This window comes from Brevundimonas sp. FV1ps31S, assembly GCF_058681265.1.
Genome location: NZ_CM178735.1, coordinates 2258525 through 2478088 on the forward strand (window position 1 = coordinate 2258525; position 219564 = coordinate 2478088).

The window sequence follows — 219564 nt, forward strand, 5'->3', positions numbered from 1 at the left end:
TTGAGGCCACGGACGAGCAGATCCAGATCCTGCGCAATCTGGTCGTTCAGATGGACCGCCTGTACGGCGCCCGCCATTTCGACCACTACGACTTCCTGATCGCCATGACCGACAAGCTGGGCGGCATCGGTCTGGAGCATCACCGCAGTTCCGAAAACTCGGTCGATCCGGAGTTCTTCACCGGCTGGGCCACCCATCTCGGTGACCGCGACCTGCTCAGCCACGAGATGAACCACTCCTGGGACGGCAAATGGCGTCGCCCCGCCGACCAGTTGGTCCCCAACTTCAACAGCCCGATGCAGAACAGTCTGCTCTGGGTCTATGAAGGCCAGACCCAATACTACGGGCAGGTGATCGCCGCCCGCTCCGGCCTGCTGACCAAGGACCAGGCGATGGAGTCCCTGGCCATGACCGCCGCGACCTATGACGCCCGCGTCGGCCGCCAATGGCGCGCGCTTCAGGACACGACCAACGACCCGATCATCAGCCAGCGCCAACCCAAGGCCTGGCTGTCGTGGCAGCGCGACGAGGACTATTATTCGGAGGGCCAGCTGATCTGGCTCGACGTCGACACGACGATCCGGGAGAAGACCGGCGGCCGCAAGTCGCTGGATGACTTCGCCAAGGCCTTCTACGGCGTCCAGGACGGCAGTTTCGAACCGGCGCCCTACACCTTCGAAGATGTGGTGGCGGCCCTGAACGGCGTCGTCGCCAACGACTGGGCGACCTTCCTGCGCACCCGGTTGGACGCGACCGGCCCCGACGCCCAGGCGCCGCTGGACGGCCTGACGCGCGGCGGCTGGCGCCTGGCCTATGGCGAGACCCCGACCGCCTATCAGAAGACCCTGTTCGGGGAGTTCAAGCGCAACGACTTCACCTATTCGCTGGGCTTCCAGACCGGCGAGAACAACGCCATCCGCAGCGTCCAGTGGGGCAGCCCCGCCTTCGACGCCGGCCTGGCGCCGGGCATGGAGATCGTCGCCGTCAACGGCCAGGCCTCCAACCCCGACCGCATCGCTGCGGCCATCACCGCCGCCAAGGATCCGGCCGTGTCCGTCACCCTGATCGTCAAGGACGGCGACCAGTACAAGACCATCACCCTCCCCTACCACGACGGCCTGCGCTATCCGCGCCTGGAACGGATCGAGGGAACCCCCGACCGACTGAGCGACATCCTGACGCCCCGCAAACGCTGAACCAAACTCACCTCCCCGTCGGCGAAGGCCGACGGGGAGGACAGGCGAGAGCGTCAGCGAACGCCAGGAGGGGGCGACTCGGCGCCTGAAGCTGGCGCGGTCACCCCCACCGTCGGAGTCGCCCCCGCCTGGTCGCTGGCGCGACCTGTCCTCCCCGCGCGCCTTCGCGCACAGGGAGGTGACGTTGTGTCCCTTGACGCCTCTCCCCCTCTCCCCGACGGTGCAGGCCTGCCCTCCCGTTCGGATGACCTGATGCCGCGTACCCGCCTGACCGCCGCCGCCTGCCTCGCCGCCCTGATGACCGCCGCCCCGGCCCTGGCCCAGGACTTCCAGTCCACGCCGGTCGTCACCGACCCGACCCAGGCCGCTCTGGCCCTGCCCCGGCCTCAGCCGGCCATCCCGGCGCCTGCCGACACCCCCTATCCCGGCGTCATCCAGTACCGCGCCGACATCACCGACCTCGACCGCCGCATCATCCGCGTCCGCCAAACCATCCCCGTCGCCGGTCCCGGCCCCCTGACCCTGCTCTATCCGAAATACCTGCCCGGCAACCACGCCGACACCGGCCCGATCCAGCTGCTGGCCGGCCTGACGGTCACGGCGAACGGACAGCGGATCGAGTGGCTGCGCGACACCCTCGATCCCTACGCCTTCCACCTCGACATCCCGGCGGGCGTGACCAGCATCGAGGTCGAATTCCAGCAACTGACCCAGCCGGACAGCTCCAACTGGCGCGTCCTGATGACCCCGGCCATGGTCAATCTGCAGTGGGAGAAGGCCATCCTCTATCCGGCCGGCTACTACAGCCGCCAGATCCCGGTCGCCGCCTCCGTCGTCCTGCCCTCTGGCTGGAAGTACGGCACGGCCCTGACCACGGCGTCCCGCGAAGGCGACGTCGCCACCTTCGAGACGACCGACCTCTACACCCTGATCGACAGCCCGATGTTCGCCGGCGCCCACTACCGCCGCGTCGATATCGACCCGACCGGCGCCCCGTCTGAATCAAGGGTCCACCTGAACCTCCTCGCCGATGAGGAGAAGGGCCTGGCCGCCACCGACGAGCAGTTGAAGCTCTACGAGACCATGGTCCAGCAGGCCGACCGCCTGTTCGGCGCCCGCCACTTCGACAACTATGAGTTCCTGTTCGCCCTGACCGATCAGATGGGCGGCATAGGCCTGGAGCATCACCGCAGTTCAGAGAATACCGGCAAGCCTGAGTTCTTCACCGGCTGGGCCAAGAGCGCCGGCGACCGGGGCCTGCTGCCGCACGAGTACACCCACTCCTGGAACGGCAAGTTCATGCGCCCGGCGGACGAACTGACCGCCAACCACAATGTCCCGACCCAGAACACCCTGCTGTGGGTCTATGAGGGCCAGACCGAATACTGGGGCGACGTCCTGGCCGCCCGCGCCGGCCTGCACTCCAAGCCTGTCGCCCTGGCCACCCTGGCCAATGTCGCCGCCTTCTACGACAACCAGCCGGGGCGCCAGTGGCGGGCCCTTCAGGACACGAACAACCACAACCTCCTCGGCTACCGCGTCCCCGGCCAGTTCCCGTCATGGATGCGCGGCACCGGCGACTATTACCGCGAAAGCCTGCTGGTCTGGCTGGACGCCGACACCCTGATCCGGGCCGAGACGAACGGCCGCAAGTCGCTCGACGACTTCGCCAAGGGCTTCTTCGGCCATGACGACGGCGAATGGAATCCCCAGGGCTACACCTTCGATCAGGTCGTCGCCGCCCTGAACGCCGTCCACCCGCACGACTGGGCCGGTTTCCTGCGCGACCGCCTCGACGCCGTCGGCCCCGACGCCCGCGCGCCCCTGGCGGGGATCGAGCGCGGCGGCTGGCGCCTGACCTATACCGACACCCCCACCACCGATGAAAAAGCCGTCAACACCGGCTGGGCCAACGACTTCCAGTATTCGCTGGGCTTCACCCTGGCTGGCGACAAGCTGACCAACATCCGCTGGGACGGCCCCGCCTTCGAACAGGGGATCGGCGCAGGCTGGAGCCTGGTCGCCGTCAACAGCAAGGCCGGATCGGCCGAGGTGCTGCGCAACGCCGTCACCGCGGCCAAGGGCACGGACGCCCCCCTCGAACTGCTGATCAAGTCCGGCGACCGTTTCCGTACCGTCGCCTTCGACTACCGCGACGGCCTGCGTTATCCGCGCCTCGAACGGATCGAGGGAACGCCGGATCGTCTGTCTGAAATTCTCGCTCCGCGTCGGCGCTAGAAAAGATCACCTCCCCATTCGCGCAGGCGAATGGGGAGGACAGGCGATCGCGTCAGAGAGCGCCAGGAGGGGGCGACTCGGTGCCGGGCGCGGAGCCGGTCATCACCACTGTCAGAGTCGCCCCCTCCTGATCGCTACCGCGATCTGTCCTCCCCACGCGCTTTCGCGCGCGGGGAGGTGTAAGCCCCTACTTCAACAACCCCAGCAGCGCCTCAGCCGCTTCACGCGACGAGCCCGGGTTCTGCCCCGTCACCAGCTTGCCGTCGACCACTACATACGACCCCCAGTCCGGCCCCTTGGAATAGTCGCCGCCGTTGGCGCTCAGCACATTCTCGACCAGGAAGGGCACCACTTCGGTCAGGCCAACGGCCTCTTCTTCGGAGTTGGTGAAGCCCGTCACCTTGCGGCCCTCGACCAGCGGATTGCCATTCGGGCCATTGACCGACTTCAACACGCCGGGCGCATGACAAACGAAGGCGGTCGGCTTGTCCGCCTTGGCGAAGGCCTCGATCAGGGCGATGGAATCGGCGTCGTTCGCCAGGTCCCACAACGGGCCATGCCCGCCCGGATAGAAGACGGCGTCGAAATCATCGGCTTTCACCGACGCCAGTTCGACGGTCGCGGCGAGGGCGGCCTGGGCCTCGGCATCGGCCTTGAACCGGCGCGTGTCCTCGGTCTGGGCGTCCGCGTCGTCGCTCTTTGGGTCCAGCGGCGGCTGACCGCCTTTGGGCGAGGCAAGCACGATCTCCGCGCCGGCGTCCTTCATCGCATAATAGGGCGCAGCCAGTTCCTCGAGCCAGAAGCCGGTCTTCTTGCCGGTGTCGCCGAGTTGATCGTGCGAGGTCAGAACCGTCAGGATCTTCATGTGGGGGATCTCCTTTTCAGGCCTAACAAATGGGAAGCCAGACCGATCCACCAATGGTCGGCGATCGGTCTGTGTGGCGCACCCGGAATCGCTTCACCCTGCCGACCCGTACAGAAGGAGACATGTGGTATGAGACATTGGCTCGGAGCCTTGGCGCTCGGTTTGGGCTTATTCGGGTTGGCGTCCGTCGCCAGGGCCGACTGCACGGTCGGAGAGCCCGGCGCCACCCGCAGCGTCGCCTTCGGTCCCGACCGGCGCGTGGTACAGGTCCATATTCCGCGCGGATTCGGCCCTGACAAGCCTGCGCCCCTTGTCTTCGTCCTGCACGGCAGCGGCGGCACGGGGGCGGGAATTCTGAATGCTTCGGGCCTGGCCGAGACTGCCGACCGACACGGCTTCATCGTCGCCGCCCCCGACGCGGGCATCCCGGTCGACCGGGGCTTCGTCTGGAATGTGCCCGGCGTACCGACCATCACTGGCGAGGTTCCGGGTCCGGACGATGCCGACGACGTGGCTTTCCTGGTGGAGATGGTCGAGGAACTGGCGTCACAGGGCTGCGTCGACGACAGCCGGGTCTACGCCACCGGCCTGTCAGGCGGCGGTCGGATGACATCCTGGCTGGGCTGCGTGGCCGCCGACCGGTTCGCCGCCATTGCGCCGGTCGTCGGCCTGCGCGCCGGCAATCCGCGCAAGAAGGCGCCCGAACGGCCCGACCCCGCCACCTGCCGCCCCTCGCGTCCCATGCCGGTCATCGCCTTCGCCGGTGACGCGGACACGACCAATCCGATCCAGGGCGGGGGCGCCCCCTACTGGAGCTATACGATGCACGCGGCCGAGCAGCGCTGGGCCCAGTTGAACGGCTGCGCCACGACGCGCCCCACGCACTGGGTCTCGGCTTCGGTCTATGCGGAAGGCTACGCCGACTGCCGCGAGGGCGCCGAGGTCGTCGGCCGCATCACCCGCGACGGCGGCCACAGCTGGGTCGCCGACAACGAAGCCATGTGGGCCTTCTTCGCCGCCCGATCACGCCCGCAGAACTGATACAGACCAAGCCCTAGCCGTCGCGCCTCGCACAGGCCTCAAGTAGCCCGAAGGGCGATAGGCCCCAAAAAGGAAAGACCCGGCGGTTTCCCGCCGGGCCTTTCCGATATTCAGCAATTGCCGAAAGTCAGATCTTACTTGATCTGGACCTTGGCGCCGGCTTCCGTCAGCTTCTTGGCGACTTCGTCGGCGACTTGCTTGGAGACGTTCTCGACGACGTTCTGCGGAGCGCCTTCGACCAGGTCCTTGGCTTCCTTCAGCCCCAGGTCCGAACGCACGCCACGGACTTCCTTGATCACGTTGATCTTCTTGTCGCCGCCGTCGATCAGGACAACGGTGAATTCGGTTTGCTCTTCGGCGGCTTCAGCCGGAGCAGCGCCACCACCGGCCGGCATGGCCATGGCGACGGGAGCAGCGGCGCTGACGCCCCACTTTTCTTCAAGCAGCTTCGACAGTTCAGCAGCTTCGAGAACGGTCAGAGCGGACAGGTCTTCGACGATCTTGGCGAGGTCAGCCATTGTCAGTTTTCCTTCGGAGGATTGGTTTTAGAGAGTGATGCAGAGATGAAAGGCTGTGCCGCTTACGCGGCTTCCTTGGTGGCGTAGGCGTTGAACACGCGAGCCAGCTGACCGGCGGGTGCTTGCAGCACGCCGGCGATCTTGGTCGCGGGCGCATTGAGCAGGCCGATGAGTTGGCTGCGCACTTCGTCGAGGGTCGGGAGCTTGGAAAGAACTTCCACGCCCTTCTGATCGACGACGGTGTCGCCCATGAAGCCGCCGATGATCTTGAAGCGATCATTGGCCTTGGCGAACTCGGTGGCGACCTTGGCGGCCGTACCGGGGTTCTCGGCGTACGCGATGCCCACGGGACCCTTGAACAGGCCGTGGTAGTCGCTGCCTTCTTCGGCTTCGAGCGCCTTCAGCGCCAGGCGGTTCTTGACCACCTTGAACGCGCCGCCTTCTTTACGAAGACGTCCGCGCAGATCTTCCATTTCCGCAACGGTCAGACCCAGGTTGTGGGTCACGACCACGGAGCCGGCGTCGGCGAATACGCCCTTGAGCGTTTCGATCGACTCGGCTTTTTGAGCGCGGTCCATTGCGGTCTCCAGTCTTGGTATTCGCCGCCGGGCTTATTCCCGACGACGGATTGGCCAAAGCGCCGCGCATCGCTGCGAAGCGTTAAAGCCGGTCGTATTGTCCGAAGGATGCGTCTGACGGCGTCCGTCCCGGAATGCGGGCTGACAGCGCAGGTTCGCGTCCCCATCTCCCCACGGCGTCAGAGGGCTCTCTGACAGTTACGGCCTGGGTGACCCCCACGCCCCGAAGTTCTCGGACAGGACCGTCAAAGGCATGAACCTCTGACGGGAAGCGGCGCTCATACAGGGAGCCCGACAGGAAATCAAGGAGCCGAGCGCATGGCCTATGAACTCTACTACTGGCCCACTATCCAGGGGCGGGGCGAGTTCGTCCGTCTGGCGCTCGAGGTCGCCGGCGCCGACTATATCGACGTCTCGCGTCAGGACGAAGGCAAGGCGATGATGACGCTGATGAAACAGGCCTCCACGCCATCCTTCGCCCCGCCCTTCCTGCGGCTGGGCGACCGCACCGTGGGCCAGGTCGCCGCCATCCTGGCCTGGGTCGGCCCGCAGCTGGGCCTGGCCCCGAACGGCGACAACGACCGCGCCTGGCTGAACCAGATCCAGCTGACCCTGGCGGACCTGGTCGCCGAGGCGCACGACACCCATCACCCGGTCGACCTGATGGCCTATTACGACGACCAGAAGCCCGAGGCCGCCCGCCGCGCCGAGGGTTTCCGCACGCAGCGGATCAAGAAGTTTCTGACCTGGGCCGAGCGGGTGCTGGAGCACAATCAGGCGGGTTCGAACTGGCTCGTCGGCGACCGGCTGACCTATGCCGACCTGTCGCTGTTTCAGGTGGTGCAGGGCCTTCGCTACGCCTTCCCCCGGGCGATGGCGCGTGTGACGAAGGAGACGCCGCGCGTCGTCGCGCTTCACGACCGCGTGGCCGCCCTGCCCCGCATCGCCGCCTATCTCGACAGCCCCCGTCGCATCTCCTTCAACCAGGACGGCGTGTTCAGGCGATATCCCGAACTGGACGACTAGCAGGGCGGGCTCGCCTGCCGATGTCCGCTCGCGACTTGGCGATAGTCTCCGGCGACGCGGCCGCCGCCGGCGTCTTAATCCTGTGCGGGCGTTGAGTCGAAATCGCGGATCAGGGCCGCCAGGTCCGGCTCCTGAACGGCGTCCGCCGCCTCGGCCGGCGTCATCCAGCGGCGCTCACGCTGATGCGCCTCGGGCCAGGCGCCCAGTTGGATCAGCACCTGCAAGGGGTAGACCGAGACCACGCACCGGCGCACGCCCCCGGCCTTCAGCCCCTTGGCGTAGCGGAAGACGCCGATGGAGCGCGTGTCGATATCGCCCCTGACCCCAGCCTCTTCGAGCGCCTCCTGGGCCGCAGCCTCAGGATCGCTCTTTCCCGCCATGCGGCCGCCCTTGGGGATGACCCATCGACGCGTCTCGCGCGAGGTGATCATCAGGATGCGGCGCTGGCCGTTCTCGACCCGCCAAGGCAGGGCCGCCACCTGACGGGTCTCCGACCGCATGGTGCGTTTGGACGTTGCGATCGTCACCCCGGCCCTCCTGGCCGCAGCCACGCGCAGCGATGGGCGAACTTCGCCCTCGGTCCTCGCCCATTCGTCACGTCAGATCCCCTGGATGCCCGCTCGGCGCAGCTCTGCAAACGGGATCGTCGACCCTGCGTCAAGTTGTCAGGCCACGGAAGACGCGGTTTATTTTTCGCCCGGCGCCTTCGCATCTGGATCTCCCAGCACGTCCTGCCGATAAAGCATGGTGATCAGGGTGTGCAGCACCAGGGCCAGCGGCGTGGCGAACAGCACCCCCAGCGGCCCGAACAGGGCGCCGATCCCCACCACGGCGAATATGCCCAGCACGACCGGCAGGTTGGCGACGTTCTTCTGCACCATCGGAGTGATGAAATTGGCCTCCAGCTGAGACACGAAAACATAGAGCGCGAGGGTCATCAGCGCCGTCTCTCCTCCCTGGGTCGCCGCCACCAGCACGGCTGGCACGGTCGACACGATGGGGCCGACGATAGGCACGAACTGCCCCAGGCCGGTTAGCAGGCCCAGACCCACGGCCGAGGGCACTCCGATCAGAGCCAGGCCCACGCCCGTCAGAACTCCGACCAGAACCATCGAGAACAGCTGCGCCTTCAGCCAGCCCTTCAGCGCGCGACCGCAACTGTTCAGCACCTCTCGCAGCCGCGCGCGGCGCTCTAGCGGGACCAGAGACAACAGGCCTTCTCGCGACTTCCCGGGCTCGATGGCCAGAAACACTCCCGCGACCACCACCAAGACTAGACTGGTCGCCCCGGAAGCGAGGCCCAGGGCGAACTGCTGGGCCAGTTGCAGGGCCTGGCCTGTCTGCTCGCTGAGGCTCCGAAGCTGGTTCAACAGCTGCGCCGCATAGGGCTGAGCCTGAATCCACGACTGGACCCGCTCCCACCCTTGCGGCAGCACGGCGACCAGAGCGACGATCTGTTCTGCGATCAGGGTTCCGAACAGGGTCAGGATTCCTCCCAGCACCGCCGCTACGATCAGCAAGGACAGAAAGACCGCTAGCGGATCAGGAAGCTTGAACCAGCGCACGATGGGATCGGCCAGAGCCCGCAGCACCACCGCCGCGAGGATCGCCCCGAAAATCAAGAGCCACAGCGTCTGCAGCGTCACGATCAGCTGGACGGCGAAATAGGCCGCCACCAGCACCACGGCGCCGAACGCCAGCCGCCCCTTCCACGGATCACCACCGTCCAGGACGGGCTTGTCGCCCACCACTCTTCCCAGTCCAAACATCGCGTCCCCTTCAAGGTCGCGACAGGAACGCGGTCGGGGAGCGGCCGTTCGCCGCAGAGGTCAATAAAACTCAGTGCGCTTCCGCTGATCGAGCATCGTAGGCGACCTGGGCCGCAGCGACGTCGGGCATCCGTGTCTCCGCCCAGTCGATCATCGACCGCATGGCGTCCATCAACGTCAGTCCCAACGGCGTCACCGCATAGGTCACCGATATGGGCACGGTCGGCACGACGGAGCGGGACACCAGACCATCGCGTTCCAGCGACTTCAGCGTCTGGCTCAGCATCTTCTGCGACACCCCGTCGATCCGTTGCTTCAGCGCGTTGAACCGGATCGGCCCGTCTCCCAGCACGATCAGGATCAGCGTGCTCCACTTGTCGGCGATCCGGTCCAACAACAGTCGCGTCGGACATTCGGCCGCGAACACGTCGCCGCGCGTCCAGGTTTCGTAGGAGTGACCAGGTGAGGAAATGGTGCCGTCTTGCATGACTGATGTACCTACCGCACTTGGTCACCATTGGATACCAAAAGGAGCCATCCATGAAAGTCGCAGTCCTCGGCGCCAGCGGTCGCGCCGGCTCGGAGATCACCAGGGAACTCGCCACGCGCGGTCACACAGTGACCGCCATCGCGCGCAAGCCCGAAGCCATTCCCGCTGCAGCCGGCGTCACGCCGGTCGCCGGCGACGCCTCGAACGCCAAAGATCTGGCGACCCTGATTGAGGGATCGGAGGCCGTCATCAGCGCCCTGCACTTCGACGTACCCGCCGAAACCCTGCTGACAGCGCTTAAGACCGCCGGGGTCCCTCGCCTGCTCGTCACCGGCGGCGCAGCAAGCCTGGAAGTCGCCCCCGGCGTCCGCCTGATCGACACGCCCGAGTTCCCCGAAGATTGGAAAGCCTTCGCCCAGGGCGGCATCGCCTTCCTCGGCGCCCTGTGGTCGGAGACCCAGATTGACTGGACCTTCTTCTCACCCGCCGCCTTCATCGAGGAAGGCCCCCGCCTCGGCGCCTTCCGCACCGGGCAAGACCAGTTGATCACGGACGAGAAGGGCGAAAGCCGCATCAGTTTCGCCGACTACGCCATCGCGATGGTGGACGAGCTGGAACAGCACAACCACAGCCGCGCCCGCTTCACTGCCGCCTACTGAGAAACGGCCGGCGGCGGGGCTTCGGTCCCGCCGCCACAGACCTCTGCAACACCCGCCGCCAAACCGCTGGGCCCCTCCCGATACGGACGATTCCGCATTGACCGCGGTCGAGGGCATGCAAGATTACAGAATATTCATCTGCGCTTGGGGGAGCGTCGCATGGCCAAGATCGACAGCGAGCAGGAGACGCTGCTGCTCCAGGCGGGCCAGGCATTAGCGCGCCATGACGCCCGTATGGCCCTGACGTTGCTGGATCGCGCCGACGCCTTCGGACGCACGCACAACAGCCTGCTGAATCGGTCTGTCGCCTATCGGCTGCTGGGCGACTTCACGGCGGCGATCGGCGTGCTGGACCAGGCGCTGGATCTGCAGCCGTATGACTTCATGGCCCTGCTGGCCAAGGGCGCGATGGTCGAGAAGGTGGCCGGGACCAAGGCCGCCGTTCCCATCTATCGCGACGCCCTCAAGATCGCGCCTCCCCGCACCCATATTCCCCCTGCGGTCACCGCCCAGATGGACTACGCCGCGCGCCTCGTCGATACGCAGGCGAACGCCTTGCGCGACTTCATGCAGGCCGAAGTCGCTCCGCTGAAGGAGGGCCTGGATGAGACGGTCCGGGATCGCTTCGACGAGAGCCTCGAAATTTATGCAGGCCTGAAGCAGCCGGTGAAGCAGCAACCCTTGTTGCTGAACTACCCGCGCCTGCCGGTCATACCCTTCTACGATCGCACCCTGTTTCCCTGGTTGGCGGAACTCGAGGCCGCCAACGACACGATCCAGGCCGAACTGGACGCTGTCCTTGCTGACGATTTCGACGCGTTTACGCCCTACATCGCCTTTCCCAAGGGGGCGCCGGTCAATCAATGGGGCGAACTGAACCACTCCCGCAAATGGACGTCTCTCTTTTTGTGGAAGAACGGCGAAAAGCAGCAGGAGATGTGCGACCGGTGCCCGCAGACCACGCAGCTTCTCGAAGGTCTGCCAATGGCGCGTCAGGACGGTTTCGCGCCGACCGCCGTGTTCTCGGCGCTTCAGCCGCACACCCATATTCCGCCGCACACCGGCTCTTCCAACGTGAGGCTTCTGGCGCATCTGCCCTTGCGTCTGCCCGGACGCGCGCGGTTTCGCGTCGGCAACACGGTGCGAGACTGGAAACTGGGCGAGGCCTGGGTGTTCGATGACACGATCGAGCACGAAGCCTGGAACGACGCCGACGACGTGCGGGTGATCCTGATCTTCGACGTGTGGAACCCTTATCTGACCGACCAGGAAAAACGGCTCATCACGGCCATGATGAAGGCCCAGCGCGCCTTCATGGAAAGCTGAGGCCTAGACCCGACCGCGGCGCCGGGTCACGGCCTCCTGCCTTCATCGACCTCGCGTTCCCTGCGCCAGGGCCGCCTTCATCTCGCGACGCTGTTCGGGCGAGCAGTCGAACCGGTCACAAAGCACATTGCCCATGTCGGCCATGATTTCAGGCATGATCGCCTGGATTGCCTCGGCGATCCGCGGGGCGGCCTGGTAGCTCTTGCTCACCATCGAGCGACCGACGTCGCTCTGGTAGAAATCAACCAGCGCCTCAAGTTCTTCCAGGGTGAAGATGTCGGCATAGATCGGCGCCATGGCGGCAAACATCCGCGGCATCATTCGGCCGGTCATTTCCGCCATCGCCGCCCGAAACTCGGCCGCATCCTCATCGGACATGCCTTCAAGCTCGGCAGGCATCATCATCGACGTCATCTGGCCAAGGGCTGCACCCAATTCCTCGCCCTGCATCAGGGTGAGGAACTTGGTGGCGAGGGCCAACCGCGCCGCTCCGTCGTCGCGCGCCTCGGCCTGGACGGCTGGCGCGATCAGCAGGGTCAAGGCCAGCATCAGGCCGCCGAAAACGTGTCTCATCCCAACCCCCGATTACAGCCACACCCTGCCGGGCGACCGGGTGGCAGGCAAGAAAAAACGGCGGGGATCGCTCCCCGCCGTTCTTCAGTACCGATTGTCTATCGACGCAGTCGACTTAGGCGCCCAGCGAGGCCGGGTCGACCTTGAAGCCCGGGCCCATCGTGGTCGACAGGCTGATGCGCTTCACATAGGTGCCCTTGGCGCCGGTCGGCTTGGAACGCACCAGGGCGTCCACGATGGCCTTCACGTTGGCTTCCAGGGCGTCCTGGGTGAACGAGACCTTGCCGATGCCGGCGTGGACGATGCCCGCCTTCTCGACGCGGAACTCGACGGCGCCGCCCTTGGCGTCCTTGACGGCCTGGGCGACGTTCGGGGTCACGGTGCCGACCTTCGGGTTCGGCATCAGGCCGCGCGGGCCCAGCACCTTACCCAGACGGCCGACCAGGGCCATCATGTCCGGCGACGCGATCACGCGGTCGAACTCCATGAAGCCGCCGGCGATCTTTTCGTACAGATCTTCGGCGCCGACGTGTTCGGCGCCGGCTGCGGTGGCTTCTGCGGCCTTGGCGTCCTTGGCGAAGACGGCGACGCGAACGTCACGGCCCGTACCCGACGGCAGGTTGACGACGCCGCGGACCTGTTGGTCGGCGTGACGCGGATCGACGCCCAGGTTGACCGAAATCTCCAGGGATTCGTCGAACTTGGCCTTGGCGTTTTCCTTGGCCAGCTTGATGGCGTCGGTGAACGGCAGCAGGTCTTGGGTGACGCCGGTGCGGGCCTTTTGAGCCTTGGTTTGCTTGGCCATGGTTTAGCCCTCCACCACTTCGAGGCCCATCGCGCGGGCGGAGCCTTCGATGATCTTGGCCGCCGCGTCGAGGTCGTTGGCGTTCAGATCTTTCATCTTCTTTTCGGCGATCTCGCGCAGTTGCGCCTGCGTGATCTTGCCGGCGACTTCACGGCCGACCAGCTTCGAACCCGACTTCAGGCCCGTGGCCTGCTTCAGGTACCAGGTCGCCGGAGGCGTCTTGGTGATGAAGGTGAACGACTTGTCCTGATAGACGGTGATAACGGTCGGAAGCGGGGTGCCCTTGGCTTCCTTCTCGGTGCGCGCGTTGAACTCCTTGCAGAAGCCCATGATGTTCACGCCGCGTTGACCCAGAGCCGGGCCGATCGGGGGCGAAGGCGTGGCCGAACCGGCCGGCACTTGCAGCTTGATATAGCCGAGAATCTTCTTGGCCATTGGTCTCTCCTATGAATGACCCGACGACTTAACGGCGGGCCGGTGAGCCGTGGTGCGGCATGGCTGCCTCCCACGGATTTGACGCTCCACGAGCCGAGGCCCGCCGAGCGAAGGCGCGCGTGTAACAGAGGGGGGGTGGAAAGGCAAACGGAGGTCGAACGTCACCTCCCCGTCGGCGAAGGCCGATGGGGAGGTGAAATGAAAAAAGCCGCGCCCTTTCGGACGCGGCTTCAAATCTGAATGGTCAGAGGGCGATCAGCCCGCGACCTTCTCCACCTGGGCGTATTCCAGCTCGACCGGAGTGGCGCGACCGAAGATCGACACGGCGACGCGCAGGCGGGCCTGTTCCTCGTCGACGCTCTCGACCGAACCATCGAAGCTAGCGAACGGGCCGTCGATGACCTTGACCTTCTCGCCGATGTCGAAGCGGATGGTGGGCTTCGGACGTTCGACGCCCTCTTCCACCTGGCCGATGATGTTCTGAACTTCACGTTCCGAAACCGGCAAGGGCTTGGTGCCGCCGGCGGCGCCCAGGAAGCCCGTGACCTTCGGCGTGTTCTTGACCAGGTGATAAGCCTGGTCGGTCATTTCCATCTTCACCAGCACATAGCCGGGGAAGAATTTGCGTTCCGAGTTCACCTTGCGGCCGCGACGGATCTCGACGACGTCCTCGGTCGGAACCAGGATTTCGGAGAAGGCGTCTTCCAGGCCTTGCTGCTTGGCCTGGTCGCGCAGCTGTTCCGCCACCTTCTTCTCGAAGTTCGAGTAGGCGTTGACGATATACCACTTGTGGCGCGGATTGGCGGGCTTTGCGGGCGCTGCATCGGTCATGGGCGCGTCTTTCTCAGGATCCGAGAGCGATGATGTAGCGGAAGGCGAAACCAAGACCGGTGTCGACCACCCAGAAGAAGATCGCGGCGATGACCACCATGATGAAGACCATCACCGAGGTGATCCAGGTCTCCTTGCGGCTGGGCCACACGATCTTGCGAGCCTCGGCGCGAACCTGGCTGAAGAACTGGGCCGGGCTGGTGCGTGGCTTCTTGGGCTCGGTCGGGTCAACGGTGACGGTGGCGCCGGCCGCGACGACCTGGGGCTTTGCGCCGGCCTGAGGCCGCTTGCCGGGAGATTTGGCCTTGGCCATCAGTTGCTCTTCACACAATTGTTCCTGTCGCCCCAGATGGGAAGTCCCATCCGGAAGCGACAGGGGGGATTGGCAGGAGTTGGGGGACTCGAACCCACGACCCCCGGTTTTGGAGACCGGTGCTCTACCAGCTGAGCTAAACTCCTAGACAACCGCGCGCCCCATCAGGCCGCGCGTTCGCCAGAGGGGGGCGTATGCCCGACACCGCCCGGTATTTCAAGGGCGATGTGACACTTGCGACTAGTCTTCCAGATGCGCGGCGATGGCGGCCCGCTCGTCCTGGGCCTGGATCAGTTCCTTGAAGATCAACTTGTCGATACGGCGGTCATCCATATCGACGACCTCGACCTCAAATCGACCGACCTGCACCACCTCGCCCTCGTCCGGCACGCGCGACAGTTGGTGCAGAATCAGGCCGGCGACGGTGTGGAAGCCTTCATGCTCGCCGAAGTCCTCGCCCAACGTATCAGCCAGCTCATCCAGATCGGTCTGGCCGTCGACCAGCCAGCTGCCATCGGCGCGCTGATGGATCCAGGCCTGTTCCTCGTCATGACCTTCATTGAAGTCGCCGGCGATCATTTCCAGAATGTCGGTCGCCGTCACCACGCCTTCGAAGGCGCCGTATTCGTCGACGATAAAGGCCATATGGACCTTGGAGCCCTTCAGGATCTCCAGCGCCTTGAGCACCGAGGTCGATTGGGGAATGAACGCAGGTTCCGCGACCAGGGGTTCGATGTCGAACCTTCCATCGGTCAGCAGAGCGTCCAGCAGGTCCTTCTTGTGGACCACGCCCAGAGGATTATCGACGTCGCTCTCACGCGCCACCACGATCCGCGAATAGGGGCAGGTGCGGATCTCCTCGCGCAGCACCGGTTCGGGATCGTCCAAGGCGATCCAGAAGACGTCATGGCGCGGCGTCATGGCCACCCGCACCGGGCGGTCGCCCAGACGCAGGATCTCCTCGATCATCACCTGTTCTTCGGGCTCGATGAGGCCGGCGGAGGTGCCTTCGGCCAGGATGGTCGCCACCTCTTCCTGAGTGACGTCCGAGCCGTCGCGGTCCTTGACCCCCATCAGTTTCAGAATGCCCGAGGTCGAGGCCGTCAGCAGCAGTACGAAGGGTTTCAGCGCGATCGCCAGGGTCGAGATCGGCGGCGCCATCTTCGAGGCGATCGTCTCGGGGAAGATCAGGGCCAGGCGCTTGGGCACCAGTTCGCCGACGATCAGCGAGATATAGGTGATGCAGACAACCACCAGAGCGGTCGAGAAGATTTCGGTATAGGCCGCCAGGGCCGGGAAGCTGACTTCCAGAATCCGGTCAAGTTCGGCCGCGATGGTCGCCTGTCCGTAGGCGCCCGCCAGAATGCCGATCAGGGTAATGCCCACCTGGACGGCGGACAGGAACTGCGTCGGCTCTTCCGACAGCTTCAGCGCCTTGCGTGCGCCACGGTCCCCTCTTTCCGCCCGGCTCTGGAGCCTGGATCTCCGTGACGAGACGACCGCCAATTCGGTCATGGCGAACAAGCCGTTGAGCACCACGAGGAGCAGAACGACGACAATAGCGATGAGTAACATCTAAGGGGTTTTGGGGACCGACGCGGCGCGACATTCGGCGTCCGCGCGAGGATACTAGGCCATCATCGCGCTTTACGCCATTGTTTCCTCGCGTCCTAGCCCGCGCGGCCCGCCTCGACAGATCCATAGGCGCCTGAAACGGGGCGGCCGTCGGCGTCATACGAGGCCGCGCAGGCGCTCATGCCCAGCACCGTGCCGATGAACAGACCGATACGGATCGCGCGGCGCATCTTGGTTACCAATCACTTAACGTCGATGACCGACTTAAACGATGACTTAACCTCGCATTCAACCCCTTGCCCCATCCAGGCGAAAGCCGCAGCGGCGATCACCCTCCCCTTGGGCATCGAGGACCGCTAAGAACGTCTGGTGCAGACCCTGGATTCCATCTCCGCCACGCCCGAGGGCGCCCTTTCATCGCCGGCGGCGCAACGCAACGCCGCAGCGATTCTCGCGGTCTTGAGGGCGCATCTTCCAGCGCGCGGGCGGGTGCTTGAGATCGCGGCCGGCTCGGGCGAACACGCTCTTCGCTTCGCCACAGCCCTGCCCGACCTGGAGTGGACCCCCACCGACCCCAGTCCGGAGGCGCGCGACAGCATCCTGGCCTGGCGGCGCGAAGGGCCGCCGAACCTGCGCTCTGCCCTGGCGCTGGACGCCGCTGATCCGGCGACCTGGCCCGAAGCCGAGTACGACGCGGTCTATTGTGCGAACATGACGCACATCAGCCCCTGGTCGGCGACCGAGGGGCTGATGGCGCTGGCGGGTCGTGTGCTTCGTCGCCCCGGCGGTCTTCTGGTCTTCTACGGCCCCTATCGCGAGACGAATGTCCCGCTGGCGGCGTCCAACGCGGCGTTCGACCACAGCCTGATGGCGCGAGACCCGGCCTGGGGCCTGCGCGAGCGCGAGAAGGTCGAGGGTCTCGCCCGGTCGCATGGACTTGCGCCCACGCTCCGGGTCGAGATGCCGGCGAACAATCTGACGCTCTTGTTCAGGCGCGCCTGATCAGAGCGCGCCGACGGCGGCCGACAGGGCCGCACGGTCTTCAAGAAGCCGGACCTCGCCGTCCTTGAACAGGGCCGCCTGGCCTTCGGTCGCGTCGCCGCTGCTCGCGGCCGCCACCGCCACGCCGTCGGCGAAGGCGAACACCGGCAAGCCGTGGGCCCGCGCCAGATCGACCAGCGAACGCACGGCGGCCAGCGCCGTCTCGTCCTGCGAGCCGCCCGGCACGACCAGACCCCTCAGCCGCCCTCCGGCGATATCGGCCGCCGTGGCCGTGGCCAGCACGGTCACGCCGCCGGCCATCAGGCTGGCGTCGCCGGTCGAGATCGGCGCCAAGCCCACGCCTTCAGCCCGCAGCGCGCCTTCGACGTCGCCCAGTTCGCCGAAGTCCATGTCACGTCGCATCACCAGTCCCATGCGCAGCCGGGTGGGAACAGGACGGTTGTAACCAGTGCGACGGGGGCCGGCGGAAGATTTGCTTTGAGCGTACAAGACGTCTCCTTCGAGGGTTTCAATAATGATCCAGATCCAACGATCGGGACCGTCGAACCAGCGATACAAATGACCAGAAAAACGAAAATCGACGGGTCCGGCGCTGACCGTCCCGCACTCTGGATCGTTTGTGGAATGCCGCCTGATATAGTGAAAATGACGCCGAGATCAACCTTTCCGACCAAGGCCTGAACGTGTCGTGATCCTGACGCGCCGGTTCGGCTTGCTCGCATCACCACCCGGCTCTAGAGAGCGGCCTTGACTTAGCGACGGAATCCCATGGCCTTCACCCGCACCTATGATGGCGACGAACCGGTTCGCGTGAACAAATGGCTGGGCCAGACAGGCGTGTGCTCGCGTCGCGAGGCCGAGAGCCTCATCGCCGAGGGACTGGTGTCCATCGACGGCGAAACCATTCTCGATGCAGGCCGCAAGATCGAGCCGGGCCAGACCCTGACCTTGAACGACACCGCCCAGGCGTCGCTGGCCTCCGGCATGACTCTGGTTCTGCACAAGCCGGTCGGCTACGTCTCCGGCCAGCCGGACCCCGGCAAGATCCCCGCCGTCCGCCTGCTGAAGACGCCCAATCGCATCGGCGAGGGCGAGACGCCGGCGCGCGACGCCTCCCTGCCCCCGATCGGCCGGCTGGACGAAGACTCACGTGGTCTGTTGCTGCTGTCGTCGGACGGGGTCGTGGCCAAGGCGGTGATCGGGCCGGCGTCCGAACTCGACAAGGAATATCTGGTCGTCGTCGACGGCGTGATCACCGAGGGCAAGCTCAGCCGCCTGCGCCACGGCCTGGTGCTGAACGACAAACCGCTCAAGCCGGCCCGCGTCACCCAGATCGAGCCTCAGCGCCTGCGCTTCGTCCTGACCGAGGGCAAGTATCGCCAGATCCGCCGCATGTGCGAACTGGTAGGGCTGGAAGTCGTCGACCTGTATCGCGTCCGCATCGGCCCGCTGGAGCTGGGCGACCTGCCCGAGGGCCGGTGGCGGCACCTCACCGATCAGGAACGCTCAGCCCTCATCGCCGCCTCGACGGCTAGTCCAACGTCCTGAACCACCGGTCCAGCAGTTCCGCCTCGGCGCGACGCGCCTGGGTGCGTTCTGCGGCCTCGGCGTCCACGCCCCACTGTTCCTCCTGAAACAGTTCGTCGATCCGAGACAGGTCGAACGCGGCGCCGCCCTTCAGCGCGCCCTGCTCCACCGCCAGAGCGAGCACCGCCGACCCCAGCAACGGCACAGCCGTCGCCAGCCCCGTCAGGCGGAAATCGTCCATAGACAAGGCGTGCGCCTTCACCCGTGCGATGGCCTCGGGCGACTGCGGCCGATGCACAATGCCGGCGACCGACTCCAGCGCCACCCCCATCTCGCGCGCCGCCCAGTCGCGCCACGGCCCCCATTCTCGCTGCTGGCGCTCGACCAGCGGCGTCGGATGTTCGGCCAGATAGCAGACCACGTCCGACCCGGCGTAGGCGGCGACCTCGTCGGCCACCGGCTCTCGCGCGTGGCCGATCCGGTCGATGGCGGTCGAGGCCAGACGAGTCGCCGGCATGGTCGAAGGTTCGAGGATCTCGTTCTGTGCGGCCCATTCGTCGGCGACCAACCGTGCGGCGGCCTGGGTCGGCAGCACCAATGGCGCCTTGGCCGGCGTCTTAGGCGTCCGTCCGTCCAACAACACGGCCCAGCCGCCTTCTGAATGCGGCTCGACCGAGACAGTGGTCCAGAAGCGGCGCACCGTCTCCTCGGTCTCGCGGAATCCCTTGCGGGCGGCGACCATGGGATCGAGCGGGGGAATATGGCTCATCGAATTCTCTTCACGCCCAGGAAGGGATCGTCTTCCGCCTCGTCCTCTGAGAAGCCGAAGTGGGCGAAGCCGGCCTTCATTTCAGGGCTCAGGGGCGCCGTGACCTTCAGCACCCCGCCGCGCGGGTGATCCAGTTCGATGCTTCGGGCATGAAGCTGCAGCTTCAGAGGCCCGGACAGCTCCCTGGATTTCTCATCGCCATATTTGGGATCGCCCAGGATCGGGTGGCCGATCCCGGCCATATGAGCGCGCAGCTGATGGGTCCGGCCGGTGAAGGGGCGCAGGGCCATCCACGAGGCGCGGTGCGAGGCGCGCGACACCGTGCTGAAGGCCGTCTCGGCCGGTTCGGCCTTGGGGTCCTTGCGCTCGGCCGGGCGCATCATCTCGAAATCGTTGATGCCGGTCTTCTTCAGCGGCATGTCGATCTGGCCCGAATAGGGTTTCGGATTGCCGATGACGATGGCCCAATAAGTCTTCTTGGCCTGGCGACGGGCGAAGGCGCCGGCCAGCCGTTTGGCCGCCTCAGGCCCCTTGCCCAGCAGCAGGACGCCCGAGGTGTCGCGGTCCAGACGGTGGACCAGGCGCGGCCGGTCCATCCCCTCGCCCCAGGCCGACAGCAGGCGATCGACGTGACGGCTGGTCTTGGTCCCGCCCTGAACCGCAAGGCCGTGCGGCTTGTTGATGGCGATGACCATGTCGTCCTCGTAAAGGACCAGCGACTTGGCGAAGGCGATGTCGCGTTCCGACAGGGTGTGCAGATCCCCGGCCTGACGCGAGGTGTCATCCGGAATCGGCGGCACGCGCACGGCGGCGCCGGCGGTCAGACGGCCTTCCGGCTTGATGCGGGCGCCATCCACGCGGATCTGGCCGCTGCGGGCCATCTTCTGCACCTGGATGTTGGACAGGTGCGGCCAGCGGCGGCGGAACCAGCGGTCCAGCCGGATGCCGTCCTCATCCTCGGCGACATAGATGGTCAGGACTTCACGCTTGGGCGCGTCCTCAATGGGGGGCTGGTCGGTCAAAGGGCGGCTCCAAAGGCGCGGCGGGCGACCATCAGGCCGATAAACAGGGCGGCAACGGCCAGGACCACCGATCCGACCACATAGGCGGCGGCCAAGGCGTAATCTCGGCGCTCGATCATCATCACCGCCTCCAGCGAATAGGAGGAGAAGGTGGTGAAACCGCCCAGCACGCCGACGGCGGCGAACAGGCGGATCGTCTCTTGTTGCGCGCCGCCCTTGAAGGCCAGCCAACCGACCAGCAGCCCCATGGCCAAACCGCCCAGGACATTGGCCGCGAAGGTGCCCATCGGCCATGTGGCGTTCGGGGCCAGCCGGGCGGCCAGAAGGCCGAGGCCGAACCGGGCCATGGAGCCCAGGGCTCCGCCGGCGGCGACGAGAAGAAACCGTGTCATGATCCGGCGCTATATACGCCGCCGACGCCGAAAGCGAAGCCTCCCGCGCCGTCGCGTGTCTCTGACCGAAACTTCACTTGCCCTCGGGCATGGTTAACGGCGATATCCGAGGCAGCCTAGTTCAGGTCGGGGACGTACGTCATGTCGCAGGAAGACAGCCAGAGCCCGGTGATCGCGCCAACGATGACGCCGCCGCCCCCCGTCGCCGAACCGGAACCGTCGGCCGTTGAGCAGCCGCACGACCTGGCCGAAGCCCCCGCGGGGGCCCCGCGCGCGGCGCCGCCGACGCCGACGCCCAGCGACACCCCCGCCATATCGGACGAAGGGGTTCTGCGACCGATCCAGGAAAGCGACTACTTCACCCTGGACAACGAGGCGATCGCGCGCATCTCCGCCAACATCGACCTGTATTTCAACCAGCCCCTCGACATCTTCCCGTTCTGGGAGAACGAGAAGAAGCCTGATCGCTTCCATGTCCTGTTCTCGCGCCAGATCGAGGAGCGGTTTCCGGCGGACCGCGACATCCGCGGCCGGGTTCACGCCTATGGGCGGCGCATCTTCCGGGCCCTGTGCGTCCATGTGGGGATCAAGCGGCTGACCCAGGCCCTGGCCCTGATCGCCTTCGCCGTCCTGGCCGAGATAGGGCCGACCCTGTTCGCCGAATGGGCGGGCGGCCAGCCGGCCGGCCTGGGGTTGGGGGTGCTGGCCATGCTCGTGACGGGCGGGATCTTCTTCGGCGTCTCAACCATCCTGTTCATCCAGTACCGCTTCCGGCTGGAGAACGACTCCTATGAGCTGTCGCGCGAGATCGTGCAGCGGACGCGGGAGTTGCAAAACCTGTTCACCAACGCCCGCGCCCTGTCGGACCAGGCCGAAACCACCTACCAGATGGACGGCAAGGCCTGGGGTCAGCGCGCCCTCTATCTGACGCGTCTGGTCATGTGGATCGGCGCCCGGATGGAGTATCTGGAGAAGTTCATCCAGATGGAGCTGTGGCGCGTGCGGCGCGAACGCTACTGGATGCGCTGGTTCGGGCGGATCACCACGCCGGCCGTGCTGGTGATCTGGCTGATCTTCTTCATCTTCTTCCCCGCACCGGCGGCCAATGAGATCGGCTTCCGCATCCTTCAGATCATCGCCGTCCTGCTGGCCGGCGGCGTGTCCTGGCTGTCCTATTTCCGCTGGCAGACGCCGGCCGACGCAATCCAGGACAAGCTGGGGGCCGAGGGCTGGGTCCGCTATGCCTCGCTCGACGTGGACAACACTGTCGGCGACCAGGTCCGGCGCGACAAGGAACGGCTGGTCGAATATCGCGCCCTCACGAGAGGGCGCTGATCAGCGCGGGATGGAGGCTTGCACCGACCGGGCGTCATAGGCGTTCGGACGGTCGGGCTTTGCGCCCCGCCCCATGACGATCTCCAGCGAGGTCGAGGTCGGGCTCGGCCCGCTGAAGTTCAGGCCCAGGCCGACGCCGACGCCCGAGGCGGAATAACCGCCATACCGGCTGGAGCCGCCGCCGATGGAGACGCTCGGTCGCACCCCGCCTGCGCCGCCGGGACGACCGTCGGTCCAGCTCTGGGTCACCTCGAACCAGTCATAGCCCTGGTCGGTCGTCAGGTCGGCCGCCCGGACCAGGGCGTAGTCCGCCACAGCGCCCGGCGCGCCGACGCCGTTGTAGGTGACGCGATAGCGGTTCGACTCGATCCGCTGCTCCGAATACCCCTGCCCGCCCGGCGCGCGCTGAGCGCCGTAGGGGGCCAGGCTGGCGCAGGCGGCCAGGGCGAGGGTCGAGGCGGCGAGGCTGAGAATGGCGAGGCGCTTCATGGCGTTGTCTCCCTTTGACGGAGATAGCGTTGCTTGAGCCGGAGCGTTCCGTCTAGAGGCCCAGCGCGGTTCGCAAGCCCGCGAAATCGGAGGGCGGCGCCGCCTCCACCGTGGTGGTCCCGCCCTCAGGATGAGGAAAGCTCAGCTTAAAAGCGTGGAGCATCAGGCGCGGCGCCGGCCCGACCAAAGTGGTCAGAGCGCCGCCATAGCGGACGTCCCCGATCAGCGGACGGCCCAGATGCGCCATATGGACCCGCAACTGGTGCATCCGCCCCGTCAGCGGCTCCAGCTCGACCACCGCGCCCTGATCATTGGCGGCCAGCGTCCGATAACGGCTCTGCGAGCCCTGCGCCCCGGGCGCGTCGAAGGCGACGACCCGCATATAGGACTCGCGCCCGATTTCCTCGCGCCGCAGCGGGGCGTCGATGGTCCCGGACGCCGGCTCCGGCGCGGCGGACAGCAGGGCCAAATACTGTTTGCGGAACCGCCGCATCTGCAACGCCTTGCCCAGGAAACCCGCTGCCGGCTTGGTCTTGGCCGCCAGGATGACGCCCGAGGTGTCGCGATCCAGCCGATGCACAAGCTCCGGCCGCTTGCCGTTCGACCGCGCAAAGGCCCACAGCAGATCGTCCAGCGTATGGGCCTGGATCCGCCCGCCCTGGCTGGACAGGCCGGACGGCTTGGAAAAGGCGATCACATGATCGTCCTCGTGGATCACCCACGACCGGACGGCGGCGATCTCATCCTCAGACAGGGCGACGGGCTGGCGGGAGGTCATCGGGGGCTTCTAGACGTTTCGTCGGCAAAAATCCGAGTCCGGTTTCATATCCCTGCCGTACGACGCATCAGACCTCGTCTTTCAGAAGCCATGGCGGATTGACCCGATTATCGCCTGCAAAATACAAACAGATTCGATTGCCGTCCGGGTCTCGCAGCCACGCCTCTCGCCACAGCCAAGCCTGATCGACGGGATCGACATCAAACGCCAGACCTGCCGTCTTTAGAGCCGCGACGCGCTCATCCAGATCCTGGCATTCGAAATAGACCGCTGTCCCGTTCGTTCGCCCGTCTGATGCGAGATGGATCGAGAAGGTCGCGCCGCCTGAACACAAGAAGCGTGCGTAGTGGGGGCTGGAAACGATGAGGGTCAGACCCAAGGTCTCGTAAAAGGCGCGCGCCGACGGGATGTCCGCGACCTGGACGGTGACCTGATTCAGATTCATGTCTGGTCCGCTGCTTCGCCCGCCAGCCGCGCCCGCATCTCCGCCCAGCGCTCCAGCCGCGCCTTGACCTTCTCCTCATGCCCCTCACCCTTGGGCTTGTAGAAGGTGCGGCGCTCCATCTCGTCGGGGAAGAAGTTGGCGCCGGAGAAGCCCTCGGGCGTGTCCGGATCGTACTGATAGCCCTTGCCGTAGCCCAGCGACTTCATCAGCTTGGTTGGGGCGTTGCGGATATGGGCCGGCGGCGTCAGCGAGCCCGTCTCATAGGCCGCCTTCTTGGCCGCCTTGAAGGCTTCGTATACGCCGACGGACTTGGGCGCGGTGGCCAGGTGGACCACGGCCTGGGCCAGGGCCAGTTCGCCCTCGGGGCTGCCTAGGAAGTCGTAGGTGTCCTTGGCCGCATTGGCGACCAGGATCGACAGCGGATCCGCCTCGCCGATGTCCTCGACCGCCATCCTCACGATCCGCCGCGCCAGATACAGAGGATCCTCTCCCCCGTTCAGCATCCGCGCCAGCCAGTATAGCGCCGCGTCCGGGTCAGACCCCCGAACCGATTTATGCAGAGCGGATATGAGGTTGTAGTGTTCTTCTCGCGACTTGTCGTAGGCGGGCGCGCGACGCTGCAACACGGCCGCCAGCCCCTGAACATCCAGTATTTCGCCTTCAGCCAGGTCGAACAGCACCTCGGACATGGTCAGCAGATACCGTCCGTCGCCATCGGCCAGGGCTAGCATGGCCTGACGCGCCTCGGGCGCCAGCGGCAGCGACCGCTCCATATGCGCCTCGGCCCGCGTCAACAACTGATCCAGCGCCGCATCGTCAAGCCGCTTCAGCACATAGACCTGCGACCGCGACAGCAGCGCCCCGTTCAGCTCGAAACTGGGGTTTTCGGTCGTGGCCCCGACCAAGGTGACGACCCCGGCCTCGACGAAGGGCAGGAAGCCGTCCTGCTGGGCGCGGTTGAACCTGTGGATCTCGTCGACGAACAACAGGGTGCTTTGGCCCGCCGCCCGCCGCATCCGCGCCGCCTCGAATGCCTTCTTCAAATCGGCGACGCCGGAGAAGACGGCGCTGATCGACTGGTATTCATAGCCCGCCGCCTGGGCCAGCAGCCGGGCAATTGTGGTCTTGCCGGTGCCGGGCGGCCCCCACAGGATCATCGAGCCCAGCCGCCCCGCCTCGATCATCCGCCGGATCGGCCCGCCGGCGCCCAGCAGATGATCCTGGCCCACCACCTCGTCCAGCGTGCGCGGGCGCAGACGGTCGGCCAAGGGCGCGTCGGGCGGCAATATGCCGGAGGCTTCGAAAAGATCGCTCATTGCGACCTATGTAGTCGTGCCTAAAGCGGTTTTCACCCGTTAGTATGGGTCAGCGCTACAGAGATCGATCATGACCGACGCCCATCCGAACCAAGGCCCCACCTCAGGCCTGACCCCGCACCTGACGATTCCGTCGCGTGGAGCCTCGGCGGCCATCGATTTCTATATCATCGCCTTCGGGGCCGAGGTGCTGGATCGCCGCCTGGCCGACGACGGCGAGCGGCTGATCCACGCCCATCTGAAGATCAATGGCGCCAGCCTGATGCTGAACGACGAGTTCCCGGAATACACCGGCGTTCAGGACGTGCGGCCCGCCGGCGTGACCCTTCACCTGCAAGTCCCCGATCCCGACGCCTGGTGGACCCGCGCCATGACCGTCGGCGGCGCCGAGCCCGTCATGGACATGGCGGACCAGTTCTGGGGCGACCGCTACGGCGTCCTGCGCGACCCCTTCGGCCACACCTGGTCGATCGGCGGACCGAAGGACTGAAGTCTCAGAGCGCCTTCACCCGCGTCACAGCCCAGGTGAGGGGCAGGCCGACCAGGACCATGATCCCTAACAAGCCCAGCATTCCGCCCCATTCCGACGGAAAGCGACTCTCGGCGAGCAGGAAGATCGAAATCATCGCGAAGCCCAAAAATAGAGCCTGAGATTTAGGGACGACGAGTTCTTTCCCGCAACCGACACAAGCGAACGGCCTGCCCAATCCAAACTGGGTCTTAAAAAACGGGACACGGGTGTTGCAGTGCGGGCAGGTCGGGCCAATGGGCATCAGTTGCAAACCACGGTGTTGGAGCGGGCGACGTTCTGACGTCGAAGGGCGCGCCGACGGGAGTCGCTAAGCCATTCGCCGCGCCTGTCGGTCCGGTATTCGACCATTGTGTTCGGCAGGCAGGATTTCGCCATCGTCTCCTCGACCAGCCAAGCCTTGGTGCGCGCGTCCGCGTCCGCCAGTTCACCGTCGAGGCGTTCAACGCTCAAGGAGCCGGCTTCTCGGTACATAAGCCAGCCGGGATTGATCCCGTTGCGCGCGATGAAGTCTCGCTGACGGTCCGCAATCGGTCGGAGATCGACCCCAGCAGCGGCCATTCCGCCGTCCGGGACAAGGTGTCGCGAGATCAGGCCGGGATCGATACCGCCGTGGATCACGATCACCGCGCCCGGTTCGACAATCAGTCGACCCGCCAAAGGCAGAAAATAGTTGGCGCAGGACGAGTTGCACTCGCCCTTCACCGTCATGGTCAGCCGCCGCCCCTCGAACCTTTCAGCGATACGCATCGCCTGATCCGCCGAGCCCCCACGACTGGTCAGAACCAGTTCGGTGGTCGCGGGAGCGAAACGGCTTTCGACGCAAGCCGTCATGGCCGCATCGATGGGGCCGGACAGAACAAACGTCCCCGGTGTGGCCTGATGGCACAGCTCGCCACGCGGGGCGGCCTTGACGCCCCCCACGCCCATAGGCGCAAGAGCAAGAACCGTCGCACAGGCCAGACCAACCCCGCGGTTCACGCCCCCTCCTCCACACTTCGCCACGACCTCAGCGAGCGGATCGCCAATCCAAGGTAATCGCAGGAGGGCGGAGAGCAAGCCTTCTTAACGCAGCACGCCCCTGATCTGGCGGCCCCCGCGATTGATTACGACCTCCCACGGCCCGCGACCAGCACTGGCGGCTTGGGCGTCGCTTGCCGTGGCGATCTGACGGCCATTGATGCTGACGAGCAGATCGTTCTGACGGAAGACGCTCGCAGCGTAGCCCCGTCCCGAAACCCCCAGCACGACCACGCCGGTGGCGAAAGGATCGCCGCCCAGGCGATCCGCCAGCGCGGGACTGAGCTGAGCCACCATGGCGCCTTGCAAGGGTCCCTGCTGGACCACTGTACCTTGCTGGGGATCGGCGTCGCCCGGCAGGGTCTGGACGCGCGCGGTCAGGGTCTGGGCCCGGCCGTCGCGCAGCACGGCGACCTGGACCTGGTCGTTCGGATTGCGGGAACCGATGCGGTAGTTCAGCCCGTTCTGGTCGTTGATCTCCTGACCGTCCACGGCCGTGATCACGTCGCCCTGGCGGATGCCGGCGCGGGCCGCGGGACCGTTGGCATAGACGTCGGTGACGACCAGCCCCTGCGGCCGGCTCAGGCCCAGACTGCCGGCGATGTCGCCGGTGACGGTGTCGCCCTTTACGCCCAGCCAGGGTCGGACCACGGCTTTGGCCCCGCCCAGGGCGCTATCGACCACCCGTTTGACCATGGCGGCGGGCACGGCGAACCCGACCCCGGCCGAAGAGCCCGAGCGGGAGAAGATGGCGGTGTTGATGCCGATCAGATCGCCATCCATGTCGACCAGCGCCCCGCCTGAGTTGCCGGGGTTGATAGCCGCATCGGTCTGGATGAAGGAGCCGCTGTCGGAAATGCCGGTCTCGGTCCGGTTCAGGGCCGAAATGATGCCGTTGGTCACGGTCTGGCCCACCCCGAAGGGATTGCCGATGGCCAGGACCAGGTCGCCGACCTGCTGCTCTTCCTGATCGTCGATGGCCAGGACCGGCAGGCGGTCGCTGACGTTCTCCAGCCGCAGCACGGCGATGTCGCTGCGCTCGTCGGCCAGAATGACGGTGGCGGGAAACTCGCGCCGATCATTCAGCACGACCTTGATCTGCTGGGCGCCCTGGATGACGTGGTTGTTGGTCACCACGATCCCGTCCGAGCGGACGATGACGCCCGAGCCCACGGATTCGGCCACCCGCGCTTGGGGAATGCCCCCACCGAAGAATTGGAAGAAGGGATCGGCCTGAACCCGCTGCACGCTGCGGGCCGAGATATTGACCACGGCGGGCGCCGCAGATCGCACCACAGGGGCGAAGCTGGACTTCATTCCCGCCGCGTCGCTGGGAGCCGTGCGCGTCGGCTGGGCGAACTCGCCCTCCTGGGCCTTGGAATTGGTGGGGTTGCCGCAGGCCGACAGGGCAAGGGCGGCGGCGAGCACGATCGGTCGGGTCTTCATCATCATCCGAGGATTTCAGGCTTAAAGCCCCGCCATACCGCACGCCTTTTCAGGCTGGATCAAGGCCGCGTTGCGGCATCAACCGACAAGCTTTCCCGCAACCCCGCCTGACCGGTCTGGATCAATCCCGCGCATAATCTCTTCACCGTCGTGACGGCGAGGAGCAACGAGGGTTCAGACGCGTCCGGTCTTTCTCAGCAGTCGATCCCGGGCTGCATTGACGCGGGTCGCCAGACCCTCCGTGCCGCCCGCATCTGGATGGGCTCGCCCCATAGCTTTTTTCCACGCGGCGCGAATCTCGGACTCGCTCGCGTCAGCGCGGACGCCCAGCACGGCGCGGGCGTCGGCTTCGCTGATCGGTTCCGATCTGACCATGGGCCGCATGCGCGACGCCCAGGCCAGGTAAAGCCCGGCCGCCGCGAGCACAGCCGCCCACAACCAGGCGCCACGAAACGCCGACAGCGCGCCTCCAGCCAGCAGCACCGATCCCAGCAGGGTCGCGGTGACGCGCCAGTGGGCTCGTCCGCGTCGCTCGGTTTGACGCCCCAGCCGCACGAGGGCCCAGACGGCGATCGCCGCCAGCGCCAGCCAGATCAGGCTCATGGCCTCATCCAGCCCTTCAGGCCGCCACGTCCAGAGGGCTCAGCGCCTGTTCCAGTCCCATGGCCTTCATCAGGTTGCGCAGCTCCTGGCGCGCCGCGACGTGGGCCAGAGACACCGCGACCGGCCGCACCTCGTTGGACAGGTCGGCGACCGTCAGGCCGAACGGGAACAGTTCGCGATAGATGACCCGGTCGCGCAGGCCCGGCCCGACGCGGAAACCGACCCGTTTGGCCAGCTTGTTCATCCGCTCTTCCAGGCGTTTGCGGTTGCGCGCCTCGGCCACGGCCAGGCGATTCGTCACCACCAGCCAGTCGATGGTGGCGTTCCGGCCCTGGCTGATCGCCCGGACCTTGCGCGCCTCCCAGACGCTTTCGGAATAGATTGAGGGTTTCAACAAATCCAGCGTCACCGGGTCCACTTCGCCCAGCAGGTCGAAGTCGACGAAACTGTCGTTCATCGGCGTCACGATCTGGTCGGCCCGTGCGTGGGCGGCGTTGGATACGGCGGTGTCGCCGCCGGGCGTGTCGATCAGTATGGCGTCCACACCGGCCGCCGCCGCCTCGTCGAAGGCGCGGTCGAAGGCGGCGATCTGCTCGTCCACCCCGGCCCGCGCCAGGGCCTTGCCGTCGCCCATGTCAGGCATGAACGGCTGGGGCAATTCCTGCTTGTTCGCCGCCAGCCAGGCCAGCCGGTTGGTGAAGAAGCGATGCATCGACCGCTGGCGCAGGTCCAGGTCAATCACCGCCACCGAGCGGCCGGCATGCAGCAGACCGGTGACGATGTGGATCGCCAGCGTCGATTTGCCCGCCCCGCCCTTCTCGTTGCCGAGGACGATCACGTGAGGCTGCGTCATGAGGGAATCCTCTCTGGCGGCCGGGGCGACTCAAACCTGCCCAGCCTTTAGAGGCCAAGACTCTGCGTCCTGACGCCAAAGGTCAACGCGGAGTTAACGCATACCTGTGGACTGCAAGGCCCCGACCGTCTCAGCCGGCGCGGCGGCACCATGGATCCGCCACCTGGGCGGCGGCGCACAGGGCGGAGGCCGCCTCGTTCGGGATCGGCCCGACCTTCAGCCGGGTCAACATCCGGCCGTCGACATCAATGGTTTCGAACACTGGAGACAGACGCGAAAGCGCATCGCCGGCCTTCAACCGGCTCCAGGCCGCCCGCGCCCCGGCTTCACTGGAATAGGCGCCCAACTGGATCATCCGCCCCTCTCCGGTCGCCCGGGAGCGGACGACCGCCGGTCGAAGCCTGGGCGTTTCAGGCGAGGCCGCAAGGGTGTCTGCAACAACCTCAGCCGCCGCCCGCCGAACGGCCGGCTCCGCCTTGGCCACGACGGCGTCCCGCAGTCCGTTCGTCCGGACCCCGCTCGCCTCCGTCACGCTGATCAAGCCGTCACGGGCGTCCCACATTTCATGCGGGGTCATCAGCGCGACCTTCATGGGCGAGAATTTCGCCGGCCGCAGTCCCTGCGCTTCGGCGGACCGACGCGATGGGTCGCCGTGTCGCACGGACTGGGGATCCATCGGCACATCGATCGCTGCGACATGCTCCGCCATCGTCTGGAATTGATGGCGATCGCCCTCGACTGCTCCGCAACCCGCGAGGGCCATGGCAAGGACGATGAGAACTGGACGGGTCGCTTCGCGTGGCGTCATAAGCACCACCCTAATCGCCAGGGTTTGAAGTCTGGTGCACCGACACGCTTAAGCCACAGGGTTAACCGATTCACCATGACAGCGCCTTCATCCCTCCCCGTCGTCCGCAGCGTGGCGGATCTGCGCGCCGTGGTGCGCGACTGGAAACGGGAAGGTCTGATCGTCGCCTTGGTTCCAACCATGGGAGCCCTCCACGAAGGCCACCTGACCCTGGTGCGTGAAGCACGGCGGCGCGCGGATCGGGTCGTGGCCTCGAACTTCGTGAATCCCGCCCAGTTCGCACCGACCGAGGATCTGGCCCGATATCCCCGTCGCCCGGATGAAGACGTGCGACTACTGGCCGGCGCGGGCTGCCATCTGATGTTCGCGCCGACGCCGGAAGAGATGTATCCCCCAGGCTTCGCGACCAGCATCGCCATGACGGGCCCGGCCCTGGGTCTTGAAGGCGACTTCCGCCCTCAAATGTTCGGCGGTGTGGCGCTGGTCGTGACTAAACTGTTTAATCAAGCCCAGCCGGACATCGCCGTCTTCGGCGAGAAGGACTATCAGCAACTGATGGTTATTCGGCGGTTTGTCCGTGACCTGGACTTGCCGGTCGAGATCATCGCCGCTCCGACCCATCGCGACGCAGCAGGCCTGGCCCTGTCCTCGCGCAACGATTACCTGTCCGAAGCCGAGTTGGTTGTCGCCCGCCGCCTGAACCAGATTCTGAAGGACGCCGCCGCCGAAGCCGCCGCAGGCCGGCCGCTGCCGGGCGTCGAGCGTGAGGCCTACGCCGCAATCCTGAAGGCCGGCTTCGAACGGATCGACTATGTCGCCGTCCGCCGTGCAGAAGACCTGTCGCCATTCCGTGACGGGATTGTCGACGCTCCGGCTCGGATCCTGGTCGCGGCCTGGCTGGGCAAGACGCGACTGATCGACAACATGGCCGTCTGAGCCTGCAAAAAAAGGCCCGGCGCGGGCGCCGGGCTTGAAAAAGTTTCGGTGATGGTGCGTCCCAAATAGGGACAACATCGTCCTTCGACCGCTTCGGTTAACGCCGCCTTAAGAGCCCCGATCCGGCAGCCAGGTCGTCTGACGCCCGCTGGGTCCGGTCGGCCAGGTCAGTCTCCACCCCTGGCCGGCACGGATCGGCGTAAAGTCGGACTGGGTTCCGAAACCTGGAAAGGAGAAGCGATCGGCGCCGACCTGAATCACGGCCGGAGCGCCGCCCGGGGCCGCGGCGCGCCATCGCCCTCCGCTTTGCCCGACCACGACCGCGCGAACCCCATCGACCATGACGGTCGGCGCCGGCCCCGAGACCCAACCCGACATGATGACGGCCGAACCGTCGGAATCCACGGCGTCCAGTACGCCCCGGCCGTCCAGCCGCACCGTCGGCTCGCCCGGGGCGATCAGGACCATCGGTCCTCCCCCCCCTCGAACCAGAACAAGACTTTGGGCCGAGGGGGCGGCGTCTTCGCCGACCTGCGTCTCGGGCGTCAGCCGGGTGTCTCCGAACGCGGCTGGAACACGCAATTCGAACAGACCCGAAGAGTCTGCGCCGACCGCCACCGCCGCACCATCCGCCCCGCGCAGGACGACCCGCGCATCGGCCCCGGCACGCCCTCGCACCAGAACCGTTCCACCCTCGCGGGCGGCGCTCTCGATCAACGGAGGCCGCGCCCAGGCAGACCCCTGGGCGGGCTCCACCGGCCGCGCTTCTCCGTCTTCTGCGGAAGAGCAACCGGCCAGACCTGCAGACAGACTCACGAACAGGGCTGCGGATACAGTGGCTCTGGCGATGATCCGGCGTTTCATCCTTCGTCCTGACGATATATGGCTGACGCCGCAGCGGTTCGGACATCTGTTAACTCGACCGTCGCCGGTTTGGCCATGGCCGTCCGCGCTTTACCATCAGTTCGAGGCCTCATGTCCCTGCCCCCCGTTGCGATCGAACCGTTCGACGGCCCATCCGTCTGCCTGTTCTGCGGCTCTTCCGACCGAGCTGACCCCGCCTATACAAAGGCTGCCCACGCCTTCGGCAGGGCGACGGCGCAAGCCGGCTGGCGGCTGGTCTATGGCGGCGGCGGCGTTGGACTGATGGGCGCCTCGGCGCGGGGGGCGCACGAGGCCGGCGGCCGCGTCGTCGGCATCATGCCCGCATTCCTGCGCAGCCGCGAACGCCTGTTCGACGAGGTCGAGACCGTCGTCGTGACCTCCATGCACGAGCGCAAACAGCTGATGTACGATCAGTCAGACGCCTTCGTGGTCGCGCCGGGCGGCATAGGAACCCTGGAAGAGGTCGTGGAGTTGCTGTCGTGGAAGCGGCTGGACCTGCATCAGAAGCCGGTCGTCTTCCTCAATCTGAACGGCTTCTGGGACGGCTTCTTCGCCCTGATGCGCCATAGTGTCGAAGAGGGCATGACGCCCGCCGACTTCCTGGACGCCTGGACCGTCGCCGATACGGTCGAGGAGGCGATGGTTCAGATCCAGGCCAATGACGGCGCAACCGAAAGGAAATATGATCGTCGATAGGTTATCGCTGCTCATAAATATTTTCCGGGTCGGGTTGACAGTTTTTATCGAAAACTGACATTGGCCGCGACGGCACGACGCCGTTCTTCAATCCGGAGAGTTATGATGCGCGTCCTGCTCGTCGCCGCAGCCTTGTTCGCCGCCGCCCCTGCGATGGCCGAAGCCCCCGCCGCCACCCGCCTGACCCTGGCCGACGCCGCCACCGCGCCCGCGCGCGCCACCATCATCGACGGCGCGCGCTGGTCCTGCGAAGGCGCGACCTGCACCGCCGCTGGCGGAACGGAACAGCCGGCGACGCGCGCCTGCCGCCGCGTCGTGCAGAAGTTCGGCCGCGTGACGGCCTTCTCCTACAAGGGCGTCGCCCTGAGCGCCGACGAACTGGCCGTCTGCAACGGTTGATCCAGGTCGAGGCGGCTTAGGCCGCCTCGCCTTTCAGACGCCGCTGTAGGGTCTCACGACCGATCAGCGGCGCCATGGCCGCCATGTCCGGCCCATGCGCCTGCCCCGTCAGCGCCAGACGCAGCGGCATGAACAGCGCCTTGCCCTTCGCGCCGGTCTCGGCCTTGACGGCGTTGGTCCAGGCCGACCAGGCTGTCTCGTCGATCACTTCAGGCAGCAGGGCGGCGGCGGCGTCGATGAAGGCGGCGTCCTCGATCACCGGCTGGATCGGGCCACGCACGATCTTCGCCATTTCAACCACATCGACGAACTTGTTCAGATTACCCCGGACGACCGACCAGAAGGTTTCGCCCAGATCGGCGTCCAGCGCCTGTAGGCGCGGCTCGGCCGTGGCATAGTCCATGACATGCAAGGCCTGTGCGTTCAGCCGGTCCAGGTCCGCCGTGTCATAGCGCGCCGGCGAACGCCCCATCTTGGTGAAGGCGAAGCTGGCGCCCAGAGCCTGGACCGACTCCCCGACTTCCAACGGATCGGAGGTGCCGATCCGGCCAAGGTGGCTGGTGATGGCGATCGGCTCATAGCCCTGGTCGCGCATGTCGCTGATCGACAGTGAGCCGAGACGCTTGGACAGGGCCGCGCCGTCGGCGCCGACCAGCAGCGGCATGTGTGCGAAGCCGGGGACCGAGGCCCCGAGCGCCTCGAAGATCTCGATCTGCGCGCCGGTGTTGGTGACGTGATCCTCGCCCCGGATGATGTGGGTGATGGCCATGTCGATGTCATCGACCACGGACGGCAGGGTGTAGAGGAACAGGCCGTCCTCGCGGATCAGCACAGGGTCCGACATGGAGGCGGAGTCGACCTCGGCATGGCCGCGCGCCAGGTCTTCCCAGGCGACCCGCTTGCCTTCCAGCTTGAACCGCCAATGGGGACGGCGGCCCTCCGCCTCGTAGGCGGCCTTCTGGTCTTCGGTCAGTTCCAGAGCGGCGCGGTCGTAGATCGGCGGCAGGCCGCGCGACAGCTGCACCTTGCGACGGCGGTCCAGCTCGTCGGCGGTCTCATAGGCGGGATACAGCCGGCCCGACGCCTTCAGCTTGGCGGCGGCCTCCTCGTAACGGTCGAACCGCTTGGACTGGTTGTAACGCTCGTCCCACGGCATCCCCAGCCAGGTCAGATCGTCCTCGATCCCCTGTTCGAACTCGGGCGTGGAGCGCGCCAGGTCGGTGTCGTCGATCCGCAGCACGAACGACCCGCCCTGCCCCTTGGCGAACAGCCAGTTCACCAGGGCGGTGCGGACATTGCCGACGTGCAGCTTACCCGTGGGGGACGGGGCGAAACGGACCTTGACGGACATGGGAGACCACCTTGAAAGCGAGGCGGCTAGGTCGCGCCGCAACCGGGCGAAGTCAAGGCGTGGATTGGATTGCCACCGCCGTCATGATAGAACTCAAGGCGTCATGAACGCCCCCGTGCAAATCCGAAAGCCCGACGTCGCCGAACGACTGCGCCAACGCGCCAAGAGCGAAGGCAAGTCGATCACCGAACTGGTGGAGACGATGCTGGACGAGCGCATTGCGGCGGACGAGGCTCGAGCCTCCGACGACAGGGAGAATCGTCGCGCGGCGGTCGAAGCCATCTTGGCTCGCGTCAGCGCGATGCCGAGATTGGCGACATGGCCAACGGACGACGATTTTTATGATGAGGACGGCCTTCCAAAATGATCGTCGTCGATGCGTCGGCGTTGGTCGCCATTTTGGCCGGAGAGCCGGAGGCAGACGCTTTTCTGAAGTTGCTGATTGAAACGCCGTCGTTGTTGTCACCGCTCGGGTTTTGGGAGACGACAGTCGCCGCACGCCGCGTCCTAGGTCCCGACGGCCAGCAAAGCCTGCTCGCGCTGATGGACGCTCTTCGCATTGAGATCACTGCCGCAGGCGGAGAGACGGCGCGGATCGCGGTGGAGGCCGAGACAAGGTTCGGCAAACGCACGCCAGCCAGGCTGAACCTGGGCGACTGTTTTGCCTACGCCCTGGCCAAGGAGCGAAACCTGCCTCTGCTCTACAAGGGCGACGACTTCAGCCAGACAGATCTGACCCCGGCCCTGCCCGTCTGAGATCAGTCGTCGCGGTGGACGCGTTCGCGGCGTTCGTGGCGTTCTTGGGCTTCGACCGACAGGGTGGCCGTCGGACGGGCCTCGAGACGTCCCAGACCGATCGGTTCACCGGTGTCCTCGCAATAGCCGTACGACCCGTCCTCGATACGACGCAGGGCGTCATCGATCTTGGAGATCAGCTTGCGCTGACGATCCCGGGTGCGCAACTCCAGCGCGCGATCCGATTCCGACGACGCCCGATCCACCAGATCGGGGTGATTTTCGGTCTCGGCTTTCAGATTGACCACCGTGCCCTTGGACTCTCGAAGGATGTCGTCCTTCCAGTCCAGCAGCTTCTTCTTGAAATAGGCAAGCTGCCGTTCATTCATGAACGGCTCGTCGTCGGACGGCCGATAAGGACCGGTTTCGTCGGACACAACGGACGCCAAAGCGTTCATCGCACTCACGCTCTCTAAGCACGCCCCCCTGTGGCGTATGGGCCGTATAGTCAGCCTTAAGAGTCGCGGCAACGGCGTTCGCGATTCCGTGATCATGAATGGACGACACGCTGCGGCTGCGTGACATTTGGCGCGCAGTTTGGGCGCTATATCCTGAAATATCGGAATTTTCGGCGTCAGGCGCCGCCGCGACGAAGTTCAGCCTTGGCCAGTTCCACCGAGGCGCGCAGGTCAATCTGATCGAGCAGGGCCTTCAGGTCCGCGTCGCCGTCGTCGGGGCGGTCTTCGCGCAATGTTCGTGCAAGTTGCTCCAGCGCGACGCTATCGCCGTCGCCGTCGCCGGACAGCAGGGCCAACTTGATCTCGTCCAGCCGATCCAACAGTCCCGCGCCACGCTTCACGGCGCGGCGGCGTTTCTCCAACGGCCCCTCTACGCCTTGCAGCGCCATCAGGGCCGAGACGTCGGACACGGCCGAGGTTGCAGCGGCCGCTGAGGGCGCGGTCGGCGCGGCTGCGGCGCCGGCTTGGCCCAAGGAAAATCCGCTGGCGGCGCGCGCGGCCTTGCCCCCTGTCGGGGCGCTGGGCCCAGTCGTCCCGGTGACCTTCATCGGAGGATGCTCCCGCTCATGGGACCATCCTTGGCGAACGGAATGACTGTTTGGTTAACGCCCCGGCAAAACTTGCCGCTGGGCTGACGAAAGCGCCGCATTTAACAACATGTTTTCAGTGACTTGTAGTTCGGCACGATCCTGGCATCAGGATAAATGACACGCCGCCTGGGACGTCTGACCGATGCAGAATTTGCTTGCCCGCCTCGCCGCGCCTTTCGCCGCCGCCGCCGCCCTGGGAGCCGTCTCCTCTCCGGTCCTGGCGCAGTCGCGAATCAAGGACATCGCTGCGGTCGAAGGCGTTCGTGGCAACCAGCTGGTCGGCTACGGCATGGTCATGGGCCTGAACGGCACGGGCGACTCGCTGCGCAACTGCCCCTTCACCCGCCAGTCGCTCGAAGGCATGACCGAGCGCCTCGGCGTCAATATCCGCGGCGCCAACGCCAACACCAAGAACATGGCCGCCGTGATGGTCTCGGCCGAACTGCCCGCCTTCGCCACGCCTGGGTCGAGGATCGACGTCAATGTCTCGTCCATGTGCGACGCCAAGAGCCTGTTGGGCGGGTCGCTGGTGGTCACCAGCCTTCAGGGCGCCGACGGCCAGGTCTATGCGGTCGCCCAGGGTTCGGTGCAGACAGGCTCCGTTTCGGCCTCGGGCGGATCGGGCTCATCGGTGACGCGCGGCGTGCCGACAGCCGGCCGCATCGCCTCGGGGGCCTCGGTCGAGCGTGAGACCGGTTTCCAGATGGCCAATATGAACGAGGTGCGCCTGAACCTGCGCAATCCTGACTTCACCACGGCCCAGCGCGTGGCGGCGGCCGTCAACGCCGCCTATCCCGGCACGGCCCTCGCCGAGAACGGCACCGTCGTCGCCTTGCGCGCGCCCGGTCAGCTGGGCATGGCGGGTTTCATCAGCCGGGTGGAGAACCTTCCCGTCACCGTCGACGCCCCGGCCAAGGTGATCATCGACGAGGTCAACGGCGTCATCGTCATGGGCGACGCCGTGCGGATATCCCGCGTCGCCATCGCCCAGGGCAATCTGACCATTTCGGTCGACGAACAACCCTTCGTCAGTCAGCCCGCCCCCTTCAGCCAGGGTCAGACCGCCGTCGTGCCCAACACCCAGGTCAGCGTCGAGGAAGACCTGGGCACCCAGATGCGGTTCGTCGGCGGGGGGACCAGCCTGTCCACCGTCGTCAACGGCCTGAACGCTCTGGGCGTGAGTCCGCGCGACATGATCAGCATCCTGCAGGCCATCAAGGCGTCGGGCGCGCTGCAGGCCGACATCGAGGTGATGTAGACATGGGCGACCTGACCGTTTCGGCCGACCTGATCCGCCCCGTCCAGGGGCTTGCGACGGGCGTGGCCGGCGACAAGATGAAGGAAACGGCGGAGGCCTTCGAGGCGTCCTTCCTCTCCCAGATGCTGAAGCCGATGTTCGAGGGCCTGTCCACGGACGGCCTGTTCGGCGGCGGCCAGGCGGAGGCGACCTGGCGCAGCTTCATGTTGGACGAGATGGCCAAAAAGACCGTCGCGTCCGGCGGCATCGGGCTCGCGGGTCCGGTGATGGACGAAATGCTGAAGATGCAGGAGAAGGTTCAGTGAACGAATCCGACCTCGCCGGCGCGCGCGTCCGCCAACTGCTGGGACTGACGCGAAGCTTGACCGACCGCCTCGCTGCGGAGACCCGCGCCTTCGAAGAAGGACGTCCCCGCGATGTGGCCGCAAGCTTGGCCGCAACCCAGGAGATGGCGAACCTTTATCGTCGCGACTCCGGCCACGTAAAGGCCGATCCCAGCCTGCTGGCCGGCGCTCCCGCTTCCGACAAAAAGGCGCTGGTTGAGGCCACCCGCGTCTTCGACGACGTTTTGTCCCGTCACGCCCGGGCGGTAGAGGCCGCTCGTAAGATCTCCGAGGGCCTGGTCCGCGCCATCGCCCATGAGGTCGCGGCCGCCCGGGTTCCAGCTTCGGCCTATGCTGCAGACGGTCGAGCCGCTCTCGGCGACGGTCGCGCGGTGGCTATTAACCGCAAGGCCTGAGATCGTAATCGACGCAGGATTAAAACGCCGCCGATGTTGCCGATTTTTTAAGCGCCGCCATGGTTTCTGGCGGCATGTCGATGACTGCTCGCCTTCTCGGTCTGTGTTTCGCGTCCTCCGACGCGCTGGTCGAAATCGACGCCCAGGGCGGCGTAGTTTTCGCGCTGGGCGCCGGCCCCTTGCCCGGGACGGACGCCGGCGCTCTTTGGATTGGCAAGCCGCTATCGACCCTCCTTCATCATGGCGACGCCACCCTGCAGGCCCTGCTGGCGACCAAGCCGGGCGGCCGAATGCCCGCCACGCAGATACTGATCGCGGCCGGACCTGATCGGGTCCGGCGTGCGTCGCTCCGCGCCTTCATCCTCCCCCAACTCGCGCCGGCCATATCTTGCGCCATCTCCTATGAAGGTCCCGCGATTGCGGTGGCCGATATCGAGACCTCGCCTCTTGTCGACGCCGAGAGCTTCCTGAACAATGCGGCCAGCATCGTCGACGGCGGGGCGGGCCTTTCGCTGGCTTTTCTGGACATTCGCGGGTTGGAAGATCTGGCAGGCGAAGTCGCCGAAAAGGTGCAACGCCGCATCGAGGCCACGCTCCAGTCGGCCGCCGTTCGGGGCTCTTCGGCCGCTCAGATCACGCCGGAGCGCTTCGCCCTGCTCCGTCCCAGCAGCGACACGCGTGATCTGGCCGCAGAAATCATTGAGGCCGGGCGCGCCGAAGGGGTTGATCTGGACGCCGAATCCTTCGGCGCCGGCGTCCCTGACGGGTCGGACAGCCTGTGCGTACTCCGCGCAATGCGCCACGCCATAGAAGGCTGTCTCAAGGACGACGGTCTCGCCAATCCGCAGGTCGCCTTCTCGGAATCGCTGAAACGCACCTTCCGCGAGGCCGAAGCCTTCCGCAGCGTGGTCAAGTCGCGTGAGTTCCAGGTTCACTACCAGCCCATCGTACACCTCGCCACGCGCTCGGTGCACCATTTTGAAGCCTTGGCCCGCTTCAACGCCAGCAGCGGCCCCGCCAACGCCATTCGCATGGCCGAGGAACTGGACCTGATCGAATCCTTCGACCTCGTGGTCGCCGAGAAGGTGTTGAAGCGAATGCGGGCGCCGGGGGCCGGCCTGCTGAAGATGGCGATCAACGTGTCTGGCGCCTCGCTGAGTGATGATTCCTATGTCGAGCATCTGTTGCACATGACCGCAGGCTCGCCGACCGAGCGCAAGCGGCTGATCGTGGAGATCACCGAGACCTCGGCCCTGGCCGACATCGAGGCCGCCAACCGACGTCTTGCGGGCCTGCGCGACGCAGGCATCAAGGTCTGTATCGATGATTTCGGCTCCGGCGCGGCCTCTTATGACTATCTGCGCAAGCTGTCTGTCGACGCCGTCAAGATCGACGGCTCCCTGGTCCGCGACCTCGAGGCGGACGATGTAGTCCGCAACATGCTGCGCAATATCGTCGAGTTGAGCCGGTCGCTCAAGCTCGACACCATCGCCGAGATGATCGAGACCGAAGGGGTCGTGGCGGAACTAAAGGCCCTGGGGGTCGAATACGGGCAGGGCTGGCTGTTCGGTAGGGCCGAAGCCGAGCCCCGCACCCAGCTCGTGGAGGCCGCTCCCGTGCGACGCCGCGGCGCCGTCGAGGCCTGGGGCTGACAAATCCCGCGTTACGCCCGCATCCGAATCTGAATACCCGCGTTGTCGGGGTGCTGATCATTCGGAGGGTTGATTATGGCGAAGTGGGGAAGAGTTCTGGCAATGGTGGCGTCCGGCGCCGCGGTTTGGGCCATGGTGTCCGGCGTCGCCCATGTAAGCGCGGCGTTGGCCTTCTAGGTCAGGCATGACCTGGCGCGGCCTGAACGGGGCTCCCCTTGTTGGCGAGCGCGGCACTGGCGGTGTTCAAGCCTGACACCGCCACCTCGGCGCCTTGGCGCCGGTAGCGGGCGATCACCTTGTCCAGGGCGGCCGCGCCGGTCACGTCCCACAGATGGGCGCCGGTCATGTCGATCTCGACCCGCGTCGGATGACCGTGGTGCTCGAAACTGGCGGCGAACAGCCCGGCCGAGCCGAAGAAGAGCTGGCCCTCGACCCTGTAGCGGACGACGCCGGCTTCGGGCGTCTCGATCTCCTGGACCGTCAGGGTCTTGGCTACCTTTCGCATGAAGAAGACGGCCGACAACAGAACCCCCAGCACCACGCCCTTGGACAGGTCGTGGGTGACGACGACCGTCACGGTCGTGGCGATCATCACCATCGAGGACTGGAAGGGGACGGCGCGAATCTTCAGCACGGAGTTCCAGTCGAAGGTGCCGATGGAGACCATGATCATGACGGCGACCAGGGCCGCCATCGGGATCTGAGCCACCCAGTCGCGCAGCACCAGGATCAGGAACAGCAGGAACAGGCCGGCCCACAGGGTCGACAGCCGCCCACGCGCGCCGGAGGTGACGTTGATGATCGACTGGCCGATCATGGCGCAGCCGGCCATGCCGCCGAACAGGGGCGACAGGATGTTGGCGATGCCCTGGCCGCGGGTCTCGCGGTCCTTGTCCGACGGGGTGTCGGTGATGTCGTCCAGCAGATTGGCGGTCAGCAGACTTTCCAGCAGACCGACGAAGGCCAGGGTCGCCGAGATCGGGGCGATAATGGCCAGGGTCTCCCAGGTCAGGGGCACGGCCGGCAGGTGGAACATCGGCAGGGTCGAAGGCATCTGACCCATGTCGCCGACAGTGCGGACGTCCAGGCCCGTCATCATGACGAAGACGCTGATCAGGATGATGGCGACCAGGGGCGACGGCACGGCCTTCGTCAGGCGCGGGAAGCCGTAGATGACGACCAGGGCGGCCCCGACCAGGGCGAAGGTCTGCCAGTTGGCGCCGATCAGCTCGGGCATCTGGGCCAGGAAGATCAGGATCGCCAGGGAGTTGACGAAGCCGGTCATCACGCTTCGGCTGACGAACTTGATGTAGCGGCCCAGTTTCAGCAGGCCGATTGCGATCTGGAAGACGCCGCACAGGATCGAGGCGGCGAACAGGTATTCCAGCCCGTGGTCGCGGACCAGACCGACCATCAGCAGGGCCATGGCCCCGGTGGCGGCCGAGATCATGGCCGGACGACCGCCGACGAAGGCGATGGTCACCGCGATGACGAAGCTGGCGTAGAGGCCGACGGCGGGATCGACGCCGGCGATGATGGAGAAGGCGATGGCCTCGGGGATCAGGGCCAGGGCGACGACGGTCCCCGCCAGCAGGTCGCGGCGAGGGTTGGCGAGCCATTGCTGGCGCGCGGAGGCGATAAGGGACATGTGGGGTTCATCTGGGGTCTGCCGCCGACCTGGCGCGCGGCCATGGTCGTATGCGGCGGGTTTCCCGGCGGATCGGCGGCCGGGATAGCCACCCGACGCTTCAAACAGGCCGGGTCCAAGGTGAGGCGCGCCTGATGCCCGGTCCCGGCCCGAAAGGCAAGGCCGCCTAGCCGGCGGCGGGCTTGGCCAAGGACGGTCGTTCGGCGGCCTTGGAGGCGGCGGCGGCTTCGACGGCGCGCATGACGCGCAGCAGGTTCTCACCGGCGATCTTGCGGATGTCGGCCTCGGTCCAGCCGGCGTCCATCAGGGCGGCGAGGATGCGGGGATAGGCGTCCACGCCGGTCATGCCCTCGGGCAGGCTGCCGATGCCGTCGAAATCGGCGCCCAGGCCGACGTGATCGATGCCCGCCACCTGACGCACATGCTGGGTGTGGGCGACCACGTCGGCCAGGGTCGCCTCCGGCGTCGGATGGGCGGCGGACCAGGCGGTCAGGCCGGCCTCGACGGCGGTCGGATCGCCGGGGTTCAGGGTCTTCAGCCGCACCTCCTCGCCCGCGCGGTCGGCGTTCCAGGCGCGGACGCGTTCGGAGACGAAGCCGGGGGCCAGGTTGATCATCACGATCCCGCCGTCTTCAGGCATCATCCGCAGCACCCGGTCGGGCACGTTGCGCGGATGGGCCGTGATCGCCCGGGCCGAGGAGTGGGAGAAGATGACCGGGGCGTCGGACACCCGCATGGCGTCCAGCATGGTGTCCTCGGACACGTGGCTGAGGTCCACCATCATGCCCAGACGGTTCATCTCGCGCACAACATCCTCGCCGAAGGGGCTGAGCCCGCCCCATTTGGGGGCGTCGGTCGCGCTGTCGGCCCAGGTGGTGGTTTTGGAGTGGGTCAGGGTCATGTAGCGGGCGCCGGCGCGATGAAACTCGCGCAGCAGGGCCAGGGAGTCGTCGATGGAGTAGCCGCCCTCCATGCCGATCAGGCTGGCGATCCGGCCTGAGGCGAAGACGGCGTCAACCTGATCCGCCGTGGTCGCCAGACCGAAGACGTCGGGGTGGGCGGCGATGATCCGCTTGGCCGTGTCGATCTGCTCGAAGGTCTCCTCGACCGCTTCCAGCGGAGTCAGGCTGGCGGGGACATAGACAGACCAGAACTGGCCGCCGACGCCGCCGGCGCGCAGGCGGGCGATGTCGGTGTGGAGTTGGGTCGTCGCCTCGAGATCGGTCGTCAGATCAACGGCGTAGACGTCGTTGCCGTACTGCTGGCGCAGGGCCCAGGGCAGGTCGTTGTGGCCGTCGATCAGGGGGGTGGTCTTCAGGATCTCCAGCACACGGGCCTCGCCGGCGGATTGGGCCCAAACCGGGGTATGAGCGGCGGTGGCGAAGGCGGCAACGGCGACGCCGGCCAGCAGACGACGGATCATAATGCGACTCCCTTATGTTGCGACGCACACTGACAGACGGACCTGGAGAAAAGAACCCTCTCCCGCTTGCGGGAGAGGTGGCCCGTCGTCCGCACAGCGGACCAGGGTCGGAGAGGGAAGTCTAATTTTCCAAAGAAAGACTTCCCCCATCGTCAGGCGTGTCGCTTCGCGCCACGACCTGCCACTTCCCCCGCAAGCGGGGGAAGGTCTAAGAGACGGCATGAGCGACGCCGCCTTTTCCGATCCGCTCGACCTGAAGAAGGTCGAGACCCGCGCCTGGTTCGAGTATCTGCGCGACCGTATCCATGCGGCCTTCGAGGCGCTGGAGAATGCGGCGCCGGCCGAGCTGTTTCCGGGGGAGCCGGGACGGTTCGTCCGGACGGCTTGGGACCGCAAGGACGGCGGCGGGGGCGTCATGGGGATGATGCACGGCCGGTTGTTCGAGAAGGTCGGGGTTCATGTCTCAACCGTCCACGGATCCTTTCCGGCCGACTACGCCAAGACGGTGCCCGGCGCGGCGGAGGATCCCCGGTTCTTCGCCACCGGGATCAGCCTGATCTGCCATCCGGTCAGCCCCAGGGTTCCGGCGGTGCATATGAACACCCGTTTCATCGCCACGACCCAGAGCTGGTTCGGCGGCGGGGGCGATCTGACGCCGGTGGTGGACGCGGATCGGCGACAAGACCACCCGGACACCCTGGCCTTCCACGCCGCGATGAAGGCGGCCTGCGACGCCCATGATCCGCACTGGCACGCCAAGTACAAGGCTTGGTGCGACGAGTATTTCTTCCTGCCGCATCGCCAGGAGCCGCGGGGTACCGGCGGCATCTTCTATGACCACCACGACAGCGGCGACCACGACCGGGACTTCGCCTTCACCCGCGACGTCGGTCTGGCCTTCCTGGACATCTATCCGAAGATCGTCGCGGCGCGGATGGGCGAGGCCTGGACGCCGGAGGAGCGCGAGGAGCAGCTGGTGCGGCGCGGGCGGTATGTGGAGTTCAACCTGCTGTACGACCGTGGCACCATGTTCGGCCTCAAGACCGGCGGCAACGTCGATTCGATCCTCAGCTCCATGCCCCCGGTGGTGAAATGGCCGTGACGTCCCCTCTTGCGAAAATCCTGCTGCGGCCCCTGGCCACCTCGGCCCTGTTTGCGGTGCTGTACGGAATCTATCTGACCCTGTCGCACCAGCCGCAGATCCCGCTGACCCTGTTCGTGGTGATCGGCTTCTACTTCGCGGCCTCGCTGCTGCTGGAGCGGTTCGTGTTTCCCCGGATCGGGCTGTAGCAACCGCGCTTTACCGCCGTCATCCTCGGGCTTGACCCGAGGACCGGATGCGGATCGGCCTGTGCGCCAGCCGCTGACGCAATGCGGCGGACAGCCCGGTCCTTGGGTCAAGCCCGAGGATGACGGCGGTGTGGGGTGTAGGGTATGGCCCGGAGCGGAAACTAGGGCGCATCCCCCGCGTCCGCTCACCCCATCGCCGCCACGAAGGCGTCGCCTGCGCGGCTGCGGTAGCGTTCGGAGTAGCGCAGCAGGCGGAAGGGGCGTTCCGGCAGGGCGAAGGAGGCGGTGACCAGACGGCCGGCGAAAACCGGTGCAATATGCCGAAGAGTGCAGTTTAGCGGGGTGTTTCCATTCGATTGTCAAAGACCGCCACGCATCATAACACCGCTGGAAGGAGTGTTAGGTCGATGGTCTGAATTTCTGAAATCACCCGATAATTTCGAAGATTAGCAGCGCAATTTGTGGTCAGCCCCCTGTTCCGCCACCCAGGAAGTTCGGAACAGATCATGAGCCTAATCTGGAGGACCGGCCTTCACAATCACGCAAGGTGTGGATCTGGATGGCAGCCCTCTTGGGTGAGCCGGACCGCGCGTTTGATGCCACGACGCTCGAAACTCTATTCTGCATAGACAGGTTGTAAATTGCGCCATTCTAGGTAACCATCCTAGAATTAGGGGAATGACATGACAATCAACATCAAAAACGGAACCATCAAGGGTGGTCGTTTTGGCGTCGTAACTGCTGGCGACATTTCTGCTGAAATTGATGGGCTGAATATCGAAGGCATAGAAACCGCCTATCTCCTCCAAACGGAAAAGGCGGCCTTTGCGGATAAACTCATAGAAGCAGCCGCCCAAGGAGCTGATATCGAGACGATCCGCAAGCTTGCGGCGCCGTCTCTCAAAGCGTCCGGTTCTTCCTTCGACAGCTTCCTTACAGCCACCAGTACGGCCGCATCGGTCGTACAGGCAATCGTGGCCAGTTTGGGAATTGTTCGCTGACCGGGTGTCAGTCCGGCTCTTCAGTGACGCTTCCCTTCTAACAGCGACGGTGGCGGCGCTGACGATGTTGCGTTCAATCGAGCTTCAGATCATCGCCGCTACGAAGGCGTCGCCGGCGCGGCTGCGGTAACGTTCCAGATGACGCAGGAGGCGGAAGGGGCGTTCCGGCAGGGAAAAGGCGGCGGTGACCAGGCGGCCGGCGGCGACCGAGGCGTAGGCGACGCTTTCGGACAGGGCGGTGGCGCCGGCCCCGGCCTCGGCGGCGGCGAGAACCGCTTCGTTCGACGGCAGGGTCATTGCGACGGGCAGGTCGGCGGGATCGACCCCGGCCTGACGCACCGCCTCTTCCAGCGTCGAACGGGTGCCCGAGCCGGCTTCGCGCAGGACCCAGGGGGACGAGGCCAGATCAGTCGCTGACAACCGGCGCAGGCCCGCCCAGGGATGATCGGGCGCGACCAAAACGGCCAGGCGGTCGGAGCCGATCCGGGTCTGTTCCAGCGCGGGTTCATCGACCGTGCCCTCGACCAGGCCGATCTCGGCGGTGCCGGCCAGGACGGCGGCAGCGGCCTGGCGCGTATTGCCGATCTGGACGTCCAGTTCGATGCCCGGATGGGCGACATGGAAGGCCACCAGGCGACGGGGCAGCCAGTAGGAGGCGATGGTCTGGCTGGCGAAGACGGTCAGGCGACCGCGCCGCAGGGCGCTCATGTCCGCCAGCGCCGCCTCGGCCGCCGCCGCGCGGGCCAGCACGGCCTTGGCTTCCGGCAGGAAGGCCTGGCCGGTCTGGTTCAGCACCACGCCCCGGCCGACGCGGTCGAACAGGTGGACGTCATGTTCGGCCTCAAGCGCCGCGATAGCGTTGGAGACGGCCGACTGGGTCAGGTTCAACGCCCGCGCCGCCGCCGTCACATGCTGACGCTCGGCCACGGCGACGAAGATTCGCAGGCGCTCCAGAGTCACGATCAATCTCCAAATCGGATTGAAACGACCATAACAATCCGTTGGACCGAGGTCGAGCGGGCGTGCATCAAGCTGGACAATGAAGTTCGCCGCCCCTGCCGCTGTCGCGACCCCGCCCCTGCCCCGCCCCGTCGGCCTGGCGGCGCGCCTGGGCGCGTTCGGCCGTTCGGTCTGGCCCGGCCTGATGATGAGCCTGGCGGTCGCCCTGGCGGCCATGGGCCTGACCAGTCTGGAGCGGGACGTCTTCGGCAAGGCCTGGCTGGAGCCGCTGGTGCTGGCCATTCTGCTGGGGGCCGGCGTGCGGGCGGCCTGGACGCCGGACGAGCGGTTCAGGGTCGGAATCGATTTCAGCGCCAAGATTTTGCTGGAGGTGGCGGTGGCCCTGCTGGGCGCCTCGGTCAGTGCGGCGACCCTGTCGTCGCTGGGGCTGGGGTTCGTGGCCGGCGTCTTCGCCCTGGTCGCCGCCGCCATATTGGTCGGGTTCGGGATCGGGCGGGCCCTGGGGCTGAACCCGCGCATGGCACTGCTGGTCGCCTGCGGCAACGCCATCTGCGGCAACTCGGCCATCGCCGCCGTGGCCCCCGTGATCGACGCCGACGGGGAAGAGGTGGCGGCCTCCATCGCCTTTACGGCGGTGCTGGGGGTGGTGGTGGTGCTGGCCCTGCCGCTGCTGGGCGGACTGATGTCGATGAGCGGGTTGCAGTTCGGCGCCCTGGCGGGGCTGACTGTCTACGCCGTGCCCCAGGTGCTGGCGGCCGCCGCCCCGTTCGGCGCGGTCGCGACCCAGACGGGGACGGTGGTCAAGCTGGCGCGGGTGCTGATGCTGGGGCCGGTGATCCTGGTGCTATCGCTGATGTTCAGGGACCGGGCGGAGGGAGCGAACGGGCCGGGTCTGCACCGGCTGCTGCCCTGGTTCATCGTCGGCTTTCTGGCCATGGTCGCGCTCAGGAACCTCGACCTGATCCCGCAGGCGGCGCTCGAACCGATGGCGGCGGCCTCCGGCCTGCTGACCGTGGCGGCCATGGCGGCGCTTGGGCTGCAAACCGACATCCGGGCCGTGGCGCGAGCCGGCGGGCGGGTGGCTGCGGCCGTGGTGTTGTCACTGGCGGCGCTAGTGGGGCTGAGCCTGGGGTTGATCGCGGTGCTGGGGGTTTAGGCCTTCACGTTCACCCCGAGGAACGAAGCTCTAGGAGATCGCGCGGCCTACAGACTGATCGTCTGCTCACAATGATAAGCTGAGCCTAGCGCCGCTCGATCGGCCATTTCACAAAGGCCAGAATCCATAAGCCGACAACGTTGACGTAGGGGATCAAGGCGACCACGCCCCACCAGCGCGAAAAGCCTATACGTTTCAATACTCGCGAGGCTGGGTAGCCCAACACGAACAGGACAACGCCAACGATTACCCAGTGCCAAATGCTGAAAACACCCACGGAACGCCCTCCACGATCAGCTAAAGCTACGGCAACTGTGACGAGCTGCAAGTTCCAACTGGATTGGAAACACCTTTGGTTGAAACGTGGAGCTCCTCAAAACCCGATGAAGATCAGATCCCGCTGCCCTGATCCTCCACCGGGGGCGGGGTGAGCAGCAGGAAGGCGCGGATCCAGGCGGTGAGGACGGCGCGATCGTTGGGGCGTTTCAGGCTTTCGAGCGCGGCGTCGGCCAGGGGTTCGGGGATGCGCGAGCCGCGCCGGACCTCGACCAGGGCGGCGGCGTAGTCGGGCTGGAACTCCGGGTGGCACTGGAAGGAGATGGCGTCCTGGCCCCAGGCCAGGCCGGCGTAGGGGGTGAAGCCGCTGGAGGCGATGACGCGCGCATCGGGCGAGACGGCCACGACCTGATCCTGGTGCGAGACGGGGATGGCGATGGTGCGGGCGCGCGGCTGCATCCACGGTTCCTCGGCATGGACGTCATAGCGGTGCAGGCCGACGCCCCAGCCCTTGTCCGACTTCTCGACCGCGCCGCCGAAAGCGTGGGCCAGGACCTGGTGGCCGAAACAGATGCCGACGATCCGGGTCCGGCCCCGCGCCGCACGCAGCCAGTCGATCAACTGGGGAATCCACGGCAGGTCGTCGTAGACCCCGGCGGCCGAGCCGGTGACGATCACGCCCTGAAACGCGGCGGGGTCGGACGGCAGATGGCCGGACTGGACGTCGAAACGGGTGGTCGGGACGGTCTCGCCCAGCAGGGCGCGGAACCGGGCCGGATAGTCGTCGAAACTGTCCTTCAATGCCTCGGGCGGGTGGCCGGTTTCCAGAATGGCGATACGGGTCATGGCGCCAACATAGGGGCGCCGCGCGCGGATCAGAAGGACCAGATTTCAGCCTTGCCGCCCGGATCGCCCAGACGGTCGGCGACCCAGCCGCAGACCTGTCGCGCGGCGTCTTCGGCGCCCGGCGGCGGATTGACGATGACCAGGGCGCAGCCGTTCATCTTCATCGGATTGGTCAGGGGACGCAGACGGGCCTCGGCGACTAGGGTCGGGCCGGCCTTGGTCTGGAGCCGGCGGATGAAGCCGTCGAAAGTCTCCAGATCCTTCAGCGGGGTCCAGATGGCGACGGTCGCGGCGGGGTCGCGACGGACCACCGCCAGGGCGGTTTCGGCCGAGCGGATATAGTCGTCGGGCTTTTCGAACGGCGGGTCGATCAGGATCAGGGGCGCCTTGACCCGCGCCGCCTCGGCCGTGGCCAGGGCGTAGCCGTCGCCCTCGCGCGCCTCGGCGTTGGGGCGGTCGGCCAGGGCCTGGGCCAGCAGGGCGCGGACGGGCGGGTTCAGTTCATAGCCGACATAGCGGCCCTCGCTCCCGAGCGCCTCGGCGATCAGCAGGGGCGAGCCGGGATAGAAGCGGGCGCCGCCGTCAGGATTGAGCGCCGCCACTCGGTCCGCCAGAGCCTGCATCAGGTGCGGCAGATCCGGGTCGGTCATCAGACGCGCGACCCCGGCCTCGGCCTCCTTCGACCGCACGGCGTCGCCGGACAGGTCATAGAGGCCGGCGCCGGCGTGGGTGTCGAGCACCGTCAGCGGGCCCGAGGCTGCGCGGGTCCCCACTAGCCACAGGACCAGGGCGTGTTTGACCAGGTCAGCGAAGTTTCCGGCGTGGAAGCTGTGGCGATAATTCATGCCGCCTCGTGTCGCGCCGGGCGCGCGGGGTCAAGGGGAACTCGCGGACGCGACGCCGCGTTCGTCGCAGGTCTGAGGCAAGCCGCTGAAAGACCAATGAAAAGGAAACGCCGGGATGGCGGACGGATCGCACGGCGTGGATATTGCGGCCGAGATTCCGCAGGGGCTGAGCTGGTGCAGCGACGAAACCCCCGGCATCCGGCGGCGGCGCGCCGGCAAGGGCTGGTCCTACCGCGACGCCAAGAACCAGCCGATCAAGGACCCCAAGGTTCTGGACCGGATCCGCGCCCTGGCCATTCCGCCCGCCTGGACCGACGTGTGGATCTGCCCCAAGGCCAACGGCCATATCCAGGCGACCGGCCGCGACGTGAAGGGGCGCAAACAGTACCGCTATCACGACGGCTGGAGCGCGGCCCGGTCCGAGAACAAGTTCGACAAGCTGCCGGCCTTTTCGCGCGCCCTGCCCAAGCTGCGCGCCCAGGTCGAACATGACCTGAACCTGCGGGGGCCGGTGAAGGACAAGGTGCTGGCCACCGCCGTGCGCCTGCTGGAGATCACCCTGATCCGGGTCGGCAATGCGGCCTATGCGCGGGAGAACCGCAGCTATGGCCTGACCACCCTTAACAAGCGGCATCTGGAGGTGGACGGCGCGGCCCTGACGTTCGAGTTCCGCGGCAAGAGCGGCAAGGACCACCGGGTCAGCGTCCGCGACCGGCGGCTGGCGGGGGTGGTGCGGGCGCTGGAGGAGCTGCCGGGCCAGCATCTGTTCAAATACCGCACCGCCGACGGGGAGCTTTGTCCCGTCACCTCGGACGATGTGAACGCCTATATTCGCGCAGCCATGGGCGAGCAGTTCTCGGCCAAGGATTTCCGCACCTGGGCGGGCACGGTCTCGGCGGCGCGGGCCTTGCGCGAGATGGAGCCACCGACCTCGCCCACCGACGCGAAACGCAAGATCGCCGTCTGCGTGAAGGCGGTCGCCGGCCTGCTGGGCAATACGCCGACGGTGTGCCGGGCCTCCTATGTCCATCCGAAAGTGATGGAGCTGTACGAAAGCGGTGAGTTGAAGACCGCCCTGCCCGGCCCAGACGCCAAGGGGTTCGAGAAGGCGCTGATCCGGCAGTTGGCCGCAGCCTGAGCGTCAGCCCTTCATCCGCCAGGTCGCGCCGTCGGGGCCGTCCATGACGACGACGTTCAGGGCGTTCAGGCGGTCGCGGATGCGGTCGGCCTCGGGCCAGTTCTTTTCGGCACGGGCGGCGGCGCGTTGGTCCAGCAGGGCCTCGACCTCGATTCGCAGGGCGTCTGAGACGTCGCCTTCCAGCCAGGTGGCAGGGTCGGACTGAAGCACCCCCAGGATGGAGGCGCAGGCCATGAGACGGGCGCGGGCCTGGGCCACGGCGGCCGCATCACCCGCCGTCATGCCGCGCTCGATCTCGCTGGAGAGGGCGAACAGGCTGGCCATGGCGCCGGGGGTGTTCAGGTCGTCCTCGATCGATTTCATGAAGTCGGCGGGAGGATCGAGATCCAGAACCTCGACGCCGCTGGAGCGGTGCAGGGCGCCGTAGAGGCGGTCCAGCGACTTCTTGGACTGATCCAGCAGGCCCTGGTTCCAGTCCAGAGGCTGGCGATAGTGGGCCGACAGAAGCGCCCAGCGCACGACCTCGCCCGGCATGGCCTGGACCAGGTCGTGCAGCAGCAGGACGTTGCCGACGGACTTGGACATCTTCTCGGCGTCCACGGTCAGGAAGCCGTTGTGCATCCAGTAGCGGGCGTATTCGTCGTGGGCCTTGTCACCATGGGCATGGCCGTGGGCGCAGACGCCCTGGGCGATCTCGTTCTCATGGTGGGGGAAGACCAGGTCGATGCCGCCGCCGTGGATGTCGATGGGCAGACCCAGGGCCTGTTCGATCATGGCCGAGCATTCGATGTGCCAGCCGGGACGTCCCTCGCCCCAGGGCGACGGCCAGGACGGCTCGTCCGGCTTGGACGGCTTCCACAGGACGAAGTCGTGGGGGTTCTTCTTGTACGGGGCGACCTCGACCCGGGCGCCGGCGATCATGTCGTCCAGGTTCCGGCCCGAGAGGGCGCCGTAGGACGGATAGGAGGAGACGTCGAACAGGACGTGGCCTTCCGCCGCATAGGCGCAGCCGGCGTCGACGATGGCCTGGACCTGATTGACGATGGCCGGGATATAGTCGGTGACATGGGGGGCCAGGTCGGGCGGGCTGACGTTCAGCAGGCCCATGTCGGCGAGATAGGCGGCTTCGTAGCGGGCCGTGACCTCGCCGATCGGCACGCCTTCGCGGACGGCCTTCTGATTGATCTTGTCGTCCACGTCTGTGACGTTGCGGGCGTAGATCACCTTGTCTGCGCCATAGGTCCGGCGCAGCAGCCGCACCAGGACGTCGAACACCACCGGCGGGCGGGCATTGCCGATATGGGCGTAGTCATAGACCGTCGGGCCGCAGACATAGAGGGTCACCCGGTTCGGATCGCGCGGTTCGAACAGGCGCTTTTCACGGCGCGGGGTGTCGTGGATGTGCAGCGGCATGGATCAGTCTTCGGCGGGTTTTCTTGCAGGACGGAGGGTCCGTCCCATATAGCGGCCTGATATACAGTCCCGACGGATTGTAGAAGCTATACCGGGCGGCCCCGACCGCCTCGGCCGGAAAATCGAGTTCATGAGCGTCATCCCCGCCAAGCCCGTCCTCGTCAGCGACGAAACCGTACAGCGCCCCAGCCGCGAACAGGCGCTGGAGGCCGTGCGCACCCTGATCGCCTGGGCCGGGGACAATCCCGATCGGGCGGGCCTGATCGACACGCCCAAGCGGGTGGTCGACGCTTACGGGGAATGGTTCGACGGCTATGAGGCCGACGCGGCCAAGGAGCTGTCGCGCACCTTCGAGGACGTGACCGGCTATGACGACATGGTCATTCTGCGCGAGATCGAGGTGGAGAGCCATTGCGAGCACCACCTGGCCCCCTTCCTGGGCAAGGCCTATGTCGCCTATCTGCCCGGCGAGAAGGTGGTCGGCATCTCCAAGCTGGCGCGGGTGGTCGAGATCTTCGCCCGACGGCTGCAGAACCAGGAAACCCTGACCAACGACATCATCGAAGCCATCGAATCGCACCTGCAGCCCAGGGGCGTCGCGGTGATGATCGACGCCGCCCACCAGTGCATGACGACCCGCGGGGTCCATCACCGGCATGTTTCGACCGTCACCACCCGGTTCACCGGCGCCTTCAAGTCCGATCCTGCCCTGATGGACCGTTTCCTGAAGCTGGCGAAGGCGTAAGCCCTCGACTGTCGCAGATAATTGACGTTCCGGAACGCCGGATCATTTAGAACCGCTTTACAAGCGCGCATCGGGACGCCAAGAACCGATCAAGCTCTCGGGCGATCCATAGGGAATGTCGGCGCGGATCGCGGCCGGCGAGTAACGGAGACGAAGCATGGCTGCGAAGATCGGCGGTTCCGGCGGGGACAAGCACACGATCGAACAAACGGCGGATATCAACATCACGCCGTTCATCGACATTCTGCTGGTGCTGATGATCATCTTCATGGTCGCCGCGCCGATGGCGACCGTCTCCATCCGTCTGGACCTGCCGCCGGCGCAGCCGCCGGTGAATCCGACCGAAGAAAAGGAACCGGTGTACATCACCATCCAGGACACCGGTCAGCTGTTCATCGCCGAGAAGCAAACCTCGATCGACAATCTGGCCGCCGACGTCTGCACCGCCCTGGGCGGCGGTTCCTGCCAGGAAGAGCGCGTCTTCGTCCGCGCCCAGCCGGAAGTGAAATACTCGCAGTTCATGGAAGTCATGAACAAGATGCAGGAGAACGGCTTCTTCAAGGTCGGCCTGCTGAACGAAGACATCGAATAGGACCGAGGTTCTATCCAGGATCAAGGCCGCGTTCCGAAAGGGACGCGGCCTTTTTCTTTGCGGCAAGGCTTGCCCACACGCGCGCTGACCGCCTTGATGCCAAATCGGCTGTTCGAGGAGTCCGCCCATGCGTCGTCGCACCTTCCTGTCCGCCCTGCCTGCCGGAGCCCTGGCGGCGACCGCTGTTCAGGCGCGGCAGTCGTCTCCGACCGCCAAGCCGACCGAGGCGGCCCCCGCCCCTGCCCGTCCCGCCGATCCCTATGCCGGCGTCGGCATCGGCGACCGGGTCACCGGACCGAAATTCATGGGGCGGTCGACGGTCTGGGGCGCGAACGGCGCGGCGGCGACGGCGCATCCGGCGGCCAGCCTGATCGGGATCGACACCCTGAGGCGCGGCGGATCGGCCATAGACGCGGCCATCGCCATCAATGCGGCCCTGGGCTTTCTGGAGCCGGTGGCCAACGGCATCGGCGGCGACGCCTATTGCATGCTGTGGGACCCCAAACAGAAGAAGGTGGTCGGGCTGAACGGATCCGGGCCGAGCCCGCGGGGCCTGAGCCTGGAGACGGCGCGCTCAAAGGCCATCGACGGCTATCTGCCCCGCTATGGGGCGGTGACGGTGAATGTGCCGGGCACGGTGGACGCCTGGTGGAGCGCGCACCAGCGCTATGGGAAACTGCCGTGGAAGGACGTGCTGCTGCCCGTCGCCGAGCTGTGCGAACAGGGCGCGCCCGTGCCCCAGGTCATCGCCTATTACCTGGAACGCAATATGGCGGCCTTCGACCGGGGCGTGATCCCCATCGAGGAGAACGATAACCGCAAGCGCATCTGGGCCGCCGGGGGGGCGACGCCCAAGGTGGGCGAGATGTTCGCCAACCCCTATCTGGGCAATACCCTGCGGATGATCGCCGAGGGCGGGCGCGACGCCTTCTATGACGGCCCCATAGCCGATCAGATCGAGGCCTATTTCAAACGGATCGGCGGCTGGATGACCCGCGCCGACCTTGCGGCCCACCACACCGAATGGGTCGAGCCGATCCAGACCAGCTATCGCGGCGTGGATGTCTTCGGCCTGGGGCCGAACACGCAGGGCCTGTCCACCAATCAGATCCTGAACATCTGCGAACAGTTCGATCTGAAATCCATGGGCTTCCAGTCCGCCGCCTCGCTGCACGTCCAGGCCGAAGCCAAGCGGCTGGCGTTCGAGGACCGGGCGCGCTGGTTCGCCGACGACCGATTCTCCAGGACGCCGGTCGAATGGCTGAACTCCAAGGCCTATGCCGCCGAACGGGCCAGGCTGATCCGGCCGGACCGGGTGATGGACCGCGTCATGCCCGGCGACGCCCCGCACCACGGCGACACCACCTATTTCAGCGTCGCCGACAGCGACGGGATGATGGTCAGCTGGATCCAGTCCAACTATCGCGGCATGGGATCGGGCCTGGCGCCGGACAATGGGTCGGAACCGCTTGGCTTCATGTTCCAGGACCGGGGCGAGTTGTTCGCCCTGACCGACGGCCATCCCAATGTCTATGCGCCGGGCAAGCGGCCGTTCCAGACCATCATCCCCGGCTTCGCGGTCAAGGACGGCGAGCCCTGGATGGCGTTCGGCGTGATGGGCGGCGCCATGCAGCCCCAGGGCCAGGCTCAGATCATCATCAACATGGTCGACTATGGCCTCGAGCCTCAAGCGGCAGGCGACGCCCCGCGCTGGCAACACTATGGCTCGTCCGAACCGACGGGCCAGCCGCAGGAGGGGACCGGGGTGCTGCACCTCGAAAGCGGGGTTCCCGAGGCGACCAAGGCGCAGCTGCGGGCCATGGGCTGGACCCTGGGCGAACCGGACGGCGGCTTCGGCGGCTATCAGAACGTCATGAAACAGATGAACCCCGGCGGGCGCTGGACCTATGGCGCGGCGACCGAGATGCGCAAGGACGGCATCGCGCTGGCTTATTGAGATTGGCGTGCTGACATGACCCATGACGAGGTGCGCGCGCTGCTGCTGTCCTTCCCCGGGGTCGAGGACGGCGTGTCCTATGGCGAGCCGTCGTTCAAGGTGGCGGGAAAGTTCTTCACCTGGCTGCGTCCGAATCTGGACCACAGTATCGTGGTGCATCTGGATAATCTGGATGAGCGGGATTTGCTGATCGAGATGGACCCGGCCGCCTTTCACTTCACCGATCACTACCGCGACTATCCGATCGTACTGGCGCGGATCGCCACGGTCGATCCCGTCTGGCTGAAGGCGGCGCTGGAAAAGCGGTGGCGCAAGGTGGCGCCGAAGCGGCTGGTGCAGGCCTACGACTGCGCTTGACCTGACGTCGGGGAAACCATGCAGGGTCCGTTTAAAATAAGAACGGACAGGGAAACGACATGGGGCTGGCGGTCGAGGATCGGGTCATCAAGGCCGTGGACAGCTGGCCGCTGGAAGCGACGCTGTTCCGGGGCGACGCGCCGAGGATGGCGGTGCTGGTTTCTGCGGGCACGGGGTTTCCACGCGGCTTCTATGCCCGGTTCGCGCGCTGGATGGCCGAGCGGGGCTGCGTGGTCCTGACCTATGACTATCGCGGCATCGGCGGATCGCGGCCCGAGGATCTGGCGGCGATGGAGATGGACTATCCCGACTGGGGCCGGCTGGACATGCCGGCGGCGTTGAAGGCGTTGAAGAAGGCGGCGCCCGGCCTGCCGGTCTTCCATGTGGGGCACAGCGTCGGGGGCCATTTCGTCGGCTTCATGCCGAACCAGGCCGAGATCGGGCGGCACGCCTTCGTCTCGGTCGGAACCGGATGGTGGGGCGGACACCGCCGGACCTACAATCCGATGGAGCTGTTCTTCTGGTTCGGTTTCGGCCCGAGCCATCTGCGCCGACACGGCTATGTCCGGGCCGGCAAGCTGTGGCGCGGGACGGATCTGCCGCGCGGGGTGTTCGAGACCTGGAAGCGGTGGTGCCTGAAGCCCGCCTATTTCCTGGACGAGCTGAAGTCCCGCGCCCTGGAGCCCCAGGCGTTCGATCAGGTGCGGGCGCCGATCCGGTCCTGGATCTTCCCGGACGACCCCATCGCCACGCCGGGGACGGGGGCTGCGCTGTTGAAAGCCTATCCCAATGCCCCGTCCGAGATCGTGGTGCGTCGCGCCGGCGACTATGGCGCGCGACGGATCGGCCACGAGGGCGCTTTCCGCAAAGGGCTGGAACCGCTGTGGCAGGAAATTCTGGATTGGTTCGACGCGGGGGTTTCGAAGGCCCGACCCGGCGCCTAACTGTGCTGCTCCCCGAGTAAGAAGGATTTCCCCATGGCCTACGGCGATCAGCCCACCATCACCGTCGATGGCGTCGAGATCCCCCTGCTCGGCTTCGGCACCTGGCAGCTGGAGCCGGCGGACGCGCGCCGGATGGTCGCCGAGGCGCTGCGGATCGGCTATCGCCACATCGACACCGCCTGGATCTACAAAAATGAGAAGGCGGTCGGCGAAGGCATCGTGGATTCGGGCGTGGCCCGCGAGGAGATCTTCCTGACCACCAAGATCTGGGTCGAGCATTTCACCCATGACGCCCTGCTGAAACAGGCGAAGGAATCGGCCGAGAGCCTGGGAACGACACCGGACCTGCTGCTGCTGCACTGGCCCCGGCCGACGCCGACGTTCGAAGAAACCCTGGGCGCGCTGAACGAGGCCAAAGACCAGGGGCTTACGAAGTCGATCGGCCTGTCGAACTTCCCGTCCAAGGAGTTCAGACAGGCGCAGAGCCTGTCCAAGGCGCGGTTGCTGACCAACCAGGTCGAGCACCATCCCTATTTGGGGATCGACCAACTGGTGGCGACGGCGGCCGAGCTGGGATCTTCGATCACCGCCTGGTCGCCCCTGGCCCAGGGCAAGATCGCCGATGACAAGACGATCTCCGAGATCGCCGAGGCCCACGGCAAGACCAACGGCCAGGTCACTCTGCGCTGGCTGATCCAGAACCGGATCATCGCCATCCCGCGCACCACCAAGGAAAGCCGGGCGCGCGAGAATTTCGACATCTTCGACTTCGAACTGTCGGGTGAGGAGATGCAACGGATGGACGCGCTGGATCGCGGCGAGCGGCTGGGCGACTGGCTTGACCCGACCTATCAGTGGGACAAGGCCGCCGCTTGATCGACTGACTGTTTCAGGGGGCGCGCATGCTGCGTGAACGGGATCGACCGCGTCTGTGGCGCGCCGGCTTCGCCGTGATCGGCTGGGCGGCGCTGGCCTTGCAATATGTGCTGATGGTGGGGCCGGTGGAGGGGTGGGCCGTGCTGGAGCGCACGGTCAACTACTTCAGCTTCTTCACCATTCTGACCAACATCCTGGTCGCCCTGGCCCTGACCGGGCCGCTGATGAGTCCCGGCCGACGGGTGGCGCGGTGGACCGCCGGCGAGGGGGTGCGGGCGGCGATCGCCATGTACATCGTGGTGGTCGGCGTCGTGTACCATTTCCTGATCGCCCCCTACTGGAAGCCCGAGGGCCTGACGTTCGGGGTCAATCTGGTGCTTCACTATGTGATGCCTGCCGCCTTCCTGCTGGACTGGCTGTGGTTCACGCCCAAGGGCAGGTTGCGGTGGGTAGATCCAGTGAAATGGCTGGCCTTTCCCCTGGTTTATGCAGGTTGGACCCTGGCGCACGGGCTGACGACCCACTGGTGGCCCTATGGGTTCGTCAATGTTGACGAGTTGGGCCTGGGCCGGGTGCTGGCGATCTTCGGCGGGCTGTTGGGCTTCTTCCTGGGGGTCGGGCTGGCGTTGGTCGGGCTGGATCGGGCCTTCAGTCGAACGAGGCGTGACAGTTCGGCCCCGGCGCTTTAGGCGGAGACATGGCCTACAAATCCCTGCGTGACTTCATCGACCAACTGGAAGCCCAGGGCGAGCTGGTGCGGGTGTCCGAACCCGTCTCCACCGTACTGGAGATGACCGAAATCCAGACCCGGCTGTTGAGGAACGGCGGGCCGGCGGTGCTGTTCGAAAAACCGGTCATGCCGGACGGGACGATCAGCCCCATTCCCTGCCTGGCCAATCTGTTCGGCACGGTGAAACGGGTCGCCATGGGGGTGACGCTGGAGGGCAAGAACAGGACGACGGCGGGCGAGCTACGCGAAGTCGGGGAGCTGCTGGCCTTCCTGCGCAATCCGACGCCGCCGCGCGGCCTGAGCGACGCGATGGAGATGCTGCCCCTGGCGCAGACCGTCATGTCGATGCGGCCCAAGACGGTGAAGAAGGCGCCGGTGCAGGAGGTGGTGCTGAAGGGCGACCAGATCGACCTGACCGCCCTGCCCGTTCAGTCCTGCTGGCCCGGCGAGCCCGCGCCCTTGATCACCTGGGGCCTGGTCGTGACCAAGGGGCCGAGCGAGGATCGCGAGGACGACTTCAACCTGGGCATCTATCGGATGCAGGTGCTGGGCAAGGACAAGGCCATCATGCGCTGGCTGGCGCACCGTGGCGGGGCGCAACACTATGCGCGGCACAAGAGGGCCCGCCCCAAGGAGCCCCTGCCCTGCGCCGTGGTGCTGGGCGCCGATCCGGGGACCATCCTGGCGGCGGTGACGCCGGTGCCGGACACCCTGTCGGAATATCAGTTCGCCGGCCTGATGCGGGGGGCCAAGGCGGAGTTGGTCCCGTGCAAGACCGTGCCGCTGATGGTGCCGGCCCAGGCCGAGATCGTGTTGGAGGGCCATGTCCTGCTGGACGAGTTCGAGGACGAAGGTCCGTACGGCGACCACACCGGCTATTACAACTCGGTCGAGAAGTTCCCGGTCTTCCAGGTCAGCGCGATCACCATGCGCAAGAACCCGATCTATCTGACGACCTTCACCGGGCGGCCGCCGGACGAGCCCAGCGTGCTGGGCGAGGCGCTGAACGAGGTCTTCATTCCGCTGCTGCGCCAGCAGTTCCCGGAAATCGTCGACTTCTGGCTGCCGCCCGAGGGGTGCAGCTACCGGATCGCGGTGGTGTCGATGAAGAAGGCCTATCCGGGCCACGCCAAGCGGGTGATGCTGGGCGTCTGGAGCTATTTGCGCCAGTTCATGTACACCAAATGGGTCATCGTGGTGGACCACGACATCGACGCCCGCGACTGGAAGGACGTCATGTGGGCCATCTCGACCAAGATGGACCCGGCGCGCGACATCACCGTGATCGAGTCGACGCCCATCGACTATCTGGACTTCGCCAGCCCCGAGAGCGGCCTGGGCTCCAAGATCGGTCTGGACGCCACCGATAAATGGCCGCCCGAGACCAAGCGCGAATGGGGCGAGGAAATCCGCATGGATGAGGCGGTGATCGAACGGGTCAACGACCTGTGGGGCCGGCTGGGTCTGCCGGGCGACGGGACGCCGATCTGGAAATAGCGCGGCCGCCATGTTATAACTTTGTTGTAACGGAGCACGGTCATGACCAGCAAGGTTCGCAAGATCGGCAATTCGGCTGGGGTCATCCTGCCCAAGCCGGTGCTGGCGGCGCTTGGCGTCAGCGAGGGCGGCGCCGTTGAGTTCGTCTATGAGCCCGGCAAAGTCACTATAGTGCCTGCGAAGCGAAAGGTGCGCGAAGGTTGGGCGGAGGACGCTAAACTGATCGCCGCCGCCGGGTTGACCGAAGAAGAGCGCGAATGGCTCGACGCAGACCTCACGGGAGACACGGACGCCGAAGCCTTGGGCGACGACTGGTCAGATGAAGACATCGCCCGCCTTGAGGCCGCGCTTGCGGAAAATGAAAGAGAGCCCGGTTGATCCAGCGAGGTGAAGTCTGGCTGGTCCGACTTGATCCGACCGTAGGGAGCGAGTTGAGGAAGACCCGTCCCTGCGTCGTGGTGTCGCCGGATAACCTGAGCCATCTCCCGGTACACGTCATCGTACCTTTAACGAGCGGCAGTCGGCCCTCGCGTTTTCGGCCAGATGTGCGATTTGGCGGCAAGGAGGGCCGACTTTTGATCGAGCAGATTCGATCAGTCGACCGATCACGTATGTTGCGAAAGCTTGGCAAGCTGCCTTCTTCTGACATGCTAGGGCTACTCGCCGTTCTGCGTGAGATGTTTGAGGATTAGGTCGCCGGGGGGCTGTCTTGAGCGCGTTCGAGTTCTTTTTCAGCTTTTACGGTCTGCTGCTGGGCCTGTCGGTCGCCGAACTAGTCGGCGGGTTCGCGCGGGTACTGCATGAGAAACGGCGGATCCGGTTCGGTTGGTTAACGCCGCTGCTGGCCCTGTTCGTGGCCATCGACATCGCCACCTTCTGGAACCAGGCCTGGGTGATCTTCCGGGGGGCGCCCTTCAACACATTCGTGCTGCTGGTCTCGCTGAGCATTGCGGCGACCTTCTATGTGGCGGCCAGCGTGACCTTTCCGCGGGTGTCGGCCGAAGGCGGCGACGAGCGGATCGACCTGGACGACCATTTCTGGGCCCACCGGCGGCTGGTGTTCGGCTGTGTCCTGGCGGCCAATCTGATCGTGGCGATGGTGGTGATCATCCTGGCGCAGATCAATGCTGAGTTCGGCCGCCTGGCCGGGTCGGCAAGGCTGTGGGTCGGGGTGACGATCTTCGTGACCGGGACGGCGACGGCGGCGTTCGCGCCGTGGCGCAAGGTCGCCGTGAGCGCCCTGATCATGGTGCTGCTCTACAGCCTGTGGGGCATGGCCAACTCCGCCGCCCTGCTGGTCAAGGCCGGCGGCTGGGCGCCCGCGCTGGGGGGCGGCGGGTGACAGCTTGTCAGGCCGAGGCAATCGGCTCACGAAAGGCCATGCGATCCACTTCCCTGATTTCGGCCCTTCTTGCCGCCCTAGCCTGTAGCGTGAGCCCCGCCATGTCCCAGACGCTTCCCAACACCGCGCCGTGGGACCAAGCCTTCCTGCCGCCGGCGCCCGCGTGGGACGGGGCGTCCAAGGCCTTGCTGCGCGACGCGAGCGATCCGTGGGTCACGGCGTTCGAGGCCGATCCGGCGCATGACTTTTCGCCCAACTACGCCGACACCCGCGCCTGGTTTGACCGGCTGGATCAGGCCAGCGACCTGATCCGTATCGAACAGTTCGGCGTCTCTCCTGAGGGGCGGCCGATCTATGCCGTGATCGCCTCAAAGGACGGCGCCGAATTCGATCCGGCCAAGCCGGTGTTGATGGTCCAGGCGGGCATCCATCCGGGTGAGATCGACGGCAAGGACGCGGGCATGATGGTGCTGCGCGACATCGCCTTCTACGGCAAGGACGCCTTGCTGGACCGGGTCAACCTGATCCTGATCCCGATCCTGAGCGTGGACGGGCACGAGCGGGCCAGCGCCTATTCCCGCCCGAACCAGCGCGGGCCGCGCATTCAGGGTTGGCGCAATACGGCGACCAACCAGAACCTGAACCGCGACTATCTGAAGCTGGACCAGCCCGAGATGCGGGCGGTGCGGGGTCTGATCCTGAAGTACCGGCCGGACCTGTATGTGGACGTCCACGTCACCGACGGCCTGGATTACCAGTATGACGTCACCTACGGCTTCAACGGCGAGGACGGATCGTTCAGCCGCTCGCCGAACGGCTCGGCCTGGCTGGATTCGGTGTTCAAGCCGGCGATGAACCCGGCGCTGGAGCGCGAAGGTCACATCCCCGGTGAACTGGTGTTCGGCATCGACGACGACGAGCCCAAGAAGGGGCTGTCGGACGGCGGCCTGGGCGAGCGATTCTCGAACGGCTGGGGTTCGGCGGCCCATCTGCCGACCATCCTGATCGAGAACCACAGCCTGAAGCCGCACGAGCAACGGGTGCTTGGCACCTATGTCTTCATCGAGGAGGCCATGCGGCTGCTGGCGGACCAGGGCGCAGCGCTGAAGGCGGCGACGGATCAGGACCGTGCCCTGCGGCCGGCCCAGATCGCGGCGAACTTCGAAGCGGAAGAGGCCCCCTCCTCCACCCGCCCCTTCAAGGGCGTGCTGTACGAGATGTATCACAGCCCCGCCTCGGGCCGCGACGAGGTGCGCTGGCTGGGCCGGGCCGATCCCGAGCTGTGGCAGATGCCCTTCTATGGGTCCAAGCCGACGCTGACCCTGAACCGCCCGACCGCCTATTGGGTGCCGAGCTATCGTACCGACATCATCGAGCGGCTGAAGGTCCACGGCGTCGAGATGGAGACGGTCGAGGCGCCGCGCACGGTGAACCTGTCGATGCTGCGCCTGGTCGAACCGAAACTGGCGACGCGGGCCAATGAGGGTCACGTCCAGGCCTCGGCCAAGACGGTCGAGGTCGAGCGCCGCGACTGGACCTTCCCGACCGGCTCGGTTCGGGTGCCGACCGACCAGCCGCTGGGCGACATCGTCGTGCTGCTGCTGGAGCCGCAGTCCAGCGAGAGCTTCTTCGCCTGGGGCATGTTCCCCGAGGTCATGAGCCGTGTCGAATATATCGAGGCCTACGCCATCGCGCCCTTGGCGGAGAAGATGCTGGCCGCCGATCCGGCGCTGAAGGCCGAGTTCGATGCCAAGCTGGCGGCCGAGCCCGCGTTTGCGGCCGACCCGCAGGCGCGGCTGGCCTGGTTCTATGAGCGCACGCCCTTCTATGACGACCATTATCTGCTGTATCCCGTCGGCCGCGAGGACTGATCGATGACCACACCCTTAATGCAAGCCGTTCAGGCCGCCGCGCTGTGGAGCGGTCTGCTGATCCTGCTGATGCTGGTGCTGTCGGGCATAGTGGTCAGCGGGCGACGCAAACACATGGTCTCGTTCGGCGACGGCGGGAACCCGGATCTGCTGGCCGCGAGCCGCGCCTTCGGCAACTGCGCCGAATATGCGACGCCCGGCATGGTCGCCCTGTTGCTGCTAGCCGCCATCGGGTCGCCGGCCTGGATGGTGCATGCGGTGGGAGCGACCCTGCTGGTCGGTCGCGTCGTTCATGCCCTGGGTCTGTTGTTCCAGACAGGGCCGTCGCTGGGCCGGGTGATCGGCATGCTGCTGACCTGGGTGGCGCTGCTGACGGCCGCCGTGGCCCTGATCGCCTTCGCCGTCGTCTGAGGCGCAAGGTTGCGGCGCAGCAAAGGGTCCGCCATATCGGGGCATGACTGAAACCCTGTACGCGCCTGTCTCCACCGATCTTCTCAATGATATCGTCCAAGCTGCGCTGAAGGCCGGGGCCGACGCCGCCGAGGCGGTCAGCGCGGATCGCCGCTCGCTGTCGGTCGGGGTGCGCAACGGCAAGCTGGAAGACGTCGAGCGCGAGGAGTCGCGCGACCTGGGCCTGCGGGTCTTCGTCGGACAGCGCCAGGCGTCGGTGTCGGCGTCGGACCTGTCGCCCGAGACCCAGGCGCGCCTGGTCGAACGGGCGGTGGCCATGGCCCGACTGGCGCCGGAAGACCCCCATGCCGGTTTCGCCCCCGTAGATCGGCTGGCGCGGGGCCCCTTCGCCGAACTGGACCTGTTCGACCCCAGCGAACGCAGCGCCGAAGCCCTGGAACAGGTGTCGGCCGAGGCCGAGGCGGCGGCCCTGGCGGTGGAGGGCGTAGCCAGGTCGGAAGGCGGACATGCGTCCTGGTCGTCCAGCCGGTGGCGGCTGGTGACGTCGCACGGGTTCGACGGCGACTATCAAGGTTCGGCCTTTTCGCTGGGCGTCGGCGTCATCGCCGAGAAGGACGGGGCCATGGAGCGCGGGGGCGAGAGCCGCTCGACCCGGCACCTGTCCGACCTACCGGGCGCCGAGGTCATCGGGCGGACGGCCGGCCAACGCGCCGTAGCCCGGACCGGGGCGCGCAAGATCGCCTCCACCACCGCCCCTGTCATCTTTGACAACCGCATGGCCGGCCAGATCGTCTCGCCGGCGATCGGCGCCATCTCGGGACCGTCCATCGCGCGCGGCACCTCCTTCCTGAAGGACCGGATGGGTCAGAGGGTGTTCGCCGAGGGGGTTACCCTGATCGACGATCCATTCCGGCCGCGCGGCCTGGGCTCGACGCCGTTCGATGATGAAGGTGTCGAGGTCGAGCGGCGCGCCCTGTTCGACGACGGGGTGCTGACCACCTGGCTGCTGAACAGCGCCTCGGCCCGGCAGCTGGGGCTGGAGTCGACCGGTCACGCCTCGCGCGGCCTAGCGGGACCGGCGGGGGTGGGAACCCACAATCTGCACATGGAGCCGGGCGAGCGGGATCTGGCGGGGCTGAAGGCCGATGCGGGGTCAGGGCTTCTGGTCACCTCCATGTTCGGGCCGTCGTTGAACGGGAACACCGGCGACTGGTCCGCCGGGGTGTCCGGCTTCTGGTTTGAGAACCGCGAGATCGCCTATCCGGTCAACGAGGTCACGGTGGCCGGCAAGCTGCCCGAGCTCTACCTGCGCCTCCAACGCGGGTCCGACCTGGAGTTCCGGGGCGGGTTCAACGTGCCCAGCCTGATGTTCGACGCGGTGGCCATAGCGGGCAAATGATCGATCTAGCCTCAGATCTGGAGCTGATCCGCCAGGCGGCGATCGACGCCGGGGCGCTGGCGGTCGCTGAACGCGAGGCTGGGTTGAGGATCGAGTCTAAGGTCGGGGGATCGCCCGTGACCAGCGGCGACCTGGCGGTGGACGCCATGCTGAAGGACCGGCTGCTGGCCGCCCGCCCCGACTATGGCTGGCTGTCGGAAGAGACGGCGGATTCACCTGGGCGGCTGTCAAAGCGGCGGATCTTCGTGGTCGATCCGGTGGACGGGACGGTGGCCTATATGAAGCGCCAACCCTGGTGGTGCGTGCCCATCGCCGTGGTCGAGGACGGCCAGGTGGTCGCCGCCGTCATCCATGCGCCGGAGGTTCAGGAAACCTATGTGGCTGCGCGCGGCGGTGGAGCGCGGCGCAACGGGATCGTCGTGCGGGCGTCGGACGCCGAGACTCTGGATGACGCCTCGGTGCTGGGCGACGCCCGGATGATCGAGGGGTCGCACTGGGACGAGCCCTGGCCGGCGCTGCGGTTTTCGAAACGCAACGCCCTGGCCTATCGGATGGCCCTGGTCGCGGCCGGCGCCTTCGACGCGGCCCTGGCTCTGACGCCGAAATGGGATTGGGACGTGGCGGCGGGCAGTCTGATCGCCGAGGAGGCCGGGGCGCGGGTCAGCGACCACCATGGACGCCCCTGGAGTTTCAACCGTTCGGATCCACGTCAGGCCAGCCTGGTCTGCGCCGCCCCTGCTCTGCATCCGCTGATCGTGCGACGCTGTAAAAACGTGCCGCTATCGACCTGAGCAAACCCAGTCTAGGCGGCCGGCTCTTCATGTAGATCCAGACGACGCTGAATGCGGCCGACGTCGTCCCGCATACGGTCCAGCGAAACCTGAAGGCGGGCGTCGGTTTCGGCCAAGCCCGCGATATCCCGACGCACGGACGTCAGCCCCAGTTCCACGCCGGACACTCGTTCCTTGAGCTCGCGCACATCAAGCGTCAGCGTATCGATCTTGGCGTCGATGCGCCGCAGAAAGACGAGCGTCAGGTTTTCTGGATCGCTGCTCATGACCGCATCATGCCTGATGGCGAGGCCCACGGCAAACAAGACAGGGACTGTAAAAACGTGCCGCTATCGACCTAGGTCTTGGGCTGAAAAACCCTGTCATACATTGATCCTTAGGCGTTCTGGGCCTATGCCCCGGCAAAAGCCCTCCCCAGACTTCAAGGACATCCGATGGCCGATCAATCCTCCGTCCCGCCCCAGTTGCTCCACCTCGTCATCGGCGGCGAACTGCGCCACCTGGGCGAGCCGACGTTCCGCGATCTGTCGCAGGTCGAATTCGTCGGCGCCTTCGGCAGCTATGACGAAGCCAAACAGGCTTGGAAGGCGCGCGCCCAAGCGACCGTGGACAACGCCCACATGCGTTATTTCATCCTGCACGCCCACAAGCTGATCGACCCGCGCGGCGACGTCGCCTAAAAAATCGGGCCTGATCCTGCGACACCAGGGAGCCGAACCGGCTCCCTGGTCACACGTTGAAGTCTGGATGCGAGGAAGAAAATGAACCTGGAACCGCAACAGATATTCCAACTGGTCAGCCTGCTGGCAGTGCTGGTCCTGTTCAGCTTTTCGCTGCGCGGACAGATCGGCTATGCGCGTTGGTTCAGGAAGTGGGAAGCCGACCGCAAGGCGCGGCGCGAAGCCGAACTGGCGGCTGAGCCGCGTGACGGCGGCGACCAGCCCCCGAAAGGTCCGTGGGGCTGAGCCCCTATTCTCGCTTCAGCAGCTTCTCGGTCAACAGCGTGCCCCACCAGCCGGCCTTGAACTCGGCGCGGATCGCCTTGGGATCGTAGTCGGGGCTGTCGACCCAGTCGATGAAACTGATCCCCCGCGGCTCGATCTCGTTGACGTATTTCTCGAGCGTATAGTCCAGCACGCCGGTCAGCCCTTCGCGCGAGTGCAGGTATTTCTTCGACAACTGGTTCATGGCAACCGAGATCGGTTCGCCCAGATGGAAGTGGCGATAGAAGACGGCCATTATGCCCGCCCGGTCCGCGCCGGACTTGCAGTGAATCAGAACCGGATATTCGATGGCCTTGAACAGGTCGCGGGCGCGGTGGATGCGGTCGGTCTGAGGCGGATCGCGCGAATCCAGCGGGGCGTCGATCAGAGTCAGGCCCAGGCGTTCGCAAGCCTCGCGCTCCAGCCAGTAGTAGCCCTCGTCCCGCTGTCCGCGCAGATTGATGACGGTGCGGACGCCCTTCTTTTTCCAATAGGCCAGCTGACGCGGCGACGGTTGGTTGGTCCGCACCAGGTCCGGACCCAGCCAGTGGGCGTTCGAAAACACCAGGCGCAGAAAGGCGTGATCCGCCCAGAAATAATGCCAATGCGCCCGGAAACGGCCCATCGCGGTCGAAAGATCAAAGCGCGCCATGGCCGCCAGATAGCGTTCCCGACTGGCCACGTCATCTGAAGTCGATGTTCGCGCGTTGGATTGTTTGCCGAAACAGGAGGCCTACATGAAGACCATCGCCACAACCACAGCCTTGGCTTTGGGCCTTTGGGCCAGTCTTGCCGCTGCACAGACCCCGCCGCCGGAGGACCCTGCCCTGACCTCGTATCTGCGCGAGAAGGCGCAGGGCGCGGTGGGCGCCACGCGATATACAGCCGCGATCACGCCCGATGGTGCGACCACCCTGGTCTATCTGACCGGGCCGAACTGGTGCGGGTCGGGCGGATGCCAGTTGCTGGTGCTGAGCCGCGAGGGCGACGCCTATGTATCCATCGGCGAAATGAGCGTGGCGCGGGCGCCGATCCGCCTGCTGGAGCAGCAGTCCCACGGCCGTCGCGATATCGGCGTCTATGTCGCGGGAGGCGGCATCACCGAAGGTTACGAGGCCGCCGTGCCGTTCGACGGCCATCGCTATGCGTCAAATCCGACAGTCCCCCCCGCCGTCAGGGTCGAGGAGGCGCCGGGCGAAACCCTGATCCGTGCGGACGAACAGGGGCACCTGCTCGAACCGTCGCCTGACAAGCCTTGACTTGAACGGCGGCTCGGACGACCGAGAGCCAATGACCGCGCCCGCTTCCGAGACCATGCCCCTGCGCGCCCTGCTGGCGCGCATCTGGCGCGACTATCTGTCCCGGCACAAGGGATCGCTGATCCTGTCAGTGCTGTGTGCGGCGATGACGGGCCTGCTGACGGCGGCCCTGCTGAAGCTGCTGGAGCCGGCCGTCAACGGCCTGTTCCTGGGCGGGACCGAGCCGATCAGCCTGTTCGGGGTCGTCAGCTTCCCGGCGGACAAGGCGATTATCTGGATCCCGGCCGCCATCCTGGCGGTCGCGGTGATGCGGACCCTAGCCGCCATCGGCCAGGCGGCTCTGGTCAACCGTCTGGGTCACACCATCGTCGGCGATATTCAGATCCGTCTGTTTGGGGCCATGATCCGCGCCGACCTTGCCCGGCTGCGCAGTCAGCATTCAGGCGGCTTCGTCTCTTCCGTCCTGTTCGACGCCAATATGGTGCGCGAGGCTTTTACCTCGGGCGTGGTCAACTACACCCAAAACCTACTGACCCTGATCGCCGTGCTGATCTACATGGGGTTCATCGACTGGCAGCTGACCATGGTCGTGCTGCTGGGGGTGCCTCTGGTGGCGCTGGTGCTGCGCCGGTTCGGGCGCAAGACCCGCAAGGCGGCGCGCGGCGCCATGGCCGAAACCGAGAACCTGTCCACCGCCTTGATGGAGAATCTGGACGGGGTTCGGCTGATCAAGATCGAAAACCGCGAGGCGGCCGAGCAGGACCGTGTCGCCGAGGTGGTGGCCCGTCGCCAGCGCCACGTCATCAAGGGCGCCAACGCCCGCGCCTTCGCCGGCCCGTCCAGCGACATGGTCGCCTATGTCGTGGTGGCGGCGGTCATGGCCTATGCCGGATGGCGGTCGCAGTCGGGCGAGATGACGGTGGGCGGGTTCGCCGCCTTCATCGGCATGCTGCTGGCCGCCGGCCAGGCCCTGCGCCAGGTAACCAATCTGGCGACGGTGATGGCGGAGGGTTTCACGGCTGCACGCCGCCTGTTCGGCGCCCTGGACATCGAGGCCGAGATCCGCGAGGCGCCGGACGCCGCGCCCCTGCCCCCTGGCCCGGTCGAGGTGGTGCTGGACCAGGTGTCCTTCGCCTACGCCCCTGGCGGCGCGCCGACGCTGGATGCGGTCTCTCTGCGGGTCGCGCCGGGCGAGACGGTGGCCCTGGTGGGCCCTTCGGGCGGGGGCAAGAGCACGATCCTGAGCCTGTTGCCGCGCTTCTATGATGTGACGGGCGGGGCGGCGACGATCAACGGCGCCGACGTGCGGTCGCTGCGGATCCACGATCTGCGCGACCATATCGCCCTGGTGACACAGGAGCCCTTCTTGTTCGACGACACCATCGCCGCCAATATCGCCTATGGCCGGCCAGGCGCGACCCAGGCCCAGATCGAGGAGGCCGCGCGCTCCGCCGCCGCCCACGACTTCATCACCGCCCTGCCCGAGGGGTATGAGACCCGCGCGGGCGAAGCGGGGCTGCGGCTTTCGGGCGGGCAGCGCCAGCGGATCGCCATCGCCCGCGCCTTCGTCAAGGACGCGCCGATCCTGCTGCTGGACGAGGCGACCAGCGCTCTGGACACCGAGAGCGAGGCCCTGGTGCAGGCGGCGCTGGAGCGGTTGATGGAAGGCCGCGCCACCCTGATGATCGCGCACCGGCTGTCGACCGTTCGCAACGCCGACCGGATCTATGTGATCGAGGCCGGACGGGTCGTGGAGCAGGGGTCACACGACGTGTTGGTCGCCAAGGGGGGGCTCTATTCCCGTCTGGCCCGACAGCAGTCGCTGGACGGCGGCGCTCCAACTGTCGAGGCTGTGGCTTGAGGCCCCTTCGTAACCCGGTCATCCAGTCCGCGCTGGCCTGGCTCCTGGCGCAGTGGATGCAGTTCTGTTTCGCCACCATCCGATGGACCCATGAAAACCAGGCGGTCGCCGAAGAGGTCTGGGCCAAGGGCGGTGGGGTCCTGTGCGTCTTTTGGCACTCCCGCATCGGCTTGGCGCCGGCGTCGTGGCCTCTGGACCGGGCGCAACCGGCCAAAGGGCTGATCTCGCTGTCGGCCGACGGGGAGTTCATCGCCAAGGCCGTGGCGCGCCAGGGTTTTCCCGCCGTGCGGGGGTCCTCCGCCAACAAGGACAAGGCCGACCGGGCCAAGGGCGGGTCGCAGGCGCTGCGCGACGGGCTGAAACAGCTGAAGATCGGCGCCCTGGCCTTGACGCCCGACGGTCCGCGTGGACCGGCGAGGGTCATGGCCGAAGGTCTACCCATGATGGCCAAGCTGTCGAAGGCGCCGGCCTTGTTCATCGGCCTGTCCTGCAATCCCGCGATCCGGTTCAACAGTTGGGACCAGGCGGTGCTGCCCCTGCCCTTCGGCAAGGGGGCGGTCGTCTGGGATCGCGCCGATTTTCCGGAAGGCGCTGACATGGCCGATGTCGTCTCCGATTGGACGGCCCGACTGACTGCGGTCGAGGTGCGAGCCGACGCCATCACGGAACTTAAGTCGTGACCCCCCTGCCGCTGTTGGCCTATCGGCTGCTGACCCGAGCGCTGGAGCCGTTCGCCCCGCGCCTGCTGGACGCCCGCGCGGCCAAGGGCAAGGAAGACCCGGCGCGCGTCGATGAACGGATGGGCTTCACCGGCCTGGAGCGACCGCAAGGGGATCTGGTCTGGCTGCACGGCGTCAGCGTGGGCGAAACCCTGTCCTTACTGCCCCTGGTCGAGCGGTTCGTGAGGACGCGGCCCGACCTGACGGTGCTGGTCACCTCGGGTACGGTGACATCGGCGCGGATTCTGGCCGACCGTCTGCCGAAGGGCGTCATCCATCAGTACGCGCCGGTCGATGGGCCAGGCGTCGTCGCGCGCTTCCTGGATCACTGGCGGCCCAGCCTGGCGATCTTCGTCGAGAGCGAGCTGTGGCCCAATATGCTGCTGGAGGCGCATCGGCGGCGCGTGAAACTGGCCCTGGTCAGCGCACGGATAACCGAGAAGACGGTGGATGGCTGGGCGCGGTTCCCGGTCTCAGCGCGGGCGGTGACCGGTGCGTTCGACCTGGTGCTGCCGCAGGATCAGCTGTCGGCTCAGCGGCTGGAGAGCCTGGGCGCGCGCATCGACGGCCTGGTCAATCTGAAGCTGGCGGGCGAGCCCCTGCCCCATGACACCGCCGCGTTCAGCCGTCTGAGCGCCGCGATCGGCGACCGGCCTGTGGTGATGGCCGCCAGCACACACGAGGGCGAGGAGATCGCCATCGTCCGTGCGCTGGACAAGCTGGCCGACCGGGCCTGCCTGATCCTGCTGCCGCGGCATCCAGAGCGGGGGCCGCACATCGCCACGGCCTTGCAGCGCGAGGGTGTCGCCTTCGCCATGCGGTCGCGGGGCGAGACCATCGGGCGAGATACAGACGTCTATCTGGCCGACACCCTGAACGAGATGGGCCTGTTCCTGCGTCTGGCCGATGTGGTGGTGATGGGCGGATCGTTCGCCCCGGCTCTGGGCCTGCCGGCGGTGGGCGGGCATAATCCGCTGGAGCCCGCGCGGCTGGGCCGACCGACCGTGACGGGGCCGGACGCGTCCAACTGGGCCACAGTCACCTCGGCCCTGGCGGAGGCGGGGGGCCTGATCCTGGTCCAGGCGCCGTGGGATCTGGCCGAGGCGATCTCGCCTCTGCTGGCGAATCCAGGGGCGGCCAAGGCCATGGGCGAGCGCGCCCGGCGCGCAGCGGCCGAGGCGGGCGGCGGTCTGGACCGGCTGTGGACCTGGCTGTCGCCGCTGACGCCGCAAAAGAGGCCGAGGCGATGAAGTTGAATACGCCGCGCTGGTGGTATGTGCGCGACCGCGATCATGCGCGGATGACGCGCACGGTGCTGAAGCCCCTGGGCTGGATCTGGGCCGGGGTGACGGCGCGCCGGATCGCACGGACGGTCCCGTTCGATCCGGGCTGCGCGGTGATCTCGGTCGGCAATCTGACCGTGGGCGGATCGGGCAAGACCCCGGTCACGCGCGAGGTGCTGCGACTGCTCCGCGCAGCGGGCGTAGAGGCGCAAGGCTTGTCGCGCGGCTATGGTGGCCGGCTGGAAGGCCCGGTGCGGGTCAATCTGGAGATTCACACGGCGGCGGACGTCGGCGACGAACCGCTGATGCTGGCGCAGGACGCCCCGGCCTGGATTTCGCGCGACCGTATCGCCGGGGCGCGGGCGGCCGTGTCGCAAGGCGCGCGGGCGCTGCTGCTGGACGACGGACATCAGAACCCCGCCTTGAAGAAGACCGTCAGCCTGATCGTCGTGGACGGCGAGACACGGGGCGACGAATGGCCGTTCGGGGACGGCTCGGTCTTTCCGTCCGGCCCGATGCGAGAGCCTTTGAAGGCCGGGCTGGCCCGCGCCGACGCCGTGGTGGTCATGTTGCCGACCGATGTGGAGACGGCTGATCTCGAACTGCTTGCGGTATTCGACGGCCTGCCGGTGTTCGTGGCGCGCCTGACGCCGCAGGGGCCGCCGCCCTCGGGGCCTCAGGTCGGGTTCGCCGGCATCGCCAAGCCGTGGAAGGTCGAGCGGTCGTTGAGGGCGGCAGGGTGCGACCTCGTGGACTTCGTCCCCTTCCCCGACCACGCGGCCTACAGCGCCGCCGACATGGGGTTCCTGACCGATCGGGCGGCGGTCTATGGCGCCGGTCTGGTGACCACGGAAAAAGACTGGGTGCGGCTGACGCCGGACCAGCGCGCGCGCGTGACGGCCTGGCCGGTCGTCGCCGGGTTCGAAGATGAGGCGGCTTTCAACGCCTTCCTTGCAGACCCGATTCAGTCGGCGCGGTAGACCACGCCGGACTTCATCACGAACTTCATCCGCTCCAGTTCGGTGACGTCGGTCAGCGGATCGCCCGTCACAGCGACGATGTCGGCGGGCATGCCCGGCGCGATCTTGCCGGCCTCGCTGGCGATGCGCAGATGCTCGGCCGCGCCGACGGTGGCGGCCTGAATGGCTTCCAGCGGCGTCAGACCTGCGCGGACCAGAAGGGCGAACTCCTGAGCGTTGTCGCCATGGGCGGAGACGCCGCTGTCCGTGCCGAAGGCGATCTTCACACCGCCCTCGTGCGCGCGGCGGGCCATGTCGAGCATCTTGGGGCCCACTTCGAGCGCCTTTGCGGTCTGGGCGGGGGTGAAGAAGTTGTTCGGACCGGAGGCGATGCGGGCGACGAAGTCCCCGGCCAGCAGGGTCGGCACCAGCCAGGCGCCATTGGTCTTGAACAGACGGATCGACTGATCGTCCAGGTAGGTGCCGTGTTCGATGGAATCGCCGCCCGCGCGCAGGAAGGCGTTGATCCCGTCGACACCATGAGCGTGCGCCGTGACCTGCCGACCCATGCGGTGAGCGCTTTCGACGATGGCGGTCAGTTCGGGATCGCTGAACTGCTGGTTCAGGCCGGCGGCGGTGTTGGACAGGACGCCGCCCGTGGCGGTGATCTTGATGATGTCGGCGCCCGAGCGGACCTGGGTCCGGACCGCGCGCATACAGTCCTCAGGCCCCGAACAGACGCTTTCCGGCGACAGCAGATGCAGAACGTCCTCGCGGAAGCCGTTGGCGTCGCCGTGGCCGCCGTGGATCGAAACCGAAGACCCAGCCGCGATGATGCGCGGGCCGGGCACGTCGCCAGCCTTCACCGCCTCGCGCAGGGCGAAGATCGCTTCGTTGCCGGCGCCGAGGTCCGCCACCGTGGTGAAGCCCGCCATCAGGGTGCGGCGAGCATAGCGGGCGCCGACCATAGCTTGGGTCGCTTCCGACTGCGTAACTTCCTCAAGGCGGGAATTGGGGTTCTGCTGGCCCGTCAGATGGACGTGGCTGTCGATCAAACCCGGCAGGACGAAGGAATCGCGAAGATCGACGACCGACCCTTGAGACGGGTCGCCGACAAAGCCGTCGCGAACCTCGACAACTTGGTTCCCTCTGATCACGAGAGTTTTACCGCGCTGCACAACGCCGTTTGACGGGTCCGCCAGCAAGCGGCCGGCTTCGACAAACGTCGTCGCCTGGATTGGGGAAACTTGAGGCGCGGCGGGGCTTTGCTGCGCCGCCGCGACCGTGGCCGAAGCCATCAACGCCGTCAGCGCCAGACCGAAACGGATCATCTATGTCTCCCCTGCGGCGCGCGCCGCAAAAATGCCCCACAAGGCTCAGGTTGCCTCGCCCGTAACCATTTGAAACAAACATCTCCGAAGATAAACCGCAACGAGGGCGTCGCATGCGGCTTTCAAGACGAGGACTCATTCTGGGCGGATCGGCCATGCTGGCCGGTTGCGCCAGCGCCGGAGCATCGGTCCCGGTGACCACGTTGGCGGCGGCCAAGCCGGTTGCACCGCCCGCGCCTGCCCCCGTCGTGGAAGCCCTCGTCGTCACCCCGCCGCCTCTCGATCCGCGCGGCCATGTGCGTAAGGACCTGATGGAGCGGGCGATGGCGGCCCTGGACATCCACCACCGGAAGATCCCGCTTCGCGACCGGATGTACTTGGTCGATTTCAAGAAATTCTCGGGCGAAGAGCGGCTGTACGAGGTCGATCTGATCGCCGGCGAGGTCAAGGTGCTGCGCACCTGCCACGGGCGCGGTTCAGACCCCAGCCACACGGGCTACGCCCAGCGCTTCTCCAACACGCCGGACTCCAACATGTCCTCGGTCGGGGCTTACGCCACAGCGGGCGCGGGGTGGGGATCGCAGCAGGGCCCGAACGTCCTGCTGGACGGGCTGGAATACACCAACGACAAGGCGCGCGAGCGGGCCATCATCATCCATGGCGCCGACTACGCCGACCCGGACTTCCTGGCCCGCGAAGGCAAGCTGGGTCGCAGCTACGGCTGTTTCTCGGTCGCCCACACCGATCTGCCGGAACTGCGCGAGCGAATGGGCGAAGGGCGGCTGCTGTTCGCCTGGGCGTGAGACCTATCGCTCGGGCCGTCGGGCGGAATGCCTGATGGTGACGACCTCAACCCGATCAGGCAGGATCGCGTACCGGATCAGATAGGGCTTCACCAGAGTCAGTTCTCGTGTTCCATGAATGGAAGGGCGTCCCCGGTCCGCGAAATGCGCGAGGCTCTCGGCAGCAGCTTTCAATCGAATCAAGAAGCGCGCCGCAGCAGCTGGATTGAAGTCGGCGATATAGAGGCTGATGTCCTCCAGATCGCTCAGCGCCTGATCCGTCCAGACGACTAACCGCATTTAGGCCGGGGCAGAGGATTGGCCGTCGACCAGGACTCGACCCATCGCATCACGGTCTCGTTGTCTACGACCCGTCCAGCTGCGGCATCGGCAAGGCCCCGCAAGGTCGCGGCCTCGTCCGCCGCGTCGTCCGGCGTCGAGAACAGATCTTCTTCGTCGTGATCAATTGCGGGATCAGCCATGGAGCGAGCCTAGCACATCCCGCCGATACGGTCAGCCCCGGCCAAGGGCGCGCCAGCCGATGTCGGAGCGGTTGAAGCCGCCGGGCCAGTCGATCTGGCGGATGGCGTCATAGGCGCGCTCGCGGGCCTGGGCGATATCGTCGCCCTCGGCGCAGATGTTCAGGACGCGGCCGCCGGCGGCGCACAGCTGGCCGTCGTCGCGGCGCTTGGTCCCGGCGTGGAACACCTGGACGTGAGGGCCGAAGTCCTGATCGACGCCGCGGATGATCGAGCCTTCCAGCGGGCTGTCGGGATAGCCCTTGGCCGCCATGACGACGCAGATCACAGTCTGGGGCTTGAAGGCCGGGGACGGCAGGCCCGAGACGTCGCCCCGCGCGCAGCCCAGCAGATAGGGAACGATGTCCCCGGCCATCCGCATCATCAGCACCTGGCATTCGGGATCGCCGAAGCGGGCGTTGAACTCGACCACCTTGGGACCGTCGGCGGTGGCCATCAGGCCGGCGTAGAGGACGCCGCGATAGGGGGCGCCCTCCTCGGCCATCTTGCGGATGGTGGGCTGGACGATCCGTTCGTCGGCCTGCTGCACCAGGTCGGCGGTGAAGACCGGAGCAGGCGAATAGGCGCCCATGCCGCCGGTGTTGGGGCCGGTGTCGCCGTCGAAGGCGCGCTTGTGGTCCTGGGCGCCGCCGAACAGGACAGCGCGCTGGCCGTCGCACAGGGCGAACAGCGAGCCCTCCTCGCCGTCCATGAACTCCTCGATCACGACGCGGGCGCCGGCGGCGCCGAAGCGGCCGCCCAGCATCCGTTCGATCTCGGCCTCGGCGTCGGGGCGGTCCGGGCTGATGGCCACGCCCTTGCCGGCGGCCAGGCCGTCGGCCTTGATGACATAGGGAGGCTTGAACACGTCCAGAGCGGCCTTGGCGTCCTTGACCGTGTCATAGACGCCGTAGCCGGCGGTGGGGATTTCGTGGCGTTCCAGGAAGGCCTTGGAGAAGGCCTTAGACACCTCCAGCTGGGCCGCCTTGGCGGTGGGGCCGAAGCAAGGGATGCCGGCCGAGGCCAGACGGTCGGCGAGACCGGCGGCCAGGGCGACTTCCGGCCCGACCACCACCAGATCGGCCTTGATCTCGCGCGCCAGGGCGGCGAGGCCGTCGGCGTCGTCGGCCTTGACCGGGCGAAGCTCGCACAGCTTCTCGATGCCCGGATTGCCGGGGGCGGCGACGAGGCGTTTGACCAGCGGCGACTGGGCGATCTTCCAGGCCAGGGCGTGTTCGCGCCCGCCCGATCCGACGAGAAGAATAATCATGAAGTCGGCAATGACGGGCCTACGCCGGGCGGTCAAGCGTCCGCCGGGCTGAAGCGTCAGAACAAGGCCGAAAGCACATAAACGGCCAGGCCGACCAAGGCGATTGCGCCGATGATCAGCCAGGGGCTCATGGCCCCGCCCGCGCCGCTGCGACGCATCAGGCCGCGCTCGCGCGGGTCGCGGTTTTCCGGATCGGTATCTTGCGGATCGGCGGCCATGAAAGGCGAACGGAACGGCGCGGTTCCTGTTCCCGCGTGAAGCGACCCGGTCTAGGATAGGCCGATGAGCGACGACTCCTACGTGTTCGAAGGCCCGGCCGAGGCCGCCGCCCCGCGCGACAACAATCCGCCCCTGTCGATCTCCGAACTGTCCTTCGCCCTGAAGCGGACGCTGGAGGAGCGATTCGGCCATGTGCGGCTGAGGGGCGAGGTGTCCAAGGTCAATCGTCACGCCTCGGGCCATATCTATCTGACCCTGAAGGACGACAAGTCGGCCATCGACGGGGTGATCTGGAAGGGATCGGTGCGCGGCCTGGGGGTCCAGCCGGAGGCGGGGCTGGAGGTCATCGTCACCGGCAAGATCACCTCGTATCCGGCGCGATCGTCGTACCAGATCGTGATCGAGAGCATGGAGGCGGCCGGGGCCGGCGCCCTGCTGGCGCAACTGGAGCGGCTGAAGGTCCGGTTGCGCGAGGAAGGTCTGTTCGAGCCGGGGCGCAAGAAGCCCCTGCCCCAGTTTCCCCGCACCATAGGCGTGATCACCAGCCCGACGGGTGCGGTGATCCGCGACGTCGTGCACCGGATCGCCGAACGCTGGCCCTGCCGGGTGATCGTCTGGCCCGTGGTGGTCCAGGGAGAGGCGGCGTGCGGCCAGGTGTCGAACGCCATTCGCGGGTTCGACGCGATGACGCCGGACGGGCCGATCCCCCGTCTCGACTTGCTGATCGTGGCGCGCGGCGGGGGTTCGGTGGAGGACCTGTGGTGCTTCAATGATGAAGGCCTGGCGCGGACGGTGGCGGCGGCGCGGATCCCTATCATCTCGGCCGTGGGGCATGAGACGGACACCACCCTGATCGACTTCGTGTCCGACCGGCGCGCGCCGACGCCCACGGGGGCGGCCGAGATCGCGACGCCCGTGCTGGCGGACCTGAGATATGCGGTCGCCGACCTGGACCGGCGCATGGTCCTGGCGGGGGGGCGGCTGATCGAGGATCGGCGCACCCGGCTGAGGGCCGTGGCGCGCGGATTGCCGGCAAGACCCGAAGACCTGCTGGCCCTGGCGCAGCAGCGGCTGGACCATGTGTCGAGCCGGCTGGGATCGGGGCTGCAACGCAATGTCTCGGTCCACGAACGTCGCCTGGCCGGCGTCGGCGGGCGACTGGGGCGCGGGCTGCTGGACCGGGCGCTGGAGCGTCGCAGCGACCGGCTGTCCGCCGTGACCGCCCGGTTCAAGCCGACGGTCGAGCGACGGCTGACCCGCGACCAGGACCGGCTGAACGCCCTGTCGCGCGCGCTGGCGACGCTGAATCCCGGACGGCCCAAGCCTGGATTCGCCCGGGTCGAGAACGCCGAGGGCGACTGGATCACGGCGGCGGCGGGACTGGAGCCCGGCCAGGCGGTGCGGCTGGTGTTCGGGGACGGCGCGCGGGGCGCGACCATCGACGGCGGGGATGGACGGGTCGCGTCGCCCCCTCCGCCCAAGCCCGCGCCAAGGCCCAAACCGCCGACGCCAAGCCAGGGCGACCTGTTCTGATCCGTTGGCGCTTGTCGTAAAACAGGGTGACAAAGCGCCAACCTGCCAATCGGCGCTTGGCGCGAAAACAGGGCGACAGGGCGCCATTCGCGCCAAGCCTCCGGCCCGGCATGAGCCCCCACGGGACGGGTTCGACAGGAATGAGCGGCGGTCGGATCATGACGCCATTCTAATCCGCTCTCATCTCAGGCGGATTGAACGGGGTTTTCGCCCGGCAAAGGCCGGTGGCCGCACGAATCACCGTGCGAACCATTTTTCTTTTCTGATCATGAATTCGCCGATGTGAAGTTCGGGGCTCGGCGGTTTTCCCTTCGCCCTGGCGCCGCTTCCTGCTAACCGCCGCCGCATGAAGATCACTCGCATCGCCCTGGCCGCCTACGGCATCGCCGTTCTGATCATCGTTCTGGACCAGCTGACCAAGGCCTGGATTCTGAGCCTGCCGGACGTGGCTTCAGTCAGCCAGATCCCGGCCGGCTATGTCTTCGCCGAGGTGCTGCCGCCGATCCTGCGCTTCACCTTCGTACAGAACACCGGGGTCAGCTTCGGCCTGTTCGGCGGGGGCGAGGCGCGCTGGGGGCTGACGATCTTCTCGGTCATCGTCTCGGCCGGGCTGGCCTGGTGGGCGACCCAGTCAGATCGTCGCCTGCTGATCACCGCCATCGGCTTCGTCATGGGCGGCGCCTTGGGCAATGTGATCGACCGAATCCGGTTCGGCTATGTCGTCGACTTCATCGACGTGTCGGGCACGGGAGTCTTCCCCTGGGTGTTCAACATCGCCGACAGCGCCATCACCATCGGCGTCGTCCTGCTGATTCTGGACAGCTTCCTGTCCGACAGAGCCGCGAAAGCCTGAACCCGGCTTTCGTCCGATCCAGAGCCTGATTTACGGCCTCGGCGGGATCGCCGTCTCCGCCGATCAGGCTCGAAGGTTGGCGCGGCCCCCGAAAAGTCGTAATCACCCCGTCTTCACTATGCCAACAACGCCCGCAGAGGCGTTCCGTGCATCAGCCGATCAGAGCCTGAACCCATGCGTATTCGCAGTGTCGCCGTACTGACCCTCGCCGCCTCCGCCGCGCTCGCCGTTTCGGCTTGCGGCAGCATCAAGCAAGGCATCGGCCTGACCAAGGTCGTGCCGGATGAGTTCGTGACCGTCTCCACCGCCCCGCTGAGCGTGCCGCCTGAGTACGGCCTGCGCCCGCCGGCGCCGGGCCAGCCGCGCCCGCAAGAGCTGGCGCCTGAAAGCGCCGCCCGTCAGATTCTGCTGGGCCAGCGCCAGGCGATCACCCGTACGCCGGGCGAGCAGGTCCTGGTGGCTCAGGCCGGCGCCGAACAGGCCGATCCCCTGGCCCGCTACGTCATCGACGACGAGTTCGGCGACATCGCCCACAAGGAGGAGAGCTTCGCCAACCGCGTGATGTTCTGGCGCAAGGACGATGCTTCGACCCAGGCGCCGACGGTGCGCCAGACGGCCGACGGCCAGCAGACGATCGACGCCTCGACCGAGGCCGCCCGGCTTCAGGCCCTGACCGGCGGCCAGCAGGCCATCACGATCCAGCCGCGCCGCAGCGGCGGTTTCAAGCTTCCGGGTCTGTAAGACCTTTCGCCCCTGTTCCAAGGACGCCTGCCACGGCGTTGGTCCTCTCGCTGTCGGAAGATAACTGATGCGTCGCGTGCTTTCCGCCCTGGCCGCCGTCTCGATCGCGGCCTCCATCCTGCCCACCGCCGCCCAGGCGCAGATGTCTCCGGGGCAGCGGGAGCGCGGGCCCAGCGGCCAGCAGGCCGATGGATCCGACAATGGGCCCGCCGACCGCGCGCCGCGATTCGCGCCGCTACGCCGTCGCGCCAACGCCGGTCCCTGCCCCTTCGTGAAGGTGCTGTACGACGCCGCCCGCTATGTCGAGCTGGAAGGCGGTCGCGCGGCCATCGCCAACGTCGGCTTCACCGGCGAGATTGAGGGCGTCTCGGCCGACTGCGAATATCGCGAGAGCGACCCCATCAAGCTGGACATGGACATCCTGTTCGAGCTGGGCCGGGGCGAGCAGGCGAGCGAAGACCAGAAGACCTATCGCTATTGGGTCGCCGTGACCGAGCGCAACAGCGCCGTCCTGGCCAAGGAATATTTCGACCTGCCGGTGAAGTTCGACGGTCAGCGCACCGCCTCGGTCCATGAGGAGCGCAGCATCGTGATCCCGCGCGCCGGCATCGACACCAGCGGCGGCAATTTCGAAGTTCTGATCGGTTTCGACGTCACGCCTGAAATGGCCGAGTTCAACCGCTCGGGCAGCCGCTTCCGCGTCACCGCCGGAACGGCCCAAGCCTCTACGCCGAGCCAGTAATGTCCGATCTGAAGACCGTTCTCAGCGAAGCGGTCGCCGCCGCCTTCGCCGCCGAAGGCGTGGATGCGGCCCTGGCCCGCGTCACCCCGTCGGACCGCCCCGACCTGGCCGACTTCCAGTCGAACGGGGCCCTGGCCGCCGCCAAGGCGTTGAAGGCCAATCCACGCGAATTGGCTGGCAAGATCGCCGAGCGGCTGACCGCCGATCCGCGCTTCGCCTCGGTCGAGGTGGCGGGGCCGGGCTTCATCAATCTGAAGCTGGCCGATGCGCTGCTGGCCGAACGCGCCGCAGAGGTCGCGGCCGACGCTGACCATGCAGGCGCCGCACTCGTGGCCGATCCCCGCAAGGTGGTCATCGACTACGGCGGTCCGAACGTGGCCAAGCCGATGCACGTCGGCCACCTGCGCAGCGCCATCATCGGCGAGAGCCTGAAGCGGCTGTTCCGCTTCCGCGGCGATCACGTGACCGGCGACGCCCATTTCGGCGACTGGGGCTTCCAGATGGGGCTGCTGATCGTGGCCTGCGGCGACGAAGGGCTGGCTGAAGGTTTCATGGCCGAGGGCGACGGGCCCTTCCCGGCCGAAAGTCCGGTGACCCTGGCCGACCTGGACCGGCTTTATCCGCTGGCGGCCGGCAAGGCCAAGGAAGACCCCGCCTTCCGCGACCGGGCGCGCAAAGCGACGGCCGAACTGCAGAACGGTCGCCCCGGCTATCGCGCGCTTTGGAAGCATTTCGTCGCGGTCAGCCGCGAGGCGCTGAAGCGCGAGTACGGCGATCTGTCGGTCGATTTCGACCTGTGGAACGGCGAGAGCGACGCCGACCCGCAGATGCCGGAAATGCTGGCGCATCTGAAGGCGACCGGCCTGTTGGTCGAGGATGACGGGGCCCAGGTGGTGCATGTCGCCAAGCCGGGTGAGACCCGCAAGAAGAAGCTGACCGACGGCTCGGTGGTCGAGGCCCCCTCGCCCCCGCCCCTGCTGGTGATCAGCTCGGAAGGCTCGGCCATGTACGGCACGACCGACCTGGCGACGATCCTGGACCGAAAGAAGGCCCTGGGGCCGGACCTGGCCCTGTACGTCGTCGACGAACGTCAGGCCGAGCATTTCGAACAGGTGTTCCGGGCCGCCTATCTGGCCGGCTACGCCGTCGAGGGATCGCTGGAGCATCTCGGCTTCGGCACCATGAACGGCCAGGACGGCAAGCCGTTCAAGACCCGCGCGGGCGGGGTGCTGAAGCTGCGCGACCTGATCGACCAGGCGACGGACAAGGCGCGCGAGCGGCTGAAGGAAGCCAAGCTGGGCGATGACCTGTCGCCGGACGAATTCGAGGCCATCGCGCACAAGGTGGCCATCGCGGCGCTGAAGTTCGCCGACCTGTCGAACGCGCGGACCACCAGCTACGTCTTCGATCTGGACCGGTTCATGAGCTTCGAGGGCAAGACCGGCCCCTATCTGCTGTACCAGTCGGTGCGGATCAAATCCCTGCTGCGCAAGGCCGCCGAACAGGGCGCGACGCCCGGCGCCATTGTCATCGCCGAACCGGCGGAGCGCGACCTGGCCCTGACGCTGGACGCCTTCTCGACCGCCGTCTCGGACGCCTATGACAAGCGGATGCCGCATCTGGTGGCGGAACACGCCTATCGGGTGGCGCAGTCGTTCTCGAAATTCTACGCCGCCTGCCCGGTGCTGGTCGCGCCGGACGAGGCGACGCGCGCCTCGCGCCTGGCCCTGTCGGCGGCGGCCCTGCGCCAGCTCGAGACGGCCCTGACCCTGCTGGGGATCAAGACGCCCGAACGGATGTGACCGCCGTTATGTGACCTGAAAGACGCGGACTCCGCTCGACGGCTCTGGTTAACCTTCACCGGGGACAGGGAGCGGGCGACGGATGGGGAAACCCGACGGTCAGCAGTCGAAGGGGCGCAAGTCCTGGGGTCAGCATCGGGGGCGTATCCGCATGGCGGACGCGGCCCTGCGCCCCTTTGGGCCAGGCGACCTCACGCCGCCGTTCCTGAAAAGGCGGGCCGTCCTGTATGTGGACGGCTACAACCTGTTCCACGCGCTCCTGGATCAGAAGCGGCGAGAATGGCTGTGGCTGGACTTGCAGGCCCTGGGGCGGGGGCTGATTGATCCGACTGAGCGGCTGACCGGCGTCGTCTGGGTCAGCGCGCACAAGCCCCAGGCCCGGGCGCGAATGGAGGCGCAGTTCCGCTATGAAACGGCGCTGAGGGCGCGGCGCGTGCGCTGTCTGATGGGCCATTTCATCGTCCACGGCCAACACTGCCGCGCCTGCAGCCATGTCTGGAGCGCGGCAACGGAGAAGCAGAGCGACGTCAATCTGGCCCTGGCGGTGGCGGACGATGTGGCGGCGAACCGGGTCGATAGCATCTATCTGCTGACCACCGACGGGGACCATGCGGCGACCGTGAGGTTCGTGCGCGAGGCCTATCCGAACAAGCGGATCGTCAGTGTCGCCCCGCCCGGCCGGCTTCACAACCGCCAGATCGCCAACTGGACCGACGAACTGGTGGGGATCGGCTCCAATCTGCTGGCCCAGTCCATGCTGCCCGACCGGCTGAAGACGACCAAGGGCTGGATCGAACGGCCCGAGGCCTGGAGCGCCCGCCCCAGCTTACCCCCGCCCCCCGATCCGCCGCCGACCGACGATGCGAGGAAGACCAAGACTGGCCATCTGCGGCTGGTGGTGTCGAACGCCTAATGGCGGCAAGGCCCGCCCCGTGCTATATGTGCTAGCATAAGGAGCGAACATGCCTGTCAGCCTCCACGTCCGCAACATCGACGATGACATCGCCATCGCCCTGAAGAAGCGCGCCCAGGAAAACAATCGCTCGGCCGAGGCGGAGCATCGCGAAATTCTCCGCAAGGCTTTGACGCCTCGTATCGACGCGGAGTGGGAGCGCCGCGCCGCCGCCCTTCGCGACGCCACCAAGGGAAAGCTCAGCACGCCCTCCGAAATCCTGATCCGAGAAGATCGGGATTATCGTTGATCGTCGTGGACGCCAGCGTCGCGATCAAGGTCGCCCTACATGAGCCCGACAGCTCCATCGCCGTCGCCGCGTTGCGCGCCCAGGCATGGTCGGCGCCCGATCTGATCCTGTCGGAATGCGCCAACATCATCTGGAAGCGCTGCCGGATGGGCGACATCACCTGCGATCAGGCGATGCAGGCCGTCGAACTGATCGAGACGATGAACCTCTATGTGGAGCCCGGTCGCAGACTGATCGAACGGGCGGTGCAGTTGGCGATCGCCTTGGAACATCCGGCCTATGACTGCTTTTACGTCGCTCACGCAGAACAGTTGGGTGTCCCCTTTTTGACGGCGGACAAGAAGTTGATCGCCAAGGTGGAGGCATCGGAGGCGACGGGCATCGAAGTCATGAGCCTGGAAGACTATGCGCAGGAGAACGGCCTATGACCGGCAAACTTGATACTGACCTCGACGCCTATATCGCCAGCCTGCCCAAGGCGGAGCTGCACCTGCACATCGAGGGCTCGCTGGAGCCGGAGCTGATGTTCGAGCTGGCCCAGCGCAACGGGGTGTCCATCCCCTATGACAGCGTCGAGGCGGTGCGGGCGGCCTATGATTTCTCGAACCTGCAGGATTTCCTGGACATCTATTACGCCGGGGCCGCCGTGCTGCTGACGCGCAAGGACTTCGAGGATCTGGCCTTCGCCTATTTCCAGCGGGCGGCCGCCGATAACGTGCGCCACGCCGAGATCTTCTTCGATCCCCAGACCCATACGGACCGGGGCGTGGCCTTCGGCGTGGTGGTCGAGGGGCTGATCGCGGGGATGGACCGGGCCAAGGCGGAACTGGGCGTCAGTTCGGGCCTGATCCTCAGCTTCCTGCGTCACCTGACCGAGGAAGAGGCGTTCGCGACCCTGGAGGCGGCCAAACCCTATCTGCATCATTTCATCGGGGTGGGGCTGGATTCGTCGGAGGTCGGCCATCCGCCGTCCAAGTTCCAGCGCGTCTTCGCCGCCGCGCGCGACCTGGGCCTGAAACTGTGCGCCCACGCCGGCGAGGAAGGCCCGCCGGCCTATGTCCACGAGGCGCTCGATCTGCTGCACATCGACCGGATGGACCACGGCAATCGCTCGATGGAGGACGAGGTCCTGGTCGAGCGGCTGGCGCGCGAGCAGATGACCCTGACCGTCTGCCCGCTGTCGAACCTGAAACTGTGCGTCGTCGATGACCTGAAGGACCACCCCGTGCCCGAGATGCTGCGCCGGGGCCTGCACGTCACCCTGAACTCGGACGACCCGTCCTATTTCGGCGGATACATGAACGACAACTACATCCGGTTGGCGGCGGCGGTCGGGCTGACGAAGGAGCAGGTGACGCTGCTGGCGCGGAACAGTTTCGAGGGGTCGTTCCTGGGCGAGGCGGAGAAGGCGGCGTTCGTGGCGGAGGTGGAGGCCTACGCGAAGCGGGGCTGACGCCTCTTCTTTCGTCATCCTCCGGCAAGCCGCGTCTTCGCGGAGCAGACCGGGCGACCCAGCGGCGCCGAAGGCGATGCTTCCGCCGCTCGATGTTTGAACACCTCGTCCGCCACAGGTTCGCGCTCACGCGCGCCGCTGGGTCCCCCGGTCTCGCTGCGCTCGCCGGAGGATGACGAAGAGGGGTTTAGACAAGGACGCTCGCCGCCCCGATCTCCGCGACCCCCAGCGCCCGGAAACTGTCCCGCGCCGCCGCCTCGGTCTGCGGCGCGATGGCGCGGCTGGCGTCGGAGATGACCAGGGCCTCGAAGCCTTGCCGCACCGCGTCCTCGGCGGTGAAGCGGACGCAGTAGTCGAAGGCCAGGCCCGCGAGGAAGACGCGGGTCACGCCCAGGTCGCGCAACAGGCCGGCCAAGCCCGTCGGGGTGCGATGGTCGTTCTCGAAGAAGCCGGAATAGGAATCCACCGCCGGATTGTAGCCCTTGCGGATTACGGCCAGGGCCTTTTTCACCGTGGGCGCGACGTCGGGATGGAAGTCGGCGCCGGGCGAACCCTGGATACAGTGGTCCGGCCACAGCATCTGGCGGCCGTAGGCGACCTCGATCTCGGTGAAGGGGGTCGCGCCGCGGTGGTTGGAGGCGAACGAAATCTGGTCCGGCGTGTGCCAGTCCTGGGTCACGACCACCCGGGCGAACCGCTCGGCCAGCCGGTTGATCAGCGGCATGATCCCCGCCCCGCCTGCGACCGCCAGACGGCCGCCCTCGCAGAAGTCGTTCTGCGGGTCGATGACCAGGAGGGCGTCGGTAGGGCGGATAAGCATCACACGCCCGCGTAGGCGTCGATCTCGTTGGCCGAGCCCAGGGCCACCGGGATGCGCTGGTGCAGATGCTCGGGTTGGATGTCCAGGATGGGCTGCACCCCGTCCGTCGTCGCCTTGCCCCCGGCCTGTTCGACCAGGAAGGCCATCGGATTGCCCTCGTACATCAGGCGCAGCTTGCCAGGCTTGGTCGGCTCGCGGCTGTCCCACGGGTACAGGAAGACGCCGCCGCGCATCAGGATGCGGTGGACGTCGGCGACCATGGCCGCGACCCAGCGCATGTTGAAATTCTTGCCGCGCGGGCCTTCGTCGCCCTTCAGCAGGTCGCCGATGTAGGTCTGCACCGGCTGGGACCAGTGGCGCAGGTTCGACATGTTGATGGCGAACTCCTTGGTGTCCGGCGAGATGGCGATGTCGTCGTGGGTCAGGATCCAGTCGCCGTCGTTCGACAGGGTGAAGCCCTTCACGCCCGTGCCGGTGGTCAGAACCAGCATGGTCTGGGGACCGTAGAGGGCATAGAGGGCGGCGACCTGATTGCGGCCCGGCTGCATGAAGTCGGCCTCTGTCGGCGAAGGCGTGGCGGACTTCAGCACCGAGATGATGGTGCCGACCATGGCGTTGATGTCGATGTTGGACGAGCCGTCCAGCGGGTCGAACAGGGCAAGGTATTCACCAGTCGAATGAGGCGCGGGCTGGACCTCGTCCATTTCCTCGGAGGCGACGCCGGCGACGGCGGGGCTGGCCAGAAGAGCGTCGGTCAGCATGTCGTTGGTCATGACGTCGAGCTTCTTCTGCTCCTCGTCCTGAACATTGATCTGGCCCGAGGCGCCCAGGGCGCCGGCTAGGGCGCCGCCGGCCACGACCTTGCTGATGTCGGCGCAGGTGGCGGCGACGACGGTCAGGACCGTCTTCAGACCCTCGGGCGCGTCCAGGGCGGCGATATGGGCGTCGAGGCGGGTGCGGTCGGCGGTCATGCAGTCGGTCCGGTGCGGCTGAGGCGGTTCCCGTTCTTGGCGGGCCGACGGCGCGAGGGCAAGGGCGACGCAACAACAGGCGATGCGAACGGCGACAATGACGCCGCCTTACGGCCTCCGAAAGCCGCCGACGCTTGACTTGGACCCGGAGTCGGTGGCTTAGGTCGGGTGCTCTCGCGGGAGAGTTCGGTGCGCCTCGGCGGGCCGACGCCGAAGGCGCAACCGCCCCGGAAACGCTCAGGCAAACGGACCGCGACAGCATACGGACGCTGGAAAGTCGCTCTTCACGGGCGCGCCGACGGAGCAAGGCGACATGATTTGGTCGCCGGAATCTCTCAGGCTTCAGGACAGCGGGGGCGCGAAGACGGCGGAGCTCCGCCACCAAACGCGACCGTGAAAGCCTGAACCATGACCGATCAAGCCCTGAAGACCCCCCTTCTTAAAACGACGCCCCTGAACGCCGCGCACCGCGCGCTAGGGGCCCGGATGGTGGGCTTCGGCGGCTATGACATGCCGGTCCAGTATGAGGGCGTCCTGGCCGAGCACCGCTGGACTCGCGAACACGCCGGCCTGTTCGACGTGTCGCACATGGGCCAGTGCAAGATCACCGGCGCCGACGCCACCGCCCAGTTTGAGCGTTTCGTGCCCGGCGACTATGAAATCCTGAAGGCCGGCAAACAGAAATATTCGCTGCTGCTGAACAAGGACGGCGGCATCATCGACGACCTGATGGCCGGCCGTCCCGACCACGACGGCCTGTTCGTCGTCGTCAACGCCGGCAACAAGGACGAGGACTTCGCCTTCTGGGAGGCGAACCTTGAAGGCGACGCCAAGCTGACGGTGCTGGACCGCGCCCTGATCGCCATCCAGGGACCGGAAGCCGCCGAAGTCATGTCGGCGTACGAGCCGCTCCTGGCCGAGATGGGCTTCATGGAATGCGCCCGGCTGATGCTGTTCGGCGTCGACTGCTATGTCTCGCGCTCGGGCTATACCGGCGAGGACGGCTATGAGATTTCGGTGCCGGCGGATCAGGCCGAGCGCGTCTGGAACACCATACTGGAGGACGCCCGCGTCAAGCCGATAGGCCTGGGCGCCCGCGACAGCCTGCGCCTGGAAGCCGGCCTGCCGCTGCACGGCCATGACATCGACCCGAGCACCAGCCCGGTCGAAGGCGCCCTGACCTTCGCCCTGTCCAAGTCACGCAAGGAACGGGCCGATTTCTCCGGCGCCGACCGGATCCTGAAAGAACTGGCTGAGGGGCCGTCGCGTGTCCGCGTGGGCCTGATCGTCAAGGAAGGCGCCCCGGCCCGTGAAGGCGCCGAGATCGCCGACGCTGACGGGAACGTCATCGGCAAGGTCACCTCGGGCGGCCCCTCCCCTACGCTGGGCAAGAACATCGCCATGGGCTTCGTGCCGCCGGCGTATGCCGCGCTGGGTACGGAGTTGAAGGTCGTCGTGCGCGGCAAATCCGCCGCCGCCGAAGTCGTCGCCATGCCCTTCGTGGCGCAACGCTATTACCGCAAACCGAAGACCGTCTGAGGATCAGATCATGAAGTTCACCAAGGATCACGAGTGGGTCAGCCTGGACGGCGACATCGCCACCGTGGGCATCTCGAAGCACGCCGCCGACGCCCTAGGCGACGTCGTGTTCGTTGAAGTCCCGGAAGTCGGCAAGACCGTCGCCAAGGGCGCCAGCTTCGCCGTGGTCGAGAGCGTCAAGGCCGCCTCGGACGTCTACGCCCCCGTCTCGGGCGAGGTGGTCGAGGCCAATGACGCGCTGTCGACCGCCCCGGAAACCGTTAATGCCGCCCCGCAAGGCGACGGCTGGTTCGCCAAGATCAAGGTGTCGGACGCTGCCGAACTGGACGCCCTGATGGACCAGACCGCCTACGACGGCTTCCTCGCCACCCTCTAAGCCCCATCGGACCCGCTGATTAAGAGTCAGCGGGTCTTCGGCCTTTCACGGCCCAGGACAAGACCATGCGTTATCTCCCCCTGACGCCCGACGACCGCACGGCGATGCTCGTCGCCATCGGCGCGAAATCGATCGACGACCTGTTCGTGGACGTGCCCGAGGCGGCGCGGCTGGACGGGCCGGTGGACCTGCCGCGCGTGGCCGGCGAGATGGAGGTCGAACGCGCCCTGTCCGCCATGGCGGCCAAGAACGCCACGGCCGGCGCCGTGCCCTTCTTCTGCGGCGCAGGGGCCTACAAGCACCACGTCCCGGCGACCGTCGATCACGTGATCCAGCGGTCCGAGTTCCTGACCAGCTACACCCCCTATCAGCCGGAAATCGCCCAGGGCACGTTGCAGTACCTGTACGAGTTCCAGACCCAGGTCGCCAACCTGACCGGCATGCCGGTGGCCAACGCCTCGCTCTATGACGGCTCGACCGCCATGGCCGAGGGCGTGCTGATGGCGACCCGCGTGACCCGTCGCAACAAGGCGGTGATCTCGGGCGGGGTTCACCCCCACTACGTCAAGGCGACCGAGACCGTGGTCCACGCCGTCGGCGTCGAAACCCAGGTCCTGGCCGCCGCCGTGGACGCCGAAGCCGCCGTGATCGACCAGATCGGTCCCGACACCGCCTGCGTCGTGGTTCAAACCCCGAACGTCTTCGGCACGGCGACGGATGTGACCAAGATCGCCGAGGCCGCACACGCCGCCGGCGCCCTGCTGATCGTCGTGGTCACCGAGGCCGTGTCCATGGGCCTGCTGAAGTCGCCGGGTGAAATGGGCGCCGACATCGTCGCGGCCGAGGGCCAGTCGATCGGCAACGCCCTGAACTTCGGCGGTCCCTATGTCGGCCTGTTCGCCACGCGCGAGAAGCTGATCCGCCAGATGCCCGGCCGCCTGACCGGCGAGACCGTGGACGCCGACGGCGAGCGCGGTTTCGTCCTGACCCTGTCGACGCGGGAACAGCATATCCGCCGCGACAAGGCGACGTCGAACATCTGCACCAATTCCGGCCTCTGCACCCTGGCCTTCACCATTCATATGAGCCTGCTGGGCGAGACGGGCCTACGCAAACTGGCCCTGCTGAACCACGAGAAGGCCGTCGCCACACGCGACGCCCTGGCCGCCATTCCGGGCGTCGAGATCCTGACGAAGCGCTTCTTCAACGAGTTCGCAGTGCGCCTGCCCAAGAACGCGGCCGAGGTGGTCGATGCGCTGGCAAGTCACCACCTGCTGGCCGGCGTGCCCTACAGCCGTCTGGCGCCCGATGCAGGCATGGACGACGTACTGCTGGTCGCCGCCACTGAAACCACCCTGGATGCAGACATCCGGATCCTGGCCAAGGCGCTTACCCAAGTCCTCGGCGCGTAAGGGATAACGACCATGAGCACCATGAACACCGTCGGCCGTCCGACCACCCCGAACGCAGTCCAGTCCAAGCCCGCCACCCTGACCGGCGGCCGGGGTCTGTTGCAGAACGAAGCCCTGATCTTCGAGGGTGACGGCTGGGGCAAGACCGGCGTCGATCTGGCTGAGCCCAAGACGGACGGTTCGGACCTGGGCGACCTGGTTCGCAAGGACCCGATCGGCCTGCCCGGCCTGTCCGAGCCCGAGGCCATGCGCCACTATGTGCGGCTGAGCCAAAAGAACCACGCCATCGACCTGGCCATCTATCCGCTGGGCTCGTGCACGATGAAGCACAACCCGCGCCTGAACGAGAAGATGGCCCGCCTGGCCGGCTTCTCGGACATCCACCCGCTCCAGCCGATCTCGACGGTGCAGGGGGCGCTGGAGCTGATGGATACGCTGGCCCACTGGCTGAAGACCCTGACCGGCATGCCCGCCGTCGCCCTGTCGCCCAAGGCGGGCGCGCACGGCGAACTGTGCGGCCTGATGGCCATCCGCGCCGCGCACGAGGCCTCGGGCCAGCATGAGAAGCGCCGCAAGGTGCTGGTGCCGACCAGCGCCCACGGCACCAACCCGGCCACCGCCGCCTTCGTCGGCTACACCGTCGTCGAGGTCGCCCAGACCGAAGACGGCCGCGTGGACGTGGCCGACCTGGCGTCGAAGCTGGGCGACGACGTCGCCGCCATCATGGTGACCAACCCCAACACCTGCGGCCTGTTCGAGCGCGACATCCTGGAGATCAGCCGCCTGACGCACGCGGCCGGCGCCTATTTCTACTGCGATGGGGCCAACTTCAACGCCATCGTCGGCCGGGTTCGTCCGGGCGATCTCGGCGTGGATGCGATGCACATCAACCTCCACAAGACCTTTTCGACGCCGCACGGCGGCGGCGGTCCGGGCGCGGGTCCGGTGGTGCTGTCGGAGGCCCTCGCGCCCTTCGCGCCTGCCCCCTGGGTCGTGCACGACGAGGACGGCTATCGCCTGATCGAGCGCGAGGAGGACGAGGCCGAGCAGGCCTTTGGCCGTCTGTGCGCCTTCCAGGGCCAGATGGGCATGTATGTCCGCGCCCTGTCCTACATGATGTCGCACGGCGCCGACGGCCTGCGCCAGGTGGCCGAGGATGCCGTGCTGAACGCCAATTACATCAAGGCCCGCCTGTCGGACCTGATGTCGGCGGCCTTCCCCGACGGCCCCTGCATGCACGAGGCCCTGTTCGACGACGAATGGCTGAAGGGCACGGACATTACCACGCTCGACTTCGCCAAGGCGATGATCGACGAGGGCTTCCACCCGATGACCATGTATTTCCCCCTGGTCGTCCACGGGGCCATGCTGATCGAGCCGACCGAAACCGAGTCCAAGGCCGAACTGGATCGCTTCATCCACGCGATGCGCCTGCTGGCCCAAGCGGCGAAAGCCGGCGACGTCGACCGCTTCAAGGGCGCGCCCTTCCACGCCCCGCTGAAGCGCCTGGACGAAACCCGCGCGGCCCGCTCGCCGGTGCTGCGCTGGACCGCGCCGGCAGGTTCGAACCAGGCGGCTTGAGGCCAGACTCGACAGCGCCCGTCTTTCGCGCGACCCTGAACTCATGCAGGTCGCGGTCGAACAGGAAGAAGACGGGCGCTGGATCGCCGAGGTGGAGGCTGTCCCCGGCGCCCTCGCCTATGGGGCGACGCGCGATGAAGCGGAGGCGCGCGTCGAAGCCCTCGTCCTGCGTGTCCTGGCGGATCGACTGGAGAACGGCGAACCCGCCCCCGAGTTGGGCGGATTTTTCGCCGCCGCATGAGCCAATGGCCCAGCGCAAAGGCCGGCCCGCCGCGTTCTGGCGGCTTTGCATCGACTGGGGTGGGTGGAGAAGCACCGTACAGGTTCCCATCGCACCCTGTCCCGAGACGGCTGGTCTGACGTCGTCTTCGCCTTTCATGACGAAGAAGAGATCGGTCCCCGCATGATGGCCCGGATAGCAAAAACCACGGGCCTGCACCCCCGCGACCTCTGATCAGCACGGGACGTCTGATCGGCGTCCAAACAGACCCATTCTGCATTCGTGTCCTGTCTGCAACAGCGCAGACCCCTTGGTCAATCATGACCAAAGCTTCACATCCCAGACACGGATCGGCCATGGACACACCGTCTTAAGGTCGCTGTGGCAGGTTGGCCACGGTTGCTCTTTCCCCTCCCCAACGGGGATCGGGCGGCCGTGATGATCGTTGTCATTGGGCCTCCTCCCTCCTCTCCGTCTGGCGCCGTCTTGACCTTCGCAACTGCGATCCGCCTTCCGTCCTCCCGCTCGCGCAGCCGTACGCTGCGCGCGCTGAAGCGTTGGGCCTTGATGGCCGGCGGGCTGTTCGTCGTGCTTCTGGGCATTCTGATCGCGCCCCTGCCCGGCCCTGGCGGCATTCCCGTCATCGCCGTCGGCCTGATGCTGATCCTGAAGAGCTCCTTCGGGGCCAAGCGTCTGTTCATCCGCGCCCAGTACGCCCGACCGAAATGGGTCTATCCCTTCCGTCGACTCATGCGGAAGAAGCCCGAGTTCGCCCCGGTGTTCTGGCAACAGGCGCTGCGGGCCGAAAAGGTGGTGCTGAAGCGTTCGGGGCGACGGCTGATACGGACGCGCAAGGGAATGCGACGCTATTTCCGGAAAATCTTCCGCTAGTTAACGGAAGATTTCGCAACTGCGTTATCGCAGCCGCTAACCACGGCATCGTGAACCCGGTCCTCCCCCGTCAGGCGTATTCTGCGCTGGCGTTATCAGAGATCCACTAAAGCGTTGGGAGGCGCCAAGGTCATGATGTCACGCGTACAAAAAGGTCTGGTCGCGGGTGTCGCCGCGACGGTGGCCGTTTCCTTGCTTGAAATACCAAACCTCTTCCTCAACTGGTTCGATCCCTTCCAAGGGGTGATCGCCAACATGATCGGGATGCCGGGCAACCTGGCCGTCGGCTGGGCCATCCATGTCTTCAGCGGCGTATTCATCCTGGGGCCGCTGTTCGCGATGCTTTGCCCACGACTGCCCACGGACACGCCGGAAACCAAGGGCATCGTCTTCGCGGTCGGCGCCTGGGTCGTGATGATGGCGGCCATAGTGATGTTCGGAAACTACCGGACCTTCACCGCCGGCGCAGGCTTTGGCACCATCGGCTGGCTTCTGATCACCCACGCCGTGTTCGGCATCGTCCTGGGGAATGTCTATGCGCGGCTGGTCAGCCGCGACAAGCGCCAGGCGGCGGAGTTCGCCGGAGGGGCCATCGCCCACTGATCTTCTCATGCCGGAATAGAAAAGGGCCCCGCGCGACGGCGGGGCCCTTTTTGTTGAACGGCGAAGGCCGCGAACTAGTTCAGTCGATCGCCGATCTGAGCGATCGCGGCGTCCAGCAGCGGGTCCTTGGCGCCGCCGGCGAGGCGAGCGGCCAGGATCTGTTCCGCAGCCTTGGCGGCCAGGTCAGCAGCGGCGGCCTTGACCTCGGCCGAGGCCTGGGCTTCGGCCTGGGCGATGCGGGTCTCGGCCATCTTCTGGCGACGGGCCAGGGTCTCTTCCAGCTTGGCCTTGGATTCGACTTCCAGACGACGGGCGTCGGCTTCCGCCTGGGCCATCATCTCGGCGGCCTGGGCCTCGGCCTCGGCCTTCTCTTTGCGGATCTGGGCCAGCAGAGCCTCGGCCTCGGCGCGCAGACGGGCGGCCTCGTCCAGGTCAGCCTGGATCTTGGCGCCCTTGGCGTCCAGCTGGGCGGCGGCGATCTTGGGCACGCCGGCCGCGATCAGGATGCCGAAGAAGATCAGCAGGCCGATACCGACCCAGATCTCCGCGTTGGCGAAGCTCCAGATGCCGTGTTCGAAGATCAGGTTCATCAGACGGCTCCCTTGGCCGTAGCCAGTTCGGCCGCAGTGGCGGTCTTGCCGGTCAGGCGCTCAACCATGGCGGCGGCGGCGTCGGAGGCGATCACGGCCACATTGGCCATGGCCGCATCGCGTGTCTTGCCGATGGCGGTCTCGGCCTCGGCGATGCGGGCGTTGACCACGGCTTCTTCAGCGGCCTGACGAGCGTTGGCGTCTTCGGTCACGCGCGCCTTGGCGGCGGCGGCCATCGCGCGAGCGTCGGCGCGAGCTTTGGCGACTTCGGCCTGGGCCTGAGCGGCCTGGTCGGCGGCCTCGGCCTGGACCTGACGCGCGGTGGCGACGGCGTTGGAAATCGTATCGGCCCGTTCGTCCATCACCTTGCGAAGGCGCGGCGCGAAGACCTTGGAGACCAGGACGTACAGGACGACGAACAGGATCAGCAGATAGCCGATCTGGCCCGCCCAGTGTTCGAACTGGAATTGCGGCAGGCCGCCCGAGCCGTGCTCGGCGGCGGTCGCCGTCTCGGCGTGCAGGTCCGCTTCGACCGAAGCGGGAAGCGCGTCGTTGGTGTGGGTGCTGGCCATGAACCGTCTGCTGCAGGATCAGATGAAACGGCGCGCGGGCGAACCCCGCGCGCCGGTATCGGCTGATATCAGCCGAAGATCATCAGGATGCCGAGCACGAAGGCCAGGATGCCCAGGGCTTCGGCCAGAGCGGCGCCGACGAACAGGTTGCCGACTTGGCCGGCGGCGGCCGACGGGTTGCGCAGGGCGCCGGCCAGGAACTGGCCGAAGATGTTGCCCACGCCCAGGGCCGAACCGATCATGCCCAGGGTTGCGAGACCGGCACCGATGTACTTGGCGGCTTCAGCGTCCATGATTGTATTCCTAGATTAAGTCGTTGGTGGTTGGGGTGAAGAGACTGGTCCGGCCCTTAGTGGGCGTGGTCCAGGTTGACCACATCATTCAGATAGATGCAGGCCAGAACGGCGAAAACGAAAGCCTGAAGGAAGGCCACGAGGAACTCCAGCGCGGTCAGCGCCACGACCATACCCAGCGACAGGGCCGCAACGGGGAAGGCCAGCAGGCCCACGCCGCCGCCCAGACCCAGCAGGCCCAGCGACACGACGAAGCCGGCGAAGATCTTCAGCGCCACGTGGCCGCCCAGCATGTTGCCGAACAGACGAAGCGCCAGGGTGACCGGACGGAGCAGGAAGGAGACGAACTCGATCAGGCCGACGACCGGGCGCAGCGCCAGCGGCGCGCCCATGGGCCAGAACAGCTTGAAGAAGCCCAGGCCGTTCTTGGCGAAGCCGACGGCCAGAACCAGACCGAAGGTGATCAGGGCGAAGGTGACCGTGATGGCCAGCTGCGACGTCGCCGTGAAGGTCAGGAACAGACCCAGGATGTTCATGCCCAGGATCAGGACGAACAGGGTGAAGACGAACGGGAAATACTTGCGACCTTCATGACCAATAATCGAGTCGGCCAGATTGTCGATCAGGCCGAACAGGCCCTCGCCGGCGGCCTGAAGGCGACCCGGGACGACCTGGGCGTTCGAGGTCACGGCGGCCAGGAAGCCGACGATCACGACGAAGGCGGCCGTCATGGCGATGTGCGAATTGGTCACAGCCAAATCGACCGTCCCCAGCACAGGCAGGGTCACGTCAGGAAGGTCGATGACCTTCTGAATCTGAAACTGATGAATCGGATCGGCCATGAAGCCCTATCGTTCCCCGTCTTCGTCGGCCTCGACGTAAGGATCGGCCGGAGCCGACGTCCCTAACGCCTTGGCCTGCGCCATCAGCCGGTTTGCTGTGCGACGCGCCATGTAAATCGACAAGGCGAAGCCCAACAGGACCCCGCCGATCAAACCCCACGGGCGGGTCCCAAAGACCCAATCCGCGATAAATCCGAACGCCAGACCGATCAGAACCCCGCCGAGAAGTTCGGCGATGATCTTGTAGGCCTGCCCCGCCACCTGATGGCCGGTCAGCTCGGCGGATTTCTCCGCCGTCGTCCGCGCCTCCAATGCGGATGCGCTGTCTTGGAGGCGTTTGATCGCCTCTTCGCGCGATTCCGACATAGGGGACAGGACCTGTTCGCTCAGCGCCTGAACACGCTGTTCGGGCGGGTCTGAATTCGGCGCGGAAACTAATCGTGAGCGGCCGGTTGGTCAAGGCGTCGTGAATACGGGCTAAATCTTTGTTCAAGCTCGATTTTCGCAGGACAGGGCCTGACCGTGGCGATGCGTCGCTGTCTGAGGGCGGGGATTCGCTCGCCCCGCATGGCGATATGTCGCGCGAACGACTAGGTTGCGGCCATGAACATGCACGTCCCCGCCCCCTCGCCCGAACACCGCCCCATCGCGGTGCGGTTGGCGACGCCGCGCGGTTTCTGCGCCGGGGTGGACCGGGCGATCCAGATCGTCGAGCGCGCGATCGAGAAATACGGCGCCCCCGTCTATGTGCGCCACGAGATCGTCCATAACCGCCATGTGGTCGAGCGGCTGAAGTCCATGGGCGCGATCTTCGTCAAGGAGCTGGACGAATGTCCGGACGACCGGCCGGTCGTCTTCTCGGCCCACGGCGTGCCCAAGTCGGTGCCCGCCAACGCCCAGGCGCGCCAGCTGCTGTTCCTCGACGCCACCTGCCCCCTGGTTTCCAAGGTCCATGTGGAGGCGGAGCGTCATCATGACGCGGGCCGCCATATCATCCTGATCGGCCATGCCGGCCATCCGGAGGTGATCGGCACCATGGGTCAACTGCCGCCGGGCGCCATCAGCCTGATCGAGACCGAGGCCGACGCCGAATCGTTCGAGCGGCCCGGTGACGCCCCCCTGGCCTATGCGACCCAGACCACCCTGTCGGTCGACGACACGGCGGGCATATTGAAGGTGCTGAAACGCCGCTTCCCCGAACTGCCGGACCCGCACAAGGAAGACATCTGCTACGCCACCACCAACCGCCAGGACGCAGTCAAGGTGCTGGGCGAGGGCTGCGAGCTGGTGCTGGTGGTCGGGTCCAAGAACTCGTCCAACTCGGCCCGGCTGGTGGAAGTCGCGGTACGCGCCGGCGCCCGCGACGCCCGGCTGGTCGACGACGCCTCGCAGGTGGACTGGAGCTGGTTCGACGGGGTTCAGACGGTGGGCGTCACCGCCGGCGCCTCGGCGCCCGAACCGTTGATCGAAGCCCTGATCGACGCGATTCGCGCGCGGTTCGACGCCACCGTCACCGAGGACGGCGGCGCGCGCGAGACTGTGACCTTCAAGCTGCCGCGGCTTCTGACGACCTGAGCATGGGCTCGAGCGGCAGAATCACACGGAACAGGCTGCCGCGCCCCGGCGTGCTGTCGACGTCGATCCGTCCGCCCATCAGCCGCGCCAGACCATTGGCGGCCGTCAGGCCCAATCCCAGACCTTCCGTCTTGCGGGTTCTGCTGTCGTCCCCCTGAGCAAAGGGATCGAACAGAACTGCAGTCTCGGTCTTCGTCATACCGGGGCCCGTGTCCTGAACTTCGAAAATCAGGCCATCGCCAGCGAGGGCGCGCACGCTCACTTCGCCAGACTCGGTGAAACGGATGGCGTTGTGAACAAGGGCGCCCAGCAGCTTTTCCAGGTGAATGCTGTCGCCCAGCCACTCGCCCTCAGTCGCATCCACCTTGAGCGAAACCCCCTTCGCCGCAGCAGCGGCGCGATAATCATTGTAAAGGCCGCGCAACAAGACGGCGGGTCGTAGGGGGCGCTCGTCCAGCGTCACGGCGCCGTCGCCCAGCCGAACGACGTCAAGCAGATCCTCGATCAACCTCAACTGCCGATTTCCGGATTCCTTCAGAATATCGAGGCGGTCACGCTGCCGCTGCGTCAACGGATCCTGGCTGAGCACTTCCGCCATGCCAAGAACCCCGTTCAACGGGGTGCGCAGCTCATGGCTGATGTTGGACAGAAAGCGGCTCTTGGCCGCATTCGCAGCCTCGGCTTGTTTCAGAGCAACCAAAAGCGCCGCCTCAGACGCCCGCAGGCGACACATGTCCGTATACATCCGCCTCATCAGCAAACCGGCGCACGTCGCCAAGATGCCCATCATCAAAAGCAGAACCGGCAGGGCGTGGGTCAATATCTTGTAGCCGGGACGTTCCGGCGTCCAAGCCACCTGGCCAAGTGGCGCGCCGTTGGCGTCGAGGATCGGTATTGCCGCCATGCCTTTTGGCGGGCGGGTTCCGGATAAAAACCGCACGTCCGCCTTGCCCATCCGAGTCCGAATCCATTCGACCTCGGCATCGAAGGGCTTGAAGGTCGCGATCATGGGATCGCCGCCCGTTGCAGGCCCGTTTGCGGTGTGGCGCACGACCGTGGAGACCGCCACGACATAGACGGCGCCGTCGACCCGCACGAAGCTCGTCCTTACAAGGTGCGCCGCCTTGCCATGGGTCGAACGATCGCGTTGCCGCGCCTCGGCGGCGAGCTGGTCGATCAGCGGACGGACGGCCCGCGCCAGAGGGTGGCTCTCGTTTGCATGCGGCCCTCCGTTTGCGTGATGGGCCCGCACAAGACGGCCTGAAGAATTGTAGCTGAACGTCGCCAGATGCCCGTGGCGATGGGTGTAGACGGGGCCCACGAAACGATCAAACCACTGCGAAGCATTCGGCCCGCTCAGTTCCTGGACAGCCTCGTCCCAGACCGTCACCGGAGCCAGATCCTCGCCGGCGGTCTCTGTGACGCGGGCCAACCTTAGACCGACCATCGCCTGATCGCGCCCGCGTTGGTGGTCGTCGATTCCCTTGCTGACAATGCCCAGCACGCCGATCATGCCGACCAAGGCGGCAAGGATCAGGAAGCCGACGATGCGGAATCCGTTCAAATCTGACTTCACCCGACGCCCCCGTCCCTCTAAGGCCAAGCTTATGGGTTGAGGACGCCAGGGGCCGTTAATGGACGGATACGGAGTTATCCCTAATCGCCGACGAAATCCTGGGCGAACTCGGGCGCGTCGTCTTCCATAAGGGGGCCTTCGTCCTCGGCGGCGTCGGTTCGGCCTGGATCGGGCAATTCGAATCCGACCGGCAGCGACAGATCCAGCAGGCCGGCGGCCTTCATCTCCTGCGCGCCGGGAAGATCATACAGGCTGGCCAGGCCGAAATGTTCCAGGAAACGGTCGGCGGTGGCGTAGGTGACGGGCCGTCCCGGCGTGCGCCGACGCCCGCGCAGCCGCACGAACCCCATCTCCAGCAACAGATCCAGCGTGCCCTTCGACAGGGTGACGCCGCGCACGCTTTCGATCTCGGCCCGGGTGACGGGCTGGTGATAGGCGATGATGGCCAGGGTCTCGAGCGCGGCCCTAGACAAGCGACGCGGCTCCTCGCGCTCTTCGGTCATCATGAAGGCTAGGTCCGCCGCCGTGCGGAACCGCCAGCGGTCGGCGACGCAGTCCAGCTCGACGCCTCGCCCCTCGTACCGGGCGCGCAGGCCGGACAGGGCGCGGGCGACGTCGGCGCCCTCGGGCAGGCGGGCGGCGATCTCGGCGGCGCTCAAGGGCCCAGCGGCGGCGAACAGCAGGGCCTCGACCCGGCGCTCGATCTCGGCCTCGTCCGGTTGGAAGGACAGGTCAGACATGGGCCTTCGTCAATCCACGCATCACGGCGTCAGCTCCAGCGGATGCCCTTCTCCCCGCCGCTTCAGATACAGGTCCGCGAACGGCGCCGTCTGGCGGATGTCCATCGCCCCCTCCTTCACCAGTTCCAGGCTGGCCGACAGGGTCGAGGCCGTATAGCTGGCCTGGCTGGGGCCGTCCGCATCTTCGGGACGCGGCGCGACCTGGTCCAGCGGGGTCCAGTCGGCCAGGCGGGGCATGATCTCGCGCAGCCAGTCGCGCGCCGCCTCAAGCGGAAAGGCCTCGACCCTCTGGCCGGGAGAATAACGCCGCGCGCCCTCCCGGCGACGCTGGGTCACATAGGCGCTCATCAGCTCATACAGGCTTGCGTCGATCCGGTCGGAGGGGACGATCACCGTCGCCTCGGGATCGCCGCGGGTGAAGACGTCGCGCTTCAGCTGGGGGCGGGCCAAAAGCTGGTCGACGGCTTTGCGCATGGCCTCCAGCTTCTGCAGGCGGAAGGCCAGGGCGGCGGCCATCACCTCGGCCGGCGGCTCCTCGCCCTTGTCCTTTTCGGTGCGGGGCAGCAGCAGGCGGGATTTCAGATAGGCCAGCCAGGACGCCATCACGAGATAATCCGCCGCCAGGGCGAAGTTGCGCCGCCGGGCCTCATGCACGAAGGCCAGATACTGTTCCGCCAGCTGGGTGATCGACAGTTTCAGCAGATCGACCTTCTGCGTCCGCGCCAGGGCCAGCAAGACGTGCAGCGGCCCCTCATAACCGTCCAGATCGACGACGAAGGCCTCACGCTCCTCGACCTCCGCGACGGCGCTGAAATCCAGATTGGGCTGAAAGGCGTCGGTCATTCTTGTTGGCCTACCGCGCTTCGCGCTGCTTGAGGCCGGTACGGTCTACGCGGGTCACGCCTGGGCCTCGCCCACGTCCGGCCCCTTGGCGGCGTCCAGCTTGCCTTCCATTGCGCGGAAGAAGCGCTCGTGGCCCGCGACCGGATCGAGGGGCTCCGGAACACGGACGATCCGCGCCATCGCCGCCTCGGCCCTGGCCTTCGCCTTGCCCTTCAGCGAGCCGACGCCCTCGGCGACCTGACGCATCTCGTTCATGTCGCCGTTCCAGTGGATGACGATGTCGCATCCCGCCTTCAGCGCCTTGTGCGCCCTCTGGGTCAGACTGCCGGACAGGGCGTTCATCACCAGATCATCCGACAGCAGCAGACCGCCGAAGCCCAACCGTTCGCGGATCAGCCGGATCGCCTTCTTGGACTGGGTGGCGGGACGTTTTGGGTCGATGGCGGTGAAGACGATGTGCGCCGTCATGCCGATCGGCATGTCGGACAGGGCCTTGAACGGGGCGAAATCCCAGGCGTCCAGAGTTTCCAGATCGGCGTGGACCGTCGGCAAGTCCTTGTGCGTGTCGGCGAAAGCGCGACCGTGCCCCGGCATATGCTTGATACAGGGCAGCACCCCGCCCGCCAGCAGCCCCTCAGCCGCCGCGCGGCCCAGCAGGGCCACGGTTTGAGGGTCGCGGCCATAGGCGCGGTCGCCGATGATGTCGTGGGCGCCGGGCACCGGCACGTCCAGCACCGGCAGAAGATCAACATTGATCCCCACGTCGCGCAGATCGTGCGCCATCAGCCGCGCCCCCAAGCGCACCAGGTCTCGGGCGGCGTCTATATCGCCAGCCGCCTCCAGATAGGCGCTCCCCGGCGGATACTTGGGCCAGTGGGGCGGCCCCATCCGCTGAACCCGTCCGCCCTCCTGATCAACCAGAATCGGGGCGTCGGTGTCACCGATTGCGGCGCGCAGCTCGTCCGTCAGGGCCCGCACCTGTTCCGGGCTGTCGATGTTGCGCCGGAACAGCACGAAGCCCCACGGCCGCGCCTCGGCGAAGAAGGCGCGTTCTTCCTCCGTCAGCCGATGGCCCGCACATCCGTAAATGGCGGCGGAAGTCACCGAACGATACAATCCCGTCCGGCGGCCTTCAGGGCGTTGCAGAAGGCCACCGCCCGCTCACGCGACAGGCCGGTGAAGGTGGTGCGGTACAGGGTCGAGCCGCTGGACGAGGTCACCTCGGTCACCCGCTTTTCGGCGCCCGACGCATATTGGCCGAAGCGGCCGGCGACGGCGGCGTATTCCCGGTCGGCGATCTCGGTGGAGGAGAAGGCTCCGATCTGGACCGAGGCTGAGCCGCCGGCGGCGGGAGCTGTCGGCGCCGGAGCGGCGGGCGTCGGGGCGTCGGTCTTGGGCGCCGGGGTGGCGGGACGGGGCGCGGGGGCGGCCGTCGGCAGGCCCTGGCCGGTTGGGGCGGCGGTCGGGGGCGCGGCCGGACGCGGCTGGGGCGCCTCGGGCGGCGGGGTGAAGGTCACGGGGGCGTCGGTGGTCTCGGCCTCGTCGCGATACACGCGGACGCCTGCCGCCGGGTCGACCGGCTGAGCGTCGACCGGCGCGGCGGTCTTCATCTCGCCGACGGGCTGGCCGACGGCCGGCGGGGCGTCGGTCGAGGCGCGCATGCCTGAGCGATAGAAGAAGATCACGGCGATGATCAGCACCAGCAGGATCACGGCGCTGACGATCAGGGTCACGGGCGGCGACTTGCCCCCGCCCGACCCGACGTTTCGGCCGCCGCCGGCGCGCGGATCATAGGAATTGCGACGGAACGGCAGATCGTCGTCGGTCGGGGGCGTATAGGCGCCCTGTCCGGGTCTGTTGTCGTCATCAAAAGACATGGTCGCGCTCCGCCGTTCTGTCCGACGCAGCGAATCGGCGCGTCGAACGGTTAGTCTAACGCCCCGCCGCCGTCTTTCGAATCACAGATCGAGCGCCAGGTCGAGGCTGAACAGTTTCTGGTGGACTTCTATCGCGTAGCGGTCGGTCATCCCGGCGATATAGTCGCACACCGCACGGGCCCTGGCCGTCCGGTCCTCGGTCAGGGCGGGCACGCTCCACTCCGGCGGCATCACCTCCGGCTCGGCCATGAACAATTCGAACAGTTGCGACAGCACCCGCCGCGCCTGGCTGCGCGTCCGGTTGACCCGGTAGTGGCGATACATCCGCTCGAACAGGAACTTGCGCAGAATGGCCAGGTCCGCGTGCATCGACCGTGAGAAGTCCACCATGGTCCGCGACGCCGTGCGCACGTCCTCGGTCGAGCCGATCCGGTCCTCTTCCAGCCGCCGCGCCGTCTCGGCCAGGACGTCCTCGACCATGACCCCGATCATCCGCCGCACGGCCTCGATCCGCAGCATCCGGTCGTCGATGGCCGGCCAGTCGCGCCGCACCTCGGCCAGCATGGGTCCGATCAGCGGCACCTGATCGAGGTCTTGCAGGGTGATCAGCCCCGCCTGCACCCCATCGTCCACGTCGTGGTTATTGTAGGCGATATCGTCGGCGATGGCGGCGCACTGGGCCTCCAGCGAGGCGAAGGTGCCCAGGCGCAGGTCCCAGCCCGCCTCGCCGTCCGTCCGGTACGGCCGCACCACCGACCAGGCCGGTTCGTCCAGCCGGTGCGACACGGGCCCATTGTGCTTGATGACCCCCTCGACCGTCTCCCAGCTCAGGTTCAGGCCGTCGAACTGCGGATAGCGGTTCTCCAGCTCGGTGACGACGCGGAAGCTCTGGACATTGTGGTCGAAGCCGCCGTGGTCGGCCATCTGGATCACCAGTTCGTCCTCGCCCGCATGGGCGAAGGGCGGGTGGCCCAGATCGTGGGCCAGAGCGACCGTCTCGGCCAGATCGTCATCCAGCCGCAGCGCATGGGCCAACGACCGGGCGATCTGCGCCACCTCCAGCGAATGGGTCAGGCGGGTGCGATAGTGATCGCCCTCATGCGCCACGAAGACCTGGGTCTTCTCCTTCAGGCGGCGGAAGGCGGTCGCATGGATGATCCGGTCGCGGTCGCGCGCGAAGGGCGTGCGGGTCCGGCTGGGCGGCTCGAAGAAGCGACGGCCCTTGGTCAGATCGGCGCGTTCGGCGTAGGGGGCGAGAGGTGTCTGGCTCAAGTCATCAACTTTGAGGCTGGTTTGATGCGGGCGGCCCTTTGCGAACGCCCTTGCGCGCCTCATATAGACAGCCGTGAGCACCGTCCAATCCACAGAACCGTCCACACCCGCCTTCAGCGTCGCCACGCGCGCGCCGGAAGGCATTGTCCTGGCCGCCAGCGCCGCCAAACGCCTGGCCAAGCTGGGCGCGGCCGAGGGCAAGACCCTGATGCTGCGCGTGGCGGTGGACGGCGGCGGCTGTTCAGGCTTCCAGTACCGGTTCGAACTGGTCGAAACGGCCGAGGACGACGACCTGCGCATCCAGGCCGACGGCCAGACCGCCCTGATCGACCCGGTCTCGGTCCCCTTCCTTAAGAATTCCGAGATCGCCTATGTCGACGAACTGGCCGGCGCCCAGTTCGTGGTCCGCAATCCCAACGCCGCCTCCAGCTGCGGCTGCGGCGTTAGCTTCTCGATCTGACGTCGGTCAGCGTCGGCGCCGGATCAGGGCCCAGACGGTGACGACCACGGTCGAGGCCAGCAGGGCCGAAAAGACCGCATCCCAGACGCCGTCTCCCAGCAGGGCGCCGATCAGCCCCGTCAGGCTGAGCACGAAGACCGCGACAGGCGCGCCGAAGATGGCCCACAGATTCAGGTCCTTGCGGCTCATGCCGGTTTCCACCGCGCCTTGACCAGCCACAGGTACAGGCCGGACCCCAGGATGACGATGGTCGCCAGGTCCAGCAGCGCCCACAGGATTTTCAGCCCCAGCCCGCCATAGTCGCCGAAGTGCAGCGGCTGGGACAGCGACAGGGCCTTCACATACCAGGGCGTCGGGGCCACGGCCGACAGTTGTCCGGTCCGGGCGTCGATCAGGGCCGGCGTGGTCAGATGGGTCGTCAGCGGCGTGTCGCCGTGGAAGAAGACGGCATAGTGGTGGTCGGTTGAATAGTCGGTCCCCGGAAACGCCACGAACTGAAGCTTCATGCCCGGCAGGGCCTGTTTCGCCCGCTCCACCGCCGCATCCAGCGAAGCCCGCTCGCCCGTCGGCGCGGGGGCGTCATAGGCGACGGTCAGTTCCTTCAGCGCCGTGTTCTTCCAATAGGCCAGGATCGGCGTGGCCAGGGTGTTGATCACCCCCGTCGCCCCGACCACCAGCACCCAGGCAACGGTCACCACGCCCAGCAGATTATGATAGTCCAGCCACCGCGTTCGCGCCGCCTTGGCCGCGCGCACCGTGCCGAACGGCAGACGCCGCATGAAGGGGGCGTACAGCACCACCCCCGACACCACGGCCACGATCAGCATCAGACCCATCAGGCCCAGGAACAGCATGCCCGGCAGGCCCAGGAACATGTCGGTGTGCAGCTGGAGCAGGAACTCCATCACCGGATGGCCCGCCACCGGCGGGGCGACCGCGCCGCTGGTCTGGTCGATCGGCTCGAAACTGTAGCGACCGGCCGGGCCGTTCGGATCCACGCTGGTGACGTTCACCACCGGCCGGTCCTCGTCGAAGCTCATGAAGGCGGGGACCTCGCCCGGGTGAAGCGCCAAGCCTGCGCCCAGCACTTCGTCCAGGCTCAGCAGCGGTCCGCCCGGATTGGCCGGCGTCCACGCCTGCTCCAGCAGGACCTCTTCGATCTCATGGGAAAAGACCAGCGGCAGGCCCGTGACGCACAGCATCAGCAGGAAGAGCGTGGAGACCAGGCTCGACCATTTGTGCGTCCACGACCAGGCGCGGATGGTCCGCGTCTTCATCCGATCAGAATTCCGCCGAGACCGACAGGCGGAAGGTGCGCGGCGCGCCCAGGGTCAGATAGTTCGAACCCGGATAGCCCCCGACGGCGACCCACTGGTCCTCATCCGCGAGGTTCTCGACCCGCGCCCGCACCGTCAGATCCTTGCCGCCGGCGACGAAGGCGTATCGCAGGCCGGCGTCGAACCGGGTCCACTCTTCCAGCTCCAGCGTGTTGGTCGCATTGGCGGGCTGCGCGCCGGTATGGACCGCACGGCCCTCCAGCGTCAGGCCGCTGACCATCGGCACGTCCCATTCGACATTGGCGTTGATCTGGAAGTTCGGCACGCCGATGGCGGAGTTGCCTTCGTTCGCGGCGGTCAGCGAGCGGTTGATCTCGGCCTCCAGCCAGGTCGCGCCGCCGATCAGGCGCAGGCCGGCGACCGGCTCGCCATAGACGGTCAGTTCGACGCCCTGGTTCTCCTGCTCGCCGCCGTCGGTGTAAACGCCTGTAGGCCGAGCGCCCGCGACGGGATCTCCGTTGGATGTGATCGAGACCAGCGCGCTGGGCAGGGTCGTGCGGAAAACGCTCAGCGTGCCGCCGAACGACCCCGCGTCATACTTCACTCCGACTTCGGCCTGTTCAGCGCGGAAAGGCTCCAGCACTTCGCCTGCGTTGGTGACGGTGACCGGCACGGCCGCGTCTCCCCAGCCTGCTACCACAGCGTTCGCCAGCGTCGGCGCGGTGGTTCCTGGCACAAGCGCCTCGGCATAGTTGGCGTATAGCGAGATCTTGTCGCTGGGCTTGTAGACTAGGGCGAAGGCCGGGGTGGTCGCATCGCTGGAATAGCCCGAGCCGAAGGCGCCGTCGGCATAGGCGTAGGAGCGGGTCTCGATCTCCTGATAGCGGACGCCGACCGTCGCCAAGACGCGGCCGTCCAGGAAGGACATCACGTCCGCCACGGCGACGCTGGTGTTCTTGACCCGCTCGGTGATGTTCGGATCATCCAGATCGCCCGATACGCTGGTGATGGCCGGCGCAGGCCCCAGGATCGGGTTGCTCAGCGTCCCGAACGCATAGCCGCTGAAGCTCGAAGCCGCCCAGGCGTTCTTCGACTTCGACTGGATCTGCGAGGCCGAGGCCACCAGACGGTGCTCGACCGGGCCGGTCGTCAGGTCGGCGCGCACCCCGACGTCGCCCGACCAGACTGTGTCCTCGCGGATATTATCGAAGCGATAGCCGCGGATCGCGCCGCTGGCGTCGGCGCGCGGATTGGCCAGGCTGTTGTCTTCCTGGCCCTGACGCCCGCCGAAGGCCGCCCAGGCGGTGACCGTGTCCGACAGGTCGAACTCGCCACGCACCGCGCCGAACAGCTGCTCCTCGTCCGTATAGGTCCAGGACTGCGCGAAATTCTTGTCGGCCGACGGGGCGTCAGGGATGGCGGTACCCGGGGTCACGCTGGGACGCGGCGCGTCGATGCGGTGGTCCTGCCAGCCCAGGTCGGCCGAAAAGCGGACGCGGGCGCCTCGGCGGTCCAGGCCCAGGCCGACGACGCGCAGCTGGCCGTTCTCTTTCTCGACCGAGCCCTCGCCATCGCGGCTGACCAGGTTTAGGCGGGTGCCCCATTCTTCCTCAGCGCCGAAGCGACGGGCCAGGTCGGCGGCGGCGTAGATCTCGTCATTGCCCGACACCCCTGCGGTCAGGCGCGTCAGGGGTTCGCCGGCGCGTTTGGGCGTCAGGTTGAAGGCCCCGCCTACGCCCGTCCCGCCCGGCGCGGCGCCGTTCAGGAAGGCGCTGGCGCCGCGAAACACCTCGACCCGCTCGACCAGTTCGGCCGCCACGAACTGACGCGGCAACACGCCGTACAGGCCGTTATAGCTCATGTCGTCCGAGAAGACCGGGAAGCCCCGGATCACATACAGCTCCTGGAAATTGCCGAACCCCTTGGACACCCGCACCGTCGGATCGTTCTGCAGCACGTCGCCGATGCCGCGCGCCTGCTGATCGCGGATCAGCGTCTCGGTGTAGTTGCTGGTCGAAAAGGGCGTGTCCATCACGTCCATATTGCCCAGCAGGCCGACCCGCCCGCCCGTGGCCACCTGACCGCCGGCGGCCACGCCGGTCAGCCGCACCTGCGAGCCGGTGACGACGATCTCGTCCAGCTCGGCGGGCGCGGTCGTCGCCTGCTGGGCCAGGGCGGGCGTGGCGACAGTGAGGGCCAGCAGGCTGGCGGCGCAGGCGAGACGGCGGGTCGAGCGAGCCATGGTTTGCAAAACATTCTCAAGATCAAGGAAGAGGCGGCTCATACCCCCTGATGCGATTGCCTTGCAATGGCGCACCTTGTCTCGCCTCCGCGCGTCTTGCCGCACCCTCTCTTGCAATTAGCGCATTCCCTAATTAGGGTCTTTCCTATGAACATCCTGTTCAAAGCCCTGTCGCATCCGGTGCGCCGTCGCATCATCGCCATGCTGCGCGCCGGTCCTCTGGCCTCCGGCGACATCGCCGCCGGCTTCGACATGAGCTGGCCCACGATCACCGGCCATCTCAACGCCTTAAAGGAAGCCGGCCTCGTCAGTCCCGAGCGCGAGGGCCAGACCATTCGCTATCGGCTGGAGATCTCGGCCATCGAAGAGGCCATGGCCTTTCTGATGGACATGGCCGGAACGGGCGAAACCGCCGAAGCCCCGTCCATCGGCCAGAAGGAGCCGCGTCGATGAAAGATCGCCTGTCGCTGCTGGACTATCTGACCTTCGCCATCTTTGCGGTCCAGACCGCCTTCGCCCTGCACGTCGGCTTCAACGGCCCCGCAGAGCCGATACCGATGCACTGGAACAGCGAGTTCCAGGTGGATCGGTGGGGAAGTCGGGTCGAGTTCGCGACCTTCCTCGGCGGCATGACCCTGATCGGCTTCATCGCCACAGCCGGGCTGGGCCTGAGCGCCCTGCGCGCCGTTTCTGAAGGCGACCCTTCGCGCGGCCGGTCCCTGCGGATCGGCCAGGGCGTCACCCTGTTCGTTTTCGCCCTCATCGGCCTGCTGATCAGCTGGGCGGGGCTGGGCAACGCCACGACCGACACCGGACCGGTCGTCACCATGGCGGGGGTGTCGCTGATCCTTCTGGTCCTGGGCGCCTTCCTCGGCCGGGTCGCGCCCAATCCGGTGGTCGGGGTCCGCACGCCCTGGAGCTACAAGAGTCGGCTGGCCTGGGACCGCTCCAACCGGTTGGCGGGACGCCTGCTCTTCCTGCTGGGGCTGGTCGGCCTTATGGCCGCGCCCCTGGCGCCCCAACCGCTTGGCGCCCTGTCCCTGATCGTCGCCGTCCTGATCGTCGCCGCCGTCTCGGTGTTCGAGAGCTGGCGCGTCTGGCGCAGCGATCCCGACCGCCAGCCCTTCTGAACCCCATCCACCTAGGAGGCCGCCATGTTGATGCTGACCCTAGCCCTGCTCGCCGGTCCGGTCTCCACCGAGATCGCCCTGCCCGCCCAGCCCGCGCCCCTGCACGGAACCCTGCTGACGCCCGAGAATGCGAGCGCCGTCGCCGTCATCCTGCCGGGCTCCGGCCCGACGGATCGCGATGGAAACAATCCTCTCGGCGTCTCAGCTTCGACCTACCGCCTGCTGGCGGACGGGCTGGCGGCGCAGGGAATCGCCACTCTTCGCATCGACAAGCGGGGCGTCGGCCAGAGCGCGGCGGCCGGAGGAGATGAGTTCGATCTGCGCTTTGACGCCTATGTCGCCGACGCCCACGCCTGGGCCGCCGAGGCCGCCGGCCGTGCCGACAAGCCCTGCGCCTGGCTGATCGGCCACAGCGAGGGCGCCCTTATCGCCCTGAAGGCCGTCGAGGGCGGCGACGACCCCGAATCCAGCAAAGTCTGCGGCCTGGTCCTGCTATCCGGCGCCGGTCGTCCGGCGGGCGTGGTCATTCGCGAACAACTGGCCGCCCTGCCCCAACCGATGAAGACCCAGGCCTTTTCCGCCCTGACCGAACTGGAGGCAGGCCGCACCGTCGCCGATACGCCGCCCGCCCTGGCCGCCCTGTTCCGCCCCTCAGTCCAGCCCTATCTGATCTCCTGGCTGCCGCTGGACCCCGCCGCCCTGATCGCCGCCTATGAAGGCCCGGTCTTCATCGGCCAGGGGACCACCGACATCCAGGTCGGCGTCGCCGACGCCCAGGCCCTGGCCGCCGCCGATCCGCAGGCGACCCTGAAGCTGTGGGACGGCGTCAATCATGTGCTGAAGACCGCCCCCGCGGACCGGGCCGCAAACATCGCCGCCTATTCCAGCCCCGACCTGCCCCTGGCGCCCGGCGTGGTCGAGGATGTGGCGGCCTTCATCCAGGACCGAACGCCCCACTGACGGCTTGCGGCGACAACAGGTCTGGAGCCCGGAGGCGCGCGTCCCTATCTTGGCGCCATGCCCATCGCCCGCCTCTCCTCCCGCGCCCTCATCTCCGTCACGGGCGAGGAGGCCAGGCCCTTCCTGCACAATCTGCTGACCCAGGACGTGGAGACGCTGGCCGACGGCGAGCTGCGGTTCGGCGCCCTGCTGTCCCCGCCCGGCCGGCTGCTGTTCGACCTGTTCATCCTGGGCGAGGCCGAGGGCGGCCTGCTGGACGTAGCCGCCGAGCGCCGTAACGCCCTGATCCAGCGGCTGTCGATGTACAGGCTCCGCGCCAAGGTCCAGGTGGCCGCCGACGACCGCCCGGTCTTCGCCGCCTGGCAGGATGCGCCCGCCGACTTCATTCCCGACCCGCGAACACCCCTGATGGGCAGCCGCCTGTACGGCGAGGCCGCGACAAGCGAGAGCAAGGGCGACGCCACCGAGGCCGACTATGACGCCCACCGTCTGTCGATCGGCGTCCCCGATCCGACCGCCGACGCTCCACAGGACAAGACCTATCCGATCGAGGCGGACTTCGACCTGTTGAACGGGATCGACTTCCAGAAAGGCTGTTTCGTCGGCCAGGAGACGACGTCGCGCATGAAGCGCCGGGGCGTGATCAAGAACCGGATGATGCCGCTCGACTTCGACGGCCCGCCGCCCGCCTTCGGCGCCGAGGTGCTGAAAGGCGAGCTACGGGCGGGCGAGGTGCTGTCGGGCCGCGACGGCTCGGCCATGGCGCTTGTGCGCATCGACCGTATCGACGGCGACCTGACCGTCGAGGGCCGTCCCGTGCGCTTGCGTCGGCCCGCCTGGATGCGTCAGGACGTGATCCCCTCCACCAACGCGTGAGTCGTCTCCCATGAAGATCGCCGACCAGATCGTCCTCGTCACCGGCGGCGCGCGCGGCGTCGGCGCCGCCGCCGTCCGCGCCTTCGCGCGTGAAGGGGCGCGCGTGATCATCAACTGGCGCGCCAGCGGCGAGGCCGCGACCGCCCTGGCGGCAGAGATCGGCGACCGCGCCATCGCCCTTCAGGCTGACGTGACTGACCGCGCCGCCGTCGACGCCCTGGTCGCCGCCGCCCAGGCCCGGTTCGCCGCCCCCGTCACCACCGTCGTCAACAACGCCCTGGACTACAGTTTCAACGGCGACGCCCGGTCCCAGATGACCGAAATCAGCTGGGACGAACTGGCGGCCCAGTTCTCCACCGTGATGCACGGCGCCCTGAACACCATCCAGGCCACGGCGCCGGGCATGGCCGCCGGCAAGTTCGGCCGCGTCATCAACATCGGCACAAACCTGTTCCAGAACCCGGTCGTGCCCTATCACGACTACACCGCCGCCAAGGCTGCGCTCCTGTCCCTGACCCGCACCGCGGCCGGCGACCTGGGCCCCGACGGCATCACCGTCAACATGGTCTCCGGCGGCCTGCTGCGCACCACCGACGCCAGCGCCGCCACGCCGGAAGCCGTCTTCGACTTCATCGCCGGCATGACCCCGCTGCGGTCTGTCACCACGCCCGAGGAATTCGCCGACGCCGCCCTGTTCTTCGCCTCCCCCTGGAGCCGTGCGGTGACCGGCCAGAACCTGGTGGTGGACGGGGGTTTGGTCAGGGACTGAGCTGCGCCTTTCGTCATCCTCCGGCAAGCCGCCTCTTTGCGGCGCAGACCGGGGGCCCCAGCGGCGCCGTCAGGCGAAATCTATCCGCCGCACGACGTTGAAACATCTCTCCCGCGACAGGTTCGCGCTCTCGCGCGCCGCTGGGTCCCCCGATCTCGCTACGCTCGTCGGAGGATGACGAAAGCCCCCACTTCCCTGATCCTGAACAAACCGGCAACATCGCCGAATGACCGACTCACACACCTCGGGCCGCTGCGGCTGGTGCGGGACCACCGACCCGCTCTACATCGCCTATCACGACTCCGAATGGGGCGTGCCGGAACGCGATCCCCGCGCCCTGTGGGAGAAACTGGTCCTCGACGGCTTCCAGGCCGGCCTCGCCTGGATCACCATCCTGCGAAAGCGCGAGGGCATCCGCGACGCCTTCGACGGTTTCGACCCCGAGATTGTCGCCCGCTACGACGAGGCCGACATCCAGCGCCTGCTGGGCGACGCCCGCATCATCCGCTCCCGCGCCAAGATCAACGCCGCCATCCGCGGCGCCCAGATCTGGCTCGAGATGCGAGACAACGGAGAAGACTTCTCCGAATGGCTCTGGTCCTTCGTCGGCGGCGAACCGATCCACACCCCCTTCGCCGACTTCCGCCAGGCCCCGACCCGGACCGAACAGTCCGTCGCCATGGCCAAGGCCCTGAAAAAACGCGGCTTCAACTTCTGCGGCCCGGTCATCGTCTACGCCTTCATGCAGGCCGTGGGCATGGTCAACGACCACCAGACGACCTGCTTCCGACATAGGGAAGTCCGGGCGATGAACCTCTGACTCCAAGGTCGGAATTCAGGTCTTGAACGATGACTGAGATCGACCCGTGGCGGACCCCGAACCGGTTCGTTCGGTGTCAGGGTGCGGTCAGTTTCAAGGTTCAGATCTCCGCTCGAACGGAGATCGATCATGACCGCCATCCCCACCCCGCCGATCAGAACCATCAAGACCTGGGACCTCGGCGTGCGCCTGTTCCACTGGATGCTCGTCGCCTCGATCGCCCTGGCGTTCCTATCGTCGGAAGAGGACAGCGTCCTGTCAGATTGGCACCAGCTGGCCGGCTGGGTCGCGGCGGTGCTGATCGCCTTCCGACTGGTCTGGGGCGTCGTCGGCGGCGAGCATGCGCGCTTCGCCAACCTGATCAGGCCCTCGCGGATGATGGGGCATGTCACGGGCCTGTTCGCCGGTCGGGTTCACGCCTCGCTGGGCCACAACCCCCTGGGCGGGATTGCTGTCATTGGCCTGCTCGCCCTGACCGCCGCCACGGTGTTCACCGGCGTCACGGGCGGTGAGGATACCCACGAGGTCATCGCCTGGACCCTGCTGGCCCTGATCGCCCTGCACGTCGTCGCCGTCATCGCCATGACGGTTCTGACCCGTGACAATCTGATCGGGGCGATGATCACAGGCCGCAAGAAGACGACCCATTTCCCCCATGCTCAGGACGCCGCGCCCCCGGTGCGCCTCGCCGTGCCGATGGCGATTCTGGCCGTGGCCGGCTCCGCTTACGCCGCGACGCAGATCGACCCCAACGCCTTCGCGCCTGGGCAGAGAGAGGGGGCCGGGGAATCGTCCGAGCGGGGTGAGATCGAGGCCGGGGAAGAGGCGCATGAGGAAGACAAGGACTGAGAGGTCCGAAACCGTCGACGGCTACAGCACAGTGCCGAACACCCGGCCAATGCCGGCCGTGAGGCCCATGGCGAGCGCGCCCCAGAACGTCACGCGCAGAACCCCCTTCCAGATGCCCGCGCCGCCCGCCCTAGCGCCCAGTCCGCCCAGCACGGCCAACCCGAGCAGCGTCGAGCCGGAAACGAGGGCGACAAGGGCGGAGGCCGGCGCCATGACGACGACCAGCAGCGGCAAGACCGCGCCAACCGCAAAAGTCGCCGCCGAAGTCAGGGCCGCCTCGATCGGGCGCGCGGAGGTCTGGTCCGAGATGCCCAGTTCGTCCCGTGCGTGGGCCCCGAGGGCGTCGTGATCCATCAACTGGCGGGCGACCTCGAGCGCGGTCTCCGGGTTGACGCCCCGGCTACGATAGATGCCCGCCAGCTCGCGGGTCTCCGCCTCCGGATCGTCCGCCAGTTCCGCCCGCTCGCGCGCCAGGTCCGCGGCTTCGGTGTCGGACTGCGAGCTGACGGACACATATTCGCCCGCCGCCATCGACATGGCCCCGGCGACCAGGCCAGCGACACCGGCGACAAGAATCCCGGTCTTGCCCGTCCCGGCGGCCGCCACCCCGACGCTCAGGCTGGCCGTGGAGACGAGGCCGTCGTTGGCGCCAAGAACGGCGGCGCGGAGCCAGCCGATCCGCGCCACCAGATGGCGTTCGGGGTGTCGTTCCAGTCGGCTCATGATCGGTCCTTGTCGGCGCCGGGAAAGGCCAGGATCAGTTCGGACCGGTCCGGGCGCGTTTCGATCCGTCCGCCATGCGCCGCAATGATGCGCGAGACAATGGCCAGCCCCAGCCCGGCCCCACTGCCGCTGGCGTGATCGCCCCGGCGATACCTCTGGCTGAGCTCGGCCAGGCGGGCGGGCGCGAGACCGGGGCCGCCGTCGATCACCGAAAGCCGTGGGCCCGGGCCCACGATCACCGTGACCGCCCCGCCGGCGGGCGTCGCCCGCAGCCCGTTTTCTACCAGGTTGCGCAGCGCCGCTGCGATAGCCTCCCGCCGTCCCTCGACGGCGGGTGCGGGCGCCCGCACCAAGGCCAGCGACTTCCCTTCGTCGATGGCGAAGGGGGCGTACTGGGCGACGATCTCGGCGGCGATCTCCGCCAGATCGACCGGGGTCGCGGTCGCCGGCGCCGCAGACTGGGCGTCCAGCTGCGCCATTATCAGAAGCTGATCGACCAGACGCGACATGGCCGCGACGTCCTGTTTCAGACGGCGGCCATCGTCGCTGTCCAGTCGGTCCAGTTCCAACGCCAGCACCGCAAGCGGGGTTCTCAGTTCATGCGCCACATCGGCGGCGAAGGCCTCCTGCCGGCTGGCGGCCTCGTCCAGCCGCGCCAGCAGGCCGTTGACGGCGTCCGCGAAACCCGTCGCCTCGGTGGGGAAATCATCGACCTCGACCCGGAAGCCCTTGTCTGCGGCCTGGGCGACCTCGATCCGCGCCGCAGCGACCCCCAGGGGTCGCAGCGAGGACCGGATGACCCAGAGCGCCGCGAGGGTCATGGGCGCGATCAGCACCAGAAGCGGTATGACCACATGATCGGCGACCTCGTTGGCGATGCCGACGAACTGGATCTCGTCCCGCCGCGAGCGCGACAACAGGCCGTATTCGACCCCCACAAACAGTAGCAGGATCGTCCCGCCGATAAAGCTCATCAGGGCGAAGCCCAGCACCAGCCGCTGGAAGATGGACGGCGACCGCGTCACGTGAAGGCGTCCCGCATCAGATAGCCCAACCCCCGCACCGTATGCAGTCGACCGGCGCACCCGGCGTCATCCAGCTTGCGCCGCAACCGCGACACCGCCGCCTCGACCGCATTCGGGGTGACCGGCTCGTTGAAGGCGTACAGCGACTCCTCCAGCACCCCGCGCGTGATGACCGAGCCGGCCCGGCGCATCAGCATCTCCAGCAGATCCCCTTCACGGCGCGAGAGGTTGATCGGGGTGTCGCCACAGATCGCCTGCCGGGAGGCGACATCGAACCTCAGGTCGCCCAGCGTCAGCACGGGGCTGATGCGCTGACCGGGTCGACGCAGGATCGCCCGACAGCGCGCCGCCAGCTCCGAAAGTTCGAAGGGCTTGACCAGATAATCATCGGCTCCGGCGTCCAGACCAGTGACCCGGTCCTGAAGCCCGCCGCGGGCGGTCAGTACGAGGATTGGCGTCAGGTCCGCCGCTCGCCGCAGCGTCCGCACCCAGTCCAGCCCTTCGCCGTCCGGAAGCCCCAGATCGAGCAGGATCAGATCGTAGGCCACGCTGGCGGCGGCCTCGGCGGCGCCCTCAAGATCCCCGCGCCAGTCGACCGCGAATCCCTCGCGGCTCAGCCCCTCCTGGAGCAGGGTCCCCAGCCGCGTCGAGTCTTCAATAAGCAGGAGACGCATGGTCGAGATCCGAACTCCTGGCGCGCCTTTTGCCATCCTACAGGAGATGACCGATTTCCCCGCATCGCCAAGACTGATTGCTCAGGCTGACAGGAACCTGACGGCCGCCTGTGACGCGCTTAATCCTGCGATAGCCTCACCCGACGTCCGCTTTTGGCGTTTGTGATGTCCGGCATCACGGTCATGAAAGCGGCCGTGATGGTGAATGATCACCAGACCCCCCGCTTCCGTCACGCCCAGGTTCATGCGATGGCGGGCCATGGCTAAAGCCCCCGCGAATCCGAAAGCCTTCCCCACCCTCGCGCTCGAGACCGTGCTGATCCAGCGCGTCAACGGCCCCGTCTGCGGCGTGGACGAGGCGGGGCGCGGTCCGTGGGCGGGGCCGGTGTCGGCGGCGGCGGTGATCCTGAACCCCGACGATCTGCCGCCGGGTATCGACGACTCCAAGGCCCTGACCGAAAAGCGCCGCGCCGCCCTCGAGCCCGAGATCAAGGCCCGCGCCGTCGCCTGGGGCGTCGGATTTGCGTCGGTGGAAGAGATCGAGGACCTGAACATCCTGCACGCCACCGGCCTGGCCATGTGCCGCGCCATCGAGGCCTTGCAGGTCCAGCCGGTCGCGGCCCTGGTGGACGGCAACTATCGTTTCAAACTGCCGTGCGAGATCCAGACCGTGGTGGGCGGCGACGGCCTGTCCCTGTCGATCGCGGCGGCCTCGATCCTGGCCAAGACGGCGCGGGATCGGCTGATGATCGAACTGGACGCCCAATACCCCGGCTATGGTTTCGCCGGACACAAGGGCTACAACGCCCCAGCCCACACGGCGGGCCTCAAGGCCCTGGGCCCATGCCCCGCCCATCGCCGCAGCTGGGCGCCGATCAAGGCTTTGCTGGAAGAGGCCTGAGGCCTCGCCTCAGATGTGCATCATCCCGCCGAGCAGCGCGCCCATCAGGGCGGCGACGGCGGCGCCGGCGATCATGATCATCCAGTGGGGCGGCGGACTGACCGTCGGCTCGACGTCAGCTTCGGTCGTCTCCGCCGGCGCGGCTTCAGCCCGGGCGAACCGCTCGACATTGTGGGTGTACAGACGCGCGCCCTGATCAGGCCAGGCCCGCGCGTCCGCGCCCAGCGCCTCGACCGGCTGATCCGACACCCACGACTTGGGCTCGGCGGCCGGGCGCACGCGGTAATCCTCTTCGCGAGCGGGAATTCCGGTGTGTGTGACGGGCGGTTGCATGAGGGATCAACGGCGCCCGCCGAGTGGGGTTCCCGACGCCGCTTGATCCCGGTGTCAGGCGGCGACCGGCAATTCCACCGGCCGGTCCGTGACCACGAACAGATGTTCGACGTTCCGCAGCCGCCCCACCTGCCCCACCTTGACCCCTTGCGGATTATGGATGCCGATGCGGGCGCCGACGTAGCGGGGGTGGGCGATCTCGACGACCTGGACATGGCCCCGCGCCGACAGCATCTCCACCAAGTCCGCCCGGCTCAGATAGCCTTCGTCGTTGAAGCTGACGATCAGGTTGGGCGCCTTGATCCGCTCGACCACCGACCGCAGGGCCGGGCCGATGCCGGGCCGGCTGTTGAAGGCGCTCTTGCGGGTCTTCACATCCACCCGCTTGTTGGCGATCCCATAGGTCTCGGGCCGGTCCCACAGCACCAGGCTTTCCCAGCAGTGGTAGTTGGCCAGATAGGAATGCTGGTTATACGGCGGGTCCAGATAGACCAGGTCCGCCTCTACCTGTTCGGCCATCTCGACCGCATCCCCCTGCGTCGCCCTGCACGGCGCCCCGATCGCCGGCAGCAGGTCGGGCAGGCGCAGTTCCAGCGGCTTCAGCGCGCGCGTGGCCCATTGCTTCATATAGGCCATCTGCACCCCAGCCGTGGAATCGACCCGGTCCGCCGCCTCCATCAGACTGACCAGGGCGATCGCCCTCAGCTCGGGCTCCAGCCCCATGGCCTCGATCCGGTCGCGCATGGCGTCGATCCGCGCGCCATTGTCGGGATGGAAATAGCGGGCGTCGTGGCAGAAGGCCTGGGTGAACCAGCCGGCTTGCGGCGCAACCGTCCGCAGTTCGGCCAGCACCGCCTCGGCCCGCTCGATCCAGCGCTCGCGGTCCGCCTGGACATAGGCGGTCGCCAGGGTGTGGGCATAGGCGTTGTGGTCGTTGGACCAGACCTGAAACCCCTGCTTTTTCAGCGCATGACCGACCCGCGCCGTGCCCGAGAACAGATCGCAGACCCGCCCGCCCTGCGGCAGCACGCTGGCCACGGCGCCGGTCACATGCCCGAGCAGGGCGCGCTTGGAGCCGATATATTTGATCATGCGGGGCGCCGATTCATCCGCATACAGTAGCCGGATCGTCCGGCTAAGCCAGAGTCTTGACCCAGGGGCGGCTTCAGCCCTTCTTGCCCGCCGTCTTGGCCTTCGCCGGGGCATGGGCCAGGCGCAGCAGATTGGCGGCGCCGGGCGCCCCGAACGGCGTGCCGGCCAGGATCAGGATCCGCTGACCCGGCTCGGCCAGGCCATACCGCACCGCGCTGTTGACCGCGTCGTCGGTGACGTCTTCCAGCGAGTCCGGCTGGTCGCCCAGTCGCGGCTCAAGACCCCAGACCAGGGCCAGACGACGCGCCGTATTGGCGTTGGGCGTCAGCACCAGGATCGGCTTCAGCGGCCGCTCGCGCGCCATTCGCCGGGCGGTGCCGCCCAGGGTGGTGAAGACCACCAGACAACCGGTGGACGGCGCATTGGCCGCCATGGCCGCAGCCCCGACCAGGGCGTCGACGTCATGCTCGTCCATGCCGGCGTGTTCGGCGCCCATCAGCTTGGGCCACATGGGATCGCGTTCGACCCGTTCGATGATCCGGCTCATGATCTCGACGGATTCCAGCGGATAGTCGCCCGACGCCGTCTCGGCCGACAGCATCAGGGCGTCCGCCCCCTCATAGACCGCATTGGCCACGTCGGTGGCCTCGGCCCGGGTCGGCGACGGAGCGCTGGTCATCGACTCCAGCATCTGGGTCGCGACGATCACCGGCACGCCGCGGTTCCGGGCCGCGCGGACAATCTGCTTCTGCGCCACCGGCACGTCCTCGGGGTCCAGTTCGACGCCCAGGTCGCCGCGCGCGACCATGACCCCGTCGCAATAGTCCAGGATGGCCTCCAGATCGGTCAGGGCCGCCGGCTTCTCGATCTTGGCCAGACACGCCGCCTGACCGTTCACGATCCGCTTCAGCTCGGCCATGTCCTCAGGCTTCTGCACGAAGCTGAGCGCCACCCAGTCCACGCCCTGACGCAGGGCGAAGGCCAGATCTTCGCGGTCCTTGGGGGTCAGGGCCGAGACGGGGATGACGGCCTCGGGCACGGCCACGCCCTTGCGGTCCGACAGTTTGGAGCCGCTCTCGACCGTCACATCGGCCCAGTCGTCGGCCCGGTCATTGACCCGCAGCCGCACCCGGCCGTCATCCAGCAACAGCAGCATGCCGGTGCGCAGGGCCTTGAAGATTTCGGGGTGCGGCATCTGCACCCGGGTTTCGTCGCCGGGCGTCGGGTCCAGGTCGAACCGCATCTTGTGGCCCGGCTTGACCGCGATCTCGACATCCTTGAACCGGCCCAGCCGCAGCTTGGGGCCCTGCAGATCGGCCAGCACGCCCAGCGGCCGCTGCAAGGCCATCTCGGCCCCGCGCACAGCCTTCAGGGCGGCGGCATGGTCCTCATGCGAGCCGTGGCTGAAGTTCAGGCGGAAAACGTCCACCCCGGCCTGGGCCAGGGCCTTGACCGTGCCGGGGGCGCGGCTTGCAGGCCCCAGGGTCGCGACGATGCGGGCGCGGCGGGCTCTGTTCATGGGGGACGCTTCCTGTTCGTTTCTGGGTCGCCCAGCTTAGACAACTCTAGCCTAGGACGATTTGCCCCCTTCTGCCGATGAAACTGTCCCGACGTAAGGCCACGGCCCCGCTGGGAAACACGAGTTTACGGGTCCGAAACAGGAGTTTATCGCGCCGGCGTCATCTCAGGCCGCCTCCGGCTCGCCGATCAGCGCCTGAACCGGAATACGCCATTCGCGGGACAGCTTGCGAATTTGCGACACGGACAGGGGGCGTCGGCGATTCAACACCTCAGACGCCCGCGACCGTGACCCCAGCACTTCCGAAAGATCCGACTGGCTCATCCCTTGGCGTTCCATGGCGAACCGGATCGCCTCGACCGGATCGCCGGCGGGCATAGGGAAATGATCTTCCTCATATTTCGCCAGCAGCAGCCCCAGCAGTTCGAACCGATCACCGACCTCGCTGCCCGGTTCAGGTTCGTCGTCAAAATAGGCTTCATAGGCCGCCAGGGCCGCTTGATAGTCGGCCTCGTCGCGAAGAATATGGATGTGCACGCTCATCTCCTCCTCGGCCTAGACGGTTTCCACGTCGATGCGATCATACTCGGCATGCGTGCCGACGAACTTCACCAACACCTGCTTGAAGGTGTAGGAAATTCGCACCACCACCCGATACTTGTTGCCGCCGACATCGAAGACAACCCGGTTGTCGCCGACGAAATCGGCGGAACGAAAATCATTCCTCACATCCTGCGGAGACCGCCAGTCTGCGGCCTTCGCATGATCGTACCAACTCGTCAGAGGTCCCTTGGCCGACGGATGACGGGTCCAGAAGGCCTGGAGAGTCTTCCGGGCGACGACATTCATCCTGCCTTATAGCGCGATCCCGTTTTGGGAACAAGCGTCACTGGGTCGGACAGTCGGCGACGGTAAAGCCGTTCAGGTCAATGCACCGGCCTTCGACCTTGGGCGTCGCCACCCCCATGACATGCGCCAGGGTCGGGGCGATGTCGATGGTGCGGATAGGCAGGAACCGTTCCTCACCGGTCGCGCCAGGCCACCAGAACAGGATCGGCACGCGACGGTCGTACTCGAACGGGCTGCCATGACCCGCCAGGGTTCCACCCACCCGGCCGCCTGCATTGACGTTCTGGGCGAAGGCGAATTGGATGTCAGGCGACCGCTCGGCCACGGTGGACAGGCGCATCCGCTCGCGCAGGCTCATCATCTCCGGCTGGCGGCTGTCCGGCAGGGGCTCCGCCAGCAGCCGGTCACGGGTCTCGGCGAAACCGACGTCCGGCAGGGCGCGCAACAGCTCCACCGCCGCCTCGGCGACCTGGGTCCGCAGCGGGTCGGGCAGCGACCGGTGCTGGGCGTCGGCGACCATCAGCCCGCTGCCCCCGGCCTGAAGCGGATCGGCGGTCAGGCTGAACTGCGCCTTCAGCGCGTCATTGACGCCCTGGATCGCGGCCATGTCGGCGCGGCGGGCGTGCGGATAGCCGTGGTCGTGCAGACGTTCGACGAAGTCCGAACCGCCGTGGTCCGCCGTCAGCACCACCAGGGCGCCGCCGGGGATCTGGGCCAACCGGTCCAGGAACTCGCCCAGAGCCGCGTCGAGGCGCAGCATCTGCTCGCACATCTCCGGCCCCTGGGTGCCGTACATATGGCCGATCCGGTCCGTGGCCGACAGGCTGACGCCCAGCATGTCAGTCGCCGCCCCCTGCCCCAGCTTCTGGCTGTCCAGCAGATATTCGGCGGCGTGCAGCGTCTCCTCGTCCAGCATCGGCGAGGTGTCGAACTTCAGCCCCGCCGGCGGCAGGGTCGAATGGAAGGTCTGGCCGCGAATGGTCCAGTCGCCGGCCAGCGCGCGGCACTGGTCATCGGTGTAATCCCAGGCGACCGGCGCCAGGCTCATGCCCAGGCGGAAGTCGCGATTGAAGCCTGCGACCGGCGCCAGCTTGGCCTGCGCCGTCTCGCCCGGCTCGACATAGGTGGTCAGGCCGAAGCCCTCGGTGAACCAGAAGGCCTGGCCCTGATGGCCGGCCAGGTTGATCGCGCCCCGGTCCTTGCCCGAAACGGCGAAGACCTTGCTCTGCGGACTGACGGCCTTCAGCCAGTCGCCCAGGGTCGTGGCGCGCAGCTGCTCCGGGCCGACCGGACCGTTGTCCACGTCGTCACGACCGTTCGCCAGATGGTTGGCGGGCGCCGCCAGGCAATAGACCTCCTTGCCGGTCTTGCCGTCGATCCAGTCATTGGCCGGAATGCCGGTCTCGGCCGGATGCAGGCCGGTCAGAACCGTCGAATGACCCGGGCAGGTCTCGGTCAGGCCATGGGTCTGATAGCCGTTGATCGACACCAGCCCCTGATCCGCCATCCGGCGCAGGCCGCCGGTGTAGCGACCGCGGTACTGATCGAACAGATTGGCGCTGAATTGGTCCACGACGATGGTCACGATCAGCTTCGGCGGCGTCAGGGCCGCGTGCGCGGTCTGTTGAGCCCCGGTCTGTAGAGCCCCGGTCTGTTGGGCCATGGCCGGAACGGCGGCGGCGCCCAGCGAAAGGGCGGCCACGGCCGCAACCGTGATGCGCGACAAGGACATAGGCTTACTCCGATATTCAGGCAGGCGCTGTACGGGCCGGCGATGGCAAACGCATGACAGCCGAGGCGCTCGCAGCGTCAGTGGGCGGACTTGGACCGCAGCCGCCCCAGTTGATGAACCAGCAGGGCGATCACCCCGCCGACGATCACGCCGATGATGGCCGACCCCAAGGCCGTCACAGCCCAGCTGATCACGCCGTGCAGAGGACCCGTCGCGGCCCCGACCGTATGGGCCAGATGCTCCAGCGGCTCGGCGGGCCAGTGCAGGCCCAGCGTATGCGTCCCGTGCACCAGTATGCCGCCGCCGACCCACAGCATCGCGGCGGTCCCGATGATCGACAGGGCGCTCATCACCACCGGCATCCCCTTGACCAGGCCCCGTCCCAGGGCGCGCACTCCGCCATTGGGGCGCTCGGCCAGATGAAGGCCGATGTCGTCCATCTTCACGATCAGACCGACGACGCCATAGACGGCGACGGTCATGGCGACGCCGACCACCGCCAGAATCGCCGCCTGGGTCACGATCGGCTGGGTCGAGACGTCGGCCAGGGCGATGGCCATGATCTCGGCCGACAGGATCAGGTCGGTACGCACAGCCCCCGCCACGGTCGCCTTTTCCAGCGACGCGGGATCGCCCACGGCGGCGGCCTCTTCTTCATGGCCGGCGTGCCCGAAGGCCTCCATCAGCTTTTCAGCGCCCTCGAAACACAGATAGGCCCCGCCGCACATCAGGATCGGCGTGATGGCCCAGGGGGCGAAGGCGCTCAGCAACAGCGCCGCCGGCAGGATGAAGATCAGCTTGTTGCGGAAAGACCCCAGGGCGATCTTGCCGATGATCGGCAGTTCCCGACTGGGCGACAGGCCTGTGACATAGCGCGGCGTCACCGCCGCATCGTCCACCACCACGCCCGCGGCCTTGGTCGAGGCCTTGCCCGCCGCAGCCCCGACATCGTCGATCGAGGCCGCCGCCATCTTGGCGATCCCCGCCACATCGTCGAGCAGGGCGATCAGACCGGAAGGCATGCGGAAATCCCGAGTTTGCACCGCAACACGCGGCTCGCCTCTCGCTAGGGCGCGACGCCGGTTTTGTCGAGCGTCTCCGCAAACGAGCGAAAGCCCCGCCGGCGAACCGGCGGGGCTTCCATTTCGAACGCATTTCCGATGTCGATTTTTTTAGAACTTACGGCCCACCCCCACGGAAACGACCCACGGGTCCAGATCCACTTCGCTCTTCAGAGCGCCGTCATTGACGTCGGCGTCGACACTGACCCACACCTTCTTGACGTCGAGGTTAAGACTCCACGGCCCCTGGATGCCGATGTCGGCGCCTGCTTGCAGGGCGTAGCCGAAGCTGTCGTCCAGATCGACTTTGAAGCCGTTCTTGTCCTCGCCGCTGTAGAACAGCATGTAGTTGATCCCCGCGCCGACATAGGGGCTGAAACGGCCCTCGGTCAGCGGGCGATATTGCAGGGTCACGATCGGGGGCACGACCCAGGTCTCGTGCACGGCGACGTCGGTCGTTCCGCCCTGGGCGCGGATCTCATGCTTGGTCGTGCCCAGGATGGCTTCGACCGCCCAGTGATCGGTCAGGAAATAGGTGAAGCCCAGGGTCGGCATGACACTGTCGCCCACATCGACCTTCAGGCCGGAATCGACGCCGGCGGCGGTTGTGATGGCGTTGTCGGCCTCGGAAAAGACGTCGGTCACGCGGCCGGTGATGATCCAGTCGCCCTTCTTGGGCATTTCCCAGGCGGCAGGACTCTGCGCGAGGGCCGGCGCGGCGAAGGCGGCGGCGGCGACGGCTGAGAGGATCAGGGTTTTCAGTTTCATCTTGCTCATCCCCGACGCCCGCTGCCGCCTCATGCGACCTGTCCGAGCGTCTTGAAGGGGAGATGCGCCCCCTGCGCGGGTCCGGCCTTGATCCAGCGCAAACCCATGCAGGGGTTGGACAATCTGTCCAATCAGACCACGCGGGCGTGCCGCTTCTCGATGTCGACGGCGGCGGGATCAAAGGCGGCGCAGACGGCGCGCACGAAGGGCCGGCCCAGGTCCGTGACCGTCACCACCGACCCGCAGACCTCGGCCAGTCCGTCCAGCTGGAACTGCAGCAGCCGGGGCCAGGCTTGCTCGACCTCGCTCAGCGCTCGCCCGTGTCGGCCGGCGATCGCGGCGACATCGACGGCGAAGTCGCACATCAGCCGCTCGATGATCTCACCGACGAAGGCGTCGTGCGGATCCAGCGTCACGCCCCGCGCGACGGGCAGGTCTCCGGCCTCGACAGCGGCGCGCCAGTCGCGCTCCTGGGTCAGATTCTGGACGAAGCCCTGCGGCGTGCGGCTGATCGACGACGCCCCCAGGCCGATCAGCACCGGCGCCTCGTCGGTCGTATAGCCCTGGAAGTTGCGACGCAGCCGGCCGGCCCGCACCGCTGCGGCCATAGAGTCGTGCGGCAGGGCGAAATGATCCAGACCCACCGCCTGCCAGCCCTTCTGCACCAGATACCGCGCCGCCGCCTGGCTCTGGGCGAAGCGCGCCTCGGGTCCCGGCAGGTCGGCCTCGTTGATCAGCTTCTGGTGCGGCTTCATCCACGGCACATGGGCGTAGCCGAACAGGGCGATCCGGTCGGGTCGCAGCGTTGCGACCTGGGCCACGGTGGTGATCACATTCTCGACCGCCTGAAGCGGCAGGCCGTACATCAGATCGAGGTTCAGCGAGGTGACGCCCTGCGCCCTCAGCGCCTCGGCCGCCCATCGGATGGTCTCGAAGGACTCGGGCCGGTTCACCGCCGCCTGAACCTTGGGCGACAGGTCCTGCACGCCCAGACTGGCGCGGCTGAGGCCGATCCGCCCGGCGGCCTCGACCCAGTCCTGGGTCAGGACTTCGGGGTCCAATTCTGCGGCGATCTCGAAACAGTCGCCCAGGTCGAAACGGGCGGCCAGACCGGCGAACAGCCGTTCCAGCTCTTGCGGCGGCAGCATGTTGGGCGTGCCGCCGCCCAGGTGGATCGACCCGACCCGCACCCGGCGACCGATCCGCGCCAGCACGAGGTCGGCCTCCTCCAGCAGCAAGTCGACATAGCTGCTCATCGGCGCGACCCGGTTCATCGCCCGGGTGTTGCAGCCGCAGTACCAGCACAGCCGCTTGCAGAAGGGAATGTGCAGATACAGCGACGCCGCGCGATCAAGGGGCGCGGCCGACAGCCACGCCCCCCAGTCGGCGGCCCCGACGGCGGGCGTGAACTGCGCCGCCGTCGGATAGGAAGTGTAGCGCGGCGCGTGGGCGTCGTAGCGGGCGATCAGCTCGCGCGTCGTCTGCACGCCGCCATGGCGCGCACCGGTGGGGCTAGAGAGGGACATCGCCCTCTTTCGCCGCGTCGACCGACAGACCCTTGTCGCCCTCGTCGAACAGATGGAACTCGTGCCACAGGCCGTTCAGCACGCCGAAGCCCACCGCCAGACCGACACCCAGGATCCAGGAAAAATACCACATGACTTGATGCTCCTTGAGCTCAGTAGAGGTCGGGGTTGGTCTTGAGGGCTGCGGTCGAGGTGCGCCCCCACAGCACGGAATAGACCCAGCTGGTGTAGATCAGGACGATCGGCAGGAAGATCAGCGTGCAGATCAGCATGATGAACAGGGTCACGTGGCTGGAGGAGGCGTTCCAGACCGTCAGGCTGGACTGCGGATCGATCGAGCTGGGCAGGATGAAGGGGAACATCGACAGGCCGACGGTCGAGATGATGCCGACGGTCGACAGCGACGATCCGCCGAAGGCCAGGGGCGCGGACCTCAGCCACATGCCCGACAGCCCGACCACCGCGCCGACGAAGCCCAGGGCCGGGGCGATCATCATCCACGGATAGCGGCCGTAGTTGTCCAGCCAGGCGCCGGACGCGGCCTCGACTGTCGTACGCAGCGGGTTGGAGAAGCCCTGGACGTCCAGGTCGCCCGTGATCCGGTAGCCGACGCCGCCGAAGGCCATATACAGGCCGCCCGCCGCGAACAGCACCAAGGCGAGAACGCCGGCGATCGTGCCGTACAGACGCGCCCGCTCCAGCACCGGACCCTTTTCGGCCTTCACCGACAGCCAGGCCGCGCCGTGCAGCACCAGCATGGCCACCGACAGCAGGCCGGCGATCAGGCTGAAGGGGGTGAACAGGCCCAGCAGGCTGCCGTCGTAGAAGGAGCGCAGATCGCTATCCAGGCGGAAGGGGGCGCCCAGCAGCACGTTGCCGACGGCGACGCCGAACACCAGGGCCGGTACGAAGCCGCCGATGAACAGGCACCAGTCCCAGAACGACCGCCACTTGGGCGACGCCCGCTTGGAGCGGTACTTGAACGACACCGGCCGCAGGATCAGGGCCGACAGGACCAGGAACATGGCCAGGTAGAAGCCCGAGAAGCTGACGGCGTAGACGAAGGGCCAGGCGGCGAAGATCGCGCCGCCGCCCAGAATGAACCACACCTGGTTGCCTTCCCAGGTCGCGCCGACGGTGTTGATCACCATCCGGCGCTCCTCATCGGTCTTGGCGACGAAGGGCAGCAGGGCCCCCACGCCCAGGTCGAAACCGTCGGTCAGGGCGAAGCCGATCAGCAGAACCCCCAGAAGGGCCCACCAGATCAGGCGAAGGGTTGCGAAGTCGATTGGAAGATCCATTGTCGGATGTCCTAAGTCTCTCTGGTTCAGGCCACGGCGGGCGCGGCGACAGGCGTCGCGGGCGCCTCGGGGGCGGGTGCGAAGGTTTCCTGCTCGTGGAACGGACCCTTCTTGATGGCGAACAGCAGCAGCCGGACCTCGACCACGGCCAGGGCGCCGTACAGGGCGGTGAAGCCGATGATGGTCGCCCACAGCTGGGGCACGGTCAGGGACGAGGCGCCGAGGAAGGTCGGCAGCACGCCTTCCACCGCCCAGGGCTGACGCCCGAACTCGGCCAGGATCCAGCCGAACTCGATCGCGATCCACGGCAGCGGGATGGCCAGGACGGCCAGGCGCAGGAACCAGCGGGTGTCATGCTTGCGCACGGTGCACAGGAAGAAGGCCGTGGCGAAGAACAGGATCATGAACATCCCGACGCCGGCCATGATGCGGAAGCTCCAGAACAGGGCCGGCACGTTCGGCACCGTCTCCCAGGCCGTCTGCTGGATCAGCTCGGGCGAGGCCATCCGCGGATCGGCGACGTGGCGCTTCAGCAGCAGGCCATAGCCCAGGTCGCGGCGATGGGTCTCGAACAGGCCCCGGGCGGCGGGATCGGCCGGGTTGGCCTTGACCTTCTCCAGGGCGTCATAGGCGATGACGCCGGATTCGATCCGCGTCTCGGCCGTGGCGACCAGTTCGAAGATGCCTTCAACCGGCTTGTCGATGGTGCGGGTGGCGATCAGGCCCATGATCCACGGCACATGGACGCCGTAGTGGGTCTCGCGGTCCTTCATGCTGGGGATGCCGATCAGGGTCAGGCCGGCCGGCGCGGGCTCGGTGTGCCACATGGCCTCCAGAGCGGCGAGCTTCATCTTCTGGTTATCGGTCAGGGCATAGCCGGACTGGTCGCCCAGGACGACGACGGACAGCGAAGCCGCCAGACCGAAGGCCGAAGCCACCGTCATCGACCGCTTGGCGAAGCCGACATGCTTGCCGCGCAGCAGATAGAAGGCGGAAACCCCCAGCACGAACACCGAGGCGCAGACATAGCCGGCGCTGACGGTGTGGACGAACTTGGCCTGGGCCACCGGGTTGAAGATCACGGCCATGAAGTCCGTCACTTCCATCCGCATCGAGTCGGGATTGAAGGCGGCGCCGACCGGGTTCTGCATCCAGCCGTTGGCGATCAGGATCCACACGGCCGACAGGTTGGTGCCCAGCGCCACCATGAAGGTGACGAACAGGTGCGCCGACGGCTTCAGCTTTTCCCAGCCGAAGAACATCAGCCCGACGAAGGTGGCTTCCAGGAAGAAGGCCATCAGGCCTTCGATGGCCAGCGGGGCCCCGAAGATGTCGCCGACGTAGTGGCTGTAATAGCTCCAGTTCATGCCGAACTGGAACTCCATGGTGATGCCGGTCGCGACGCCCAGCACGAAGTTGATGCCGAACAGCGTGCCCCAGAAGCGGGTGATGGTTCGCCAGATCGGCCGGCGGGTCATCACATAGATCGACTCCATGATGACCAGCATGAACGACAGCCCCAGGGTCAGGGGGACGAACAGGAAGTGATAAAGGGCTGTCAGCGCGAACTGCAGCCTGGATAGGTCGACGACCGCGAGGTCGATCATGGCTCTAGGCTCCTTGTAGCCGGCCCCGACGACCGACGTTTCTCCCGCCCTAGAACCAAGGCGGGGCGGTCGCCTTGATTTCGATCAAAGCCCCGTTGCACGGTGGGTCGTAGTGGACTGATCGTCCTTGGACATTTCGCCCAACGACGGTTTGTCCAATGGCTTTCGGGGCGTCCCGAGGCTGGAGTGTTCGAATGACCTCGGCGCCGATCACGGCTTCCCCCGCAGCCTGGCTCAAACAGGCCGCCGCGCCCTGGCGTCGGTTGACGGCCCTGGCGGGTCTTCTGGCTGTGGCGGATGTGGTTCCGGCGGTCGGTTTCGCCGGCGGTCTGGCCATGACCGTGGCGACCTTCGGCGTCTCGCCCTTCGCCGCCCTGCCCTGGCTGCTGCTGGCGGTGGTGAGCCTTATCGCCCGCGGCCTGGTCGGCCAGGCCGCGGTAGTCGTCGGGGCGCGCCTCGGCCGCTCGGTCAAGACCAGCGTGCGCGACCGGCTGCTGGCCGACCTGTTTGGACGCGGCGCCCGTTCCGATGATCGCCTGACCGCTGTCGTCGAAGGCGTCGGCGCGCTGGACGGCTATATGTCCCGTTTCACCCCGCTGAAGATGGCCGCCGGCCTGTCGCCCCTGCTGATCATCGCCGTCGCCGCCGTAGCCAGCCCGTTTTCGGCCGGCATACTTCTGTTCACCCTGATGCCCTTCATCTTCGGCATGATCCTGGCCGGCACGGCTGCGGCGGGCGAAAGCCGCCGCCAGTTCCAGGCACTGGAACGGCTGTCGGGCCTGTTCGTCGACCGGGTGCGCGCCCTCCCCGCCATCCTGGCCTTCGACGCCCGCACCCGCACCACCGCCGAAATCGCCCGCGCCTCCGACGAGTTGGAGCGTCGCACCAACCGCGTCATGCGGATCGCCTTCCTGTCGTCCGGGGTGCTGGAGTTCTTCTCGGCCCTGTCCGTGGCCCTGATCGCCGTCTATTGCGGCTTCAATCTGCTGAAACTGCTCCCCTTCCCCGCGCCGGAGCAGTTGGATCTGAGCCGCGCCTTCTTCGTCCTGGCCTTGGCGCCCGAGGTCTATCAGCCTCTGCGTCGGCTGGCCGCCGCCTATCATGACCGCCAGGCCGCCGAATCCGCCGTCCCCGCCCTGATCACGCCCGAAGCCCCGGCGCGGGACCGCCATATCCTGCCGGAAGACGCCCCGGCGATCCGCTTCTCCAAGGTCTCCATCGCCTATGGCGACGCCGCGCCGGTGATCGCCGATTTCGACCTCGACGTGCGCCCCGGCCAGATCGTCGCCCTGGTCGGCGCCAGCGGCTCGGGCAAGTCCAGCCTGCTGCACCTGTTCCTGGGCCTGTCGCCCCTGACCGCCGGCGAGGTCGAGGTCGGCGGCGCGCGCCTGAGCGAGGCGGGCGGTTTCGCCGGCCAGATCGCCTGGGCCAGCCAGAACCCCGTCGTCGTTCCAGGCGGGCTGGGCGACAATATCCGTCTGGCCGATCCCTCCGCCTGCCCCGGCCGCATCCTGGTCGCCGCCGGAGAGGCCGGCCTGTTCGGCGACCTGGACCGCCCCATCGATGAACGCGGCGGCGGCCTGTCGGGCGGCGAGCGGCGGCGACTGGGCCTGGCGCGCGCCATTCTGAAGCGCGCGCCCATCCTGTTGCTGGACGAGCCGACGGCTAATCTGGATCCCGCTGCGGAAGAAGCCATGCTGGACCTGATCCGCCAGGCGACGCGGGGCCGCACGACCCTGATCGCCACCCATTCCGCCGCCGTCGCGGCCATGGCCGACCGCGTGGTGCGCCTGTGATGACCCGTCCCCTTCCCTCGCGCGTCGGCGCCCTGATCGCCGCGCAACGGCAGGCTCAGCGAACCCGCCTGCGCCTCGCCGCTGCGGGGGGCGCGACTGTCGCGGTCGCGGCCGCCTGTCTGCTGGGCCTGTCAGGCTGGTTCATCACCGGCGCCGCCATCGCCGGGGTCGCCGGATCCGTCGCCGTCCAGGCCTTCAACTATATGATGCCCAGCGCCACCATCCGCCTGCTGGCCGTCCTGCGCACCGGCGCCCGCTACATCGAACGCGTCGCCGGCCATGAGGCGGCGCTGAAGGCCCTGGCGCGGCTGCGACCGCAACTGTTCGACGCCCTCGCTTCCGCGCCTCCGGCCCAGGCCCTGTCCCTGTCGTCCGGCGAGGCCTCGGCCCGACTGGTGCAGGATGTGGACGCGATCCAGACCCTGTTCGTCCGACTTTCCGCCCCATGGGCCATGGGCGCGGGCGTCGCCTCGTCCGCCCTGCTCGCGGGCATGGCCAGCCCCCTCGCCGGTCTGATGCTGCTGCTCGCCATGGGTCTCGGCGCGGCGGGATCGATCCTGATCGCCCGTCGTCTGGCCGCCCCCGCCGGTCGCGCGGTCCAGATCGCCACGGGCGAGCTCAAGGATCGGCTGTCTGCGCTCGAGGCCGTCTCCCCGGAGCTCAAGGCCTATGGCCTGGACCGTTGGGCCGCCGGCGAGGCCGCCCAGGCCGCGGCTGCGCTCGACCGAGCCCAGATCGCCCTGACCCAGGCCGCCGGCTGGATGGCCGTCTGGCAGGCCGCAGTCACGGGCCTCGCCGTCGCCGCCGTCATCCCCGCCACCCTGGGCGCCCCCTTGCCGATGACGGCCCTCGCCGCCCTGGCCGCCGTCATGGGCATCGAATCCGCCGCCGGTCTGGTCGGCGCCCTGTTGCAGAACGGCGCCGCCGTGGAGGCGACACGCCGTCTCGACGCCCTCGCCTCGGCAGCCCCGGCGCGGCATGGGCCCGCGCCGACCGACGCCGGCCTGATCCTCTCGGCCGACGGCGCCCGAATGGCGCCGCCCCTCCGCCTGGGCCTGATCGGTCCGTCCGGTGCAGGCAAGACCACGCTGATCGAACGCCTGGTCGGCCTTCGCGACGCCGTCGCGGACGAGGCGCAACTGGACGGGCGGGACATCGCCGACATCGCATCCCACGACCGGCTGGCCCTGTTCGCCTACGCCGCTCAAGACATCCGCCTGATCGACGGCACGATCCGCGAGAACCTGCTGCTCGCGGGGCCCGCAAACGATCATGCCCTGTGGCGGGCGCTGGAAGATGCGGCCCTGGCCGACCGGGTCCGCGCCGATCCGGCGGGCCTGGACGCCCGCGTCGGTCCCAATGGCGAGCGCCTGTCGGGCGGCGAACGCCGCCGCCTCGGCCTGGCCCGCGCCTATCTGCGGCCCGCGCCCTGGCTGGTGCTGGACGAACCGACCGAGGGCCTGGACCCCGCAACCGAGGCCCAGGTTCTGACCGCGCTCGACCGTCGCCTGAAGGCCGCTGGCCAGGGCCTGATCATCGTCAGCCACCGCCCGGCCCCGACCCGTTTGTGCGACCGCACGCTGCGGATCGAGGGCGTCGGAACCGACGGCCGCGTGCGTCTGACCGCCCACCGTCAGCAGGCCCTGGTCTGAAGACGGCCACACCCGGATTTATTTGCGCGCGCTGCGATTCACGCCGGGCTGCGGGTTTGCGGCGCGTTTTCACCCTTCAACCCGACAGGCCCGCCCGCCGGGTTACACTCCTCTCCGCGCCACGAACCTCGATGACGCAGAGGCGAAGGACATAAGGGATGAAGCTGCATTTTGGCGGTTTGGCGGTTTGGCGGTATGATTTTACGACGCCACCCACTGCATTTGCCGGGTCTGGGCTTAGGTCTCGCCCTCGGCGATGTCGCGCAGACGATCGGGCTGTTCGATCCGCAATTCGTTCAGGGCCAGCAGCCGGATCACCCCGGTCGTCTTCAACTTGGTCAACACCCGGCTCACGGTCTCGATGGTCAGGCCCAGATAGTCGGCGATCTCCGACCGCGTCATCGGCAGCCGCACCTGATCCTCGGCCGACGGCCGCAAAGGATCCCGGGTGGGCAGGTCCAGCAGGAAGGAGGCGATCCGCTCCTGCGCCGTCTTGCGGCCCAGCAGCAGCATCTGGTTCTGCGCCGCCGCCAGTTCGTGCGTCGCCCGATCCAGCAGGGCCTCTTCCAGCAGCGGTCGCTCGCGGATCAGGGCGCGATAATCGGTCTTGCGGAACCGGCACAGGGTCGCATCCTCGATGGCCTCGCCCGAGAAGGCGTAGTCCTGACCGGTCGCCAGACCGACGAAGTCGCCGGCGAACAGGAAGCCCGTGATCTGACGCCGCCCGTCCGGCAGCAGCTTGTAGATCCGCACCGATCCCGAGGTGATGTTGAACAGGTGGACCGCGGGATCCCCCTCGCGGATCAGGGACTCGCCCGCCTTCAGCGACACCCGCTCGGCAATGGCGTCCAGCCCGGCCAGGTCGGAAGGATCCAGGCTGCTGCACACGCTGAACGCCCGCGCGCCACAGGTCGAACACACCGAATCCTGTCGGCGCTGGGCGCAGTCCGTGGGCAGGGATCTGAGTTCGAGCATGGTTCGCAGAGGTTAGGCCTCGCATCCGATGGACGCAAACGGATTGACGGAGATCAAGGCGGTCCTTTCGTCCATGGCCTAAGGGGCCGAGAATGAGCGCTCTCCAATATCGCCGCCTCGAAAGCGGCGAAGCCGACCAGACCTATGTGCTGGCCCACATGGGGAACCCGCGCCTCACGCTGGACTCGTGGCGCGCCCGGGTCGATGCGCCCCCCGCCTCGGGCGGAGTACTCGCCGCCGTGGCCAACGAATGCGTCCGGGCCATACTGGCCTATTCCATCTCGACCACCCCCTCGGGCGAGCGACAGTTCATGGTCGACACCCTGGTCGCCTTCGACCTCCTACGGCCGGAAAAGCTGATCGAGCCCCTGGTCGCCGCCGCCTGCGACCTGGCCCGCCGGGGGTGCAGCTCCATCGGCCTGTCCAGCCCCATCGACGCTCCGGGCCATGAGGCCGTCATGCGCCAGATCGCCGACGCCGCCGTCCTTCACCGCGTCATCTGACCTCGACCGGGAGCGCCTGCGCATACCGCCTCGCCAGAACCGCACAGGCGAACAGCTGGATCTGATGGAACAGCATCAGGGGGATGACGATCAGGCTCACGCTCTGCCCGGCGAACAGGATGGCCGCCATGGGCAAGCCGCTGGCCATGCTCTTCTTGGACCCGCAGAAGACGATGGCGATCTCGTCCTCGCGCGAGAAGCCCAGTCTCCGGCTGGCCAGGGTCGTGACCACCAGGGCTATGCCCAGAATCACAATGTCCAGCACCACCACCAACGCCAGGTCCAGGTGCGACAGCCGGGTCCAGGCCCCGGACACCACCCCCGCGCTGAAGGCCACATAGACCACCAGCAGGATCGATCCTCGATCCACCGCCGAGGTCAGCCGCCCATGCCGCATCAGCCACCCCCCGATCAACGGCCGCGCCGCCTGCCCCGCCAGAAAGGGCGCCAAGATCTGCAGGGCGATGCTCTCGACCGACGACAGGGAAACCCCCGCGCTCCCCACCGGCAGCAACAGCATCACCAGCAAGGGCGTGATCACAACCCCCGCCAGGTTGGAAACCGAGGCCGCGCACAGAGCGGCCGGAACATTGCCTCGCGCGATGGATGTGAAGGCGATCGACGACTGCACCGCCGACGGCAGCAGGCACAGATAGAACAGGCCGACCCTCAAATCCTCGGCCAGCCAGGACCGCGTAGCCCAGAACACCGCCAGCCCCAACAACGGGAACAGAAGGAAGGTGCTAGCCAGCACCGTTCCCTGGAGCCGCCAGTGCGACAGCCCCGCCCATATCGCTCCAGGCGACAGCCGGGCCCCATACAGGAAGAACAGCAGGGCGATTGCCGCCGTCGCCGCGACCTCCGCCGCAGCCGCGCCGACGCCCCTCGCCGGAACAAGCGCCGCCAGCACCACCGTGCCGATCAGCATGAGCAGATAGGGGTCGATCAGCCGGCGCAGTGCAGTCATGAAGCCCGTCCTAGGCCTTGTCCCGTCGGGGCGGCAAGCCCAGGATCACCGCCGCCAACAGGGCGCCCCCGCGACAACAGACGACGGCTAGATCAGTTCGACGCCCATGGCCGTCGCCTCGCCGCCGCCGATGCACAGGGCGGCCATGCCCCGGGTCTTGCCGCGCGCCTTCAAAGCGGACAGCAGGGTCGTCAGGACGCGCGCGCCCGAGGCGCCCAGCGGGTGCCCCAGGGCGCAGGCGCCGCCGTTGACGTTGATCTTGTCATGCGGGACGCCCAGCTCCTGCATGGCGATCATCGGCACGATGGCGAAGGCCTCGTTGACCTCCCACAGATCGACATCGTCCGCCGTCCAGCCCGCCTTTGCCAACGCCTTCTGCAAGGCGAAGACCGGCGCGGTGGTGAACAGGCTGGGTTCGTGGGCATGGGCGGCCTGGCTGACGACACGCGCGACCGGGGTCAGGCCAAGGGCCTCGGCCGTCGATTGGCGCATCATGACCAAGGCGGCGGCGCCGTCCGAGATCGAGGCGGCCGAGGCGGCGGTGATGGTGCCGTCCTTGCCGAAGGCGGGCTTCAGATTGGGGATCTTGGACGGATCGGACTTGGTCGGTTGTTCGTCGCGATCGACCACCACCACGCCCTTGCGGGTCTTGACCTCGACCGGCGCGATCTCGGCGTCGAAATCGCCGCTGTCCTGGGCGCGTTTGGCGCGACCGGCGCTTTCGGTCGCATAGGCGTCCTGCTGTTCGCGGGTGAACTGATAGGCCTTGGCCGTATCCTCGGCGAACTGCCCCATCAGCTTGCCGGGCTCATAGGCGTCTTCCAGCCCGTCCAGATACATGCTGTCGGAAATGACGTCGTGACCGATCCGAGCGCCGCCCCGGTGCTTCTGCATCAGATAGGGGGCATTAGTCATCGACTCCATGCCGCCCGCCACGATCACCTCGGCCGAGCCGGCCAGCAGGGCATCGTGCGCCATCATCGCGGCTTGCATGCCCGATCCGCACATCTTGTTGATCGTGGTGGCCTCGGTCGAGGTCGGCAGGCCCGCGCCCAGGCCCGCCTGACGCGCCGGCGCCTGGCCCAGACCCGCGGGCAGGACGCAGCCCATGATGATCTGTTCGACCTTGCTGGGATCGAGCCCCGCCCGGTCGAGCGCCGCCTTCACCGCCGTCGCGCCCAGATCGGTGGACTTGGCGTCCGACAGCGCGCCCTGGAAACCGCCCATCGGCGTGCGGGCGTAGGAGACGATGACGACGGGATCGGCGGACATGGGCGAGCTTCCTCTTGCTTTGGCGTCTGAGATAGCGATCCGACCGCCCGATGTGAACCGGGCGCACCTGCAATCAGGCGAAATGAAGCCGACGATAGCGGCCCCGGAAATAAAGCAGCGGGTCACGGCGCGGCTCGAACCGGGCGCGCGTGACCCGGCCGATGAAGACCAGATGGTCCCCGGCCTCGACCACCTGATGGGTCGCGCATTCGAAACTGGCCAGCGAGCCGGACAGGATGGGCGCGCCCGTGTCCCAGGTCTCCCAGGCCACGCCGTCGAACCGTTCGGCCGACGACCGGGCGAAAGCGCCGGACATCGGCTGCTGGCCGATGTGCAGAACGTTGATGGCGAAATGCTCCGCCCGCTGGAAACGCTCCAGGTTGGACGAGCTGCGGGCCAGACAGAACAGGATCAGCGGCGGGTCCAGCGACACCGAAGAAAAGGAGTTTGCGGTCAGACCGACCGGCTGCCCCGCCTCGTCCGACGTGGTGACCACCGTCACCCCGGTGGCGAAACAGCCCAGGGCGTCGCGCAGGGTGCGGGGATCGGACCCGGCTTGGTAGTAGAGGGCGTCACGGGGCGCCTGCTGCTCCAGGAAGGCCAGAATGACGGCGTCTGCCGTCTCCGCCGGATCGGACAGCGTGTCGGGGTCCAGCGTCAGGATCGGCAAGTCGTCCAAGGGCGCCGTCGCCGCGACCGGCGCCTGGCCCACCACGATCAGGCAACTCGCCAGGGGCGGCCCGGTAACGACCAGCGCCGGCGCCACGCGCGCCAAGGTGTCGGCCAGACACAGGATAGCGGGCCGCGACGAGATGTCGGTGAGCAAACCGCGCAGAGCCGTCGCCTCTTCGCCAGCGTCCAGCGCAGGGGCAAGCAACACATGCCGCCCAGCCTCGACCAGAGCCCGCACCCACTGGCGCCAGTCGGGCGAGAAATGCTCGGGCGGGCCGATCAGCAGGACGACGGGATCTTCCGGATCGCCCCAACCCTGGACATCCAGGCCTCCGATCCGGGGCGGCGATGCAATCATGAGGCGTGGCGGTCCAGTGCGAGCGGTAAAAAGCGTCTAATAGGGCAGGTCCGGCCGCAGACGCCACGATTTACGCCGGCGGCCGGGGATCGGATCATCCCGCGTCCAGATCGCTCAACCGCCCCCGCAACATCTGCAGCATGGCCGAGAAATCGCGCCCGCCGTGACCCAGTCCATCGAACAGGGCGTACATCGCCTCGGCCTGGGCGCCCAGGGGCGTGGATGCGCCCGACTTGGCCGCCGCGTCCTGGGCCAGTTTCAGATCCTTCAGCATCATGGCCGTGGCGAACCCGCCCTGATAGTCGCGGTTCGACGGCGCGGTCGGCACCGGGCCGGGCCAGGGGTAATAGCTGGTCACGCTCCAGCACTGGCCCGACGATTTGGACGCGATCTCGAAGAACCGCTCCGGATCCAGACCCAGCTTCTCGGCCAGGGCGATCGCCTCGCACGTGCCCAGCATGGAGACGCCCAGCAGCATGTTGTTGCAGATCTTGGCCGCCTGACCGGCGCCTTGATCGCCGGCGCGGATGGTGATCCGGCTCATCGGCTCCAGCGCCGCTTCGACGCGCGCGAAGTCGCCTTCGTCGCAGCCGACCATGAAGGCCAGGGTTCCCGCATCGGCAGCCGCCGTGCCGCCCGAAACCGGCGCGTCAGCGAAGGCGTAACCCGCCTCCTTGGCCAGGCCCGCCACCTTGCGCGCCGTCTCCACGTCGATGGTTGAACAGTCCAGCAGCAGGGCGGTGGATGGGGCCGCGCCGATGATCTGTTCGGCATAGACCTTATGCACATGGGGGCCGGCGGGCAGCATGGTGATCACCACCTCGGCGTCGCGCACAGCTTCCGCGACCGAGGCCGCAGGCGCGCACCCCGCCGCCGACGCCCGCTCCAGCGCCGCCGCGTTCAGGTCGAAGGCGGCGACCGCATGGCCGGCCTTCGCCTGATTGGCGGCCATGCCGCCCCCCATATTACCCAGGCCGATGAAGGCGATCTTGGTCATGGTCTCTCTCCCTTGGTCGGCGTCGCTGTCAGGGCAGCGGCGTCCATTTTTCATTGTCCGGCAACGGCGCGAACAGCGCGTCCAGCGTCGCCTCCGTAACGCCCGACAGGTCCGAAGGGGACCATTTCGGCGCATTGTCCTTGTCCACGATGACGGCCCGCACGCCTTCCTGGAAGTCGTGGGTCTGCACCACCCGACCGCCCAGGGCGTATTCCATCGCCATGTTCTCGGCGAAGCCGGCGAGCGTCGCCCCGGTCCGCAGCTGGCGCAAGGTGACCTTCAGCGATTGCGGCGACTTGGTCTTCAACGTCGCCAGTTGCGCCAACGCCCACTCCGAGCCGTCCGCCTCCAGCGCCGCGAAAATCGCCTCGACCGTGTCGAAGGCGAACAGCCGGTCGATGGCCTCGCGATGAGGGTTCAGCGGCGCCTCTTCCGGCTCAGTGGCGCAGACCCAGCGGTTCGCCTCCTCCAGCGGGTCCGCAGGGTTCGCCAGCAGCGCCGCCTTGAACCCCTCGATATCGATGGCCGGCACGAAATGGGTGTGGATCCCCAACGCCACCGTGTCCGCCGCCTTCAGCCGCGCCCCCGTCAGCGCCAGCCAGACGCCGGTCTGGCCCGGCAGCCGCGGCAGGAACCAGCCGCCGCCCACGTCGGGAAACAGGCCGATGCCCGTCTCCGGCATGGCGTAGGTGGTCCTTTCGGTGGCGATGCGGATGGCCGCCGGCTCCGAAATCCCGACGCCGCCGCCCATGACAATCCCATCCACAATGGCCGTGATCGGCTTGGGATAGTCGAACATCAGATGGTTCAGCCGGTATTCAGCCAGGAAGAAGGCCTTGGCCTCAGACGCGTCCCCCGCCCCGCTCTCGGCGATCATGCGGATATCGCCCCCGGCGCAGAAGCCGCGCTCGCCGGCATGGTCGATCAGCACCGACTTCACCGCCGCATCGTCGCGCCAGGCCAGTAGCGCCGCCGTCATCGCCTCGCACATCGCCCGGTTCAGGGCGTGGATAGCCTTGGGCCGGTTCAGACTGATCCGGCCGACGCCGTTCTCGATGCGGGCGATGATTTCGGCTTCGCTCATCGCGCCATCTCCCGCGCGATGATCACGCGCATGATCTCGTTGGTCCCTTCCAGGATGCGGTGGACCCGCAGGTCGCGCACGATCCGTTCCAGCGGATAATCCTTCAAGTATCCGTAGCCGCCGTGCAGTTGCAGGGCCTCGTCGGCGATTTGGAAACAGGCGTCGGTGGCCAGACGCTTGGCCATGGCGCACCACTGGGTCTTTTGCGGATGGTCGGTGTCGACGGCCCAGGCGCCGCGCAGCACCATCAGCCGCGCCGCCTCCAGGTCGGTCGCCATGTCGGCCAGGCGGAACTGCAACGCCTGGAACTCGCCGATCGGTCGGCCGAACTGTTTGCGGGTGGCGACGTAATCCTGCGCCGTCTCCAGCGCCAGCCGAGCCCCGCCCAGCGAACAGGCGGCGATGTTCAGTCGCCCGCCGTCCAGCCCGGCCATGGCGTAACGGAAGCCCGCCCCTTCTTCGCCCAGCAGATTGGCGACCGGCACGCGGCAGTCATCGAACTGGACGATGGCGGTCGGCTGGGCGTTCCAGCCCATCTTCTTCTCCTGGGCCCCGAACGATAGGCCGGGCGTCCCGGCCTCGACCACGAGGGCGCTGACACCCTTCGCCCCCTCGCCGCCGCCCGTGCGGACCATGACGACATAGAGATCGCTGGTCCCCGCGCCGGAAATGAAGGCCTTGGACCCGTTCAGCACATAGTGGTCGCCGTCCCGCACCGCCGTCGTCCGCAGCGCCGCCGCATCCGACCCCGATCCCGGCTCCGTCAGGCAATAGGAGGCGATCTTCTCCATGCCGACCAGATCCGGCACGAACCGCGCGCGCAGATCGTCCGAGCCGAACCGGTCGATCATCCAGGTCGCCATATTGTGGATCGAGATGAAGGCCGCCGTCGCCACGTCGCCCCGCGACAGCTCCTCGAATATCAGCGCCGCCTCGACCCGGCCCAGGGCCATGCCGCCGTGTTCCTCTCCCGTATAGATGCCGCAGAAGCCCATCTCGGCCGCCTGCTTCATCACCTCGACGGGGAAGTGTTTCTCCTCGTCCCAGCGGGCCGAGTTCGGAGCCAGTTCGGCCTCGGCAAAGGCGCGCGCCGCGTCCTGTATGGCGCGTTGGTCGTCGGTAAGGGCGAAGTCCATAATCGTCTAGCCAAGGATTCGGTTGATGACGTAAGTGGCGATCCAGCCGCCGCTGAGGGCGAGTAAACTGCCAGCAAATGCCTGGGATTCGCCTCGACGGATTCGACGTAGGCGAAGAGCAATCCACACCACGTCGATCAGGCAAACAAGAACCAAGAACGGCAGAACAGACCTGACTCTTAGATAGCCCATCAAGGCGTATTCCACGTCGAATGAGCGCGCAGCGGGTTCATATATCCCTGGTGAATCTGCCCAACTGTAAACGACCATCGCCAGAGCATTCAGCGCGAGAAGCCACCAAACTCGTTTAAGCACCGTGGCGATCATCTGCCTCAGCGCATCGTCGGAATGACGAACGAGCTGTCCGCATGCTCCAGCGCGCTGTCGGGCCAGCGGGCGGTGACGGTCTTGGTCTTGGTCCAGAAGCGGACGCCCTCCATGCCGTGCTGGTTGATGTCGCCGAAGGCCGAGCGCTTCCAGCCGCCGAAGGTGTGATAGGCGACCGGCACCGGGATCGGCACATTGATGCCGACCATGCCGACATTGACGCGGGCGGCGAAGTCGCGCGCCGCGCGACCGTTCTGGGTGAAGATGGCGACGCCGTTGCCGTACTGGTGGTTCGACGGCAGGGCCAGGGCCTCCTCGAAGGTCTCGGCGCGGACGATCTGCAGCACCGGGCCGAATATCTCCTCCTGATAGGAGGACATGTCGGGCTTCACATGGTCGAACAGCGACGGGCCGATGAAATAGCCCTTCTCGTGCCCCTGCAGGCTGAAGTCGCGGCCGTCGACGACCAGTTCGGCGCCTTCCTGCACCCCCTTCTCGATCCAGCCGGCGATGCGGTCGCGATGCTGGGCCGTGACGACGGGACCATAGTGGGCGCCGGCGTCGGTCGAGACCCCGACCCGCAGCGCAGGGATTTCCGCCACCAGTCGCTCGCGCAGCTCGTCGGCGGTCTTCTTGCCGACCGGCACGACCACCGGCAGGGCCATGCAGCGCTCGCCCGCGCTGCCGAAGGCGGCGCCGGTCAGATCCTTGACCACTTGGGCCATATCCGCGTCAGGCAGGACGATGCCGTGGTTCTTGGCCCCGCCCATGGCCTGGACCCGCTTATGATTGGCGGCGCCGGTCTGATAGACATAGTGGGCGATGTCGGACGAGCCGACGAAGCTGACAGCGTGGACCAGCGGGTGGGTCAGGATGGCGTCGACCGCCGTCTTGTCGCCGTGCACCACGTTCAGAACCCCATTGGGCGCCCCGGCCTCCAGCATCAGCTCGGCCAGCCGCACCGGCAGGGACGGATCCCGCTCGGACGGCTTCAGCACGAAGGTGTTGCCGACCGCGATGGCCACCCCGAACATCCACATCGGAATCATGGCGGGGAAGTTGAACGGGGTGATGCCCGCGACCACGCCCAGCGGCTGGCGCATGGAGTAGACGTCGATGCCCGGGCCGGCGCCCTGGGTGTATTCGCCCTTCAGCGCGTGGGGGATGCCGCAAGCGAACTCGATCACCTCCAGTCCGCGCTGGATGTCGCCTTTCGAGTCAGCAATGACCTTGCCGTGCTCGCTGGACAGAAGCTCGGCCAGTTCGTCCATCCGCGCCTCGACCAGGCGCTTGAAGTCGAACATGACGCGGGCGCGGCGTTGCGGATTGGTGCTGGCCCAGCCGTTGAAGGCGTTCTGGGCCGCCTGGACCGCGCGATCGACTTCGCTGACACTGGCCAGTTGTACGCGGGCCTGGACCTCTCCGGTGTTGGGATTGAAGACGTCGCCGAAACGACCCGAAGCGCCGTCAAATGCCGAGCCGTCGATGAAATGGCGAATGTCGCGCACCATACCTGAGAGTCCCTATGCGGTTATTGCTGTTGACGGCGTCATAGCAGGCAAGATCGTCCTCTTGCAGCCCGTCGAGCGAAAAAGACGGCCCACGAGTGTTTGCGACAAGTTGATGACAGAGATAGCCCCTCACAGGCAGGCGGCAACATGATTCAACAACATCACCTGCTTCACCTCGTTGAGCGCCCTTCACCTCTTTGACGATGAGGAAATTCAAAAGATATTGATACTGATTATCAGAACAAAATCTCGATTAAACAGATATTGGAGTTTTCCATAATGACATAAATCAACATACATGTTTCAACTATAGCTAGTGACGCGAACTTCTCGACACAGGGAAGATGTCATGAGCGGATGGGAGGATCGGTTGGAGTCTTTTGCGAACATCATCGTCATGGATGCGCCGATAGCCATCGTCGGCCTTGATGAGGCGGGTTTAGTCTGCTGCTCCAACACCAAGGCGGACCAATTCTTCGGGCGCTCGCTGGGAGGCCCAGAACCGATCCACATCGCCGAATTGATCGACGGTTTCGATGTGGCCGCATTGAGGTCGTCATCCGGTATCGCAGAGGTCAACGCGCTGAGCCGCAGGGTTGGAAACGACTTCCACTGGCGGATCAAACGTCCGGATGGCGGCTACGCCCTGGTGGATCTTCAGGCCGCCCAGTTCTCCAAGGACGGCCGTGACATCTTCACCCTCTTCATTCAGGACATGACGAGCCACGTCGCCGCGGAAGTGGCTCTTCAGGATCTTAGGCTCCAGATCACCTACAACTGGCGACTGAATTCGCTGGGCGAGGTGGCGTCGATGATAGCTCACGAACTTAGCCAACCGCTGTCCGCGGCAACCAACTTCCTGGCGGCGACGAACAGTTTTCTCGCCGCAGCTGAGCCGGACAGGTCGGACCTGAAAAAGTTGGTTTGTTCGGCCCAAGGCCAGGTCGAACGGGCCTCGGACATCATCCGAGGGATTCGGTCTCTGATGACCCACGAGAAGGGTTTTCAGAAGCTCGAGAATGTCGCCGAGGTAATCGACGAGATCATGCCGATCCTGAATATCCATGCGCGCGAGTCTGATGCAAAGGTATCAGCACGCTTGGATCCGAAGGACTTCGCCCATTGCGACAGGGTCCAACTCCAGCAACTTGTCATAAACTTGGTCAGGAACGCGATGGACGCGCCGGCGAACGGCATGCGGCGCAGGGTCGAAATCGCCGGATCGCAAACTCCCCAAGGGTTTAGAATGATCGTCAGCGACAATGGGCCTGGTGTGCCGGCGCAGATGGTCGACAGGCTTTTCCAGCCCCTGGCTAGCAGCAAGCCAGGCGGAATGGGGCTCGGGCTTTCGATCTGCCGCACGATCGCACAGGCGCACGGCGGCGACATCGATCTAGCGCCCAGCGCCTTGGGCGGCGCCGCCTTCGCCTTCACGCTTAACACCCTCGATCAGGACGCGGACACACCGGATCGACAAGTGAGCCGGCTTCGCCCTGCCCTCGATCACGGCGTCGCCAGGACTGTCCAACCGGAGCAGGCCGACCTTTCAGAAGTCCCGAGGCCACATCGTCGGTCCGCCTAGTCCCGACCTCCCGAGCGGAAAGTCGTATATCGAACGGAGGTCTCGGCGACACGGCCTTCGGACACGCCACAGCCAACCGGCCCAACGCCCTCAGTCATCGCCCAGAATGGCCTGCACCCGACGCGCTAAGGACTTGAGTTCGAAAGGCTTGGTCAGGATGTGCATGCCTGGGTCGAGATCGACGCCGCTCAGAACAGAGGTCTCGGCGTAACCGGTGATGAACAGCACCTTGAGCTCCGGCCGGCCAATGCGGGCGGCGTCGGCCAACTGCCGGCCGTTCATGCCGCCCGGCAGGCCCACGTCGGTGACGAGAAGATCAATCGGCCGGTCCGAGTTGAAGGCCTCCAAACCGACGCTCCCGTCCTCGGCCTCCAGGAAATCATAGCCGAGTTCAGAAAGCCCCTCCGACACGAGCATTCGGATCGTGGCCTCGTCGTCCACGACAAGGATGGTCCGTCGATGCGGCGACATGGTCGGCGCAGGATACTCCTCCGGGCCGGCTCCGACCTCAACCACGCCGTGGTGGCGCGGCAGATAGAGGGCCACCACGGATCCCTCGCCGGGTCGCGAATTGATTTGAACTTGGCCGCCCGACTGCCGGACAAAACCATAGATCATCGAGAGGCCCAGTCCGGTGCCTTGGCCGAGGGGCTTGGTGGTGAAGAAGGGGTCAAAAGCCCGAGCCATAACCTCTTCGGTCATGCCCACGCCCGTATCGGTAACGCTGATCCGTACATAGTCGCCCGCCGTCAAATTGAAGTCGGCGTCCAGCGCAGGAGCCATCACGCGGTTGGAAATCTCGAGGACGAGTGTTCCGCCATCGGGCATGGCGTCGCGGGCGTTGATGCAGAGATTGAGGAGCGCGTTCTCCAGTTGGCCTGGATCGACGAGGATGGGCCAGAGCCCGGAGTGGTAGTTGGTTTCAAACCGGATGGCTGGCCCGATGGTCTGATGGATCAGGTCTTCCATTCCGCGCGCCAGGGCTTCGACGGCGACCCCCTTCGGCTCCAGAGTCTGACGGCGGGAAAAGGCGAGGAGGCGGTGTGTCAGGGCCGTGGCCCGCTGGGCCGCCGCCTGAGCCGCAGCGATGAATCGCCCTGTCTCGGACACGCGGCCCTCGGCGATGCGCTTGGCCAGCATCTCCAGGCTGCCGGTTATTCCTGTCAGCAGGTTGTTGAAGTCGTGGGCGATGCCGCCCGTCAGCTGGCCGACAGCCTCCATCTTCTGCGACTGCCGCAAGGCCGCCTCGCTCGCCATCAGCTCAGCGGTCCGCTGCTCTACTGTCCGCTCCAGGGAGGCCGCCAGCTTGGCGAGATGCCGTTCCGCGCGGCGGCGTTCACGCGCCGCCAGCGTCCGTTCGCCGACGTCGCTGAGAAACCGGATCTCATCCTCCTGCCAGACTCGGGCGGTGGCGTGGTTCAAATAGACCAGGGCGACCATGCCGCCCTGGTCCTTCAGCGGCATATTGACGACGGCCCGGGCCTTTATGGCTTCCAGCTTGTCCGCTGTCTCCATCGTACGCGGATCTTCCTGGGCGTCCGAAAAACAGACCGTCACCCCGCGCTTCAAGTCTTCGATATAGGAGCCGTAGTCGCGAAAATTCCTTACGCCCGCGAGGCTTTCAGCCCCGGGTCCATTCCAGTCGCGCGCGATGGTGATGGTTTCTCGATCTCGGTCGACGATACCAAAGCCGGCGCGGCTTACATCCAGGGTGCGACCCAGGATTTCCGCGGCGGCATAAGTGATGTCCTCGGGGTCCTCAAGGTCGCGCAGGACGTCCGACAATTCCACCATCGCGGAACTCAAACGCTGGGAGCGCACCCGCTCGGTAATGTCGGTGGTCACACCCGCGATCCGCACCGGTCTGTCGTCAGGGCCGAGCACCAGTATCCCGCGCGCCTCCATCCAGCGCACATCCCCGAGCGGGGTAATGACGCGGTGCGTGATGTAGTAGTCCGCACCCTCCCTGATGGTCGCCTCGCTCTGTGCGAGGACCGCATCGCGATCATCGGGGTGGATCATTTCCTGGCGGTCTTCGTAGGTGAACGGCGCCTCGGCTGGCCAACCCATCAAGGTCTTGTAGGCTTCGGAGGCCACCAGGGTGCGTGTCCGCACATCGACGCTCCAGGCGCCTAGCCCGCCGGCCCGCATAGCCAAATCCAGTTCGCGGTCCCGCTCGTGATCCGCGCGCTGGCGCGCGGTCAGTTCCGCCTCCAGCGCCGCCTTGTCGGTTTGGAGCCCGGCGAGACGCTCGCGATCAGCCGTGACATCCACCTGGCTGGCGAAGAAATAGGCCAAGGCGCCGTTTGCGTCGAACACGGGGGCCATCAGCAGACGGTTCCAGAACGGGCTTCCATCCTTGCGGTAGTTACGGATGTCGGTTTCGATGAGTTGGACGGCGTCGACAGCCTCTCGTATCCGTCGGACATCCTCCGAATTCGTCTCGGGCCCCTGCAGAAATCGACAGTTTTGGCCCACGATGTCTTCGCGGTCGTAGCCTGTCAGGCGACAGAATGCGTCATTGGCGAACACCACGGGATTGTCGGCTTGACGCGGATCGGTGATGATCATCGGCATTCGTGTCGCGCGCACGGCGGACACGAATGGATCGGTGCTGCGGTCCAGACCCATCACCTCCGCCTCGATGCGAAGGGCGTCTCGCCCCGCCTTTTCAGAGACGGTTTGATCGTCAGATTCAGATACAGTCAATCGCTCCGGCTCCCCTGCGCCACCCATTCGGGGGGGGGGGGCGCACACACCCACAACACGCCAAGAAATCTACGGTTCACATCGCACCACGGATGTCCGGTCAGAGGACCGCCGGAACGCCGCGGCGAGCTTTCTTGCGCCTTCGCACCCTCAGGATTGCCCATACAGCCGAGGCCCAGGGCGACGCCTTCCCCTTTGCGCGAATTCGTACAGAAGGTCCGTTTTGAGTATGTCGTAAGCAACCGGAACCATTAAAGAAATTCCGACTGAAACGGAACCTCAGGCGGACGAAAACATTAATCGATGCGGCCCGGTTCGGCGGGTCGGAGCACATACATCATGAAGATCGCGCAGGTCACCCCGCTTTACGAGGCCGTTCCTCCCAAGCTCTATGGCGGAACCGAGCGCGTCGTCGCTCATCTGACCGACGCGCTGGTCGATCTGGGGCACGAGGTAACCCTGTTCGCCAGCGCTGACGCCCAGACCCGGGCGCGTCTGATCCCGGTTCGCGACCAGGCCATCCGGCTGGATCCCGCGCCACTGAAATCGGACCTGGCCGCCCACCTGTCCATGCTGGGAGAGGTGCTGGACCGCACGGCCGATTTCGACGTGATCCACTTCCATACGGATATGATCCACTTCCCGCTGTTCAGGCAGCATGCGGACAAGACGATCACGACCCTTCATGGACGGCTGGACATGAAAGATCTTCCTGGAGTCTATGCGCGCTGGAGCGAGTTCGGACTGGTGTCGATTTCCGACGATCAGCGCAAACCCCTGCCCTTCGCCAGTTGGAAGGCCACGGTCCATCACGGCATGCCGGGCGAGCAGTACCTGTTCTCGCCCAAGTCAGAGGGCTATCTGGCCTTCCTGGGCCGCATCTCGCCCGAGAAGCGGCCGGACCGGGCCATCGAGATCGCCACCAAGCTGGGCCGTCGCCTGAAGATCGCCGCCAAGGTGGACGCCGCCGACAAACGCTATTGGGAAGAGACGATCCGCCCGATGGTCGAGGGCAATCCGTTGATCGAATTCATCGGCGAGATCGGCGATCACCAGAAGTCCGCCTTCTTGGGCGGGGCCGACGCCCTGCTGTTCCCGATCGATTGGCCCGAACCCTTCGGCCTGGTGATGATCGAAGCTATGGCCTGCGGCACGCCTGTCGTCGCCTTCCGTTGTGGATCCACGCCGGAGATCATCGAGGACGGAGCGACCGGCTTCCTGGTCGACACCATGGAACAGGCGATCGCCGCAGCGGGTCGGGTTCATCTTCTGGACCGCGAGGCTGTCCGCGCACGGTTCGACCTGCGGTTCTCCGCCACCGCCATGGCGCGTCGTTATCTTGACGTCTATGGCGATCTGCTGGCTCGCCGACCCTTCGCCGAACCGCCGTTGAAGGACGTGGTCACCAATCTGCGGCCGATGGATGAAGACCGCAGTTTCGCGGCCATCGCCTGATCGCAGGCGATTTCCCAAGAAATCAGGCGGCGGAGATGAACTCTCCGCCGCCTGTTTCATTTGATCATCCAAGCGGCCTCTGAGCGCCGCAATCGGATGAGACGTTCAACAGGCCTCAAAACGACGGGGAAGAGACCGAATGGACGACGCCTATTCCACCATGTTGAGCGCGGGCGAGACCGTCGAGGCGTCCGGCCTTGAACAGTTGATGGCGCTGAAGGCGGGCGACGCCTTTCTCGTGGCCGACGGCTGGGGCGACATGAAGGGGGGGGCGGACGGCATGTTCGCCGGCGACACCCGCGTGCTGTCGCGGTGGACGATGACGGTGGGACTGCTGAAGCCGTCACGGCTGTCGTCGGGAGTCAGCCAGGACAATGTCTTCTTTTCCTGTCACACGACCAATCGTCCCCTGCCGCCGATGGGCGGTCGTTCGGCGCCGGCCGGCGTCATGCATATCGAGCGACGCCGCTTCCTGTGGGATCGACGAATGTTTGAACGCATCCAGATGGTCAACCACGGGGTCGAGGACATATTGCTGCCCCTCGCGTTCGATTTCGGCGCCGACTTCGCGGACATCTTCCAGGTGCGCGGGACGCATAGGGCCAAGACCGGGACCTTGCACACGCCGACGATGGACGGCCGTCGGGTCGGCTTCCGTTACACCGGCCTGGACGGCGTGGAACGGTCCAGCTGTCTCGCCTTTTCCGAGCCGCCAGCGCGACTGACCCCGCAACGTGCGGAATTCATGTTCAGCCTTCCGAAGGGCCGAACCGTGGACCTCTACATCGAGTGCGGCGTGGATTCGTGCGAAGCCCCCGACGCTCGGCGGTGGCGCCAGAACGCTGTCCAGGCCCGAGTGGGGATGCGGGCCAAACGCCGACGCGGCGCATCGCTGCGCGGGCCGCGCAGTCCGCGGTTCAACGACTGGCTGGATCAGTCGCGGGCCGATATGGCGCTGCTGACGACCGACCTTCCGACCGGGCCCTACCCCTATGCAGGTACGCCCTGGTTCTCGACTCCGTTCGGTCGGGACGGGATCATCGCGGCCTGGCAGATGCTGTGGCTGGATCCGTCCTTGGCCAAGGGCGTGCTGACCTATCTGGCTTCTCGCCAGGCGACCGAGACCTCGCTGTTCCAGGACAGCCAGCCCGGCAAGATCATGCACGAGACCCGCGGCGGCGAAATGAGCGCCATGGGAGAGGTGCCGTTCGGCCTCTACTACGGCGGCGTCGACACCACATGTCTGTTCATCGCCCTGGCCGGCGCCTACGCCAGCCGCACGGGCGATCTGGACCTGATCCGCACCCTCTGGCCCAACCTGGTCGCCGCAGCGGACTGGATGCGGGACTATGGCGACAGCAACGGCGACGGCCTGATCGACTATCAGCGCGGGGCCGACACCGGGTTGTCGAACCAGGGCTGGAAGGATTCCGAGGATTCGATCTTCCACGCCGACGGCCGTTTCCCCAAGGGACCGATCGCCTTGCTGGAGGTGCAGGGCTACGCCTTCGCCGCCTGGCGCGCCCTGGCCGATCTGGGGGACCGGCTGTACGACGGCCGCGCGCCGGAATGGCGGATGCGGGCCGAGCAGGTTCGCGCCCTGGTCGAAGACAAATACTGGATGGAAGACGAGGGCTTCTACGCCGTGGCCCTGGACGGCGACGGCGAACAGTGTCGCGCCATCGCCTCGAACGCCGGCCATCTGCTGTTCACCGGCCTGCCGTCGGTCGAACGGGCGCGGCGCGTGACCAAGCGCCTGCTCTCGGCCGAGTTCCGCACGGGCTGGGGCATTCGCACGCTTGAACTTGGCCAGGCCCGGTTCAACCCGATGAGCTATCACAATGGTTCGGTCTGGCCCCACGACACGGCCATGGCCGCCGCCGGCATGGCCAACTACGGAGAACGGGAAGCCGTCGCTGAGATTCTGGCCGAGATCTACGCCGCCGCCGCCCATTTCCACCTGCGGCTGCCCGAGTTGTTCTGCGGCTTCCCCCGCACGCCGGGCGAGCCGCCGATCGCCTATCCGGTCGCCTGCCTTCCCCAGGCCTGGGCGGCGGGTTCGGTCTTCCTGATGCTCCAGGCGACGCTGGGCCTGTCCATAGACGCCTGGACGGGGACGATCGACATGGCCGATCCGATGCTGCCGGCCGGGCTGGAGCGGCTGAAGATAACCGGGCTGGCAGTCGGCGAGGCGGTGGTGGATCTGAATATCCAGCATGTGGATGGTCGGGCTGTCGTCATCCCCCGCCACCGCCATGGCCGGATCGCGGTTCGCACCCTGCGCTGAGGTCGGCGGGAAACCCTCGCGCCGGCGCAACGTTAGGGATCCGAACGACGCAGGGAGACACAACCATGGCCGCGAGACCCACCTGGCAGGGGCATCTGAAACTGTCGCTGGTCACCTGCCCGGTCGCCCTCTACACCGCCACCTCGTCCAGCGCCCATGTCAGCTTCCATCTGATCAATCCGGACACAAACAACCGTATCCGCATGGTCCCCACCGACCCGGATACCGGCCCGATCGAACGCTCGGACCTGGTCAAGGGCTATGAGGTGGCGAAGGACGAATATGTCCTGTTCGACGACGCCGATTTCGACAAGGTCAAGCTGGAGACGACGCGGACCATCTGTATCGACAGTTTCGTCGATGAAGACGACATCGACCGTCTGTACTGGAGCGACCCCTTCTACGTGGTGCCGGAAAAGGGCGTTGGCGTCGAAGCCTTCGCGGTCATCCGCGACGCCATGAAGTCTGCGGGCAAGATCGCCATCGGCACCCTGGTGCTGCGCGGGCGCGAGCGGCAACTGGCGCTGGAGGTGCGCGACAAGGGACTGGTGGCCTACTCGCTGCGCGCCCACGACGAGGTCCGCGCCGCGGACGACTATTTCGACGACATACCGGCGGTCAAGGCCGACAAGGATATGGTCGAGATCGCCAGCCGGATCATCGCCCAGAAGGAGACGGACTTCGATCCGTCCGTCTTCAAGGACCGTTACGACGACGCCCTGCGCGACATGATCAAGGCCAAGCAGAAGGGCGGCAAGGGCGTGGTCGAAGCGCCAGAGCCCGACGACACCAATGTGGTCGATCTGATGGAAGCCCTGCGCAACAGCCTGAAGGGCGCGGCGACTGGCAAGCCGGCTGGAAAGCCCGCCAAGAAGAAGCCGGCCGCCCGCAAGAAGGCGGCCTGACCTAGAGCCCCATCGCCTTCAGCACGGGCCGCAGACTGACCTCGCCGGCGCGGAAATCCTTCCACGGATCGGCTTTCTTAAGCAGGGCCGGCGCGTCGTGAAGGGTGAAGGCGCGCGGGTCCAGCCCCGTCTTGACCTGCCCCCAGGACAGGGGAAAGGCGATCCCCGCCCCCGGTCGGGCCCGCACCGACCAGGGGGCGACCGCCGTCGCCATCCGACCGTTGCGCAGATAGTCGATAAAAATCTTCCCGCCCCGCGCCTTCTTGGCCAGCGTGGTGGTGAAGCGGTCGGGATCGTCGCGTCGGACCTCTTCCGCCACGGCCTTGGCGAAGGCCTTGCACTGATCCCACTCGATGCGGCTTCGGCCGTCGGACTTGATGGGGACCACCACGTGAAGCCCCTTGCCGCCGGTGGTCTTGACGAAGGGGTGCAGCCCCTTGGCCTCCAGCTTGGTCCGCACCGTCTTCGCCGCCAAGATCACCGCCGCGAAATCCAGCCCTTCGTCAGGATCGAGATCGAAGGTGATCTGCTCCGGCGTCTCCGGGTCGCCGGGCCGACAGCCCCAAGGATGGAGCTCGAGCCCTCCGGACTGGGCGACGGCGACCAGTCCGCCGACGTCGATGACGGCCACATAGGGTTTGCGTTCGTGCACGTCGATCAGCTTCAGACGCGGGTTCGAACCGGGCATGGCGTGACGCTGGAAGAAGGTCTCGCCCGCAATCCCGTCCGGCGCCCGAATGATCGACACAGGTCGATCGGCGACGTGAGGCAGAATCCGCTGAGCCGCCGCCTCGTAATAAAGCGCAAGATCCTTCTTGGTGATCGCGGGCCGTCCGTCCTCAGCCGGCCACAGCACCTTGTCGGGACTGGACAGGGTGACGCCGGCGATGACGACCTTATCCTTGGCGGACCGAGCCCGGGCCGCAGACTTGCCGGACGCGGGGGTTTTGGGCGGCGGCTGCGGCGCGTCGGTCACGTCTGTCGGCGCCTTGTCCTCACGCAACCCCTTGTAGGCGGCATGCCGCAGCGAGCCGCCTTCGGTCAGCCCCCCGTGTTCGAGTTCCGCGACCAGCACCGGCCTGACCCAGTGGATATCCTTGCCGCCGCGCGGCGCGCCCTTGCCGACGAAGGGAGAGACGTCCGCCGCCGCGGCCTTCAGGGCGGGCAGAAGCGTCTTCAGCAAGGGTGCGGCATATCCCGTCCCGACACGACCGACATAACGCAGCCCCTTGTCCTCAGCGACGCCCACCAGCAGGGACCGGAACCGGCTGCCTCCCTCCGACGACCAGCCGCCGATCACCACCTCATCGCGGCCCCGGCATTTGGACTTGACCCAGGTCGATGAGCGGCCCGGCTGATAGGGGGCGTCCAGCTTCTTGGAGATCACCCCCTCAAGGTCCATCCGGCACGCGCTTTCCAGCACCGCCTGACCGGTCGAGGCGAAATGATCGACATAGCGCAGCCGCGACCGCGCCTTGGCCGGAACTCTGTCCACATGGGCCTGAAGCCGGGCCTTGCGGTGCGACAGGGGCAGGTCGCGCAGATCGTCCTCACCCTCGCTCAGCAGGTCGAAGGCGAAATAGACCAGATCCTGGGTTTTTCCGTCGGAGATCGCCGCCTGGAGCGCTGAAAAGTCAGGGGTGTGGTCGTCGCTGAGGGCGCACAATTCGCCATCCACGACGCCGTCGGGCCAAGCCGCTGCGTCGGCCGCCAATTGCGGGAACCGGTCGGTCCAGTCATGGCCGCGCCGGGTGTAGAGCCGAGCCCGCCCGCCGCCGGTGGCGATCTGGATGCGGTAACCGTCAAACTTGATCTCATGCACCCAGCCTGCGCCCCCGGGGGGATGGTCGACGATCTTGCACAGCTGGATCGGCACAAAGGACGAAGGCGCCGCCAAGCTGACCTCGCTCGACTTCGCCTGGGGCTTTTTCGGACCCTTGCGCGCGACGGGCCGCGACGCCGTCCACTGCGTCTTGCCGTCGGCGATCTCGGCCAGGCTGCGGCCGGTGGCGACAGAGGCGTCGATTTCCATGTTGGCGTCGCCCTCGCCCGGAACGGCGGCCTCGTCCTTCTCCTTGATCAACAGCCAGTTGTTGCGCTTCGAGGGCTTGCCCCGGTCCGACTTGAGCCGCACCAGGGCCCAACCGCCGCTGAGCCGTTCCCCGTGCAGGATCATCTTCAACGAGCCGCGCTTCAGAGCGGCGTCGATGTCCGGTCCCTGCGGCTCCCATTCGCCCCGGTCCCACAGCTGAACCGTCCCCGCGCCGTAATTGCCCGAGGGGATGGTCCCCTCGAACGTGCCGTAGTCGAGCGGGTGATCCTCGACCTCCACCGCCAGCCGCTTGACCGACGGATCGCGCGAGGGGGCCTTGGTGACGGCCCAGGACTTCAACACCCCCTCGTGCTCGATGCGGAAATCATAGTGCAGCCGCGTGGCGGCGTGACGCTGGATCAGATAGGTCAGCCGTCCCTTGGGGCCCGCCTTGGCTTTGCCTGAAGGTTCAGGCGTGCGGCTGAAATCCCGCTTGGCCCTGTAGGTGTCCAGACCATCCGCCATGCCGCCCTCGCTTGCTCGCCGCCGCCTTAAGGACGGGGCGCAATTCGCCACACGGTGTTGGACAGATCATCGGCCACCAGCAGGATCCGGCGTTGCGGATCGAAGGTCACGCCGACCGGACGGCCGCGCGCCTCGCCGTTGTTGATGAAGCCGGTTACGAAATCGACAGGCGGGCCGGCGGGACGACCGCCGGAGAAGGGCACCCAGACGACCTTGTAGCCGGCCAGATCCTGACGGTTCCAGCTGCCGTGTTCGCCGATGAAGGCGCCCTGGCTGAAGCCGCCGCCAAAGCCGCCGTTCTGCGCGAAACTGAGCCCCAAGGCCGCCACGTGCGAGCCGAGCGCGTAGTCCGGCTTTACCGCCGTCTCCACCAACTCGGGCTTTTGCGGATGGACGCGCGGATCTGTGTTTTGGCCCCAGTATGAATACGGCCAGCCATAGAATGCGCCCTCGTTGACCGAGGTCAGGTAATCGGGAACCAGATGCGGACCCAGCTCGTCGCGCTCGTTGACCACGGCCCACAGGGCGCTGGTGTTCGGTTCGATCGCCAGGGCGGTCGGATTACGGATGCCCGTGACGAAGGTGCGATGGGCCCCGGTCTGACGATCTACAGCCCAGATAACCGCCCGATCCTGTTCAACCGCCATACCGCGCTCGCCGATATTGCTGTTCGAGCCTATGCCGACATACAGGGTCAGTCCGTCGGCGCTGGCGGTCAGGGACTTGGTCCAGTGATGGTTGATGGCCGACGGCAGCTTGGTCAGCTCCTGTCGGGGCGCGGTGATCCGGGTCTGGCCGTCTTGATACGGGAAACGCACCAGAGCGCCCTGTTCGGCGACATAGAGGGCGCCGTCGACGAAGGCCATGCCATAGGGGGCGTCCAGATTGTCGATGAAAGTGCTGCGGACCTCGGGCTGGCCGTCGCCGTTCGCGTCGCGCAGCAGGGTGATCCGGTCACCACCTTTGACGCTGGTCTTGCCCTTGGCCTTGATCACCCCGGCGATGAAGTCCTTGGGCCGAAGCTTGGGCGCATGGCCTCCGGATCCCTCGGCGATCAGGATGTCGCCGTTGGGCAGGACCAGGATCTGACGCGGAATCTTCAGGTCGGTGGCCATGGCTGTCACCGTGAATCCATCGGGAACGACGGGGGTTTCGCCGTTCCAGCCGGTCGGGGTGGCGATCTTCATCGGCGGCACCAGGGTTTCATCCTGGCCCGGCAGATCAGGGTTGGCGCCGGTCTGGTTCAGATCCGAACCCGCGCGGCCGCAGCCCGCCAGCGCCAGCACCATGGCCGTCGTACAGAAGAGTTTCCGGATCATCACGCGATCTCCCGCACCGTTGTAGTCGAATAGGCGAGCCAGCCTGCGATCAGCGTCAGGATCGCGGACAGGATCGACAGGGTCAGGCCAAAGGCGCCGACCGAACTCCAGGCGTCCTGGCTGTGCTTGAAGGCGTTGATCAGGCCGAAAATCCAGGCAAGGGCCAAGGCAGCCAGATGGATCAGAGCAGCCCTCCTTGCCGGTCCGCGCCACGAAAGGGCCAGATCGACGATGGCCCACAGGCCGGCGACCCCGCCGAACACCAGCGCGCCGACGATCAGCCAGGCCGAAAAGTTCGACCACTGCATCTGGGCGGACTGCAGATATGCGATATCGCTGACGACCGCCGAGCTGAAAAGAGCGATGGGAAAGGCCATCAGAATTCCGCGCAAGGGCTCAATTCGCGCGCGGAAGGCGGATGCAGCGTGCATGGGGGTCTCCTCCGAAGCCGCCGACAACGGCGACCCCAATCCAACCCGCAGCGTGGCCTTTAGTTCATACGCAGACGGACGGCGCCGACGACCTTCTCCCATCTGTGGCCCCGCGGACTGAGGGGCCGCCTTTGAGCCTGCTTAAGATCGCGCAGCCCGCATACGACCTTCACACAGGCGAACTGCGGAACTCGTTTCGTAAGAGATACCGTTTTGAAACGCTGTCGCGTTTTCCGGCTGCAATCGCGGACGACGCGTCTATGATGGCGAAGCTTAACACTTTTCCGGCAAGGCCATGGCCCGATCTTCTGCGACCTCCAACACCTCAGGCGCGCTGGTCGGCGGCGCAATGCGCGCGCGTCCTCACGCCGCCAGTCCCGCGGCGCCCCATATTTCCACAAACCGCCGCGTCCCGTCCCGCTGACACGCCCCGCGTATGGACAACGAGATCGATAGGATCGTCTCTGCCCGCCTCACCCGGCAGGAACGACGCTGTCTGGAAGGCGTCGCGGATCATATGCAGGCCGGCCAGATCGCCGAACACCTCGCCCTTGCGACCACTACGGTGGAGTCGCACCTGGCGAATGCGCGACGAAAGCTTGGCGTGACCAGCAGCCGCGCCGCAGTGCAGTTGCTACGCCGAACCGGCTGTCTCCATACCGGATATGGAGAGGGTTTTTCCCGGATCGTGCTGCCCGGCGAAATCCCGCCTTCTGCTTTGGCAAATGGAGCCGAAGATGATCATGCAACGACGCGATCTTCCCCAGTGGGGCTGGAACGAACTGGAGGCGGTGATCCGGGAAATGGCTGGCGACGGCCCCCACCTCCACGCCGTGCTGCACATCCTGAAGACGACGCAGGAAAGCGCCCCGAGCCTGTCTACCACGGACCTGCTGAGGGAAATCCTGGCGCTCGGGGCGATAGCCCACAGTCGTTCGGCCTTCACCTCCCAGCCGTCCCCCCTCGCGGCCTGCTGCCTCGGCTCGGCCTAATTCTCATCGCCGCCTTTCTGCTGGTGGTGATGTTGGCCGTGCTCGTCTCCGTCCACACGCTCCTCCAGTAGGTCACCACATGGACCCCAGGAGTTTCAAATGAACCGTACCGACTTCGGCCAGGATCTGGCCCGCCGCCTTCATTCGACAGAACACGCGCTGGACAAGGCTCTTTCAGAAGCCGCCCTTCTGGTCTCCAGCATGACGGCTGGCCGTGTGGATCAGAACATCTCTGCAGTGGTCGGCCAGGACGCCCTGGCGAATATTCTTCAGGCCATGCATACCGTCGGCGCGGCGCGTGGCGCGGTCGTGGCGGCGCACCACCAGATGAAGGCTGACGCCGAGCGGATGCGGATCAGTTGGCGACTGGCAGGTCCCGAATCGAAGCCGGATGACGATCGCCCGATCCGCGAGACCTCGGCGCGTCATCTCACGGCCGTTTCCTGAGCTCAGCTTCTGACGCTCGCAACCCAAATCCTGGCCTACTGGGTGCTGACAGCCGCAAGCATCGCCTGGTGCGCGGTCGGCGGTCAGCGGCCGGAAAGACTCGCCGCCGGAACGGTCTGTGTCGCCTTCGTCGCGACACAGCTTGTCACGCCGATCGAGATATCGGGATGGCGGGTGGGGGTCACCGCCGTGGATGGCGTGACCTTCCTGGCGCTGTTCTGGCTGACGGTCCGGTTTGACCGCTGGTGGCTCATCCTCGCTGCCGGCGCTCAGTTGGTTACAGTCCTGACGCACGTGATGGCCTTAACCTCCCCTCACCTCCTGCAGCGAACCAATGTTGAAGTGCGCTGGATACTTGGCTTGGCTCTGCTGGGGCTATTGGCCTTCGCCCCTTTCGAAGCTCGGCGGCTGCGAGGCACGTCCGCCCGCTCGTGACTGAAGATTCCACAGCCGGAAGCCGCTTGTTCCTCTCCACAATTCCAATACTATGGAATAATGGAATCCAAGTCCGCCATTCTTGCACTTGCCGCCTTGGCTCAGCCCACACGGCTCGACACCTTCCGTCTGCTGGTCCTGCACGAGCCTGAAGGCCTGCCCGCAGGCGAGGTCGCCGATACGCTGGCGGTGCCGGCGAACACCATGTCGGCGCATCTCGGCGTCTTGTCCCGCGCCGGCCTGATCAATTCCGAGCGCCGCAGCCGGTCGATCATCTATCGGGCCGACCTCACCCATCTTCGGGCGCTGGCGCTTTTCCTGGTGAACGACTGCTGCCAGGGCCGCGCCGAACTCTGCCAGCCGCTGTTGGCCGAACTCGCGCCCCGCCCCGCCTGAGGATCCGATGGACGTCATCATCTATCACAACCCCGCCTGCGGGACGTCTCGCAACACCTTGGCCCTGATCCGTCACGCCGGGATTGAGCCGCATGTCATCGAGTACATGAAGACGCCGCCCAGCCCCGCCATGATCCGGGCGCTGGTCGAGCGCATGAACGTGGCCCTGCGCAGCCTCCTGCGCGAAAAGGGCACGCCTTATGCTGAACTTAGGCTGAGTGACCCCGCCCTGACGGATAGGCAGCTTCTGGACGCCGTCGAGGCGCACCCGATCCTTCTGAACCGGCCGATCGTCGTATCGCCCATGGGCGTGAAGCTGTGCCGGCCGTCCGAGGCGGTTCTGGACCTTCTCCCGTCCGAGGGGCTGGGACCATTCTCCAAGGAAGACGGCGAAGTCGTCATCGACACCGACGGGCGGAGGGTCCTCCGATGATCGACACCGTGATCAGCGAACCGCCGAAACGCCGCCTCTCCTTTCTTGATCGCTGGCTGACGCTCTGGATCTTCGCGGCCATGGCGCTGGGCGTGCTGATGGGGACGGTCGTACCTGGGTTGCCGGCGTGGATCGGCGGCTTGGCGATCGGAACGACCAACATCCCGATCGCGCTCGGCCTCATACTGATGATGTAGCCGCCTCTGGCGCGGGTTAAGTATGAGGAACTGCCGCGCGTCTTCGCCGACAAGCGCGTGCTCCTGCTCTCGCTGTTCCAGAACTGGGTCCTGGGTCCGGTTCTGATGTTCGCCCTGGCGCTGATCTTCCTCCGCGACGACCCGGAATATATGACCGGCGTCATACTGATCGGCCTGGCCCGCTGCATCGCCATGGTTCTGGTGTGGAACCAACTGGCGCGCGGCGATAATCAGTACGTGGCGGGCTTGGTCGCCTTCAACTCGCTGTTTCAGATTGTCTTCTTCAGCTTCTACGCCTGGCTGTTCCTGACCGTCCTTCCGTCAATATTTGGATTGGAGGGCAATGTGGTGAAGGTTGGCGTTTGGACCATCGCGGGCGCAGTGTTGGTCTATCTGGGCCTGCCCTTCCTTGGTGGTTTCCTGACCCGGCGAACCCTGATCGCAAGGAGGGGCGCTGACTGGTACGAGACGCAATTCCTGCCTCGGATCGCCCCCATCACACTGATCGCCCTGCTGTTCACGATCATCGCCATGTTCAGCCTGAAGGGCGGCGAGGTGGTCGCCTTACCGTTGGACGCGCTACGCATCGCCGTTCCGCTGACGATCTACTTCCTCGTCATGTTCGTCGTCAGTTTCATGCTGGGGCGACTGATCGAGGCGGATTATCCGCGCACCACGGCCCTCGCCTTCACCGCCGCCTCCAACAATTTCGAACTTGCGATCGCTGTCGCAATCGCGGCCTTCGGACTGACCTCGCCCGTGGCCTTCGCCGCCGTCATCGGGCCGCTGGTTGAAGTGCCGGTGCTGATCCTTCTTGTCTCGGTCGCCCTCTGGCTTGGGCGTCGCTACTTCCCTGACACAGCCCCGGCGAAGGACGCCTGCTGAAGCTCTTGCCCGCCTGTCTTGCGGCGACGTCCGCTAGGGGACTTTAGCGCAAGAGATCCAGCAATGACGTGCTGCGCAGCGAGTTGATGACCTGCGCCGACGCCTCGATCGCCACCTGCGCCGCCTGCAGATCGGTGATCGCCTGCGCCGGGTCGTAACCCGCCTTGGAAGTCATCAGCTTGTCCAGGGCGAGGTTCTGGGACTCGTGCGCATCCAGGACGGTTTCGACCTGGTTCTGCACCAGACCGTTCTTGGCGGTCTGGTTCGTGACCCCCTCGTTCGCCCGTTCGAACTGGTTCATTTGGGCCGTGAGAAAGGCGGAGACCGCGGCGCCCGGCTGGCCCGTCAGCGTCCCCGCGCCAGCGGGCGTATAGGTGACGCCGTCTATGATGACCGGGGTTCCGTTCTGATAGGCCTGCATATTGCGGAACACCTCGGTCAGAGGACCGCCGATCTCGCTGGCCAGAAAACCGGTCTCAACCATGGTGTTCTCGTCGATACGCGATTTTTGTTTCAGGTCGTCGTTCGCGAAGGTCGAGGCGGTCGAGGGAGCCGCAGCCAGATCCGCCATCGTCTTGGCCGTCGCAGGCGCGGCGTCGCCGCGTCCGCCGCCGAACAGATAGGTTCCCTGATGTTCGGCGTTGAGCCCGCTCTGAACGTGCTGATACTGCAGACCGAGTTCAGTCATCAGATTCGTGATGTTGCCCGCTGCGATACCATCGGCGATGGCTTCCCGCGCACCTGTGCCTCCCTCGTAGATACGGGTCATCGCGAGGTCTTGGGCGGTCAGCCGCGCCGCCGCGCTTTCGCCTGCGCCGATGAATCCTTCCAGTCGGGCCTTTGTCGAGGTCAGACTGGTCAGCTGTTCGGCGCCCCGACCATAGCCGGACATGTCCGTGGCGATTTTCTCGCTGTCGATACGTTCCTGCGCAAGTTCAGCGCGGCTCTGCGCGCTCATGAGATTGAGCAGGGCCGACTGATAGTTTCCGAAGGTGGCGACCCGGGTCATTGCAGGATTCCGATCAGCACGTCGTACATGTCCTTGCTCGCCTGAATCAGGCGTGCGGAAGCGTTATAGGCCTGTTGGAAGGTGGTCATATTGACGAGTTCTTCGTCCATGTTGACGCCCTCAGACGAGTTGCGGCGACTATCGGCCTCTTGGGCCAGGGCCGTCGCCGTCTCGGCGCGGGTCTTGGCCGCAGAAGCCTTGGCGCCGAGATCGCCCGCGAAATCCGCCGCATAGGACGAGAGGGTCTTGATCCCGCCGCTGTGGCCGCCGGCGGAGGCGAAGTTGACGTTCTTCTTGCCGGCGTCGGCCAGCAGCAGGCCGCCTCGTCCGTCATTTTTGCTCAAGGCCGAGGTTCCAGCTGCGGCTGACAGGTTCAACTGGGCCAGGGCCAGCTTTCCCGGGTCCTGCTGTAGGTCGCTACGAACGGAATAGGCGCCGGCCCGCGTCGCACCCGTCCCACCCAGACCGAACAACTGCGACATCGACAGACCCGACGGGTCCTGGGTCGTGGCGTCCTTCACCACGCTCATGGTCGTTCGGCTGGCGTCATAGGCTTTGAAACTCAAGGTCCCCGACGCGTCCAGGCTGAATGCGCCATATCGTCCCACACCCGCCACCGGGTCGTTCAAAGCGGTCAGCAATTCGCCCATGGTTCCGGTTCCTGCCGGCACCGCCACGGTGATGTCCCTCAGCCGCGAACCTGTCTCGCTGCCAAAGCGGAACGTCAGGCTCTCGCCCGCGTCAAATCCATGTTCCGACGCGAGGGTGAGACCGGTGTCGTAGAAGCTCGGCGTCGTCGTGCTGACCAGGTCGTTCAACCCGAACCAATGTGAAAAGCCTCGTCCGCCCTTGCTGCTGGGGTTCGCCGCATCGTCGGCGATCGCGATCCCGTTTCCGCCCTGACCCTCAATCTGCAACTGGCCGCCTGAGAACCCGACGGTCGCCGCACCGCCCAGTTGGGCGTTGATCGTCGCCAGGAAGGTCGTGGGGTCGGCGGCGACACCGTTGATCGTCATGGTCGCGCCCGAGAACACGATCTCGGCCGAGGCCTGAATCACGCCCGCACTGTCCACAGCCGTGATCGTGGTCGTGCCGGTGAATCCGGTCAGGGCGTTCTCCAGCGACTGGCCGGTGTTTCGACCGGTCAGACTGGTCGGCGCCGGCACGCTGCTGTTGGCGTTGTGGGCCCGGTTAAGTTCGTCAGCCAGTTTGGCCGTCAGTTCGCCCAGCCGGGCCGCGGCGGCGGGCGCATCGATGTCGCGTAGCTCCACCAACCCCCGGATCTCGCCCGATGACACGCCGTCCAGCAGCGGCCAACGCGTGCCGTTCGGTTCGGTGATCATGATATCCGAAAAGGCCGTGGTGGCGTCCACAGTCCCTGCGGCCTGATAGCTCAGGGTCGCATGTCCTTCGCCGACGAGGGTCATACCCGTCGCTGTACGCAGCGTCACGCCGCCGCTTGCACGGGACTCGATCTTGACGTCCATATACTGGGACAGTTCATTGATCAGCGTCTGCTGCGCATTCTGGGCGCCGGTCACGTCCTGATTGATGACCGAACCCGACGCGATCGTGCCGTTCAGCTTGTCGATCTGTTCCAGAAGCGGATTGATGGTCTCGACCGCGCTCCGCAGCCGGCTGTCCGCCTCTTGCCGCGCCGCCTGAATGTCGGCAGCGATCCCAGCCGCCTCGTTAAATAGAGCCTGGGTCTTGTAGACCGTATCCTGGCGCGCGGCGGAAGAGGTCGGGCTTTCCCCCAGCGTAGCGTAGCTGGCGAACAGTTTGTCGATGTCCGCGAAGAAGCCGCCATCGCCGCTGGGGTCCCCGAACTGGGTCTGGATCTGGTCGTACAGTTCATAGCGCACGGTCTGACGCGCAGCGTCTGCACTGGCGGCCATTCCGGCGGCCTGTAAGAAGCGATTCGTCGCCAGACGAACCCGAGACACATCGACGCCCGCCCCCTGTCCCCCGGCCACTGCGGCGGTCTGATCCGCCAGCTTGCGGACATAGCCGGCGGTATTGACGTTGGCGATATTGTCGGAAGTGACACGCAATTGAGCCTGTGCGACCTGCAGCCCCGAGGTCGCAATATTCATGATAGACGTCAGCGACATGATTGCGTCTCCTTCGCCCTGACCGGCGCCCTGCCCGGCAGGCCCTGCCCCGCAATACGCAGTTCTTGCCCAGTCACGCGCCGTCGATGCTCGGGCAGAGCATTGTTTTTCAACGACATCGCGGATCGCGCAATCTTCATGGCCGGCAAGGCGCGCAAGCCCCGGGCCAATTATGTCCAACGCGACACGAGGCCCAATATGCTCGTGAAGCTCGGAGCCGGGCAAAAACTAACGAAGGCACGGCAAGAAACGACCATGAGGGACGCCAGCCTCAACGGGTGGTTCTATTTTTCTGTTTTCTTTCAATAGCAAACGGATTGGCCCGCCCTTTGCGACAGGCCAAACGAAGAACCAGGCGCAGCAGGCGCCGCCCAGTCCTGAAAGCCGCCTGCGACCCCATGCCGTCCGCATTCGCCATGTTCGCCTCCGTGTCTCCGTCATCCGCCGGAGCGCCGACTGCTGCGCCGAATGTTCAGGACGACGCGACGACAAGCCTCTTCTCCTCCAAACTCTCAGACGCCTTTCAGGCATTGACCAAGACGGCTTCCCGGGCCCCCGATACGCCGAGCCCCACGCAGGGCCGTCTGTCCTTGACCACGATCTCAACGACCGATCTTGAGGCCGCTCAAACCGGGCCGATCTTGGTCGAGGCAGAGGCGACGTCGCCCGACCAGTCCGCCTCGATCGATACGCCCCCGATAGCCGTCGATGAACAGACGGAGACGGAGCCGACGGCCGCTGACCTGTCCCAGGCTTCATCTCAGCCTCCGGTTCTAGCCGCACCGGTCGTGGTCCCGACAACAGCTCCCGCCGCCTCGTCGGACACGGTTCCTGCCGACGTCGGATCCGAAGGTTCGAGCGCAACGAGCGCGATGGGCCTGGAGATCGCGCAGCCGATTGACGTACAGGCGCCTGTTCCGTCGATCGAAAGCGGGCGTGAACAGCACCAGGTCGAGGCGGACGCTGCGGCGCCCGTTCCGGCAAGCCAGACCTCGTCTGCCAGCGCAGGCGGGGCAGAACAGGCGCTAGCCGCGACTTCTTTAGCGCCCCACCCTGCCGAGGCCCCGCAGTCCGACGAGAGTACGAAGGCCCTTCTGACGAAGCCGGCGGCTGACGCACCGGCGCCGCCCGTCCCGACTATGGCGGCCGTGCCGCAGTCGTCCGAGGTAAACGCCCCGGTCTCGTCCAGCCTCGCCGCAAGCCAGACGGCATCGCCCCTCCCGACGCCCCCCATTCCGACCTCTACTGCGACCGCCGCAAGCAGCGAGACCAACGTCGCCAAGACGACATTGGCCGAAAACTTTGCCATCCGGCTCGCTTCTCCCCCTTCGACTAAGGCTGAACCGACCGCGGGATTGAGCGAGGCGGACTTGGGAATCGAGACGTCCGCCTCGTCGAAAGCCGAGATCAAGGTCGTGCTCCAGCAGGCTGCTGCGCCCGCCGTCCAAACAACCCAGATCACCGCCGGGGCGAATTTGAAACTGGCCGTCGCCGAAGCGATCCGAGCCATCAGCGCCGAAGAGGCGGCAGCTGAACCGGTGTCTGACGCCCTCCCCGTCCCCGGCGACAGTTCCAACGAAGGCGCAACGACGTCACCGAAGCCCGACGCCCCAGTGCGAGCCGCGCCGCTGTCCGCGCAACAAACTCCAGTCTGGTCCGGATCAGTTCAGACCGACCACCGGTCGTCGATGCAGAACGGATCAACGTCCGCTTCGACCGACCGGGCGGAGCTAGCCGACGCCGCCTCGACATTTGACCAGACGCCTAGCCGAACGCTGGGCCAATCATCCATCGATATCGCCGCCGCCCCCGCCGGCGTCCAGAGCAGCGCCGTGCCTCCTCTCGACGCGCCGCGCACGAGCCCGGCCACGGCCGCGCCCCTCGACGCCCCTATGGAAGCTCGCGCCCTAAATTCGGCCGCCAGCCTGTCCCAGGCGACCAGCGCATCCTCCTTGTCGCACGCCACCATCGAAACCACCGCCCATCTGGCCGCCCAGATCGCCCGGAAAATGGAAGGTCGTTCGACCCGGTTCGACATGGTGCTGACGCCCGAGGATCTGGGCCGGGTCGATGTCAGCCTCGAGATCGGTTCTGACGGTCAACTCGCCGCTCGTCTGGCCTTCGACAATCCCGCCGCCGCCGCAGAGCTGCGCGGACGCGCCGACGAACTGCGGCGACAGCTTCAGGACGCCGGTTTCCAGGTGTCCGGCGACTCGCTCGACTTCACCGAACGGGACGCCTCCGGCGGCGGCTTCGACCGGCAACAACAGCAACGCCAGACCCCCTTTGCCGGCGGGGCCCGACTGATCGAACAGGCCGATCTCTCCGCTACGCCGCTTCAAGGCGCCTGGACCAATCAATCCCAGACGCGCGACCGCGTCGATGTGAGGGTCTGACCCCATGGCCACCGCCGTTTCATCCGTCGACGCCCAGGGCCGCCTGAACAGCGGCACGACGATGCTGGCCTCGAATTTCGAGACCTTCCTGACCCTGCTGACCACGCAGATGAAGAACCAGGATCCGCTGTCGCCCCTCGACTCCAACGAGTTCACGGCGCAACTGACCCAGATGGCCGGCGTGGAGCAGCAACTGCTGACCAACGATCTGCTGACCAGTCTGGTGGCCGCCCAATCGGCGGGCGGGCTGGACAATGCTTCGAACTACATCGGCAAACAGGTCACCGCAGCCTGGACCGCTACCTCGCTGGAGGACGGCGAAGCGACCTGGAGCTACGAACTGGGCGCCAACGCCGAAAACGTGAAGCTTCAGGTGGTCGATAGCAAGGGGAAGGTCGTCTGGGAGGGCGCCGCTCCGGAAAAGACGATCGGCGTGCACGACTTCACCTGGAAGGGCCAGCTGACCGGTGGCGATACCGCGGAAGACGGCGGCGTCTATACGCTGAAGGTCGCCGCCACCAACGCCACAGGCGGCAAGGTCGAAAGCCAGGCCCTGATCCGCGGCCGTGTCAGCGGTGTCGAGATGTACGACGGCGCGCCGTATCTGGTGATCGGCGATTCCATCCTGCCCCTTTCGACCGTGATTTCGCTGAACGAGATCGCTGACGAACCAAGCAATGACGATACGGAGAATCCGGACGTCCCGACCGAGGAGGCGGCCGCATGATGCGCTCCGCCGCCTTCCCGATGATTTCCATTCAAGGAGCGTATTCATGAGCTTGAACAGCGCAATGCTGGCCGGTGTGTCCGGCCTGGCCGCCAACTCGGCAGCCCTGGCGGCCATTTCCCAGAACATCGCCAACGTCAACACCGTCGGCTACAAACGGTCCCAGGGTGAATTCCAGACCCTGGTCAACAGCCAGACCCGCACGGGCGGCTCCTACTCGGCTGGCGGCGTCGTCGTCAGCGCGCGGTCCTTCATCAGCCAGGAAGGCCAGTTGCAACGCACGACCGAAAGCACCGACCTGGCGGTGGACGGCCAGGGCTTCTTCGTCGTGACCGACAAGGCCGAAGGCGTCGCCGCGACCGACACCCGGCTGTTCACGCGCGCCGGCGCCTTCCGGGTGGATAACCTGGGCTATTTGAAGAACAGCGCCGGCCTCTATCTTCAGGGTTGGCCCGTCGATTCCAACGGGGAAATCTCGACCGACCCCTCGGATTTGTCGCGCCTGCGTTCGATCAACATCGGCTCCGTCGGTGGCACCGCCGAACCGACCACCCGCGTCCAGATCAACGCCAACCTGCGTTCGACGCAGGAGCTGTCCAGCGCTGCGGCCTCGCAATCGTACAAGGGCGTTGAAGACACCGCCGCCCCGCCGGTGGAACGTGACTTCAGCGTCAACTACGCGCGTCAGGCGGACGGAACCTACAACGTCACCATCAAGTCCGGCATCATCACCCTCAAGGGTGTCGCCACCTACGACGCCGCCGGCGCCCTGACCAGTTTCGTCCCGGACGACGCTGCGAGCACCAACGGCACGTCCACGGTCGCTGCCGGCAACATCACCATCACGCCGACCACAGGCGCGCCCCCGCCGGCCGCCTACACCGTGTCTCTCGCCGACCTCGGCGTCACGACGGATGGTATCGCCAAGACCAAGTACGACCCGCTTACGAATTCCATGGCGATGTACAACGCCGACGACGACAACCCCGTGGGGGTCAAGCCGGACTTCAAGATGAATATCCCGGTGTCTGACTCCAAGGGCGGGCAGCGTAACCTGGAAATTCGCTTCATGAAGAGTGAAGAGCCCAACCAGTGGTATGCTGAAATCGTCGCGGTCCCCGCCGATGACGTGGTGACAGGCGCCCCCTACTCGAACGGGCAGATCAAGACCGGCCTGATCGCCTTCACCCCTTCCGGCCGCCTTGATGTCGACACCATGCAAAGCTGGCCGGCGGGCAAGGGCCTGTTTGCTGACCCGACCCAGGCGACTCTGACCTTCGAGGAGTCGGACCCGACCAACACCATCGATCCGAACGATCCCCTGGATGATGGCAAGGTCAAATGGGCCGACGGTCTGGGCATCGCCGCCCAGACCGTGACGCTGGACCTTAACACCTCTGCCGGCGGCCTAAGCCAGCTGAACACAGCGTCGGTGGTCCAATCGACCGTCACCAACGGCACGGCCTTCGGTAATCTTAGCGAAATCACCATCGACGACAGCGGTTTCGTCACCGCCATCTTCGACAATGGCGTGATGCGCCGCATCGCTCAGGTTGCAGTCGCCACCTTCCCGAGCCCTGACAGCCTGAAAGAGGTTTCCGGCAACGCTTTCGCCGTGAGTCTTCAATCCGGCACCTTCAACCTGAAGGCGGCGGGCACAGGCGGGGCGGGCTTCATCGCCGCCCAGCAACTCGAGGCCTCCACTGTCGATCTGTCCCAGGAATTCACCAGCCTGATCACGACCCAGCGGGCCTATTCCGCCTCATCCAAAATCATCACGACGGCGGACGAAATGCTCGCCGAACTGATCAATATCAAACGCTGATCGGCCAGTAACTAAGCGTTAGTCTCAATGAATCGTCGCTCAAGCAAGGTTTACAGAGTCATTCGTGGCGGGACGGATTTTATCCGTTCCTTCACCACGACGCTTAAACCGACCTTAGCGGGCGTCGCCTACGTTCATGACACTACGGTGTTGGTGAAAGAGGCATAAGCCCATGTTGCAAGAGCGACGCCTGAATAGCAAAGGCGAACAATACGTGGTCGGACCGACTGGCACGCCCCTGACCCTGAACGATCTGCCGCCGTCCGATACGGATCGGTGGGTGATCCGCCGCAAGGCCGAGGTCGTCGCCGCCGTTCGCGGCGGCCTGCTGAGCCTGGACGACGCCCTGGCGAAGTACCGCCTGACGGCGGAAGAATTCCTCGCATGGCAGAAGGCCATCGACAAATGGGGCATGCAGGGTCTGCGCACGACGCGGATCCAGAGCTACCGCTCCTAAGGGTTCCCCCCAAAGACGAGGAGGGCCGCATCCGGCGACGGATGCGGCCCTTTTCGTTTCCAAGCCTCGAAATCGCGCCGGTTCCGCACTAAATGGCGGCCATGACCCTGGTCGAAGACATCTGCCCTGTTCCCGACATTCGCCGCACCGACATGGATGCGGCGGTCGAGAACGCGCGGGCGGCGGTTGGCCTGCCGGTCGGGGCGCGCATCGTCGCGGCCATGTCGGGCGGGGTGGACTCCACCGTCGTCGCCGCTTTGCTGCACAAGGCCGGCTATGACGTCGTCGGCGTGACCCTGCAACTCTATGACCACGGCGCGGCGCTGAAGAAGAAGGGCGCCTGCTGCGCGGGCCAGGACATTCACGACGCCCGTCTGGCCGCCGAAATGATCGGCATCCCCCACTATGTTCTGGACTACGAGAGCCGGTTCAAGGACGCGGTGATCGATCAGTTCGCCGATTCCTACCTGAAGGGCCAGACCCCGGTCCCCTGCATCCGCTGCAATCAGACGGTCAAGTTCCGCGACCTGCTGGACGTCGCCCGCGACCTGGGGGCCGAGGCCATGGCGACCGGCCATTACGTCCGCCGCGCTGCGGTGGGCAACCGCTCGCAGATGCGCAAGGCGATCGACCATTCGCGCGACCAGTCCTATTTCCTGTTCGCCACCACCCAGGATCAGCTCGACTATCTGCGCTTCCCCCTGGCCGATCTGGAAAAGCCCCAGGTGCGCGGCGTCGCCGCCGAACTGGGGCTGAAGATCGCCGCCAAGCCGGACAGCCAGGACATCTGTTTCGTCCCCTCGGGCGACTATCGCACCCTGATCGACCGGCTGCGTCCACAAGGGCGCGAGGCCGGCGAGATCGTGCACATGGACGGCCGGGTTCTGGGAAGCCACGCCGGCATAACCGACTATACCATCGGCCAGCGCCGGGGCCTGAACGTCGCCGTTGGCGAGCCCCTGTTCGTCGTCAAGCTGGAGCCTGAAGCCCGCCGCGTCATCGTCGGCCCGCGCGAAGCCCTGCTGACCGCAAGCCTGACGCTGGAAGAAACCAACTGGCTGGGCGATGAAGCCACGATCCAGGAGGCCGCCACGTCCGGTCTCCCCGTCCTGGCCCGCGTCCGCTCGACCCGCCAGCCCTCGCCCGCCCGTCTGGCCCTGGTCGACGGCGACGTCCGCATCGTCTTCGATGAGGGCGAGGAAGGCGTCGCCCCCGGTCAGGCCTGCGCCCTGTACGACCCGACCGACCCCGACCGCGTCCTGGGCGGCGGCTTCATCCGCGACACGACGGCGGTCGCGGTCTGAGCTTCAGCGCGCGGATCGCCCGCCCTCGCGCGGCCGATAATCCAGCCTCACCCGGAACTCGCGCGTCCGCCAGGTGGTGTTGGGCGGCGGACGGGGAAAGGGCTCTGCGGCCCTGATCTGGCTCAGAGTCACGGCGTCCAGCGCGGCCCGGCCGCTGCCGGTCAATATACGCTCGTTGCTGACCCGCCCCCGCCGATCCAGGGTGAAGGCCACCGTCACCATGCCCGTGACCCCGCCGGGGTGGCGCTTGTGCGTCTCCACCCACCGCAAGACCTGGGCGTAATAGTCGTCCACCTGGGCGCCGGCATTGGCGCCCGTCGTCGTCGCCGCCCCGCCGCCCGTCATACCCCGCCGTGAATCCCGCGCCCCATCCGCGCTCGCCTCACCCCGACCCGTCCCTTCAGTCTGGATCGTCGCGAGCGACGCCGAGGCGACGGAGGTCAGGGCGGCGACAGGTGTCGTCTCCAGGCCAAGAACCGGGGTCGGCCGGATCATCGGCGTCGGCAGGACAGGCGCAATGCTGGGCGTCGGCTTCGGGGCCGTCTCTGCGGGTGGCTCGGCCTTGGCCGCCATGGAATCCGCCGATCCGTTTTCGCTGTCGAAGGCCGCACGCGGCGTCAGGGTCAGCTCGATCACCGGAGCCCCGCCCTGGTCGGGCGCGGGCGGATGGACGGCTTCGACCGCAAGCGTCGCCAGTAGACCCAGCTGAACGACCGCGACGACCAGTCCGATCGCCGCCTTGGCGAACGGGGAAACGAACTTGGACGGCATGCGCGACCGAATAGAACCGGATTGTTGAGAACGCAACTGATAATGAGTTGCAATTAAGGTGTGTCGCGGGTACCCCGCGTCCCCTTTAATAGGGTTGGGGTTCATCACCATGCGTATCGCACTCGTCTCATCCGCCAGCGCGGCGGCTCTTCTGCTCGCCGGCGCTGCTCAGGCTCAGGGCCAGACGCAGAACCAGGCGGATCAAGCCGACGCCGCCATCCCCACCGTCGTCGTCACCGACGAATCCCGCGCCTCCACCGCCTACAGCTACGGCTCGCCAATCAACTCCGGTGAAACGACCTTCAGCGCCGACTCAATCCGCGACCGCGCGCCGGGCTCCGGCGACGCCAACCAACTGCTGAAACTCGTTCCGACGGTGCAGTTCAGCAACGACGAGGGCATGGCGGTTGACGAGAACCTTCAGGATATCCGTCCGGCCCAGATCTCAATCGCCGGGGCCAGTCCCTGGGACAATCTGTTCATCCTAGACGGGGTCAGCGTAGGCTCGCGCCTGTTCAGCCCAGACGGCGTCCAGGGCATCGACACTGTCGCCAGCGGCTCGGTCCAAGGCATCTGGGTGGACTCCAGCCTGATCGGCAAGATGACCCTGCTCGATTCAAACGTCTCAGCCGAATACAGCGGCTTCTTGGGCGGCGTCTTAGATGTCGAAACGCGCACGCCTGCGCACACCTATGGCGTCACCGCCTACTACGGCCTGACGCGGACAGACATGGCCAGCTACCGCATGTCTGACTCGGTGCGCGCACGACTGAACGGCGTCTTTCCCGAACAGCCGGATTACGAAAAGACGCGCTACGGCTTCTCCGTAGACCTGCCCGTCAACGAACGTCTGCGCTTGTTGGCCGCCTACAGCTATTCCGACTCCCTGGTCACCTACTATCGCACGGCAGGCTATGTTGATCCGACCTACGGCCAGACCAGTACGTCCGAGAACTATCTCCTCAAGGCCGAATACGACCTAGCTTCAAACCTGACGTTCGACGGCCAGATCAACTGGAGCCCCTATGAAAGCACCAATGCGGCGGCGGCGTCCATTGACAGTCTGATGCGCCAGCAAGGCGGCGGCCTGACGACCAAGGCGCGATTGCGTGGCCAACACGGCGACGCCCGGTGGGCGGTGCAACTCAGCTACACCGACGCCGACAGCGGCCGCGAGGCGCCGGGAATCAACTATTCGCTGCCGAGCTCCGATCCGAATGTGGACTGGTGCACGCGTTCCACCTGCACCAAGGGCAGTTTCGGCGACATTGACCAGTACCAGAAGGATCTGGGTCTGAAGGCGACCTGGACCCAGCCCCTCGGCGCCGGAGATCTGAATCTGGGACTCGAATTCACCCAGGTCGATGTGATGAGAAATCGACCGGAAACCAACTACGCCTATCAGACGCCGGTCGCCAGCACCTCGACCCAGTGCGCCGATCCTGCCGAGGAAGCCGCTTTAACCTGCATTCCCGGCTCCTACGCCATTTCCCGAATGCAGGTTTATCGGGCCTATCGCACCGAGGTCGATCTGCAGTCCTACGGCCTGTGGAGCGAATATGACTTCGACTGGGCTGGTTTCGAGGTCCGCGCAGGCCTGCGCTACGACTACGAGTCCTTCCTGGACAATCATAGCGTCGCGCCGCGCCTGTCGATTTCCCATGGTCTGCCTTGGGCCGGCATGACGGCGACGATCGGCGCCAATCGCTATTATCGCCAATCCTTCCTCGGCTACGCCATCCGCGAAAACACCCTTCAGACCCAGCAGTACACGCGCACCGCCGTAAACGGCGTCTGGGGAAACACGTGGCGGCTGACCAACGAATCCAGTCTGAACCGCTATTCCCAGGCAGACCTGTCCACGCCCTACTCCGATGAGCTGACCGCGGCTATGCAAGGCTACCTGTTAGGGGGGCGTTTCCGCGTCAAGGGCATCCTGCGCGACGGCAAGGACCAATTCTCTGTCAGCGAGGTTCGCGAGACCTACATCACCGACTCGGGCGGGACAAACACCCGTTTGGTCGGCACCCCGAACAACGACGGGTATTCGAAATACCGCGGGCTGTCGCTGGAATGGAACCGCGACTTCGGCCGCCGACATAATCTGGCGTTGAACACCAACTTCTCGAAGTCTCAAGCCACCAACATAAGCCTGTTTGACGAGAGCGCGGATCTCGAAGGCGACACCCTCGTCTACTACAAGGGCGAAGTAGTTTCTCTGTTCAAGGCCTTGTCGGACAATCAACGCGAGGACTTCGCCTCCCCCATTATCATAAACGCCGACTGGGCCTCGTCCTGGTTCGACGGACGCATGCGCACCAACGTCAATGCGCGCTTCAGAGACGAATTCACTCGTGTGGAAGACACCGGGGAAACCGCCACCGTGGATGGCGTCCGCTACGATGTCTATGGGCCGATCACCTATGACGCCTCGGTCGATGTCAATCTGTCTGTCCAGGCCGAAATCGTTCGGACCCAGTACGGCACGACGACCCTCGACCTGCGCGTGAACAACCTGTTCGACACGGTCCGCAACAACAACTCGACCTCGACCACCAACCCTTATCAGCTGGGTCGTAATCTCTGGGTCTCGTTGAAGTACCAATATTGAACCCCGCCCGCGACATCACCGCCCTCGTCGTCGCCGTCCTCGCGCTCCATCTGGGCGTGGGGGCGGCGGTGTCGAGGGTCCAAACGCCTTCCAGCGACGGCGAACTGCGCCTCGCCTACGCCGGCGGCCCGGACACCTGGCCCCGTCCGCTCCTGCAAGAGGGCGCGACCTTCGCCGAGTTCGCCTCCCTGCCCCCGGCGCCCGAGCCGGCTGACAATCCGACGACACCGGAAAAGGCCGCCCTGGGCCAGCGCCTGTTCGAGGATCCGAAACTGTCCGCCTCGGGCCAGATCGCCTGCGCCTCCTGCCATGCGCGGGAACTGGGCTTCGCCGACGGCGTCCGCACCTCCTTCGGCCATGACCGCCAAAGGGGACGGCGCAACGCGCCATCTGTGGCGACCGCCGCCTGGGCGACCAGCCTGTTCTGGGACGGTCGGGTCAGGACCCTGGAGGAGCAGAGCCTGCACCCCATTGTCGACGCCAGGGAGATGGCCGCCGACCTGCCTGTGGTCACGGCCCGCATCGCCGCCGACCCATCCTACGCCGCCCCCTTCGCCCAGGCCTTCGGCTCGCCCGAGGTCACGACCGACCGGATCGCAAAGGCCCTGGCCGCCTTCCAGCGCACCCTGAAACCCCGCTCCAGCCCCTACGCCCGCTTCCTCGCCGGCCGGGCCGACGCGCTGAACGATCAACAGCTGCGCGGCCTGCACCTGTTCCGCACCAAGGCCGGTTGCGCCAACTGCCACTCCGGCCCCCTGCTCAGCGACCAGAATTTCCACAATCTGGGCCTCAGCTTCTATGGCCGCGCGCGTCAGGATCTGGGCCGCTATGAAGTTACCGGCGCGCCCGCCGACGTCGGCGCCTTCCGCACCCCGTCCCTGCTCAATGTGAGCCGCACGGGCCCGTGGATGCACAACGGCCTGTTGCCGACGCTCGAGGGCGTGGTCGCCTTCTACGACGCCGGCGGCGCCCGCCCCCTTCCCCGCCCGGACCAGAAGGACGATCCCCTCTTCCCGACCACCGACCCCCTGCTGGCCAAACGGAACCTGACGGCCCAGGAACGCGCGGACCTCGTCGCCTTCCTGGAGGCGCTTTAGGCCCGCAGGATTAAATCGGAGACAGGCTGCATCCGCCGTGGTCTTCTGGCGCCTCTTACGGTCATCATCCCTGACGAGAGGTTCCGATGCGCACCGCCGCCTGCCTGGTTTCCGTACTGGCCCTGATGGCCGCCCTTCCCGCCTCGGCCCTCGCCGCCGAGGCTGCGACCCAGCCCGCCGCCCATTCCGCCCCCGTCCAGCCGGCGACGCCCACCTATACCGCGGCGCAGTTCTTCGACACGACCAGCTATGGCCTGGCCTACAGCGGGGCCAAGGCCTTTTCGCCCGATGGCAAATCGGTGCTGATCCGCTCGGACAAGACGGGCGTGTTCAACGCCTACGCCCTGCCCATCGCGGGCGGCGATCCCGTCGCCCTGACCGCCTCGACCACCAGCGCCGCCAACCCGGTCAGCTATTTCCCGAGCGACGCCCGCATCCTGTTCAGCCAGGACGGCGGCGGAGATGAGCTGAGCCATCTGTTCGTTCGCGCCGTCGACGGAACCGTCACCGACCTGACGCCGGGGGACAAGGTCAAGGCCGACTTCCTGGGCTGGAGCCGCGACGGCAAGACCTTCTATGTCATGTCCAACGGTCGCGACGCGGCGGCCTTCGACGTCATCGCCTATGACGCCGCCACCTACGAGCACCGGATGGTGTTCGAGAACACCGGCGGCTTCTCCCCTGCGGCCTTGTCGCCGGACGGCCGCTGGCTGGTGCTGGACAAGTCGCTGACCAGCGCCAACAACGATCTCTATCTGGCGGATCTGACCCAGCCGGGCGAACCCAAGCTGCTGACGCCGCACGAAGGCGATATCGCCTACGCCGCCTATGACTTCACGCCGGATTCGAAGGCGGTTTTGATCGGCACTGACCAGAACGGCGAGTTCCAGCAGGCTTTCCGCCACGATCTGACGACCGGCGCCGTGACGCCCCTGATCCAGGCTGACTGGGATGTCAGCTTCGTCTTCTATTCGCCCAGCGGCCGCTACCGCGTCTCGGGCCTGAACGCCGACGCCAAGACCGATCTGACCCTGCTGGACACGACGGCGAACCGTCCGGTCGCCCTGAACGGCCTGCCCGACGGCGACATCGGCAATGTGCGCTTCAGCGAAGACGAGAAGACCATCGCCTTCACCGTCTCGTCCGACACCTCGCCGGCCGACATCTTCGTCGCCGACCTGACCACCGGCCAGGCCCGCCGCCTGACCCACGCCCTGAACCCCGCCATCAATGAGGACGTCCTGGTCGAGGCGACCATCGTACGCTATCCCGGCGAAGGCGGCGTGATGATCCCGGCGGTTCTTTACAAGCCCCGGGGCGCCTCGGCCGCCCATCCGGCGCCGGCCATCGTCCTGGTCCACGGCGGGCCCGGGGGCCAGACCCGACGCGGCTATTCGGCCATGGTCCAGCACCTGGTGAACCACGGCTATGCGGTGCTGGGCGCCAACAACCGGGGCAGCTCCGGCTACGGCAAGACCTTCTTCCACATGGACGACAAGAAGCACGGCGAGGCCGACCTGCGCGACATCGTCGCCGGCGGCGAATGGCTGCGTCAGCAGGACTGGGTCGCCGACGACCAGGTGGCGGTTATGGGCGGATCCTACGGGGGCTACATGACCGCCGCCGCCCTGGCCTTCCATCCGGACGCCTTCACCGCCGGGGTCAACATCTTCGGCGTGACCAACTGGGTGCGCACCCTGGAGTCCATCCCCGCCTGGTGGGGCGCCAATCGCATCGCCCTGTATGACGAGATGGGCGACCCCGCGACCGACGCCGAACGCCACCGCCGCATCTCGCCCCTGTTCCATACCGACGGGATCACCAAGCCCCTGCTGGTCGTCCAGGGCGCCAACGACCCGCGTGTGCTTCAGGTCGAGAGCGACGAACTGGTCGCCGCCGTCCGCGCCAACGGCGTGCCGGTGGAATACGTCCTCTTCCCCAACGAGGGTCACGGCTTCACCCGCCGCGACAATCGCATCACCGCCCAGGAGGCCTATCTGGCCTTCCTGGACAAATACGTGCGCCAATGACCGCTGGGCGGCGCGTGTTGGAACACGCGCCGCCTCACGCCGCCGCGAACACCCTCAGCCGGTTGCCGTCCGGGTCGCGCGCCACGAAGCCGCGCCCGGCCTCCATCTCCGTGGGCGGGATCAGGATGCGCGCGCCCCGGTCCCAGCAGTCGATATGGGCCTGTTCGACGGCCGCCGGGTCTTCGAGCGGAAACTCCAGCTCGCGCCCCTCGCCCGCCTCAGCGCCGGCCCGCCGCATCAGGCCCAGCGCCCGGCCCGAGCGCATCATGAACAGGGCTCGGTCCGGCCCTGCCATCAAGGGACGGCGCCCCAGAAGGCCAGAATAGAAGCGGGCGCTGGCCTCGGGATCAGCCACCGCCAGAAGAATGTCGTCGATGTCGGTCATGTTCGCCCTCCGCCTTCTACGAGAACAAACCTAGACCGGACTACTGCCAGTTCCTGTCAGCATGATCCCGCCTCACCCCGTTTTTCCTGCGCCTCGCGCCAGGTCTTCAGCAGGGCCTGGCGGCGGGCCGGATAGCGCGCCTCCGTCACCTCGGCTTCAACGATCCGGTCGGTGCGGAAACTGCGAAAATTCTGCCGCAGCTCGCACCAGGCCAGCAGCAGCCGCACCCGGTCGAAGAAGACCAGGGCGAAGGGCCAGACCACCCGCTCCGACGCCGCCCCCGCCTCGTCGCGATAACAGAGCCTCAGCCGCCGCTCGGTGCGGATCGCCTTCCTCAACAGGGCGGGATCGACCAGATCGGTCGGAAACGGCGCGCCGGGCACGACCAACAGGGCCGAGGTCTCCATCTCGTCGCGCAGGTCCGGCGGCACCACCGCCGCGATCCGGGCCAGCGCCCCCAGGGCCGCCTCACGCATCCGCGCATCGGCCCGGTCGGCGACCCAGCGCGAGCCCAGCACCAGGGCCTCCACCTCCTCCGGCGTGAACATCAACGGCGGCAGCAGGAAGCCCGGCTTCAGCACATAGCCGACCCCCGGCTCCCCCTCGATCGTCGCCCCCTGGGCCTGCAGGCTGGCGATGTCGCGATACAGGGTGCGCAGACTGACCCCCGTCTCCTCCGCCAGCGCACGACCGCTGACCGGCCGGCGACGCCGCCGCAGGGCGTTCAGAAGATCGAGCAGGCGTTCGGACCGGGACACGACGCGATTCTAACAGACCTGCTGCCAGAAAGCGGCAGCATCCATCCCCCTCAACCCCGTCCGGGGCGCCATCTGTCGCACCGGTTTTTCGTCAGTCTGTCATATGGAGCCGTTAGGCGGGGTCGAACCCTGCCGGAACCCGTCGCATGACCCTTCGCCCTCACGCCGCGATCCTGATCGCCCTGACCGTCGTCGCCACGCCGGCCTTTGCGCACGAGGGCCATGACCACCACCATCCGGCTCGCCTCCAGCCGGTCGCGCCCGCCGCATCCGTCGCCACGGACGAAGCGCGGACCTGGCTGGCCGGGGACCACCACGTCCACAGCCGCTACAGCGTCGGCTATACGCCCGATCCCGCCAACCCGGACGCCCCGCCTACGGCCGTCATCGCCGGCGACGCCATCTATCCGATCCCCCAGAACGCCCGCATGGCCCATCGCTTCGGCCTGGCCTGGATGGTCTCGACCGACCACGGCGGCCCCAATCATTCCAAGCTGAACGCCGAACAGGCCTATCCCGAACTGCTGATGGCCCGGCAGGAGATCCCAGACCTGCTGCTTTTCTACGGCATGGAGTTCGACACCCCCGGCGGCGACCATTCCAGCCTGATCCTGCCCCGCACCGAAGCCGAGCGGGACACCCTGCGCGACCTGGAAAGCCGCTTCGCCAAGCGCGAGCCCTGGCCCGCCGACCCCGCCCGCGATCAGGAGCCGCGCATGATCGAGGCCCTGCGGGTCATGGACGGGCTGAACGACCGGCCTGTGGTGATCGCCAACCACCCGTCGCGCTCGGCGACGGGTTTGGGGGAATACGGCCAGTACGACCCGGCCGAACTGCGCGACTGGAACGACACCGCCCCGCGCGTGGCGGTCGGCATGGAAGGCGCGCCGGGCCACCAGGCCTCGACCCTGAACCCCGACGGCTCGATCAAGCCCGACGGCATGCGTGGCATCTACGGCCGCGCCCCGACCATGGGCGGCTTCGACCAGATGACGGCGCGGCTGGGCGGTTTCTGGGACTCGATGCTGGGCGAGGGTCGTCGCTGGTGGATCACCTCGACCTCGGACTCGCACCGCCACTATAGCGAGGGCGGCGTCGACTTCTGGCCCGGCGAATATTCCAAGACCTATGTCCTCGCCCGCCGCGACCACGCCGATGTGCTGGACGGCCTGCGCGCGGGCCGCATCTTCGTGACCACCGGCGACCTGATTTCCGAGTTGGACGTGACGGCGCAATCCGGCGGCCATTCGGCGGACATCGGCGGCGAACTGAAGGCCCCGGCGAACCAGTCTGTCGTCGTCACCATCCGCCTGCGCGACCCCGCCGCCCCCAATGTCTCGGGCAAGGACAGCGCCGTCGCTCGCATCGACCTGATCGTCGGCGACGTCACCGGCCCCCGCCCCGACCGCGACGCCGACCACAACCCCTCCACCCGGGTCGAGCGCCGCTTCACCGCCGCCGACTGGACCCGCGACGGCGATATCATCACCGTCCGCCACGCCCTCCCCGCCTCGCCCACGCCCCGCTATATCCGCGTGCGCGGCACCAACGGCGCCGAGCTTGAGCCCACCCCCGACCCCGCCGGCGAAGACCCCTGGAGCGACCTGTGGTTCTACGCCAACCCGGTGTTCATCACGCCGCAGGGGTGAGGGCTTCTCAGAAGTCCTAGTCGGTCTGATTCGTCCGTGACTGATGCCCCAGGAAGACTTCAACCTGGGGATGGGCGGCGGCGAAGCGGCGCAGACGCTGCGCGGACGCTTCAGCGTCGGCGCGGACCGAGGCCGGCAGCGGCTGGGGCATGGCCTGTTCCCAGCCCAGTCGTGTCGACACCGCGTCCCCGACCACCAGCTTCGGACCATCCACCGCATTGATCAGATAGCCGGTCGAGCCTGGTGAATGCCCCGGCAGGCTCAAGGCCCAGACCGACCCGTCGCCGAAGATGTCTATGATCCCGGCGAATGCCCCATCAGGATCGGGCGAAAACGCCCATTCGTGCAACGGCCCCTTTCCCTCCAGCGCCGTATCCGCCGGCCGTCCGATCACGCGATACGTCCAGCTCCGCTCCTCGGCGTCCCCGCGACCGACATAGACTGTGGTATCGTCCGGCACGTCCAACAGCCCACCCACATGGTCGAAATGCAGATGGGTCAGGAAGACCGCGCGCGGCGACGCCCGCCCTTGCAGCCATTCGGCCGTAGTCTGCTCGACCCTTACGTTCAGATCGCGCAGGGCGCGGCGCATCAGAGGATTGAGACGCGGCTCCAGATCAGCCGAAACGCCGCTGTCGATCAGATATCGACCGAACCGGGGATGGTCGATGACATAGGCGTAGATCACCGCCTCCTCCATCCCCTTGGGAACGCCGGCGGTGCGGGGGTCGTCGCGATCGATGAACGCCCCGCGTCCCGCCGTCCATCGCGCGAAGACAACCCGCTCGAAGGTCACGACGCCACGCTGGGACAGGCTGGCTTCCAGGGCGGAAGCGCGCGAGGGCGCGCCCAGGTCGGATGCAACGACGGGATGGACGGCCGCCACAGTGGCGCATCCGCCGGGCGCCAGCAGGAGGACAGGCATGACAAGCCCGATCCATCGTGAAATCCTCGGCGATCCCATGCGGCGTCTCCCCTGCTTGCGTGGCGTTACATATCGAAATACATAAAAATATATCTGTCAATCAAAGAGACCGTGGTTATGGCCACTATCGTTGAACTCCCACCCCCGGTTCCGGCCGAGGCCGCCTCCTTGACGAGGATCCGAGGTCTCAGCCGCCCGCTGGAATGGCTGTTCGCCGCCCTCTTCGTCATCGGCGCCGTGATCCTGGCCACCGCCGTCGTCGGCGTTCTGGCCTATGACGGACCGAGACTTCAGGTCCGGCCGGGCGGGATGCAGATCATGCTGGGCCGCGACGTGCCGCCCCTGCCCCCCGGCTGGACCACGGTCGGAGTTCTGCCCTTCACCCGTAAGCTGGCCCTGGCGGGTTCGGCTGCCTTGATGATCGGTCCAGCCCTGGCTGTTCTGTGGGAGTTGCGGCGGCTGTTCGGCCTCTACCACGCGGGAATCGTGCTTGCGGCGGAGAACGCCCGCTGCATCGGCCGGATCGCCCTCTGGCTCCTGGCCTACGCCGTGGCGCCGACGCTGGGACATATCCTGGTCAGCGCCAGCGGCTTCGACGACGACGGCTGGCTCCGGCTCGACAGCGCCAAGGCCCTCTGCCTGGGCCTGGTCCTGCTGGTCATCGCCCGCGTGATGCAGTTGGGCGCCGAGGTCCACGACGACGCTTCGAGGTTTGTCTGATGCCCATCATCCTGCGTCTCGATGTGGTCATGGCCCGGCGCAAGGTGCGCTCCAACGTCCTGGCGCGCGCCATCGGCATTTCGGAGACCAATCTGTCGCTGCTGAAATCCGGCAAGGTGCGGGGGCTGAGGTTCGACACCCTCGACGCCCTCTGCCGCTATCTGGACTGCGCGCCGGGCGATATTCTCGAATATGCGCCTGATGAGGACGAGAATGAGGATCAGACCCTCGTCCCGACTTCCACGGCCCGTCGGGCATCCAGACCTGGCTAGGCTTGTTCCCTAAGCCGCCTCGTCCTTCGGCATCACATCCCCCACCGTCGGCCGGTTCTCCGCGCGAGTCAGCAGGATGTCCCTCGGCTTGACGATTTCGTTGCAGCAGCCGCAGGCGATGCGCGGCGTCAGGGTCTGGCCGCAGGTCGAGTGGACCATGTCGATGCCGCAGTCGGTCTCGCCATAGACGTGTTTGGCGCCCCAGCCGTGCAGGGTCACCAGCACCCCGTACAGATCCTTGCCCTTAGGGGTCAGCACATATTCATTGCGCGGCGGACGCTCGGAATAGCGGCGCGGTTCCAGCACCCCGTGCTGGACCAGGCTTTTCAGCCGCGCGGCCAGGACGTTGCGCGCCACGCCCAGATCATCCTGCCACTGCTCGAATCGGCGCACCCCGTTGAAGGCGTCGCGGATGACCAGCAGGGTCCACGGATCGCCGATCACCTCCAGAGTGGCGGCGATGGAGCAGCTTTGGCGGCTGTAGTCTGCGGTGCGTCCCATGCGACAAAAGTGACCCCGCGTCAGCCGCTTGGCAAGAGGGTTGCCAAACCGAACCCGCTAGGTCAGTCTTGTTTGGCAACGGACTGACGGACCTCCCGGTTCGCCGCCCTTGTTCCCGACTGGCGGAAGGCTCTCTTTTAGCCTTCCGCCTCTTCTTCGCCTGACGCAGGATCGCGCCCATGGCTCACATGACGACTCCCATTTCCCTCGACGCCGCCCTGGCCTTCCATACCCTGGACGACGGCGGTCTATCAGCCCCCGTGCCCGGTCATTTCTCCAACGGCCCCTCGGGCCTGGCGCCGGAAAAGGGCTTCCCCTTCGGCGGCCTGCTGGCGGCCCTGTGCGCCCAGGCGATGCGTCATGGCCTGTCCCTGACCGCGCCGCTACGCACCCTGTCGGTCCAGTATCTGTCGGCCGCCCGGTTCGGCGACCAGGTCGCCTTTCGCCCGCGCCTGCTGAAGGGCGGCCGCAATGTGATCTATGCGGCGGTCGAGGCCGAGCAGGACGGCCGCATGACCCATCACGCCACCGGCACCTATGGCCTGGACGGGGACACGCCGCCCCTGACCCCGCTTCATCTGCCGCCTCCCCCGCTGGACAGCCTGAACCCCGCCGCCACCATCCAGGGGCCGATGTCGCCCCACTTCGCCCAGCACGTCGAATACCGTTTCGACGGCGGCCCCAACATCCTGGGCGGCAATGCGGGCAAGCCGGTGATCGAGCGCACCTGGATGCGGATGGCCGACCGCCGGCCGCTGGACGAGGTCGGGCTCTGCTATCTGCTGGACGCCCTCTACCCCCCGGCCTGGACGGCTTCGTCCACCCCGGCGCCCATGACCACCGTCGATCTGCGCATCGACATCCTGACCGACCCGACGCCGCAGACCGCGCCGGACGGCTGGGCCTTCTTCGAGTTCCGGATGCTGGACCTGGGCCTGGGCTGGACGGTGGACGAGGCGACCGCCTGGGGGGCGGACGGAACCCCGCTGGCGATCGCACGACAGCGCCGCAAACTGCTCCCGCAACGGGGCGCCTGACCCCGACGATGGTCAGCCCCCATTCACCATTGGGCTGTATCGTCGACATATCACGAGAGAACCTCCGATGACCGACCGTCGCCCCCTGCGTGCCGCCGCCCTCCCCCTCCTGCTTGGCGCAGCGCTGATGCTCCAGGGCTGCCTCGTCGGCGCCGTGGTCGGCGGAACGGCCGCCGTGGTGGGCGGCACGGCCAAGGCCGGCGGCGCGGTCGTCGGCGCCGGCTTCGACGCCGTCACCACCTCCGATGAGGAAACCCGCGCCCGCCGCGAACGCGAACAGCGCGATTATGAACGCGACCAACGCCGCTGCGAACAGCGGCAGCGTCAGGGCAAGACCTGCTGACCGACTGAGCCAAACGCCGCCTCCTTCGCCCCCTGCGCGGGCGGGAAAGGTTTCGTGCTACTGTCCTCACATGACCCCGACCGTCCTGATCCCCGGCCTCGCCTGCACGGCCGAAATGTTCACGTCCCAGACTGTCGCCCTGTGGCCCCACGGACCCGTCACCGTCGCCTCGACGCTTGAGGGCGACAGCATCGCCGTCATGGCCGCCGCTATCCTGCGCGACGCCCCGCCGCGCTTTGCGCTCGGCGGCATCTCCATGGGGGGCTATATCGCCATGGAGATCCTGCGACAGGCGCCGGAACGGGTCGTAAAGCTGGCCCTGCTCAACACCTCGGCCCGCGCCGACACGCCCGAGCAGATCGATGCGCGACGCCTGCTGATAGAGCGGGTCGGGAACGGCGAACTGGAGGCGGTCCTCGCCCAGGTCACACCCAACCTGCTTCATCCCAACCACCGCGGCCGTCAGGATCTGATCGACGTCCAGATCCGCATGGGCCGCGATGTCGGATCAGACGGTTTCATCCGCCAGGAAGCGGCGATCACCAAGCGGATCGACTCGCGTTCACATCTTGCGGACATCAAGGTTCCAACCCTCGTCCTGGTCGGCGACCGCGACCCGCTGACCCCGCCGGAGCGCGCACAGGAAATCACCGACGCCATCCCCGGCGCCCGCCTCGTCGTCATCCCCGACTGCGGCCACGCCTCCACCCTGGAACAGCCCGAAGCGGTCAGCGCCGCCTTGGTGGAGTGGGTCTCCGCCTGAGGCGCTCCGTCGGCTGCAGCGCCGGCAATGAAGCCCGCTCTCGATTTAATCGATTGCACCCTCGCGTTGTCTGCGGATATCCAGAACAGGGGATACAGTAGGGGGATGCGTTTTGACCGACAGTACCGATGACGCGCCGACGCCGGCGCGCCCGCTTTATGACGCCTTGGGTCCGATTTCCGATCCGGACGAAGGCGCCGAGACCCTGGTCTTCTCCACCACGCTCCAGTCGTCGAAATTCCTGGGCCTCAGCCTGAAGAACGGCCTGCTGAACATCGTGACCCTGACCCTCTGGCGGTTCTGGGGCAAGACCGAGGTGCGGCGTCGGATCTGGCGCGGCGTGCGCCTGAATGACGAGGCCTTCGAATACACTGGTCGCGGCGTCGAACTGTTCGTCGGATTCCTGCTGGCCCTCGTTGTGCTCGGCCTTCCCTTCCTCCTGATCGTCTTTGCGGTTCAGTTCAACCAACCGGGCTTGGCGGCCCTCATCATCTTCCCCTTCTACCTGTTCCTTTACTGGCTTTGGGGCTTCGGCGTCTTCAGCGCCTTTCGCTATATGGCCAGCCGCACGACCTGGCGCGGCATACGCTTCCGGCTGACAGGTTCCGGCGCCAAATACGGCTTACGATTCCTGGGCTATCTTCTGCTCACCAGCATCACCTTCGGCTGGTTCTGGCCGGCGGCCGAACGCAAGCTGGCCGGCTCGCTCTGGGGTGGAATGCGTTTCGGCGACCGCAAGATCGCTTTCCAGATGGGCCGCTCCGAAGGCGAGAGCCTCTACGGCCCCTACGCCATCGGCTGGGTCGGCACCGCCGTCGGCTATGTTGTGCTGATCATTGTCGTTGGCGTCGCACTCGCCGCCCTCAGTCACGCCGGCCTGATGCCGGAACCTGGAACCGCCGGGCCGCCCGACGTCGTGTTCATTCTCGGGATCTACGGCGTCATGGCGCTGCTGGCGCCGATCTTCATGCTGATCTGGGCCCCCTACCACGCCGCCAAGCTCCGCTCGATCGCTCGCGGGGTGACGATGGACAAGGCCGGTTTCACCTTGAAGGTGAACGCCCTGCCCCTGTGGTGGCTGACGGTCAGCAACCTGTTCCTGATCATCATCACCCTGGGCTTCCTGATGCCCTGGGCCCAGGCGCGTACGGCGCGTTTCCTCATCACGCGGCTGAAATCGGACGGCAAGGCCAAGGTCGGGCTGGCGCACCAGACCACCCGCGGCCCCGGTTCGGGCGAAGGCCTGGCCGACGCCTTCGGCTTCTCGGCCATCTGAAATGGAAGGCCGCTTCTACGACGGCAAAAGCGCCCGCCCCTTTCCGGCTGTCGTCGCGGTCGAAGAAGAGGCCGTGACCCTGTCGGCGAACGGGCAGGGCCGGCGCTGGTCGTCCGTGGGGCTGACGGTGGTGTTCGAGGCGGACGAGGCCCGTCTGTCGCACACCGACGATCCCGACGCCCGGCTTGTCCTGTCGCGGGCCGACTGGACCCGGCTGGGCGGAGATCTGGCGATACGAACGGCGCAGCGCGACCGGTCGCGCGAGCGGCGGCTGGCGGTCGCCCTGACCGCCACGGCCGCCGCCGTCGCCGCCTTCGTCTTCATCGGCGTCCCGGCCCTGTCAGGTCCGCTCGCCCGGGCGACGCCGGTCGAATACGAGCGCAACATGGGTAGGAATTTCGACTTGCAGATGAGCGCCCTCTTCTCGCGCTGCGAGGGCGAGGAGGGCCAGGCCGCCCTCCAGGCCATGACCGACCGTCTGGCCTCCAACGCCGACACCGTGTTCGACATCCGCATCCGCGCCGTCCAGGCCCCGATGATCAACGCCTTCGCCCTGCCCGGCGGCTCCATCATCGTCACCGACGACCTGATCCGCTCGGCCGAAACCCCGGACGAGGTGGCGGCCGTGGTCGCGCACGAAATCGCTCACGTCGAAAAGCGCCACGTCATGCAGGCGGTGTGGCGCAGCCTGGGTCTGGGTCTGATCCTGGACGCCGTCGTCGGCGGGGGCTCCGGCGCGGGCCAACAGGCGGTGCTTCTTGCCGGTCAGGCGACCGACCTCAGCTACGGCCGCGCGGCCGAACACGAAGCCGACGAACGGGGCCGCGCGCTGCTGCACGAGGCCGGTTTCAGCTCAAAGGGCATGGCCGCCTTCTTCGACCGCCTGTCTAAGATGGAGAACCAGAAGCTGGCCGAGGCGGCCGAGTTCGCCGCCACCCACCCGGCGTCCGGACGTCGCGCCCGCGAGGCCCGCGAGGCCGAACGTCCCGGCGCTCCCGCCCTCTCCGCCGAAGACTGGCGCCGGGTCAAATCGGCCTGCAATGCCGAAGACCCCAAGCTTCGCGTGATCCGCCGCCAACTGGGCCTATAGGCTCAGCACACACCGCTCGTTGATCGTCGGCCGCGCCACCTGCACCCGGCACAGCCCCGGCCAGTCCGGCTTCAGGGTCTTGGCGAACCACAGGCACAGGTTCTCCAGGCTGGGCAGTTCCAGCCCCTCGTGCTCGTTCAGCATGCCGTGGTCCAGCTGTTCCGCCGCCGCCTTCAGCGCCCGGTCCAGCGCGCCCAGGTCGGCGACCCAGTTGTGCTCGGCGTCAAGGGTCTCGGAGCGGATCGTCGCCTCGACCGTGAAGGAATGGCCGTGGACGCGGCGATAGATGCTGCCCTCGGGTTCGTTGGGAAAGTGGTGGGCGGCGTCGAAGGTCGCCTGTTTGGTGATTTCGAAAACGGGCATTAGCGGACGCCGATGTACTTGTGTGTCTGGACGCTCAGGCGCCACTGGGGATGGGTCAGGCAGTATTCGATGGCGGCGGCGGTGTTCGCCGCCTGGTCGGGGCCGTCCATGGGCTGGAGCCAGAACCGCTCGAACTCCAGGTGTTCGAACCGCTCCGGCAGGGCCTTGGGCTGCGGATAGACCAGCTTCAGCTCCTGACCCTTGATCTGGATCACAGCCGCATCCGCCTTGGGACTGACGCAGATCCAGTCGATCCCGTCCGGCGCCGCCAGGGTGCCATTGGACTCGATGGCGATCTCGAAACCGCGCGCATGCAGGGCCGCGATCAGCGGCGGGTCCAGTTGCAACAGAGGCTCGCCGCCGGTGCAGACCACAAGTTTCGGATCGCCTTCCCGGCCCCGCCACATCGCCGCGACATGATCGGCCAGCCGGTCCGCCGTGGCGAACTTGCCCCCGCCGTCCCCGTCCACGCCGACAAAGTCCGTGTCGCAGAAGGTGCAGACGGCGCTCGCCCGATCCTGCTCGCGCCCGCTCCACAGATTGCAGCCGGCGAAGCGCAGGAAGACCGCGGGCCGGCCCGCCTGTCCGCCCTCGCCCTGCACCGTCAGAAAGACTTCCTTGGCCGAATAGGTCACGTCTCGGCGCCCTGGGACGCGACCCAGTCTTCATAGCCCGCCGCGCGCAGCTCGCAGGCCGGGCATTCGCTGCAGCCATAGCCCCAAGCGTGCCGATGGGTCCGGTCGCCCTGATAGCAGGTGTGACTGTCCTCGATGATCAGCTCGACCAGAGCCTCGCCGCCGATTCGCTCGGCCAGTTCCCAAGTCTGCCCCTTGGTCAGCCACATCAGCGGGGTGTCGATCACCACCGGCTTGTCCAGCCCCAGCGACAGGGCGCGCGCCATGGCCTCCATCGTCTCGTGGCGACAGTCGGGATAACCGGAATAGTCAGTCTCGCACATGCCGCCGACCAGCACCTCCAGCCCGCGCCGATCCGCCAGGGCCGCCGCCGCCACCAGGAAGATCAGGTTGCGCCCCGGCACGAAGGTGGTGGGCAGGCCGCGCGCATCCATCTCGATCTTGCGATCGGCGGTCAGGGCGCTCTCGGCGATCCGGCCATAGCCGGTCAAGTCCACCACATGGTCGTCGCCCAGACGGTCGGCGTACTGCGGGAGGGCCGCCCCCATGCCGGCGCGCACGGCCTGACGGGCCTCCATCTCGACCCGATGGCGCTGGCCATAGTCGAAGCCGACCGTCTCCACCCGCTCGAACCGCTCCAGCGCCCAGGCCAGGCAGGTCGCGCTGTCCTGCCCGCCGGAGAACAGAACCAGAGCCGATGTGGAAGACTTTTCCAGGATGACGCTCATGACGAATCTGCGGTCGGCCGGTCGGCCGCGCGCATGCACAAAGGGATGAGGACCCTAGATGGGTCGGGCCGGCCTTCTACACCAGACCCGCCTCCGGCGCAAAATCCGCCTATGACACCGCTTGTAACGGACGAAACTTTTTGATCGGGCTTAACTAATCCGCAAGCGCTACCGGAGCATATGGGGGGCGAGTAAGGAGTTCCAGGCAGTATGCCGATTATCGAGACCCTTTCAGAGCAGGCGCAGCCGGTCGCACCCTCGACCCTCGGCTGCCAAGTCCTCGCCCGGTTCGAACGCGAACCGGACACGCTCGTCATTCCGGTTGTCGAGAATGACCGTCCCGTCGGCCTCGTGGAACGCACCGCCTTCCTGCAAAAGATCGCCGGCCGCTTCGGCCACGCCCTCTACGACGGGCGCCCCATCAGTTGCGCCATGGACCCCGAGCCGGCGGTGGTCGAAGGCGACGTCGAGATGGACGCCTTCTGCGACATCATTCTCAAAGGCGGTCCCGCCGCCCTGCTGCGCGGCTTCATCGTCACCAGAAACGGCCGCTATCACGGGGTCGGGACGGCCGCCACCCTGCTCAAGGTCGCGACAGATCGGCAGCGCGCGCATGACATGCTGATGGCCGATCAGACCGCCATCCTCAATGACACCCGCGCCCAGGCCCTGGCCGCCGCCCGCGCCAAGAGCCAATTCCTGGCCATCATGAGCCACGAGTTGCGCACCCCGATGAACGGCGTGCTCGCCGTCGCCGAACTGCTGCGTCGCCAGCCGCTGAACACCGCCGCCCAGGCGCATGTCCAGACCATCATCGACTCGTCCGAAAGCCTGCTGCGCATCCTCCAGGACGCCGTCGACCTGTCGAAGGCCGAGGCCGGAGAACTTGAACTGAACCCCGCTCCCACGCCGCTGCGCGCTGTCATGGACGATGTTCAGGCCCTGTGGGAACCCCGCGCGTCGCAGGACGGCGTCACCCTGATGGTCGGCTACGAAGGCGATACCGAACTGGCCGCCGTCATCGACGGCGTGCGGCTGAAACAGGTGTTCAACAACCTGATCGGCAACGCCCTGAAATTCGCGCGCAACGGCGTCGTCGAGGCCGGGCTCAAGGCCTGGGTCGACGGCGATCAGGTCCGCATGGAAGCCCGCGTCCGCGACGACGGCCCCGGCGTGGACGTCGACCGCGTCGACAGCATCTTCGAACCCTTTGTCCATGGCTCGGGGCCCGACGGAGCCGGCCTGGGCCTGTCGATCTGCCGTCAGGTGATCGACCGGATGGGCGGCCGCATCTGGGCCGAGAACAACAAGGGGCGCGGCGCGACCTTCGCTTTCGACATCACCGCCCGGCGCGCCATCGTCGAGGTCGAGGCGCCGTCCAATGTGTCCGACCTTTCAGAACTGAACCTTCAATCGGCTCCCCATGTTCTGATCGTCGATGACAACGCAACGAACCGCGTGGTCGCTCAAGCCTTGTGCGAGATGTTCGGCTGCAGTTCCGAACTGGCTGAAGACGGGCTTGAGGCGCTCCAGGCCGTGCAGGAAAACCGCTACGACCTCGTGCTGATGGACATCAAGATGCCGCGCATGGACGGGGTTCAGGCGACCCAGGCCATTCGCGCCCTCGACGGGCCCGCCAGCCGCGTGCCCATCGTCGCCCTGACCGCCAACGCCGACCCGGAAGACGCCAAACACTATCTGTCGATCGGCATGGCCGCCGTAGTGGAGAAGCCGATCAAGCCCGAACGGCTGCGCATGGCCATGAACGCAGCCCTGTCGACCCCTGGGACGGACGCCGCAACGGACGGAGCGTCCGAAAGTCCCGCCCGCCGACGGACGTCTCGACGCGCCTGACCGGTCTCATGCCGACGGCGTCGAACTTGTCGCCTCGTCCTCGTCGTCGTAGCCGACCAGCCGCAGCGCGCGCGCCTTCTGACCGTTCAATTCGGCCCATCGCAACAGCCCCTCCTCTCGGCCGTGGGTGATCCAGATCTCCTCGGGCTTCAACTCCTCGAAGGTGGCGATCAGTTCGTCCCAGTCGGCGTGATCCGAGATCACCAGCGGCAGTTCAACCCCCCGTTGACGTGCTCGCGCCCGAACCCCCATCCAGCCAGAGGCGAAGGCCGTCACCGGATCGGCGAAGCTACGCGCCCACCGGTCCTGGATCGCGGACGGCGGGGCGATGACCACCTCCCCTCCCAGCGCGCCTTTCGGCAGCCCGCGGGCCGGAAGGATCGGACCCAGATCGACGCCCTCCCGCTCATAGAGGGCGTTCAGCCGCTCCATGGCTCCGTGAACATAGACGGGGCGCGCCCATCCGGCCTCGCGTAGCGACCGGATGATCCGCTGCGCCTTGCCCAGGGCATAGGCCCCCACCAGATGGGCGCGTTCGGGAAATTGACCCAATGACCGCACCAGCCGCCCGATCTCCTCATCGGCCGACGGATGACGGAAGACCGGCAGACCGAAGGTCGCCTCCGAGATGAAGACGTGGCAGGGCGTGGGCTCGAACGCCGGACAGGTCGGATCCCGTCGTCGCTTGTAGTCGCCGGACACCACCATGGTCAGGCCCCTCCACCGGACCTCGGCCTGGGCGGACCCCAGGACATGGCCGGCGGGGATCAGCCGCAGATCCACGCCGCCGATCGACGCCGCCTCGCCATAGTCGACCGGCTGCTGGCGTCCGGCGAAGTCGGCGCCATAGCGTTCGGCCATGATGGCCAGGGTCTGGCGCGTAGCCAGAACCGCGCCATGTCCCGCCCTCGCATGGTCGGAATGGCCATGGGTGATCACGGCCCGGTCCACCGGCCTCACGGGATCGATATAGAAGTCCCCCGGTGGGCAGTAGAGGCCGGCGGGCGTGGGATGCAGCAGGTCTTCGGGTCGGATCATTGACGCCTAACGCTCTCGACGCCGTCGGGGCGCCCCGCCATACAATGAACGACCAAGGGCATAACGGACATTCGTTGCATGCACGACAATTTCGTCGACACCATCCTGCCGCAGCTTGCGGCGGGCTCGGCCCACACCGGCGCGCTAGGCTTCGCCTTCGACGGCCTGCATGGGGGCGAGCCCCGCATCCGCGTCCCCTGGCGTGAGGATCTGGTCGGGGATCCCGACACCGGCGTTCTCGCCGGCGGTCTCGTCACCACCCTGCTCGACCATATCGGCGGCCTGGCGGTGTGGACGGCCATGGAGGAATTTCAGCCCATCGCGACCCTGGACCTCCGCGTGGATTACATGCGCGCCGCGCGTCCCAGAACCAGCCTTCTGGCGCAGGCCGGATGTTATCGGCTGACACCCACGATCGCCTTCGTTCGCGCCTGGGCCTTCGAGGAGGACCCGTCCGACCCTGTCGCCGCCGCCCAGTCCGCCTATGTTCTGAACCGTCCCCCGACCTCCAGGAACGCCGCCGCCAGTCGCGAGGCGGTGACATGAGCGACCTGCTCGAACGCATTCCCTATGCTCGCTTCCTGAATCTTCAGACGCTCGTCAGCGGCGACGAGATCACGGTGATCATGCCTTTCGCCGAACTTTTGATCGGCAATCCCATGTTGCCCGCCCTGCACGGCGGCTCGACGGCGGCCCTGCTGGAAATGGCGGCCATGGCCCAGGTCGCACTCGCCTTCCCCAGCCCGCGCCTGCCTCGTCCGATCAATGTCACCGTGGCCTATCTGCGTACCGGGCGGCCCATGAACGTCTTCGCTCGAGCCCAGATCAGCCGGGCCGGTCGACGCGTCGCCCATGTTCAGGCCGAAGCTTGGCAGGAGACGAGAAGCCAGCCCATCGCCTCCCTGACCGCACACTTCCTGCTGGATAATCCCTAGGCTTTTCCAGGACTTCGATTAAAGGCGGCGGTTCAACGCGGGTTTGCGGAAAGGTTAAGACGGCTCTACCAAACACGGTTAAGACGTGTTAAGAATTCATCCATTGTAAACCTTGTTTGAGGGGCTTTTCTAATGGACCGGACCGAAGTCATCGCCAGCGTCGCGGGCGATCTGCATGCGACTGAGAACGCCATCGACGCCGCCATCACCCAGGCGACCGTACTGGTGCAATCCTTCATCGGCGCCCGCGCCGCCCTCTCGCTTTCGCCCGTCGCTGCTACGGCTTCGCAGGCCAAGGCCATGGAGACCATCGCCGCTCTCGCCGCCGCTCGCGAGTCGATCGTCGCCTGCCACGCCGAACTGCAAAAGGACCACCGTCGCCTGGGCTTCGGAACCTACGCCCTCGGCCCGGTTGGCAAGCCCGACGACTGGCTCGACCCGAAGGAGACCCGCGCGTCGGCTCACCTCCGCTCCGTCGGGTGAATTTTTGGTAAGCTTAGCGGGCTGACATTCTCGCTTAACCAGAAATGGTTCATTGTCGCCCCCGTGCACTAAGCGCGGGGGCGATTTCATGGTGAATATGGCTTACGCTGTCGTGGGCGCCGTATTTGTGGTCGGAATGACTCTGTTCGCCTTTATAAAGGGCGGATCACGCGAGAGAGCTGCGGCCGGGTATTTTATTCTGGCTTGGTTCGCCTCTATCCTGTTCCAAGAGAATGAGGGATTTAAGGGTCTGCCGATCGGCATTTTCCTGATCGACGTCCTGTCCCTGGTCGTGTTCGCGGCTTTGGCGTGGCGTTCTCCTCAATCCTGGCCCGTATGGATCACTGGCATCCAGTTGATCACTGTAATGGGTCACATCATGAGCCTGACGGTTCCGACAATTCCGCTGGCGTCACTCTATACGGTGATGAATCTGACCGGCTATCTCATCATCCTCTGTATCGGCGTCGGCACATTTTGGGTCTGGCAGGAACGCAAGGCCGCCGCAGAATACGAGCAGCGGACGAATAGGTAGAAAATCCTATCGCCATGCCCTAGCCTTCCCCGACTCACTCGCGGAAGCTTATGCCCCTCTCGCACGCCAAATTGTGGAAGGCCGTGGACGCTCTGGCGCGGCGCGAGGGGTTGTCGCCCTCGGGCCTCGCGCGGCGGGCGGGGCTGGACGCCACGAGCTTCAATCCGTCCAAACGCTTCGGGGCCGGTGATCCGCCGCGGCCGCGCTGGCCGTCGACCGAGAGCGTGACCCTGGTGCTGCAGGCGACCGGCGTATCCCTGGCCGATTTCGCCGCCCTAGCCGACGACGCTCCTTCGTCGCCGCAGACCGTGCCCCTGCTCGGTCTGGCCAGCGCCGGTCTGGACGGCTTCTTCGATGATGCGGGCCTGCCCGCCGGGGACGGGTGGGACCAGACCGAGCTGCCTCGCGCCAGCCCGTCCACCTTCAGCCTCCGGATCACGGGCGATTCTATGTCGCCCCTTTATCGCGAAGGCGATCGGGTGATCGTGGACCGAAGCGGCCCCGCCGTCCGGCGCGGCGACCGGATCGTGGCCCGACTGACATCGGGCGAGGTGGTGGCCAAGGAGTTGACCGGTCTGACCGCCCGCGCCGCCACGCTCGCCTCTATCAACCCCGCCTATCCGCCGCGCATGGTGGCGCGCGGGGACATCGAATGGATGGCGCGAATCCTGTGGGTCAGCCAATAGGGCTCACGCCCGTCAGGCCGCCCTATCGGTCCTTCTCGCGTTCCACGTTCAGCGCCGCCTGAGCCGCCGCCAGGCGGGCGATGGGCACGCGGTAGGGCGAGCACGACACGTAGTCGAGCCCGGCCTTCTCGCAGAAGGCGATCGAAGACGGATCCCCGCCGTGCTCGCCGCAGATACCCAGCTTGACCTCGGGCCGCACCGCCCGGCCCCGCTCGGCCGCGATCTCGATCAGGCCGCCGACGCCGTCCTGGTCCAGACGCACGAACGGATCCGTCTCGAAGATGCCCTTGTCCAGATAGGCCTGCAGGAACCGCCCCGAATCGTCGCGGCTGATGCCGAAGGTCGTCTGGGTCAGGTCATTGGTGCCGAAGCTGAAGAACTGGGCGTATTCCGCCAGGTCCCCGGCGCGGATGGCGGCGCGGGGCAGTTCGATCATGGTGCCGACCAGATATTCGACGCTGTCGCCGGCGTCGGCGAACACGGCCTTGGCCGTGCGGTCGGTCAGTTCGCGCAGATATTTCATCTCCAGACCCAGGGCGACCAGCGGGTGCATTATCTCCGGGATCGGCGCCACGCCCGAGCTCTTCTTCACCTCCAGCGCGGCCTCCAGCACGGCCCGCACCTGCATCTCGTAGATCTCGGGATAGGCCACGCCCAGGCGGCAGCCGCGGTGGCCCAGCATGGGGTTGGTCTCGTGCAACTCCTTGGCCCGGCGCTTCAGCTTCTCGGCGTCTATGCCCGACGAGGCGGCCAGGGCGTCGATGTCCTCGTCCGTGTGGGGGATGAACTCGTGCAGCGGCGGGTCCAGCAGGCGCACCGTCACCGGCAGGCCGGCCATGATCTCGAACAGTTCGACGAAGTCCGACTTCTGGAACGGCGCGATCTTGGCCAGGGCCGTACGGCGCCCGGCCTCGTCGTCAGCCAGGATCATCTCGCGCACGGCGGCGATCCGGGTGTCGTCGAAGAACATGTGCTCGGTCCGGCACAGGCCGATGCCCTCGGCGCCGAAGCCCCGCGCGGTCTTGGCGTCCAGCGGCGTCTCGGCGTTGGCGCGCACCTTCAGGCGACGCACCTTGTCGGCCCAGGCCATCAGAGTCTGGAAGTCGCCGGTCAGTTCCGGCTCGATCATCGGCACGGCGCCGTCCAGCACCTCGCCCTTCGACCCGTCGATGGTGATGATCTCGCCGGCCTTGAAGCTGCGGCCGCGCGCGGTGAAGACGCCCTTGGCCTCGTCGATATGGATCTCGCCGGCGCCGGAGACGCAGGCCCGGCCCATGCCGCGCGCCACCACGGCGGCGTGGCTGGTCATGCCGCCCCGCGCCGTGACGATGCCGCGCGCCGCGTGCATGCCGTGGATGTCCTCGGGCGAGGTCTCCTCGCGCACCAGGATGACCGCTTCGCCCAGGCCGGACATCCGCTCGGCCTCGTCGGCGTCGAACACGATCTTGCCGGTCGCCGCGCCGGGCGAGGCGGGCAGGCCGGCGGCGATGACGGTGCGGGCCGCATCCGGGTCCAGGGTCGGGTGCAGCAGTTGGTCCAGCGCGGAGGGCTCGACCCGGCTGATCGCCTCTTCCTGGGTGATCACACCTTCGGCCGCCAGATCGACGGCCACCTTCAGCGCCGACTTGGCGGTGCGCTTGCCGTTGCGGGTCTGCAGCATCCAGAGCCGGCCCTGTTCGACCGTGAACTCGATGTCCTGCATGTCGCGGTAATGGCTCTCCAGGGTGTTCACCACCGTGACGAACTGGCCGAACACCTCGGGCATGGCCTCTTCCATCGAGGGGGCGGTCTCGCCCATCTCCTCGCGGCCGATCCTGGTCAGGGACTGGGGCGTGCGGATCCCCGCGACCACGTCTTCGCCCTGGGCGTTGATCAGGAACTCGCCGTACAGCCGCGCCTCGCCGGTCGAGGGGTTGCGAGTAAAGGCCACGCCGGTGGCCGAGGTCTCGCCCATATTGCCGAACACCATCGACTGGACGCTGACGGCCGTGCCCCAGCTTTCCGGAATGTCGTGCATGCGGCGATAGAATTTCGCCCGGTCGTTCATCCAGCTGGCGAAGACGGCGCCGACCGCGCCCCACATCTGGTCGCGCGGATCCTGCGGGAAGGGATGGCCCAGTTCGCGTTCGACCACGGCCTTGTAGTCGACGACGATCCGTTCCCAGTCCTCGGCCTTCAGGTCGGTGTCGACGCTGACGCCCAGCCGATCCTTGTGCGCGTCCAGCACTTCTTCGAAGTCGTCGTGGCTCAGGCCCAGCACCACGTTCGAATACATGGTGATGAAGCGGCGATAGGAATCGAAGGCGAAGCGCCGGTCGCCCGACAGCTTGGCCAGCCCCTCGACCGTCTGGTCGTTCAGACCCAGGTTCAGCACCGTGTCCATCATGCCCGGCATCGACGCCCGTGCGCCCGAGCGGACGGAGACCAGCAGCGGGTTCTCGACGTCGCCGAAGGTCTTGCCGACGATGGCCTCGACCTTGGCCAGGGCGGCCTTCACCTGGTCTTCCAGATCGGCGGGATAGGTCTCGCCGTTGGTGTAGAAATAGGTGCAGACTTCGGTCGTGATGGTGAAGCCGGGCGGGACGGGCAGCCCCAGCGAAGACATTTCGGCGAGGTTCGCGCCCTTGCCGCCGAGAAGGTTCTTCATCGACGCATCGCCATCGGCGGACCCGCCGCCGAAGCCGTACACCCACTGAGTCATCTTTAGCCCCTGAGCTTGGAGAAGGTTCGGCGGGTTGGCCCGCTCGCAGATGCGGCATGACTAGCGCGGCGAAACCGCCTTGGCCATGGCAGATGTAACAATGCGTGAGCGGGAAACCGGTTTCTCTGCCGTCGCGCCATCGTCACCGCCCTGCGCGCGAAGGCGCGCAGGGCGGACGGGTCGCTCAGCGACGATGAGGGGGGCTTGTCAGGCGTGGCTTTTTTCGGCGGCCCGGAACAACAAGGACCCGTCGCCGTAGGAGTAGAAGCGGTAGCCGTCGGCGATGGCGTGGGCGTAGGCCGTCCTCATCGTATCGCGGCCGGCGAAGGCGCTGACCAGCATGAACAAGGTCGATCTGGGCAAATGGAAGTTCGTCATCAGCACGTCCACGGCGCGGAAGCGGTAGCCGGGCGTGATGAAGATGGCGGTGTCGCCGTGGAAGGGGCGGATCTCGCCGGCCTCGGTCGTGGCGCTTTCCAGCAGCCGCAGGGAGGTGGTGCCGACGCAGACGATGCGGCCGCCGGCGGCGTGGACGGCGTTCAGGGCGGCGGCGGTCTCGGGCGAGACCTCGCCCCATTCGCTGTGCATCCTGTGGTCGGCCAGGTCGTCGGCCTTGACCGGCAGGAAGGTGCCGGCGCCGACGTGCAGGGTGACGGCGTGGGTGGAGACGCCCCTGGCCCGGATCGCCTCGAGCAGGGAGGGGGTGAAGTGCAGCCCCGCCGTGGGGGCGGCGACCGAGCCGTCGTGTTCGGCGAAGACGGTCTGATAGTCCGACCGGTCGCGGGCGTCCTCGGGCCGTTTGGCGGCGATATAGGGCGGCAGGGGCATGACCCCGACGGCGCGGATGGCGTCGTCCAGGGCGGGGCCGGACAGGTCGAACTTCAGGGTGATCAGGCCGTCGTCGCCCTTGGCCGCGACGGTGGCGTCGAGACGGCTTAGATCGCAGGCGGCGTCGGCTTCTTGTCCGAAGCGGATTCTATCGCCCGGCTTGATGCGTTTGCCGGGCTTCATGAAGGCGGACCAGACGTCGGGAGCGTCGCGGTGGTGAAGCGTGGCCTCGACCGCGACCGTCAGGGTCTCTCCGTTGGGGCCGGGACGGGTGCGGACGCCCGACAGGCGGGCGGGGATGACGCGGGTGTCGTTGAACACCAGGGCGTCGCCGGGGCGCAGGAAGTCGGGCAGGTCGCGGATGATGCGGTCGTCCAGGGCGCCGTCCTTGACCACCAGCAGGCGGGCGGAATCACGCGGATCGGCGGGCCGCAGGGCGATGCGGTCGTCGGGCAGGTCGAAGTCGAAATCGGCGGTCTTCATCAGGCGGGGCACAGGCCACGCCGCGCGCGGGGGGTCAAGAGGCGGGCGAGCGGGCGGGCAGATCCGGGGCGTCAGGCGGCGGCGGATTTCGCGACAGGTCGGCGATGAGGGCGTTCATTTCGCCGATCTCACGCACCTGGGCCTCGATGATATCGTCGGCGAGCGCGCGAACGCGCGGATCGCGGATATGAGCACGCTCGCTGGTCATGATGGCGATGGAGTGGTGCGGGATCATGGCCTTCATATAGGCGAGGTCGCCGACGGTGGCCTGGCTGCGGACCAGCCAAAGGGAGCCGGCGAAGACGACCACGGCGCCCGCGACAATCATCTGTTTGACGCGCGGCTTCTCGTACATCGACCACATGAAGCCGATCATGATGGCGGCCATGACGGCGCCCATCAGCAGGGCCATGTAGAGCCGCGTCTCACTGAAACGGACGTGTTCGATCTGATAGGTGTTCAGATACATCAGGCCGTACATGACGACGGTGGAGACCGCGATCATGGCGGCGAAGCGGCGATAGCTCATGGGAACCTCGTGGAGGGCCTGTGCAGGGATCGGTCGGAGGGACAATGCGAGTGCGCCGGGAATGATCCGGCTGAACCTTCCGATCCGATGCGTGTTCAGCGGACATGAAAACCCTCGCACTCCTTCCCTCCGTCCTCATCGGCGCCGTCGCCAGCGCCCGGTCCATGACGCCCATGGCGGCCCTTGCAGGGGCGCGGCTGGCGCATCGGGATACGCCGGGGCGGCTGGTGCTGCTGGATCATCCGCTGTTCAAGTTCGGCGGTCTGGCAATGGGCGTGGGCGAGCTGTTCGGCGACAAGATGAAGTCGGCGCCGGACCGGACGGTCTTCCTGGGCCTGCTGGCGCGGGTGATGAGCGCGGGGATCGCCGGGTCTGCGCTGGCGCCGCGCGGGCGCGAGAAGCTGGGCGCGGCGCTTGCGGTGGGGACGGCGGTTCCGCTGGCCTATCTCGGGCTGGCCGGGCGGAAAAAGGCGATGAAGCGGATCGGGCAGACGAAGAGCGGGCTGATCGAGGATGCGATCATCGTGGCGGCCGGGGCGGCGGTGGTGAGCTGGGCGGTGGGCGCGTTCGACCGACGGCGTTGAGCGGGTATGATAGGGGCCAAATAATCAGGAGCCCTCCCCATGATCACCCGCATCCAACCCGGCGCCCGTATGAGCGAAGCCGTGGTTCACGGCGACACCGTCTATCTGGCCGGCCAGGTCGGAGAGCCCGGCGATGACGTGATCGCCCAGACGAAGACGGCGCTGGCCGAGGTCGACGCCCTCCTGGCCCAGGCGGGCAGTGACAAGTCGAAGATCCTGATGGCCCAGATCTGGCTGGCCGATATCGCCGATTTCGACGCGATGAACAGCGTCTGGGACGCCTGGGTCGATACGGCCAATCCGCCGGCCCGCGCCACGGGCGAAAGCCGGCTGGCCTCGCCGGACTACAAGGTCGAGGTGATCGTCATCGCCGCCAGGGGCTGACGGAGCGGGGGATAAGGCGGTTGACCCGGCGGGTTGCAGACTGCAAACCGCCGCCATGCTTCAGAACCTCGAAATCCTCGCCCGTGAGGCCAAGTCCTGGCCGTTCGAACAAGCCCGCAATCTGCTGGCCCATGTTCTGAAAAAGCGGCTGGGCGAGAGTGAGCGGGCCGAGGCGCGGGCGCTGATCGACGCTGGCAAGGGCGACGAGGCCCTGGCGAAGTTCGAGGCCCTGCGCCGGCCGGTGGTGCTGGAGACCGGATATGGGCCGTCGGGCCTGCCGCACATGGGCACCTTCGGCGAGGTGGCGCGGACCACCATGGTGCGCAACGCCTTCCGGGCGCTGACGGGCGACCACTGGCGCACGCGACTGATCGCCTTCAGCGACGACATGGACGGGTTGAGGAAGGTGCCGGAAGGCGTGCCGAACCCGGAGCTGCTGCGCGAGGACCTGCACCTGTCGCTGACCCGCGTGCGCGATCCGTTCGGCACGCACGACAGTTTCGGGGCGCACAATAATGCGCGGCTGCGGGCGTTTCTGGACGGGTTCGGCTTCGACTATGAGTTCATGAGCTCGACCGAGACCTACAAGTCCGGCGTGTTCGACGCGACGCTGCTGACCCTGCTGGAGCGGTTCGACGCAGTCATGGCCATCATGCTGCCGACCCTGGGCGAAGAGCGGCGGGCGACCTATTCGCCCTTCCTGCCGGTCAGCCCGATCACGGGCCATGTGCTGCAGGTCCCGACCCTGGAGCGGAACGTCGAGAAGGGGACCATCGTCTTCGACGATCCGGCCGGCGGACGCACCGAACTGCCGGTCACGGGCGGCCATGTGAAGCTGCAGTGGAAGCCGGACTGGGCCATGCGCTGGGTCGCGCTGGACGTCGATTACGAGATGTCGGGCAAGGACCTGATCGAGAGCGTGCGCGAGAGCGGCAAGATCTGTCGCGCCCTGGGCGGCACGCCGCCGGAAGGGTTCAACTTCGAACTGTTCCTGGATATCGAAGGCAAGAAGATCTCCAAGTCCAAGGGCAACGGCCTGACGATGGACGAATGGCTGCGCTACGGCACGCCGGAGAGCCTGAGCTGGTACATGTTCCAGTCGCCGAAGTCGGCCAAGAGCCTGCACTTCAACGTCATTCCCCGCGCCATCGACGACTATCTGGCCTTCATCGAAAGCTACAAGACCCAGGAGCCGGCTAAGCGGATCGACAATGCGGTCTGGTCGATCCATGCGGGCGAGCCGCCGACCCATACCTCGCCGGTGTCCTTCGCCCTGCTGCTGAACCTGGTGGGGGTGGCCAACGCCTCGACCAAGGACCAGCTGTGGGCCTATTTCGCCAAATATCTGCCCGACGCCACGCCGGAGAACGAGCCGCTGCTGGACCGGCTGATGGACCATGCGCTGAACTATTACGAGGACTTCGTGAAGCCCTCAAAGGCGTATCGCCTGCCCGACGACAAGGAGAAGGCGGCGCTGCTGGACCTGGCGGAACGGCTGAAGGCCCTGCCGGCGGACACCACGGACGGCGAGCTGATCCAGAACGAGGTCTATGCGGTGGGCAAGGCGCATGAGTTCGAGCCACTGCGGGCCTGGTTCGGGGCGCTGTACGAGGTGCTGCTGGGTGCGTCGCAGGGGCCGCGCTTCGGCTCGTTCGCGGCCATCTACGGCCTGCCGCAGACCATCGCCCTGATCGAGGCGGGGGCGCGCGGCGAACTGACGCAATCTTGACGTCGCGTAATATTTCTTAACTGTACCGCGAGGGTATGGGCGTGGCCGGAGGGGCGACGTGCGGTACGAGATCGACGAACAGGCGCGGATACTACTGATCGATCTGGTCTCCGCCGGGTCGGCGGACAAGGTCCTGGAGGCCACTCTCACGCTGATCTCGGCGAGGCCGGAGCTGTGCAGCTGGGACTGGATCGCCGAATGCGAGCCCCTGCCCGACGACGCGGGCACCCAGCATCTGGCCCAGCTGTCCGAGGCCTGGGGCCCGCCGCCGGAGGTGGAGGCGATCACGGTCTTCGTCACCCAGGATCGGTTATTGCACCTGTGGGCCCGGGTGATGGATTTCCAGTTCGTCCGCCGCAAACACCTGGTCGAGCGCAGCACCGAGGCCGCACGGCGGTTGATCGAACGCCGCCGCGCGGTGCGCCCCCTAAGATGAACCGAAAATAACGGCGAAGCTCCGGGAGCCTTCAGGTTCGGCCGGGCATTGTGTCCTCATCGGCAAACCCGATGACAGGAGATACAGTGATGTCGAGCAAGTTTCTGAAGACGGGTCTGGCCACGGCTGCGGCTCTGGCCGCCCTGGTGACCGCCGCCCCCATCGCCGCCCAGGCCCAGGCCAATGGCGTGACCAACTGCGACGCCCCCGGCGGTCGCCAGCGCGCAGGCGCCCTGATCGGCGCCGTGGTCGGCGGCGTGGTCGGGTCGAACCTGGCGCGCAACGAGCGCACAGCCGGGACCGTGGTCGGCGCCGGCGCCGGCGCGGCGGCCGGCTCCTACATCGGCTGCAACCAGCAACGCACCCGCGCCGCAGCCCAGGCCAACGCCAACACCTATCGCGCCGGATCGAACCTGCGCATCCGCAGCGGCCCCGGCACCGGCTTCCGCCAGTCGGGCAGCCTGTCGGCCGGCCAGCCCTTCACCGCCGTCGCCTCGCAGGGCGACTGGATCCAGATCGCCGGCGGCGGTTGGGTCAACGCCAACTATGTGACCCGCTAAGGGCTCGCTTCCGAAAAGACCGTCCAGGCGGCGGGGCCGTTCACGCCCCGTCCAGTCCCCGCCGTCAGGACCGTCGTCAGGCGCGCGGTTCGCCGCTGCCGCCGAAGCCCCGTCCGGCCTGCCGGGCGGGGCTTTTCATTGTCCGCCTCGCGAAACCGTCAGATGGCTTGCGGGTTAGACCACCATGTCCAGACGCACTCCCAAACCCCCGATCCTTCGCAGCAAGCGCGGCGTCATCGTGCTGATCGTCGTCCTCGTGGCGATCTTCGCCGCCCTCTATATCGGCACGGGCGCCACGGCCTTCTTCAAGACCCAGCCGCCGATGTGAGGTCAGGCGAAGTCGCCGGCCAAGGCCCAGCGCTGGGAGCCTTCGCCGAAGGGGCGGATGAACCAGTCGCGATATTGTTCGAAGGTCTCGATGATCTTCTGGCGCAAATCAGGCGTGTTCACCGCCTCGCCGCGCTGACGTTTCAGGGCCGCGACGCAGTCCACGACCAGGTTCTGATGGGCAGAACCGCCCATGCTCTTGAGCACGGCGGCGATATCCTGTGCCAGACTTTCCAGCACCGTCTTCGGTGTCGTCTGAGCCATCTGGGAACTCCCCTGTTCTCGACAATCAAAGGCCTCGCAAAATCCGTTGGGGGATTCAAGCGTAGCCTGAGCAATTATCTTCTCAGATCAGGATTAACCTGACGTAACAGCGGTCAAACTTTTTGGTTCTCCGACCTAGCCGCGCTTGCGCACGAACACCGTCCCCGCTGAGTACCCCGCGCCGAAGCTGCAGATCAGGCCGGTCTCGCCGGGGGCGAAGCCGTCGTTGTGCAGGTGGAAGGCGATGATCGAGCCGGCCGAGGAGGTGTTGGCGTAGTCGTCGAGGATGATGACGTTCTCGTCCGACGACGGCTCGCGGCCCAGCACCTTCTTGCCGATCATGGTGTTCATGTTGATGTTGGCCTGGTGCAGCCACAACCGCTTCAATTCGTGCGGATCAAGGCCCAGCTCGCCGGCGTGATCGACGATCATGTCCGACACCATCGGCACCACGTCGCGGAAGACCTTGCGGCCCTGCTGGATGAACAGCTTGTCGTTCTGGGCGCTGTCGTCGGCGACCGGCGAATCCAGATGGTCCGTGTCGCGGGCGTTGCGGTTCAGGAAGCCGAAATTATTGCGGATATTGTTCGAGAAGACCGTCTTCAGCCGCGTGCCCAGCACGTCCCAGCCGCCGGGCCCGGCCGTCTCGGAAGATTCCACGATCACGGCCGTGGCCACGTCGCCGAAGATGAAATGGCTGTCTCGGTCGGTGAAGTTCAGGTGGGCCGAGCAGACCTCGGGGTTGACCATCAACACGGCCTTGACCGAGCCGCCGGCGATGAAGTCCGCCGCCGTCTTGACGCCGAAGGTGGCGGAGGAACAGGCCACATTCATGTCGAAGGCGAAGCCCTCGATCCCCAGGGCCTGCTGCACCTCGATGGCCATGGCCGGATAGGGGCGTTGCATGTTGGAGGCGGCGCAGAGCACCGCGCCGATCTCGCTGACCGGCTTGCCCCAGGCCTCGATGGCCTGGCGGGCGGCCTTGACCGCCATCTCGGCCAGGATCGACAGCTCGTCATTGCTGCGTTCCGGCAGGTTGGGGGCCATCCGTTCAGGGTCGATCACCCCGGCCTTGTCCAGCACGAACCGCTGCTTGATGCCCGAGGCCTTTTCGATGAACTCGGGCGAGGAATGGGGCTTGGCCTCCAGTTCACCGGCCTCAATCTGGGCCGCGTGGCGGGCGTTCCAGCCGTTGGCCCAGGCGTTGTAGCTGTCGACCAGTTCGGCGTTGGAGACCGATTGTTCGGGGGTGAAGAGGCCGGTGGCGGCGATGACGGCGTTTGTCACGGGTAGACAGTTTCCTTTGCGAACGCCTTCAATAGGACGGCGGCGGCCTGCGGTCGAGAGAGGCGATGATCCCGGCGGCCCAACGCTGGATCTGACCGCGCGGGGCCTTGGGCGGCGGCTGGTCGCGGGCGGCGATCAGGGCCTGGACCAGATCCTCGGCCTCGCAGGGCCAGCCCGTCGGGGTGACATAGAGGGGATAGTGGATCAGGGCGGCCAGGATCAGATGATCGACGGTCGCGCGCCGGGTGCGGCGCTCGAAGCCCAGCCGGTCGTCGGTCAGGCCCCAGCCGGCGTAGAAGGGCCGGCCATAGACCGACACGGCCTTGCCCCGCATCAGGGCCTCGAACCCTGTCAGGGAGGTCAGAGTCGCCACCCGGCGACAGGCGTTCAGACAGTCGATGATGTCCAGCCCGTCCGCGCTGGCGTCCACCGAGGCCAGGGCCGAGGCCTCCAGCCGCCCCGGCCGGTTGCCGGCCAGAACGTCGGGGTGATTGCGATAGACCAGGAAGGCGTCGGGATGATCGGCCCGCGCGGCCTCGACCAGGGCGGAGTTGGTAGCCAGGTCGGGTTCGCAGCCCAGCAGGATCGACTTGTCGTTCTCGACCTGGCCAACGACCAGCAGAATATCGCGATCCGCAGGCCAGTCGGCCGGCGCCTGGCCCTTCAGATTATATTTCGACAGGCCCGCCTCGACGATGCGGGTCCGAAGCGCAGCGGCGCGGGCCAGCTGTGCGGGCGTGGCCTCCGTCGTCTCAATCAGGGTCTCCAGCCGCGACGGGCGCGACGGGTCGTAATAGACGCCCTGGTCGTCCAGGGCGACCGACAGGGCGCCGACAAAGTCCGACCCCAGACCGCGCGAGCGGATGAAGCCGTCCTCCATGCGGACAGTCGGGCCGGCAAAATCGGCGGCGGCCCGGCGCACGGCCTCGCTCTCCTTGCCCGCCCACCAGATCAGCCGGCCATTTGTGGCGGCGGCATGAGCGGCGGCGCGCGACGGCGACATGAAGTATCGCGTCCGCGCCTTGGGCGAGTTCAGCAGGCGGCGCACCGGCGGGCGTTTGGCCGGGGCGAAGCCGACGGCGGACCAGGGTCCCGCCAGACGGTCGGCGCGGTCACGCAGGGCGATCAACCGCTCCAGCGCCTGTTCGGCCTCGCACCGTTCGCCGGTGACGGGATCGACATAGCGGCTGTAGGCGATCAGGGCGGCGGCGGCGACCTGTTCCAGCGTGCGGGCGACGCCGCGTCGGCCGGTGGCCACGGCGTCGATCGTCAGACCCCAGCCGGAATAGAAGGGCGCCCCGAAACAGCGCACCGGCAGGCCCCGCAACAGGGCCTCGAACCCCAGGGCAGAGGTGACGCAATAGACGGCGTCCACCGCCGCCAGCAGGCCAGCCGGCCGCACGTCGGCGTCCACCAGGGTGACGCCGGACAGGTCGGTTATGCACCCCCGCTTTTTGCCCGCCGCCACGGCCGGATGGCGTTTGACGATCAGCTGGGCCTCGGGCTCGTCGCGACGGGCGGCGGCGACCATGGCGTCGAAACTGTCCTGGGTCGCCAGGCCATAGCCGATGGAAGCGTCGCCGAAGGTCTGGTCCACGATCAGGACGCGGCGGCCGGGCCGCAACAGGCCGGGGTCCAGCGGCCCGCCCATATTGGTCTTGGAGACGCCCGAGGCGGCGATCCGGTCGATCAGGGCGCGGGCGCGGGCGGTGGTGGCGGCGTCGCACCAGGCGTCGGCGGTCTGGATCAGGTGTTCAAGCCGGCTGGGCCGGGTGGCGTCATAATAGACGCCGAGGTCATCGACAATCAGGCTGAGGCTGGCCGCCCCCGCCTCCCCCAGGCCGACCGAACGGAGGAAGCCGTCCTCCAGCGCGACATAGGGGCGGTTGTTCTGTTCCGCCCAGCGGCGCCCAGCGGCGGCCGAGGGCTTCATGCCCCAGCCGAGCACGGCCTGGACGTCGGCGCCCGGCAGGCGACGCAGGTCGTATTCGTTCAGGAAGACGTCGAGAAAGGAGACCTTCAGCACCCCGGGCGCGCAGACCCAGGCGGGGGTTTTGGCGGCGATGTCCGAAACTGGGGTCAAGGCGGGTCCGACGGAATGAGCGCGAGGTTTAGGGCGGTTGGGGGCGTGGGGCTAGACCTCGTCTGCGGCAGGCCCCCTCCACCACCGCGCAAGAGGCGCGGCGGTCCCCCTCCCCCAACGGGGGAGGAATGCGCAGTGATGACCGAAATCCTCCCCCCTTGGGGGAGGTGGATCGACGCGCAGCGGCGAGACGGAGGGGGCCCGGCTCAGCCCGCGATCTGTCCGAAGTCCGCCACCTGCCCCATCACGTCCCGCACCTGACCCAGCAGTTTCAGCCGGTTGTCGCGTTCCTCCGCCACGTCGGAGTTGACCAGCACATCCTCGAAGAACCGGTCCACCGGGGCGCGCAGGCCGGCCAGGGCGGTCATGGCGGCTGCGAAATCCTCGGTCTCCAGCGCAGCCTCGACGGCGGTGCGGGCGGCGGCGACGGCGAAGGCCAGCACGGTCTCGGGCTCGGGCTGGTTCGGCAGGCCGGTCTGGACCATGCCGGTCGGAACCGGTCCCTTCTTCTCCTCGGCGCGCAGGATGTTGGAGGCGCGCTTGTAGCCGGCCAGCAGATTGGCCCCGTCGTCGGTGGCGAGGAAGGCGGCCAGGGCCTCGACCCGGCGCACGATGCGGACGAGGTCGTCGTCGCCCAGAGCGAAGACGGCGGCGACGAGGTCGTGGCGCTGGCCCTGGTCACGGAGGAGGACGGTCAGGCGGTCGGCGAAGAAGCCGACGAGGTCGGCGGTTGCGACGGATGGATAAAGACCTTGCTCTAACCTAGCCTCAAACTCTGCGATCGAAGCGCCGATGTGCTGATCAATCTTGAGGACCTCTTCGAAGCCGGCCCTACGGACTTGGGCAATGGTCTGCTCGCTAAGCTTGTCGCCAGCCCACCTCAGCATGTCGATCAAGGCGCGAATGTACTGGCGGGCTGTCGCCTCCGTGAGGGGTAACCGCACACCATTCTCCAGCACCAGCCGGATCACGCCCAGCGCCGCTCTCCGCAGCGCGAACGGATCCTTCGACCCCGTCGGCTTTTCGTCGATGGCGAAGAAGCCGACCAGGGTGTCCAGCTTGTCGGCCAGGGCGACGGCGACCGTGACGGGCGCGGTCGGGACCGTGTCGGCGGGGCCTTGCGGCTTGTAGTGGTCGCGGACGGCGTCGGCGACGGCGTCGGAATGGCCGGCCAGACGGGCGTAATAGCCGCCCATGATCCCCTGCAGTTCCGGGAATTCGCTGACCATGCCCGACAGCAGGTCCGCCTTGGACAGGCGCGCCGCCATCTCGGCTTCGTCGGCGTCGGCGCCGACCAGGGGCGCCATCTCGCGGGCCAGCGCCGCGATCCGCTCGACGCGTTCGGCCAATGTGCCAAGTTTGGCGTGGAAGGTGACGCCGGACAGTTTGGCGTTCCAGGCGTCGAAGCCGACCTTCTGGTCCTCGTCCCAGAAGAAGCGGGCGTCGTTCAGGCGGGCGGACAGGACGCGGCTGTTGCCGGCGGCCAGGGCCTTGCCGCCGTCGGTCGCCTCGACATTGGCGACGACCAGGAAGTTGGGCGCCAGGCCCTCCTTCGACGGATCGCGGACGGCGAAATATTTCTGGTGCACCTTCATCGACAGGCGCACGACCTCGGGCGGCAGGGCCAGGAACTGCGGGTCCATGTCGCCCAGGATCGGGGTCGGCCATTCGGCCAGGCCCGCCACCTCGTCCAGCAGGCCGTCATCATCGACCAGCGTCAGACCGCGCGCGGCGCAGGCGGCCTTGGCCTGTTCCAGGATGCGCAGCTTGCGGTCGGCCACGTCGATCAGGACGAAATTCTTCTCCAGCTGGGTGCGGTAGTCGACGAAGTCGCTGACCTTCAGAAGTTGGCCCGAGCCGAGGAATCGGTGTCCCTCGGTGATGGCGTCGGACTGGATGCCGTCGATCTCGAACGGCACGACCTTGCCGTCAAAAATGCACAGGATGCGCTTGATTGGACGAACCCAGCGCAATGTGCCGGACCCCCAGCGCATCGACTTGGGCCAGGGGAAGGTGCGGATCACCTGGTCCACCGTCTCGGCGACCAGATCGGTGGTCGCCCTGCCCTTGGACGACAGGACGGCGAACAGGACGCCGTCGCGCTCGGTCAGTTGATCGCGGGTCAGGCCGGTCTTGCGCAGGAAGCCTTCCAGCGCCTGGTCCGGGGCCGAGGCCCGCGGGCCCTTGACCTCTTCCTCGCGGTCGGGCGTGGCGGCGGGCAGGCCGTCGATCACCAGGGTCAGACGGCGCGGGCCGGCATAGGTGGTCAGCGCGTCCCAGGTCAGGCCGGCGGCCTTCAGCCGGTCGGACACCATGCGCTCCAGGTCGCGCGCGGCGCCCTGCTGCATGCGGGCGGGGATTTCTTCGGAGAAGATTTCGAGAAGGAGTTGGGGCATCAGGCGGTTTTCCGCTCTTGTTCAACATAAGCGAGGGCGCAGGCTTTGCAGAGTTCGCGGATGCGACCGATGTAGCTCTGGCGTTCGGCGACGGCGATGGCGCCGCGGGCGTCCATCAGGTTGAACAGGTGGCTGGCTTTCAGCACCTGATCATAGGCCGGCAGGACCAGGGGCTGGCCCTGGGGGCCGCGCATGTCCAGCAGTCGCGAAACCTCCGACACCATGTCCTCGAACCGGCGCTTCAGACCGTCCACGTCATAGCCGTGGAAGTTGGCTTCTGACTGCTGGCGCTCGTTCTCGAGGAAGACCTCGCCGTAGGTCAGGCCTTCTTTGGTGAACTTCAGATCATAGACGTTGTCCACGCCCTGCACATACATGGCCAGACGCTCCAGCCCGTAGGTCAGTTCGCCCGAGACCACGTCCACCTCGATGCCGCCGACGCCCTGGAAATAGGTAAACTGCGTCACCTCCATCCCGTCGCACCAGACCTCCCAGCCCAGGCCCCAGGCCCCCACGGTCGGGTTCTCCCAGTCGTCCTCGACGAAGCGGATATCGTGCAGCTTCGGATCGATCCCGATCGCCGCCAGCGACCCCAGGTACAGCTCCTGAAGATTGTCCGGATTCGGTTTTAGTATCACCTGGTATTGGTAATAGTGTTGGAGGCGGTTCGGGTTTTCGCCATAGCGGCCGTCGCCGGGGCGGCGGCTGGGCTGGACATAGGCGGCCTTCCACGGCTTGGCGCCGAGCGCGCGCAGGACGGTGGCGGGGTGGAGCGTGCCGGCCCCGACCTCGATGTCATAGGGCTGGAGAATGGCGCAGCCCTGATCGCCCCAATAGCGGTGCAGGGTCAGGATCAGATCCTGGAAGGCGAGCGGCTCGGTCGGGGTGGTCAAATCGGGCTCGGGAGGGGCTGAAAAAAGGACGGCGGACCATAGGGCCCGCCGTCTTCCGCTTCAACACGCTCTGGCTTGCAGATCGAGCCTTATTGCGGCGTGGTGTCGCCTTCGGCGGCGCCATCCACGGCGTCGGGGGTCGAAACCGGCGGGGGGGCGGCGGGATTTGGGACCTCGCCCGTCGTGGTGTTGGGAACCGGTGGCTTCGCCATAGGGGTGGTGGTCGCGGCGGAATCCGCCGGCATGGCGTCGTCGGCGGGGGCCGTCTCGGGCGCGGTTGCGGCCTCCTCATCGCCCATGGCGGCCAGCGAGTTCGCCGGGTTCAGGACCTGGTCGATCGGGAAGACGGCGCCGTTCGAGGCGTCCAGTTCGGCGCTGACCACGGTGGCGTTGTCGGCCTTGATCATCTCGCCTGTGCCGTCCAGCAAGACCTGGCTCTCAGCGGCGGTCGGCACGCCGCCGCGCTTGCCTTCGATCTGGTCGGGCGTCACGTCGGCGACGATGACATGATACAGCAGGAGCTGACGCAGTTCGGCGGCGTTGGCCGGGTCCATCAGACGGGTGCGTTCCGCTTCCGGCAGGGCGGCGAAGGCGGCGTCGGTCGGGGCGAAGATCGAGATGGCCGGGCGGGTCGCCAGGGTCTCGGTCAGTTGGGCGGCGTCGAGCGCCGACAGCAGGGTGGTGAACTGGCCGCTCGATTTCAGCACGTCTACGACGGACTCGCCCGCAGCAGGCGTGGCGGCCGGGGCGGTCTGCGCGGCCGCGGGCGCAGCGCCCTGAGCCGTCGGCGCGGCGGCGTCCATCGGCGCGGAATCAGCGGCCGGCGTCTGGGTTGAGGACGGACCCGAAGTCGGGGGCGAGGTCGGGGGAGTCATTTCCTGAGCGAAGGCGGGGGCGGCGATCAGGGCGACGACGGCGGTGGCGGCAAGCCGTTTTGCACGAAGCATGGCGGTTATCCTCTTTCCTGTTTGAGACCGCGCCGGTGAAGCCGCGATCCGTTCCAGTCATCGGAACTGCCGTTCAAATCGGGGACCGGTGATCCGGTTCCGGAATTTTGAAACAAACTGTAACTTTCGTGATGATCGCGGTAAAATCCGGGCGATCCACGCGCATCGCGGCCTCAATCTAGAGTATTCGGCCACAAATCGGACGACATTACTGCAAAGCCAAACCGGTCGACCGGACCCAGGCCTGGGGATGGGTCTCGGCCAGGTGCGCGGCGGCCTGGCGCGCCGCCGGGGCCGTGGCGCACAGTCCAAAGACGGTCGCGCCCGAGCCGGACATGCGCGCGAGGGCCACGCCGGGCGCCGCCGCCACGGCCGCAAGCGCTTCGGCGATGGCGGGGGTCAGGGCGACAGCGGGCGGCTGAAGATCGTTGCGCAGTCCCGCCAGCCAGTCGATCACGACGGGCGGGCTCCATCCGGCAGGCGGATCGGGCCGATCGGCCAATCGGGCGGGACCGGCGTCATAGGCGCGATAGACCGCGCCGGTCGGCGAGGGGACACCGGGATTGAACAGGACGGCCGGCAGGGGCGCCAGGCGCGGCTCCTCGGTCAAGACCTCTCCCCTGCCCTCGGCCCAGGCAGTGCGGGCGCGCAGGCACATGGGGCCGTCCGCCCCGATCTCGGCGGCGAGCCTCTCCAGGGCCGCGTCGTCGATGTCGAGCGACAGGACCTGGCGCGCCAGTTTCAGGGCCGCGCCGGCGTCGGACGAGCCGCCGCCTAGGCCGGCGGCGATCGGCAGCCGCTTGTCCAGCGTCACCTTCAGCCGGGGCTCGCCGATCCCGGCGGCCTGGCCGAAGCGACGCAAGGCGCGCAGGATCAGATTGTCGGGTTCGGCCGCAAGGCCAAGGCCGAACGGGCCGGTCACGGTCAAGGACAGCCGATCCGCCGCCTCGACCGCGATTTCATCGCCGATGTCGGCGAAGGCGACCAGGCTGCACAGCGGATGGTAGCCGTAAGCGTCCACCGGGCCGACGTGCAGGAACAGATTGATCTTGGCCGGGGCCAGGGCCGAAAGCGCGGGCATGGGGTCTATTGCGAGACGCCCTGGGCCGGCGCGGCGTCGTCCAGGCCCTGCGCGATCTTGCGCTCCACATCCGCCTTGCGGTCGGCGTCGGGATCCAGGCTCAGCACCCGTTTCCACAGCCACACCGCCTCGCGCTTGCGCCCCACGCGCCAATAGGCGTCGCCCAGGTGATCGTTGATTTCGGCGTTGGCGGGCTCCTTGTCCGCAGCCTCCTCCAGGGTGACGACGGCCGTGTCGAAATAGCCCTGTTTGAACTGGGCCCAGCCCAGCGAGTCCTGGATGTTGCCGTTTTCCGGGTCCGCAGCATGGGCCTGGGCCAGCAGGCCCGCGCCCTGGTCGACGCGCAGCCCCCGGTCCACCCACAGATAACCGAGGTAGTTCAGGGTGTCGGCGTCGTTCGGATCCGCCTGATGCGCGGCCCACAGTTCGGCCTCGGCCTCGGGAATACGGTCCAGGGACTCCAGCGCCGCACCGCGAAGGAAATGGATCTGCGCGCCCTGGTCCGGGGTGTTCAGCAAGGGACCGTTCAACAGGTCCAGGGCGGCCTGATTCTGTTCGAGCTGCATCAGCTGGCCCGCCATGACCAGGGCGATGCGCGGATCGTCGGGTTGAGCAGCGGCGGCGGCGCGCAGCTCGGTGAGGGCCGCATCGGACTGATCGTCCTGCGCCAGGCTCAACGCCAGCTGGGCGCGGGCGTTGGCGTAAAGGACCGGGTCCTCAGGGCCGACGCGCGACAGGGCGGTCCGAGCGGCCGCCTTCAGCCCGATCCGGTCCAGCACCTGGGCCAGCTGGATCTGGGTGGCGGCGTCCTCGTGCAGGTTCAGGGCCAGACGCAGATAGACGACGGCGAACTCATTGCCGCGCTCGGCCGCAGCCTGGGCCGCAGCCGTAGCCAGGGCCTGGGCGGCGCCCCGGCGGAAGTCCGGCGCGGCCGGCGGCCGACCGCCGGCCTGCAGCCGCTTCAGCGCCCGGGTCGTGGCCAAATCGACCGCTCGGCCCTGAACAGCGGCCTGATAGACGGCCAGGGCCTCGTCCCGCTTGCCGCGCCGCTCCAGGAACTCGCCGTACGGACGGTGGAACAGGGCGCCGATAGTCGGCAGGTCGGACAGGGCCTTCAGCTCGGCTCCCGCCTCGGCGTAGTTCCGGCGCCGTTCAAGCAGGAGGGCGCGGTTCTGGCGGGCGAAGGCCAGGGTCAGGGCGTCGCCCTGGGTCGGGGGCGCGGCCAGGGCGCGGGTCCAGTCGCCGGCGGCCGCCGCGATCCAGGGCGCGACCATCAGGCCGGCGCGGCTGTGGGGGGCGGCGATGGGCCGGGCGGCCAGGGCGGCGTTGGCGGCGCGGGCGTCGCCCCGGACGAAGGTCTGAACGGCGGAGATCAACCGTCCGCCCTCGGTGAAGGCGGCCGAGGCGTCGGCGATCGGGGCCAGACGCGCCGCGACATCCAGGTCGCCGCCCAGAAGGGCCGAGGTGAAGGCCTGTTCGCGCACGCGCGGCTGTTCCGGCGTAAGGGCGTTGGCTTGGGCCAGCCAAGTGGCGCCCTTCTCCCCCTCCCCCGTCATCAGGGCCAGCTTGCCGGCGAGATACAGGCCATAGGCGCTGCGGCCCTGGGCGTCGGTCGGGATCGGCGACCACACCTCGGGTATGGGCGGGTCGGCGGGCTCGTCATTGATCACGACGTCGATCGCCGGGTCTCCGTTGGGCGTATCGACTTCGGGCGCGCCGTCTTCCGGTTCATCCTCGGCGGGCGCGGCGCCGGGCACGGCGTCCTCCTGCGTCTGGTCAGGACGCAGGATTATGGCGGGCGGTGACGGCTCGGGCCCGGACTGGATCGAAGGGCCGAGTTGCCCCGCCGGCCTCGGGTCGGTCTGGAAGGATCCGGCGGGCAAATCCTGCGCCGCCGCGCCCTGAGCGATGGCCAGAGCGAGGACGGTCAGGGAGGCGGCGAACAGGCGCGAACGGGAGGCGATCATGCCGCGACCCTTCACGCTTTCATCCGCCCCCGCAAGAGGGCGGATGGCTGCTTCCCCAACTCCGCTCATCCGGCGAAAGCCGGGACCCAGTGCTTTCACACCCCCGGTGCGTCGGATGACCACCGGACTTCGACCTCGAGCGCCTTTCGCCCAAAGACCTGGGTCTCGGCTTTCGCTGGCATGAGCGGGTTAGAGACGTTGCGTCACATGTTCGGATAGTTCGGGCCACCGCCGCCCTCGGGCGTGGTCCAGACGATGTTCTGCGACGGATCCTTGATATCGCAGGTTTTGCAGTGGACGCAGTTCTGGGCGTTGATCACGAAGCGCGGGTCGGTCTTGGCGACCTCGTCCGCATACATGACCTCGTAGACGCCCGCCGGGCAATACAGCCGCGCCGGCTCGCCATATTTCGGCAGGTTGACCTGTATAGGCTTGGACGGGTCCAAAAGTTTCAGGTGGGCCGGCTGGTCCTCGGCGTGGTTGGTGTTGGAGATGAACACCGACGACAGCTTGTCGAACGACAGCTTGCCGTCCGGCTTGGGGTAGACGATCGGCTGATAGTCGCAGGCCAGGCCGGTGGAGGCGGCGTCGGTCTTGTCGTGTTGCAGCGTCGGGATCGGCGACCAGCCGCCCAGCAGGGTGCGGCACCACATGTCGACCATGCCCAGCGCCCCGCCCAGGGTGGTGCCGAACTTGGACAACAGGGGCTTGGCGTTCCGAACGACCGACAGTTCCTTGTAGACCCAGCTCTTCTCAAAGGCGGTCTGGTACTCGACCAGTTCATCCCCGCCGCGCCCGGCCTGAACGGCATCATAGGCGGCGTCGGCGGCCAGCATGCCCGTCTTCATGGCGTTATGGCTGCCCTTGATGCGGGGCACGTTCACAAAGCCGGCCGAGCAGCCGATCAGGACGCCGCCGGGGAAGCTGAGTTTCGGAATCGACTGCAAGCCGCCCTCCGTAATCGCCCGCGCGCCGTAGGAGATGCGCGTGCCGCCTTGCAGATGCGGGGCGATGGAAGGGTGGTGCTTGAAGCGTTGGAACTCGTCGAACGGCGACAGGAAGGGGTTCTTGTAGTTCAGGTGGACGACGTAGCCGATAGCCACATAGCGGTCGCCGAAATGGTACATGAAGCTGCCGCCGCCGGTGTGTTCGTCCAGCGGCCAGCCGGTGGTGTGCTGGGCCAGGCCGGGCTGGTGCTGTTCGGCGGGCACCTGCCACAGCTCCTTCAGGCCGATGCCGTATTTCTGGGGCGACTTGCCGTCCTGGAGCTTGTGTTTGGCGATAATTGTCTTGGCCAGCGAACCGCGCACGCCCTCGGCGATGAAGACATATTTGCCGTGCAGTTCGATGCCCGGCTGGAAGTCGCCGGTCGGCTTGCCTTCGCGGTCGATGCCGAAGACGCCGGCGACGACGCCCTTCACTCGACCAGTTTGATCTTCCCAGACCACATGGCTGGCGGCCATGCCGGGATAGACCTCGACGCCCAGCGCCTCGGCCTGTTCGCCCAGCCAGCGCGAGACATTGCCCAGCGAGGCGATGTAGCAGCCGTGGTTGTGCATGAAGGGCGGCAGCAGGGGCATGGGCAGGGCGGCCGAACCCTGCGGGCCCAGCAGCAGGAACCTGTCCTTGGTGACCGGCGTCTCCAGCGGCGCGCCGCGGTCCTTCCAGTCAGGGAAGAGTTCGTTGAGCGCCTTGGGATCGATCACGGCGCCCGACAGGATATGGCCGCCGACCTCGGCGCCCTTTTCCAGCACCGCAACGGAGATTTCCTTGCCGTCCTTTTCCGCCCGCTGCTTCAGACGGATGGCGGCGGACAGGCCCGCAGGGCCGCCGCCGACGATGACGACGTCATATTCCATGACCTCGCGCTCGACACCCTGCAGCGCCTCCAGCGGCGGCAGATTGTCGATGATCGCTTCCTGGCGGGCGTTCTCTGCGCCGCCCTCGATGGCTTCTTCGGCCATGTCTTCCCCTGAAATCCAGCTTGTTCGTGTGGTTATGCCGCTTATCGGAAGGTGACGCGAGGGCGGTCAAGGCCTATCGGTACCTTGGACATGAACGCACAACCCCATGACATCGCTGCAGTCGAAAGCCTGCTCGCCTTCTGGCGGGATGCGGGGGTGGACGCCTGCTATGGCGACGCGCCGGTCGATCATACTCATCTGGCCCCGGCCCCGGCCCTGAAGGCGGTGCAGAAAGCCACCGCCTCGGTGGTCGCCCCCATCGGCGGATACACGCCCGAAGCGGCCGTGGCCGAGGCGCGTCGTCTGGCCGCAGGCGCCGCGACGCTGCAGGATCTGGCGGCGGCGGTGGCGGCGTTCGAGGGCTGCTCCCTGCGCGGCATGGGCGCGACCCAGTCGGTATTCGGGCGCGGCGATCCCAACGCCCAGGTGATGGTGATCGGCGAGGGGCCCGGTGCGGACGAGGACCGGGTCGGCCAGCCCTTCGTCGGCACGGCCGGCAAACTGCTGGACCGGATGCTGGCGGCGGCGGGTCTGACCGGCAAGGTCTTCATCACCAACACCGTCTTCTGGCGCCCGCCCGGCAACCGCACCCCCACGCCACAGGAACAGGCCGTCTGCGCCCCGTTCGTCGAGCGCGCCTTCGCCCTGCTCCAGCCCAAGGCGGTGCTGCTGCTGGGGGCGGCCTCGGCCAAGTCGGTGCTGCAAACCGAAGACGGGATCATGAAGATGCGCGGCCAGTGGCGCGAATGGCGGCTGGCGGAAGGGGGGCTGTCGACCCCTGCCCTGCCGACCCTGCATCCGGCCTTCCTGCTGCGACAGCCCCAGGCGAAACGGCAGGTCTGGTCCGATCTGCTGGCGCTTTCGGCGCGGCTGGACGGCGCAGGTTGAGGTTACCGCCGCTTTAAGGCATGCTGGTCGTTTGACGACCAACGCCACACGATCCCCGCCTGACGAGAACGGGCAGGGCGACGCCAACGGGGCCGCCGCGTATGAATATGTTCCGCCGGGCAAGTCTCGCCTCGACGTTGATTTTTGCGCTTGGCGCTTCAGGCTGGGCAGCCGCCGGCTCGGCGGTGGCGGAGACGCCTTTTGACGGAATGTCCGGCGCCGCTTCCGGTTCCACCCGTCCCACGGCCCTGAGCTCGGCCGACCGCCTGTCCTACACCACCGCCTTCGACGCGCTACGGCGGGGCGATATCGAGGCGGCCCGCGCCTCGGCCCGACAGGCTCAGGATCGGGTTCTGCTGGGTCAGGTAGAGTTCGAAAGCCTGTTTCATCCCGACCACGTCGCCACCTATGAGGAACTGACGGCCTGGCTGGAGACCTATTCCGATCTGCCCTGCGCCGGCCGCGTCTACGCCCTGGCCCTGCGCCGCCGCCCGGACGGCGCGCCCGAGCCGGTCAAGCCCGGCGGCCTGCTGGGTCGAACCTGGAACAGCGTCGTCTCCGCCGTGTCGGGCGAACCCGCCGTCGATCCGATGAAGACCGCGCGCATCGCCTACAACAACGACGACCTGACCGGCGCCTCGGCTCTGGGACGCGAGATCGGCGACTGGTGGACGGTCGGACTGGCGGAATGGAGGCTGGGTCAGTTCCACGAATCCTTCACGGCCTTCGAACGGGTCGCCAATGATCCGACAGAGGACCCGTGGGTGCGCGCCGGCGCCGCCTTCTGGACCGCGCGCGCCGCCGCCCAGTCAGGCCGGCAGGACCGGGTGGAAGACTATCTGCGCTTGTCGGCCCAATGGCCCGCGACCTTCTACGGTCAGATCGCCCTGCGTCAGCTGGGCGAGGAGCCTGCAATCGAGAACCTGGGGCCCCGCCCCTATCGCGCCGAGCCGCGCCTGCAGCGCGCCGTCTATGTGCCCGAGGGCGCCGGGGTGGAGGCGAATGAACTGGAGGCCTTCGTCCAGGGCGACGCCCGCGCCAAACGCACCGTCGCCTATTATGAAGTCGGCCGCCGCAGCGAAGGCGAAAACGAGCTGAGGTCTGGCCTGCGCACGGCCGTGGGCGACGCCGCACGGATGTGGACCGCCTTGGCGCGCGTGATGATGTCGGGCAATGGCGGCGACGCGACACGGATCGACGCGACGCGCTTCCCGATGCCGGCGCTCGAGCCGGAAGGCGGCTTCGTCATCGAGAAGGCGCTGGTCTACGCCCTGGCGCGCAAGGAGACGGACTTCAATCCTGAGGCCCGGTCCAGCGCCGGCGCCTATGGGATGATGCAGGTGATGCCGACGACGGCGGCCGAGATGACCGGCGACCGGACCTTCGTCACCGATCCGTCCAAGCTGCTGGTTCCAGCCACCAACATGCGGCTGGGCCAAGCTTATATCAATCGGATGCTCCAACTGCCGGCCTTCGAGGGCGACCTGCTGCGGGCCGTGGCCTCGTATAACGCCGGGCCGGGTCCGATGTTGACGGCAGTGCGCAAACTGGGGCCGGACGCCGATCCGCTGCTGCTGATCGAGACGATCGACGTGCCGCAGGCGCGGGACTATGTGGAAAAGGTCGTCGCCAGCTACTGGATCTACCAGCGCCTGTTCGGCGGACCGTTAAACACCCTGGACGCGGTGGCGTCAGGCGCTCAGCGGGTGCCGATCTCGCTGGACTATGTCCCGCCCGCGCCGACCGCCGAGCCGCTCCTGGTGGCCCAGGCGACCACGGTCGCCGCCGACCAGTAGAAGACGCTCAGAAGATGGCGGTGAGCAGCATCGCCCACAGGGCGAAGCCGACGACGGCGGCGATACCGTAGCGGATCACAGGATTGATCACCGGCGACGGAACCGCGTCGATCCGCACTTTGTTGGCGTGGCTCGCATCGACAACCTGACCCCGCATCAGCCTCTCCCGGTCGGAACATCCGGTTCCGCTTAGATCACGAATAACGCCGTCCGCTTAACGGCCGGTGCGCGGGCCTGGTTTCCGGAGCGTTAAGCCAGGGCCTTGGATTCCCACAGGCGGAAGTCGGGCTGGGCCAGCAGGGCCGCACCATAGGTGGCGGCGGTTCCGTCGTCGCCATGATCGGCGAGATCGATCTGGAAATGACGCAGGCGTGCGGCGACGGGCGTGTAGAAGGCGTCGGCGATCGACCAGTCGCCGAACAGCCACGGCCCGCCGGCGCCGAACCGGCGTCGCATCTGTCCGAACAGGGCCACCAGCCGGGCCAGGTCACGATCCAGAGCCGGATCGGACGGGGTCTCGGAGCGGGCGTCGCCGACCATGGGCCGATCCGGCGCCGTACCGCAAACGCTCCGCAGCGCCGCGAAACCGGAGTGGATTTCAGCCGTCGCCGACCGCGCCATGGCGCGGGCCGCAGGATCTGCGGGCCACATGCGGGCTTGAGGGTAGTGTTCGTTGGCCCATTCCGCGATCGCCAGCGTATCCCAGATCGTTTCCCCGTCCACCTTGAGGACCGGGACGAACCCGGACGGCGAGAGGTCCCGCAGCGCCGCCTTCTGCGCCTCGGTCTCATAGCGGACGCCGGTTACGGCGAAGTCGGCGCCGGAGCGCTTCATCACGAGCCAGCCGCGCAGCGACCAGGTCGAATAGGTCCGGGGCCCGATGATCAGTTCCATCTATTCCACACTCCACGGACCGGCCCTGACGTCGCGTCTCGCCGGCGGCTGCGGCGTCCAGGCCGCCTTGGCCCTATAACCTCCCCGCGCCTGAAGCGTAAGCTAGACCGAACGTTCGGCGCGTCCGCGCCAGACGCATCCCCGATCAATTGGGCCGTATCGGTCACGGCTCCATCGCCTCGCACAAAAATAATCGCTAGAGGCAAACCCATTGTTCAAGAGGTTCGTCAAATGCGCGTCGCGATGATCGGTACAGGCTATGTCGGCTTGGTGTCAGGGGCTTGCTTCGCCGACTTCGGTCATGTGGTGACCTGTATCGACAAGGACCCGTCCAAGATCGAACGGCTGAAGCGGGGCGAGATCCCGATCTATGAGCCGGGCCTGGACGATCTGGTCGCAACCAATGTCGAGGAAGGCCGACTGTTCTTCACCCTGGACGGGGCCGAGGCCATTCGCGAGGCCGATGCGGTCTTCATCGCCGTGGGGACCCCGACCCGTCGCGGCGACGGCCATGCCGACCTGAGCTACGTCTATGCTGCGGCCGAGGAGATCGCGGGCCTGATCGACGGCTTCACCGTGGTGGTGACCAAGTCCACCGTGCCGGTCGGCACCGGCGACGAGGTCGAGGCCATCATCAGAAAGGCCAATCCGGCCGCCGAATTTGCGGTCGTCTCCAACCCCGAATTCCTGCGCGAGGGCGCCGCCATCGGCGATTTCAAACGCCCCGACCGGGTGGTGATCGGCGTCAACGACGTCGACAGCGCCCCCGGCGTGCGGGCCAGGGCGGTGATGAGCGAGCTGTATCGTCCGCTGAACCTGAACGAGAGCCCGCTGCTGTTCGTCGGTCGCCGGACATCGGAACTGATCAAATACGCCGCCAACGCCTTCCTGGCGATGAAGATCACCTTCATCAACGAGATGGCCGACCTGTGCGAAGCCGTCGGCGCCGATGTGCAGCAGGTGGCGCGCGGCATCGGCCTGGACAAGCGGATCGGCTCCAAATTCCTGCACGCCGGCCCCGGCTATGGCGGCTCCTGCTTCCCCAAGGACACCATCGCCCTGGTCCGAACGGCCCAGCAGTACGGCGCGCCGGTGCGGCTGATCGAGACCACGGTCGAGGTCAATGACGCGCGCAAGAAGGCCATGGCCGGCCGGGTCGAGACGACCCTGGGCGACAGCGTCGCGGGCAAGACGATTGCCCTGCTTGGCCTGACCTTCAAACCCAACACCGACGACATGCGCGACGCCCCGTCGCTGGACATCGCCCCTGCCCTGATCGCCGCCGGCGCCCGGGTCCAGGCCTTCGACCCCGAGGGTATGCACGAGGCCGGCAAGCTGTTGCCGGACGTGGTCATGAAGGCCAACGCCTATGACGCCGTCGAAGGCGCCGACGCCGTCGTCATCATCACCGAATGGGACCAGTTCCGGGCGCTGGATCTGGACCGGGTCAAACGCCTGATGAACCAGCCGGTGCTGGTCGACCTGAGGAATGTGTACCGGTCCGAGGACATGGAACGCCAGGGCTTCAGATACTCGGGCATCGGGCGCGGCTGATGGCGGACCCCGTCCTGGTCACCGGCGCGGCCGGCTTCATCGGAATGCACACGGCCGAGCGCCTGCTCGACCGCGGCGAAACGGTGATCGGGGTCGACAATTTCAACACCTATTACGACCCGGCCCTGAAGGAGGCCCGCGCGGCGCGGCTGGAGGCGCGCGAGGGCTTTCGCATGGTGCGGGCCGACATCGCCGACCACGAACAGATCCGCGCCCTGGTCGCCGACGAAGGGGTCAAGCGGATCATCCACCTCGCCGCCCAGGCGGGGGTGCGGTATTCGATCGAGAACCCCTTCGCCTACGAGCGGTCCAACCTGGCGGGCCACCTGTCGCTGCTGGAGGCGGCGCGGCACGGCGGAGCGACCCATCTGGTCTACGCCTCGTCCAGCTCGGTCTATGGCGACCGGCCGCTGCAGGGCGGCGGCTTCCGCGAGGACGATCCGACGGTGGAGCCCGTGTCGCTCTATGCGGCGACCAAACGCTCGTGCGAATTGCTGAGCCAGAGCTACGCCAAACTGTACGGTTTCCCCCAGTCCGGCCTGCGCTTCTTCACCGTCTATGGCCCCTGGGGCCGGCCCGACATGGCCTATTTCAGCTTCACGCGAAAGATCGCGCGCGGCGAGCCGATCGAGGTCTATGGCGAGGGCGAGATGGCGCGCGACTTCACCTATATCGACGACATCGTCGACGGGATCCTGGGCGTGCTGGACCATCCGCCGGCGAAGGGCGGGCACGAAATCTACAACATCGGCGACAGCTCGCCCGTCGGCCTGATGGAGATGATCACCACCCTGGAAGACGCCCTGGGCGCCGAGGCCGAGAAGGTCATGCGGCCCATGCAGCCCGGCGACGTCACCGCCACCTACGCCAATATCGACAAGCTGAACGCCCTGACCGGGTACAGGCCCAAGGTCACCCTGGCCGAGGGCCTGCCACGCTTCGTCAAATGGTGGCGG

The 219564-nt window shown here is 66.8% G+C and carries 232 protein-coding genes, 1 tRNA gene, 2 pseudogenes, 2 riboswitches and 1 other annotated feature (2 of these 238 only partly in view); of the genes and pseudogenes, 121 read left to right on the forward strand and 114 right to left on the reverse strand.

Annotation, left to right across the window (positions count from 1 at the left end; all coding sequences use genetic code 11):
- Both ACVPT3_RS10600 and ACVPT3_RS10605 read left to right on the forward strand, forming a co-directional pair.
- Positions 1-1196, forward strand: partial view of a M61 family metallopeptidase gene (locus ACVPT3_RS10600; protein WP_492043811.1) — the 3' portion only. It extends 772 nt beyond the left edge of the window; 1196 of the gene's 1968 nt are visible here — the last part of the coding sequence; its start codon lies off the left edge, out of view; the stop codon is at positions 1194-1196.
- A gap of 252 nt (positions 1197-1448) precedes the next feature.
- A complete protein-coding gene (locus tag ACVPT3_RS10605) occupies positions 1449-3434 on the forward strand; it encodes a M61 family metallopeptidase (RefSeq protein WP_492040861.1) in 1986 nt (661 codons plus the stop codon).
- A 187-nt stretch (positions 3435-3621) separates the two neighbouring features.
- Here ACVPT3_RS10605 and ACVPT3_RS10610 read toward each other — a convergent pair whose 3' ends face one another.
- Positions 3622-4299 (reverse strand): type 1 glutamine amidotransferase domain-containing protein, encoded by a 678-nt coding sequence (locus tag ACVPT3_RS10610; protein ID WP_492040862.1) that lies wholly within the window; start codon positions 4297-4299, stop codon positions 3622-3624.
- A gap of 129 nt (positions 4300-4428) precedes the next feature.
- Here ACVPT3_RS10610 and ACVPT3_RS10615 point away from each other — a divergent pair, with 129 nt between their 5' ends.
- Positions 4429-5340, forward strand: coding sequence for a CE1 family esterase (locus ACVPT3_RS10615; RefSeq protein ID WP_492040863.1), 912 nt, complete (start codon positions 4429-4431; stop codon positions 5338-5340).
- Between the two features lie 134 nt (positions 5341-5474).
- Here ACVPT3_RS10615 and rplL read toward each other — a convergent pair whose 3' ends face one another.
- Positions 5475-5858, reverse strand: coding sequence for a 50S ribosomal protein L7/L12 (gene rplL / locus ACVPT3_RS10620; RefSeq protein WP_183195528.1), 384 nt, complete (start codon positions 5856-5858; stop codon positions 5475-5477).
- A 62-nt stretch (positions 5859-5920) separates the two neighbouring features.
- Complete coding sequence (gene rplJ / locus ACVPT3_RS10625; RefSeq protein WP_492040864.1) at positions 5921-6436, reverse strand: 50S ribosomal protein L10; 516 nt, start codon at positions 6434-6436, stop codon at positions 5921-5923.
- A 318-nt stretch (positions 6437-6754) separates the two neighbouring features.
- On the opposite strand from rplJ, the gene ACVPT3_RS10630 reads away from it, so the two are divergent.
- The gene (locus ACVPT3_RS10630; protein ID WP_492040865.1) at positions 6755-7462 is read left to right on the forward strand and encodes a glutathione S-transferase; all 708 of its coding nucleotides are present in this window, start codon (positions 6755-6757) and stop codon (positions 7460-7462) included.
- Positions 7463-7536: 74 nt separating this feature from the next.
- Here ACVPT3_RS10630 and ACVPT3_RS10635 read toward each other — a convergent pair whose 3' ends face one another.
- The 3 genes from ACVPT3_RS10635 to ACVPT3_RS10645 form a co-directional block, all read right to left on the reverse strand.
- The gene (locus ACVPT3_RS10635; RefSeq protein ID WP_492040866.1) at positions 7537-7989 is read right to left on the reverse strand and encodes an NUDIX hydrolase; all 453 of its coding nucleotides are present in this window, start codon (positions 7987-7989) and stop codon (positions 7537-7539) included.
- Positions 7990-8148: 159 nt separating this feature from the next.
- Positions 8149-9231 (reverse strand): AI-2E family transporter, encoded by a 1083-nt coding sequence (locus ACVPT3_RS10640; protein ID WP_492040867.1) that lies wholly within the window; start codon positions 9229-9231, stop codon positions 8149-8151.
- A gap of 70 nt (positions 9232-9301) precedes the next feature.
- Positions 9302-9718 carry a winged helix-turn-helix transcriptional regulator gene (locus ACVPT3_RS10645; RefSeq protein ID WP_492040868.1) on the reverse strand — a complete coding sequence of 139 codons (417 nt, stop codon included), beginning with the start codon at positions 9716-9718 and terminating at the stop codon, positions 9302-9304.
- 53 nt (positions 9719-9771) lie between these two features.
- Between ACVPT3_RS10645 and ACVPT3_RS10650 the strand changes: the two genes are divergently transcribed.
- Positions 9772-10380 carry an NAD(P)-dependent oxidoreductase gene (locus ACVPT3_RS10650; protein ID WP_492040869.1) on the forward strand — a complete coding sequence of 203 codons (609 nt, stop codon included), beginning with the start codon at positions 9772-9774 and terminating at the stop codon, positions 10378-10380.
- A gap of 159 nt (positions 10381-10539) precedes the next feature.
- Positions 10540-11706, forward strand: coding sequence for an aspartyl/asparaginyl beta-hydroxylase domain-containing protein (locus ACVPT3_RS10655; protein ID WP_492040870.1), 1167 nt, complete (start codon positions 10540-10542; stop codon positions 11704-11706).
- Positions 11707-11748: 42 nt separating this feature from the next.
- Here ACVPT3_RS10655 and ACVPT3_RS10660 read toward each other — a convergent pair whose 3' ends face one another.
- The 8 genes from ACVPT3_RS10660 to ACVPT3_RS10695 all read right to left on the reverse strand — a co-directional run bounded on the left by ACVPT3_RS10660 (position 11749) and on the right by ACVPT3_RS10695 (position 16468).
- Positions 11749-12255, reverse strand: coding sequence for a DUF2059 domain-containing protein (locus tag ACVPT3_RS10660; protein ID WP_492040871.1), 507 nt, complete (start codon positions 12253-12255; stop codon positions 11749-11751).
- Between the two features lie 139 nt (positions 12256-12394).
- Entirely contained in the window at positions 12395-13084 is a 690-nt protein-coding gene (gene rplA, locus ACVPT3_RS10665; RefSeq protein WP_183195535.1) for a 50S ribosomal protein L1, read from the reverse strand.
- Between the two features lie 3 nt (positions 13085-13087).
- Complete coding sequence (rplK, locus tag ACVPT3_RS10670; RefSeq protein WP_008259841.1) at positions 13088-13519, reverse strand: 50S ribosomal protein L11; 432 nt, start codon at positions 13517-13519, stop codon at positions 13088-13090.
- A 255-nt stretch (positions 13520-13774) separates the two neighbouring features.
- Positions 13775-14350, reverse strand: a complete 576-nt coding sequence (nusG, locus tag ACVPT3_RS10675) for a transcription termination/antitermination protein NusG (protein ID WP_271163931.1) — start codon at positions 14348-14350, stop codon at positions 13775-13777.
- 13 nt (positions 14351-14363) lie between these two features.
- On the reverse strand, positions 14364-14663 hold the full coding sequence (secE, locus tag ACVPT3_RS10680) for a preprotein translocase subunit SecE (RefSeq protein ID WP_492040872.1): 300 nt from the start codon (positions 14661-14663) through the stop codon (positions 14364-14366).
- A gap of 70 nt (positions 14664-14733) precedes the next feature.
- A tRNA-Trp gene (locus tag ACVPT3_RS10685) sits at positions 14734-14809 on the reverse strand.
- Positions 14810-14903: 94 nt separating this feature from the next.
- Positions 14904-16238, reverse strand: a complete 1335-nt coding sequence (locus ACVPT3_RS10690) for a hemolysin family protein (RefSeq protein ID WP_492040873.1) — start codon at positions 16236-16238, stop codon at positions 14904-14906.
- A 95-nt stretch (positions 16239-16333) separates the two neighbouring features.
- Complete coding sequence (locus ACVPT3_RS10695) at positions 16334-16468, reverse strand: hypothetical protein (protein ID WP_492040874.1); 135 nt, start codon at positions 16466-16468, stop codon at positions 16334-16336.
- Between the two features lie 139 nt (positions 16469-16607).
- Between ACVPT3_RS10695 and ACVPT3_RS10700 the strand changes: the two genes are divergently transcribed.
- Positions 16608-17240 (forward strand): DUF938 domain-containing protein, encoded by a 633-nt coding sequence (locus ACVPT3_RS10700; RefSeq protein WP_492040875.1) that lies wholly within the window; start codon positions 16608-16610, stop codon positions 17238-17240.
- Here ACVPT3_RS10700 and ACVPT3_RS10705 read toward each other — a convergent pair whose 3' ends face one another.
- Positions 17241-17642 (reverse strand): hypothetical protein, encoded by a 402-nt coding sequence (locus ACVPT3_RS10705; protein WP_492040876.1) that lies wholly within the window; start codon positions 17640-17642, stop codon positions 17241-17243. It abuts the gene before it with no gap.
- 366 nt (positions 17643-18008) lie between these two features.
- On the opposite strand from ACVPT3_RS10705, the gene ACVPT3_RS10710 reads away from it, so the two are divergent.
- A complete protein-coding gene (locus tag ACVPT3_RS10710; RefSeq protein ID WP_492040877.1) occupies positions 18009-18788 on the forward strand; it encodes a pseudouridine synthase in 780 nt (259 codons plus the stop codon).
- Here ACVPT3_RS10710 and ACVPT3_RS10715 read toward each other — a convergent pair.
- The 3 genes from ACVPT3_RS10715 to crcB are packed head-to-tail and all read right to left on the reverse strand — an operon-like array spanning position 18772 to position 20950.
- The gene (locus tag ACVPT3_RS10715; RefSeq protein ID WP_492040878.1) at positions 18772-19536 is read right to left on the reverse strand and encodes an ATP12 family chaperone protein; all 765 of its coding nucleotides are present in this window, start codon (positions 19534-19536) and stop codon (positions 18772-18774) included. The two genes, ACVPT3_RS10710 and ACVPT3_RS10715, sit on opposite strands and share 17 nt — an antisense overlap.
- The gene (locus ACVPT3_RS10720; protein WP_271163940.1) at positions 19533-20558 is read right to left on the reverse strand and encodes an RluA family pseudouridine synthase; all 1026 of its coding nucleotides are present in this window, start codon (positions 20556-20558) and stop codon (positions 19533-19535) included. The genes ACVPT3_RS10715 and ACVPT3_RS10720 overlap by 4 nt, the downstream gene beginning before the upstream one ends.
- Positions 20555-20950 carry a fluoride efflux transporter CrcB gene (gene crcB / locus ACVPT3_RS10725; protein ID WP_492040879.1) on the reverse strand — a complete coding sequence of 132 codons (396 nt, stop codon included), beginning with the start codon at positions 20948-20950 and terminating at the stop codon, positions 20555-20557. Before crcB ends, ACVPT3_RS10720 begins: the two co-directional genes overlap by 4 nt.
- A gap of 141 nt (positions 20951-21091) precedes the next feature.
- Here crcB and ACVPT3_RS10730 point away from each other — a divergent pair, with 141 nt between their 5' ends.
- A complete protein-coding gene (locus ACVPT3_RS10730; protein ID WP_492040880.1) occupies positions 21092-22285 on the forward strand; it encodes a hypothetical protein in 1194 nt (397 codons plus the stop codon).
- Here ACVPT3_RS10730 and ACVPT3_RS10735 read toward each other — a convergent pair whose 3' ends face one another.
- From ACVPT3_RS10735 to ACVPT3_RS10750, 4 genes are all read right to left on the reverse strand, one after another.
- On the reverse strand, positions 22286-22774 hold the full coding sequence (locus ACVPT3_RS10735; protein WP_492040881.1) for a CC0125/CC1285 family lipoprotein: 489 nt from the start codon (positions 22772-22774) through the stop codon (positions 22286-22288). It lies immediately after the preceding gene.
- A 52-nt stretch (positions 22775-22826) separates the two neighbouring features.
- Positions 22827-23552 (reverse strand): RluA family pseudouridine synthase, encoded by a 726-nt coding sequence (locus tag ACVPT3_RS10740; protein ID WP_492040882.1) that lies wholly within the window; start codon positions 23550-23552, stop codon positions 22827-22829.
- 67 nt (positions 23553-23619) lie between these two features.
- The gene (locus ACVPT3_RS10745) at positions 23620-23997 is read right to left on the reverse strand and encodes a VOC family protein (RefSeq protein ID WP_492040883.1); all 378 of its coding nucleotides are present in this window, start codon (positions 23995-23997) and stop codon (positions 23620-23622) included.
- Positions 23994-25313: a replication-associated recombination protein A gene (locus ACVPT3_RS10750; protein ID WP_492040884.1), complete on the reverse strand. Its 1320-nt coding sequence runs from the start codon at positions 25311-25313 to the stop codon at positions 23994-23996. The genes ACVPT3_RS10745 and ACVPT3_RS10750 overlap by 4 nt, the downstream gene beginning before the upstream one ends.
- Positions 25314-25383: 70 nt before the next feature.
- On the opposite strand from ACVPT3_RS10750, the gene ACVPT3_RS10755 reads away from it, so the two are divergent.
- The gene (locus ACVPT3_RS10755; RefSeq protein WP_492040885.1) at positions 25384-25803 is read left to right on the forward strand and encodes a VOC family protein; all 420 of its coding nucleotides are present in this window, start codon (positions 25384-25386) and stop codon (positions 25801-25803) included.
- A gap of 4 nt (positions 25804-25807) precedes the next feature.
- Here the strand turns inward: ACVPT3_RS10755 and ACVPT3_RS10760 are convergent, their stop codons facing one another.
- From ACVPT3_RS10760 to ACVPT3_RS10785, 6 genes are all read right to left on the reverse strand, one after another.
- The gene (locus ACVPT3_RS10760) at positions 25808-26095 is read right to left on the reverse strand and encodes a hypothetical protein (protein WP_492040886.1); all 288 of its coding nucleotides are present in this window, start codon (positions 26093-26095) and stop codon (positions 25808-25810) included.
- Complete coding sequence (locus ACVPT3_RS10765) at positions 26086-26823, reverse strand: hypothetical protein (RefSeq protein WP_492040887.1); 738 nt, start codon at positions 26821-26823, stop codon at positions 26086-26088. Before ACVPT3_RS10765 ends, ACVPT3_RS10760 begins: the two co-directional genes overlap by 10 nt.
- A gap of 84 nt (positions 26824-26907) precedes the next feature.
- Positions 26908-28308: a Do family serine endopeptidase gene (locus tag ACVPT3_RS10770; protein ID WP_492043812.1), complete on the reverse strand. Its 1401-nt coding sequence runs from the start codon at positions 28306-28308 to the stop codon at positions 26908-26910.
- Positions 28309-28482: 174 nt separating this feature from the next.
- The gene (locus ACVPT3_RS10775) at positions 28483-28911 is read right to left on the reverse strand and encodes a J domain-containing protein (RefSeq protein WP_492040888.1); all 429 of its coding nucleotides are present in this window, start codon (positions 28909-28911) and stop codon (positions 28483-28485) included.
- A gap of 16 nt (positions 28912-28927) precedes the next feature.
- On the reverse strand, positions 28928-29764 hold the full coding sequence (locus tag ACVPT3_RS10780; protein ID WP_492040889.1) for a division plane positioning ATPase MipZ: 837 nt from the start codon (positions 29762-29764) through the stop codon (positions 28928-28930).
- A 130-nt stretch (positions 29765-29894) separates the two neighbouring features.
- Positions 29895-30341 (reverse strand): SPOR domain-containing protein, encoded by a 447-nt coding sequence (locus tag ACVPT3_RS10785; RefSeq protein WP_492040890.1) that lies wholly within the window; start codon positions 30339-30341, stop codon positions 29895-29897.
- 306 nt (positions 30342-30647) lie between these two features.
- Here ACVPT3_RS10785 and panC point away from each other — a divergent pair, with 306 nt between their 5' ends.
- Positions 30648-31508 carry a pantoate--beta-alanine ligase gene (gene panC, locus ACVPT3_RS10790; protein WP_492040891.1) on the forward strand — a complete coding sequence of 287 codons (861 nt, stop codon included), beginning with the start codon at positions 30648-30650 and terminating at the stop codon, positions 31506-31508.
- A 108-nt stretch (positions 31509-31616) separates the two neighbouring features.
- Here panC and ACVPT3_RS10795 read toward each other — a convergent pair whose 3' ends face one another.
- Positions 31617-32372: a hypothetical protein gene (locus ACVPT3_RS10795; protein ID WP_492040892.1), complete on the reverse strand. Its 756-nt coding sequence runs from the start codon at positions 32370-32372 to the stop codon at positions 31617-31619.
- A 111-nt stretch (positions 32373-32483) separates the two neighbouring features.
- Here ACVPT3_RS10795 and ACVPT3_RS10800 point away from each other — a divergent pair, with 111 nt between their 5' ends.
- Together ACVPT3_RS10800 and ACVPT3_RS10805 are read left to right on the forward strand one after the other, a co-directional pair.
- A complete protein-coding gene (locus ACVPT3_RS10800) occupies positions 32484-33089 on the forward strand; it encodes an LOG family protein (RefSeq protein ID WP_492040893.1) in 606 nt (201 codons plus the stop codon).
- A 102-nt stretch (positions 33090-33191) separates the two neighbouring features.
- Positions 33192-33488 carry a DUF8200 family protein gene (locus tag ACVPT3_RS10805; RefSeq protein WP_492040894.1) on the forward strand — a complete coding sequence of 99 codons (297 nt, stop codon included), beginning with the start codon at positions 33192-33194 and terminating at the stop codon, positions 33486-33488.
- 16 nt (positions 33489-33504) lie between these two features.
- Here the strand turns inward: ACVPT3_RS10805 and gltX are convergent, their stop codons facing one another.
- Positions 33505-34839 carry a glutamate--tRNA ligase gene (gene gltX / locus ACVPT3_RS10810; RefSeq protein ID WP_492040895.1) on the reverse strand — a complete coding sequence of 445 codons (1335 nt, stop codon included), beginning with the start codon at positions 34837-34839 and terminating at the stop codon, positions 33505-33507.
- A gap of 103 nt (positions 34840-34942) precedes the next feature.
- Here gltX and ACVPT3_RS10815 point away from each other — a divergent pair, with 103 nt between their 5' ends.
- Positions 34943-35206, forward strand: a complete 264-nt coding sequence (locus ACVPT3_RS10815) for a type II toxin-antitoxin system VapB family antitoxin (RefSeq protein WP_492040896.1) — start codon at positions 34943-34945, stop codon at positions 35204-35206.
- Complete coding sequence (locus tag ACVPT3_RS10820) at positions 35203-35595, forward strand: type II toxin-antitoxin system VapC family toxin (protein WP_492040897.1); 393 nt, start codon at positions 35203-35205, stop codon at positions 35593-35595. Before ACVPT3_RS10815 ends, ACVPT3_RS10820 begins: the two co-directional genes overlap by 4 nt.
- Before the next feature lie 2 nt (positions 35596-35597).
- Here the strand turns inward: ACVPT3_RS10820 and dksA are convergent, their stop codons facing one another.
- The gene (gene dksA / locus ACVPT3_RS10825; RefSeq protein WP_492040898.1) at positions 35598-36032 is read right to left on the reverse strand and encodes an RNA polymerase-binding protein DksA; all 435 of its coding nucleotides are present in this window, start codon (positions 36030-36032) and stop codon (positions 35598-35600) included.
- Positions 36033-36208: 176 nt separating this feature from the next.
- On the reverse strand, positions 36209-36640 hold the full coding sequence (locus ACVPT3_RS10830; RefSeq protein ID WP_492040899.1) for a flagellar assembly protein FliX: 432 nt from the start codon (positions 36638-36640) through the stop codon (positions 36209-36211).
- A 184-nt stretch (positions 36641-36824) separates the two neighbouring features.
- Between ACVPT3_RS10830 and ACVPT3_RS10835 the strand changes: the two genes are divergently transcribed.
- The 4 genes from ACVPT3_RS10835 (at position 36825) to ACVPT3_RS10850 (ending at position 40331) form a co-directional block, all read left to right on the forward strand.
- Complete coding sequence (locus ACVPT3_RS10835; RefSeq protein WP_492040900.1) at positions 36825-37940, forward strand: flagellar basal body P-ring protein FlgI; 1116 nt, start codon at positions 36825-36827, stop codon at positions 37938-37940.
- A gap of 2 nt (positions 37941-37942) precedes the next feature.
- On the forward strand, positions 37943-38245 hold the full coding sequence (locus ACVPT3_RS10840) for a rod-binding protein (protein ID WP_492040901.1): 303 nt from the start codon (positions 37943-37945) through the stop codon (positions 38243-38245).
- A complete protein-coding gene (locus ACVPT3_RS10845) occupies positions 38242-38679 on the forward strand; it encodes a flagellar basal-body protein FlbY (RefSeq protein ID WP_492040902.1) in 438 nt (145 codons plus the stop codon). Before ACVPT3_RS10840 ends, ACVPT3_RS10845 begins: the two co-directional genes overlap by 4 nt.
- Before the next feature lie 80 nt (positions 38680-38759).
- The gene (locus ACVPT3_RS10850; RefSeq protein ID WP_492040903.1) at positions 38760-40331 is read left to right on the forward strand and encodes an EAL domain-containing protein; all 1572 of its coding nucleotides are present in this window, start codon (positions 38760-38762) and stop codon (positions 40329-40331) included.
- A 178-nt stretch (positions 40332-40509) separates the two neighbouring features.
- Here the strand turns inward: ACVPT3_RS10850 and ACVPT3_RS10855 are convergent, their stop codons facing one another.
- Together ACVPT3_RS10855 and ACVPT3_RS10860 are read right to left on the reverse strand one after the other, a co-directional pair.
- Complete coding sequence (locus ACVPT3_RS10855; RefSeq protein ID WP_492040904.1) at positions 40510-41979, reverse strand: SulP family inorganic anion transporter; 1470 nt, start codon at positions 41977-41979, stop codon at positions 40510-40512.
- A gap of 58 nt (positions 41980-42037) precedes the next feature.
- Positions 42038-42099: a sequence feature (sul1 is cis-regulatory element that is thought to sense ions involved in sulfur or methionine metabolism; They are found in Alphaproteobacteria), on the reverse strand.
- A 46-nt stretch (positions 42100-42145) separates the two neighbouring features.
- Positions 42146-43402 (reverse strand): dipeptidase, encoded by a 1257-nt coding sequence (locus ACVPT3_RS10860; protein ID WP_492040905.1) that lies wholly within the window; start codon positions 43400-43402, stop codon positions 42146-42148.
- A 220-nt stretch (positions 43403-43622) separates the two neighbouring features.
- On the opposite strand from ACVPT3_RS10860, the gene hemF reads away from it, so the two are divergent.
- The 3 genes from hemF (at position 43623) to ACVPT3_RS10875 (ending at position 45693) form a co-directional block, all read left to right on the forward strand.
- Entirely contained in the window at positions 43623-44504 is an 882-nt protein-coding gene (gene hemF, locus ACVPT3_RS10865; protein ID WP_492040906.1) for an oxygen-dependent coproporphyrinogen oxidase, read from the forward strand.
- Positions 44501-44692 (forward strand): hypothetical protein, encoded by a 192-nt coding sequence (locus ACVPT3_RS10870; protein ID WP_492040907.1) that lies wholly within the window; start codon positions 44501-44503, stop codon positions 44690-44692. Before hemF ends, ACVPT3_RS10870 begins: the two co-directional genes overlap by 4 nt.
- Positions 44693-45375: 683 nt before the next feature.
- Positions 45376-45693 (forward strand): hypothetical protein, encoded by a 318-nt coding sequence (locus ACVPT3_RS10875; protein ID WP_492040908.1) that lies wholly within the window; start codon positions 45376-45378, stop codon positions 45691-45693.
- 84 nt (positions 45694-45777) lie between these two features.
- On the opposite strand, the gene ACVPT3_RS10880 is transcribed toward ACVPT3_RS10875, so the two are convergent.
- Positions 45778-46653 carry a LysR family transcriptional regulator gene (locus ACVPT3_RS10880; RefSeq protein WP_492040909.1) on the reverse strand — a complete coding sequence of 292 codons (876 nt, stop codon included), beginning with the start codon at positions 46651-46653 and terminating at the stop codon, positions 45778-45780.
- Between the two features lie 79 nt (positions 46654-46732).
- Here ACVPT3_RS10880 and ACVPT3_RS10885 point away from each other — a divergent pair, with 79 nt between their 5' ends.
- Positions 46733-47809, forward strand: coding sequence for a YeiH family protein (locus ACVPT3_RS10885; protein WP_492040910.1), 1077 nt, complete (start codon positions 46733-46735; stop codon positions 47807-47809).
- A 390-nt stretch (positions 47810-48199) separates the two neighbouring features.
- On the opposite strand, the gene ACVPT3_RS10890 is transcribed toward ACVPT3_RS10885, so the two are convergent.
- Positions 48200-48931: a type 1 glutamine amidotransferase gene (locus ACVPT3_RS10890; RefSeq protein ID WP_492040911.1), complete on the reverse strand. Its 732-nt coding sequence runs from the start codon at positions 48929-48931 to the stop codon at positions 48200-48202.
- Positions 48932-48960: 29 nt separating this feature from the next.
- Positions 48961-49776, reverse strand: coding sequence for a 23S rRNA (adenine(2030)-N(6))-methyltransferase RlmJ (gene rlmJ, locus ACVPT3_RS10895; RefSeq protein ID WP_492040912.1), 816 nt, complete (start codon positions 49774-49776; stop codon positions 48961-48963).
- A gap of 115 nt (positions 49777-49891) precedes the next feature.
- On the opposite strand from rlmJ, the gene ACVPT3_RS10900 reads away from it, so the two are divergent.
- Positions 49892-50914, forward strand: coding sequence for a DNA topoisomerase IB (locus ACVPT3_RS10900; protein ID WP_492040913.1), 1023 nt, complete (start codon positions 49892-49894; stop codon positions 50912-50914).
- 3 nt (positions 50915-50917) lie between these two features.
- Here the strand turns inward: ACVPT3_RS10900 and cysS are convergent, their stop codons facing one another.
- On the reverse strand, positions 50918-52327 hold the full coding sequence (gene cysS / locus ACVPT3_RS10905; protein ID WP_492040914.1) for a cysteine--tRNA ligase: 1410 nt from the start codon (positions 52325-52327) through the stop codon (positions 50918-50920).
- A 130-nt stretch (positions 52328-52457) separates the two neighbouring features.
- Between cysS and folE the strand changes: the two genes are divergently transcribed.
- The 15 genes from folE (at position 52458) to ACVPT3_RS10980 (ending at position 65839) form a co-directional block, all read left to right on the forward strand.
- Positions 52458-53072 carry a GTP cyclohydrolase I FolE gene (gene folE / locus ACVPT3_RS10910; protein WP_492040915.1) on the forward strand — a complete coding sequence of 205 codons (615 nt, stop codon included), beginning with the start codon at positions 52458-52460 and terminating at the stop codon, positions 53070-53072.
- Between the two features lie 157 nt (positions 53073-53229).
- Complete coding sequence (locus ACVPT3_RS10915; RefSeq protein WP_267515980.1) at positions 53230-53664, forward strand: biopolymer transporter ExbD; 435 nt, start codon at positions 53230-53232, stop codon at positions 53662-53664.
- Between the two features lie 127 nt (positions 53665-53791).
- A complete protein-coding gene (locus ACVPT3_RS10920; protein WP_492040916.1) occupies positions 53792-55621 on the forward strand; it encodes a gamma-glutamyltransferase family protein in 1830 nt (609 codons plus the stop codon).
- Between the two features lie 15 nt (positions 55622-55636).
- Entirely contained in the window at positions 55637-55978 is a 342-nt protein-coding gene (locus ACVPT3_RS10925; protein WP_492040917.1) for an MmcQ/YjbR family DNA-binding protein, read from the forward strand.
- A 59-nt stretch (positions 55979-56037) separates the two neighbouring features.
- Positions 56038-56922 carry an alpha/beta hydrolase family protein gene (locus ACVPT3_RS10930; RefSeq protein ID WP_492040918.1) on the forward strand — a complete coding sequence of 295 codons (885 nt, stop codon included), beginning with the start codon at positions 56038-56040 and terminating at the stop codon, positions 56920-56922.
- A gap of 33 nt (positions 56923-56955) precedes the next feature.
- Positions 56956-57798, forward strand: a complete 843-nt coding sequence (locus ACVPT3_RS10935) for an aldo/keto reductase (RefSeq protein ID WP_492040919.1) — start codon at positions 56956-56958, stop codon at positions 57796-57798.
- 26 nt (positions 57799-57824) lie between these two features.
- A complete protein-coding gene (locus ACVPT3_RS10940; protein WP_492040920.1) occupies positions 57825-58487 on the forward strand; it encodes a Pr6Pr family membrane protein in 663 nt (220 codons plus the stop codon).
- A gap of 8 nt (positions 58488-58495) precedes the next feature.
- Entirely contained in the window at positions 58496-60025 is a 1530-nt protein-coding gene (locus ACVPT3_RS10945) for a UbiD family decarboxylase (RefSeq protein ID WP_492040921.1), read from the forward strand.
- A gap of 42 nt (positions 60026-60067) precedes the next feature.
- Positions 60068-60403 carry an AbrB/MazE/SpoVT family DNA-binding domain-containing protein gene (locus ACVPT3_RS10950; protein ID WP_492040922.1) on the forward strand — a complete coding sequence of 112 codons (336 nt, stop codon included), beginning with the start codon at positions 60068-60070 and terminating at the stop codon, positions 60401-60403.
- Positions 60400-60717 carry a type II toxin-antitoxin system PemK/MazF family toxin gene (locus ACVPT3_RS10955; protein ID WP_492040923.1) on the forward strand — a complete coding sequence of 106 codons (318 nt, stop codon included), beginning with the start codon at positions 60400-60402 and terminating at the stop codon, positions 60715-60717. Before ACVPT3_RS10950 ends, ACVPT3_RS10955 begins: the two co-directional genes overlap by 4 nt.
- Before the next feature lie 17 nt (positions 60718-60734).
- Positions 60735-61367 (forward strand): hypothetical protein, encoded by a 633-nt coding sequence (locus tag ACVPT3_RS10960; RefSeq protein WP_492040924.1) that lies wholly within the window; start codon positions 60735-60737, stop codon positions 61365-61367.
- A gap of 38 nt (positions 61368-61405) precedes the next feature.
- Positions 61406-63238 carry a M14 family metallopeptidase gene (locus ACVPT3_RS10965; RefSeq protein ID WP_492040925.1) on the forward strand — a complete coding sequence of 611 codons (1833 nt, stop codon included), beginning with the start codon at positions 61406-61408 and terminating at the stop codon, positions 63236-63238.
- Between the two features lie 3 nt (positions 63239-63241).
- Complete coding sequence (locus ACVPT3_RS10970) at positions 63242-63649, forward strand: MAPEG family protein (protein WP_492040926.1); 408 nt, start codon at positions 63242-63244, stop codon at positions 63647-63649.
- Between the two features lie 43 nt (positions 63650-63692).
- Positions 63693-65048 carry a TldD/PmbA family protein gene (locus ACVPT3_RS10975; protein ID WP_492040927.1) on the forward strand — a complete coding sequence of 452 codons (1356 nt, stop codon included), beginning with the start codon at positions 63693-63695 and terminating at the stop codon, positions 65046-65048.
- Positions 65045-65839: a 3'(2'),5'-bisphosphate nucleotidase CysQ gene (locus ACVPT3_RS10980; protein ID WP_492040928.1), complete on the forward strand. Its 795-nt coding sequence runs from the start codon at positions 65045-65047 to the stop codon at positions 65837-65839. Before ACVPT3_RS10975 ends, ACVPT3_RS10980 begins: the two co-directional genes overlap by 4 nt.
- An 11-nt stretch (positions 65840-65850) precedes the next feature.
- On the opposite strand, the gene ACVPT3_RS10985 is transcribed toward ACVPT3_RS10980, so the two are convergent.
- Positions 65851-66105: a hypothetical protein gene (locus ACVPT3_RS10985; RefSeq protein ID WP_492040929.1), complete on the reverse strand. Its 255-nt coding sequence runs from the start codon at positions 66103-66105 to the stop codon at positions 65851-65853.
- 168 nt (positions 66106-66273) lie between these two features.
- Between ACVPT3_RS10985 and ACVPT3_RS10990 the strand changes: the two genes are divergently transcribed.
- Positions 66274-66519 (forward strand): DUF4170 domain-containing protein, encoded by a 246-nt coding sequence (locus ACVPT3_RS10990; RefSeq protein WP_492040930.1) that lies wholly within the window; start codon positions 66274-66276, stop codon positions 66517-66519.
- Between the two features lie 81 nt (positions 66520-66600).
- Positions 66601-66804, forward strand: coding sequence for a hypothetical protein (locus tag ACVPT3_RS10995; RefSeq protein WP_492040931.1), 204 nt, complete (start codon positions 66601-66603; stop codon positions 66802-66804).
- A 4-nt stretch (positions 66805-66808) separates the two neighbouring features.
- Here the strand turns inward: ACVPT3_RS10995 and ACVPT3_RS11000 are convergent, their stop codons facing one another.
- Positions 66809-67474 (reverse strand): fused DSP-PTPase phosphatase/NAD kinase-like protein, encoded by a 666-nt coding sequence (locus tag ACVPT3_RS11000; RefSeq protein WP_492043813.1) that lies wholly within the window; start codon positions 67472-67474, stop codon positions 66809-66811.
- An 85-nt stretch (positions 67475-67559) separates the two neighbouring features.
- Here ACVPT3_RS11000 and ACVPT3_RS11005 point away from each other — a divergent pair, with 85 nt between their 5' ends.
- The 5 genes from ACVPT3_RS11005 to lpxK are packed head-to-tail and all read left to right on the forward strand — an operon-like array spanning position 67560 to position 72924.
- A complete protein-coding gene (locus ACVPT3_RS11005) occupies positions 67560-68081 on the forward strand; it encodes a COG3650 family protein (RefSeq protein WP_492040932.1) in 522 nt (173 codons plus the stop codon).
- 31 nt (positions 68082-68112) lie between these two features.
- Positions 68113-69942: an ABC transporter ATP-binding protein gene (locus ACVPT3_RS11010; protein WP_492040933.1), complete on the forward strand. Its 1830-nt coding sequence runs from the start codon at positions 68113-68115 to the stop codon at positions 69940-69942.
- Positions 69939-70622 (forward strand): lysophospholipid acyltransferase family protein, encoded by a 684-nt coding sequence (locus ACVPT3_RS11015; protein ID WP_492040934.1) that lies wholly within the window; start codon positions 69939-69941, stop codon positions 70620-70622. Before ACVPT3_RS11010 ends, ACVPT3_RS11015 begins: the two co-directional genes overlap by 4 nt.
- Entirely contained in the window at positions 70619-71911 is a 1293-nt protein-coding gene (locus ACVPT3_RS11020) for a 3-deoxy-D-manno-octulosonic acid transferase (protein WP_492040935.1), read from the forward strand. The genes ACVPT3_RS11015 and ACVPT3_RS11020 overlap by 4 nt, the downstream gene beginning before the upstream one ends.
- Positions 71908-72924, forward strand: coding sequence for a tetraacyldisaccharide 4'-kinase (gene lpxK / locus ACVPT3_RS11025; RefSeq protein ID WP_492043814.1), 1017 nt, complete (start codon positions 71908-71910; stop codon positions 72922-72924). The genes ACVPT3_RS11020 and lpxK overlap by 4 nt, the downstream gene beginning before the upstream one ends.
- On the opposite strand, the gene ACVPT3_RS11030 is transcribed toward lpxK, so the two are convergent.
- Positions 72909-74234, reverse strand: coding sequence for a metal-dependent hydrolase family protein (locus ACVPT3_RS11030; protein ID WP_492040936.1), 1326 nt, complete (start codon positions 74232-74234; stop codon positions 72909-72911). The two genes, lpxK and ACVPT3_RS11030, sit on opposite strands and share 16 nt — an antisense overlap.
- Before the next feature lie 113 nt (positions 74235-74347).
- On the opposite strand from ACVPT3_RS11030, the gene ACVPT3_RS11035 reads away from it, so the two are divergent.
- Positions 74348-75037: a murein L,D-transpeptidase catalytic domain family protein gene (locus ACVPT3_RS11035; RefSeq protein WP_492040937.1), complete on the forward strand. Its 690-nt coding sequence runs from the start codon at positions 74348-74350 to the stop codon at positions 75035-75037.
- Positions 75038-75040: 3 nt separating this feature from the next.
- On the opposite strand, the gene ACVPT3_RS11040 is transcribed toward ACVPT3_RS11035, so the two are convergent.
- The 4 genes from ACVPT3_RS11040 to ACVPT3_RS11055 are packed head-to-tail and all read right to left on the reverse strand — an operon-like array spanning position 75041 to position 77022.
- Positions 75041-75316, reverse strand: a complete 276-nt coding sequence (locus ACVPT3_RS11040) for a type II toxin-antitoxin system RelE/ParE family toxin (protein WP_492040938.1) — start codon at positions 75314-75316, stop codon at positions 75041-75043.
- Positions 75307-75498 (reverse strand): CopG family transcriptional regulator, encoded by a 192-nt coding sequence (locus ACVPT3_RS11045; RefSeq protein ID WP_271164815.1) that lies wholly within the window; start codon positions 75496-75498, stop codon positions 75307-75309. The genes ACVPT3_RS11040 and ACVPT3_RS11045 overlap by 10 nt, the downstream gene beginning before the upstream one ends.
- Before the next feature lie 31 nt (positions 75499-75529).
- Positions 75530-76804, reverse strand: coding sequence for a phosphoribosylamine--glycine ligase (gene purD / locus ACVPT3_RS11050; RefSeq protein WP_492040939.1), 1275 nt, complete (start codon positions 76802-76804; stop codon positions 75530-75532).
- A gap of 56 nt (positions 76805-76860) precedes the next feature.
- A complete protein-coding gene (locus ACVPT3_RS11055) occupies positions 76861-77022 on the reverse strand; it encodes a hypothetical protein (protein WP_492040940.1) in 162 nt (53 codons plus the stop codon).
- Between the two features lie 64 nt (positions 77023-77086).
- On the opposite strand from ACVPT3_RS11055, the gene xseA reads away from it, so the two are divergent.
- The 9 genes from xseA (at position 77087) to ACVPT3_RS11100 (ending at position 85349) form a co-directional block, all read left to right on the forward strand.
- Positions 77087-78556, forward strand: coding sequence for an exodeoxyribonuclease VII large subunit (gene xseA / locus ACVPT3_RS11060; RefSeq protein ID WP_492040941.1), 1470 nt, complete (start codon positions 77087-77089; stop codon positions 78554-78556).
- Between the two features lie 346 nt (positions 78557-78902).
- Entirely contained in the window at positions 78903-79409 is a 507-nt protein-coding gene (lspA, locus tag ACVPT3_RS11065) for a signal peptidase II (RefSeq protein WP_492040942.1), read from the forward strand.
- Positions 79410-79583: 174 nt separating this feature from the next.
- Positions 79584-80150 (forward strand): DUF3035 domain-containing protein, encoded by a 567-nt coding sequence (locus ACVPT3_RS11070; protein ID WP_492040943.1) that lies wholly within the window; start codon positions 79584-79586, stop codon positions 80148-80150.
- A gap of 67 nt (positions 80151-80217) precedes the next feature.
- Entirely contained in the window at positions 80218-80892 is a 675-nt protein-coding gene (locus tag ACVPT3_RS11075) for a Tat pathway signal sequence domain protein (protein WP_492040944.1), read from the forward strand.
- Positions 80892-82694, forward strand: coding sequence for an arginine--tRNA ligase (gene argS, locus ACVPT3_RS11080; protein WP_492040945.1), 1803 nt, complete (start codon positions 80892-80894; stop codon positions 82692-82694). Before ACVPT3_RS11075 ends, argS begins: the two co-directional genes overlap by 1 nt.
- Positions 82695-82776: 82 nt before the next feature.
- On the forward strand, positions 82777-83607 hold the full coding sequence (locus ACVPT3_RS11085; RefSeq protein WP_492040946.1) for a PIN domain-containing protein: 831 nt from the start codon (positions 82777-82779) through the stop codon (positions 83605-83607).
- Positions 83608-83656: 49 nt separating this feature from the next.
- Positions 83657-83896 carry a FitA-like ribbon-helix-helix domain-containing protein gene (locus ACVPT3_RS11090; protein WP_492040947.1) on the forward strand — a complete coding sequence of 80 codons (240 nt, stop codon included), beginning with the start codon at positions 83657-83659 and terminating at the stop codon, positions 83894-83896.
- 5 nt (positions 83897-83901) lie between these two features.
- The gene (locus ACVPT3_RS11095; protein ID WP_492040948.1) at positions 83902-84324 is read left to right on the forward strand and encodes a type II toxin-antitoxin system VapC family toxin; all 423 of its coding nucleotides are present in this window, start codon (positions 83902-83904) and stop codon (positions 84322-84324) included.
- A complete protein-coding gene (locus tag ACVPT3_RS11100) occupies positions 84321-85349 on the forward strand; it encodes an adenosine deaminase (protein ID WP_492040949.1) in 1029 nt (342 codons plus the stop codon). Before ACVPT3_RS11095 ends, ACVPT3_RS11100 begins: the two co-directional genes overlap by 4 nt.
- A gap of 187 nt (positions 85350-85536) precedes the next feature.
- On the opposite strand, the gene pncA is transcribed toward ACVPT3_RS11100, so the two are convergent.
- Both pncA and ACVPT3_RS11110 read right to left on the reverse strand, forming a co-directional pair.
- A complete protein-coding gene (gene pncA / locus ACVPT3_RS11105; protein ID WP_492040950.1) occupies positions 85537-86169 on the reverse strand; it encodes a bifunctional nicotinamidase/pyrazinamidase in 633 nt (210 codons plus the stop codon).
- Positions 86169-87140, reverse strand: a complete 972-nt coding sequence (locus ACVPT3_RS11110) for a class 1 fructose-bisphosphatase (protein ID WP_492040951.1) — start codon at positions 87138-87140, stop codon at positions 86169-86171. Before ACVPT3_RS11110 ends, pncA begins: the two co-directional genes overlap by 1 nt.
- A gap of 167 nt (positions 87141-87307) precedes the next feature.
- Positions 87308-87403: riboswitch (glycine riboswitch) on the forward strand.
- 4 nt (positions 87404-87407) lie between these two features.
- A riboswitch (glycine riboswitch) is annotated at positions 87408-87493 on the forward strand.
- Between the two features lie 55 nt (positions 87494-87548).
- Here ACVPT3_RS11110 and gcvT point away from each other — a divergent pair.
- The 8 genes from gcvT to ACVPT3_RS11150 all read left to right on the forward strand — a co-directional run bounded on the left by gcvT (position 87549) and on the right by ACVPT3_RS11150 (position 93762).
- On the forward strand, positions 87549-88679 hold the full coding sequence (gcvT, locus tag ACVPT3_RS11115) for a glycine cleavage system aminomethyltransferase GcvT (RefSeq protein ID WP_492040952.1): 1131 nt from the start codon (positions 87549-87551) through the stop codon (positions 88677-88679).
- A gap of 10 nt (positions 88680-88689) precedes the next feature.
- The gene (gene gcvH / locus ACVPT3_RS11120; RefSeq protein ID WP_492040953.1) at positions 88690-89055 is read left to right on the forward strand and encodes a glycine cleavage system protein GcvH; all 366 of its coding nucleotides are present in this window, start codon (positions 88690-88692) and stop codon (positions 89053-89055) included.
- 65 nt (positions 89056-89120) lie between these two features.
- Positions 89121-90467 (forward strand): aminomethyl-transferring glycine dehydrogenase subunit GcvPA, encoded by a 1347-nt coding sequence (gene gcvPA, locus ACVPT3_RS11125; protein ID WP_492040954.1) that lies wholly within the window; start codon positions 89121-89123, stop codon positions 90465-90467.
- A gap of 12 nt (positions 90468-90479) precedes the next feature.
- Positions 90480-92048, forward strand: coding sequence for an aminomethyl-transferring glycine dehydrogenase subunit GcvPB (gcvPB, locus tag ACVPT3_RS11130; protein ID WP_492040955.1), 1569 nt, complete (start codon positions 90480-90482; stop codon positions 92046-92048).
- Between the two features lie 43 nt (positions 92049-92091).
- A complete protein-coding gene (locus ACVPT3_RS11135) occupies positions 92092-92289 on the forward strand; it encodes a type II toxin-antitoxin system HicB family antitoxin (RefSeq protein ID WP_492040956.1) in 198 nt (65 codons plus the stop codon).
- Between the two features lie 36 nt (positions 92290-92325).
- Positions 92326-92502 (forward strand): type II toxin-antitoxin system HicA family toxin, encoded by a 177-nt coding sequence (locus ACVPT3_RS11140; protein WP_492043815.1) that lies wholly within the window; start codon positions 92326-92328, stop codon positions 92500-92502.
- 252 nt (positions 92503-92754) lie between these two features.
- Positions 92755-93159, forward strand: coding sequence for a hypothetical protein (locus tag ACVPT3_RS11145; protein ID WP_492040957.1), 405 nt, complete (start codon positions 92755-92757; stop codon positions 93157-93159).
- A gap of 132 nt (positions 93160-93291) precedes the next feature.
- Complete coding sequence (locus tag ACVPT3_RS11150) at positions 93292-93762, forward strand: DUF6789 family protein (protein WP_492040958.1); 471 nt, start codon at positions 93292-93294, stop codon at positions 93760-93762.
- 74 nt (positions 93763-93836) lie between these two features.
- On the opposite strand, the gene ACVPT3_RS11155 is transcribed toward ACVPT3_RS11150, so the two are convergent.
- The 5 genes from ACVPT3_RS11155 to ACVPT3_RS11175 all read right to left on the reverse strand — a co-directional run bounded on the left by ACVPT3_RS11155 (position 93837) and on the right by ACVPT3_RS11175 (position 96425).
- Positions 93837-94352: a F0F1 ATP synthase subunit B gene (locus ACVPT3_RS11155; protein WP_008258724.1), complete on the reverse strand. Its 516-nt coding sequence runs from the start codon at positions 94350-94352 to the stop codon at positions 93837-93839.
- Positions 94352-94924, reverse strand: a complete 573-nt coding sequence (locus ACVPT3_RS11160) for a F0F1 ATP synthase subunit B family protein (protein WP_492040959.1) — start codon at positions 94922-94924, stop codon at positions 94352-94354. The genes ACVPT3_RS11155 and ACVPT3_RS11160 overlap by 1 nt, the downstream gene beginning before the upstream one ends.
- Before the next feature lie 68 nt (positions 94925-94992).
- A complete protein-coding gene (locus ACVPT3_RS11165; protein WP_008261286.1) occupies positions 94993-95217 on the reverse strand; it encodes a F0F1 ATP synthase subunit C in 225 nt (74 codons plus the stop codon).
- A 56-nt stretch (positions 95218-95273) separates the two neighbouring features.
- Positions 95274-96059 carry a F0F1 ATP synthase subunit A gene (locus tag ACVPT3_RS11170; RefSeq protein WP_492040960.1) on the reverse strand — a complete coding sequence of 262 codons (786 nt, stop codon included), beginning with the start codon at positions 96057-96059 and terminating at the stop codon, positions 95274-95276.
- A gap of 6 nt (positions 96060-96065) precedes the next feature.
- Positions 96066-96425, reverse strand: a complete 360-nt coding sequence (locus tag ACVPT3_RS11175) for an AtpZ/AtpI family protein (RefSeq protein ID WP_492040961.1) — start codon at positions 96423-96425, stop codon at positions 96066-96068.
- A 237-nt stretch (positions 96426-96662) separates the two neighbouring features.
- Here ACVPT3_RS11175 and ispH point away from each other — a divergent pair, with 237 nt between their 5' ends.
- Positions 96663-97634: a 4-hydroxy-3-methylbut-2-enyl diphosphate reductase gene (gene ispH / locus ACVPT3_RS11180; protein ID WP_492040962.1), complete on the forward strand. Its 972-nt coding sequence runs from the start codon at positions 96663-96665 to the stop codon at positions 97632-97634.
- Here the strand turns inward: ispH and ACVPT3_RS11185 are convergent.
- From ACVPT3_RS11185 to ACVPT3_RS11210, 6 genes are all read right to left on the reverse strand, one after another.
- Entirely contained in the window at positions 97606-99147 is a 1542-nt protein-coding gene (locus ACVPT3_RS11185) for a sensor histidine kinase (protein ID WP_492040963.1), read from the reverse strand. The genes ispH and ACVPT3_RS11185 overlap by 29 nt on opposite strands.
- 143 nt (positions 99148-99290) lie before the next feature.
- On the reverse strand, positions 99291-99950 hold the full coding sequence (gene scpB, locus ACVPT3_RS11190) for an SMC-Scp complex subunit ScpB (RefSeq protein ID WP_492040964.1): 660 nt from the start codon (positions 99948-99950) through the stop codon (positions 99291-99293).
- Between the two features lie 21 nt (positions 99951-99971).
- Positions 99972-100793 (reverse strand): segregation and condensation protein A, encoded by an 822-nt coding sequence (locus ACVPT3_RS11195; protein ID WP_492040965.1) that lies wholly within the window; start codon positions 100791-100793, stop codon positions 99972-99974.
- A 54-nt stretch (positions 100794-100847) separates the two neighbouring features.
- Positions 100848-101897, reverse strand: a complete 1050-nt coding sequence (gene nagZ, locus ACVPT3_RS11200) for a beta-N-acetylhexosaminidase (protein WP_492040966.1) — start codon at positions 101895-101897, stop codon at positions 100848-100850.
- Positions 101894-102670: an SPOR domain-containing protein gene (locus ACVPT3_RS11205; protein WP_492040967.1), complete on the reverse strand. Its 777-nt coding sequence runs from the start codon at positions 102668-102670 to the stop codon at positions 101894-101896. The genes nagZ and ACVPT3_RS11205 overlap by 4 nt, the downstream gene beginning before the upstream one ends.
- 81 nt (positions 102671-102751) lie before the next feature.
- A complete protein-coding gene (locus ACVPT3_RS11210) occupies positions 102752-103942 on the reverse strand; it encodes a deoxyguanosinetriphosphate triphosphohydrolase (RefSeq protein ID WP_492040968.1) in 1191 nt (396 codons plus the stop codon).
- Positions 103943-104084: 142 nt separating this feature from the next.
- On the opposite strand from ACVPT3_RS11210, the gene erpA reads away from it, so the two are divergent.
- Entirely contained in the window at positions 104085-104402 is a 318-nt protein-coding gene (gene erpA, locus ACVPT3_RS11215) for an iron-sulfur cluster insertion protein ErpA (RefSeq protein ID WP_039245694.1), read from the forward strand.
- A gap of 6 nt (positions 104403-104408) precedes the next feature.
- On the opposite strand, the gene ACVPT3_RS11220 is transcribed toward erpA, so the two are convergent.
- From ACVPT3_RS11220 to ACVPT3_RS11230, 3 genes and pseudogenes are all read right to left on the reverse strand, one after another.
- Positions 104409-104591 (reverse strand): hypothetical protein, encoded by a 183-nt coding sequence (locus ACVPT3_RS11220; protein ID WP_492040969.1) that lies wholly within the window; start codon positions 104589-104591, stop codon positions 104409-104411.
- Positions 104588-105774, reverse strand: a pseudogene (locus ACVPT3_RS11225) (PepSY-associated TM helix domain-containing protein). The gene ACVPT3_RS11220 and the pseudogene ACVPT3_RS11225 overlap by 4 nt, the downstream one beginning before the upstream one ends.
- The gene (locus tag ACVPT3_RS11230) at positions 105684-107921 is read right to left on the reverse strand and encodes a TonB-dependent receptor (RefSeq protein WP_492040970.1); all 2238 of its coding nucleotides are present in this window, start codon (positions 107919-107921) and stop codon (positions 105684-105686) included. Before ACVPT3_RS11230 ends, ACVPT3_RS11225 begins: the two are co-directional and overlap by 91 nt.
- A 147-nt stretch (positions 107922-108068) precedes the next feature.
- Between ACVPT3_RS11230 and ACVPT3_RS11235 the strand changes: the two genes are divergently transcribed.
- The 7 genes from ACVPT3_RS11235 (at position 108069) to ACVPT3_RS11265 (ending at position 113325) form a co-directional block, all read left to right on the forward strand.
- Entirely contained in the window at positions 108069-108374 is a 306-nt protein-coding gene (locus tag ACVPT3_RS11235; protein WP_492040971.1) for a metalloregulator ArsR/SmtB family transcription factor, read from the forward strand.
- Positions 108371-109051 carry an SdpI family protein gene (locus ACVPT3_RS11240; RefSeq protein WP_492040972.1) on the forward strand — a complete coding sequence of 227 codons (681 nt, stop codon included), beginning with the start codon at positions 108371-108373 and terminating at the stop codon, positions 109049-109051. The genes ACVPT3_RS11235 and ACVPT3_RS11240 overlap by 4 nt, the downstream gene beginning before the upstream one ends.
- A gap of 24 nt (positions 109052-109075) precedes the next feature.
- On the forward strand, positions 109076-110011 hold the full coding sequence (locus ACVPT3_RS11245; protein WP_492040973.1) for an alpha/beta hydrolase: 936 nt from the start codon (positions 109076-109078) through the stop codon (positions 110009-110011).
- Between the two features lie 57 nt (positions 110012-110068).
- Positions 110069-110887: a CAF17-like 4Fe-4S cluster assembly/insertion protein YgfZ gene (gene ygfZ / locus ACVPT3_RS11250; RefSeq protein ID WP_492040974.1), complete on the forward strand. Its 819-nt coding sequence runs from the start codon at positions 110069-110071 to the stop codon at positions 110885-110887.
- 10 nt (positions 110888-110897) lie between these two features.
- On the forward strand, positions 110898-111656 hold the full coding sequence (locus tag ACVPT3_RS11255; protein WP_492040975.1) for a 3-oxoacyl-ACP reductase: 759 nt from the start codon (positions 110898-110900) through the stop codon (positions 111654-111656).
- Positions 111657-111882: 226 nt separating this feature from the next.
- A complete protein-coding gene (locus ACVPT3_RS11260) occupies positions 111883-112476 on the forward strand; it encodes a DNA-3-methyladenine glycosylase I (protein ID WP_492040976.1) in 594 nt (197 codons plus the stop codon).
- A gap of 129 nt (positions 112477-112605) precedes the next feature.
- Complete coding sequence (locus ACVPT3_RS11265; protein WP_492040977.1) at positions 112606-113325, forward strand: cytochrome b/b6 domain-containing protein; 720 nt, start codon at positions 112606-112608, stop codon at positions 113323-113325.
- Between the two features lie 21 nt (positions 113326-113346).
- Here the strand turns inward: ACVPT3_RS11265 and ACVPT3_RS11270 are convergent, their stop codons facing one another.
- The 3 genes from ACVPT3_RS11270 to ACVPT3_RS11280 are packed head-to-tail and all read right to left on the reverse strand — an operon-like array spanning position 113347 to position 115747.
- Complete coding sequence (locus ACVPT3_RS11270; RefSeq protein WP_492040978.1) at positions 113347-114048, reverse strand: VIT1/CCC1 transporter family protein; 702 nt, start codon at positions 114046-114048, stop codon at positions 113347-113349.
- Entirely contained in the window at positions 114045-115073 is a 1029-nt protein-coding gene (locus ACVPT3_RS11275) for a sensor histidine kinase (RefSeq protein ID WP_492040979.1), read from the reverse strand. Before ACVPT3_RS11275 ends, ACVPT3_RS11270 begins: the two co-directional genes overlap by 4 nt.
- Positions 115070-115747: a response regulator transcription factor gene (locus ACVPT3_RS11280; protein WP_492040980.1), complete on the reverse strand. Its 678-nt coding sequence runs from the start codon at positions 115745-115747 to the stop codon at positions 115070-115072. Before ACVPT3_RS11280 ends, ACVPT3_RS11275 begins: the two co-directional genes overlap by 4 nt.
- Before the next feature lie 259 nt (positions 115748-116006).
- On the opposite strand from ACVPT3_RS11280, the gene rnhB reads away from it, so the two are divergent.
- On the forward strand, positions 116007-116648 hold the full coding sequence (gene rnhB, locus ACVPT3_RS11285; protein ID WP_492040981.1) for a ribonuclease HII: 642 nt from the start codon (positions 116007-116009) through the stop codon (positions 116646-116648).
- A 9-nt stretch (positions 116649-116657) separates the two neighbouring features.
- Here the strand turns inward: rnhB and ACVPT3_RS11290 are convergent, their stop codons facing one another.
- The 12 genes from ACVPT3_RS11290 to ACVPT3_RS11345 all read right to left on the reverse strand — a co-directional run bounded on the left by ACVPT3_RS11290 (position 116658) and on the right by ACVPT3_RS11345 (position 128433).
- Complete coding sequence (locus ACVPT3_RS11290; protein ID WP_492040982.1) at positions 116658-116927, reverse strand: hypothetical protein; 270 nt, start codon at positions 116925-116927, stop codon at positions 116658-116660.
- Between the two features lie 108 nt (positions 116928-117035).
- Complete coding sequence (locus ACVPT3_RS11295) at positions 117036-118073, reverse strand: DNA adenine methylase (protein WP_492040983.1); 1038 nt, start codon at positions 118071-118073, stop codon at positions 117036-117038.
- A gap of 73 nt (positions 118074-118146) precedes the next feature.
- A complete protein-coding gene (pyk, locus tag ACVPT3_RS11300; RefSeq protein ID WP_492040984.1) occupies positions 118147-119592 on the reverse strand; it encodes a pyruvate kinase in 1446 nt (481 codons plus the stop codon).
- 165 nt (positions 119593-119757) lie between these two features.
- Entirely contained in the window at positions 119758-120135 is a 378-nt protein-coding gene (locus ACVPT3_RS11305; RefSeq protein ID WP_492040985.1) for a helix-turn-helix domain-containing protein, read from the reverse strand.
- A 12-nt stretch (positions 120136-120147) separates the two neighbouring features.
- Positions 120148-120441, reverse strand: coding sequence for a type II toxin-antitoxin system HigB family toxin (locus tag ACVPT3_RS11310; protein WP_492040986.1), 294 nt, complete (start codon positions 120439-120441; stop codon positions 120148-120150).
- 37 nt (positions 120442-120478) lie between these two features.
- Entirely contained in the window at positions 120479-122173 is a 1695-nt protein-coding gene (locus ACVPT3_RS11315; protein WP_492040987.1) for an alkaline phosphatase family protein, read from the reverse strand.
- Positions 122174-122250: 77 nt separating this feature from the next.
- A complete protein-coding gene (locus ACVPT3_RS11320) occupies positions 122251-123195 on the reverse strand; it encodes a DUF808 domain-containing protein (protein WP_492040988.1) in 945 nt (314 codons plus the stop codon).
- A 150-nt stretch (positions 123196-123345) separates the two neighbouring features.
- Positions 123346-124011 carry an OmpW/AlkL family protein gene (locus ACVPT3_RS11325; protein WP_492040989.1) on the reverse strand — a complete coding sequence of 222 codons (666 nt, stop codon included), beginning with the start codon at positions 124009-124011 and terminating at the stop codon, positions 123346-123348.
- Positions 124012-124133: 122 nt separating this feature from the next.
- Complete coding sequence (hemN, locus tag ACVPT3_RS11330) at positions 124134-125528, reverse strand: oxygen-independent coproporphyrinogen III oxidase (RefSeq protein WP_492040990.1); 1395 nt, start codon at positions 125526-125528, stop codon at positions 124134-124136.
- On the reverse strand, positions 125515-125661 hold the full coding sequence (gene cydX, locus ACVPT3_RS11335) for a cytochrome bd-I oxidase subunit CydX (protein WP_492027705.1): 147 nt from the start codon (positions 125659-125661) through the stop codon (positions 125515-125517). The genes hemN and cydX overlap by 14 nt, the downstream gene beginning before the upstream one ends.
- Before the next feature lie 19 nt (positions 125662-125680).
- A complete protein-coding gene (gene cydB, locus ACVPT3_RS11340; RefSeq protein WP_492040991.1) occupies positions 125681-126829 on the reverse strand; it encodes a cytochrome d ubiquinol oxidase subunit II in 1149 nt (382 codons plus the stop codon).
- Positions 126830-126855: 26 nt separating this feature from the next.
- Positions 126856-128433 carry a cytochrome ubiquinol oxidase subunit I gene (locus ACVPT3_RS11345; protein ID WP_492043816.1) on the reverse strand — a complete coding sequence of 526 codons (1578 nt, stop codon included), beginning with the start codon at positions 128431-128433 and terminating at the stop codon, positions 126856-126858.
- A 197-nt stretch (positions 128434-128630) separates the two neighbouring features.
- Here ACVPT3_RS11345 and cydD point away from each other — a divergent pair, with 197 nt between their 5' ends.
- Positions 128631-130232: a thiol reductant ABC exporter subunit CydD gene (gene cydD, locus ACVPT3_RS11350; protein WP_492040992.1), complete on the forward strand. Its 1602-nt coding sequence runs from the start codon at positions 128631-128633 to the stop codon at positions 130230-130232.
- Complete coding sequence (locus tag ACVPT3_RS11355; RefSeq protein ID WP_492040993.1) at positions 130232-131884, forward strand: amino acid ABC transporter ATP-binding/permease protein; 1653 nt, start codon at positions 130232-130234, stop codon at positions 131882-131884. Before cydD ends, ACVPT3_RS11355 begins: the two co-directional genes overlap by 1 nt.
- 237 nt (positions 131885-132121) lie before the next feature.
- On the opposite strand, the gene ACVPT3_RS11360 is transcribed toward ACVPT3_RS11355, so the two are convergent.
- Positions 132122-132859: a cyclic nucleotide-binding domain-containing protein gene (locus tag ACVPT3_RS11360; protein ID WP_492040994.1), complete on the reverse strand. Its 738-nt coding sequence runs from the start codon at positions 132857-132859 to the stop codon at positions 132122-132124.
- 92 nt (positions 132860-132951) lie between these two features.
- Between ACVPT3_RS11360 and ACVPT3_RS11365 the strand changes: the two genes are divergently transcribed.
- Positions 132952-133362, forward strand: a complete 411-nt coding sequence (locus ACVPT3_RS11365; RefSeq protein ID WP_492040995.1) for a hypothetical protein — start codon at positions 132952-132954, stop codon at positions 133360-133362.
- Here ACVPT3_RS11365 and ACVPT3_RS11370 read toward each other — a convergent pair.
- From ACVPT3_RS11370 to ACVPT3_RS11405, 8 genes are all read right to left on the reverse strand, one after another.
- Positions 133355-134329 (reverse strand): bile acid:sodium symporter family protein, encoded by a 975-nt coding sequence (locus tag ACVPT3_RS11370; RefSeq protein WP_492040996.1) that lies wholly within the window; start codon positions 134327-134329, stop codon positions 133355-133357. The genes ACVPT3_RS11365 and ACVPT3_RS11370 overlap by 8 nt on opposite strands.
- An 87-nt stretch (positions 134330-134416) precedes the next feature.
- Positions 134417-135601: an acetyl-CoA C-acyltransferase gene (locus ACVPT3_RS11375; protein WP_492040997.1), complete on the reverse strand. Its 1185-nt coding sequence runs from the start codon at positions 135599-135601 to the stop codon at positions 134417-134419.
- Between the two features lie 73 nt (positions 135602-135674).
- Positions 135675-136631, reverse strand: coding sequence for a flavin reductase family protein (locus ACVPT3_RS11380; RefSeq protein WP_492040998.1), 957 nt, complete (start codon positions 136629-136631; stop codon positions 135675-135677).
- 94 nt (positions 136632-136725) lie between these two features.
- Positions 136726-137628: a 3-hydroxyisobutyrate dehydrogenase gene (gene mmsB / locus ACVPT3_RS11385; RefSeq protein ID WP_492040999.1), complete on the reverse strand. Its 903-nt coding sequence runs from the start codon at positions 137626-137628 to the stop codon at positions 136726-136728.
- 28 nt (positions 137629-137656) lie between these two features.
- A complete protein-coding gene (locus tag ACVPT3_RS11390; protein ID WP_492041000.1) occupies positions 137657-138712 on the reverse strand; it encodes an enoyl-CoA hydratase/isomerase family protein in 1056 nt (351 codons plus the stop codon).
- Positions 138709-139848, reverse strand: a complete 1140-nt coding sequence (locus ACVPT3_RS11395) for an acyl-CoA dehydrogenase family protein (RefSeq protein ID WP_492041001.1) — start codon at positions 139846-139848, stop codon at positions 138709-138711. The genes ACVPT3_RS11390 and ACVPT3_RS11395 overlap by 4 nt, the downstream gene beginning before the upstream one ends.
- Before the next feature lie 6 nt (positions 139849-139854).
- On the reverse strand, positions 139855-140175 hold the full coding sequence (locus ACVPT3_RS11400; protein ID WP_492041002.1) for a hypothetical protein: 321 nt from the start codon (positions 140173-140175) through the stop codon (positions 139855-139857).
- A 5-nt stretch (positions 140176-140180) separates the two neighbouring features.
- Positions 140181-141686, reverse strand: a complete 1506-nt coding sequence (locus tag ACVPT3_RS11405; RefSeq protein ID WP_492041003.1) for a CoA-acylating methylmalonate-semialdehyde dehydrogenase — start codon at positions 141684-141686, stop codon at positions 140181-140183.
- Between the two features lie 349 nt (positions 141687-142035).
- Here ACVPT3_RS11405 and ACVPT3_RS11410 point away from each other — a divergent pair, with 349 nt between their 5' ends.
- A complete protein-coding gene (locus tag ACVPT3_RS11410; protein ID WP_492041004.1) occupies positions 142036-143268 on the forward strand; it encodes a sensor histidine kinase in 1233 nt (410 codons plus the stop codon).
- 90 nt (positions 143269-143358) lie between these two features.
- Here ACVPT3_RS11410 and ACVPT3_RS11415 read toward each other — a convergent pair whose 3' ends face one another.
- Positions 143359-145977 (reverse strand): PAS domain-containing protein, encoded by a 2619-nt coding sequence (locus ACVPT3_RS11415; RefSeq protein ID WP_492041005.1) that lies wholly within the window; start codon positions 145975-145977, stop codon positions 143359-143361.
- Between the two features lie 339 nt (positions 145978-146316).
- Between ACVPT3_RS11415 and ACVPT3_RS11420 the strand changes: the two genes are divergently transcribed.
- From ACVPT3_RS11420 to ku, 3 genes are all read left to right on the forward strand, one after another.
- On the forward strand, positions 146317-147432 hold the full coding sequence (locus tag ACVPT3_RS11420; RefSeq protein WP_492041006.1) for a glycosyltransferase family 4 protein: 1116 nt from the start codon (positions 146317-146319) through the stop codon (positions 147430-147432).
- A gap of 139 nt (positions 147433-147571) precedes the next feature.
- Positions 147572-149719, forward strand: coding sequence for an amylo-alpha-1,6-glucosidase (locus ACVPT3_RS11425; protein WP_492041007.1), 2148 nt, complete (start codon positions 147572-147574; stop codon positions 149717-149719).
- Between the two features lie 65 nt (positions 149720-149784).
- The gene (gene ku / locus ACVPT3_RS11430; RefSeq protein ID WP_492041008.1) at positions 149785-150624 is read left to right on the forward strand and encodes a non-homologous end joining protein Ku; all 840 of its coding nucleotides are present in this window, start codon (positions 149785-149787) and stop codon (positions 150622-150624) included.
- Between the two features lies 1 nt (position 150625).
- On the opposite strand, the gene ligD is transcribed toward ku, so the two are convergent.
- The 3 genes from ligD to ACVPT3_RS11445 are packed head-to-tail and all read right to left on the reverse strand — an operon-like array spanning position 150626 to position 154931.
- Positions 150626-153181: a DNA ligase D gene (ligD, locus tag ACVPT3_RS11435; RefSeq protein ID WP_492041009.1), complete on the reverse strand. Its 2556-nt coding sequence runs from the start codon at positions 153179-153181 to the stop codon at positions 150626-150628.
- Between the two features lie 26 nt (positions 153182-153207).
- Positions 153208-154500, reverse strand: a complete 1293-nt coding sequence (locus ACVPT3_RS11440) for a PQQ-dependent sugar dehydrogenase (protein ID WP_492041010.1) — start codon at positions 154498-154500, stop codon at positions 153208-153210.
- On the reverse strand, positions 154500-154931 hold the full coding sequence (locus tag ACVPT3_RS11445; protein WP_492041011.1) for a DUF2231 domain-containing protein: 432 nt from the start codon (positions 154929-154931) through the stop codon (positions 154500-154502). The genes ACVPT3_RS11440 and ACVPT3_RS11445 overlap by 1 nt, the downstream gene beginning before the upstream one ends.
- Positions 154932-155367: 436 nt before the next feature.
- Here ACVPT3_RS11445 and ACVPT3_RS11450 point away from each other — a divergent pair.
- The 8 genes and pseudogenes from ACVPT3_RS11450 to arsB form a co-directional block, all read left to right on the forward strand.
- A pseudogene (locus ACVPT3_RS11450) lies at positions 155368-155553 on the forward strand (helix-turn-helix domain-containing protein); the annotation flags it as partial.
- A 115-nt stretch (positions 155554-155668) separates the two neighbouring features.
- On the forward strand, positions 155669-155923 hold the full coding sequence (locus ACVPT3_RS11455; protein ID WP_492043854.1) for a hypothetical protein: 255 nt from the start codon (positions 155669-155671) through the stop codon (positions 155921-155923).
- Between the two features lie 99 nt (positions 155924-156022).
- Positions 156023-156370, forward strand: a complete 348-nt coding sequence (locus tag ACVPT3_RS11460; protein ID WP_492041012.1) for a hypothetical protein — start codon at positions 156023-156025, stop codon at positions 156368-156370.
- 42 nt (positions 156371-156412) lie between these two features.
- Positions 156413-156805 (forward strand): hypothetical protein, encoded by a 393-nt coding sequence (locus tag ACVPT3_RS11465; protein ID WP_492041013.1) that lies wholly within the window; start codon positions 156413-156415, stop codon positions 156803-156805.
- 60 nt (positions 156806-156865) lie between these two features.
- Entirely contained in the window at positions 156866-157201 is a 336-nt protein-coding gene (locus ACVPT3_RS11470; protein WP_492041014.1) for an ArsR/SmtB family transcription factor, read from the forward strand.
- Between the two features lie 7 nt (positions 157202-157208).
- Complete coding sequence (gene arsC, locus ACVPT3_RS11475) at positions 157209-157634, forward strand: arsenate reductase (glutaredoxin) (protein ID WP_492041015.1); 426 nt, start codon at positions 157209-157211, stop codon at positions 157632-157634.
- Positions 157631-157831 (forward strand): hypothetical protein, encoded by a 201-nt coding sequence (locus tag ACVPT3_RS11480; protein ID WP_492041016.1) that lies wholly within the window; start codon positions 157631-157633, stop codon positions 157829-157831. Before arsC ends, ACVPT3_RS11480 begins: the two co-directional genes overlap by 4 nt.
- Before the next feature lie 6 nt (positions 157832-157837).
- Positions 157838-158716 (forward strand): ACR3 family arsenite efflux transporter, encoded by an 879-nt coding sequence (gene arsB, locus ACVPT3_RS11485; RefSeq protein WP_492043817.1) that lies wholly within the window; start codon positions 157838-157840, stop codon positions 158714-158716.
- 43 nt (positions 158717-158759) lie between these two features.
- Here the strand turns inward: arsB and ACVPT3_RS11490 are convergent, their stop codons facing one another.
- Together ACVPT3_RS11490 and flgK are read right to left on the reverse strand one after the other, a co-directional pair.
- Positions 158760-159725, reverse strand: coding sequence for a flagellin family protein (locus ACVPT3_RS11490; RefSeq protein ID WP_492041017.1), 966 nt, complete (start codon positions 159723-159725; stop codon positions 158760-158762).
- Positions 159722-161839, reverse strand: a complete 2118-nt coding sequence (gene flgK, locus ACVPT3_RS11495; protein WP_492041018.1) for a flagellar hook-associated protein FlgK — start codon at positions 161837-161839, stop codon at positions 159722-159724. Before flgK ends, ACVPT3_RS11490 begins: the two co-directional genes overlap by 4 nt.
- Positions 161840-162429: 590 nt before the next feature.
- Here flgK and ACVPT3_RS11500 point away from each other — a divergent pair.
- The 5 genes from ACVPT3_RS11500 (at position 162430) to mnmA (ending at position 168548) form a co-directional block, all read left to right on the forward strand.
- Positions 162430-164235 carry a flagellar hook-length control protein FliK gene (locus ACVPT3_RS11500; RefSeq protein WP_492041019.1) on the forward strand — a complete coding sequence of 602 codons (1806 nt, stop codon included), beginning with the start codon at positions 162430-162432 and terminating at the stop codon, positions 164233-164235.
- A 4-nt stretch (positions 164236-164239) separates the two neighbouring features.
- On the forward strand, positions 164240-164962 hold the full coding sequence (locus ACVPT3_RS11505) for a flagellar hook assembly protein FlgD (protein WP_492041020.1): 723 nt from the start codon (positions 164240-164242) through the stop codon (positions 164960-164962).
- Positions 164963-165008: 46 nt separating this feature from the next.
- A complete protein-coding gene (gene flgE / locus ACVPT3_RS11510) occupies positions 165009-166787 on the forward strand; it encodes a flagellar hook protein FlgE (RefSeq protein WP_492041021.1) in 1779 nt (592 codons plus the stop codon).
- Positions 166788-166959: 172 nt separating this feature from the next.
- Positions 166960-167244 (forward strand): CtrA inhibitor SciP, encoded by a 285-nt coding sequence (gene sciP, locus ACVPT3_RS11515; protein WP_292121583.1) that lies wholly within the window; start codon positions 166960-166962, stop codon positions 167242-167244.
- Positions 167245-167336: 92 nt separating this feature from the next.
- Positions 167337-168548 carry a tRNA 2-thiouridine(34) synthase MnmA gene (gene mnmA, locus ACVPT3_RS11520; RefSeq protein WP_492041022.1) on the forward strand — a complete coding sequence of 404 codons (1212 nt, stop codon included), beginning with the start codon at positions 167337-167339 and terminating at the stop codon, positions 168546-168548.
- Positions 168549-168551: 3 nt separating this feature from the next.
- On the opposite strand, the gene ACVPT3_RS11525 is transcribed toward mnmA, so the two are convergent.
- Positions 168552-169319, reverse strand: coding sequence for an energy transducer TonB family protein (locus ACVPT3_RS11525; RefSeq protein ID WP_492041023.1), 768 nt, complete (start codon positions 169317-169319; stop codon positions 168552-168554).
- 109 nt (positions 169320-169428) lie between these two features.
- Here ACVPT3_RS11525 and ACVPT3_RS11530 point away from each other — a divergent pair, with 109 nt between their 5' ends.
- From ACVPT3_RS11530 to ACVPT3_RS11540, 3 genes are all read left to right on the forward strand, one after another.
- Complete coding sequence (locus tag ACVPT3_RS11530; protein ID WP_492041024.1) at positions 169429-171930, forward strand: TonB-dependent receptor plug domain-containing protein; 2502 nt, start codon at positions 169429-169431, stop codon at positions 171928-171930.
- Entirely contained in the window at positions 171927-173027 is a 1101-nt protein-coding gene (locus ACVPT3_RS11535; protein ID WP_492041025.1) for a cytochrome-c peroxidase, read from the forward strand. The genes ACVPT3_RS11530 and ACVPT3_RS11535 overlap by 4 nt, the downstream gene beginning before the upstream one ends.
- A gap of 86 nt (positions 173028-173113) precedes the next feature.
- Entirely contained in the window at positions 173114-175057 is a 1944-nt protein-coding gene (locus ACVPT3_RS11540; protein ID WP_492041026.1) for a S9 family peptidase, read from the forward strand.
- A gap of 34 nt (positions 175058-175091) precedes the next feature.
- On the opposite strand, the gene ACVPT3_RS11545 is transcribed toward ACVPT3_RS11540, so the two are convergent.
- Both ACVPT3_RS11545 and ACVPT3_RS11550 read right to left on the reverse strand, forming a co-directional pair.
- A complete protein-coding gene (locus ACVPT3_RS11545; RefSeq protein WP_492041027.1) occupies positions 175092-175442 on the reverse strand; it encodes a VOC family protein in 351 nt (116 codons plus the stop codon).
- 56 nt (positions 175443-175498) lie between these two features.
- On the reverse strand, positions 175499-176200 hold the full coding sequence (locus ACVPT3_RS11550; RefSeq protein ID WP_492041028.1) for a helix-turn-helix transcriptional regulator: 702 nt from the start codon (positions 176198-176200) through the stop codon (positions 175499-175501).
- A 146-nt stretch (positions 176201-176346) separates the two neighbouring features.
- Between ACVPT3_RS11550 and ACVPT3_RS11555 the strand changes: the two genes are divergently transcribed.
- The gene (locus tag ACVPT3_RS11555; protein ID WP_492041029.1) at positions 176347-177849 is read left to right on the forward strand and encodes a CehA/McbA family metallohydrolase domain-containing protein; all 1503 of its coding nucleotides are present in this window, start codon (positions 176347-176349) and stop codon (positions 177847-177849) included.
- 16 nt (positions 177850-177865) lie between these two features.
- Here ACVPT3_RS11555 and ACVPT3_RS11560 read toward each other — a convergent pair whose 3' ends face one another.
- Positions 177866-178774 (reverse strand): MBL fold metallo-hydrolase, encoded by a 909-nt coding sequence (locus ACVPT3_RS11560; RefSeq protein WP_492041030.1) that lies wholly within the window; start codon positions 178772-178774, stop codon positions 177866-177868.
- 117 nt (positions 178775-178891) lie between these two features.
- On the opposite strand from ACVPT3_RS11560, the gene ACVPT3_RS11565 reads away from it, so the two are divergent.
- The gene (locus ACVPT3_RS11565; RefSeq protein WP_492041031.1) at positions 178892-179494 is read left to right on the forward strand and encodes a DUF2975 domain-containing protein; all 603 of its coding nucleotides are present in this window, start codon (positions 178892-178894) and stop codon (positions 179492-179494) included.
- Positions 179494-179766 (forward strand): helix-turn-helix domain-containing protein, encoded by a 273-nt coding sequence (locus tag ACVPT3_RS11570; RefSeq protein ID WP_492041032.1) that lies wholly within the window; start codon positions 179494-179496, stop codon positions 179764-179766. Before ACVPT3_RS11565 ends, ACVPT3_RS11570 begins: the two co-directional genes overlap by 1 nt.
- A gap of 9 nt (positions 179767-179775) precedes the next feature.
- Here ACVPT3_RS11570 and ACVPT3_RS11575 read toward each other — a convergent pair whose 3' ends face one another.
- A complete protein-coding gene (locus ACVPT3_RS11575; protein ID WP_492041033.1) occupies positions 179776-180267 on the reverse strand; it encodes a winged helix-turn-helix transcriptional regulator in 492 nt (163 codons plus the stop codon).
- Between the two features lie 188 nt (positions 180268-180455).
- Between ACVPT3_RS11575 and ACVPT3_RS11580 the strand changes: the two genes are divergently transcribed.
- The 5 genes from ACVPT3_RS11580 (at position 180456) to ACVPT3_RS11600 (ending at position 184776) form a co-directional block, all read left to right on the forward strand.
- Entirely contained in the window at positions 180456-181304 is an 849-nt protein-coding gene (locus ACVPT3_RS11580) for an acyl-CoA thioesterase (RefSeq protein WP_492041034.1), read from the forward strand.
- A 67-nt stretch (positions 181305-181371) separates the two neighbouring features.
- Complete coding sequence (locus ACVPT3_RS11585; protein WP_492041035.1) at positions 181372-181647, forward strand: hypothetical protein; 276 nt, start codon at positions 181372-181374, stop codon at positions 181645-181647.
- Between the two features lie 70 nt (positions 181648-181717).
- Entirely contained in the window at positions 181718-182410 is a 693-nt protein-coding gene (locus ACVPT3_RS11590; RefSeq protein ID WP_492041036.1) for an alpha/beta fold hydrolase, read from the forward strand.
- A 112-nt stretch (positions 182411-182522) separates the two neighbouring features.
- The gene (locus ACVPT3_RS11595) at positions 182523-183686 is read left to right on the forward strand and encodes a YjgN family protein (protein ID WP_492041037.1); all 1164 of its coding nucleotides are present in this window, start codon (positions 182523-182525) and stop codon (positions 183684-183686) included.
- Position 183687: 1 nt separating this feature from the next.
- On the forward strand, positions 183688-184776 hold the full coding sequence (locus tag ACVPT3_RS11600; RefSeq protein ID WP_492041038.1) for a M48 family metallopeptidase: 1089 nt from the start codon (positions 183688-183690) through the stop codon (positions 184774-184776).
- On the opposite strand, the gene ACVPT3_RS11605 is transcribed toward ACVPT3_RS11600, so the two are convergent.
- From ACVPT3_RS11605 to queC, 3 genes are read right to left on the reverse strand one after another with little or no spacing between them, the layout of a single operon-like run.
- A complete protein-coding gene (locus ACVPT3_RS11605) occupies positions 184771-185139 on the reverse strand; it encodes a 6-pyruvoyl trahydropterin synthase family protein (RefSeq protein WP_482850876.1) in 369 nt (122 codons plus the stop codon). The two genes, ACVPT3_RS11600 and ACVPT3_RS11605, sit on opposite strands and share 6 nt — an antisense overlap.
- Positions 185139-185774 carry a 7-carboxy-7-deazaguanine synthase gene (gene queE / locus ACVPT3_RS11610; protein WP_492041039.1) on the reverse strand — a complete coding sequence of 212 codons (636 nt, stop codon included), beginning with the start codon at positions 185772-185774 and terminating at the stop codon, positions 185139-185141. The genes ACVPT3_RS11605 and queE overlap by 1 nt, the downstream gene beginning before the upstream one ends.
- On the reverse strand, positions 185771-186502 hold the full coding sequence (gene queC / locus ACVPT3_RS11615) for a 7-cyano-7-deazaguanine synthase QueC (RefSeq protein ID WP_492041040.1): 732 nt from the start codon (positions 186500-186502) through the stop codon (positions 185771-185773). The genes queE and queC overlap by 4 nt, the downstream gene beginning before the upstream one ends.
- 210 nt (positions 186503-186712) lie before the next feature.
- Here queC and ACVPT3_RS11620 point away from each other — a divergent pair, with 210 nt between their 5' ends.
- Positions 186713-188356 carry a response regulator gene (locus ACVPT3_RS11620; RefSeq protein ID WP_492041041.1) on the forward strand — a complete coding sequence of 548 codons (1644 nt, stop codon included), beginning with the start codon at positions 186713-186715 and terminating at the stop codon, positions 188354-188356.
- Between the two features lie 6 nt (positions 188357-188362).
- Here ACVPT3_RS11620 and ACVPT3_RS11625 read toward each other — a convergent pair whose 3' ends face one another.
- Entirely contained in the window at positions 188363-189394 is a 1032-nt protein-coding gene (locus tag ACVPT3_RS11625) for a ligase-associated DNA damage response exonuclease (protein ID WP_492041042.1), read from the reverse strand.
- 78 nt (positions 189395-189472) lie between these two features.
- On the opposite strand from ACVPT3_RS11625, the gene ACVPT3_RS11630 reads away from it, so the two are divergent.
- The 5 genes from ACVPT3_RS11630 (at position 189473) to ACVPT3_RS11650 (ending at position 192033) form a co-directional block, all read left to right on the forward strand.
- On the forward strand, positions 189473-189940 hold the full coding sequence (locus ACVPT3_RS11630) for a PaaI family thioesterase (RefSeq protein ID WP_492041043.1): 468 nt from the start codon (positions 189473-189475) through the stop codon (positions 189938-189940).
- Positions 189937-190329, forward strand: coding sequence for a PaaI family thioesterase (locus ACVPT3_RS11635; protein WP_492041044.1), 393 nt, complete (start codon positions 189937-189939; stop codon positions 190327-190329). The genes ACVPT3_RS11630 and ACVPT3_RS11635 overlap by 4 nt, the downstream gene beginning before the upstream one ends.
- A 132-nt stretch (positions 190330-190461) precedes the next feature.
- Positions 190462-190812 carry a hypothetical protein gene (locus ACVPT3_RS11640; RefSeq protein ID WP_492041045.1) on the forward strand — a complete coding sequence of 117 codons (351 nt, stop codon included), beginning with the start codon at positions 190462-190464 and terminating at the stop codon, positions 190810-190812.
- Between the two features lie 88 nt (positions 190813-190900).
- Positions 190901-191347 (forward strand): hypothetical protein, encoded by a 447-nt coding sequence (locus tag ACVPT3_RS11645; RefSeq protein WP_492041046.1) that lies wholly within the window; start codon positions 190901-190903, stop codon positions 191345-191347.
- Positions 191348-191397: 50 nt separating this feature from the next.
- Complete coding sequence (locus tag ACVPT3_RS11650) at positions 191398-192033, forward strand: S24 family peptidase (RefSeq protein WP_492041047.1); 636 nt, start codon at positions 191398-191400, stop codon at positions 192031-192033.
- Between the two features lie 22 nt (positions 192034-192055).
- Here ACVPT3_RS11650 and ppdK read toward each other — a convergent pair whose 3' ends face one another.
- The 3 genes from ppdK to ACVPT3_RS11665 all read right to left on the reverse strand — a co-directional run bounded on the left by ppdK (position 192056) and on the right by ACVPT3_RS11665 (position 196574).
- Positions 192056-194734, reverse strand: a complete 2679-nt coding sequence (gene ppdK / locus ACVPT3_RS11655) for a pyruvate, phosphate dikinase (protein ID WP_492041048.1) — start codon at positions 194732-194734, stop codon at positions 192056-192058.
- 207 nt (positions 194735-194941) lie between these two features.
- On the reverse strand, positions 194942-196045 hold the full coding sequence (gene queA / locus ACVPT3_RS11660) for a tRNA preQ1(34) S-adenosylmethionine ribosyltransferase-isomerase QueA (RefSeq protein WP_492041049.1): 1104 nt from the start codon (positions 196043-196045) through the stop codon (positions 194942-194944).
- A gap of 34 nt (positions 196046-196079) precedes the next feature.
- Positions 196080-196574 carry a DUF305 domain-containing protein gene (locus tag ACVPT3_RS11665; RefSeq protein WP_492041050.1) on the reverse strand — a complete coding sequence of 165 codons (495 nt, stop codon included), beginning with the start codon at positions 196572-196574 and terminating at the stop codon, positions 196080-196082.
- A gap of 104 nt (positions 196575-196678) precedes the next feature.
- Between ACVPT3_RS11665 and ACVPT3_RS11670 the strand changes: the two genes are divergently transcribed.
- The 6 genes from ACVPT3_RS11670 (at position 196679) to ACVPT3_RS11695 (ending at position 200595) form a co-directional block, all read left to right on the forward strand.
- Positions 196679-197158 (forward strand): hypothetical protein, encoded by a 480-nt coding sequence (locus ACVPT3_RS11670; RefSeq protein ID WP_492041051.1) that lies wholly within the window; start codon positions 196679-196681, stop codon positions 197156-197158.
- Positions 197159-197197: 39 nt separating this feature from the next.
- Complete coding sequence (locus tag ACVPT3_RS11675; protein ID WP_267514057.1) at positions 197198-197542, forward strand: RidA family protein; 345 nt, start codon at positions 197198-197200, stop codon at positions 197540-197542.
- Positions 197543-197597: 55 nt separating this feature from the next.
- Positions 197598-199271 carry a lysine--tRNA ligase gene (locus ACVPT3_RS11680; RefSeq protein WP_492041052.1) on the forward strand — a complete coding sequence of 558 codons (1674 nt, stop codon included), beginning with the start codon at positions 197598-197600 and terminating at the stop codon, positions 199269-199271.
- Positions 199272-199329: 58 nt separating this feature from the next.
- The gene (locus ACVPT3_RS11685; RefSeq protein ID WP_492041053.1) at positions 199330-199707 is read left to right on the forward strand and encodes a hypothetical protein; all 378 of its coding nucleotides are present in this window, start codon (positions 199330-199332) and stop codon (positions 199705-199707) included.
- A gap of 89 nt (positions 199708-199796) precedes the next feature.
- On the forward strand, positions 199797-200267 hold the full coding sequence (locus ACVPT3_RS11690; protein WP_492041054.1) for an SH3 domain-containing protein: 471 nt from the start codon (positions 199797-199799) through the stop codon (positions 200265-200267).
- Between the two features lie 184 nt (positions 200268-200451).
- Positions 200452-200595 carry a hypothetical protein gene (locus ACVPT3_RS11695; RefSeq protein WP_492041055.1) on the forward strand — a complete coding sequence of 48 codons (144 nt, stop codon included), beginning with the start codon at positions 200452-200454 and terminating at the stop codon, positions 200593-200595.
- A 2-nt stretch (positions 200596-200597) separates the two neighbouring features.
- Here ACVPT3_RS11695 and ACVPT3_RS11700 read toward each other — a convergent pair whose 3' ends face one another.
- The 9 genes from ACVPT3_RS11700 to ACVPT3_RS11740 all read right to left on the reverse strand — a co-directional run bounded on the left by ACVPT3_RS11700 (position 200598) and on the right by ACVPT3_RS11740 (position 213371).
- Positions 200598-200858 (reverse strand): hypothetical protein, encoded by a 261-nt coding sequence (locus ACVPT3_RS11700; RefSeq protein ID WP_267514068.1) that lies wholly within the window; start codon positions 200856-200858, stop codon positions 200598-200600.
- 135 nt (positions 200859-200993) lie between these two features.
- Entirely contained in the window at positions 200994-202145 is a 1152-nt protein-coding gene (locus ACVPT3_RS11705; protein WP_492041056.1) for a beta-ketoacyl-ACP synthase III, read from the reverse strand.
- Between the two features lie 28 nt (positions 202146-202173).
- Positions 202174-204228: a capsule polysaccharide biogenesis protein gene (locus ACVPT3_RS11710; RefSeq protein WP_492041057.1), complete on the reverse strand. Its 2055-nt coding sequence runs from the start codon at positions 204226-204228 to the stop codon at positions 202174-202176.
- A 206-nt stretch (positions 204229-204434) separates the two neighbouring features.
- Positions 204435-206624 carry a glycine--tRNA ligase subunit beta gene (gene glyS / locus ACVPT3_RS11715; protein WP_492041058.1) on the reverse strand — a complete coding sequence of 730 codons (2190 nt, stop codon included), beginning with the start codon at positions 206622-206624 and terminating at the stop codon, positions 204435-204437.
- Positions 206624-207517: a glycine--tRNA ligase subunit alpha gene (locus ACVPT3_RS11720; RefSeq protein WP_492041059.1), complete on the reverse strand. Its 894-nt coding sequence runs from the start codon at positions 207515-207517 to the stop codon at positions 206624-206626. Before ACVPT3_RS11720 ends, glyS begins: the two co-directional genes overlap by 1 nt.
- 89 nt (positions 207518-207606) lie before the next feature.
- Entirely contained in the window at positions 207607-208464 is an 858-nt protein-coding gene (locus tag ACVPT3_RS11725; RefSeq protein ID WP_492041060.1) for a fasciclin domain-containing protein, read from the reverse strand.
- A gap of 208 nt (positions 208465-208672) precedes the next feature.
- Positions 208673-209545: a 4-(cytidine 5'-diphospho)-2-C-methyl-D-erythritol kinase gene (locus tag ACVPT3_RS11730; protein ID WP_492041061.1), complete on the reverse strand. Its 873-nt coding sequence runs from the start codon at positions 209543-209545 to the stop codon at positions 208673-208675.
- 5 nt (positions 209546-209550) lie between these two features.
- Positions 209551-211512 carry a tetratricopeptide repeat protein gene (locus ACVPT3_RS11735; protein ID WP_492041062.1) on the reverse strand — a complete coding sequence of 654 codons (1962 nt, stop codon included), beginning with the start codon at positions 211510-211512 and terminating at the stop codon, positions 209551-209553.
- Between the two features lie 203 nt (positions 211513-211715).
- Positions 211716-213371: an electron transfer flavoprotein-ubiquinone oxidoreductase gene (locus ACVPT3_RS11740; protein ID WP_492043818.1), complete on the reverse strand. Its 1656-nt coding sequence runs from the start codon at positions 213369-213371 to the stop codon at positions 211716-211718.
- Between the two features lie 195 nt (positions 213372-213566).
- On the opposite strand from ACVPT3_RS11740, the gene ACVPT3_RS11745 reads away from it, so the two are divergent.
- Positions 213567-214364 carry a uracil-DNA glycosylase gene (locus tag ACVPT3_RS11745; protein ID WP_492041063.1) on the forward strand — a complete coding sequence of 266 codons (798 nt, stop codon included), beginning with the start codon at positions 213567-213569 and terminating at the stop codon, positions 214362-214364.
- A gap of 209 nt (positions 214365-214573) precedes the next feature.
- Positions 214574-216160 carry a lytic transglycosylase domain-containing protein gene (locus tag ACVPT3_RS11750; RefSeq protein WP_492041064.1) on the forward strand — a complete coding sequence of 529 codons (1587 nt, stop codon included), beginning with the start codon at positions 214574-214576 and terminating at the stop codon, positions 216158-216160.
- A 7-nt stretch (positions 216161-216167) separates the two neighbouring features.
- On the opposite strand, the gene ACVPT3_RS11755 is transcribed toward ACVPT3_RS11750, so the two are convergent.
- Both ACVPT3_RS11755 and ACVPT3_RS11760 read right to left on the reverse strand, forming a co-directional pair.
- Complete coding sequence (locus ACVPT3_RS11755) at positions 216168-216317, reverse strand: hypothetical protein (RefSeq protein WP_492041065.1); 150 nt, start codon at positions 216315-216317, stop codon at positions 216168-216170.
- A gap of 92 nt (positions 216318-216409) precedes the next feature.
- Positions 216410-217054, reverse strand: a complete 645-nt coding sequence (locus ACVPT3_RS11760) for a glutathione S-transferase (protein WP_492041066.1) — start codon at positions 217052-217054, stop codon at positions 216410-216412.
- 231 nt (positions 217055-217285) lie between these two features.
- On the opposite strand from ACVPT3_RS11760, the gene ACVPT3_RS11765 reads away from it, so the two are divergent.
- Together ACVPT3_RS11765 and ACVPT3_RS11770 are read left to right on the forward strand one after the other, a co-directional pair.
- Positions 217286-218608, forward strand: coding sequence for a UDP-glucose dehydrogenase family protein (locus tag ACVPT3_RS11765; RefSeq protein ID WP_492041067.1), 1323 nt, complete (start codon positions 217286-217288; stop codon positions 218606-218608).
- Positions 218608-219564 carry the 5' portion of an SDR family NAD(P)-dependent oxidoreductase gene (locus tag ACVPT3_RS11770; RefSeq protein WP_492041068.1) on the forward strand. 18 nt of this gene lie beyond the right edge of the window, so the window shows 957 of its 975 coding nt (coding positions 1-957); its start codon is at positions 218608-218610; the stop codon falls past the right edge of the window. Before ACVPT3_RS11765 ends, ACVPT3_RS11770 begins: the two co-directional genes overlap by 1 nt.

Excerpts from the sequence above, each read along its gene's own strand:
- ACVPT3_RS10605 (WP_492040861.1), top strand. The coding sequence starts at position 1,449 with ATGCCGCGTACCCGCCTGACCGCCGCCGCCTGCCTCGCCGCCCTGATG.
- ACVPT3_RS10610 (WP_492040862.1), bottom strand. The coding sequence starts at position 4,299 with ATGAAGATCCTGACGGTTCTGACCTCGCACGATCAACTCGGCGACACC.
- ACVPT3_RS10615 (WP_492040863.1), top strand. The coding sequence starts at position 4,429 with ATGAGACATTGGCTCGGAGCCTTGGCGCTCGGTTTGGGCTTATTCGGG.
- rplL (WP_183195528.1), bottom strand. The coding sequence starts at position 5,858 with ATGGCTGACCTCGCCAAGATCGTCGAAGACCTGTCCGCTCTGACCGTT.
- rplJ (WP_492040864.1), bottom strand. The coding sequence starts at position 6,436 with ATGGACCGCGCTCAAAAAGCCGAGTCGATCGAAACGCTCAAGGGCGTA.
- ACVPT3_RS10630 (WP_492040865.1), top strand. The coding sequence starts at position 6,755 with ATGGCCTATGAACTCTACTACTGGCCCACTATCCAGGGGCGGGGCGAG.
- ACVPT3_RS10640 (WP_492040867.1), bottom strand. The coding sequence starts at position 9,231 with ATGTTTGGACTGGGAAGAGTGGTGGGCGACAAGCCCGTCCTGGACGGT.
- ACVPT3_RS10645 (WP_492040868.1), bottom strand. The coding sequence starts at position 9,718 with ATGCAAGACGGCACCATTTCCTCACCTGGTCACTCCTACGAAACCTGG.
- ACVPT3_RS10650 (WP_492040869.1), top strand. The coding sequence starts at position 9,772 with ATGAAAGTCGCAGTCCTCGGCGCCAGCGGTCGCGCCGGCTCGGAGATC.
- ACVPT3_RS10655 (WP_492040870.1), top strand. The coding sequence starts at position 10,540 with ATGGCCAAGATCGACAGCGAGCAGGAGACGCTGCTGCTCCAGGCGGGC.
- ACVPT3_RS10660 (WP_492040871.1), bottom strand. The coding sequence starts at position 12,255 with ATGCTGGCCTTGACCCTGCTGATCGCGCCAGCCGTCCAGGCCGAGGCG.
- rplA (WP_183195535.1), bottom strand. The coding sequence starts at position 13,084 with ATGGCCAAGCAAACCAAGGCTCAAAAGGCCCGCACCGGCGTCACCCAA.
- rplK (WP_008259841.1), bottom strand. The coding sequence starts at position 13,519 with ATGGCCAAGAAGATTCTCGGCTATATCAAGCTGCAAGTGCCGGCCGGT.
- nusG (WP_271163931.1), bottom strand. The coding sequence starts at position 14,350 with ATGACCGATGCAGCGCCCGCAAAGCCCGCCAATCCGCGCCACAAGTGG.
- secE (WP_492040872.1), bottom strand. The coding sequence starts at position 14,663 with ATGGCCAAGGCCAAATCTCCCGGCAAGCGGCCTCAGGCCGGCGCAAAG.
- ACVPT3_RS10690 (WP_492040873.1), bottom strand. The coding sequence starts at position 16,238 with ATGTTACTCATCGCTATTGTCGTCGTTCTGCTCCTCGTGGTGCTCAAC.
- ACVPT3_RS10695 (WP_492040874.1), bottom strand. The coding sequence starts at position 16,468 with ATGCGCCGCGCGATCCGTATCGGTCTGTTCATCGGCACGGTGCTGGGC.
- ACVPT3_RS10705 (WP_492040876.1), bottom strand. The coding sequence starts at position 17,642 with ATGCGACGTGACATGGACTTCGGCGAACTGGGCGACGTCGAAGGCGCG.
- ACVPT3_RS10710 (WP_492040877.1), top strand. The coding sequence starts at position 18,009 with ATGGCCTTCACCCGCACCTATGATGGCGACGAACCGGTTCGCGTGAAC.
- ACVPT3_RS10715 (WP_492040878.1), bottom strand. The coding sequence starts at position 19,536 with ATGAGCCATATTCCCCCGCTCGATCCCATGGTCGCCGCCCGCAAGGGA.
- crcB (WP_492040879.1), bottom strand. The coding sequence starts at position 20,950 with ATGACACGGTTTCTTCTCGTCGCCGCCGGCGGAGCCCTGGGCTCCATG.
- ACVPT3_RS10730 (WP_492040880.1), top strand. The coding sequence starts at position 21,092 with ATGTCGCAGGAAGACAGCCAGAGCCCGGTGATCGCGCCAACGATGACG.
- ACVPT3_RS10735 (WP_492040881.1), bottom strand. The coding sequence starts at position 22,774 with ATGAAGCGCCTCGCCATTCTCAGCCTCGCCGCCTCGACCCTCGCCCTG.
- ACVPT3_RS10740 (WP_492040882.1), bottom strand. The coding sequence starts at position 23,552 with ATGACCTCCCGCCAGCCCGTCGCCCTGTCTGAGGATGAGATCGCCGCC.
- ACVPT3_RS10745 (WP_492040883.1), bottom strand. The coding sequence starts at position 23,997 with ATGAATCTGAATCAGGTCACCGTCCAGGTCGCGGACATCCCGTCGGCG.
- ACVPT3_RS10750 (WP_492040884.1), bottom strand. The coding sequence starts at position 25,313 with ATGAGCGATCTTTTCGAAGCCTCCGGCATATTGCCGCCCGACGCGCCC.
- ACVPT3_RS10755 (WP_492040885.1), top strand. The coding sequence starts at position 25,384 with ATGACCGACGCCCATCCGAACCAAGGCCCCACCTCAGGCCTGACCCCG.
- ACVPT3_RS10770 (WP_492043812.1), bottom strand. The coding sequence starts at position 28,308 with ATGAAGACCCGACCGATCGTGCTCGCCGCCGCCCTTGCCCTGTCGGCC.
- ACVPT3_RS10775 (WP_492040888.1), bottom strand. The coding sequence starts at position 28,911 with ATGAGCCTGATCTGGCTGGCGCTGGCGGCGATCGCCGTCTGGGCCCTC.
- ACVPT3_RS10780 (WP_492040889.1), bottom strand. The coding sequence starts at position 29,764 with ATGACGCAGCCTCACGTGATCGTCCTCGGCAACGAGAAGGGCGGGGCG.
- ACVPT3_RS10785 (WP_492040890.1), bottom strand. The coding sequence starts at position 30,341 with ATGACCCCGCATGAAATGTGGGACGCCCGTGACGGCTTGATCAGCGTG.
- panC (WP_492040891.1), top strand. The coding sequence starts at position 30,648 with ATGACAGCGCCTTCATCCCTCCCCGTCGTCCGCAGCGTGGCGGATCTG.
- ACVPT3_RS10795 (WP_492040892.1), bottom strand. The coding sequence starts at position 32,372 with ATGAAACGCCGGATCATCGCCAGAGCCACTGTATCCGCAGCCCTGTTC.
- ACVPT3_RS10800 (WP_492040893.1), top strand. The coding sequence starts at position 32,484 with ATGTCCCTGCCCCCCGTTGCGATCGAACCGTTCGACGGCCCATCCGTC.
- ACVPT3_RS10805 (WP_492040894.1), top strand. The coding sequence starts at position 33,192 with ATGATGCGCGTCCTGCTCGTCGCCGCAGCCTTGTTCGCCGCCGCCCCT.
- gltX (WP_492040895.1), bottom strand. The coding sequence starts at position 34,839 with ATGTCCGTCAAGGTCCGTTTCGCCCCGTCCCCCACGGGTAAGCTGCAC.
- ACVPT3_RS10815 (WP_492040896.1), top strand. The coding sequence starts at position 34,943 with ATGAACGCCCCCGTGCAAATCCGAAAGCCCGACGTCGCCGAACGACTG.
- ACVPT3_RS10820 (WP_492040897.1), top strand. The coding sequence starts at position 35,203 with ATGATCGTCGTCGATGCGTCGGCGTTGGTCGCCATTTTGGCCGGAGAG.
- dksA (WP_492040898.1), bottom strand. The coding sequence starts at position 36,032 with ATGAACGCTTTGGCGTCCGTTGTGTCCGACGAAACCGGTCCTTATCGG.
- ACVPT3_RS10830 (WP_492040899.1), bottom strand. The coding sequence starts at position 36,640 with ATGAAGGTCACCGGGACGACTGGGCCCAGCGCCCCGACAGGGGGCAAG.
- ACVPT3_RS10835 (WP_492040900.1), top strand. The coding sequence starts at position 36,825 with ATGCAGAATTTGCTTGCCCGCCTCGCCGCGCCTTTCGCCGCCGCCGCC.
- ACVPT3_RS10840 (WP_492040901.1), top strand. The coding sequence starts at position 37,943 with ATGGGCGACCTGACCGTTTCGGCCGACCTGATCCGCCCCGTCCAGGGG.
- ACVPT3_RS10850 (WP_492040903.1), top strand. The coding sequence starts at position 38,760 with ATGACTGCTCGCCTTCTCGGTCTGTGTTTCGCGTCCTCCGACGCGCTG.
- ACVPT3_RS10855 (WP_492040904.1), bottom strand. The coding sequence starts at position 41,979 with ATGTCCCTTATCGCCTCCGCGCGCCAGCAATGGCTCGCCAACCCTCGC.
- ACVPT3_RS10860 (WP_492040905.1), bottom strand. The coding sequence starts at position 43,402 with ATGATCCGTCGTCTGCTGGCCGGCGTCGCCGTTGCCGCCTTCGCCACC.
- hemF (WP_492040906.1), top strand. The coding sequence starts at position 43,623 with ATGAGCGACGCCGCCTTTTCCGATCCGCTCGACCTGAAGAAGGTCGAG.
- ACVPT3_RS10875 (WP_492040908.1), top strand. The coding sequence starts at position 45,376 with ATGACAATCAACATCAAAAACGGAACCATCAAGGGTGGTCGTTTTGGC.
- ACVPT3_RS10885 (WP_492040910.1), top strand. The coding sequence starts at position 46,733 with ATGAAGTTCGCCGCCCCTGCCGCTGTCGCGACCCCGCCCCTGCCCCGC.
- ACVPT3_RS10890 (WP_492040911.1), bottom strand. The coding sequence starts at position 48,931 with ATGACCCGTATCGCCATTCTGGAAACCGGCCACCCGCCCGAGGCATTG.
- rlmJ (WP_492040912.1), bottom strand. The coding sequence starts at position 49,776 with ATGAATTATCGCCACAGCTTCCACGCCGGAAACTTCGCTGACCTGGTC.
- ACVPT3_RS10900 (WP_492040913.1), top strand. The coding sequence starts at position 49,892 with ATGGCGGACGGATCGCACGGCGTGGATATTGCGGCCGAGATTCCGCAG.
- cysS (WP_492040914.1), bottom strand. The coding sequence starts at position 52,327 with ATGCCGCTGCACATCCACGACACCCCGCGCCGTGAAAAGCGCCTGTTC.
- folE (WP_492040915.1), top strand. The coding sequence starts at position 52,458 with ATGAGCGTCATCCCCGCCAAGCCCGTCCTCGTCAGCGACGAAACCGTA.
- ACVPT3_RS10915 (WP_267515980.1), top strand. The coding sequence starts at position 53,230 with ATGGCTGCGAAGATCGGCGGTTCCGGCGGGGACAAGCACACGATCGAA.
- ACVPT3_RS10920 (WP_492040916.1), top strand. The coding sequence starts at position 53,792 with ATGCGTCGTCGCACCTTCCTGTCCGCCCTGCCTGCCGGAGCCCTGGCG.
- ACVPT3_RS10925 (WP_492040917.1), top strand. The coding sequence starts at position 55,637 with ATGACCCATGACGAGGTGCGCGCGCTGCTGCTGTCCTTCCCCGGGGTC.
- ACVPT3_RS10930 (WP_492040918.1), top strand. The coding sequence starts at position 56,038 with ATGGGGCTGGCGGTCGAGGATCGGGTCATCAAGGCCGTGGACAGCTGG.
- ACVPT3_RS10935 (WP_492040919.1), top strand. The coding sequence starts at position 56,956 with ATGGCCTACGGCGATCAGCCCACCATCACCGTCGATGGCGTCGAGATC.
- ACVPT3_RS10940 (WP_492040920.1), top strand. The coding sequence starts at position 57,825 with ATGCTGCGTGAACGGGATCGACCGCGTCTGTGGCGCGCCGGCTTCGCC.
- ACVPT3_RS10945 (WP_492040921.1), top strand. The coding sequence starts at position 58,496 with ATGGCCTACAAATCCCTGCGTGACTTCATCGACCAACTGGAAGCCCAG.
- ACVPT3_RS10950 (WP_492040922.1), top strand. The coding sequence starts at position 60,068 with ATGACCAGCAAGGTTCGCAAGATCGGCAATTCGGCTGGGGTCATCCTG.
- ACVPT3_RS10965 (WP_492040925.1), top strand. The coding sequence starts at position 61,406 with ATGCGATCCACTTCCCTGATTTCGGCCCTTCTTGCCGCCCTAGCCTGT.
- ACVPT3_RS10970 (WP_492040926.1), top strand. The coding sequence starts at position 63,242 with ATGACCACACCCTTAATGCAAGCCGTTCAGGCCGCCGCGCTGTGGAGC.
- ACVPT3_RS10975 (WP_492040927.1), top strand. The coding sequence starts at position 63,693 with ATGACTGAAACCCTGTACGCGCCTGTCTCCACCGATCTTCTCAATGAT.
- ACVPT3_RS10980 (WP_492040928.1), top strand. The coding sequence starts at position 65,045 with ATGATCGATCTAGCCTCAGATCTGGAGCTGATCCGCCAGGCGGCGATC.
- ACVPT3_RS10985 (WP_492040929.1), bottom strand. The coding sequence starts at position 66,105 with ATGAGCAGCGATCCAGAAAACCTGACGCTCGTCTTTCTGCGGCGCATC.
- ACVPT3_RS10990 (WP_492040930.1), top strand. The coding sequence starts at position 66,274 with ATGGCCGATCAATCCTCCGTCCCGCCCCAGTTGCTCCACCTCGTCATC.
- ACVPT3_RS10995 (WP_492040931.1), top strand. The coding sequence starts at position 66,601 with ATGAACCTGGAACCGCAACAGATATTCCAACTGGTCAGCCTGCTGGCA.
- ACVPT3_RS11000 (WP_492043813.1), bottom strand. The coding sequence starts at position 67,474 with ATGGCGCGCTTTGATCTTTCGACCGCGATGGGCCGTTTCCGGGCGCAT.
- ACVPT3_RS11005 (WP_492040932.1), top strand. The coding sequence starts at position 67,560 with ATGAAGACCATCGCCACAACCACAGCCTTGGCTTTGGGCCTTTGGGCC.
- ACVPT3_RS11010 (WP_492040933.1), top strand. The coding sequence starts at position 68,113 with ATGACCGCGCCCGCTTCCGAGACCATGCCCCTGCGCGCCCTGCTGGCG.
- lpxK (WP_492043814.1), top strand. The coding sequence starts at position 71,908 with ATGAAGTTGAATACGCCGCGCTGGTGGTATGTGCGCGACCGCGATCAT.
- ACVPT3_RS11030 (WP_492040936.1), bottom strand. The coding sequence starts at position 74,234 with ATGATCCGTTTCGGTCTGGCGCTGACGGCGTTGATGGCTTCGGCCACG.
- ACVPT3_RS11035 (WP_492040937.1), top strand. The coding sequence starts at position 74,348 with ATGCGGCTTTCAAGACGAGGACTCATTCTGGGCGGATCGGCCATGCTG.
- ACVPT3_RS11040 (WP_492040938.1), bottom strand. The coding sequence starts at position 75,316 with ATGCGGTTAGTCGTCTGGACGGATCAGGCGCTGAGCGATCTGGAGGAC.
- ACVPT3_RS11045 (WP_271164815.1), bottom strand. The coding sequence starts at position 75,498 with ATGGCTGATCCCGCAATTGATCACGACGAAGAAGATCTGTTCTCGACG.
- purD (WP_492040939.1), bottom strand. The coding sequence starts at position 76,804 with ATGATTATTCTTCTCGTCGGATCGGGCGGGCGCGAACACGCCCTGGCC.
- ACVPT3_RS11055 (WP_492040940.1), bottom strand. The coding sequence starts at position 77,022 with ATGGCCGCCGATCCGCAAGATACCGATCCGGAAAACCGCGACCCGCGC.
- xseA (WP_492040941.1), top strand. The coding sequence starts at position 77,087 with ATGAGCGACGACTCCTACGTGTTCGAAGGCCCGGCCGAGGCCGCCGCC.
- lspA (WP_492040942.1), top strand. The coding sequence starts at position 78,903 with ATGAAGATCACTCGCATCGCCCTGGCCGCCTACGGCATCGCCGTTCTG.
- ACVPT3_RS11070 (WP_492040943.1), top strand. The coding sequence starts at position 79,584 with ATGCGTATTCGCAGTGTCGCCGTACTGACCCTCGCCGCCTCCGCCGCG.
- ACVPT3_RS11075 (WP_492040944.1), top strand. The coding sequence starts at position 80,218 with ATGCGTCGCGTGCTTTCCGCCCTGGCCGCCGTCTCGATCGCGGCCTCC.
- argS (WP_492040945.1), top strand. The coding sequence starts at position 80,892 with ATGTCCGATCTGAAGACCGTTCTCAGCGAAGCGGTCGCCGCCGCCTTC.
- ACVPT3_RS11085 (WP_492040946.1), top strand. The coding sequence starts at position 82,777 with ATGGGGAAACCCGACGGTCAGCAGTCGAAGGGGCGCAAGTCCTGGGGT.
- ACVPT3_RS11090 (WP_492040947.1), top strand. The coding sequence starts at position 83,657 with ATGCCTGTCAGCCTCCACGTCCGCAACATCGACGATGACATCGCCATC.
- ACVPT3_RS11100 (WP_492040949.1), top strand. The coding sequence starts at position 84,321 with ATGACCGGCAAACTTGATACTGACCTCGACGCCTATATCGCCAGCCTG.
- pncA (WP_492040950.1), bottom strand. The coding sequence starts at position 86,169 with ATGCTTATCCGCCCTACCGACGCCCTCCTGGTCATCGACCCGCAGAAC.
- ACVPT3_RS11110 (WP_492040951.1), bottom strand. The coding sequence starts at position 87,140 with ATGACCGCCGACCGCACCCGCCTCGACGCCCATATCGCCGCCCTGGAC.
- gcvT (WP_492040952.1), top strand. The coding sequence starts at position 87,549 with ATGACCGATCAAGCCCTGAAGACCCCCCTTCTTAAAACGACGCCCCTG.
- gcvH (WP_492040953.1), top strand. The coding sequence starts at position 88,690 with ATGAAGTTCACCAAGGATCACGAGTGGGTCAGCCTGGACGGCGACATC.
- gcvPA (WP_492040954.1), top strand. The coding sequence starts at position 89,121 with ATGCGTTATCTCCCCCTGACGCCCGACGACCGCACGGCGATGCTCGTC.
- gcvPB (WP_492040955.1), top strand. The coding sequence starts at position 90,480 with ATGAGCACCATGAACACCGTCGGCCGTCCGACCACCCCGAACGCAGTC.
- ACVPT3_RS11135 (WP_492040956.1), top strand. The coding sequence starts at position 92,092 with ATGCAGGTCGCGGTCGAACAGGAAGAAGACGGGCGCTGGATCGCCGAG.
- ACVPT3_RS11150 (WP_492040958.1), top strand. The coding sequence starts at position 93,292 with ATGATGTCACGCGTACAAAAAGGTCTGGTCGCGGGTGTCGCCGCGACG.
- ACVPT3_RS11155 (WP_008258724.1), bottom strand. The coding sequence starts at position 94,352 with ATGAACCTGATCTTCGAACACGGCATCTGGAGCTTCGCCAACGCGGAG.
- ACVPT3_RS11160 (WP_492040959.1), bottom strand. The coding sequence starts at position 94,924 with ATGGCCAGCACCCACACCAACGACGCGCTTCCCGCTTCGGTCGAAGCG.
- ACVPT3_RS11165 (WP_008261286.1), bottom strand. The coding sequence starts at position 95,217 with ATGGACGCTGAAGCCGCCAAGTACATCGGTGCCGGTCTCGCAACCCTG.
- ACVPT3_RS11170 (WP_492040960.1), bottom strand. The coding sequence starts at position 96,059 with ATGGCCGATCCGATTCATCAGTTTCAGATTCAGAAGGTCATCGACCTT.
- ACVPT3_RS11175 (WP_492040961.1), bottom strand. The coding sequence starts at position 96,425 with ATGTCGGAATCGCGCGAAGAGGCGATCAAACGCCTCCAAGACAGCGCA.
- ispH (WP_492040962.1), top strand. The coding sequence starts at position 96,663 with ATGAACATGCACGTCCCCGCCCCCTCGCCCGAACACCGCCCCATCGCG.
- ACVPT3_RS11185 (WP_492040963.1), bottom strand. The coding sequence starts at position 99,147 with ATGATCGGCGTGCTGGGCATTGTCAGCAAGGGAATCGACGACCACCAA.
- scpB (WP_492040964.1), bottom strand. The coding sequence starts at position 99,950 with ATGTCTGACCTGTCCTTCCAACCGGACGAGGCCGAGATCGAGCGCCGG.
- ACVPT3_RS11195 (WP_492040965.1), bottom strand. The coding sequence starts at position 100,793 with ATGACCGACGCCTTTCAGCCCAATCTGGATTTCAGCGCCGTCGCGGAG.
- ACVPT3_RS11205 (WP_492040967.1), bottom strand. The coding sequence starts at position 102,670 with ATGTCTTTTGATGACGACAACAGACCCGGACAGGGCGCCTATACGCCC.
- ACVPT3_RS11220 (WP_492040969.1), bottom strand. The coding sequence starts at position 104,591 with ATGAGCCGCAAGGACCTGAATCTGTGGGCCATCTTCGGCGCGCCTGTC.
- ACVPT3_RS11230 (WP_492040970.1), bottom strand. The coding sequence starts at position 107,921 with ATGGCTCGCTCGACCCGCCGTCTCGCCTGCGCCGCCAGCCTGCTGGCC.
- ACVPT3_RS11235 (WP_492040971.1), top strand. The coding sequence starts at position 108,069 with ATGAACATCCTGTTCAAAGCCCTGTCGCATCCGGTGCGCCGTCGCATC.
- ACVPT3_RS11240 (WP_492040972.1), top strand. The coding sequence starts at position 108,371 with ATGAAAGATCGCCTGTCGCTGCTGGACTATCTGACCTTCGCCATCTTT.
- ACVPT3_RS11245 (WP_492040973.1), top strand. The coding sequence starts at position 109,076 with ATGTTGATGCTGACCCTAGCCCTGCTCGCCGGTCCGGTCTCCACCGAG.
- ygfZ (WP_492040974.1), top strand. The coding sequence starts at position 110,069 with ATGCCCATCGCCCGCCTCTCCTCCCGCGCCCTCATCTCCGTCACGGGC.
- ACVPT3_RS11255 (WP_492040975.1), top strand. The coding sequence starts at position 110,898 with ATGAAGATCGCCGACCAGATCGTCCTCGTCACCGGCGGCGCGCGCGGC.
- ACVPT3_RS11260 (WP_492040976.1), top strand. The coding sequence starts at position 111,883 with ATGACCGACTCACACACCTCGGGCCGCTGCGGCTGGTGCGGGACCACC.
- ACVPT3_RS11265 (WP_492040977.1), top strand. The coding sequence starts at position 112,606 with ATGACCGCCATCCCCACCCCGCCGATCAGAACCATCAAGACCTGGGAC.
- ACVPT3_RS11270 (WP_492040978.1), bottom strand. The coding sequence starts at position 114,048 with ATGAGCCGACTGGAACGACACCCCGAACGCCATCTGGTGGCGCGGATC.
- ACVPT3_RS11280 (WP_492040980.1), bottom strand. The coding sequence starts at position 115,747 with ATGCGTCTCCTGCTTATTGAAGACTCGACGCGGCTGGGGACCCTGCTC.
- rnhB (WP_492040981.1), top strand. The coding sequence starts at position 116,007 with ATGGCTAAAGCCCCCGCGAATCCGAAAGCCTTCCCCACCCTCGCGCTC.
- ACVPT3_RS11295 (WP_492040983.1), bottom strand. The coding sequence starts at position 118,073 with ATGATCAAATATATCGGCTCCAAGCGCGCCCTGCTCGGGCATGTGACC.
- pyk (WP_492040984.1), bottom strand. The coding sequence starts at position 119,592 with ATGAACAGAGCCCGCCGCGCCCGCATCGTCGCGACCCTGGGGCCTGCA.
- ACVPT3_RS11305 (WP_492040985.1), bottom strand. The coding sequence starts at position 120,135 with ATGAGCGTGCACATCCATATTCTTCGCGACGAGGCCGACTATCAAGCG.
- ACVPT3_RS11310 (WP_492040986.1), bottom strand. The coding sequence starts at position 120,441 with ATGAATGTCGTCGCCCGGAAGACTCTCCAGGCCTTCTGGACCCGTCAT.
- ACVPT3_RS11315 (WP_492040987.1), bottom strand. The coding sequence starts at position 122,173 with ATGTCCTTGTCGCGCATCACGGTTGCGGCCGTGGCCGCCCTTTCGCTG.
- ACVPT3_RS11320 (WP_492040988.1), bottom strand. The coding sequence starts at position 123,195 with ATGCCTTCCGGTCTGATCGCCCTGCTCGACGATGTGGCGGGGATCGCC.
- ACVPT3_RS11325 (WP_492040989.1), bottom strand. The coding sequence starts at position 124,011 with ATGAGCAAGATGAAACTGAAAACCCTGATCCTCTCAGCCGTCGCCGCC.
- hemN (WP_492040990.1), bottom strand. The coding sequence starts at position 125,528 with ATGTCCCTCTCTAGCCCCACCGGTGCGCGCCATGGCGGCGTGCAGACG.
- cydX (WP_492027705.1), bottom strand. The coding sequence starts at position 125,661 with ATGTGGTATTTTTCCTGGATCCTGGGTGTCGGTCTGGCGGTGGGCTTC.
- cydB (WP_492040991.1), bottom strand. The coding sequence starts at position 126,829 with ATGGATCTTCCAATCGACTTCGCAACCCTTCGCCTGATCTGGTGGGCC.
- cydD (WP_492040992.1), top strand. The coding sequence starts at position 128,631 with ATGACCTCGGCGCCGATCACGGCTTCCCCCGCAGCCTGGCTCAAACAG.
- ACVPT3_RS11355 (WP_492040993.1), top strand. The coding sequence starts at position 130,232 with ATGACCCGTCCCCTTCCCTCGCGCGTCGGCGCCCTGATCGCCGCGCAA.
- ACVPT3_RS11360 (WP_492040994.1), bottom strand. The coding sequence starts at position 132,859 with ATGCTCGAACTCAGATCCCTGCCCACGGACTGCGCCCAGCGCCGACAG.
- ACVPT3_RS11365 (WP_492040995.1), top strand. The coding sequence starts at position 132,952 with ATGAGCGCTCTCCAATATCGCCGCCTCGAAAGCGGCGAAGCCGACCAG.
- ACVPT3_RS11370 (WP_492040996.1), bottom strand. The coding sequence starts at position 134,329 with ATGACTGCACTGCGCCGGCTGATCGACCCCTATCTGCTCATGCTGATC.
- ACVPT3_RS11375 (WP_492040997.1), bottom strand. The coding sequence starts at position 135,601 with ATGTCCGCCGATCCCGTCGTCATCGTCTCCTACGCCCGCACGCCGATG.
- ACVPT3_RS11380 (WP_492040998.1), bottom strand. The coding sequence starts at position 136,631 with ATGATTGCATCGCCGCCCCGGATCGGAGGCCTGGATGTCCAGGGTTGG.
- mmsB (WP_492040999.1), bottom strand. The coding sequence starts at position 137,628 with ATGACCAAGATCGCCTTCATCGGCCTGGGTAATATGGGGGGCGGCATG.
- ACVPT3_RS11390 (WP_492041000.1), bottom strand. The coding sequence starts at position 138,712 with ATGAGCGAAGCCGAAATCATCGCCCGCATCGAGAACGGCGTCGGCCGG.
- ACVPT3_RS11395 (WP_492041001.1), bottom strand. The coding sequence starts at position 139,848 with ATGGACTTCGCCCTTACCGACGACCAACGCGCCATACAGGACGCGGCG.
- ACVPT3_RS11400 (WP_492041002.1), bottom strand. The coding sequence starts at position 140,175 with ATGATCGCCACGGTGCTTAAACGAGTTTGGTGGCTTCTCGCGCTGAAT.
- ACVPT3_RS11405 (WP_492041003.1), bottom strand. The coding sequence starts at position 141,686 with ATGGTGCGCGACATTCGCCATTTCATCGACGGCTCGGCATTTGACGGC.
- ACVPT3_RS11410 (WP_492041004.1), top strand. The coding sequence starts at position 142,036 with ATGAGCGGATGGGAGGATCGGTTGGAGTCTTTTGCGAACATCATCGTC.
- ACVPT3_RS11420 (WP_492041006.1), top strand. The coding sequence starts at position 146,317 with ATGAAGATCGCGCAGGTCACCCCGCTTTACGAGGCCGTTCCTCCCAAG.
- ACVPT3_RS11425 (WP_492041007.1), top strand. The coding sequence starts at position 147,572 with ATGGACGACGCCTATTCCACCATGTTGAGCGCGGGCGAGACCGTCGAG.
- ku (WP_492041008.1), top strand. The coding sequence starts at position 149,785 with ATGGCCGCGAGACCCACCTGGCAGGGGCATCTGAAACTGTCGCTGGTC.
- ligD (WP_492041009.1), bottom strand. The coding sequence starts at position 153,181 with ATGGCGGATGGTCTGGACACCTACAGGGCCAAGCGGGATTTCAGCCGC.
- ACVPT3_RS11440 (WP_492041010.1), bottom strand. The coding sequence starts at position 154,500 with ATGATCCGGAAACTCTTCTGTACGACGGCCATGGTGCTGGCGCTGGCG.
- ACVPT3_RS11445 (WP_492041011.1), bottom strand. The coding sequence starts at position 154,931 with ATGCACGCTGCATCCGCCTTCCGCGCGCGAATTGAGCCCTTGCGCGGA.
- ACVPT3_RS11455 (WP_492043854.1), top strand. The coding sequence starts at position 155,669 with ATGATCATGCAACGACGCGATCTTCCCCAGTGGGGCTGGAACGAACTG.
- ACVPT3_RS11460 (WP_492041012.1), top strand. The coding sequence starts at position 156,023 with ATGAACCGTACCGACTTCGGCCAGGATCTGGCCCGCCGCCTTCATTCG.
- ACVPT3_RS11470 (WP_492041014.1), top strand. The coding sequence starts at position 156,866 with ATGGAATCCAAGTCCGCCATTCTTGCACTTGCCGCCTTGGCTCAGCCC.
- arsC (WP_492041015.1), top strand. The coding sequence starts at position 157,209 with ATGGACGTCATCATCTATCACAACCCCGCCTGCGGGACGTCTCGCAAC.
- ACVPT3_RS11480 (WP_492041016.1), top strand. The coding sequence starts at position 157,631 with ATGATCGACACCGTGATCAGCGAACCGCCGAAACGCCGCCTCTCCTTT.
- ACVPT3_RS11490 (WP_492041017.1), bottom strand. The coding sequence starts at position 159,725 with ATGACCCGGGTCGCCACCTTCGGAAACTATCAGTCGGCCCTGCTCAAT.
- flgK (WP_492041018.1), bottom strand. The coding sequence starts at position 161,839 with ATGTCGCTGACGTCTATCATGAATATTGCGACCTCGGGGCTGCAGGTC.
- ACVPT3_RS11505 (WP_492041020.1), top strand. The coding sequence starts at position 164,240 with ATGGCCACCGCCGTTTCATCCGTCGACGCCCAGGGCCGCCTGAACAGC.
- flgE (WP_492041021.1), top strand. The coding sequence starts at position 165,009 with ATGAGCTTGAACAGCGCAATGCTGGCCGGTGTGTCCGGCCTGGCCGCC.
- sciP (WP_292121583.1), top strand. The coding sequence starts at position 166,960 with ATGTTGCAAGAGCGACGCCTGAATAGCAAAGGCGAACAATACGTGGTC.
- mnmA (WP_492041022.1), top strand. The coding sequence starts at position 167,337 with ATGGCGGCCATGACCCTGGTCGAAGACATCTGCCCTGTTCCCGACATT.
- ACVPT3_RS11525 (WP_492041023.1), bottom strand. The coding sequence starts at position 169,319 with ATGCCGTCCAAGTTCGTTTCCCCGTTCGCCAAGGCGGCGATCGGACTG.
- ACVPT3_RS11530 (WP_492041024.1), top strand. The coding sequence starts at position 169,429 with ATGCGTATCGCACTCGTCTCATCCGCCAGCGCGGCGGCTCTTCTGCTC.
- ACVPT3_RS11540 (WP_492041026.1), top strand. The coding sequence starts at position 173,114 with ATGCGCACCGCCGCCTGCCTGGTTTCCGTACTGGCCCTGATGGCCGCC.
- ACVPT3_RS11545 (WP_492041027.1), bottom strand. The coding sequence starts at position 175,442 with ATGACCGACATCGACGACATTCTTCTGGCGGTGGCTGATCCCGAGGCC.
- ACVPT3_RS11555 (WP_492041029.1), top strand. The coding sequence starts at position 176,347 with ATGACCCTTCGCCCTCACGCCGCGATCCTGATCGCCCTGACCGTCGTC.
- ACVPT3_RS11560 (WP_492041030.1), bottom strand. The coding sequence starts at position 178,774 with ATGCCTGTCCTCCTGCTGGCGCCCGGCGGATGCGCCACTGTGGCGGCC.
- ACVPT3_RS11565 (WP_492041031.1), top strand. The coding sequence starts at position 178,892 with ATGGCCACTATCGTTGAACTCCCACCCCCGGTTCCGGCCGAGGCCGCC.
- ACVPT3_RS11570 (WP_492041032.1), top strand. The coding sequence starts at position 179,494 with ATGCCCATCATCCTGCGTCTCGATGTGGTCATGGCCCGGCGCAAGGTG.
- ACVPT3_RS11575 (WP_492041033.1), bottom strand. The coding sequence starts at position 180,267 with ATGGGACGCACCGCAGACTACAGCCGCCAAAGCTGCTCCATCGCCGCC.
- ACVPT3_RS11580 (WP_492041034.1), top strand. The coding sequence starts at position 180,456 with ATGACGACTCCCATTTCCCTCGACGCCGCCCTGGCCTTCCATACCCTG.
- ACVPT3_RS11585 (WP_492041035.1), top strand. The coding sequence starts at position 181,372 with ATGACCGACCGTCGCCCCCTGCGTGCCGCCGCCCTCCCCCTCCTGCTT.
- ACVPT3_RS11590 (WP_492041036.1), top strand. The coding sequence starts at position 181,718 with ATGACCCCGACCGTCCTGATCCCCGGCCTCGCCTGCACGGCCGAAATG.
- ACVPT3_RS11600 (WP_492041038.1), top strand. The coding sequence starts at position 183,688 with ATGGAAGGCCGCTTCTACGACGGCAAAAGCGCCCGCCCCTTTCCGGCT.
- ACVPT3_RS11605 (WP_482850876.1), bottom strand. The coding sequence starts at position 185,139 with ATGCCCGTTTTCGAAATCACCAAACAGGCGACCTTCGACGCCGCCCAC.
- queC (WP_492041040.1), bottom strand. The coding sequence starts at position 186,502 with ATGAGCGTCATCCTGGAAAAGTCTTCCACATCGGCTCTGGTTCTGTTC.
- ACVPT3_RS11620 (WP_492041041.1), top strand. The coding sequence starts at position 186,713 with ATGCCGATTATCGAGACCCTTTCAGAGCAGGCGCAGCCGGTCGCACCC.
- ACVPT3_RS11625 (WP_492041042.1), bottom strand. The coding sequence starts at position 189,394 with ATGATCCGACCCGAAGACCTGCTGCATCCCACGCCCGCCGGCCTCTAC.
- ACVPT3_RS11630 (WP_492041043.1), top strand. The coding sequence starts at position 189,473 with ATGCACGACAATTTCGTCGACACCATCCTGCCGCAGCTTGCGGCGGGC.
- ACVPT3_RS11635 (WP_492041044.1), top strand. The coding sequence starts at position 189,937 with ATGAGCGACCTGCTCGAACGCATTCCCTATGCTCGCTTCCTGAATCTT.
- ACVPT3_RS11640 (WP_492041045.1), top strand. The coding sequence starts at position 190,462 with ATGGACCGGACCGAAGTCATCGCCAGCGTCGCGGGCGATCTGCATGCG.
- ACVPT3_RS11645 (WP_492041046.1), top strand. The coding sequence starts at position 190,901 with ATGGTGAATATGGCTTACGCTGTCGTGGGCGCCGTATTTGTGGTCGGA.
- ACVPT3_RS11650 (WP_492041047.1), top strand. The coding sequence starts at position 191,398 with ATGCCCCTCTCGCACGCCAAATTGTGGAAGGCCGTGGACGCTCTGGCG.
- ppdK (WP_492041048.1), bottom strand. The coding sequence starts at position 194,734 with ATGACTCAGTGGGTGTACGGCTTCGGCGGCGGGTCCGCCGATGGCGAT.
- queA (WP_492041049.1), bottom strand. The coding sequence starts at position 196,045 with ATGAAGACCGCCGATTTCGACTTCGACCTGCCCGACGACCGCATCGCC.
- ACVPT3_RS11665 (WP_492041050.1), bottom strand. The coding sequence starts at position 196,574 with ATGAGCTATCGCCGCTTCGCCGCCATGATCGCGGTCTCCACCGTCGTC.
- ACVPT3_RS11670 (WP_492041051.1), top strand. The coding sequence starts at position 196,679 with ATGAAAACCCTCGCACTCCTTCCCTCCGTCCTCATCGGCGCCGTCGCC.
- ACVPT3_RS11675 (WP_267514057.1), top strand. The coding sequence starts at position 197,198 with ATGATCACCCGCATCCAACCCGGCGCCCGTATGAGCGAAGCCGTGGTT.
- ACVPT3_RS11680 (WP_492041052.1), top strand. The coding sequence starts at position 197,598 with ATGCTTCAGAACCTCGAAATCCTCGCCCGTGAGGCCAAGTCCTGGCCG.
- ACVPT3_RS11690 (WP_492041054.1), top strand. The coding sequence starts at position 199,797 with ATGTCGAGCAAGTTTCTGAAGACGGGTCTGGCCACGGCTGCGGCTCTG.
- ACVPT3_RS11695 (WP_492041055.1), top strand. The coding sequence starts at position 200,452 with ATGTCCAGACGCACTCCCAAACCCCCGATCCTTCGCAGCAAGCGCGGC.
- ACVPT3_RS11700 (WP_267514068.1), bottom strand. The coding sequence starts at position 200,858 with ATGGCTCAGACGACACCGAAGACGGTGCTGGAAAGTCTGGCACAGGAT.
- glyS (WP_492041058.1), bottom strand. The coding sequence starts at position 206,624 with ATGCCCCAACTCCTTCTCGAAATCTTCTCCGAAGAAATCCCCGCCCGC.
- ACVPT3_RS11725 (WP_492041060.1), bottom strand. The coding sequence starts at position 208,464 with ATGCTTCGTGCAAAACGGCTTGCCGCCACCGCCGTCGTCGCCCTGATC.
- ACVPT3_RS11730 (WP_492041061.1), bottom strand. The coding sequence starts at position 209,545 with ATGCCCGCGCTTTCGGCCCTGGCCCCGGCCAAGATCAATCTGTTCCTG.
- ACVPT3_RS11735 (WP_492041062.1), bottom strand. The coding sequence starts at position 211,512 with ATGATCGCCTCCCGTTCGCGCCTGTTCGCCGCCTCCCTGACCGTCCTC.
- ACVPT3_RS11740 (WP_492043818.1), bottom strand. The coding sequence starts at position 213,371 with ATGGAATATGACGTCGTCATCGTCGGCGGCGGCCCTGCGGGCCTGTCC.
- ACVPT3_RS11745 (WP_492041063.1), top strand. The coding sequence starts at position 213,567 with ATGAACGCACAACCCCATGACATCGCTGCAGTCGAAAGCCTGCTCGCC.
- ACVPT3_RS11750 (WP_492041064.1), top strand. The coding sequence starts at position 214,574 with ATGTCCGGCGCCGCTTCCGGTTCCACCCGTCCCACGGCCCTGAGCTCG.
- ACVPT3_RS11755 (WP_492041065.1), bottom strand. The coding sequence starts at position 216,317 with ATGCGGGGTCAGGTTGTCGATGCGAGCCACGCCAACAAAGTGCGGATC.
- ACVPT3_RS11760 (WP_492041066.1), bottom strand. The coding sequence starts at position 217,054 with ATGGAACTGATCATCGGGCCCCGGACCTATTCGACCTGGTCGCTGCGC.
- ACVPT3_RS11765 (WP_492041067.1), top strand. The coding sequence starts at position 217,286 with ATGCGCGTCGCGATGATCGGTACAGGCTATGTCGGCTTGGTGTCAGGG.